The organism is Leptolyngbya sp. NIES-2104, from assembly GCF_001485215.1.
GTDB lineage: Bacteria > Cyanobacteriota > Cyanobacteriia > Leptolyngbyales > Leptolyngbyaceae > Leptolyngbya.
Genome location: NZ_BBWW01000001.1, coordinates 1 through 224,074 on the forward strand (window position 1 = coordinate 1; position 224,074 = coordinate 224,074).

Consider the following 224,074-nt stretch of genomic DNA (forward strand, 5'->3'; position numbering starts at 1 on the left):
CGCGGTGTCTAGCGCAACCATAGAGTAATACTTTGCAAGTATTTTCTAGAAAGCGGAGAATTTCATGTCGAGCGCCGGACTGAATCAGTGGGTTGTAAGTGGCAACCTAGCGGCAGATGCAACTGTGAAAACAGTGACGCTTAAAGACGGTCGAGAAGCTAAGGTTGCAAGTGCAACGCTTTATGTGCAGAAGCCTCGCAATCGGGAAGAATCTTTTACAGTGTCTTTGAATATTTGGGAAAAGTCAGCAGCTTGGCGGGTGTTGCCATATCTGAGGAAAGGATCGTTAATTATCTGTACTGGAGATGTTGAACCAAATCCATTCATTTCGAGCAACGGTAATGTGCCAAGAGCAGGATTAAAGATGACTGTGCTAGATGTGCATCTCGATCGCGTCAAAGACGACGAACTGGAAGGGTCAGAAGAAGCTGTTGCAGTTCCAGTTTGATTAACAGTAAGCAATGCGATCGCTTTCCTAATATCAGCGAAAAGCCTCTCCAAATTTAGAGAGGCTTTTGCTTTGAAGTAAATTATGACAAGGCTATGATCTAAAGAGTGTGTCTGTAAAAGAAGCAGAAGTGTGAATTGTTCCTAGATTGGTAAACGCGACCCAGAAAACCAAGTTTCAGATGGACCATCACCTTGATCGTTGGCACATCTATAAAACGAATTCTCTAGGTTGCGCTTCCATAGATTACAGCGGACGGTAAACACGATAGTTGATGTCGGGGAAGATATTATCGATCGCTTCGACTTTCTCAATCCAGCCGGAATCAACTTTGCCGTGATTCAGGTCTTCGTAGAGCTTGTTGAATCGCATCAGGTGCGATCGCGTTCTTCTCACCGCATAAGGAACCATTGTTCCCGTTCGCATGATAAATGCCCAGTCCGAAGATTGTGCTAACAACAATTCTCGTGCAGCCTGATTCAAAGCTTTCCACTCTAATTCATCTGTGGGTTCCCGATTCGCAAGCTCAATCATTCGCTCTGCGGCTTTGTGCAAATGTGGGTAAATCCAAGCATTTGTCTCATTCAACCAGTATTCGTGGAAGCCTTTGTAGCCCCAGCTTGACTGAGACGGGCGGCAAACTTGCTGGGTCGGATGCTTTCTCAGATAGTCTGCTAAGTGCGTCATCTCGAAAGTCTCTTGATCAAACCAAGCTTTACGGAATAGATAGTCAATAAACCAAGGACCTTCATACCACCAGTGACCGAATAGTTCCGCATCATAGGGCGAAACAATGATCGGTGGGCGGTGCATGATGCCAAAGAGATGTTCAACTTGACGTTCTCGGTTATAGACAAAGTTAGCTGCATGTTCCGTCGTCTTTTGCCTTGCCCAGTACGGATCGTAAAGCTGCTTGTCGCCTAGACCTAACCCTTTTCCAGTAATCTTGTGGTACTTGATGCCGACATTTTTCCGCTGACCATTTGGCATGACGTACGGCTTGATATATTCATAGTCTGCATCCCAGCCTAAGTCGCGATAGAACTCCCGATATTCCACGGCTCCCGGATAGCCTACTTCCGAAGACCAAACCTGCTGAGACGATTCATGGTCGCGTCCGAATGCAGCGACACCCGGTTCTGTAAAAATCGGGGCATAGCTGCCATAGCGCGGACGCGGACGAGCGTAGAGAATTCCATGTCCATCAGTGAGGAAGTAGCGCAATCCTGCATCCGCTAACATGCGTTCTACACCTTCATAGTAGGCGCATTCTGGAAGCCAAATTCCTTTTGCAGGACGACCAAATGTTTGTTCGTAATGTTCGCAAGCCACTTTGATTTGCGCCCAGACCGCTTGCGGGTACATTTTCATCAAAGGCAGATAGCCGTGAGTCGCGCCGCAGGTAATGATTTCAAGGTTGTTTGAGTCAAGAAATTGTTTGAATGCGGTGATGAGATTACGATCGTACTTTTCCCAAGTGTTGCGAACTGCATTGAATTCTTTGGCATTGTGTTCTGCCAGATATTTCATGTGACCGGAATGGGCATGACGCTCGACTTCCAGTTCTGCCAGTTCTTCAAGTTTCGATAAATGCTCATCGTAGCGGTCTTGAAGTAACGGATCTGCCAACATTGAGCAGAGCGGTGGAGTCATGCTCATGGTGATTTTGAAGTCTACGCCATCGCGGATCAAGCCTTCAAACACCTGAATTAATGGAATATAAGTCTCAGTAATCGCCTCGTAGAGCCATTCTTCTTCGAGTACAAAGTCGCTTTCGGGGTGACGCACAAATGGGAGGTGAGCGTGCAGCACTAAGGCAACATATCCAATGCTCATAGGGACTCTGGGGTAAGTGGGCAGATCGTTGCCCAAATTGTACGGCAAAATTGTGACTAAGTTTTGTTAATTGGGGATCAGATTAGATTTTGGGGATCAAGCACTTGATTCAGTTCCATTTGAAGATGGAGAAGGGACAACACGAGCTAGACTGAATTTGCAGCAAGCAAATTGTTTGAATTTTGAGAAGGGCAAGCCTGAATGAAGCGATCTGTGTGGCTCTGCTTATTTGCAATCGTCGGTCTGAGCGCTTGTGAAAAAGCACAAGCGCCAACTGCTCAATTGCCACCCTCTCCTCAACTGAAAACTGTTACTGTAGACAATGCCAAAATTGTCGAGGGTCAAACGGTTTATGTTCCGATCTATTCTCATATTTACATGGTCGAAGCAGGACGGAGAATGGATCTAACGGCAACGTTGAGTGTGCGAAATACAGATTTGGCGCAATCAATTGCAATCACCGCTGTAAACTATCACGATACGAATGGTAAGCTGGTTCGCAAGTATTTAGACAAGCCGATCGAGCTTGGAGCCTTGGCTGCTACTGATTTTGTGATTGCGGAAGCCGATCGAAGTGGTGGAGCAGGTGCGTCTTTTATTGTCGAGTGGGTGGCTCAGAAGGATGTGTCAAATCCAGCGATCGAAGCCGTGATGATCAACACGGGCGGCAATCAAGGGATTTCTTTTATCAGCCCTGGGCGAGTGATCAAAAGTCGAGGCGCTCAAAAACCACGATAAAAAAAGGTGGCGCAGATTTCAACTTACGCCACCCGCTAACCTTCACCTACAAACTTTTGCGCTTATGCTGAGATGGTTTCTCGGAGTTCAGCTTCCAAAGCGCATAATAACTGTTCATCACCTCGTTCTTTTGCTGCCTGCATTCGACGAGCGACATTTCGATGAATCGTTAAGCGATGAGCATCTGCGATCGAATGCACTCTCCGCACGATTTCGGGTTTACAAGATTTGACGGCGGCTTTAGTCTCAACCTTTTTCGATAAATCCGCGTGGGGAATGTCCATCTGAGCGATCGTTTGACAAGTCCAGCCTTTTGAAGAGCGACGATCAAGGATCTCCGCTTCAGTCACTTCTAGGCTGGGGAAAGCAGCAGTATAGGATTGAGTAAAACGGGAGTGACGCATAAGAACCTGACTTCGATCCGAATAAGAATTTAATTTATATTCTGTATCTTACGCGACAGTTTGACAATCGAGAATGCCCCTTAAGGAATATTTAGAATTTCGATTCTTCGCTTTGAAACTGCTTCAAGTGAGCGCAGACATCACCGGAATCCCATTGCAGTTCTGCCATTAGTAGGGTACTAATTCCCGTGATTAAGCCAGTCGCTAGGAATTGCCATTCGGAAACATAAGGTAGAATTGCCAACCCAGCGAAATTCAGCAATCCGATAAAGGCGAAGGCACGCGATCGCATTCTCACGCCCGTATACAAATAGCCTACTCCATCGACGATCAGCCACAATTGACAAAGATTTACCAAGATCTGACCCCAACCGAGAAAGACCCCTAAATCCGTCAAGCCCACACCGAACAGCATGAGAAACACCCAAGCATTGATTACATCATTCAGTGGTTTAATCGAGCGCCAATGGTGCGAAAGATTGAGCATGACGACCGTGCCCAAAATCGTTAATCCCGTCCAGAGAATTGCTTGCAGTTGCCAATCGATCATGCAGAACTGCGCGACGGAAAAGATGAGTGTGGAGATCAAGCCCCAAACGAGGCAAGCTTGATCAATGCGGGTATAAAAGGTGGATAAAAGTGTTTTGTCTCCTAATTGCCAGTGAACGCGCCACAAGCCCGGTAAATCCTCGATTTCAAACGCCGATCGCTTTCTTCTCAACAGGGGAGACGTGAGACTGAACCACTCTGGTTCGATAAAAATCTTCCAAGTCATTTGTTAACAAAACTTATTATTGTTCTAAGAATACTCCCGATCGCACCATCGAAGCTACTCTTTGGATACGAAAGGGAGAAGTTGAAGTGGATTAATAAAAGGTTTGAACAAAAGAGTCAGATATCGATCAATTTATAAAATGATTTTGAGAAATACTGTAGCAGCAGTTTCAAATTGAAATGAACAATACCTAAGACCTACTTCCTTTAGCACTAAGAACAACGCTAGATGTATAGATATGAAAAAAGTAATCAGCAATTATTGATTCACAACTCATCGCCGATTACTTTTTCCTCAATCAAATCTTCTAACCGTTGACTACATTACCGCCGTTCGGGTGTAGGATCTGTCCGGTCATGTAGCTCGAATCATCCGAAGCTAAGAAGACATAGCTCGGAGCTACTTCTTCCGGTTGTCCTGCCCGTTGCATCGGAACTTGTTGCCCAAAGCTCTCAACTTTTTCCGGTGGGAATGTAGACGGAATCAGCGGAGTCCAAATCGGTCCCGGTGCTACACCGTTCACGCGAATTCCTTTTTCTACTAGCGATTGAGACAGCGATCGCGTAAATGCTACGATCGCGCCCTTAGTCGAAGAGTAATCCAGCAACTGTGGACTACCTTGGTACGCCGTCACCGAAGTTGTATTGATAATCGTGCTGCCTTCTTTGAGGTGCGGCAATGCTGCCTTGGTCAAGAAGAACATTCCAAAAATATTCGTGCGGAATGTGCGCTCTAATTGCTCTGCGGTGATGTTTTCAATGCTTTCTTGTGGGTGCTGTTCTGCCGCATTGTTCACCAGAATATCAAGCCGTCCGTATTCTCCGATCGCTTCTTGCACTGCTTCTTTACAGAATGCTTCATCGCCAATGTCACCCGCGATCGTAATACAGCGACGACCTTCCTTTTCGACTAAGCGCACCGTTTCTTCGGCGTCTTCGTGCTCGTTGAGATATGCGATCGCAATATCTGCACCTTCTTTAGCAAAGCAAATCGCCACAGCACGACCGATTCCACTATCGCCACCTGTAATCAAGGCGACTTTATCGAGCAATTTATCGCTGCCTTTGTACTTGTAATCTGAACTCCGAGGTAGCGGGTTCATCTGTGATTCTTGTCCGGGCTGCTGGTCTTGCTGCTGAGCGGGCTGGGATTTCTGCTGTTCTGAGGCTTGTACCATTGATTTGCTCCTTTGTCTTGGACATTGGCGGCTTGCAGCGATGCTCAAAGTTCAATTGATTTAGCTTTGAGCATCGCTAGAGAGTTTTAGCGCCAAACTTGTTCGCCGTTCTCGTCTAATCGAGCCGCACGAATCATGTCGGAGATTTCTTCAGCGTCTTTGACATGGTGCAGTGCTTTCTTTTCGCCTTCGGGTGTGTCGAACACGAAATAGGTCGGAACGGTGATGTGATCGCCCGTGATGTCTGGGGCATCGACTGCAACTTGTTGTGCCTTTTCTTCTAAAGATTTCGATTCATCAATGCGATCGCCAGGGTTTGCGGTTAAACCACCCTTTTCAAGCTCTTTCATTTGCTCTAATTTTTGCTTGGGATCAACCTCTTGAGGGGTCATCGGTTGATTAATTCCAGTACTATTTTCAGCGGGTTTTGAATCGTTATTCATAAAGTAAAAAATTGAACTCTAACTGATGTAAGCGTAAAAAAAAGAGGCGATTAATGCCTCTTTCAAATGTATGAGTTAGTGAGTCGTCCAAAAGCGTGAAGTCGCTCGTTTGTTACTCTTCCATTTAGCTAGGATCTGGTAGAATTTCCCGCTTCGTTCACTCTCGCCCCGAATTCTATTCCGGGGCGAGAGTGAACAACGTAGCAAAAAGACTCTAAAACTCTCTACGGTCGCCCTTTAGGACCAATACCAATTACAGCAACTTTATGCCGATAAATTAGCTCGGCTCCATACCATCCCGTAATCCCTAAAATTGCAGCAACGAAGGTCGAAATTAAAATTCCAGTCGGAATAATTGCGCCCGTTTGATTGCCCCAGCGTAACCATAGATTGGCAGCGGAAAGTGATAGAGCAGCAATGTTTCCAACCATGTGTGCCCAACCTGCACTATGTTCACGCACTCGTCCAATTCGCAAGAAATCACTCATGCCCGTCGCAGCGGCAACCAACCCAGAGATCAATCCGCCGATTAATAGCCAGAAAGAAGCCCGCGCCCAGAACGCGTCTTGGGTAAACCAGTAAGCAGCATCGGTTAAAAGAGCACTGGTTAACATTGCGATCGGGAATGTCACAATCAGCGGATGTAATGGATGCTTGGCAATATGAACGGTGCTGGGAACACCACTATCGCGTAATTCTGCTTCATCCGATTCAATCAACAACGGAATATTTGGAGTAGATCTCGACATCGTGTTCTCCTGTTAGAGTAATTTACCTAAGATGACGGAAACTGATTGACGATCGCTTCTGACTCAAGAATTAGTTTCCCTTTCAAAGCAGCCAATCGCTTGATCTGAAGCGTCATATCTCCGATCTCAAAATTTCGGAGATCAAGCAGTTGTTTTGCTTGATTTAACATTGCTTCAGTAAATTCTGGAGAGAGTTCTTGATCGTCTAAATATTCGACATCTTCAAGAACGATTTGATGCTTGTCTGGACTAACTTTTGGCACCGCAGTAAACGCCACAGATTTTCTTTCTTGTGAGTTTTGTAAAACCACTTCGGTACTGAACAGAATCTTGCCTGCTCCGGGCAATCCAAAACTAACTTTTTGCATATCAACGGTTGCGGTTTCTCCGTTGACTTGAACTTCTAAAGCCTGCATTTTGCCTTTCACAAACTCAGAACCGAAGGCACGATTAATATCAGATTCGGTTAGAGTGACGATCGCTTCTGCTTCAGTCGGATGCGTCAACTCGATCTTGCCAAACGCAAGACTCATTGGGTTGACTGCGACTGCTCCGGTGTTGAATTCCATCTGTTCGATGCGGAGGTCTTGCTTCATCACCATTCCCACACCCGCGATCGATACGGAGTTTAAGGCTCCGGTAATCAGTTTTAAGGGATCAATGTCGATCGCAACGTTTAGGTTTTCAACTTCGTCAAGCTGACTTTTGATTCCGAGTTCTGCGACCTTGCTAATCGCCTGGTCATCTAAATCCGGCATGTTTCGCTCCTGTGCCAGTCTAATCAGCGCTACTTTAGAACATCTGCACAGTGCTCTAAATCTGCACACTGATAGACGCAAGCCGCGATCGCACTCTGTCTAGAGAGAGGCAAGTCTCATTGGCAATTCCACAGTGAAGGTCGAACCCGATCCCAGTTTGCTTTGGACTGTAATTTCTCCGCCCATCAACTGAGTGAGCGCTTTCGTGATCGCAAGTCCTAACCCTGTTCCGCCGTGTTGCCGCGTCGAAGTCTGATTCACTTGGCGGAATTCTTGGAAGATCGTGTCGAGATTATTATCGTCGATGCCGATTCCGGTGTCTTGAACGACGATCGCAATTCTGCCAAATTTCCCAGATTTTACCTGCACACAGACAGAACCCGAATCGGTAAATTTAATCGCGTTAGAAATGAGATTGACGAGAATCTGTTTGACTCGCGATCGATCATTCAAAATTAGAGGGTCTGTCGTGGAAAAATGGGTGTGGATACTAAGTTTCTTTTGTTCAGCCATCGATCGCATCTCTTCAACGGTGTGTCCAACTAATTCATTGAGGTCGAACATCTCTAACTGAAGCTCGATTCGTTTCGCTCTGAGGTTCGAGAAGTCTAAAATGTCTTCGATTAAGCTTAGTAAATGTCGCCCATTTTCAAAAATTCGTTCGATTAACTTGGTTTGATGCGGCGGAAATTGACGGTGAAATTGACGTAATAATAAATCTGAAAAGCCTAAAATCGCAGTTAAAGGTGTTCGCAACTCATGCGACATGGTTGCGATAAATTGCTCTTTTAATCGATCGGCTTCGATCAGTTGTAGATTCTGATGCTGAATTTTTCTAAGCTGCTCTTCAATTTGTTTTCGAGTGGTAATATCGCGAATTAGCCACCGAAGCGCGATCGTATCCCCGCTTTCTGTCCTGACCGCAACGGTGGTTAACGCTGCCACAAATTGCGTTCCATCCTGCGCGACCATCGGAATCTCCCATTCGCGCACTTGATTGATCGATTGCAGTTGCAGTAGAAGCAATCGAAAAACATGTCGATGTCCTTCACCGACAAAATTGATCAGAGTTTTACCAACAATATATTTTTTATCAATCTTTAATAAGTCAACTGCGACCCGATTTGCTTCTTGAATTGTGCCGTGATTATCGGTGATCAAATAACCATCTGGCGCAAACTCAAATAATTCTTGATATCGTTGTTGTTCAATCTCTAAAGCTTGTCTCGCTTCAGAAAGTTGTTGGTTTTGCTGACAGATTTGTTCTTCAGTGAGCTTTAATTCCTCTAACGCTTTTGATAGAGCAGACAAATATTCTGAGAAAGACGCATCTGGTGAAGAATAGTGATCGACAGATTCAAAAAGTTGATGCACTTGCTGATCGACAGCTTCTAACTGCTGAATCAGTTTTTGCCGATCGCGGGTATTTTCGGATTCATTCATAACGCTACGATCGAGATTTTCTAAAAGAGTTAACAAATCGAGAAATATTGGATATAAAAACCTTGCGCTATAACAGGAACGTAATCGTAACTCAGCTTGAATCCAGGTGAATCGAACTTAGATTCCATTAGTCGCATCATTACAAACTCTTTTGATTCTGAACTCTACCGTGAGGACAGACTTAGCGGGAATTTTGAGCAAAATGCGCTAGATTGACAAAACATGTTTGCGCTTGTTCTCATGCCGATTCAAAATCACCGCTGGTTTTTGCCCTCGATCCACGCTGAGCCAGAATTATTTGAAATCTACCGATCGACGCATCAGTTTTATCAAGAAGTTCACTCTCGCGTAGAACACGATCGCTATTGTGAATGGTATGCCGAAGTTTCAGAACAAAATCGCCGCGAGCTTGAAAAAATGCGCGGCGATGTCAATCTGTTTGGTTGGTTTCGACGTAGATCAGGAGACTAATCGTCAACTTCTACGCCTAAATGGTTTCAAGTTCAAACTCTTGAAGATGAGCGCGAAACTTGCCTTCAAATTTAACCAAGAAGGGTAAATTTGCGCTGACAGGGCGACCTTGCCACTCTTTGACGACCGCGATTATTTCCCCTTCTTGTCCCTGAATATCAAACGCTTCATTGCGGTGTTCTGGATGGTGATAGACCACCACTGATTCTTTCACTCGAACACGATCGCCAATTTTCATAACCTTGAGTGTTCCTCTCTCCGCAAGATTCACCACAATCACTTGCCCTGAATGAACGATAGACAACTTTTTAATCTTTGCATAACGTGTGTCGATCGCTCTATCGTTTAAGCAAATCGTTATTGATGCGCTGACGCAATGATTCGATCGTGGGCTGAACTCGTTCTACCTCTGTGCGAATCCGCTGCTGCATTCCCACCGGATCGCGATAGTACCAAGTTCCCAAAGCCGCCCCTCCACCTAAAAGCAGAACTAGCAGGGTTTTGAGAAAAATTCGATTCTTCCTGGGTTTCACTACCTCGGTCGGCGGAATTACGATCGGTTCTGGCAGTTCGGTATCGTCTGCACTTTCAATCGATTTCGACAAGGGCAATCGCAATTCGGGCAATGCGGCTGACACTTGAGCGTGAGTGAGCACGATCGAGGCGTTGTCATGTCCGTTCCGCTGATTGGCAAATTCAAGCCAGGATTGGACAGCCGACTCGATCGAGAATTTCTCCTGCACGATTAGTTCTGCGTAGTCCGCCCAAGATTGCTCAACAAATCCGTTATCGCTCATGCCATCCGAACACAGGACAAGCATGCCATCTTCTTCGAGAATGAACCGCCGCACACTCGGATGCAAATGATGTCCTTCACGGGTTCCCATCGCTTGGGTGAGCGCTCCTGAATCCGGGCGTTTTAGAGCTTCCCGATACAGCGATCGACCCATCCGAACTTCCCGCACTGCGACATCATCATCCACGCTCAACTGATGACAATATTCCGGTGTAATCCAATAAGCGCGGCTATCTCCAACATTGACGATATAAACTTCGTGAGCATTATTCGCGATCGAGCCTCCCGGTAACGTGACTCGCTGCGGAATCTGTAACGCCATGATCAAAGTCGTTCCCATCCGCCGCCGAGCGGTGCGATTTTGAGCATCATTTTGAGCGGCGATGAGATTATTTACAACTCTGATGATCGCGGCTAATTGATCACAAATTAAATCCGGCGGTAACGGTTCCGGTTGTCCTGAAATTTCCGATAACAGCGCTTTCACTTGCAATTGAATCGACTGCACCGCTAACTGACTCGCCACTTCGCCGCCATCATGCCCACCGATTCCATCACACACGATCGTTAATCGTGCAGACAAATCATCAAAGGTTTGCGTTTTCGTCGTCAGTGGGTAACAAAAATCTTCGTTATGCGATCGACGTTTCCCAACTTCTGTCGCGCCATACACTTGAATTCTCAACGGCAACTGAGCCGACTGCTCTAATAACAGCAGATTCAACCGAGATGAAATATCACGGTAGCTCACATCCGAAGCTTGCATCAAAGCGCAGATTGCTTGTAACTGTTCTGCGATCGCAGGTTTCGCATCGGCTAACAACACGAGCCAACTCTGCGCCAAATTCGCCAAAGTCGGCTCTCTAAATGATTCCTGAGTCTGTCCTTCATCCAGAATCAATTCTTTCAACCGAATCCGCCAGCCTTCAATCCGCACAAATTCTGGCGATAACAAACTTGATGCGACTCCCAACTCTTTGAGCGGTGTCCACAATTCGAGCATCTGCCACAACCAGTAAACCTGCCGAGTGGCACTGCCCTGATACCAAACTTGAGCGATCGACGGCTGCAACTCCCCCGCTTCCGTAATCGGCACATTTTCCAGCAACAAAACCTCATCGCCGCCCTCCCGACACACGCCATACACCTCTGGAAGGTGCAATCGATACGGATACAACAGCAAATACGTTTGAGCCAGTTCTGATGCCGCTAGAGGCACTTGTGGGTCATTTTCGGGTTCGGTATCGAGCCAAATTTGCGGAGCCTTGACCTGGTATCGAGATGCGATCGTCGTTCCTGATTTTTTCTGCTCGGCGGTTGTCCCGACTGCCCAAAGATAATGAAATCCTTGCGGTTGAAAACGTCTGATCGTGGGGGTCGTCGTGCGCTCAAAGAGTTTACCAGAGGAATTCATAGTTGGAGAAGCTAGGATGAAGAAGCGAATCGCAACGCATCTTACCGTCAACTGCGCCGAAAAGATCAACACATTGCCGGAATGTTGCATTCATGGTTTGAAGTCTGTATTAAAGCATGAGAATTTCTCCTGCGATCGCTGCACTCTAATCTTTATTCGGTGTGAAATTTCGATCCTTTTCCAACTCGATTAGATTATGACTCCCACAGCCATTTGGTTGATCGTCGGTGTAGGACTGTGTTTAGTTGAATTCGTCCTGCCCACGGCATTTATCGCCTTTGTTCTAGGAATAAGTGCATTATTCGTCGCGCTCGTGGCTCACCTGTTGCCGATCGGCTTCCAAGTCGGGCTATGGGTGATTTTGTCGATCGCGCTTGTTCTCGTTTCCCGCCGTTTTGTCAATCGTCGGGCTGCCTTCAAACTCGATGCTACCGAAGCGGAAACCCTAACAGAAATTCGTCCCGGTGAAGTTGGACGAGTCCGCTACGAGGGCAACTCTTGGTCAGCTCGCTGTGAAAGCTCAAATCTTGACATTCCTGCAGGTCGCCGCGTGTATGTGGTCGGTCGCCGGGGAACTACTTTAATTGTGATGCCAGAAGAATTTTAAGGAGAGGTTTTTATGTGGGGTTGGGTTATTGCTTTAGTTGTCGGTGGTGGAGCCGTCTCCAGCGTTAAGATTATCCAGCAAGGAAACGAAGCCTTAGTCGAACGCTTAGGAAGCTACGATCGCAAATTGTCGCCGGGTCTAAACTTCGTCATTCCGGGACTCGATCGCGTCGCTTATCAAGAAACCATTCGAGAAAAAGTCCTCGACATTCCGCCACAAGGCTGTATCACTCGCGATAACGTTTCGATCACCGCCGATGCAGTCGTGTACTGGCGCATTGTAGACATGGAGAAAGCCTACTACAAAGTGCAAAATCTCCAATCAGCAATGGTGAATTTGGTTCTCACTCAGATCCGTGCAGAAATGGGACAGTTGGAACTCGATGAAACCTTTACGGCTCGATCGCACATCAACGAAATGCTGCTGCGTGAACTCGATACCGCCACCGATCCTTGGGGTGTGAAAGTCACTCGTGTGGAACTGCGCGACATTATTCCATCCAAAGCCGTTCAAGAATCGATGGAACTGCAAATGTCCGCAGAACGCCGCAAACGGGCTGCAATTCTCACCTCTGAAGGGGAACGCGAGTCAGCGGTGAATTCGGCTCGTGGTAAAGCAGAAGCGCAAGTCCTTGATGCAGAGGCACGTCAAAAGTCAGCCATTCTAGCCGCCGAAGGAGAACAAAAAGCGATCGTGCTCAAAGCCCAAGCCGAACGCCAACAATCCGTCCTCAGAGCACAGGCGACCGCAGAAGCAATTCAAATCGTGACACAAGCTCTGAACAATGATCCTCGTGCGGCGGAAGCTGGAAAAGTTCTCTTAGCTCTGAGCTATCTCGACATGGGAACAACGGTCGGTAAGAGCGATAGCAGCAAAGTGATGTTTATGGACCCGCGTAGTATTCCGGCAACGCTGCAAGGAATGTTATCGATGGTCGATGAAAACGGTAAAGGCTAAATAGTCTAAGTTCTAAACTGAAAGATGCCTCAGCGAGTCGCACTTGTTGGGGCATTTTGTTGCCTTTTTGTGAGAAGCGATCGCGCTTTGTGAATTGTGCGATCGCAAATCTTCTAGACGCAATTGCTCAATCCTGCCTCCGCCAAACGTCAATGATTTGCCACGATCGCACTGATTGATTGTGCAACCTCCCTCACTTTGCCATAAGCTAGCGCTTCAGTCTAACAGCTAAGATTAGCGACAGCGGAAAAAATTAGCTCACCTACAAGAGATTTCCGCACTCGGCTTGGGTTGAAGAATGTCCCCATTCAACAACCGCGAGGCTTAATCTATCACCAAACAAGTTTTGTGCAACTCTTGCAAAGTCATGTTGATTTTGCTGAAGTCGATCTTTTTTTGCAACATTCTTCGCTTCCCGCATCGCAATACGACCGTCAGGAAACACAGCAATGACATCAGGTAGTCCACTTAATCTATTACCAGTTTCCGCTCGGAGTGCATTAAGTAGTTCCTTAATCAATTTGTCCTCTTGAACGCAAACTAAATCAGAATTGACAAGAACAAGCCCTCCCCAGAGTTCTGTAAACACAGCTGATAAAGCTCCCTCAACAAGCAACTCACGGGCTATAACCACACCTACTGGAACCGCCTCTCCATCATCTAGAAGAACGTAATACTCCCATTGAGCGGATGTTACATCCGCTTCTTTCCAGTGTTGACCAGGTTTGAGCTTGTAAGTCTTACGATAGGGCTGACGCTCTGCAACCTTCCAAAAGCGCTTAATGATAGGAACTTCTGCGTCTCCGTACTTTACAGTGCGTGTAGCATTCATGATGAATTGAGAGAACTAATAACCGCTACTCTCGCACAGTTTCAAGTCCCACACAAAAAATTGGGGAGATCGGGAAAGCTGCTTCCCCTCTCCCCCGTCTCTCTAACTCGCCTCAGACTTCAACAATCGATCGACCAATGAAGCCAGACGCTGTGCATTCTGCCACGCAAACGCATGACGAAATGCCACATCCTGTCAATCTCTACGAAGACACCCAATTCTCTAACGTTAGGTTTCTCACTAATGAAAAATCACGTTGATTTCTAGTTGCAACAATCGCTCCTGTTACAAGCGCAATCGCGGCAATTCTCATATCTTTCACTAACCGCTTCTTGTTCAGTTCAGGTTGTTCTCGAAGAAGTTGCTGGTAGCGATCGTAAGCAGTCGCGTCAAAGTTGAGAATCGTTGCGAATTTGAAGAACTCAGTCGATGTCCAAAGCTTTGTGTAGAGCTTGACAGGATTTTGACTAAGGTTAGGGTCATTAATCTCCCCAATCCAGCCATTAAAAATCTCTTGCACCGTAATGACCGTGATCTCCCAATTCAATCCTGTCTCATTTAATTTTGCGATGACTTGTGGATGTCCACCCAAAAAGAGCGAAACATGGTCGGTATCTAGAATTCGTAACGTCATTCGATGTCATCCAGCGAATATGCAGGAGAATCATCGTCAATTTCTCGCTCTTCTCGAAGTGCTTTGACGATCGCCATGAAGTCAGGATCGTTCTTAAACACCCCTGCAAATTTCATCCAAGGTTTTTCGAGTTCTTGAGTCGGATTCAAGTCAACCGCAAGAACTTCGATCGTAGACAACCGCTCTGATAGAAGTTGCTGAATTGCCGCGATCGCGTCTTCACGAGTTGCACGACTCACTGAACAATCAAGCAAGGCTGGAACGGATGCCCGAATTTGCCCATCGGGTTGTGGCTCTAACAAAATATGGAGCGAAGCACTTGATTGAATTGGGGAAGCGTGGAGATTCATTGCGATCGTGGCTCAAAGCGGTAGCTTGATTGTAGCGGATGCGATCGCTGAATTTATCTCAAGCGCAACGCTGATTCAAAACCTGCTGCATGACAATTATTGTGCAGTGCGATTGCCGTTCTCAACTGCTATGTCGAAATGCAGCACTTCTTCGCGAATACCGAGTTTCGTGTACAGTGCGATCGCAGGTTCATCGCCGAGATCTGCCTGCACAAAGATAACGTATGCTCCTCGGTCTTGGGCAATCTGCTTAAGCTTCTGAATTAAGGCTGTCGCAATACCCTTACGACGATGAGTTGCGGCAATAGCCAAATCATAGATGTAAATTTCGCTGCGCTCTTGCTCGAATTTCATCAGTTCATAGGCTGCAATACCGCTTACAACTTTGCTATCCTGCACAGCAGCAATCCCAATGAAGTAGCCGCTGTTGAGCAGACGCTTGAGATAAGCCACGCTCGGTCGATTCCCGTTGTAGGTTTCCACTTCATCGAAGGCTTCACCGAAGGTTGTCAACAGGGCTTCCAGCAGAGCTACGTCATCGGGCGCGATCTGGTGAATGCTGAAACAAGATGGTAGAGACAAGTACACCTCCTGAACTGCATAACAAAAGCATTAGAGAGACAGGGAGTAGTTCTCTTCATTTCCCCATCTCTCTAATTTTTAACTCGCCTCAGACTTCAACAATCGATCGATTAACGAAGCCGGACGCTGTGCATACTGCCACGCAAACGCATGACGAAACGCCGCATCCTGACATGCTTGCAATTCCTCAAACCCAATCACATCTTGAGTTAAGAGCGTTTCATATTCAAACGGCAACCGCACATCGTTCAATCCCGCGTTATCGGTACAGATCGCGATATCCACGCCTGCATCGAAACACTGATCGAAGACTTGTTTCAGTTGTCGAATTTCCTGAAGCGTTCCCGTTTTCAAATAAGTAGTCGGGCACACTTCCAAGCATTGATTGCGCTGCGCTACTTCTTTGAGCAAATGTGGGTAGCGGAGCGGAATTTGAATTCCATGCCCGATTCGATTCAAGAAGGGAAGCAGTTCGGGGTAATTGCCTTCGGTTTCGTACAGATGGCAAGTTGTGTGCAGATTGAGCGATCGAGCATATTCAAACAGTTCGACAAACTCATCAATCCGCTCGGCATAATACGAATCGCCGCCCGCTAAATCGATCGCGCAAATATACTCCGGCATCTGAGCTGCCAAATCTACGATCGCTCGATTCACCTCGTACGGTAATTTCGAGTGCATACAGAGGATTTGACTGCTGACGATTGGATATTCCTTTAATCGACTGGAACGCCCGACAATCTGAGCAATTTCGGTCATTTGCTCGATTCGACGCGACTGATCCAAGGTTGGATTCGTTCGCAAATAAGGCGTGTAGCGAAGTTCTAGATACGCCAAATTCTCGAAAATGTAAGCTCCTCGCATTAAACGGTAAATAAAATACGGGAGCGCTTCAGCGGTTTGGACACCTTCCACGATCGTGTGAAGTTCCAAATACTCATCTAATGTATTGCGGGGTCGAGTATAGAAATCTTCAAACTCAGGATAATTCGCAAAGCGATCAATGAGTTCCGATTCGCTGCGTTCTAAATAGCGCCACAAGATGCGAGGTACGACCGAACCGCCCAAGTGACGATGCAATTCTGCGTATAAAGCCACGGACACCTCTGATATTGATTCTGATGATTGTTCTCTATTCTGACGTGTCTTTTTAAACTTGATTGGCACTTTGTAATACCAAAATCAAACTTTCAAACTTAAGTACGACATCGAGTAAAACGGCGAGTGCCTCCACAGACTTATACAATGAGAAATAGACCGCCGTTTTAATAGGAAAACTGAGATGGACTTGGTTGCACTTCAAGGGATTTTAGATAATCTGTCTTTTGCCGTTTTATTCGCGACGATGCTGATTTATTGGCTCGGTGCAGCCTTTCCGCAGATTCCGTACGCCTCGACGCTGGGAACGGCAGGAATGGCGATCGCGAATCTCTCCACTGCGACGCTGCTTGCTGCTCGCTGGATTGAAGCTGGATATTTCCCGCTGAGTAATCTCTATGAGTCGCTCTTTTTCCTGGTTTGGGGGATCACGACGATGCACCTGATCGCCGAAAATATGAGCAAGAGCAAACTGGTGGGAGTGGTGACGGCTCCGGTGGCAATGTCGATTACGGCGTTTGCGGCACTCACTTTGCCAGATACGATGCAGGCTTCCGCGCCTCTGGTTCCGGCGTTGAAATCAAACTGGCTGATGATGCACGTTAGCGTCATGATGTTGAGTTATGCGACATTGATGGTGGGATCGTTGTTGGCGATCGCGTTTCTCGTCGTGACTCGCGGACAAAATATCGAACTGAAAGGAAGCTCAGTCGGGACAGGTAGCTACCGCGAAAAATCTTACCAATTGCACCGTTCGGAAGAAGTCAGCGTGAATGCGGGTGGGACTGCCGTTTTGGAACAGACCACACTTTCCCCGCAGCGTTTGACCCTCGCGGATACGTTGGACAATATTAGCTATCGAGTAATTGGGCTGGGATTTCCGTTATTGACGATCGGGATTATTGCGGGCGGCGTTTGGGCAAACGAAGCTTGGGGATCGTACTGGAGTTGGGACCCGAAAGAAACTTGGGCGTTTATTACCTGGCTTGTGTTTGCGGCTTACCTGCATTCTCGAATTACAAAGGGTTGGCAGGGACGACGACCTGCACTTCTTGCTGCTGCTGGTTTTGTCGTCGTTTGGATTTGTTATCTGGGAGTCAATCTTCTGGGTAAAGGACTCCACAGTTACGGATGGTTCTTATAATGCACAGAGGAACGCGATCGACGAGGATGGAGCATGGATAACGGATTTAGCCCAATGAATGAAGATGAAGTCTTGTTCGTCGATCGAGGTCGCGTGTTGATGAACAATCCGACATTCAAAGTGAGCGAATTTTTAGATCAACTCGCACAGGTGATCAGTGAGCAATCTGATGAATGGTCAGAAGATAGCGAAGCCTGGTTTGATGAAGGCTTAGAATGTGAGGCGCTGCGATTTAATTCGGGCACAGGATGGCAACGCGGCAGAGTGCGGATTCGATTAGAGTTTGCGCCCGCAAAACCGCAGGAACGATTACCCGAACGATCGTCAGCGAGACAACCGGAACCGCTGACTCGATTGGAGCCTTTGAACGATCGACCCCGACCCCGCAATATTGATGACATTTACGCGGACGAGGACGAATATTAATTTTCTCGGTACAGTCGCGTCTCTACGATATGTCCCATTCCTGGACACCGCTACACGCACGAATTCACCGAACCATTCGCCATCGACATCTGTTGCAGGAAAATCAATCGATTTTGATCGCGGTTTCTGGGGGACAGGATTCTCTTTGTTTGGCGCAATTGATGATCGATTTACGATCGCGCTGGAATTGGCAGCTTGCGATCGCGCATTGTGATCACCGCTGGCGATCGGACTCTGAGGAAAATGCTCAACACGTTGCCACGTTAGCCGAAAAATGGGACTTGCCCTTCTATCTGAAAATTGCGGATTCGATTCCTTCAAACGAAGCGGCAGCAAGAGAATGGCGATATGCTCAACTGCAATCGATTGAAGGATTTAGCGCGATCGTAACCGGGCATACTGCCAGCGATCGGGCTGAAACGCTTTTATTCAACTTAATTCGAGGCAGTGGAGCCGACGGATTACGATCGCTCAATTGGACACGATCGCTCAGTCCAACTCAGACGCTAATCCGTCCGTTATTAGAATTAATTCGATCGCAAACAGGTGAATTTTGTCGCGATCGCAATCTCGAAATCTGGGAAGACAGCACAAATTCAGAGTTGAAATATTCTAGAAATCGCATTCGACAAGAACTAATTCCCGATTTGAGAACGTACAACCTTCAAGTTGAACACCATTTAGCGCAAACGATCGAGCTTCTTTCTGCTGATGTGGACTATCTAGAAAGTGTCGCCTCCGAGTTGTACGAAAAAGCGAACTCTCCAGATGGGTTAGACCGGCGAACTTTACAACAAACAGCGATCGCGCTTCAACGTCGAGTAATTCGACAGTTTTTGGCACGATCGCTTAATTTCAGTCCAAATTTCGAGCAGGTTGAAAAATGTGTTGCGCTGATTACGGCTCCGAACCGATCGCGGACTGATCCCGTGAAAGGAACCACGATCGCAGAAGTCACTGGAGACTTTATTCAACTCAGAAGTCTCTGACTACTTGTACGATCGCGTTAACACATCAAGCTGGGTCACTTCATCGGGATTAAGCGACCAGCCCATCGCACCTGCATTTTGTTTTGCCTGACTTGCATTTTTCGCGCCCGGAATCGGAATTACATTTCCTTGAGCGATCAACCAATTTAAGGCAACCTGAGCCGGAGTTTTATCGTACTTCGCGCCGATTTGAGTTAGGCGATCGATCACAGGCATTAATTTCTCTAATCCCTGCCGACTAAATTTTGGATCAAGCTTTCGCGCTCCAGTCACAGAATCCGCATTCTCAGGCTTATATTTGCCTGTGAGCAATCCTTGAGCGAGTGGACTATAAGCCAGAATCGTTACGCCTAAATCTTTCGCTGTCTGTAAGATTCCATTTGCTTCAATCTCACGATTAATCAACGCATAACGCACCTGATTCACTGCCAGCGGAACGCCCTTCGCCGCTAGATAGCCTTGAGCTTCTCGCATTTGATCCGCAGAATAATTGCTCACACCGATCGCGCCGATTCGTCCTTGTTTGACTTCTTCGGCAAGCGCTTCCATCAGCGTTTTCTTGCCCATGAAAAAGTCAAACGGCATATGAACTTGATACAGCGCTACCGATTTGACCCCTAAGCGATCGAGGCTATGAGTCACCGCATCGTGAACCGACTGAGCACTAAATCGCCACGGTAACGGCATATATTTTGTCGCAATCTGAACGGGCTGATCGGTCTGCTTCATGAACTGCCCTAAGAACTGCTCAGACTTACCCAAACCGTAAATTTCAGCCGTATCAAAGAAAGTCACACCCGACGCGATCGCATCTTCAAAGGCTTGTTTTAGATCCGCCTCGGTGTACTCTTTTCCGTAACTCCAGAAAAACGAGTCACCCCAAGCCCAAGTTCCAATACACAAAGGCGGCACCGTCAAATCGGTTCTACCGAGCGTCATCAATTCAGTCACCACGAGAATTCACCTTGCAACATTTCTTTAAGTTTAGCGATCGCACCCCGCTCTGACATCCCTATCGCAAGGTAGACTAATGAAATTGACTATTTATACTCGCGCTCGTTATGCCGTCTTTTCTACTCGAAGTTGGAACTGAAGAACTCCCTGCAAGCTTTGTCGATGAGGCATTGTCACAATGGCGATCGCGCATTCCCAAGCAACTTGCAGAGCTAAATTTAGCCTCCGATGCGATCGAGTTTTACGGCACTCCGAGACGTTTAGCGATCGTCGTCAAAAATTTACCCGCACAACAACCCGACCAAGAAGAAGAAGTTAAAGGTCCTCCTGCTCAAGCTGCTTTTAAAGAGGGCAAACCGACCAAAGCAGCAGAGGGATTCGCTCAGAAACAAGGCGTATCGATCGACGATTTTGAGATTCGTCCCACTGAGAAAGGCGAATTCATTTTTGTCAAGAAAACGATCAAAGGTCGAGCCATTTCGGAAATTCTCACCGAATTGATTCCGCAATGGATCACACAATTGGAAGGGAAACGCTTTATGCGTTGGGGTGACGGCGATTTGAGGTTTTCTCGCCCGATTCGCTGGCTCGTTACGCTGCTCGATGAAACCGTTTTACCGATCGAGATTACGAGCAATTCGATTCACTACAAAAGCGATCGTATTTCCTGGGGTCATCGCGTTTTACATCCCGATTCGATTTCGATTCCGAATCCAGAATCGTATGTTTCAGCGTTAAAGGCTGCATTTGTCGAACCGAACCCAGACGATCGACAAACCTTGATCAAACAGCAAGCAGAAGAAGCTGCAAAACGGATTAATGGTGTCGCAATCATTGATCCAGATCTACTGCGCGAAGTAACTAACTTAGTAGAGTATCCTTCGGCTGTCGTTGGTAAGTTCGATGCAGAATTTTTAGAGCTTCCGGCTGAAGTGATTACGACTGAGATGGAAAGTCATCAGCGGTATTTTCCAGTTCGGAAAACAGATAGTTCTGATCTGCTTCCCAATTTCATCACTGCATCGAACGGCGATCCGAAGAAAGCAGACATCATTGCAGCGGGAAATGAACGAGTGATCCGGGCGCGATTGTCCGATGGAAAATTTTTCTTTGATGCCGATCGCAAAATTCCCCTCGAAGCTTATCTTCCGAAATTAGAAACAGTGACTTTTCAAGCTGATCTTGGATCAGTGAGATCAAAGGTCGATCGAATTATTGCGATCGCGGCTCAACTTTGCACACAGTTAGATGTAAAAGATCGCGCTTCTGTTGAACAAGTTGCATTGTTATGTAAAGCCGATCTTGTGACTCAAATGGTGGGCGAGTTTCCAGAGCTTCAAGGCGTGATGGGGCAGAAATACGCGATCGCTTGTGGTGAATCGGAAACGGTTGCAACTGCTATCTATGAACATTACTTGCCGCGTGGTGCAGGTGATGATTTACCGAAAACATTAGCAGGGCAAATTGTTGGAATTAGCGATCGCTTAGATACCTTAGTCTGCATTTTCGGTCTTGGATTGATTCCCTCTGGTTCCTCTGATCCTTTTGCATTAAGACGGGCAGCAACCGCGATCGTGAATATCACTTGGGCAGCAAACTTAAAACTAGACCTCAATCAACTTCTAGAGCAAACGGTTTCGAGTTTTAGTACGAACTATGCTCAAGTTCAAAAGCTGGCAGCACCGGAACTACTCCAACAGCTAAAAAGCTTTTTCTTACAGCGGATTGAAACCCTGCTAAAAGATGAGCGATCGACTGATTACGATTTAGTAAATGCTGTCTTAGGTGAAAATGACCCGGACTATACAGCGCGGGCATTACAGAACTTGTTAGATGTGCGCGATCGAGCCGAATTTCTTCAATCCATTCGCAATGATCAACGTCTTGCCGCTATCTATGAAACTGTGAATCGTGCCTCTCGTTTAGCCGTTCAAGGAACCTTAGATAAACAGCAGCTTGATCCAGTTCCAGTCATTCGCCCCGAATTATTCGAGAAGAACTCAGAAAAAGCATTCTTCGCTGCACTTGGGCAGTTGAATCAAACGATGCAAGGTCAAGCAGACTATACCAAACTCGTCGAAGCTCTAAGCCAAATTGCACCAACCGTTAGCGCCTTTTTTGATGGTGAGGACAGTGTGTTGGTGATGGATTCTAACCCTGAGATCAAGCAAAACCGATTGAATCTCTTGGGCGTGTTGCGAAATCATGCCAGAGTACTAGCGGATTTCGGTGCGATCGTGAAAAGTTAATTTCATTGACGAGTTAGATCCTTTAATTTAGAAGTAGAGTTTTGCGATACAGAATAATGAGTGTTGTCATTCCCGATGATATTCTTCAAGCATCTAAGATGACTGAGGAAGAATTGAAGCTAGAGATTGCTTTGATGTTGTACAAGCAAGGAAAAATTAGTAGCGGAAAAGTTCGGACTTGGACTGGCTTGACAGTTCTGGAATTCCAGCATGAACTGGCACAACGAGAACTTTGCATCAATTACGATGTAGAGGAGTTTCAATCAGATGTAAAAACTCTACGATCGCTGAATTTGCTGTGATCGTTGTGAGTGATACTTCGCCAATCACGAATCTTGCTGCAATTGATCAAAAGTTGTACGAAATTGTTCTACAAACTGCGAGCGAGTAATTGCTTCTAACTCACCATACTTGTAATCAATGGATCGGGAACAGGAAACGATCGCTTTTCCATCAGCGTAAAGCAGTGTTTCTCAGCATTGAACGCAAACACCGTTCCTGTCTCGATTTCATACATCCAAGCATGAAGGCTCAGTTGTTTGCTATGAAGCTTCGATCGAATTGCAGGATATGTTTCTAAATTCTCGATTTGGGTGAGGACATTTTGTTCGATCGCAATCTTCAGCATTCGCTCTGGATCAAGTCCTGCGTAGTTATCTTGCACGACGCGGCGAGTTGCTTCCCCGTGACGTTTCAGCCAGTCGTACACAGCAGGCATCTGGTCTGCCAATGTTCCAATTTGCAGCAATCCTCTCATGGCTCCACAGTGGGAATGTCCGCAAACAATGATGTCTTTGATGCCTAATGCCTGTACTGCATATTCAATTCCGGCTGATTCTGCGCTGCTTGCGGCTCCGTAAGATGGAATGATGTTACCCACGTTCCGCATCACGAAGAGTTCACCGGGTTGGGCTTGGGTAATCAGACAGGGATCGATGCGCGAATCAGAGCAGGTGATAAACAAAACGTCGGGAGATTGTCCACCAGAGAGCCGTTCAAATAACTCGCGATGATTGTTAAAATAATTGCTGTGAAAAGAGTTTACGCCTTGAACGAGTCCGGTTAACGACATGGTTCTGTTCCTGGATGGGGTGAACGATAGAGGCGAGTCAGGCTTGACAATCGACTTTATTCTTCCGTTTCTACAAGGCTAATGTAACACTTTCCGAATTTTTGTAAAGAAAATCCTATCTGCCAAATCTCGGATCTTTTTAATTCAACGGCAGTAGAATCTCGAAGACTGTCGTTCGCGAACTGGGTTCAATGTTGGAATAGAAACGGAATTTGCCGCTGTGTCTTCCGGTCACGATTCGATAACTCATGGCAAGACTCGTTTCTCGTACGAGATCGGTAGAAAAGGCTTGCATTAATTGATTTTCCGCGTCGATCGACATTTCCGTATTATTGTCCGCAATCTGAATGGACACCCAGCGCTTCCCGGTTCCATCGATCGAGCAAACTTCAGTTGCGATCGTAATTCGAGGCGGTTCAGCATCTTGCATTTCTCGTCGAGCCGCTTGATTGAGTAGAGAATCAATCGATCGATTCAAAATGTTCATAAAAACCTGGCTCAATTGGCTGATGAAACAAGGCACAGGCGGCAAATGACCGTAATTCTTCACCACTTGAATCTCGCTCGAAAGGCGGCTTTTTAATAGAAGTAAGACCGAATCCAAGCATTCATGGAGGTTTGCTGGACGCGCATACACTTCATCGATATGGCAAAAATTCTGTAGACTGTTCGCCAATTTGGAAAGGCGTTCTGCTCCGGTTCTAATACTGTCAAGGGTTTTAGGCAAATCTTCGCGGATGTAATCGAACTCGATCGCGTCTTTCAAATCCGTAATTTTTTGCGGCTCTTGAACAATGCACTTTTCATACACGTTGATAATCTCAAGCAAACTCTTGCTGTATTCTGCAATGTGACTCAAGTTGCCCCAGATAAAGCTAACTGGATCGAGAATTTCATGAGAAACCCCATCGACTAAACGCCCCAAGCTTGCCATCTTCTCGCTTTGAACCATTTGAAGCTGGAACCGTTCGACTCTCACTTGTGTCTCAATTCCGCGGAGCTGCCAGTAAGCAATGTTCAACTCGTGCGGGTCGAGAATTCGGTATTGATCGGAATCGATTCGGACGACGATCGGATCACTCAATCGCTCGAATGGACGACGTAGCGCCTGTTGTGCGGCACTGAGGATCGGAGTATCACCGCCGAGAATCAAGGGAGAAGTACGATCGTAGCTGTACAAAATTCGCAGCGGCTTATCGAGAAATAGGTCAATTCCATACGGGCGCAGCAAATATTCCAGCAGACGATGACGCGGTAACATGCCTAAAAATCGCCCGTGTTCCTTCAAAATCACCCCCGGAAGTAGCGAATGCTGCTCAAAGATTTGGGCGACTTCCGTTCCCAAAACGTCCAACTCTGCCGCAAAATCAAACAGGGGCAAATCTTTAAGCGTCGATTCAAGCTGAATCGATTGGGCGTTTCCGCTACTTAATACGGGAATGCTCAGTGGCGATCGAGACTCAGATTTTGTAAACACAGGGGCAGTCGTCCAGGTTACTTGCTGAATCTACACTGCCCAAATTTGCGTCTACTTTACCAGAAACCCACCTGTACCCTGATATGCAACTGATTTCCTTCCTGCTCCGCTCGTCTCGCAAAATGGTCGCGATCGCGATTTTTACCGGATTTTTAAGCGGGATTAGCAGCGCAGGATTGATCGCCTTGATTAGTCGCGGATTGGGTAATCCAAATGCAGCGATCGGACAAATTGCGGGCGCATTTATCGGGCTTGCGGTGTTATCGCTGGTGACGAGTGTGATTTCTCAAGTGGTGCTGATTCGTCTAGCTCAGGATGCAGTGTTCAATTTGCGATTGCAGTTGAGCCGACAGATTCTATCATCTGAATTGCGGCATCTAGAACAGCTTGGGAATGCCCGAATGATGGCAACCTTAACTGAGGATGTGCAAGCTGTAGCGACTGCTGTTTCTTCGTTTCCATTTCTTTGTATTGATTTGGCAACGGTTGTCGGTTGCTTTGTTTATATTGGTGCACTGTCCTGGATTGTGTTTGCGATGGTGATGGGTCTGTTTGTGTTTGCATTCTCGACTTGTCAATGGATGCTGAATCAAGCTCGTCGCAGAATGGTTTATGCTCGTGAAGATCAAGATGTTTTGTTTCGGCATTTTCGATCGATTACCGATGGCATCAAAGAAATAAAGCTCCACTATCCGCGTCGTCAGGTTTTTCTCACTCAGGAATTAGAAACAGCATCCGCATCATTTCGCCGGCATAACATTGATGCGCTGATTCTATTTGCTGCGGCGGGAAGTTGGGGAAAGCTGATTTTCTTTTTTGCGATCGGCTTTGTGATGTTCGCGCTGCCTAATCTACTCTCTATCCCGCTCGAAACACTATCAGGCTATGTTCTCACGTTCACTTATTTAATGTTACCGCTTGATAAATTAGTGCTAAAGCTCCCGGTTCTAAGTCAGGCGAGTGTTTCATTGCAAAAGATCGAAACCTTGGGACTATCGCTGAAAAGTCGCGCAGAAGCTTCCAATGTTCCAAATACGATTGCTCAAAATTGGCAAACCATCAAGCTCAAACATATCAGTCATAGTTACCATCAATCTGAAGATACACAGTTCACACTCGGTGAAATCAATCTTACTTTGAATGCTGGTGAAATCGTCTTTATCGTGGGTGGAAATGGAAGTGGTAAGTCTACATTGGCAAAGATACTGACCGGACTGTATGCACCTGAATCAGGAACAATCACACTCGATGGAATCCCGATCACAGATGCAAATCGGGAATGGTATCGACAGCATTTCTCGACGGTGTTTGCAGACTTTTACTTATTCGATCGCTTGCTTGGATTAGATGCAACCGATCAACAAGCTCAGAACTATCTCCAACAATTACAGCTTGCTCACAAAGTTCAAATTACAAATGGACAATTTTCCACCACTGAACTATCTCAAGGACAAAGAAAGCGACTTGCATTGCTAACCGCTTACCTTGAAGATCGTCCGATCTATCTATTTGATGAATGGGCTTCTGATCAAGATCCAACGTTCCGGGAACTGTTTTACACCGATTTCCTACCGAAGCTAAAACACCAAGGAAAAACGATTTGGGTGATTAGCCACGATGATCATTACTTTCAGTACAGCGATCGCGTGATTAAACTCGACTATGGTCGAATTGAATTCGATCGCCCAACGCGCTAGATCACACCCTTCAAGAAAACTTCATCACAACCGCATCAAATCTTCAGCTTTGGGGAAATCTGGAAGTACGTTGCTCACGCTCGCTTCTGTGTCGGTTCATTCCATTCGATGAGCCTGGTTATCCGTCCTCTTAGCTGAACTTGATGCCGATATGACTTCTCTCTCCTCGCATCTGCCCGACCAGCCCCAAACCATCACCCTCAACGCCAAACCTTCAACTCTTGCGGTCGCAGCCAATCACGCACTCGCAACTAAGGGTAAATTCTCTTTATTTCTGGCACCCCTTACTCAGGAGAAGTTTAAAGAAGTCGTTCACGAAGTCGAACACAAGCTTAAAATCGTGAATCAAACTCTGTCCATGCTTGATATGCAAGGATTTGACACGATTCTAGAGGAAATGCTGAATTCGATCACAGCAAAAACCGGGGAATTGCTGAATGCCGATCGCACAACTATTTATCTACTAGACGAAGAGAAGAACGAACTTTATACCACGGTAACTGAGGGATCAGGAGGAAGAACGATCGAGATTCGCTTTCCCGCGACTCAAGGAATCGCTGGCGAAGTCGCAACGTTCAAACGTCCAATTAATATTCCCTACGATTTCTTTGATGATCCCCGATCGATACAAGCCAAAATTCAGTTCAACAAAACAGGCTATCGAACCTACACGATGCTAACAATGCCTTTGTTGAACGATGAAGGCAACCTCGTTGCAGTGGTGCAATTGATTAATAAATTGAAGCCAAGATGCAATCGCGCTCTTCCCCTCGATGAACGCATTGCGCTAAATGGGTTCACACTGCAAGACGAAGAACTATTCCGAGAATTCGCACCCTCGATTCGATTGATTCTGGAATCGTCTCGATCGTTCTACATCGCAACTCAAAAACAACGAGCCGCAAACGCACTCATTAAAGCCACTCAATCACTCAGTCAAAGTAGCTTAGATCTCGATGACACGCTAAAGCGGGTGATGGATGAAGCGAAAGCGTTGATGAATGCCGATCGCAGTACCCTTTGGTTGATCGATCACGATCGTAATGAAATCTGGACGCGAATTCCAACCGCAGAAGGCACGATGAAAGAATTACGTTTACCGATCGGAGTCGGATTTGCGGGACAGGTGGCAGCTTCTGGAGAAGTGATCAACATTTCATTTGACTTGTACGAACAAGCAGGAGCCGAAACTGCGAAAAAGACCGATCAAGCAAACGGCTATCGAACTTGTAGCCTGCTCTGTATGCCGATTCACAATGCAGACGGAGAACTGATCGGTGTTACTCAACTGGTCAATAAAACTAAGCAAGGCGACTTTCCGCCGTACGATCCGAAGGATTTTCCTCAAGCTCCCGAACGTTGGAGAGCAAGTTTCAACCGCAGCGATCAAGAGTTCATGGAAACCTTCAACATTCAAGCTGGGGTAGCTCTTCAGAATGCGCGATTGTTTGAAACCGTGAAGCAACAAGAACAAATGCAGCGGGATATCTTACGATCGCTGACTAATGGCGTGATTTCAACCGACAAAGAAGGTAACATCATCGCGGCAAATGAAAGCGCTAAGAAATTACTGGGACTGAATGAAGAAGATACGATCGAAGGCTATCCGATCACTCAATTAATTCGACTGGAAAAAGGCAGCTTCTACAATTGGTTCAATCAAGCGATTACCGCCCGCAACCGTGAGCAGTACTACCCCGATCAAACGCTGCAACCCGTCAAAGGTGAAGAGCAACATAGTATCAATCTCTCAATTAATACGATCGCGGATGCGAATGACAGCCAGCGAGTATCCGGGGCGCTAATCGTCATGGATGATATCAGCGATGAGAAGCGGCTCAAGAGTACAATGTATCGCTACATGACTCAGGAACTCGCAGAACAGCTACTTGAAAATCCTGATGCGGCAAAAATGGGCGGCGATCGCAAAGATGTTTCTGTGTTGTTCTCAGACATTCGGAGCTATACAACCTTAACGGAATTGCTCAAAGCTGAAGAAGTTGTCGAAATGCTGAATCAGTATTTTGAATCCATGGTCGAAGCGGTCTTTATGCACAAAGGCATTCTTGATAAATATATCGGGGATGCAATCATGGCAGTCTTTGGATCGCCTTTACCTTTAGATGATCATGAATGGATGGCAGTGCAAACCGCGCTAGAAATGCGGCATCGATTAGCAGCATTTAACCAAGCTCGGAGATCACGCAACGAAAAAACGATCGAGATCGGCATCGGGATCAATTCCGATACGGTCATCAGCGGCAATATTGGCTGTAGTAAGCGAATGGAATTTACCGCGATCGGGGATGGAGTCAATCTCGGTTCTCGACTTGAAGGAGCCAGCAAGCTCTATGGAACCGATATTGTGATGAGCGAAAGCACATATCGTCCTTGTGCCGATCGCATTTGGGCACGAGAACTCGATTTCATCAAAGTCAAAGGCAAAAACAAACCTGTTGCGGTTTACGAACTGATCGGACTGCGATCAGATAAAGTTCCTGATGAAAAGCAGCGGATCATCGAGCACTATCACACCGCTCGTCGGCATTATCTCGATCGAAAATTTGCTTTCGCAGTCGCGGAATTCGCCACCGTTCTCGAAATCGATCACACCGACAAAGCCGCCTCCTTACATATGGAGCGCTGTCAGCACTGGTTAAGAACGCCGCCCCCGGAGAACTGGGACGGATCATGGTCACTCACCGAAAAATAGTTTCGCCACCGCTTAAGATTTTTGTCGTTTGTAATCTAGCCAACGCTTTTGTAAGGTCGCATTTGTCTACGATCGAAGAATCGATGCGCCATTTTTCGCTTCGCCTGACATAATACTTTGTGTGTTGAAGGATACCGAGTAGACGTGCAACCCGTTTCGCGATCGGATGTTTTGTATGTGATTGACCATTGCTGGATGGTCGAAGATCCGCGTGTCGATGAGTATGCCTATCAATTTTTGCAAATTCAGGAGCGGCACCGCATTCAGTTTGAGCAGGCATTTGAGTGTTTAGACGAATCACAGTACGAAGCGGTAAAAGGTCACTTGGATGCGATTCGAGAAGAACGCGATCGAGCGGAAGAGATTTTATACTGGTTGTTCTTAGACTCAGAACTGCGACGACAAGGAAAAACGGTTCCTGACTTGTGGGAAGAGAAAGTCGGTTAGTTCGAGCAGTCTCGTACCATCACTAACTTGCCGTTTGGTAATTGATAGATACCTTGAGGTTCTGCAATCGATCGCTCTTGTCCAGAAGCAACCGGACTTTGAATCGCGCCAGTGGGATATTCAGAAACATCGGTCGGCTTTGCGGGCAATCCACCTGTGCCTGTGATGTAAAAGCTCCCACTTTGACGATCGCGGACAATACAGCTATTGGCTAACAGTTCGTTCGTGTTAATTTCAGTTTGCGAAAGTTGCGTCAAACTATTCTGCAAACTATTCGTGTCGGGAGTGTTGAGCGTTACGACTCCGGTTGGACCTTGGGCTGAAGTGGCAGTAATATCGCTTAGTAGTGAGGATTGCGATCGCGCTTCAATTCCTAACACGCCACCTGTCACATTCAGCGTCACTCGCCCTCCACTCCCTTGAGACGCATTTGCACTGATATCACTGTTCTCTTTCGGAACAGCAATGATAAAACGGGCATCAATATTAATGTTGCCTCCATTGCCAAATTCCGTTTCTGTGCCTGCGGTTGCTGTGATTTGACTATTATTTCGCAATAAGAGCCGATCCACTGCCCGAATCGAGATGTTACCTCCATCGACCGTACTTGATTGAGCATCAATGCGGGCGCGATCGTCGAGTTCAATTCGCGGAGCCGTCAGAAAGATACTGCCCGCACTTCCTGCATTTTCAGGAGCTGTAGAACGAGTATAGATGCCGCTCTCAGGACTAATCGGCGCAATTCGACCTGGATCGAAGCGAATTAAACGATCCTCATAGGTTGAATCAACACCAGACACAAATAAACGATCGGTCGCCGTGATCGTAATACTGTTCGCAGAACCGCTGCCTTGAGTCAGTGCAAGAATTTGGCTGCCGCGCAATAAATCAAGATTGCGAGTTTGAATGTCGATCGTGCCACTGTTTCCTGTACGGAAGGTGCGAGCATCCACAACGGCTCCATCACTCAGGCGAATCTGATCAGCATAAATGCGAATGTTGCCCCCTGCTCCAAAATCGGTCGAAGCAAATAAACCACTTGAAAAGCCACCGTCACTGATTCCAGAAATCAACAGCGATCGGATCGGTTTGTCTACTGCTCCCAGCGCAATGTTTCCGGCATCGCCCTGTCCAAGTGTGTTGACTGCTAATTGTGCTCCATTGCTTAACTCCAACGAATTTGCAGAGATAAAGAGATTACCTCCTTTACCGACTCCTTGTTGCAGCACACTGCTAAAGATGGCACTGCTAAACTCTCCATCTGGAATTGAACCCGTCAGCACCATGCGATCGCTGACGTTGACAGTGACATTCCCGGCATTCCCAGTGCCACGCGTACTAGTCACAAACTGCCCGCCATCTTCTAGCCTGAGCGAGTTGGCAGAAATCACGAGATTGCCCCCCTTACCAACACTGCCTTCGCCCACTCCGCTCAAGATTGCACTGGAAAATCCTCCAGTGGGACTAGAACCTGATAACAGCATGCGATCGCGCACCTCAACGGTCACATTGCCACCATCACCGCGTCCGCCTGTGCTGGCAACCAATTGTCCGCCATTCGTCATCTCTAGTGTCCCGGCAGAGACAAATAAGTTGCCTCCCTGACCGATGCCGCTTCCTTCCACACTCGACAGAATAAATGCATTGTTCAACGACAAGCGATCGGCGACTTCAACCCTCACATTGCCTGCATCTCCTTGACCACTTGTACTCGCTGCAAATCTGCCACCGTTCGACAGATCTAGCGTTCGAGCAGAGATAAACAAATCCCCGCCCTTTCCGACTGCATTCTGTTCAACGGTGGTGAAAATTGCGCTTGTAAAGCCTTCGGTTGGAGAAGCACCGCTGACCGACATGCGATCGCCTACCTGCACCCTCACATTGCCTGCATTTCCCGTTCCTAACGAACTCACACTAATCTGCCCCCCATTAAGCAAGTCCAGCGTATTCGCCCCGACAAAAACGCTGCCTCCTGTGCCTACCGCATTTTGACCGACCCGACTAAAAATCGTCGCGTTATCCAAACGAACTTGCCCGTTCGCCTCGATTCGGACATTCCCAGCATTTCCCCGACCTGCCGTGGAAGCAGTCAGTTGAGAACGATCGGACATTTCCAGATCGGTTGTGAAAATAGAGAGATTGCCGCTGTTGCCTTCTCCTTGGTCTTCCACACTGCTAAAAATTGCCGTTCTTAAGCCTTCGTTGGGTGCTGTATCTCTTAGCAACACGCGATCGCGTCCTGTGACCGTGACATTGCCCGCATTTCCTTTACCATTGGTACTGGCAATCAGTTGTCCGCCGTTTCTCATGTCGATCACATCTGCCGTGACAACGAGGTTTCCCCCTTTACCTTCTGCATTTTCGACAACGCTGCTAAACACAAACGAATTGTCGAGCAAAAGGCGATCGCCCACTTCGATCGTCACATTGCCCGCATTTCCTTTGCCGCTTGTACTGGCATTGAGCCTAGCTTCGTTGATCAGCGATAGCGTGTTTGCGGAGATGAAGAGATTGCCGCTGTTACCGACTCCGGTATCATTCAAGCTACTGAAAATCGCACTCGTTGAGGAGCTAGTTGGAGAATTACCGTCGAGTGAAACTCGATCGCGCACCTGCACCGTGACGTTTCCAGCATTGCCACGACCGGATGAACTAGCGCTGAGCTGTGCGCCATTCAACAGTTCCAAAGTATTTGCAGACAGAAATAATTCACCCCCGTTGCCTTGCGCTTGCTGGGTGACGACGCTGAGAATAGCACTATCATTCAGCGTAACTTGATCCTGCACCTCGACCCGCACAATGCCAGCACTGCCCTGCCCTAATGTGCTGGCATTGATCACTGCGCCATTTGTCATATCGAGCGTGTTGGCAAAGATTCGGACATTGCCGCCGTCTCCGGTGGCATTCGCTCCGACTCGGCTAAAGATCGTACTGTTTAAGTCGCCTTCAAAGCCAGTTAGAAACACGCGATCGCGCACATCAACTGTGACATTCCCAGCGTTGCCCTTACCGTCGGTACTAGCAATCAGTTGTCCACCATTAATCAGTTCTAGCGCATTTGCTGTGACCAAGAGGTTGCCACCGTTCCCAGTCGCATTTCGTTCAACATTGGTGAAAATGGCGCTTTGTCCTCCGGTAAGGGAGACGCGATCGCGAATGAACAGGTTGACATTGCCCGCTTCCCCCACACCAAAAGTACTCGTGCTGATCTGTCCGCCTCCAGTAACAAACAAATCAGTCGCAGTAATGTTGATGTCACCGCTGTTGCCGAGGAAAGCCGAATTTACACTGTTCAGAATGCGGCTTTCCTCGGTCAGTTCGACGGTTCCTGTGGCATTTAGCGCGATATCGCCAGCTTGAGTGTCGGGTGAGCCGCCACGGGCATCAATTCCAGCGCTGATGCGGCTATTGCCCGTTAATCGAATGTTGTTTGCAGTGATGCCAATGTTACCTTGATCGAGCAGCGAGACATCAATCTGGGTGGCATCGCTCAGTTGTACATCAGCGCGATCGACTCCTGCTGGAAGCCGCAGACTCCCATCGGCAGCGAGTTCGACAATCCCTGTACCCGCCACGGCTCCAAGCTCGACTCGCCCGCCTAGAGCCGTGAGCCGCGCCCCGTCTAGATTGATATTTCCGCCTAAGAGAATGAGATTCTGATTCTGTGGAACAGCGAGTCCTACAGCATTCTCAATGCCATTGGGTGAGTTTGCTCTGACGGTAATGTCCGCTGTCGGAATGCGGTTGAACAGAAAGGCGGAAGGATTGACTTGCAGGACATCAGAGACGGGTTCTGGATTCGTAGCGCTGAAGGTGTTGTCGCCGAACCGTACTGCATTTGCAGTGGTCGCCACAAACGCACCCCCAACATCTAAGGAGGCATTGTTTCCGAACAGAATGCCGTTCGGATTAATCAGAAATAGATTGGCATTCGAGGAGAAGATTTGGTCGCCGACAATCTGAAATGTACCGAGACGACCGAGAATGTTTGAAGGAAGATTGCCTGTAACACGAGTAACAATGTTCTGAGTCTGGGGACTGGGAGCGAAAAAGTAAGTGCCACGATTAAGAGCAGCGTTGAATTGCGAAAAACTGTGAAAGACATTGTTACCGCGTCGAGCACCCTCGATAATCACATCGACCGGGTTAACGACCCCGTTGATCGTGACGTTGAGCGGGACACCGTTAAAGGTGGCATCTTGCAGCACCGTCGATCGCTCATTGCCCATCGTGTCATCGGGAATGATTTGCGCGATCACAGGTCTGACAAATCCTAAAGCCGCGATCAGCGTCGCAGTCGTCCAAAGGAATCGAGCTGGATTCATGGCAACCCTCCGTAGATCTACGGTATTCTTACCATAGATTGATGAAGCTTTATAGAAACCTTACGGCTTTTTACATTTGAAATTGGTGGGAATTGAATAGGAAGATCGCGCTCTGCAATGAAATTGGATTGCTGCACCTCCCTAGAAGAATCCGGCAAAAAACCTCGATCGCAAGGTAAGCTGTCAGAGTGTGAAAACTTTACGATTCGATCCGAATCTTTAGCCACACGCAACACTAGAAAACTCTTGGGTGTTAGACACTGGAACCTATGTCCGAAAATTCCTGGCAAGAAACCGATTCCTTCCATGAGCTTGAAGCGTTGGCAGCACTGGTAACGGAATTCCCCGACCCAGAAGATCCAAAGATTTCTCGCGGGTTTGACGGACGTAGGAAAAAAGCAGCGATCGTATTCGCGATGATCTGGAGCAGTACGATCGTACTGCACTTATTAACTTGGGGCTATTGGTTGATTCTCGGTCTAACCACGCTGATGAGCATTCATGCAGCACGACTGATTCTGGCACGTCCCTGTCAGTTGCCAAAACCGATCGAGGACGATGATCTGTTTCCAACGGTGTCGCTGATGGTGGCAGCCAAGAACGAAGAAGCCGTGATTGGGCGATTGGTCGAAATGCTGTGCGGATTGGATTACCCTGGCGATCGCTACGAAGTTTGGGTGATTAATGACAATAGCAGCGATCGGACTGCCGAAATTTTAGATGAACTCGCGCACCACTATTCTCAACTCAATGTGTTTCACCGTCCCGCAAATGCAGGCGGCGGTAAATCTGGGGCACTAAATCAAGTTTTGCCGCTCACTCGTGGAGAATTTCTTGCGGTGTTCGATGCGGATGCTCAGGTCGATCGCGATTTTCTGCGGCGCGTGTTGCCCGTGTTCGATCGGGGTGATGTCGGTGCAATTCAAGTGAGAAAAGCGATCATTCAAGCTGAACCTGAATTCGACTCGAAAGAGTCCAAGAATTTTTGGATTCAAGGGCAAATGGCAGAAATGGCGCTCGATGCTTTTATTCAACAACAACGCGCCGCTGTCGGTGGCTTGGGTGAACTGCGCGGAAATGGTCAATTGGTGCGACGAGAAGCGCTGCTCGATTGTGGTGGTTGGAACGAGGAAACCATTACCGATGATTTGGATTTAACCTTCCGCCTGCATTTAAATCAGTGGGATATCGAAGTGGTTACGGAGCCAGCAGTTTACGAAGAAGGAGTGACGAATGCGATCGCGCTTTGGCATCAACGAAATCGCTGGGCGGAAGGTGGCTATCAGCGCTATCTCGACTACTGGCGATTGATTCTACGAAATCGGATGGGAACTCGGAAAACCCTCGATTTAGCGATGTTCTGGATGCTTCAGTATGTGATGCCGACTGCCGCAATTCCTGATTTTCTCATGGCAGCACTGCGACATCGGATGATGTTGACCAGTCCAATTTCAGCGATGACGCTCTTTCTGTTTTTGTTTAGCGCGATCGGGGGATTGCGACGCGTTCGACGGCTTAAGAGTGCGGATGATCAAACGCTGCTCGAATGGGCAACTGTGATGGTTCAAGGCTTGCGTGGATCGATTTACATGATGCACTGGTTCGCGATCGTTTCGACTGCGACTTTAAGAATGTCGATTCGTCCGAAGCGATTAAAGTGGGTTAAAACGATTCACAGAGGCGCAGAAGATTAGCGGAACTTGTTTTGGGATTCTAGAGTCGAATTCGATTGCTCAGATTAAAACGAGTCATGAAACGATCGCTCATTCTCAGTCTGCTGTTTCTCGGTGTGCCAACGGTCTCGATCGCACAACCCAAACCCGTTACAGCTCCCGCACCATTACCGCTTAAATCGATCTCGAATGCTCCGATCGCGATCGATGATCAAATTTTGCGCGATCGCAAATCGATGATTAGCGCGATCGATCACAGCTTGAAGTATTTAGAAACCCCCAAAGCCATTCAAGCTTACGCAAAATATCCGGTTAAGACCATTACCCGCGATCGAGTGGTTCGCAGTCTGAGACGATTTCGGCAGTTACTCTCTGCGGCTCGATCTGAGCAAGCCTTGTCGAGTGCGATCGCTCGTGAATTTGTGTTTTATCAATCGATCGGCAAGGACAATCAAGGCACCGTTGCTTTTACCGGATATTTCGAGCCAGTTCACACCGCCAGCCGTAAGCCAACCGCTGAGTATCGCTATCCGCTGTATGTGCTTCCAACTGGATTTTCTCAATGGAAAAAGCCGCATCCAACTCGGTTAGAACTCGAAGGTGCGGACGGATTGCAAAGCAGCAAAGGGAAATTACGCGGTTCAGAATTGGTTTGGATGCGCGATCGCTTAGAAGCCTTTCTCATTCAGGTTCAAGGATCAGCCCGATTGAATTTAACTGATGGCACCACAATGACGATCGGGGTAGCAGGATTAACCGATCAGCCATACACCGGAATTGGACGTGAGTTAGTCAAAGACGGCAAGCTGAAATTAGAAGATCTGAACTTGCCGAATGTGTTGAAGTATTTTGAGCAGAATCCGAAAGACTTAAATGTCTACTTGCCTCGGAATCGACGGTTTGTATTTTTCAGAAATACATTCGGTGCGCCTGCACTTGGAAGTTTAGGGGTTCCGGTAACTGCCGATCGCTCGATCGCGACTGATAAATCATTGATGCCACCCGGAGCATTAGCGTTAATTCAAACTCAGCTACCGATTTTGAATCGTCAGCGGCAATATGAACAGAAACCAATTAATCGCTTTATGTTGGATCAAGACACGGGCGGCGCAATCATCGGAGCAGGTCGCGTCGATATCTTTACCGGAACTGGAACGCAAGCAGGCAGCGAAGCCGGACTAATTAACGCTACCGGACAGTTGTATTATCCCTTGCTCAAGCGATAAATCTTCTTTTCGTCTGTGCCAGAATTGCAAGAGCACCCTTAAACGCTCAGAGTCACTATGCAGCCGAATTCAGAATTTCTCACTCCTGATGAATGTATCGAAGTCGATAAAGCACTCCTGACTTCCAAAGACAAATTCTCAGCGCGGATTGCCATTTACGCTTTACGATCGCTCAAACAAATCGCTCAAAAATCCGGACAAGCGATCGCAGACTTGCACCCCACCCAAATCGAAGATTGGATCTACCAAGACAAAAGCTTACAAGGCGGCATCGACAACGAATTCAAAAAATTCTTCTCGCAGCTTGTGATTGCCTCAATCAATCCCCTCACCCAAATCGCCCAAGCCAACCAAACGAACATCGAATCTCTCACGATTTCCCAAGTCGTGTCATGGTTCGAGGTAAAAGCAAAAGAAGCCCTAAAATCCCAACGCTAAATCTTCAGTCCCCTTCAGTGGACTTCGCACTGTCAGCCCCGAATTCCATTCCGGGGCGGGATCGCAACGAAGCGAAAAACCTCGATCGCACTTGTTTCAACACTTCGGTTGCAACTTCCCTCACAATGCAGGATCGCAACGAAGCGAGAAACCTCGATCGCACTTCGATCACGACTCATAAACCGTTTCATCTTCCTGCCGCCAAGCCGGATCAACGATACAAATAAAGACGATCGCTTCCTCGCCCACATTCCGGATAAACTGACGCGCATTTGGCGGAATATAAATCGCATCCCCAGCTTTCACCCTTTGCACTTCATCATCAATGTGCATCTCCCCAATTCCACTGAGAATGTAATACACCTCAGAAGTCTTAAGCGAATGCGCGATCGACACCTGACCCACAGGCACGATCGCATGAGCTAAACTGTACCGCAATTCAACATCCTGCTTATCCGGGTGCAACAATTCCCGCAGCAGCGTTCCATCTCCCGCAACAAATTCCGGGCAGTCCGACAAATTTTTAACTAACATCGACTATTGTTTAGAACGATAATCCGGACACTCGATCGCATCCTCAGACAGCGCCGTCATCGGATGCACCGGACATTTGAGATTATAGTCCCCCGTGAAAAATTGACAGTCCGGGCAAGGGACTTGGTGCATTTGTTTCGCCTGCTTCACCGTGTCGCGGGTCGTCTCATACACTCGCCAAACCGTCATCAAAACCAATCCCCAAGCCGCAACAAAACATATCGGAACCAAGAAAGGCTTAATCCAATGAATCAGATGCGCCAAAAAATTAAAAAACATCTCGCGAAATCAACCAGATCGTTGTGGGCAATTTAAGTTAAATATTATTAGACCCTTTCGCATCTAACGTCGGACTTAAGGGTTATTTACCGGTTTGCGATTGCCCACTTACCCAAACGATCATGAGAGTTACCCTAGCTTCCAGTCCTGCTCAATCCCAGCAAACCCGTCACCAACTTGCCAATCCCGAAGACTCGCTTTCGTACGAATTGGGTAAAGCCGTCCAAGAATTACCGCCGTTGTACACCCGATTGCTGGCAGGCAGCATCAGTGTTCTTGTCCTCGGCACGATCGGGTGGGCGCATTTTAGCGAAGTGGAAGAAGTCGCCAACGCCAACGGAAAAATCATTCCTTCAACCGAGGTTCGACCCTTCCGCGCTTCTAGTGTTGGCTCGATTACAAAAATCAACGTCAAACCTGGCATGACCGTTCAAAAAGGTCAAACTTTGCTAGAGATCGACCCAGGAGCGACCGAAACGAACGTTGCGAGTCTGCAAAATGACGCGAAGAAGATTCAAGAAGACATTCGCCGTTTGGAAGCAGAAAGTCAGGGAGGCGGCGCGACCGGACAAGCACTTCAAGATCAATTGACCGCATCGCGTCAGAGAGAATTTAGCGAGAAACAGAATGCAGCAGTGGCGGAAGCGAATCGGCAGAGTGCCTCGATCGCGGAAGCCCAAGCCCGTTTAGAGCGCTTCCAAGATAACCTGGTGAACGCTCGTGTATCGTTGACGAATGCCACCAGCAGCAAAGAAGATGCCCGCAAGAATCTCGAAATTGCTCAAGAGCGGCAACGACGACTGAAAACTCTAGAGAACACGGGAGCCGTTCCGCATTTGGAACTATTGAATGCTGAGGCTCAAGTGACCCAAGCCAGTCAGCAATTGACCAGCGCCATCAATCAGATCAATGATGCTGAAGGTCAGATCAGCACACTGACGAGAGAAATCGAGGCGCAACAAGAGCGAATTAATCAGGCTCAACAGGGTTTTGAATCGGCACGGAGTACGGCGCAAGGACTGGCTCCTCAGCGTCAATCAGAAGTCCTGACTCAGTTGAAGCAACGTCGAGAAGAATTGACCAAGAAACAGGGCGAAATTTCAGTTGCCACCCAACAACAGAAAGACCGCGAATCCTTGACGGCTCCATTTGATGGCGTGGTTTACAACTTGAAGGCGACACAAGGACCGATTCAGCAAGGTGAAGAACTACTTTCGTTATTGCCTGACGATCGCAATCTCGTTCTAGAGGTGAAAATCCTTAATCGCGATATTGGATTCGTGAAGCCCGGAATGAAGGCAAAAGTGAAATTGGCGACGTTCCCATATCAGGAATTTGGGGTGATCGAGGGCGAATTGATTTCGATTAGCCCGGATGCCGTCACAGAACGAGATGAGAACGGGCGTGAATTGGGTCCTGTGTATCCGGCGAAGATTCGACTCGATCGTAAAGCGATCGCGGTTCGAGGTCGCGAAGTCGAACTTTCTCCAGGGATGGCAGGAACGGCGGATATCGTGACGAGAGATCGATCAATCTTGTCGTTCTTGATCGAACCGATTACAAGACGATTCAGCGAAGCCTTCTCGGTGCGCTAAATTTTCGGGGGGCGGTCATTCTGGCTGTCCCTTGTTTTTTTTCTCACTTTTGAAACGCATCCGAAAAAATTCTGATTTAACAGAACGTAATATTTCACATCTGCGCTATGATAGAGCGTAGTGTAGCGAAACGATTGCGTCTGACCACACCGCATCTTCGAGTGGTGAGTAATAGTGAGGAAACTCCAATCGCGATCGAGCTAATTCATTCAGCTTTCGCTCTTGATCGAAGATTCTAGTTTGATTCTCTTTTACTTACATTTCTGAAGTTTTACATGGGCAACAAGCCAACGATCGCCTTTTCTCATTTGGGTTGCGAAAAAAATCGAATCGATACTGAGCATATGCTCGGTTTACTCGTTCAAGCAGGGTACTCCGTCGATGCTGACGAAGAACTCGCGGATTATGTCATTGTCAATACCTGTAGTTTTATCCAAGCCGCCCGCGAAGAATCGGTGCGAACCTTGGTCGAACTCGCAGAAGCTGATAAAAAAATTGTGATCACAGGCTGTATGGCGCAGCACTTCCAAGAGCAGCTTTTGGACGAACTTCCGGAAGCGGTAGCGCTTGTGGGCACAGGCGACTATAATAAGATTGTGAGCGTCATCGAACGCGCAGAAGCTGGAGAGCGCGTCAAAGAAGTTTCTCAAGAACCGACTTATATTGCCGACGAAACCACTCCTCGATATCGCACCACGACCGAAGGAGTTGCTTACCTGCGGATTTCTGAAGGGTGTGATTACCGTTGCGCCTTTTGTATTATCCCGCACTTGCGAGGAAACCAGCGATCGCGCACAATTGAATCGATCGTTCAAGAAGCGAAACATCTCGCTTCTGAAGGCGTAAAAGAGATTATCCTGATCTCACAGATCACGACCAACTACGGATTAGACTTGTACGGAGAACCCAAACTTGCGGAACTCCTCCGCGCTCTGGGTCAAGTTGATGTCCCTTGGATTCGGATGCACTACGCCTATCCAACTGGACTGACTCCGAAAGTGATCGAAGCGATTCGCGAAACGCCGAACGTTCTCCCTTACCTCGATTTACCGCTTCAGCACTCCCACCCGGAAGTCCTGCGATCGATGAATCGCCCCTGGCAAGGTCGTGTAAACGACGGCATCATTGAACGGCTCAAAGCTGAGATTCCCAATGCCGTGTTGAGAACGACGCTGATTGTGGGTTTCCCTGGCGAAACCGATGAACACTTTGAGCATCTCAAGCAGTTCATTCAGCGTCACGAGTTTGATCACGTTGGCGTGTTTACCTTCTCACCCGAAGAAGGCACCCCTGCTTACACGCTGTCGAATCAGTTGCCCCAATCGGTGATGGATGCGCGTCGAGATGCCTTGATGCAGCTTCAACAGCCGATTTCGCTCAAGAAGAATCGCGCTCAGATTGGCAAGGTCGTGGATGTGCTGATCGAGCAAGAGAATCCCCAAACCGGAGAACGAATTGGTCGATCGAGCCGATTCTCTCCTGATGTGGATGGACTCGTATATGTCGAAGGCGATGCACCGTTAGGGTCGATTGTACCTGTGACGATCGTGGATGCTGATGTATACGATTTATACGGTCGAGTTGCCACTGCTGCGGATTTGATCCAAGTTCCGGCGCTGATCGTTTAGTACAAACTGCTGTGTTGAAATGACGATGTACTCTGTTTGATTCCGAAATGTTAGACCCTTGTTAGACCTTCACCGCTTCTAAACTCTCTTACCCTTTTTCCGCGCCCTTTAGTTGGCACTGCGTAGCGTACTGCTCTACGCCCGATTCAGACGGTTTGGCTTGTTTGCGAAAGACCGTCCCTGAGTTTCGCCCACTTTGGCGCAAGACTATTACTTTTACTAGGAGACTCAATGACCCTTTCTTTTCAAAGCCTCGGACTGTCTGAAGAACGAATTAGCCATCTGGAAGAACTCGGCTTTACTGCCCCGACTGCGATTCAAGCCCAAGCCATTCCTCATCTACTCGCTGGGCGCGATGTGGTCGGTCAAGCACAAACCGGAACCGGAAAAACTGCGGCGTTTGGTCTTCCGATTCTAGAGCGCATTGATCTAAAATCTCCGACCGTTCAAGCTCTGATTCTGACTCCGACTCGTGAGCTAGCAATGCAGGTCTGTCAAGCGATTCGATCGTTTACCAACGATCGACGCGTCAAAGTCGTGACGATTTACGGCGGACAATCGATCGAGCTTCAAGTCGATCGGTTACGTCGCGGCGCTCAAATCGTGGTGGGAACTCCCGGACGCGTGATCGATTTACTCGGTCGTGGCGATCTAAGACTCGACAATCTAGAGTGGCTCGTACTCGATGAAGCCGACGAAATGCTGAATATGGGCTTTATTCAAGATGTCGAGAAGATTCTGAGCCAAGCTCCCGCTGAACGTCAGACGACTTTCTTCTCTGCGACGATGGAACCCTCGATTCGCAAGTTGGTGAACAAGTTCTTGAATTCGCCTGTGACGGTAACGATCGAGCAACCGAAAGCTGCACCGTCTCGTATTAATCAAGTCGCTTATACGATTCCTCGCGGATGGAATAAAGCAAAAGCAATCTTGCCGATTCTTGAACTCGAAGATCCAGAAGCAGCGATCATCTTTGTTCGGACTCGTCGGGCTGCCGCAGAATTGACCAGCCAACTGCAAGCGGCTGGACACAGCGTGGATGAATACCACGGTGATTTGAGCCAGAGCCAGCGTGAGCGTTTATTGCTCCGGTTCCGTCAGCAGCAGATTAAATGGGTGGTTGCGACTGATATCGCGGCACGAGGCATTCACGTGGATGACCTGACTCATGTGATTAACTACGATCTGCCGGATAGTGTCGAAAGCTATGTTCACCGGATTGGTCGGACTGGACGTGCAGGTAAGGAAGGTACAGCGATTTCGCTCGTGCATCCGCTCGATCGACGTAAATTGCGTGACATCGAGAACCATGTGCGTCAGCGTTTAGAGATCAAAGCAATTCCGACTCGTGCAGAAATCGAAGCGCGTTACCTGGATAAATTGCAGTCTCAGGTGCGTGAAACTCTCGCAGGTGAGCGAGTTGCATCGTTCTTGCCGATCGTGTCTCAGTTAGCTGAAGATTACGAACCGCATACGATCGCAGCGGCGGCTCTTCAGATGATTTACGATCGCACTCGACCCGCTTGGTTGACGATCGGCACTGATCCGACTCCAGAAGAAAATGGCTCCGGCTCTGGACGCTCTTCGGGTGGACCTAAGCAGAAACCTGTGAAGCGTGCTAGACCTTCGGGATCTTCGGGTCATCGTCGTCAGCCTGCACAATCGAAGTAACGCTCAACTCTCTTGTATGATCAAAACTCCGGCTTCTTTTCGAGGTCGGAGTTTTTGAGATATTTAGACTCATAATGCGAAGAATGCTATCCACTGATATCCTTGCGTTTTATCGAAATCTCTGTTCGCAGACCTTGACTGTCGTCGATCTCGAAACTTCTGGTCACAAGCCGCCTCGGAGTCGAGCGATCGAGGTTTCCGTTTTAAACGCTAGTTTGAAAGATGGCATTCTCAATCAAGAAACGTATTTAATTAATCCGGGTGTGAACCTGCCGCCGATCATTACGAACATTACCGGCATCACTCAGGAAATGCTAGAAGATGCGCCGCCCCCGGAAGAAGTTTGGGCAAAGTGTTTGCCGTTATTAGAGCAGGGCGTTTTGACGGCGCACAATATTAGTTTTGACTATCCGTTTATTCGATCGGAATATGCGCGGTTGGGGATTCCGTTTTATCGATCGAAGTCTGAGCAGTTCTGCACCGTAAAATTCTCGCGCTTGATGTTGTCGGAGTTACCGTCACGCAGTTTACCGAACTTAGTCAAACATTTTCAGTTTCCAGTCGGAGAATCGCATCGTGCAGAAGCTGATACGATGGCGTGTTGGTTATTAGCGGAAATGCTATTGAAAGAAATTGCGAATGAAGATGATGAAGCGGTATTAGCAAGGATTGGACAGCAATTATTATCGATTAGTGATGCAGTTAAGATTATTGGCGGATCGCAAAAGACAGCACGTGCTCGATTAGATGCAGCAGGAGTTGAACCGTATGTTTCTCAGCGGACAGGAACGCACCTGTTCCGGCGGGCGGATGTTGAGCGAGTTTATTGGCAAAAACATCAACTCTCGTTACCTTGAAGTGAATCTAGCAAACTAAGCTGAATGATATTTGAATCAGTGTTGGGCTTTTTACGGCGAGATGTGGTTTTATGAGGTTTGATTTCGACATGAGCCACAAGCCACGATCGGAGCCACGTCGATCGCTCTAAATCTAGTTCGTCCAAATCCAATGCAGCAGGAAAGAGATCGGGTGAAGGTAACTGTGCCCATCGAATTTCGCTTTCAAACTGATCATGTCCAAATGGCAGCACTGATTCAGGCATTCGAGCTAGGTACGGCAAAACGTTGGAACTTTGGCGAAAGTTCGATCGCTGTTCTTCTAATCGCTGAACTCGGCTCGATCGTGCTTCTCGATAGTTCAAAATTGGTGCAGGGTAGCCCTTGACCCGTGGTGGTAGACCTAATTGAACAGCGGGAACATCGGCAAGCTCTGGAACCCATTTTTTGATAAATTCGCCATTGGGATCACAGCGATCGACAGCGGCTTGTTCTGGGTTGTAAATGCGCGTCCAGCTTTTATCTAAACAATGGGTGACTCCGGCTTGCATTGCCCATTGATAATGATCGATCGGACAGTCACCATCGATTAAATGCCGCATGAAATGAAGCGCACCGTAACGCCAATCCATACCGAGTAGATTGCTCAAGAAGCTGGAATAGATCGCCCGCGATCGAAAGTTCATCGCCATCCATCCGCCTGTCGCTTCTAAACATCGAGCGGCGGCATCAATGATTGGAAATCCGGTTTGTCCCGTTTTCCAAGCTTCGTAAAGGGTTTCGTCGAAGTCCCAACCGTCTTGGTCGAATACCGAATAAAGCGATCGTAGTTCTAACTGAGGCAGATAGCGGAATCTCTGAGCGAATCCGCTTCCCCAGCGCAAACGTGAGATAAATTGTTTTCGACTTCGTTGTATTTTCTGATCGCTTTCGTATTTCAGCAATCGTTGTGTCATTTGATAACACTCACGAATTGAAATCGCTCCGAATTTGATATGTGGACTTAATCCTGATGTGATTTCTGCACCGGGATACGAAAGCTGCCAATAATATCGATCAACCTTTTCTTTTAGGAATGCTTGGAGCATTTCTCTTGCTGCATTCGTTCCAGCAGGCGGGATCGGTTTATTGTCAGGGAGTAATCCTAAATCGGTTAATGTCGGAATCGGTTCACTGAAGACATCCTCTGGAGTCGGGATATTGAGCGGAGTGGGCAACATTTCCGCACTCATTTCGCGATACCAAAACTTTCGGTAGTCGCTGTAGGGCATCAACTCCGAAGCGGCGGCAGTCGGTTCAAACCAGCGAATTCTGAGATTTTGCTCTTCTAGAGCGCGATTGAGTCGGGCATCTCTGACGCGCCCGTAGATGCGTTCATAGTCAACGTAAGCATAGATGCCATCTGATCCAGTTTCTCGAATGAGATTTGGTAAGATTTCGACCGGATCACCGAATCGGAGAATCAATCGCCCGCCTCGATCGCGCAAATTCTCATCGAGCGATCGCAAACAGTCCAACATAAACGCAACTCGCGCCGATCCAGTTTCGGGATGATGCAGCAAAGCACGATCGAAGATAAACACCGGAATCACAGCCCCACGCGAAACGGCTCTGTGCAAGGGAGCATGGTCACTAATGCGTAAATCTCGGCGAAACCAAACGATCGTGCGCTTCATGAATGTTGTTCAAGAAATTGATTCACATCTTCGATCAGGCGGCTCAATTCGGCTTCGGTGTTGAGTCGAATGCGATCGTCACGCAGAGTAACCAGCACTCTTGCCGCAAATGGAGAAGCCCAGATATTCGGATTACAAAATAACTCTAGGAATACATCTCCAGTGTAGCGATATTCCATTGAGGGTTGCGGTGCGGGTCTCCCTCCCGTAGTGGTCGCTGTCGTTTTCAAGCGTCCCATTAGTTCATTCAGGTGGGTCTTCAGATCTTGAGCGGCTTCGGGTGTGAAGCGGAACGCGACCGAGCCAGTGTCTAGATTTAAGGTGAATTGGGTCATGATTGATTTTTTATTGTCTTTGTCATTCTAATTTTTTAGCTGATAATCTTTCACAACAATTTCGAGAACACGATCGAAGACCAGCGGTGCAGAGAATGCGATCGCGATTCAATACTGAGAACTTTGTCAAAAAGATCCAACCGTTATGAAAAGCTAAAAGCTATTAGTGATGAAGCTTTTAGGCATTCTTTGAGCATGAGACCTACACTGAAATCATCACGATTTTGAATAGATATGGTTGTAGATAATCGATCGACCGTTCGCAAAGTTCTACTCATTACTTTGTTCTTAAATGTTTTTGTTTTACTACTGAAAGCAGTCGTTGGATGGCTCACCGGATCATTGAGCCTGATTGCTGATGCGCTCCACAGTTTGACGGATAGCGCGAGTAACGTGTTGGGATTGGTTTCGAGCCGATTTTCGTCACCGATTCCCGATCGCGATCATCCCTATGGACATCAGAAATACGAAGCGATCGGAGCATTAGGAGTCGCGGCTTTTTTGGGGATTGCTTGCTTTGAAATTTTGCAAAGTGCGATCGAGCGATTGTTTTACGCAGGCGAACCGGTCAGAATTTCTGGGTTTGAACTTTGGATATTGTTGCTTGTCTTGGGCGTGAATTTGTTTGTTACCTTCTATGAGCGGCGGGAAGGACTGCGCGTGAATAGTCCGATTCTGATTGCGGATGCTCAACACACGATGAGTGATGTTTGGGTGACGATTAGCGTATTGGGAGGATTGATTGGAATTTGGGTGCTGAATTGGCAGTGGTTGGATATTGTGCTGGCGCTGCCTGTGGCGATTTTGGTGTTTCGGAGTGGGTGGCAAGTCTTGAAGCAGAATCTACCGTGGTTGGTCGATGAAATTGCGATCGCGCCTGAAGCGATTCATGCGATCGCGATGACGGTTCCGGGTGTTCTGAACTGTCATGATATTGCCTCACGGGGGGTCGTTGGGCGACAGACTTTTATTGAAATGCACTTGATTGTGAGTGCGAAAGATGTTGAAACGGCACATCTAATCACCGAAGAAGTAGAGGCGCGATTAATTGAGCGATATAGTCCGGTGCGGGTGATGATTCACGTTGAGCCGCCCTCGTATCAGGAAGATCACATTAGCTTTGGAGTGTAGACGGTTCACCGGGGAAAAAGCGATCGTCTAAAATCTCGCTCGAACTGTAAGGGCACTCGATTGGAAACGTTGCTTCTGGTAAGTCTGTTTCTCCCATTGCTAAATCTCGTCCGTTTTCAAAGGCTTCCTGTATTGCAGAATCAAGATAAGGCTGAAGACTGGGATTTTCTTTGAGTAACCGAGCGATATCGCGTCGCTGCACCCGAATGGTTGCCAGCCAGCTACGGTTTCGGGCTTCCGGTTGATAGTTCCATTTCAGCAAATGTCCAATTAGAACGCTCAGACGGTTACGAAGTTCTTGGCGTTGCTGTCTGCCCAATGATTCAATTTCCTCAATTAGATTCGGTAAGTCGATCTTGTTCCAGTGCTGCTCACGGAGAAAGCTAGCTTGTTGCTGTGTCCAAGCATGAAAATCGACTTCGTAAAGATCAGGGACAGACATCTTGTTAAACTCCAGATTCAAGGAGCGCGATCGGGTTGCCAACTTGCTACCCGCCACCATTCTAAAGCGGTTTCTTCTGGAATTTTTAATCGTGTATCACCCGTACTAAGGTGCAAAATCAGCGTCAGTTTTGTATCGGTATCTAATTGATTTAGCACAGGTTTGAAATCATATTCACCCACATGAGCGATCGGGAAATCTTGAGAAGTTACATCCTTAGCACTCAACAGCGATCGATTCGCTTCGACTTCTAACGTTTGGTCATGATTGAGGGTGACTAAACCGGGGAATCCAACCAGTCTGAGATGAATCGCGTCCGGTTGACCGATCGGAAACCGCTTATAAAAAACCACTTGCCAAGCTCGATCGCGCTCATCTTGAAGTTTAGAAAGCGATCGATACAAGATACTATTCGCATCGGAGTAAGTATGAACCGATGCCAGTACAGAATGTGTACTGATCACCCAAATTAACATCGCTAAAACGCAACTTTTCCACAATCGCGCTAAGTTTTCCACAATCTACCCGCAGTTTTCCACAACACTACTAACAAAGCGGGACGACCCAACGGATCGCCCCGATGAGGAATGTTATTCCCACTCGATCGTTCCAGGCGGCTTCGAGGTGATGTCATACACCACCCGATTCACGCCCTTCACTTCATTCACAATTCGGTTAGAAATCGTTTCCATCAGATCGTAAGGAATTCTTGCCCAATCTGCGGTCATGCCGTCTTCACTCTTCACACAGCGAAGCACGATCGGATAAGCATACGTGCGCTGATCACCCATTACGCCAACACTGCGAACCGGTAACAAGACTGCGAAAGCTTGCCACACGTCGTGATAGATACCTGCTCGGTTGATTTCTTGACGCACGATCAGATCAGCATCACGAAGAATATCCAGCTTTTCGTCGTCTACTTCACCTAGAATCCGAATCGCTAGACCTGGACCAGGGAACGGTTGACGATTGACGATTTCTTCTGGAAGACCAATCGATCGACCCACTTTTCGCACTTCGTCTTTGAACAGTTTCCGCAACGGTTCGATCAATTTGAACTGCAAATCTTTTGGCAATCCACCGACGTTGTGATGGCTTTTGATTTTGACCGCTACACGTTCGCCCGTTTGCGGATCGACGTTCGTATCTGCCGATTCGATCACGTCTGGGTATAACGTGCCTTGAGCAAGATAGTCGAAAGGTCCTAGCCGTTTCGATTCTTCCTCGAAGACGCGAATGAACTCATGCCCGATCCGCTTGCGTTTTTCTTCGGGATCAGTGATACCTGCGATCGCGCTAATGAATCGTTCCCGCGCATTCACATAAGCGACATCGATATGGAATTGCTCATGGAACAGCTTGACCAATCTTTCTGGCTCTAACTTCCGCATAAAGCCTTGATCGATGAACATACAAGTGAGCTGATCCCCGATCGCTCGATGCAGCAAAAACGCCAGAGTTGAAGAATCAACACCACCGGAAAGCGCTAACAGAACCCGCTTATCACCGACTTTGGCGCGGATTTCCCGAACCGATTCTTCAACAAACGCATCGGTTGTCCAAGTCGGCTCACATTCGCAGATGTGGTAAACGAAATTGCGAATCAACGCTTGTCCGTATTGGGAATGCACTACTTCCGGGTGAAACTGAACGCCGTAGAGTTTACGATCGTGTTCTGCGATCGCGGCACAAGGCGTGTTACTCGTATGCGCGAGCGTTTCAAATCCAGACGGCAGTTGTGCAACCGAATCACCATGACTCATCCACATGATCGAGCCATCTTCAACGTTGGTTAAGAGATCCGTCGGGTCATCGATCGATAAATTGGCTTTGCCATATTCACCTCGATCGCTGCGTTCAACCTTGCCGCCAAGCTGTTGAACCATCAACTGCATGCCGTAGCAAACTCCCAGAACCGGAACACCGAGTTTCCAAATTTCTGGGTCACAATGCGGAGCACCTTTGTCATAAACCGAACTCGGACCCCCAGAGAGAATAATCCCTTTGGGGTTGAGTTGGCGCAGTTGTTCAGCGCTCGTGCGATACGACAAAACTTCAGAGTAGACCTGAGTTTCGCGGATTCGACGGGCGATGAGTTCGGAGTACTGCGAACCAAAATCGAGAATCACAATCATCTGGCGATCGAGCGCATCTAGAGTCGATGTAGACGCAAGCGGGGCATCCAAAACGGATGGTTCAGTGTGTGGAGTCACGGGAGTTTCCTGATGAAATGAACGGAGACAAACCGGGAATAAACGGACGTTTTGAAGTGCACGAGAGAATAAGGCAAGTTTTAGATATTCTGGCTATTCTAAACACATTAGCAAACCGACTCAAGCAGTTGAACGGCTTTTTTGGTTTTGACAAGTATCTGACGAGAGCGATCGAACAAAATTGTGCCAATTTCAACGGTCGTTTCGCTGTGAGTGTAGATGTAGTGCTGAGCGCGATCGTCGATCGTTTGAGCGATGGAGTCGTAGACGTCGATCGCTTTTCCCAAATTTCTTAAGTATTTCAATCCATCTTCAGCCGTTGGACTATTGAGAATGGCTTGTAAATCCGGTGTAGCAATTCCAACCTTTACTGCGTGAGCTGTGAGAATTTCTTGTCGAGCATCCGCGACATGGTGATGGGTGTGAAAGATTCCGCCTGCAAGTTTGATCAATTTACCGTGATAGCCAAATAAGAGAATCGATTTGACTTGCTGGATTCCGGCTTCGACGAGCAGAGAGCCGATCCAATTTGCGGTTTTGATGGTGCGATCGCGTTCGATTCCCAGTTTTGCCGCAAGGTCTAACCCATTTTCCCCGATACAAAAAACAAGGGTGTCAAAGTGTTCGGCTTTTTGTTGCAGTTCGGTTCTGAAAATTTCTAACTGATCGGGTGCGCTGAGCGGGTGCGCGATTCCAGAAGTTCCGAGCAGGGATAGACCTTCGACGACTCCGAAGGCTTCGTTTGAAGTGCGTTTTGCGAGTTGCCGACCTTCGGGAAGCACGATCGTCACGCGAAGAGATTCACTGGGATTGAGGAGTCGATCGAGGTTTGTTAGAAGTAATTCTTGGGCGTAGGAATAGATAGCGGATTGTTGATTCGATTGGATTCCGATGCCTTCACCACCGACGATCGTAATTCCTTCACCTTGGCTTAATTCGACCATCGCCCAAACTGGCGTATTTCGAGTGAGATCGAGATTGTCACCTGGATCGCTGCGAGTAATTGCCAGAGCAGAACGATCGGAAAGTTTGGCGACTTGTTCGATCGCGATTTCGACCGTTTCGGCTGGATTAATGAGATCGAGTTGAACGCGATCGAGTTGGGTTCGCGATCGTAAATGTTGGAGAGCCGCGATCGCGGACGCGCAAGCGAATACAGGCAATGTATAACCAGATTTCACCATCGTTAATCGACTCGTTCCAACTGCCACAAAATCTGATTTCCCTCACGTCGTACCCGCGAGACAACCCAGTTGCGCCACACCCAATGATCGCCGCGACTCGTCACCGCATTCGCATTAATATCCATCAAATCCGCAAGCTCAGAACTACTAATTAAATAGCCTTTACTCGCGATTTCATCTGCCATGTGCAACGTATCCACTAGATTCCGAAGCTGTTCGACTCGGACTTCACGCGGTAGATTTTCTGAAAGGTCAGGAGGCTGAAGAGGTTCGGACATGGGGATTTCTGAAACAGGGGCAGGAGAGCGTTGCGGCAGGTCGGAATCGGGTGATTTAAGGTTGGGCTGTTTTCCCAGAGAGAACGATCGAGCAATCACATCACAGCGTTCGTTTCCGGGATCGCCCGAATGTCCTCGCACATAGCGCCATTCAACTTTAGGCGAGTCGAGTTTATCCAACTGTTCCCAAAGATCCTGATTCAAAACGGGTTTTCCGGTCGAGGTTTTCCAGCCTTTTTTCTTCCATCCCGGCAACCATTTGGTGATCCCGTTCTTCACATATTCACTATCTGTGTAGAGGGCAACCACATGAGATTGACCCGAAGATCGATAGTAGTCGAGCGCTGCGATCGCGGCTTGCATTTCCATCCGATTATTTGTCGTATCGGGTGCGTAGCCGCCGAGTTCTTGAACGGTTCCATCGTTGAAATAGATGACCGTTCCCCAGCCACCCGCGCCAGGATTGCCGGAACAAGCGCCATCAGTGTAAATTTTTTGAATCGTGCGAGAAGTCATAGTCTATTTGAAAGCTGATCTAGACTACCGTATTGGAGCGGAGTATGTGCCCGGAATTTAGTTTTTCAATTGTGCTCGAAACTGAAAATTTAGCGAATGCAGATATAAATGGATTATTGCGATCGCTTTCGAGTTTGGCAAGTCAAGAACCGTCCCCAATTGAAGCACAAGAGGTTTTACTAATCGAAAGTGGTGATATTCCGCCAGATTTACTCGCACAATTAGCTGAGCAGTATCCCTGGATTAAAGTGTGTTCAGCCCCAACAGGAACAGAATATTATGAGTCGAAAATGTTGGGAGCAAAATTAGCAACCGGAGACATTCTTGTCTACTACGATTCAGATTGTGTGTACGAATCGGGCTGGTTAAGAAAGATACTCACTCCATTTAAACAATCCGAAGAAATTCAAGTCGTAGCAGGTGAAACCACAACAAGCGGTGTTGGAATCTATGGGACTGCGATGGCGTTAGGCTATATTTTTCCACAGTATTCTGAACGGACAGAATTAACACCCGGAAAAAGCTATTTTCTCAACAATGTCGCATTTCGTCGATCGTTCTTACTCAAGTATCCAATTCCTACTGATTTGCCCCTTTATCGGGGAAATTGCGCGATTCATGCTCACGAATTAGTTCAGTCTGGAACGATCATTTGGCAACAACCTCAAGCCCGTGTACTTCATGCGCCGCCAAATGGTTTATCGCATTTTTTCTGGCGATTTCTATTAATTGGACATGATTACTATTGGCAGAAAAAGCTAATTCCAAATTCGACAAATGCAGAGCCTACAATGTCAGGCAAAAAAGGGAAATTTAGTATCTTTGTCGATCGTGTTGGGAAAATGATCGATCGAGACATTCGTCATGCCTATTTTCTAATATTTTCGCTTCCAGTTGTCATTGTTTCATCGCTGTTAATTTATGTGGGTTATCTGATTACAAAACGCCAACCAAACTATCTATTGCAAACTTACAATCAGCGTTTGCACTCGAAATAACTCCGTATTCTGTATACATGCAAACATAGAAAAAATAAGATAGAAGAGTGCAAGAATCTGCAATAATTTACATCTGTTGAAAAAGGGCATGAAAGCCTCAGAAATTACAACAGAGCGGGCAGATTTGGAGTAGAGTGATTCAGTCGAGTGAAGGGAAGGGCGGCTTGTTTTCAGGCAATGAACGATTAAATCGATCGTCGATGTCGGGTGAACCGGAGCGCATGGCTCCTCTCGCACGTCGGCAATCTTTGCAGGCGCAAGCTTATCAGGCTTTGCGATCGGCAATCCTGTCCGGAGAAATCACATCCGGCACCCGACTCGTGGAAACCCAGCTTGCGAAACAATTACAAGTGAGTCGAACGCCCATTCGAGAAGCGATCCGCCAACTTCAACAAGAGAATTTAATTACGATCGATACTGCTGGAACGCTCAGAGTTGCAACACTTTCGATGCAAGATGCTGTTCAGCTTTACACTTGTCGAATCGCGTTAGAGCAGCTATCAGTTGTGGGAGCCTGCGAGAATGCGACCGATAAAGAAATCGCTGCCCTCCAAGATTTAGTTGTTGCTGCTGAACAAACGGATCGATCGCAATCCACGAATGCTCATTTGCTGAATTTGGACTATCAGTTTCATCGATCGATTGCTCGTAGCTCTAAAAATCTCTGGCTGACTTCGTTGCTCGATCAAGTATTTGATCAAATGGCACTTTTACGGATTCAGACCTTGCAGCGCAATCCACAAGTGCTGGAGATTCGGCAGGAACATCGAGAAATTTATAGCGCGATTGCGTCTCGTAATCGCGAAAAAGCGGTTGATACGATCGTGTCTCATCTATCTGCAAGTCGCGATCGTGTGATTCGTGAAATCGAACGATTGAGACAGGAAACTTAGATTATTTCCGTCTAGCATGAATATCAGTCGAGAAATGAAAACAGCATGAAGCGATTTTTTCGGGTGTTTAAGACTCTGCTGCTCGTGTATTACGCCTATATGGTGGAATATCGAGCAGAGCTAATTCTCTGGGTACTTTCAGGGTCGCTGCCGATTATTCTGATGGGAGTCTGGACACAAGCCGCAAGACAAAGTAATTTTGGGCTAACTCCGACCGATTTCGCCCGGTATTTTTTATCAGTATTCCTAGTGCGGCAATTAACGGTTGTTTGGGTGATTTGGGAATTTGAACGTGAAGTCGTTGAAGGGAAGCTCTCTCTAAGATTGTTGCAGCCGCTCGATCCCGCTTGGCATCATGTTTTCTCTCATATTTCAGAGCGCTTTGCCCGAATTCCCTTTGCAATGTTGCTGATTATTTTATTCTTCTTTCTGTATCCGAGTGCGATCTGGGTTCCGAGTTTTGCAACAGTGATTCTATTCGTGTTGTCGATCGCATTAGCCTTTACATTGAATTTCTTAATTCAGTACACATTAGCTCTATTAGCATTCTGGACAGAAAGAGCAAGTTCGCTTCAAGAATTCTGGTTTCTGTTTTATCTATTTCTCTCTGGTGTGATTGCACCGTTAGAAGTTTTTCCACCTGTGGTGAGAATGATCGCATTATTTACTCCGTTTCCGTATCTCGTGAATTTTCCGGCAAACATTCTAGTGGGATTGCCCACGAATATCATTCAAGGCTTTCTCGTGATGATCGGCTGGAGTGCAGGATTTTTTGTTTTAAATCGCTGGTTATGGCGGCAAGGACTTAAACAGTATTCGGGAATGGGCGCATGAAACGGTATTTTCAGGTTTTGCAATTATTTTGGAGAACTGCGATCGCGGCTGAACTCGAATACCGCATCAACTTCTTGATTGCAGCATTCACGAGTTTAGGTGGCTTGATTGGTAGCTTATTCAGCTTGTTTCTGTTCTACCAAACAGGTTATACGTTCGCAGGTTGGCGCTGGGAAGAAGCTCTAATTGTGGTGGGAATTTTCACGCTATTGGAAGGCTTTTCTGGTACTTTCCTTGCCCCGAATCTAAACCGCATTGTCCGCCACGTGCAAGAAGGAACGCTTGATTTCGTCTTGCTCAAACCGATTAGCTCTCAGTTTTGGCTATCCGGTCACACGATTTCACCTTGGGGACTGCCGGATATTATCTTTGGTGCGATCGTTATTTTCTACGCAGGCGGCAGACTTGGTATCTCTCCAAATGCTTATCTAATCAGCCTTATTCCATTAGTCTTCGGATTGGCGATTCTATATAGTCTCTGGTTCATGTTAGGCGCAACTAGCATTTGGTTTGTCAAAATCTACAACGTCACGGAAGTATTACGAGGATTGATCGAGGCGGGACGCTATCCGATGGCAGCTTACCCGATCGCGTATCAATTCTTTTTCACGTTCATTGTTCCAGTTGCTTTTCTCACCACAATTCCAGCCGAAGCGATGTTAGGACGAACGGAATTTGGCTGGATCATCGGAGCGGGAATTATAGCGATCGTGCTTCTTTTCGTTTCTCGATTTTTCTGGCGATTTGCGTTGAGGTTCTACACGAGTGCTTCTTCATGATTGATCACGATTTCAGGTTTTGTCGATACGTACTTGCGCTTGAATGCTCAAGAGAATCAAGTGTTTCAAAATGAGCTTGGTAGACTAGAAACAAGAGAAAGGGAGGAAGTCATGGAAATCGTAACAAGCTGGATGGAGCAAGGGATTGAGCGCGGTATTGAGCAAGGAGTTACTCAAGGGACACGATCGCTAGTTCTACAACAGTTAACCACTCTATTTGGCAAGTTGCCGGATTCAGTGCGATCGCAAATTTCAGAGTTACCCAGCGATCGTATCCAGTCTCTCAGCATTGCTCTGCTGCGATTCCAAAGTGTCGAGGATTTAGAACAATGGCTTGAAAGGTAGCGAATGTACTCGATCGACTTTGCCAAATCTCGCTAAGCTAGTGCAATCAATTTTGTGCAATCCTAGCCCATGATGCGCGTTCCCATTATTGGAATCACCAGTCACAGCCGCAATCCACTCGGTGAAGTCGTTCTCCCCGGAACTTACATCGATGCAGTTCAATCAAGTGGCGGAAATCCAATCCTGCTTCCTCCGACACAAACTGATCCCGAAGCTCTGTTGTCTGTTCTCGATGGTTTAATTCTATCTGGCGGCGGTGATATTCATCCGATTCACTACAACGGCGAAGATCATCCGACGATCTACGGAGTTGATGACGATCGAGATACGTTCGAGATCACACTAGCAAAATTAGCCCTGTTAAAAGGTATTCCAGTTCTAGGAATCTGCCGAGGAATGCAAATTCTAACGGTTGCAACAGGTGGAAATTTGATTCAACACGTTCCCGAAGTGTACGGAGACGCGATCGATCATCGCTTAGATCATCCCCGTCGCCCGATTCCTCACGATGTCGAGATTTTGCCAGAAAGCCGATTGTTCGGACTGCTTAAAGAAACACAAATGAATATCGTCTCTTGGCATCATCAAGCGGTTGCAGAATTTAGTTCAGATTGGCAACTTGCAGCTCGATCGAGCGATGGCGTGATCGAAGGAATCGAGCATCGAAATCATCCTTGGGCGATCGCGCTTCAGTGGCATCCAGAACTGTCAATGCAAGATCTCGCCCATCAGCGATTTTTCAGAGCGTTCATTTCAGCCTGTCAAGCTTGAGTTCGAGTTTGCAATCGTGGTTGTGATCGTTTAAGAAGGGGCTTTCGGGCTAATCTCGAACTGTAATTGCGATCGATAAAAACAAACGTTGAACTCCATAAAAAAGTTCACTTGTCCCAAAATCATCGGTACAGTTGTGGCGCGAGTCCAAGCAAAGACAAGTGAAATCGGGTTAAGTTCTGCGATCGTGGCTTGAACAACTACCACTCGCGCCTCGTACTGAGCGAGATTACCCGTTAAGTTTAAAGCTTTAGTTTGTCTTTCCCACTCATAACCAAGCTCAACTCCAATCGAGTAGGGCAACACATTGACCGTAGCTCCTGTATCGAGCAAGCCAGACGAGGATACAGTATGCTGCTCAGTGGAAAGTACGATCGGTAAAAATGGACGAAATCCCAGTTCTTCCGGTGCTGAGTCGTTAGAGATAAAAGCATACCGTACAGGCTCAGGCATGGTCTTGAGTCTTGGACTCCTGTAAAGCTTCCAACATGATTTCTGCGGCTTCAAACGCATCGTAAGGCGACCAGACTGGACAATCCTGCTCCGCTGGGATTAAGTCACCCACTTGCTGAATCGATTTTGCTTGTTTTTGATGAGACAAACGCTGACGAATTGCCTGAGTCAGTTGCTCTAATTCTTCTGGCTCAAGCGTGTCCAACTGATTCAAAATTTGGTTCAACGTTGCTTGTGCCATTTACTTTTATCTCTGTGGATCTGGCTAAATTCTAGCGTGGTGTAGCGATCGAGAAGTGCGATCGCACTCGTTGTACGGGAGAGAGCGATCGCACTTCTCGATCGCTCTCTCCCGTACACAAATTGCAGCCCTACTTGCTTTGAGTTGATCGCATCCGTTGCCGAGCCGCTCCTGTGACCCAAGCGAGGGCAAGACCTGGAAGCGGCGTAAACGCGAACGGGACTGGAGTAATTGGGGTGGCATCAAGCGTCACATTGTCAAAACGGGCACCAGCACCGTCAGTAAAACGGGGAGGGGTGGGACGGCTATAACTCACACCAAAGACATAAACACGAAACGTAATCGGTGCAGCAAGGTTCTGATAGGCAGGAGCAGTCAGGCTAAAGGTCATCGGCGAAAAGGTTGGCGATCGGGTGTTGGTCGTTAGAACCCCCCCAGTATCAGAACTGTAGTTATCTAGGCTAGAGCGCAAAGAGAATGAAGTGTAAGAGGAAGCCTGCCCGCCAATAGAAGGAAGCCCGGTAAAGGCAGCATCGAACCTCAAGAAGTTGAGATTTAACAGCGTTCCACCCGTCGGAGTGACCGTAAAGGAAAAGAACGAATTATTCGTGACTGCCGCAGCAGAAGTCGTAGCAACGTCGGCTGCAACATATATGCCGGAGTTATTAGCGCCATCCCCATTTGTCAGCAAAGCTCCCCCACTTCCTCCACTCAAACTGCTTGCATTAATATTTGCCGCTGTCGTTGTTGGTGCCAGCGTCGGAGCCGTCGGAGGAGTCCCAAAGTCATACTGTACAAGCGTTAGAGCCTGAGCAGCGCTACCCCCCCCCCATCACAGCACCCACCGTCAAAAGCCCGATCGTGCCTCTCAAAAATGTTTGTTGTTTGCTCATAGTCAACATTCCATCGCTACAGTTTGAATCGCTCATTGCCATTTAAGCGAGATGCTGACGCGCTTCCTCCGAGAGCCTGCGGAGATTATTGAATAAAAAATGATTGAGAGGAAAATAATACGGAGAGTCGAGGAAGATATCGCGATCGACTAGATGAACCAGTGCGATCGCGCCCATTGATGCGACTAGAATGCAAATATAAGATCGAAACAGATTCACAAGAATGACTAAGACTGCAAATCAGCAAGCAGAGATTATCCGGACAGAGCGTGGGCTAACGATCGCAGGCACTCGCACAAGTCTTTATGACGTGATTGATTTGCTGAAATCCGATTATCCTCCCAAATTAATCCGGGACACGTTTAACCTCACGGATGCACAGATTGATGCAGCATTGTCTTACATTGAGGCAAACTCAGTAGTAGTTGAGGCAGAATACCAGGAAGTTTTGCAAACTAGAGAAGAGATTCGTCAGTACTGGGAAAAGCGAAACCGCGATCGCTTCGCTCAAATTGCAGCAACGCCTCACAAGCCCGGACAAGAGGAATTTTGGGCAAAACTTGAGGAAAAAAGAGCGAAACGCACCGCCCAACACCAATGACCTTTCTAGTGGACTACAACCTGGATGGGTTCGCGCTCATTTTTCTCGGAATCCTAGCGAAAGGCGGTTGGCTTGAGTTTGCACCTGTTCAATTTGTGACATTTAGAGATGCGGGACTTGCGATGGACAGCAGCGATCGAACCGTCTGGCGTTATGCTCAAGAACATCAGATGCTGATTCTAACTGCAAACCGCAATATGAAGGGTGACGATTCACTAGAGCACGTGATGCGCGAAGAAAATACCGAGAATTCGCTTCCAGTGTTAACAATTAGCACTCTCGATCGTCTAAGTGAAACAGAGTATCGAGAACGCTGTGCTGAACGCCTGATTGAAATTGCTGTAGACCTTGACCAGTACAGAGGGGTTGGTCGGCTATTCATCCCATAATTCCATCAGTTTGATTTCACTTTGTCTGAATCAAATATCCGCAGCGATGTTCGCCATTCACCTGCCAGTGAGTGCGTTCGACTTTGCAATCGGGAAGCGCGATCGCGAACATTTCTAACTCATGCCCGCACACGCTCGGAAACGATTCGGCAATTTGCGCGATCGCACAGTTGTACTCCGTCAAAACAAATTTGTCAGATTCGACCGGATGAGATTCCGCCATGTAGCCTTCTGAAATTCTCAGTTCAACCAGATTCGCGACTCGTTCTGCCACTGATCCTGTGCCGATGCGATCGCGATATTCGATCGCTTTTCGCTGCCATTGTTTTTGGAGAATCGATTTCATCTGATCTTTGCTGACCGTTTCTGCCAGCGTTCCGAGCAGGGAAACGGCGAATTCATCATAGCGATCGGGAAACTGAGATCGACCTGCACGACTTAGTTCATAAACATAATTGGGGCGACCCATGCCTGCCTGAATTGCCTTGTGCAAAATCAAGCCCTCGGTTTCTAAATCCTTTAAATGTCGTCGAATCGCTTGGGGACTCACTTGCAACCGTTCCGCCAAATCTTGTGCGGTCGATTCACCTTGTTTTAGCAGGTGATGCAAAATATCTTGTTTCGTCGAGGGTTGCTGAGTCGTGGTCATGGTGGGATTTCACGTCAACGAATCGTAACGTTAGTTTACTCGAAATACTCGATCGTTCTCGCCTGGTCAAAAGACAGAATTTCACTTTGACAACACTCAGGTTGCTAAAGTACTCTACAATAGAGTTAAGCAACAAAGAAGTTGTTTTAATTATAAACCGCTTCGGTCCATTTCGGCTTTTCTCGCTCAATAGCGCAACATTCGTGTTGTTTTAGTAATAAGATCCATTAGATGTCCTGCTGATTTGGCTCATGAATACTGAAACTCAGACTACACAAGCGACCGAAAAGCATCTCGAAGCGATGCGCCACTTTTCCGAGCAGTACGCCAAGCGCACGGGAACTTATTTCTGTGTTGATCCGGGTGTGACCGCTGTGGTGATCGAAGGCTTAGCGAAGCACAAAGACGAATTAGGATCGCCGCTCTGTCCGTGTCGTCACTACGAAGATAAAGAAGCTGAAGTGGCTGCCGCTTATTGGAATTGTCCTTGTGTGCCGATGCGGGAGCGCAAAGAATGCCACTGTATGTTATTCCTCACGCCTGATAACGACTTTGCAGGCGAAAAACAAGACATTACGTTTGATGAGATTCGGCAGCATACCAATCTCGCTTAAGACCGCTCTTTTCCACCCTCTAGTTTCGAGAACACTGATTCAACCATGACAACAACCTTTCAAACGCTCGTTAACCAACCCTATAAGTATGGATTCGTCACCAATATCGAATCCGACACGATTCCTCGCGGACTGAGTGAGGATGTCATTCGTTTGATTTCTGCCAAGAAAGAAGAGCCGGAATGGTTGCTCGATTTCCGGTTGCGGGCTTATCGGCAGTGGTTGAAGATGACAGAACCGGACTGGGCAGCGGTAGGGTATCCCGCGATCGATTACCAAAACATCATTTACTATTCGGCTCCGAAAGTCAGTGAGAAGAAGAAAAGCCTCGAAGAAGTTGATCCCGAATTGCTAGAAACCTTCGAGAAGCTAGGGATTCCGCTGTCTGAGCAGAAGCGTTTGAGCAACGTTGCCGTTGACGCGATTTTCGATAGCGTTTCAGTGGCGACCACGTTCAAGGAGAAGTTGGCGAAAGATGGCGTGATTTTCTGCTCGATTTCGGAAGCGGTTCGCGAACATCCAGAGCTTGTCAAAAAGTATATGGGTAGCGTGGTTCCAGTTGGCGATAACTATTTCGCTGCTTTGAACTCTGCTGTGTTTAGTGATGGCTCGTTTGTGTTCATTCCCAAAGGCGTGAAGTGCCCGATGGAGCTTTCGACGTATTTCCGTATCAATAACGGAGATTCGGGACAGTTCGAGCGGACATTGATCGTGGCGGAAGAAGGGGCACAAGTCAGCTATCTCGAAGGCTGTACTGCACCGATGTATGACTCGAACCAGCTTCATGCTGCGGTGGTCGAATTGGTGGCACTTGATGATGCTGACATCAAGTATTCGACAGTTCAGAACTGGTACGCAGGGGATGCCAATGGTAAAGGTGGTATCTTTAATTTCGTCACCAAGCGCGGACTGTGCCAAGGGGTGAATTCTAAGATTTCTTGGACGCAGGTTGAAACCGGATCAGCGATTACTTGGAAGTATCCGAGTTGTGTCTTGGTCGGTGATAATTCTGTCGGTGAGTTCTACTCGGTTGCACTGACGAACAATCATCAGCAAGCCGATACCGGAACGAAGATGATTCACATCGGCAAGAATACCCGCAGTACAATCATCTCGAAAGGAATTTCGGCTGGTCAGTCGAAGAATAGCTATCGCGGCTTAGTGAAGATGTCTCCGAAAGCGACCGGAGCGCGGAACTATTCGCAGTGTGATTCGATGTTGATTGGCGATCGTGCTCAAGCGAATACTTTCCCGTACATCCAAGTGCAGAACAATCAAAGCAAGGTTGAGCACGAAGCTTCGACCTCGAAGATCGGGGAAGACCAATTGTTCTATTTTGCTCAGCGGGGTATTTCTCCAGAAGACGCGATTTCGATGATGATTAGCGGCTTCTGTCAGGATGTGTTTAACCAATTGCCGATGGAGTTTGCGGTCGAAGCGGATAAGCTGTTGAGCTTGAAGCTCGAGGGCAGTGTCGGTTAGAGACTCAAGCACTTGCAGGAGTTCGAGTATGAATACACAGATGGAATCGACAGAGATGGGACTGGTTTTCGCTGAGATTGAATTGATTCGTGGAGATGATCTAGCGCTTGTTCGAGGCGGCTATCTTTCTGAAGATCAAATTCGTCGATGCACTGTTCGATCGATGGTTGATAGTGGCGCAACGATGCTGGCGATTCCGGAGTTTGTGAGAAAGCATCTCGATCTCCCCAAAACTAGTGAGGTGGAAGCTGACCTAGCAGATGGTTCGAGTGTCAGTTTGGAAGTGGTAGGTCCGATTGAGGTGCGATTTCAAAACCGTCGCACCCTTGTAGAAGCGATCGTGACTCCAAACTCGACGACGGTTCTGCTGGGAGCAATCCCGATGGAGGGCATGGATGTATTGATTGATCCGAAGCGCCAGCGGTTGATTGTGAATCCTGAAAGTCCAGAGATTGCGAAAATGATGTTGATGTAATGGGGCACAGCAGTTAGGAGGGAGCGCATGATTGTTGAAAATGGTGAAGTAATTCTGTCAGTTAAAGATCTAACTGCTGAGATTGGTGGAACTCCGATTTTGAAGGGGATGAATCTCGAAATTAAAGCAGGTGAGATTCACGCGATTATGGGTCCGAATGGATCGGGAAAAAGTACGTTTTCTAAGATTTTGGCAGGACATCCAGCTTACACCGTGACCGGTGGAGAAATCCTGTTTCGAGGTCAAGATTTGCTTGAATTGGAGCCGCATGAACGGGCGACTTCTGGCATCTTTCTAGCATTTCAATACCCGTTAGAAATTCCGGGTGTAACCAATGTGGATTTCTTACGAGTTTCGTACAATGCGAAGCGCAAACAAGCAGGCTTAGAAGAGTTGGATGCCTTTGATTTTGATGATATTGTGCATTCAAAATTAGATCTGCTGAAGATGGATGCTGGATTTCTCAGCCGGAGCGTGAATGAAGGCTTTTCGGGAGGTGAGAAAAAGCGGAATGAAATCTTGCAAATGGCATTGTTAGAGCCAAGATTAGGCATCTTAGACGAGATTGATTCAGGGCTTGATATTGATGCTCTGAAAGTGGTTGCAAATGGTGTGAATGCGATTACGACAGCGGAAAATGCAACGCTCGTGATCACACACTATCAGCGGTTATTGAACTACATTACGCCGGACTTTGTTCACGTGATGGCGGATGGACGAATTCTGCTCAGTGGCGGTAAGGAATTGGCACTAGAGCTTGAAGCGAAAGGATACGATTGGGTTGTTGAAGGTGAAACGGTAGGTGCATGATGACTGACGTTTTATCTAACTCTGAGCTTGGGAACTTAACCACGATCGCGAATGTCGATCGCGCCGCTTATTACACAAATTTGCTCAATTTGCGATCGACAAACACCGCTTTCCAGGAGATTCGCGATCGCGCTTCGGCATCAGTTCACGATCGAGAAATTCCCTCGACTCGCAATGAGGAATGGCGCTTTATTGATCTCTCTGGATTGCTCACGCTCACCCTTAAAGCCGCTGAACCTGCGAACTTAAGCTTTCCGCAGATTGAATCTTTTCTACTACCAGAATCGGTAAATTCTCGCTTAGTGTTTGTGGATGGCGTTTTTGCTCCAGATCTATCTTCGGTTGATGACTTACCAGATGGCGTGATTGTAAGCAATCTCGAAACGGTTGCCCAATTGATGCCATCGCTCAAAGATACGATCGCAACTTTGCCCGGAGACGATGAAGTTTTCACAGCGTTAAACACCGCCAGCTTGAGTGATAGCGCGATCGTTTTCGTTCCTAGAAACCAAGATGTAGAAGTTCCAATTCAGCTTTTGTTTGTCGCGACCCAGGCAGAAAGTCTGATTCAGCCTCGTGTTTGTGTGATTGCGGAAACGGGAAGTCGCCTAACATTAATTGAAGACTTTGTGAGCTTGATGGATGGCGCTTATTGCACCAATGCAGTGACGGAAATCGCGATCGCAGAAAATGCAGAAGTTCGTCATACTAGAGTTCAGAGGGATAGTACCGAGTCCTTTCACATTGGTAAGACTGCTGTTTCGCAAGCGAGAGACTCTCGTTATTCGATCGCTACAATTCATCTCGGCGGCAAGGTGTCACGACACAATCTAGAGATTTATCAGACGGGTGAGCAGACTGAGACCACGATTAATAGTTTGACGGTGATTGATGAGAATCGTGTAAGTGATACTCATAGTCTGCTATCGCTAACGAAGCCCTATGGTGTGGGTCATCAGGTGAATAAGACGATTATTAGCGATCGTGCTCATGCCATCTTTAACGGTAAGGTCTTTGTTCCCCAAGCTGCACAGCAAACCGATGCCCGTCAGCTTAGCCGCAATTTGTTGTTATCTCCGAAAGCTAGAATCGATACAAAGCCTCAGTTAGAGATTACTGCCGATAATGTGAAATGTGCTCACGGCGCGACAGTGAGCCAGCTTGAAGACGACGAAGTATTTTATCTCCAGAGTCGCGGGATTGATCAAGACGCAGCCCGTAAGCTACTAACTTATGCTTTCGCGATCGAGATCATTGATCAGATTCCCGTTCCGACTTTACGCGATCGACTCTCTGCATTCATTCGTTCCCAACACACTTAAGCCATGACCTTCCTGCAAGAAAAAACCCTCGCTGCTCAAGTGCGATCGGACTTCCCGATTTTGAATCAGCATGTGCATGATAAGCCGCTGGTCTACCTCGATAATGCGGCGACTTCTCAAAAGCCGATCGCGGTTCTTGATGCACTCCGCTACTACTACGAGCACGACAATGCTAATGTTCACCGAGGCGCACATACTCTTAGCGCTAGGGCGACCGATGCGTATGAAGGAGCACGGGATAAAGTTGCAGCGTTTGTAAATGCGGCTTCTCGACAAGAGATCGTGTACACGCGGAATGCAAGTGAGGCGATTAACATTGTTGCGTATGCTTGGGGCTTGTCTAACTTGCAGCCAGGAGACGAGATCATTTCATCAGTGATGGAGCATCATAGCAATCTGGTTCCGTGGCAGTTGATTGCTGCTCGAACGGGTGCTGTGATCAAGCACGTTCAGTTAGATGAGAATGAAGGCTTTGACTTTGAGCATTACAAGTCATTGTTATCTGACAAGACGAAGCTGGTATCAGTGGTCTATGTTTCTAATACGCTTGGCTGTATTAATCCGGTGCGTGAGATTTGTGCTGAAGCTCACAAGGTTGGGGCGAGAGTTCTGATTGATGCGTGTCAGGCTGTGCCGAATATGCCTGTGGATGTGCAAGCGATCGATTGTGATTGGCTGGTGGCATCCGGGCACAAGATGTGTGCGCCGACCGGGATTGGATTCTTGTATGGCAAGCTGGAAGTTCTACGATCGATGCCTCCCTTCTTCGGTGGCGGTGAGATGATTCAGGATGTGTATTTCGATCATTCCACCTATGCTGATTTGCCGCATAAGTTTGAAGCGGGGACTCCGGCGATTGCAGAAGCGATCGCGCTTGGTGCTGCGGTCGATTATCTGACGAATCTTGGCATGGATAAGATTCGTGCTTACGAAGAAGAGTTGACTGCTTATCTATTCCAGCGTTTGGCAGAAGTTCCGAATTTGCGGATTTATGGACCGAAGCCCGATGCAAAAGGCGGCGGAAGAGCGGCGTTAGCTTCGTTTACAGCGGGAGAATTGCATCCTCACGATCTTTCGACGTTATTGGATCATGAAGGCATTGCAATTCGATCGGGTCATCATTGCACCCAGCCATTACATCGATTGTTGAATGCTCCGGGTTCGGCTCGTGCGAGTTTGTATTTTTACAACACGCGGGAAGAGGTCGATCGATTTGTGGAAGCGTTGAAAGAAACGATTGATTTCTTTGGCGGAATGATGGGCTAGGTTGGTATTTTTAGATCCGAAGCACGATCGTTTTGTAGAGAAGCGATCGCGCTTTTTATAATACCAGCAAGATATAATTTAGAAACTAAACTGGTTTGTTGCTTATGTTTGAAGTTGACAAGCGCTATGTGTTTGATCAGAATGGGAACGCAATCGCGGTTCAAATTCCGATCGAGCAATTTGAGCGAATTGAGTCCGTCCTAGAAACCTTTGGGTATTTGAACCCAGAGGAGGTAAACGGCGATCCAGAAAGCGATTACGTGGCAGACGAAGATTTGTTTGAATATGTGAATGGTGTGCTCGTAGTACGGGCTGCACTCGGTGAAGGCATGAAGCCAGAGGATATTGAGTTTGCGGTTCAGCAGGATCGAGAAGCACGAGATCGCAAGTTAAGATTTTGGTGAAGGTTCTATTTGATACATCTGTTGTGATTGCGGCAATCGTGCTCGTCCATCCAAGACATTTAGAATGTGTGCCGTGGTTAGAGCGAGTCAGGACAGGTGAGATTCAAGGTGTGATTTCGATGCGCTCTTATGCAGAGTGCTTTTCAACTTTGACGAATTTGCCGCTTCGACCTCGGATTAGTCCAGCACAAGCACAGCGTTTAATTACAGAAACATTGAGTTCGTTTGAAGCGATCGCTTTGACGATTGAGGATTATCAAGTAGCGATCGCTCAAATGGTAGAAACTGGGCGCTCAGGTGGTGGTGTTTATGATGCGCTCATTGCTCAAGCTGCGCTCAAAGCTGAAGTAGAAATCTTGCTCACACTGAATGCGAAGGATTTTACGCGATTGGGTGAAGCGGTTTCTCGATTGGTGCAAGTCCCATCTTATTAATCTCTGATATTGGCAATAACGTCTATTGATCTCGTTTTTAGATAGAATAGAGGTCAATTGTCCTTTTATGCACCGAAATATGGCTGCGTCAACCAAGGAATTTTTGCAGAGCACGATCGCAAGTCTGAATGAAGCAGAGTGTGTGCAGGTAATAGAATTTATTCAGAATTTGCAGCACAAAGAGTCCCAAGTATTCGCACAGTTAGGGCGTGATCCAGTGTTTACGATTCCAGCCAATTCTGTCTCATTTCGCCCTGTTCAGCCGATTTTAGGTGTGGGTGCTTCTGCTTCTGAGCAACTTATAGAGGATCGGCGTTGATTTTCTATTACTTAGATGCGAGTGCGTGGGTCAAACGTTATTATGCAGAAGCAGGAACGGTTTGGCTACAAGACTTATTTGCTCAAAACCCAGTGTTTGCTTGTGCGACTTTGGGGTTGGTTGAGGTTGTTGCAACGTTTTCTCGCAAGCAGAAATCAGGGCAAATTTCACGATCGACCTTTCAGCAGGTGAGTCAAACGATCGAAGCGGATTGGCAAAACTTTATTCAGGTTCAGTTTGCGATCGAGGTGCTGAATCAAGCGAAGCAAATTACTGGGAGCTTGGCGCTTCGAGGGGCGGATTCTATTCATCTCGCGTCTGCTGTAATTTTGCAAAGTCGATTATTGCAGGGTGATCAAATTATTTTCATCACTGCTGATGGAGAACTGGAAGCGGCTGCTCAGAGTTGTTCCTTTCATGTCCTTAATCCATCGGTAGAAGAAGCAAAAGGAACTCCTTAATCCTTCTCATGGCGCTAGTTCTCTCGTGATGTATCGGGATACACAGCAGCTTAATCAGAAAATAGAATTACGAAGCCTTCTTGAGTAAAGTGTTTATCGTGGGTGAGAACTTCAGTGATTTCAAGTTGGCGCGTGGTGTTCATCGAGATGCAATCGGTGAGGCTGTATTCTTTGTCAGGTCGATTCTCATAGAGCGCAACTCCAGCCAAAAACGAATCGCGAGTTTGCTGGATTACCTGAATTCTGCGGTTTATCATGGCGCTCTTGACAAGTTCAACGGCACGTTTTCGCATTAGAATTCCGCGAGTTGCAGAGAAAGTAAGTACCTCAACAAAAACTTCGTCTGTTGTAACGATTTTTGTCTTGTTGAGCGTGGCTGCAACAGTCTTGACCCTTAAATGCCATTCATCGGCTGGATTGATGAACGCGATCCAGTAAAATGTGTCAGCAAATACAACCTTCATTTCGGTCTTTTGGGACTTCCGTAGATGTAGTGATCATGTTGTTCTGCACCATCTTTTGGAAGTTGAGCAATTTCTTCCTCAGTCATGTCGGCGGTTAGCCGTTCCATAAGCTCTATCAGGGTTTCATCTTCTGATGCCTCAGTGGGTTCATCTGTTATCAGCGCATTGCCTCTTGGTAGAGTCGTTTCAAAATCTTGCTGTTGAGCGTATTGAGTTTGAGTCACTTGCAGAAAGTGGAAGACTTCTTCCACTACTGCGTCTGGTGCTTGTTCGATCGCTTGAATGAGTTGTTCTTTAGTAGTCATTTGCTCGAATCAGTTTGTTTATCTCATTCTAAAGTTTTCAATCAAATCTATTTTTGGTTGTCTAAAATCTTCTCACTCAACTTTTGCGCTAAGTGAGCAATGAACCGCAGTTGATCGACTGGCGTTAGTTGCTCCGCTTTGTGAATGAGTTCACTCAGTTGATTTGACATCATTTGTTCTCCCGTTTTTCAATCTCTGATATTGGCAATAATAACGTTTCCTCAATCTCCTGCCGCACTTCGGGGTTCACATAACAGTCGCTGTTGAGACAATCGACGAGCAGCTTATTGGCATCGTAATACTGACGCAGTTTCTCTTGTTGTGCCTCACTGAATTGCCAATCGTGACCGATGTTGCAATGCTGAATCATGACTTGCCTGAGTTGCTCTGCCCAAGCTTGACCATTCATTTTCCACCACTGCTTAAAGTTCTCTTTGTTCTCTGAAGATCGATCAGGTAATTGTTCTTTTAGTTTCTGTAGCTGATATTTAAGTTCAGGGTTGCGGATAGAGTCTAGGGCGAAATTGAGGGCGCGGTCGTCGTGGTCACAGGTAAAGGAGAGGGCGAGAGTGAGATTGATATCAAGGAGTTGGTCGTCGATGATGGAGAGGGGCATGATGAGTTGGAGGATGCGGTCGTCGCGGATGCGGACGAGGTCGATAGCAAAGTATAAAGATCGAGTTACTACAGGTTTGTTATAACCCTCATCTGATCGCGATTTTTCCTGCACCCAAACTAGAAATCGCTGAAGCTTCTCATCACCTGCTAAAATTTGATCGACTTCCCCCTTCATCAACTGCAACAACTGACTCGCATCGGGTAGCATCTCTACAGTCAGCCGAAACACCTCCCGCCAGCGCTTCTCAGCAACATGACTCACGACATCGCTGAGCAAAGCATCGGTTCGCTGTTCTTTGATCTGTCGGGCTGCAAAATACTCTTGAAAGGTGAGATGCGAAAACGAGTAAATATTCCGGGCGCGTTCGATCAGTAATCCATGCTGCGCCTCGATCGATTTCAACACCGCCGCTCCATCCAGTTCTAAATCCGCTTCGTCTTGGCTGATGTTTGGGGCATTGCGAATAAATTGAATAATACGATCGACTACAACACGCTGCTTAAAGAAATACTCGCCGCGCTCAAAAAACGTGTAGGCAAGATGACTGAGCAAATCTTCCTTGCGTTGCAGCGAGAGCTTTCTATAAACGCGATCGCGCTCAATATTGCGTTTGGCATCCCACTTTTTCAGCAACACATCTAAGCCTTCTTCGTATAGCTCCGATCGATTGGTAGGAAAGTCTGCGGCTTCTCCAAAGACCAAGCACAGTAGCGTTAACAGTAAAGGATTAGTGGCTAACTCGCGAATGCGATCGTCGTTTTTCAGTTTTGCTAGAAAGCTTTCTGACTTTACCGAATCGTTTTTAGCATTGAACCACTTCGCGACAAAATCCCGAATCTGATCGTCATCGAAATCTGCAACCTCAACTTCTGTGAATTGTTCAAAGGTATATTCTCGTGCTGCAATCCGGCAAGTCATGACGAACTGATTGCGATGAAACTGTCTTGCAAAATCCTGAATTTCACGAATGACGCGCTGATTGTCTGTATCTCGCACTTCATCTAATCCATCTAAGAGGATCAGCGCTTGTCCCGCTTCTAAAATGGTTTGCAGCTTAGTTGCAATTTCTATCGATCGCTCATTCTGATAACGTTCAAAACTTTGGGGTAAGTACTCTAGGAGTGTCGGTTGTCCGGGCGCTTCTGCAAATGCTTTAAGCGTGATAAAAACTGGGACTCGGTTCGCTTGAAATGCTTCGTCGATGCACAAGATCGCCAACCGCTTCAAAAATGTAGTCTTTCCCGCTCCGGGTTTACCTAACACGATTAATTTATTGTGCTGTTCGACTGCTTCTAGTCCATCGACTCGTTTCTGTTGGATATCAGCTAACCCAAATCGATCAAAATCCGCGTCTTTACATCGCTCTATCAGTTCTGAAAGCTTTGGTGTTTGTTGTCTGGTCATTTTCTCCAAAATATTGACGTTGGTGTAGATCGCGCTTAGTCCGATCGGCTGCGTCATATCCAACACGCGCATCGTTCCGCATTGTTCTTGAATGCTCGATCGAATTTCTTGCCGCACACTTTGCACGATCGTACCAATCTCCTCAATCGGTGAGTTCTCTGGCTGTGCTGTTCCAGCGATCGCCTGCCAATCCAGATTCAAAGTTTCACAGATCTGCACAAATAAGATTCGATCGACAGGCTTGCAATTGAAGAATTTGCTGACAGTCGAAAGAGAAATGTTTTTTCTGGCAGAAAGCAGCTTTTGTGTGATGCCAAGCCCCGTGAGCGCGTCTTGTGCTGCCTTTTTGCCTTCTGGAGTAGCTTGAAGCGACTTCTCAACCATACGCTTGAAGAAAAACTTTGCAACTATTGTAACCGCCACACCCAGAACTCACTCGTAGCACACTCATAAGTCACACCTTGCACAAGCCCTACTCATAAATCGTTTGAAGGACATTAGGGACATCAAAACGATAGGAGAAATCCAATGTCTTCAACTCAAATTCAAGTTCCTGCTGTTCCTGCTCAACCACAACTTCCACAAGGCGATCCTACAATCCAGCTAATTCTCGCGATCGCTCTCCTAATTAAAGCGATCGCTCTACTCATCCATACACTCAAACGTTAAAATTCAACCGCGATCGCGCTTTAGAATGCGCGATCGCAAAACTACTTCCCGCTCTGAACTTCCTCTAATCGCTGTTTCAACTGCCAAGTCTGATCTTGCGAGAACTCCAAAATCATTTGATGATATTTTGCTAACGTCGATCGATGTCCCACACTCAAGAACGTCGTACCAATTCGCTCTAGATGTTCATATAGCTGTTCCTCGTTCGCCTGATCGAGTGCGCTGGTCGCTTCATCGAGAATTGCATAATCTGGTTTATTCAACAACAATCGCGCAAAGGTAAGCCGCTGTTGTTCTCCCAGCGATAACACATCTGACCAATCCCGTTGCGCTTCAAAGCCACCGAATCGATCGACTAAATCCCCTAAGTTGACTTGCTCTAAAATCTGTTGAAGCTGAGCATCTTCGATTTCGAGTTCACGATTTGGATAAAGCAACTGATCGCGCAATGTTCCCAGCACCATATACGGGCGTTGGGGTAGAAATAAGACTCGATCGATCTGCGGACGCACGATCGTACCTTCGCCAGCATTCCACAGACCCGCGATCGCTCTTAGCAACGAACTTTTTCCGCAACCACTCGCACCCATCACTAGCACACCTTGATTCTCAGGAAGCTCGATCGACAAATCTCGAACTAAGGTACGCTGACGATTCGGAGTTAGTAGCGTGAGATGTTCGATCGATAGTCGATCGCCTCCGATCGTTTGAATGGTAGATTCTTTTGAATCATTCTCTTGTTCAAGGAATGCTGCAAAGCTATACAAACGGTTGATTCCAGCACCAAAAGTCGTTAATGCTTGGAATCGAGCAACAACGACATTTAAGGAGAAAAAGACGCGAATAAATGCGCCTTGAGCTTCAGTGACTTTACCAACTTCCATTTCTCCCGCAAAGATCGCAGGAGCAACTACCAGCGCAGGCAGAATGAACGGGATAAACTCATAAGCATTCGTTAAAACATTAAGATTCAGTTCCCAAATTAGCAAGCGTTTAACATTCTCAAACACTTCTAGAAAACGTCCTTTGACTTGGTTCGATTCTTGATCTTCCCCTCGGTAAAATGCGATCGCTTCTGCATTCTCACGAATTCGCACCAAGCTAAATCGAAAATCCGCTTCTTTTTTCAACTGCTCAAAGTTCAACCGCACCAAAGGTTTACCAAATACAAACGTCGTCACCACTGTTCCGATAACGGCATACAATACCAGAAAAATTACCAGCGGTTTCGAGATAGTCCAAAGCACACCACTAAACGCAATCACAGATAGCACCGATTCAACCAGAACCAGTAAAAAGGTCAGTGATTCTTGAGTAAAGCTACGAACATCTTCAGCAATTCGCTGATCAGGGTTATCGATCTCAGGATTGGCAGTTAGCGCATAGTAAGATCGATCGCGAAAATAATTGTCCACAAACCGCTTCGTCAGCCATTGTCGCCACTGCAAACTTAAGCGATCGCGTAAATATCGATAGCCCGCCAGCAACGGCGCATACACAACCAGCACTCCAATAAATACGAGCACCGTTTCCCAAAATCGCGGTTCATCACGAGCGGATAAGGATGAGATTAAGACCCCTCGCTTATTGTTGAGAATCACGCTCAAGCCCGTATAAGCCAGCAAAAACAGCACAACTCCGAGTAAAAAGCCTCGCGCTTTCCATTTCTCGTCACCTTGCCAATACGGTTTTGCGATCGCCCAAAATTGCTGAAACACTTTGAAGTTCAATCGATCCATGTTTTGTCTTAGAAACGCTGCCAATTCTCCTTAGCGTAAGGGGATCGATCGGACTTGTAACCCTCTAATCGACAGACTCCAGTTAAAAGTGATGTTCTACACCTGTGGATGAACTATCAAATCGCTCGATCGAATTTGTAGCGGTTAATGAACACTTCAATCACCATAACTGCGCTTTTAAGGAATGGAGCTAAGGGGAGTCGAACCCCTGACCTTCTCAATGCCATTGAGACGCGCTACCAACTGCGCTATAGCCCCGAATTGTTTTTATCTTACTGTATTTCTCGGTTTCGCAAACTCTTCAAATGTTAGAGAATGCTGAAGCTCTATTCTAAAGGTAAACGATCGAAGACTTGTTCAACAATTCGCTTGGTCTTATCTTCCAAAAGATTCCAGTCCACCTCGCCCGTTTCATCGAATAAACTGGTATCGACTTCGACCGGAAAATCATCGCTCCACTCGCCGTCCTGCGATCGAAAACAAATCTGATAGCACAACGCCCACAAATCGACCTTGATTTGGCGATCGTTCTTTTCTAGCTGTAATTCATACCCTGGATAAGGTGAGGGCAAATGAGACAGCGTTTTCTCAATCTCTGCGGCTTGTTCGGGTGGAGCGGTTTCGAGTTGCTGCTGAAGTTCAAAGACTCGCGCTTTTGTTTCGTCGGGGATGTCGTCCGCCCAAACCTGGACATCGCGATATTGTCCGCGCCACGTTGAGGCATCAAGCTGTTTGCGTAAATTGTCAATCAGGCGAATAAAGGCAGGCTGCATCAATAAGTCTGCCTGTTGCCAGGTTTCGATCGTTGCAAATCTCGGCTTCATAAGATCACAATATCAGCTTGAATTAAGTGTAGAACGTCTGTCGGGAGCGAAACATGAAAATTGTCTTTTTTGGTACGCCACAATTCGCTGTGCCGACGTTGGAAGCGTTGCTAAAGTCGGATGTTGAAGTGATGGCAGTGGTGACACAACCGGATAAGCGACGAGGACGCGGAAACGAATTGTCGCCATCTCCGGTAAAGTCGATCGCGCTTGCTCATGAGCTTCCGGTATGGCAGCCGAAGAGCGTCAAGAAAGATGCGGAAACGTTGGAAAAACTGCGATCGCTCAATGCTGATTTTTTCGTCGTGATTGCTTACGGGCAAATTCTGTCGCAGGAAATTCTCGATATGCCGAAATTTGGCTGTATCAATGTTCACGGGTCGATTTTGCCGAAGTATCGGGGGGCGGCTCCGATTCAGTGGTGTCTCTATCGTGGAGAGACGGAAACCGGAATTACGACGATGCTTATGGATGCGGGCATGGATACAGGGGCGATGTTGTTGAAGGCAACAACGCCGATCGCTCCTTTTGATACGGCTCAAGATTTGGCAATTCGACTGAGTGCGATCGGGGCAGATTTGCTGATTGAAACCTTGCAGAAATTCACAGAGATTCAGCCGACTCCGCAGGATAACGATCAGGCGACTTATGCACCCTTGATTAAAAAACCGGATTATGAATTGGATTGGTCAAGAAGTGCGATCGAGCTTCATAATCAAATTCGCGGATTTTTCCCCAACTGTTCAGCGACCTTTCGAGGTAGTGCGCTGAAAGTCCTGAAAACAATTCCACTCAAACCCGGATGGATGCCTGAAGAACTGGAGAATTTTGAATCTGAACCGTTATCGCCTGGTGAAGTGGTGGGAGTGATCAAGAACTGGGGGGCAGTGGTTCAAACGGGCAGAGGGATGATGTTACTCAAAGAAGTTCAACTCTCAGGCAAGCGACCTCAGTCCGGTTGGGATTTTGCCAACGGAACGAGAATCGCGATCGCAGAAAAATTACTTCCTTGAACGGTAAGATCGACAGCCCTCACAGGGACCATCGGGATTAACCGCACAGCGTAAAATCTCCGATCGCGCATTAAATTCACACGTCACATCGCCTAGCATCCAGCGACCTTCGACTAAAGACCGCTCGATCGGACGTTGTGCCGTTTGGACGTAGAGGGCGACTTTGTGTAAACGATAGCGCCCGGATTTGAGTTGATAGCGGTGACGACGTTCTAAAACGGCGTAGGTCTGACCCTCCAAATCAAAATAGGCTCCCGGCTGTGGTGACCAATCGAGTTGGACATTGCCGAGCGATCGACGAGGATGGGTCAGAATCACCTCTGTAGGAAGGATGTCTTGCTCCATGAAATGTGATTTAGCAAACTCACAGTTATTCGATGGTATCGCACGAGCGGAGCGACCCGGATTGAGTTTAGATTATGCACAGAATTGCAAATATCCTACCGTCGAGCGCCAAACCAAGGATTGATTTGAAGTACGCCGCTCGGTCTGAAGACGACCTTAAAGGAGGCAGCAGGTTCAGCCGGAGCGTTTGGATCGATCGGCTTTCCTAACTGGGGAAGCGGTGTATCTTTAGCGAATTCGTTGGCGGGTGGATTCTCTGGCTGGAATCCTGCGATCGAGCCATCGGGTTTGACGCGGACTCGAAACACGAGATCTTTGTCAAACGGTGGTCTGCCTTTCCAGTTTTGGTCGAGCGCGTCGTAGAGTTTGGGCTGTAGATTTTCTAAGGTTGTGCGATCTGTTAATTCCGTTCCCGTAATGGCAACAGCAGTAGGACTCGGAGACGCACTCGCGACTGGGCTAGGAGATGGACTCGCAACCGGACTTTCGTTGGCGGTCGGACTCGGAGGAACGACGGAACTATTGGTGCTAACTGGTGTGACTTCAAAGTTGCCTTGAGGCTTGAAGACGACGCGATACTGCGCCAACGGTTCAGATGAGGGTGTACTGCCACTCGCGGGAATGTAGAGCAAATCGAGTAAGGGGGTTTGTCTTGCTCGATCGAGTGCCGCAGGGGTTTCCGCTTTGAAGCCGACAACATCACCGTTGCGAGCGACTCCGACCCGGTAGGCTAATTCTTCGGTGACTTGGGATTGTGTCGTCCAGCGATCGCGAATCTGAGCACTTAAGCGATCGCTCAAGGTTTTCAGTTCTGACGCATCTGTAATCGCAGGAGCGGCATTGAGAGCGGCTTCGACTTGAGCAAGATCTGGGGAAGTCGTGGGACTGGGGGAGGCTTGAGCCGTTGGAGAAGTCGTGGGGCTAACCGTTGGATTCGGGCTGGCTCCTGGGGTTTGATTATTAGAAACCACACCCGGACAATCAGGAGCACCTGGCGATAAGCATTCTGGCGTTTTTACCCGCATTGTAGGCAGTGAGAAGAACGCGATCGCGGCAAGTGCCAGTCCTGAAACGCCGATCGAAGCCGGAACGACTTGTTTTGCCAAGGGTTCACCAGATCGAGCATAGCGCTTCGGAACCGGGGAAAGATTCAGCGACCAGTACGGTAACGTTTGCGTATCGGCAACGAATTGATCGATCGCTTCAACCAGATCAAAAAGTTGAACGGTGGTTAAATCAATCGATCGCTCTTCGCTGTTGGGATTATTCGGGTCTTTCTCGACGATTAAGCGGTGATGAGCGCGATCGAGTCTTTCTAACCGGACAAAAGAAGGTCGATCGCTGTAGGTATGACGGGGTAAATGAACACTGCTTAAGAATTCTTGAGCGTACAAGCTCACGGCAGTCACTAAACTTTCAAAAAATTCGCGTCCACCCACTAGCGGCTTTTCTTGTCCAGGAAGATGACATTCCGCATTAATCAACAGCGACATCACCGGGCGCACATCGTACTGCCCAGTTGCACCCGTATCGGATAACCCTTCTAAAATCAGCGTGCAATTTGGCAGACTATATTGCCGTTGCAGCGTCATTGCGTTCGTCATTGCACTTCCCCGTCAAACAAACTAATCCAGAGCCGCTGTACGCCAGAGGTTCCCGTACAGAATAAAAGCTGTTCTAATAAATCGAGCGCTAATTCGTTCAATTTTTCATCAGAATTGTATGCCAGTACACCCGCTCGTTTTGAATTCATACGGCTGCGGTAATGTGCTCGGAAGCGTTCTAAATATTCCGAAAGACGAAAATGATGATCTGGTGATAAATTCTTTTCGCTGAGTTGCTGATATGCCAGTAAAAGTTGCCGAATCAGCACCGTGAGACGACGTGCCAAGTAGCAAGTGACGACCACGAGCGCTTTTGCTTCTAACAGCGTTAAAGGACGGCGTTGAGCATAGCGGCGGAAAGGATTCGTCGATCGCATTCGCCACAGAGACACGCGATTTTTCAGCACTCCGCGCAAATCGAAATCTGATGCCACCGCCAAGATCGCCTCCGATCCCGCTAGATCGAGCGCTTCGATCGCTAACAGCAGCAGATCGATCTGCATTCGGGTACGACGCGGACACACGCCTTCTGGGACAGGTGGATCGGGCAGACTGTCCAAAATAATCGGAGTCGAGGGAGGGATCGGAGCAGGTGGACTATTCAACTGCATTACATTCACGGAGGCACTCATTCCTTAATTACTCTATTCGTAATGGGGAGTTTGATCGAATCAACCTGACTGAAGACAGAGATGAAATCTCGATCGCTTTCGTCATATCGTTCACTGTCTCTCACTACGAATCGCGCATTCCAAATTACGAATTTCCAGCATTTTACCGAAATCTCAGGACAAATCTGTTTTAATCTGTCAAGCCAAGCAAATTTTGAAGGCGAAGTCAAATTCGTGCCTCCGTAGAGTTGCGGGAACTTGTTCGATTAAATTGTCTTTGCCAAGACAACGACAACGCGAGACGCTGATACATTCTGCCAAATTTGCTGCAAGTTCGGCGCAGATTTCTAAACGAAGATGGGACAATAAAAAATGTTGTCTGCCCGATCGTGCGTGGTTTGACCGTGAGACGTTTTGTAGAGAAGGGATTAGTAATGCTCAAACGATTCGTTGCAGTACTGCTGGTTGTACTGGCGCTAGGGTTGCAAGGTTGTGTGTCGGGTGTGGGTGGACTGAAAAGTTTTGCCGATAGTACAGATGGCTATCGATTTTTGTATCCGAATGGCTGGCTACCTGTGAAAGTCACGAATGGTCCGGACGTTGTGTTTCATGACATTATCGAGCAGACCGAAAATGTCAGTATGGTGATCAATCCGGTTCCGGGTAAGAAGAAACTGGCGGATTTGGGAACGCCAAGCGAAGTCGGGTATCAGTTGGGTAAAAGCGCGATCGCGCCTCCCGATTCCGGTCGAACGGCTGAACTGATCAATGCAGATTCGCGAGAAATTGCCGATCGTACTTATTATTTGCTGGAATACCTGGTGACGTTGCCGAATCAAGAAAAGCGGCACAATTTAGCGAGTGCGATCGTCTATCGCGGCAAATTGTATACCTTGAATGCTTCGACATCCGAAGATCGCTGGGAAAAAATGGCTCCGATTCTGACGAAATCTGTGAAGTCGTTCATGGTGGATTAGATCGATATGGTTCCCTTCGTGCTGGCATCGGCATCCCCCGCCCGTAAGCGCCTGCTTGCGATGGCGGGTATTTCTGCAATGGTGTATCCGAGCGATTTTGATGAGTCGCAGATTCAGATTACTGAACCCGCGAAATTGGTGCAGATTCTAGCTGAAGGGAAAGCTCGATCGACGATGAAAGTTTTGTTCGATCGACCCTCCGAATTACCGCCCGGATTTTTCTCAACGACACCGGGCTTAATTCTGGGCTGTGATTCGATTTTGTGGATCGATGGCGAAATTCACGGCAAACCAAAAGATCCAGAAGAAGCGATCGCTCGTTGGAAAAAGATGCGCGGCAATGTGGGCGAATTGTATACGGGTCATGCGTTTTTACAGCCGTATACGACCGAGCAAGGGGCGTTGATGCCCTATCCGCCACTGGTGAGAACTCAGGTGACGCGGGTGTATTTTGCGGAGATTAGCGATCGGCAAATCGAAGCATATATCGCAACGAAAGAACCGTTAAGCTGTGCGGGTTGTTTTGCGCTCGAAGGTCGGGGTGGATTGTTTGTAGACAAAATCGAGGGCTGTCATACGAATGTGATCGGGTTGAGTTTGCCCTTGTTGCGTCAGATGTTGGCAGAATTAGGATACGACGTAACCGATTTTTGGCAAGGGAATTAGAGATGTCAGAGCAAAACAATTCCAACGAACCCGAAACCGTTTCTAGTTTGTCTGTAGCGCTCACCGAATTTATTAATTATGTCGGTGAGAGCCAGCGTAGAGCTGATGTACGACTTCAAACTTTGGAAGACCGTACCTTCAACCGTTTCGCCCAAGTCAGTGACACACTGTTTGATCTCACTGCAACCGTGCAGGATTTAGCTGGATCGGTGGTACAACTCACTGAGCAAGTTGGTCATCTGACTGGAACAGTTGAGCAAGTCCTCGATCGCATTGATGAAATGCAATCTGAAATTCGTGGCTTGCAAACTGAGAATCGCCGCATCTTAGAACAGATGGAACGTCGTTTGCCTCCTGAAGAACTAAACTAACGGTGAGTCTAGAAGGCTGGAAATCGTTACACTAAAGAAGTGCAGCCTTCATTACTCTTGATTCCTAACCTTGATTCAAACTGAGACTTTAGAACTATTGGAATGGTCGCGCCTGTGTCAGCATTTGGCGACCTTTGCTTCGACAAAACTTGGAACGATCGCCATTCGATCGCTGAGAATTCCCACCACGCAAGTCGAAACCGAACGCCTACTTGCTCAAACTCAGGAAGTCTACAACCTAGAAACGCAACTAACGACTGCATTGAGTTTTGAGGGCATCGAAGACATTGGAGATGCGTTAGAAAGAGCCGCATTGAGTGGAATTTTGTCGGGTGTGGAACTGTTGACGATCGCAACCACGCTTTCAGGTGCAAGAACGCTCAGACGCACGATCGATAATCAAGATGGATTTCCGATTCTGAATGAATCGGTGTCGGAACTCAGAACTTATCCAGAGATCGAGCAGGAAATTTATCGCTGTATTAACGATGATGGCAAAGTCAGTGAGCGGGCAAGTCCGAAGTTAGCAGAAATTCGATCGAAACAAAAACAAGTGCGCGATCGCATTTATGAAATGCTGCAACGCATGATGCAACGGCAAGCGAGCGCGATTCAAGAACAAGTGATCACCCAGCGCGACGGGCGATTCGTTATTCCGGTAAAAGCAACGCATAAAGATGTGATTTCTGGCATTGTGCATGATGTGTCGATGAGTGGTGCAACGCTGTATGTTGAGCCTCATCCAACTGTGCAATTGAACAATCAACTCAGACAGCTACTTAGACAAGAACAAACGGAAGAAGAAGCGGTTCGGAGAGTTTTAACGGAACAAGTTGCCACCGCGAAAGACGATCTAGAACGGCTGTTGGCAATTTGTACCACTTTAGATTTGGCGACGGCTCGATCGCGCTATGGCTACTGGCTCAAAGCAAATCCGCCTAGATTTACAAATGACACGATCGTGCTGCGTCAGTTGCGCCACCCGTTACTGGTCTGGCAACAACAACAGGAACAAGGTCGATCGGTGATTCCCGTCGATCTGGTGATTCAGCCTCAGATTCGAGTGGTGGCAATTACAGGACCCAACACAGGCGGAAAAACCGTCACGCTCAAGACAATGGGCTTGGCGATGTTAATGGCGAAAGTCGGCTTATTCGTGCCTGCTCGTGAACCTGTTGAACTGCCGTGGTTCGATCAAATTCTGGCAGACATCGGAGACGAACAATCTCTAGAACAAAGCCTTTCTACGTTTTCCGGTCACATTCGCCGCATTAGTCGAATCATCGAAGCTCTAGAAACGACTGCGAATTCGCTCGTGTTGCTTGATGAAGTCGGTGCGGGAACTGATCCAACTGAAGGAAGCGCACTCGCGATCGCACTTCTAAAGTACCTCGCAGATTACGCCAAGTTATCAGTCGCGACGACTCACTTTGGTGAACTCAAAGCCCTAAAATACGACGACGATCGCTTCGAGAATGCCTCGGTCGAATTCGATGATGTTTCACTGTCACCGACTTATCGATTGCTCTGGGGAATTCCGGGTCGATCGAATGCGTTAACGATCGCTCGTCGATTAGGCATGAAGCCGGAAATCATCGAAAGCGCTCAAACGCAAGTAGGAGGAGCGACCGAAGACGTGAACCAAGTGATTGCAGGTTTGGAATCACAGCGACGTGCCCAGGAAACGAAAGCCCAAGAAGCCGCAGAACTGTTACAGCAAGCGGAACGCTTCTACACCGAAGTATCTGCAAAAGCGGCAAGTTTGCGCGATCGAGAACGGGAACTGCAACAGGCTCAAGAACGCGCTGTTCAAGATGCGATCGTCCAAGCCAAAGGTGAAATCGCTAAAGTGATTCGGAGACTTCAGCAAGGAAATTCCACGGCTCAGACTGCCCAACAAGCGACCGATGCCTTGAATCAAATTGCTGAAAAAAATCTGCCTTCTCGTCAACAGCCTGCGAAACCGAAACCCGGTTATCGTCCACAAATTGGCGATCGCGTCCGAATTCCCCGATTAGGTCAAACCGCAGAAGTGCTGGACTTAGCCGGAGAGGATGAACTGGTTGTGCGGTTTGGCTTGATGAAAATGACAGTCCCGATGAGCGATATCGAATCGCTTACAGGCGAAAAGGTGACAAAACCGGAACCGAAGCCAGAACCGAAACCGAAGACCGCTCCGACTCCTCAACCTGCTGCCCCTGCTCCGGTGATTCGGACTGAGCGCAATACGTTTGATATTCGTGGAAGTCGGGTTGCAGATGCTGAAATCGTGCTCGATCGAGCGATTTCAGAAGCACAAACGCCAATCTGGATTATTCACGGACACGGCACTGGAAAATTGCGCCAGGGTGTGCACGAGTTTCTCAAACGACATCCGAGAGTGCAGCGGTTTGAAATGGCAGATCGGGCGGATGGTGGAACGGGAGTGACGATCGCTTATCCGCTTTAAATTGATTAAAGGCGATTTCAGTGAAAACACGGTGCATTTATGAAGGAAGACTGAAGTTTTCTCGGTCTTCCATTTTTTTGTGAACTTGCCTTGCTGCACAACAAAGACCTACATTATCTGGAGAACGTTCGATATCAATAGGCTTCAGAAGTTCGATCGAGCTTCCAAGTTCAAAGAATTACTTTGAAAAAAGAAAGTTCTTTTGAATTTTCTTTAAAGTTCAGTAGAAACACTCACAGTATTTTCCGATCCAATGGTAAGTTCGAGGAAAGCATCAGGATTTTCCCGCAGACCAGCCTTGCATCCGCCCAGTCGGTCTATTTATCTGGTCTGAATCAAGGGACGCACTATCACTCATTTTCAAATTCACCGCAATTCTCAGGGTCTTACCAACATCAGAGCTATTTAGACCTGCTCCTTAACTTGATTGACCACGCTGAAGCCGCTCGGTTTGAGTTGAGCTGAGTTTCGTGTGTCCCGATCGCACTTCCGATGCGGTGTGTCAGTCCGCACTGTCGTTTTCACGTACGAAGCGAAATGCAGAATTCTTTTAGTTCCTCGAATCTTATAGATTTGAGCCATTCATTGCCTGTTGGCAATCGTTCCCTGTTTGAGACTCCGACGCTGATTCAACCGAGATCAAGCTCTACAGCGCGTCTGGTTTTCATCGATCCATCCGTTGAAAATGCCCAAAGCCTGGTTGATAGCGCGAACGCTGATACGAAAGTGATCCTGCTCGATCGCAATAAAGACGGCATCGACCAAATCAGCGACGTGCTGGCAGGATACCGCAATGTGGAGAGCGTTCACATCGTCTCTCATGGCAGCATCGGCAGCCTCACCCTCGGAAACGCCACGCTCGATCTCAGTACGCTCTCTCGCTACAAAACAGAACTTCAATCCTGGTCAAACTCACTCTCAAGCGATGCTGACATATTGCTGTATGGTTGTAACATCGCGGCGAGTGGCAATCCCTTAATCTCGGAGTTGAGCAAGATCACTGGAGCCGATCTTGCGGCTCCGATCGACACCACCGGAAGTGCAGCCCGTGGAGGAAACTGGACACTAGAGGCGAATACAGGCTCGATCGAAGCGACTTTACCGTTTAATGTCGATCGGCTTTCTGCTTATACAGGGTTACTCGAAACTGGAACCGGACTGCTCGGTGAGTACTTCGATAATATCGACTTCACCGATCCCGTTCTTACGCGCACTGATACCACGGTCAATTTCAACTGGGGGGCTGGCTCTCCTGATCCAGGCATCGGAGCAGACACGTTCTCAGTCCGCTGGACGGGTCAAATTCTCGCACCCACAACAGGAACCTATCAGTTTTTCACCACGACCGATGATGGGGTGCGATTGTTTGTCAATGGACAGCAGGTGATTAACAGTTTTATCAACCAACCCGCGACTGAACGCACCGGATCAATCAGTCTCGTTGCTGGACAACGGTATGACATTCGCATGGAGTACTTCGAGAACGGTGGAAACGCAGTGTCTCGATTGTCCTGGTCAGGTCCGGGCATTACAAAACAAATTATTCCGCAATCCCAACTGTTTAGTGCAGCAGCCCCCCCTCCACCCCCACCCCTCGGTGGAGATGGCAATGGGCTACGCGCCGAATACTTCGATAATATCGACTTCACAGGAACAAGAGTCACCCGCACCGATACGACTGTAAATTTCAACTGGAGCACAGGTTCGCCTGATTCACAGATTGCACCCGATACATTCTCTGCCTTGTGGACGGGTCAAATCCTCGCGCCCAATACAGGTGCGTATCAGTTCTTTACCACAACGGATGATGGGGTGCGATTGTTCGTGAATGGGCAGCAAGTAATTGATAGCTTTATCAATCAAGCGGCGACAGAACGTACGGGAACCATCAATCTCGTGGCTGGACAACGCTATGACATTCGGATGGAATACTTCGAGAATGGTGGACAAGCTTCAGCGCGACTCGCTTGGGCAGGTCCGGGAATTACCAAGCAGATTGTTCCACAGTCTCAACTCTTTAGCAGCACAACACCGCCCCCCCCTCCGCCGACTACGGGAACCGGAACCGGACTGCGCGGTGAGTACTTCGATAACATCGATTTCACCAATCTGAGAGTCACTCGTACTGATACGACTGTGAACTTTAACTGGGGCGCAGGTTCACCGAGTTCTGATATTGCATCGGATACCTTCTCGGTGCGATGGACTGGACAAGTTGAACCGTTGTACAGCGATACTTACACCTTCTTCACCACGACTGATGACGGGGTGCGATTGTTCGTGAATGGTCAGCTTGTGATTGATAACTTTGTTGATCAAGGTCCAACCGAGCGACGCGGTACGATCGCACTTCAAGCCGGTCAGCGCTATGACATTCGGATGGAATACTATGAGCGCACTGGTGGAGCCGTTGCACAACTCGGCTGGTTTAGTGCGAACCAATCACGTCAGATTATTCCTCGAACTCAGCTTTATAGTGCTGCGGTGGTCGCAAATCCTGGAACGATCGTGATGGGAACGAATGCCGCAACCGTGAGTGAAGATGCGGGAACTGCAACCGTGAGAGTCGATCGCATTAATGGTAGTGATGGTGTTGCAACTGTTCGATATACCACAGCAGATGGAAGCGCTTTAGCAGGTTCAGACTATACCACGACCGCAGGGATTCTCACTTTTGCGGCTGGAGAAACGACCAAAACCGTAACCATTCCGATCGTCAATGACACGGTTGCAGAAGGCACCGAAGAATTTGGCTTTGGATTGGGTGAAACTACCGGAGCCGCTTTAGGCATCAACCGCACGGCACGCATCACGATCATTGATAATGATGCACCGACAACCTATGAGTTTAGCGGTGCTAACTACAACGTGAATGAAAATGGTGGACCTGCAACCATTACAGTGCAGCGCAGCGGTAATACTGCGATCGCGGGTAGTATCAACTATGCTACTAGTAACGGAACGGCGACGGCTGGATCAGACTACACTGCTGCTTCTGGAACTCTGAGCTTTGCCGCAAACGAAACCAGTAAGACCTTTGCGATTCCAATTACCGATGATACTGAGGGAGAGCGCAACGAAACGATCAATCTAACCTTGAGCGCTCCGGTCGGTGGTACGTTGGGCAATCAGCGAACTGCAACTTTGACGATCGCGGATAACGATCCCGGTAGTTTCGCTCGTGAATCCGTGATCTCTGGACTCTCACAGCCAACTGCATTCGATTGGACTCCAGGCGGTGAATATCTATTTGTTGCTCAGAAAAATGGAGTCGTTCGCGTTGCCAGAAACGGAGTACTACAACAAACTCCCGCTGTGGATATTTCTGCACAAGTGAACAGTCCACGCGATCGCGGTTTGCTCGGTCTTGCAGTGCATCCTGACTTCTTTACGGGCAATCCGTATGTCTACCTGTTGTACTCGTACGATCCACCCGAAACGGCTCAAGGTACAGGACTAGCAGCCCGTGACCAAGTTGGAAACCGAACAGCACGATTGGGACGATTTACAGCGACTATCAACAATGGTGTTGTGACGATTAATCCTGCTTCTGAAGTCGTGATTTTGGGTAAAAACAGCACTTGGGCGAACATTAGTAGCCCAGACAAAAACAGTACCAGCGATTTTACGATTCGCGAATCTGGTTTAGATGCTAATGGTAACTACATTCAAGACTTCTTGAACCTCGATAGTGAATCGCACTCGATCGGTACTGTGAAATTCGGCACCGATGGCTTCTTGTATGTAAGTAACGGCGACGGAGCATCCTACAACGATGTTGATCCAAGAGCCGTGAGAACATTATCGATCGATAGCTTATCTGGTAAGATTTTGCGGATTGATCCGATTACTGGAGCTGCTCCATCCTCGAATCCGTTCTACAACGGTGATCCACAAAGTAATCGATCGAAAGTCTGGCAGTTGGGACTGAGAAATCCTTTCCGCTTCACCGTTAACAAAGACAATGGACAGGTCTACATTGGCGACGTGGGCTGGACACAATGGGAAGAAGTCAACACCGGACGCGGCGGTGAAAACTTCGGTTGGGTCGCTTATGAAGGCGGAAATGGCACCAGTTTGAGAACAGGCGGGTATCAGAACTTATCGAGTGTGCAAGCGTTCTATAACAGTGGTCGTCCGGTGACCGCTCCGTGGTACAGCTATCGTCACTCGGCAGGCGGTGGGAATGCGATCGGGGTTGGTGATTTCTACACCGGAGAAACGTTCCCAGCGATTTATGATGACAATCTCTTCATCACAGATTTGAGTCGGGGAACCGTCGATGCGCTGATCTTGGATGCGAATGGTGCAGTTTCCGGTCAGCGACGATTTGCAGATGGTTTATTCGGCTTAGCGCAGATTACAACCGGACCCGATGGCAACTTGTACTATGCAAGTCTCGGATCGAATCCAGGAACGGGTGAAATCGGGCGTTGGCGACCCGTTGCCAATCCGACTGGCGGAACTCAGCGACGGATTGGAGGCGGTAGCACTCCGATTCAGATTCGGACAACCAGTGTTACGCCAGATGATCAAACCCTGACCGATGAGCAGCGACGAAATCTGCTGTTCTTGCAGGATGGGGAGTAGTTGTTAGACGCATTGATTTTCTGGGGTAGGGAGTGGGGAGAGTTTTCATTGAGATGGCTCCCCCTACTTCCTACCTTCCCAACAGATTTAACCGAGCGAACTACTTTTTCAGTCCGCGATCGACCGTCTTTCGTGAGTCTCAAAGTTTTTCAGCACTATCGATCGGGCAACACGATAAACTGAGGTCTGTATCACATGCGGAATGATGAGTTATGCGAATGAAAGCGTGGATCGCTGTCGTGATGGCGGCGATCGTGTGGGTGATGAGCACCTCGAATGCGTGGGCATTGACCCAGATTAAGCTATCAGATTTAGGCTATCGGGAATGTCCCCCTGAATTATCGAAAGGAGCCGTTACCGCTGGCGGCATTCCCCAATCGGCGCGGTGCTTCATTGTCTACGGCAAAGCCACGAATCCGACCAATAAACTGATTGTGAATGCTGATATTTTCGGGCGAATCTACGATGCCAATGATGATCCGATCATCGAAAACCGGACGCGATTAGGCGCGATCGAAGAAGTTCCCCCTGGTGTGAGCGAATTCGAGTTTCAGGTGAATGTCCCTGACAATCAGCCGTTACCGTTGCAGCTTTTACAGTTCAAAGCCGCAGGATTCACCGGAACGGTGAGACGCTAGAGATTTACGATCTGTTTGTTTACGTTGCAAAGAATGTCGATCGCTTGATCGGCTGTGATTAATCGCTTCAAAACCACTTGCCCGATCGCCCCAGATTCGACCGAGGGCGAGGGTTTTACCTCAACCATGACGACTTCTGCTTCGACCCGATAAAGCCAGAGCTTTTCGCCATTTTCCCAAACACTTAAATCTAATTGTTCAATCTGCGGTCTGCGTCTCCAAGCGACCTCATCCCATAAGCCGCTCATTCCCCAGACTCGACCCACACACCAACCATCCGAAAGGAAAAAATACTTCACAACCGTCACCAGATCCGCATTTCTGCTTACCCTAGCGCGAAACTGGCTCGATCTCATTTATTCTTAACCAAGTTTTCCATGCGCTCTGATTGGGTGCCATTCTCAAATCAAACAACACCCAAGCTTAGCCAAGTTGATTATTTCCAAGCGCGTTGTTGATAGTTCTGTTTACAGACATTCAGAATTCGACGATCGTTGGCGCTGAGATTTGAGAGCCGATGGTAGCCTTCTAAACCGATCGGAGCAACGACTGGATTTCCACGCGATGCCACAGAATCATTGCGCTCGGTAGCGATGACATAAGGATTTTCAGAGCGATCGTAACTATCAACGACCATTAATGAAACGCGATCGGCTTCTAGCTCACCATACGTGCAATCGAATGACGATCGCGGCATATAAAGTGCACCGACTAACTTTCCTCGCCGTGCTTCAAAGACGAAATAACCTTTACCGATTTCATCGGGGTTAGGGGATTGCCCATATAGGTAAACTCCGTCCGGCAATGTGGTGCTTTGCGCGATTGTATTTTTTTCCAGATTGCGGGGAGCAGCTTGAGCAGGTGCATTCGTCGCCATTAAACCTGTGAGAGCAAGCGAAAACCCAGCGATCATGGGGGTGGCTTGTTTTACAGTAGCGAGGAGGTAAGTCGATAATGCTTTCATGGAATGCCCTCTCAAATTTAATAAGTCTTTAGCAAGGGGTTAAATAAAGTGTTGTTTTTCCTGATTCCACCAGGGGGCTAGTGAATAGTCTGCAACACGGTCTCGGTATTACTACTCCCCCTAGGGAAGTCATTTCGGAAAACGCAGGGCAGAGAATTCAAAAAAGTTTTCGGCGGATTTTGAGGCGGAAAAGAGCACACAGTAAAACAAGCGCGATCGATGTTGTGAGGAAGATTCAACAAAAATCACACTGGAGTTCATTAATAACTATCAAAGCATCTTGTCTGGATAGACTGATCCGACAGAGTGACAGTCTCTCATTTGGCGATCGAAGTAAATTCGCCTTAACCTGTCAATAGAGTGCACCGCTTTACTTTTCTAAATCGGGTATGAGTCGATTCTTATTTAACCTACCATGCAGGATTAATCGAATGTGAGTTTGCAACAAAGGTTAATCCTGAGTTAAATCACTTAATCGTGATAAAAGCACTCAGGCTATAAGTCGAGTAGTCCGGGGGGTGGAGTGATTTCGATTCGTTGTCGAGCGAGATCCACAATCGGGACGATCGCTTCTACAAATGGAATCAAAATTGTCTTCTCTGATCCATCTTCTGGTGTAATTTTGGCGACCTGTAGCAAATCATGTCCGGCAGGAATCACATCAGTGACTTTACCAATTAATTCCTGGGTTACTTGCTCATAGACAGATAACCCGATCAAATCTGCAACATGAAATTCGCCTTCTTCAAGCTCAGGTCGATCGCTATCAGGAACCAGAATTTTGCAGTTTCGCAGGTTTTCGGCAGTGGTGCGATCGTGAATGCCTTTAATTTGAATGACATAGATACCTTTGCCATCGACGTACCGACCGGAGACAAGCTCGATCGCTTCCGGTTCAGTCTGATTGGGTCGCAGTAGCCAGCGGGTTCCTGGTTCCTCGAATCGCTCTGGAAAGTCGGTATTGGGATAAACACGAAGCTCGCCTTTGATGCCCTGAGCCGCAACGATTTTGCCGATTTCTAAATATCCCATGCATTTCTACGATCCATAAACTTGCTGTGCAACTTCTGCGAGTCGCTCCATTGCCGTTTGTAATTCTAGATCGGTTCCCGTGAGACTAATTCTTAAACATTCCTGTTTATGTTGCCATTCCTCTTGTAAGCCTGGGAAAAAGGTACTTCCAGGAACGACAATCACGCCGACTTTTTTAAGTTCTTGGTAAAACTCCCAATCCGTGATGGGCAATTCATCAAGCCACAACCAGGCGAAAATTGCACCTTCTCCGCGATGGAGGAACCAAGGAAGCGATCGCGGCATTGCCCGATCTAATGTTTCCTCGATGATGGCAATTTTGCGCTGATAAAACGGACGAATTACCGTTGTAGAAATCTCAGCTAACTGACCTGATCGAATGGCATGAGCCGCGATCGCTTGTCCGTATCGGGGCGAATGAATGCAAAGATTCGTTTGGAAACACTCTAAAGTTTGAATGATTTCGGGTTCACCGATCGCAATTCCAATTCGTTCTCCGGGCAGTCCCGCTTTCGATAAGCTCATACAGTGAACGACGTTTCCACCAAACACCGGAGCCATCTCAGTAAAGTTCAACGCTGGGAACGGAGGCGCATAAGCAGAATCAATCAGAACTGGAACATCATGAACGGCTGCAAGTGAAGTAATTTTATTCACTTCATCATTGCTCAAAACGTTTCCAGTCGGATTGCAAGGACGTGAGAAAATTACACACCCGGTACTTTCATCGATTTGTAATTGGCTGAAATTTGGACGATATTTGAACCGATGATTTTCGCGATCGATATCCAGTTCTGGTTTATAGGCGATGAGTGCTTCTGGTGTCAGTGTAACCCCGCCATACCCGGTGTAGTCGGGACTTAATGGCAGCACAATTTTTCTCAGTTCACCACTGGCGGTATAGCCACCAAAAGCATTTGCAGCATAAAAATAGAGGCTTTGACTGCCGGGCGTGATGAGAATATTACGATCGCTCAATTGCAATCCGTATCGCTGGTTAAATTCTTGCACGATCGCATCAATCAGCGGCTGATATCCCTGACTTGCACCATAGCGACAAACCACATCGCCATATTCAGGACTCGCTAACAATTCCTCAGTACAATCGCGCCAAAGCTGTTCAACTTCCGGCAAAATCACCGGATTCCCAGCACTGAGATTAATAAAACTCTGTCCCGCCCCTGAGCGCAACGTTTCAATAATGTCTTTCATAATCGCCCGGACACCCGACAGGCGCGACATTTCGATTCCAAGTTGACTCAGTGCAGGATTCATCACAGATTGCAATTTTAGGACGATCTTGATGCTACCGAGTACAGGGCGCGATCGAGCATTAATTTTTGCTGCAATCTGGATTGTTCATAGCAGCAATGCAGTTATTTTTGCTTGAACTTCTTCGATAACTTCTTCTGGAACTGCTTCTACGAATTGAACGTTACGCGCTCTCCAATCAACACACTTAATTTGATCACTCAGAATCACGCCTTGAGTTTTAAGTCCATCCGGTAAAAGCACTTCAAACGCATACCCCTTCTGTTGCTTTGTAATTGGCATCACTAGCGCTAGAGAGGTTTTCTGATTGTAAGAACGCGGTGAAAGGACAAAACCAGGTCTGTGTCCTCTTTGTTCTCGTCCGATCGTTGGATCAAATTCTAGATAAACGATAGCGCCACGATCAGGAACGTAAGCAGTCGATCGCTTCACCAAATTTCATTCCCCACTGCTTCACCAAAGTCAGCGACAGCATGAAGATTTTCAGGCGTGACTCCTTCTAGCAGTTCATCTAACGAATAAGTCTTACGCTTTCTCGGCTTGATGACTAAGGTGCCATCGACTGAGCTAATTTCAATCTCTGCGCCTTCAGAAAGGTTAAGCTCTTTCACCAAATGCTGAGGAATGCGAATCGCAAAACTATTTCCCCACTTTGCAACAGTTGAAGTCATATCAAACAAACTAGAATGTAGATACATTATATCTACAGAGCGCGATCGCACATTAATTTTTGCTGCAATCTGCTCAAATTTGGCGCAATGCTTGTTCGATCTTTTGCACAGCTTCGACTTCACTTAATAGTTGATCCGCTTGACGCAATGTTTCGCTGGTTTTCGCAGCATCGCCGATCGCATAATACGTCACTCCGAGCTGATAAAACGCTTGAGCGATCTCTGCTTTAATTTGATAAACCTGTGCCAGTGCCATACAGTGACTCAGTGGAAGGGTTTTACTGATGCGGAAATTTCGGAGACAAACTCTCAGGGGCAATGAGAGTTTGCAATGAATAGTGAATATCCCTGATATCACTATCCCAGAGAGGTTCTCACACTAGAGGGCTGAGGGGTGAGACCCTCTTTTGAAAACGTCCTTACTCGGTAGACTGCCAATCTATGTAAAAGCATACCTACGCAATTTCCCCAGCACATCCGTAGATACGCATAAGATTCTCAGTAATTTCTAGTCAGTGTACTGAATTCTAACTGTCACACTGTTCCCGTTTGTAGATCGTCAGGCAGTTCTAAAGTATCTCCGATGCGATCGCCAGTATGATACGCCGCCAAAAGTACCTCGCTCGTTTTACCCCAACCGATCGTGCCATCCGCAGCGAGTCCGATCGCGCCTAAATCTCGTCGATTTTGATACGCTTCCCTAAACGATTTTTCAAAGGCTTGATGTAACGACTGTCCATCTGTCACACGGATCACGATTTTTGCTGCTAAACATTCATCGATAATGTCTTCTCCAATTCCGGTACAGCTAATCGCCGCTTGTGAATTTGCGTAATTTCCCGCAGGCATCGCAGAATCACTGACTCGTCCAATTCGCTCAAAGCCTTTTCCACCTGTTGAAGTGCCGACTGCGATCCGACCGTGACTATCTAGCACCACTACCCCGATCGTGCCTCGTCCCGCTGATTCTGAGATCAATTCTTTTTCGGCAACCACACCCGCCATCGCCCGATTAAAATTACCTGCACGCTCTTGAATCCATTCCTGTAAGCGCAGTTCGGTCATCGGGTCGTAAAGCGGCAGTTGCAATTCTCGGAGTAACTCAGCAGAACCAATATCAGAGAGAATGCGATCGTCAGACGTTTGCAGAAATAACGCAAGCTCGATCGGGTTCTTGACTCGTGAGGTATTAATCACACCGCTAAATCGTTGCTCGGTTCCATCCATCAGAGCCGCACTCATGCGAATCTGTCCATCAGACTGCAACACTGATCCAGTTCCAGCGTTAAAACGGGGATCATCTTCGAGCAATTGGCAACCTGCAACAACCGCTTCCGTTGCGGTCGCTCCCGCTAATAAAAGTGCATAAACTTCTTCTACCACTTTGTAAAGCGATCGACGAACCGCATCGGCTCCCCCTTTTCCTTTGAGCGAACTTCCTGCCCCACCGTGAATGATCAATTTTGGCTGAACGCGATCGAGAGACATGACAAGGAACCTCACACAAAACGGATAGCACAAAAGCTTATCACGTCTGGTTTACGGTGACTCAGGTTTCGCCTGGGATTTCCGTTTTCGACAGCGATCGCTACAGTATTTCACCTCGTCCCAGCAGTCCTCCCATTTTTTCCGCCAGGTAAACGGCAAACCGCAGACCGGACAGACTTTAGTCGGTAAATCAGATTTGGCACGATGGCGCGGCATAACAAATTCGGGCTAAAGATGCGTTAATTTTAAAGTCTTTCGCGCTTTTGGATATGTCGGAAACCTTGTCTTCTCAAGTTCGGATTGTGCTGGTCGAACCTGCGGGAGCGCTCAACGTGGGATCGATCGCTCGTGTAATGAAAAATATGGGCTTGAGTCAGTTGGTACTCGTGAATCCTACGTGTGATTTGCAGTCGGATGAAGCGCGGAAAATGGCGATGAGAGCGATCGACGTTTTAGAAGCGGCTCAGATTGTTAAATCGATTCCAGAGGCATTAATCGGGTGTCATCGGGCGATCGCAACGGCGGTTCGATCGCGAATTGATGCCCCGTTAGAACATCCGCGTGAAGCTTTACCTTGGTTACTAGAACCCGGACTAAACACCGCACTGCTATTTGGTTCTGAAGATCGAGGATTGAGCAACGAGGAACTGAAATATGCTCAGCGATTTGTCTACATTCCAACGAGCGATAACTATCAATCCCTGAATCTTGCTCAAGCGGTCGCGATTTGCTGTTATGAGCTATTCCAAGCACCGATGCCAACCGCACCGATTGCAGTTCCTTGTTCACTCGATGATCTCGATCGAGCTTACGAACATCTCGAATCCGTACTGCTCAACATTGGCTACCTCCAGCCACATACCGCTGCGAGTCGAATGGAAAAATTTAGACATATTTTCAATCGTGCTAATCTTTCAGAAAATGATTTATCCTTGCTACGTGGCGTTTTGCGGCAGATGGATTGGGCAGCGAAAGCGCAACCTTCCAAAGATTCGCAGACTTGAGCGGATCAAATTTCCGAAGTCAATGTAAAATCCCTAAAACACGCAGAGTGGCGAAAACGCAACGCACGTTCTGAACTTCAAACCGAATTTCGTAAACCCTTGTTCCTGACGAACGGAGATCAGCATCAATGTGGGATGACACCGACAGTTCAATCGCACCCAATGTAGACCGCGGTGGTCGATCGAATGGCACTACCACCCGTCGCCGCTCCCGTCGTCGAGTTGTCGAAACCCCACCGAAGCCGATTCCACTTTCGTCCCGTCGAGAACGCATCCCACGAGAACCGAAGCGTAAACCGATTCCCGTCGAACGCCCAAAAACGAGCGTTCGCCAAAGTGACCGTCCTCGATCGAAAGAACGTCGCCGCCTCGAAGTCGTTCCCCCGCCCGAAGTTCGGCGCACTCCCCCAGTTAGAAAACCGCAAACGCCCAAAAGTCGATCGGCGTTAGCCTTTCTCTATGGCACTCGATTGTTGATTCTCGGTGTTGGGATTGGTGTGATTGCTGGCACGAGCTTATCGATTTGGGACCCAGCAACTCGATTGGGAGGAACGCCTCAACCTGAAAAGACCGAGCAAGCAAGCCCTTCACCGAGTCCCGCTGTCGCGTCCCAGCTTCAACTGAATCAGGAAATCACAGGGCTGAAAACGCAGATTCAAAGCACGATCGCTCCTCAAACTCAGTTAACGCCAGGATTCATGGTTGTGGATGCTGACACTCACACTTATGTGGATGTCAACGCCTCGAACCCCATCCCCGCCGCCAGCACGATTAAATTCCCGATTCTTGTTGCTTTTTTCCAAGCCGTAGACGAAGGTAAGATTCGGCTTGATGAACCGCTGACGATGCGAAAAGAACTCGTTGCGACTGAATCGGGGGATCTTCAAACTCTGCCCGTTGGGTCACAATTTCCAGCGATCGAAGTCGCGACCAAAATGATCGATATCAGCGACAACACCGCGACGAATATGATCATCGATCGCTTAGGGGGTAAAGATGCCCTCAATCAGCGCTTTCAATCCTGGGGTTTAACCAATACTGCAATTCAAAATCTGCTTCCCGATTTACCCGGCACCAATATCAGTAGCCCGCGTGACATGGTTGCACTTTTGGATGCGGTGAATCGTGGGGAATTAGTCTCGATGCGATCGCACGATCGAATGTTGAATATCATGCGAAAAGTGGCGAACAATTCGCTGATTCCACAGGGATTGGGAGAAGGATCTGCGATCGCTCACAAAACTGGAGATATCGGCATCATGCTCGGTGATGTTGGCATCATCGATTTACCGAATGGCAAACGCTATCTGATGGCGGCAATGGTAAAACGTCCGCACAATGACGATCGAGCAGGCGATCTGATTCGCCAAGTCTCGAAACTCACTTACCAATACTTCAATCAATTGAATGCAGTTCCACCGAGTCCCGCACCGAGTCCACAGGGAGCGCAAACCCCGAAATCGACGATCGCGCAACCCTAATGTTCATATAATGAGAAACGTATCGATCGTAAGTTTGGCAATATGACGTTAATCACAGTTTTGAGATCGATTTGGATGTTTTCTGCGGTCGGAATTGTCATTTTAGTGCTGCTGCATAGTCCAAAAGGAGATGGTTTAGGCGGTTTGGGTGGTCAAGCTCAACTGTTTACCAGCACCAAAAGCGCAGAAACCACGCTCAATCGTGCGACCTGGTTGCTCACCATTCTGTTTATGGGAATCACAGTGATTCTCAGTGCTGGATGGATCGGTCGTTAAGATTTCGACGGTTTAGAACGCATTCGATCGCACTTTTGGCGATTGGGTGCGTTTTGTTTTGGGCGATCGCGGTTCGGGCGCTTCCTGCTCCGCGAATTCATCCCCTTCCAGCAATGTTGGCGCAATGGAACGATCGATCCGGCGATTACTTCGATCAAGTTGAGAAGACTGCTCCAGAGTATCTAATTTGGTCACGCTTTCCGGTGAAAGTCTACGTTCAGCCTGGGGATGCTCGGAGTCAGACTTGGGTAAATCTGATGACGCAAGCGGTGAATGAATGGAAGCAATACTTTCCGTTGGAATTTGTCGATCGACCAGAGAGCGCGGATATTTTTATCGATCGTTCTTCGATTCCCTTAAAGTTTCCGCCAACTGAGCGGGTTCGATTTGCTGATACCCGATTTGAGCTATACGAACAAGATGGCATTCTGCGGCATCGAATGAGGATTCGGATTCAGCCCAATCGCCCGAATCTTTCACTACTAGCGGCAGCACGTCACGAACTCGGGCACGCTCTAGGTATTTGGGGACATAGCCCACTTGAATCTGATGTGATGTACTTCTCGCAAGTCAGAACGCCGCCCGTAATTTCAGCGCGGGATACGAATACATTGAAGCGAGTATATGAACAACCAACGCGATTAGGCTGGTGAGACATCAGATAGTACAATTGAACAGATTTTCGTAATCGTGGAAAATGCGGCGTGACCCTCTGTTCTATAAATTGTTTCAGCAATCACCAGACTTATTGTTTCAACTGATCAACCAGCAACCGGATGATGCAGCCGAGTATCGATTTGATTCTGTTGCAGTCAAAGAACCGAAGTTTGAAATTGATGGTGTGTTTCTGCCGCCTGAATCGGCTGAACCAGGAGTCGTCTATTTCTGCGAAGTGCAATTTCAAAAGGATGAAGAGCTTTATGAACGATTGATCAGCGAATCGGCATTGTATTTTTATCGGAATCGCGATCGCTTTTCAGATTGGCAAGCAGTTGTAATCTATCCATTTCGTAGCACTGAACAAAGTGAAACTCATCCATTTCGATCAATACTCAACTGTGATCAGTTTCATCGCATCTTTCTCGATGAATTAGGAGATCCAGAAACATTGCCTTTGTCGATCGCGGCTGTGGTTTTGACGATCGTTGAACCAGAGGAAGCGCCTGAAGTGGCTCGATCGCTTGTTTCTCGTGCTGAGCAAGAGACATTCACACCCGAAGCAAGGCGCGACATAATAGATATCATCACCTCTATTCTGGTGTACAAATTTGCAACCTTGAGCCGAGCGGAGATTAGAGCCATGATTGGAATCAATTTAACTGAAGAACCTCGTGCGATTCGAGAAGCTAAAGAAGAAGGCAGAGAAGAAGGCAGAGAAGTGATCATCGATCTTGTTACACAAGTACTCAATCAGCGCTTGCAACAAGAACTACCTGAAGAAATGCGATCGCGCTTTATGACTCTGCCATTTCCAGTGCTTGTAGACCTTAGCCGAGCGTGTTCCGGCTTTAATAGTTTGAATGAATTGGAAAATTGGATTACTGATCGCCTTAGATATGAAGGTTAGGAGAGTTGGTGCAGTAGATTAGTCTGCATTCTTCATCTGTTCAATGATTTGCATCGTTTCAACACTCATAGTGCAGACTCGCTGAAGGAGATCGATCACTTGCTCTTTGTAGTCAGCAAAGCGATAGGTGTTGAATTTTTGGGCGATCGTGGGATCTTTTGGTTTTTTCTCTTTGTATTGGTCGAGAATCTATTGAGTTGGTAGCGTAGAATACACTCGCAAGCTGCTTATCGATCTGCCTATTCTGTCAGCATCAATTTTTCAGAGGCTTGATCAAATGTGAGAAAATTTCCAACTTCTACCGGAAACTCTATGACTTCTGCATTTACGCTCTGAATGAGCAAATGAGTGATTTGGTGAATCAGATGTTGATTGAACTTAAAGAATTTTCTAAAGGCTGGATCAGAAGTAATGCCAATGATTGAACGATCGCTGATCGCTACTTCTTCTTGAGCAAAGGGATAGACAACGGATTGCTGACCCACAAGCAGCTTTACATTCCATTGGTTTGTGCCGCTTGATTCAATTGCTAAAACTTGAACATTCATAAGATTCAGCCTAGATAAAAGACAGCCTTTCGGCTCCAAACCTCTAGAAATACTCGTATCTCCATTCTATATGTGGAACCACAATTAGAACCGAATGCACGTCCCCACGGATCGCGAATCAGAAGCTTTCTGTCTGGATCAAAGCCATCAACGACTACAGCATGTCCGATCGACTGTTCATCCTCCCAGAAGCCCGCAATCCATGAGCCAGTTTGATTGAGCGTTTCTAGTAATTCTTCATCGCTTGCACCAGGAAGGGTGACGGCGATTCCTCTCCATTGTCCTGTGAGCGATCGAGCCGCATTGAGTGCATCTGCTAAATCTTCCAAGTCCATTGGAACACCGCCTGCAAGTTGAGCGATGTCTCTCTGGTCAATTTGGATATTGCGATCGAGTAGGACAATTTCGCCGCAGGCAGCAGCGCAGGCATACCGATTAAATTGTCGAATGACGGTTGGATCGTCTTGTTCGTCTAGAACTGCCCAACGACCACCCGCGCCAAATGGGTGTGATTGCATTCGTTTGAGGAAAGCTTCTATTATTGCCGATCGCAGATTTACTGTTCTACTTTCTGCTTTAACTACTTAAGTGATTTCTACAACTTAGTACTGACGAGCTTTAGACAGTGATTGCATCTTCCTCTGATCGCAGTGCTGTGTAGAATACATAAACACAGTTCATCAGAGACGACTATGGAATGGACTTCTGAAGCCGAAGCAAAATTAAAAGAAATTCCCTTTTTCGTGCGTCCGGCAGCCCGAAAGAAGATTGAAAAGTTCGCTCAAGAACTCGGAGCCACGCAGATTACACCTGAGATTTATGATCAAGCTAAACAGCAGTTCGGCAGCTAAATGAGGACAGCACCATGACCCTTTCTGCACAGCCCAAGATCTGGACAGACGAAGAATTTATGGCATTGCCCGACAACGGCGATCGCTACGAGCTAGTAAATGGAGAATTAAAAATCGTGGGCAATTCTGGAATGCAGCATGGATACATCGCCCTTATTCTGGGTGGAATTCTGTTGATTCATGTGCGCGATCGTAAGCTCGGTGTCGCCTGTGATTCCAGCACTGCCTTTAAAATGAAGTCCGGAAATAAGCGATCGCCTGATCTCTCCTTCGTTTCAAAAGATCGATTAAAAGGATTAAAAAAACTGCCTAAAGGATTCTTCGATGGAGCGCCAGATTTAGCCGTTGAAGTGATTTCTCCAAGTAATACATTTGAAGAAATTCATCAGAAGATTGTGGAGTATTTCGAGAGCGGATCTCGGTTAGTTTGGGTGATTAATCCCGATGAAGAATCGGTGGTTGTGTATCGGGGAACAACGCCCGATCGCTTATTGAAAAAGACCGATTTCTTAGAGGGTGAGGAAGTGATCGATGGGTTTCGGTTAGCGATCGCTGAACTCTTCACCGAACTCGATTTTGATTAATTCATCTGAAGTAAACCAGATTGGGTGAGTAATGCTTGGCTCCAGTGTTGCGCGATCGCTGCCACCTCCAGCCGTTTTTTCAGAGGATTAGAATTCGATTAAAGTTGCAACATAAATGTCAAACTCTTCTAGTAGAACCAAGCAGAGTAGAGTCTTACTGAAGGTTGAATCCGATGCTTTGGAAGTAACGATTCCTGCGTTTCGTTCACTGTTCGATGTCATGTCTCCCATCTTTCTCTCTAGTATTCTCGTCTTGATTACCTGTCCGTTTTCTCTAGTGCTTGCCTTTCTCGTATATTGGGCGAATTGGGAGGATAAATTGAAGATTGTTGGTCTTTCATTCCCATTTTGGTACTTTGGCTGGTTCTCACTTAGAGTGCTATTTGATTCACTGGCTTCATCTGACGCTAGGCGACTGCGCGACTTCAAGCGGCTGTGTATTAATCAAGAGGAAGTCTACTGGTCTTATGAATCAGAAGTGATTGGACTGTCTAAGCGGGAAGCATCCAGCCCAAGATCAACGATTTGCAAAATTGAGCTTATGCCCCGTTCAGAATGGATAAAACGACATCCGAACGGAGATCAAGAACATTGCATCGTTCAGCCAAAACTGGTGATTCGGGCAGACCAGCAAAAATATGAAATTGAAGTCGATGACGAAGGCATCGTATCAAAAGCGGATCTTGAACAGATAGCAATCGAAATTGGAAAATGGCTAAACCTTCCAGTTACGCGAACATCTTTCTCGAAAGATCAGCACTCGTCTTCATAAATGCTCTCTCGACTTATCGCTTCATCCGATAGCGATGGCAATCTAAGTTCACGGTGACTTTCCACCCAATCGGTAAATCGTTGCGCCCATGCTTCTGAGTTTTCTTGTGAATCAGGTTGAACTGCTTGTAAACCAAACAGAGTCGTGAGCAATGATTCTAAGCGAGGTTTAATCTGTTCTGAAGGTAATCGGATTAGCTTTGATAAAATTCGCATCATCGCTTCTAGATCCTCTAGGTTCTCGTCAGTTTTCTGCCTTAAATCATTTTTCAATCATACTCTTCGGCGATTTGGACGGTGAAAGGGCGGTACTCCGAACGCTCCAAACTCGATCGCTTCTCTACAATGGCTGTATGACGATCGGGATTAGATGAGGGAATGCGATGCAGCCAAATAGTGCAGAAAAATTTACCGAAAAAGCCTGGGAAGCGATCGTCCGCACTCCAGAAATCGTGAAGCAGGCACAGCAACAGCAGATCGAGACTGAGCATCTGATGAAAGCGCTCCTAGAGCAAGATGGCTTGGCGATCAGTATCTTTAATAAGCTGGCTGTTCCAGTCGATCGAGTGCGCGATCGAGCCGATGAATTTATCCGCCGTCAGCCCAAAGTGTCCGGCAGTGGCACGTCTGTGTATTGGGGACGCAGTGCCGATTCGCTATTGGATCGAGCGGAAGATTATCGCAAACAATTTGAGGATGATTTTATCTCGATCGAGCATTTGCTCTTAGGATATGCCCAAGATAGTCGCTTTGGGAAAGGCTTACTGGCAGAATTTAGAGTAGATGAAGCAAAACTCAGAAACGCGATCGAACAAGTTCGGGGTAATCAAAAAGTGACGGATCAAACTCCTGAAAACAAGTACGAATCTCTAGAGAAATATGGGCGCGATTTGACTCAGTATGCGCGGGAAGGCAAGCTCGATCCGGTGATCGGTCGAGATGACGAAATTCGCCGCACGATTCAGATTCTCTCGCGTCGGACGAAAAATAATCCGGTGCTGATTGGGGAACCGGGTGTCGGTAAGACTGCGATCGCGGAAGGATTGGCACAACGAATCCTGAGCGGAGATGTGCCTCAATCGCTCAAAGATCGCAAGTTAATCGCGCTCGATATGGGTGCGCTGATTGCAGGTGCAAAATATCGGGGTGAATTTGAAGAACGTCTCAAAGCGGTTCTCAAAGAAGTCACCGATTCACGCGGCAACATTATTCTATTTATTGACGAAATCCATACCGTGGTCGGTGCGGGTGCAACTCAAGGCGCGATGGATGCGGGTAATTTACTCAAACCGATGTTGGCGCGGGGTGAATTGCGCTGTATCGGTGCAACTACATTAGATGAGTATCGCAAGTACATCGAAAAAGACGCAGCACTAGAACGGCGATTCCAGCAAGTCTTCGTGGATCAGCCGACCGTTGAAGATACGATTTCGATTCTGCGTGGACTGAAGGAACGCTATGAAGTTCACCACGGGGTGAAGATTTCCGATTCAGCGTTAGTTGCTGCGGCAACGCTTTCGACTCGATATATTAGCGATCGCTTTCTTCCAGACAAAGCGATCGATCTTGTAGACGAAGCGGCGGCGAAGTTGAAAATGGAGATCACTTCTAAGCCTGAAGAGTTGGATGAAGTCGATCGTAAGATTCTTCAGCTTGAAATGGAGCGGCTCTCGTTGCAGAAAGAAAACGATGCGCCATCCCGCGATCGCTTAGACCGAATCGAGCGAGAACTAGCTGATCTCAAAGAAGATCAATCGAAATTAAATGCTCAATGGCAAGCTGAAAAGGGCGTGATCACTGAGCTTCAAAAGCTCAAAGAAGAGATTGATCAAGTGAACCTTGAAGTCCAGCAAGCCGAGCGCGATTACGACCTCAACAAAGCGGCTGAACTCAAGTACGGCAAGCTCAATGAGTTGAATCGCAACCTAGAAGAAACCGAAGCTCGACTCACTCAAACTCAGAAATCAGGTACTTCACTGCTCCGTGAAGAAGTGACTGAATCAGACATTGCTGAAATCATTTCTAAGTGGACGGGAATTCCAGTCAGCAAGCTCGTTGAATCTGAAATGCAGAAACTCTTACAGCTTGAAGACATCCTGCATCAACGAGTGATCGGACAAGACGAAGCCGTGACTGCGGTTGCTGATGCGATACAGCGATCGAGAGCCGGACTGTCTGATCCAAACCGTCCAACTGCCAGCTTTATCTTCCTCGGTCCCACAGGTGTTGGTAAAACTGAACTTGCGAAAGCTCTCGCGGCTTATCTATTCGACACCGAAGAAGCAATGGTGCGGATCGATATGTCCGAATACATGGAGAAGCATTCAGTCTCACGCTTGATCGGTGCGCCTCCTGGATATGTGGGCTATGACGAAGGTGGACAGTTAACCGAAGCCGTTCGTCGTCGTCCATACTCCGTGATTCTGTTCGATGAGATCGAAAAAGCGCATCCTGATGTGTTTAACGTGATGCTGCAAATTCTCGATGATGGTCGCGTTACCGATTCGCAAGGTCGGACAATAGACTTCAAAAACACAATCATCATCATGACTTCTAACATCGGTTCACAGTACATCTTTGAATACGGTGGAGACGACAATCGCCATGAAGAAATGCGATCGCGGGTAATGGATGCAATGCGATCGAGCTTCCGTCCTGAGTTCTTGAACCGGATTGATGAAATCATCATCTTCCACAGTCTGCAAAAATCGCAACTGCGCGAAATCGTCAAGATTCAAACCCTACGATTAGAGCAGCGATTGAGCGAACGTAAGATGTCACTGAAGCTATCCGATGCGGCGTTAGATTTCTTATCTGAAGTGGGCTTTGATCCGGTGTACGGAGCGCGTCCATTGAAGCGGGCGATTCAGCGGGAATTAGAAACTGCGATCGCGAAAGAGATCCTACGCGGCAACTATACCGAAGGCGATACGATCTTTGTCGATGTCGGTGAAACCGAGCGTTTAGAGTTCAAACGCTTACCATCTGAAGTTTTGACGACACAATAAGCTCCGAGTTGTAGAGTATTCTAATCAGGGTGAGAGCTTTCTCGCCCTTTTTCATATTCAGGGAATAGAAGGATGTCTGCTCGCGATCGCTATCATGATGCCGTGAAGAATGCACTTTTGAAAGAGCAATGGACAATCACGCATGATCCACTCAGATTAAAGTTTGAAGACGAGGACGAAATCAGGATTGATTTAGGTGCAGAACATCTCCTCGCCGCAGAGAAGGGAACTCAAAAAATCGCTGTTGAAATCAAAAGCTTTTTGAGTGAATCAGCCCTGTTTGACTATCACGCTGCGTTGGGACAGTTTTTGAATTACCGATTAGTCTTGGAAGCTTTGGAACCTGATCGTGTACTTTACCTTGCAGTTCCCCAAATTGCGTATGAGACATTTTTCCAACGTTCGATCGCAATCGCTTCTGTTCAAAAGTATGCCGTTAAACTATTGGTATATGATGCAGTGGCAGGAGTAATTGTGAGATGGAGCGACTAGAACAATATCGACAAGTCATCCGATCGCTGCTCGAAAGTTACGTGACGGAAGCAGACGCTCAATTAGAGACTCAGGTGATTTGCGATCGCGAACATGATCATTATCAGTTAGTCAGTTTGGGCTGGCAAGGACAGCGGCGGTTTTATAGCTGTTTGATGCACTTGGATATCAAGGATGGAAAGGTGTGGATTCAGCGCAATCAGACTGATCGATTGATCGCTCAAGAACTGGTAGAAATGGGAGTGGCGAGGGAAGATATTGTGTTGGGGCTACAACCTGCTTATGCCCGACCTGATACGGGTTATGGTGTGGCTTAGAAATAATGTCCTAATTCCAGAGAGCTTATGAACCCAACGCTGACGACACAACACTTATCATCAGAATCGGCTCAACGAGTTTTAGAAGACGCGCCAGATTGTGTGAAAGCTGCTCTGATGCAAAAAGCGGGTGAACTGGATTGCTCGATCGAACAAGTGGTCGAAATGGCGGGCAGCTTTGCTGTGCCGAAGGCAACGCTTCTTTCTTAGATGCAGAGGCATTCAGTTTTGAGGATTGTTTGTTGGTTGAGCGATCGCAATCGTAACTTGCTATATGAATTATCAGTTGGAGAGATGGGAAAAGCTGCTCAGGCAAATCGAAATTCGCTTCGAGAGAACAGATAAATTTACTACAGTAACTGCAAGCGATTTAGAACAATTTGAATCGGAAATGCAGATCAAATTGCCTGTTGGATACAAAGAGTTTTGTCAGATGTTCGGAAATGGATGCTTTGGAGAAAGCTTTGTGTGTATCGATTGCCCCAGCTTGCAATACCTTAGAATTCAGTCTATTTCAAATTCAGAAATTATTGAGGCAGCCAAATCTTTATTTCGTTTAAATCCAGACTATGATCCTACGGTTCAGGAGCTACTTGGTAATGCTTATGTATTTGGGCTTGGTGTATCAGGAACAATATTTATCTTTGATCTAAGGACTTACGATCAAACTGATGAGCAGTATGATGTCTATGCGATCGACGACGATGGTCACGCTTACAAAGTCGATCGAGACTTCTATAGTTTTATCGAAAACTTCTGTCTTGGCACAGCTCTAGAAAACTTTCAACAGCTTTTTAGAATAATGACCTATGAAATGGAATATCCTGTGAATCGGTTTACTGCAATTCCAGGTATCCAGGAGCCATCTGATTAGATTCTTCAGCATCTTCAATTCCGTCCCACATCTGAGAAAGCGGGAGAGTGTGCCTTGTTCTAACTTGATGTAGTGCTTTTGTCAGGCTTGCTTTGATTGCCTCGACAGTTGGATCATCTGGATTGAAATCACTCTCTGCTTCTGAAGCAAAAATACTCATAATCGTAAATTCTTATCTATCTTTTTCACTCTAACTCAAACACAAGCTCAAATCGTTCACTTGGAAACAAGCGGCGATACATCTGCAAACTCGCTTCGGCTTCCGATCGCATTTGATACCGCCCGATCGTACTCCATCGGTGCAGTGCAGAATTTAGCCGCACGATCGACCAAGGCTTCAACCACCTTTGATACGTCATAGTGAAGCTGTCTCTTTTGTGAATTGCAAAGGAACCAGAGCCAGCGCGGGAACTTGCCAAGGTTAGTGCGCTGGCTTTTGCATGATTATTGCACAGTTTTGACACTTATAAAGTACATTTTGACACCGATTAAATATCTTCAAATTGCTCAAGGTCGCGTAGCATTGAGCAGTGGAAAAGAAACAGGCAAACAGTATCAAATGGCGCTTTGGGAAAGCGATTCGGCGGAGACGCAGAGAACTTGATCTCACGCAAGAACAATTAGCTGAACGCGCAGAACTTCATCGATCGTATTTAGCCACGATCGAGACTGGCGATCGCAATCCGTCACTAGAAAACATTGAGAAATTAGCGAAAGCGTTGGATATCTCGATCGCTGATTTTTTCGCTCAGTACAACATCGAATCATCAGATGAGGCGTAATCAATTGCACCTAAAATTTCTTGTATAGTTGAAAACATCGCTACACAATTAAGGCTTAGCGTCTTAACCCCATTCTTCTGCCGTTATGTCAACTCCAAAATCCGATCGCTCTAGACTCATCATCGCGGCAATTGCAGGCGGCGGATTGCTCACGATCGCGATCGCAACAATGGCTGTTCTCAATCGCGCTCCTGCTCCGACTCCAATTGCTGAGTCTCCCAGTCCCAGCATTACTCCCAGTCCATCCGCTCAAGCCAGTCCACAAAACGTTCCAACTCCAGTTGAAACTCTCACACCGCGTCCCTCTCCCAGTCCTCCCATTGCTTCTCCTGCGCCCACTCCTTCTGAACCTTCAGTTTCTTATCCGGTCATCTTAGAAGGCATTGCAGGCGGACAAATCAGAGTGTATTCGCAGCCAAATACGCGATCGAACTCACCGCACTATGGAGTGACAGGCGATCGGGTGACAGTAACACGAGAAATGGAAGGAACCGATGGCGCACTTTGGTTATATGTCCGGTTTCCGTCGGGTGCAGCAGGTTGGGTGCAAGAAGAACAAACGCGAGAACTCAATCAGCCGCCTCAAACCTCAGAATTTCCGCGATCAGCTCAAATCACTGGTCAAACTCCAGGTAGTCGCGTTAATCTGCGATCGGCTCCTTCAACGGGTGCTGATTCTGCTAATTATGGCTTGGTCGGCGATCGAGTTGTGGCACTGCAACAGGCACGCGGTGATGACGGCAAACTCTGGTATTTTGTCGAATTTCCATCGAAAGCAACGGGCTGGGTGCGAGAAGATTTTATCGATCTGCGCTAAGGAACGTGAATTAAATCAGCCCAACGAATTCTATTCTCCCCGGTCTTCACGTCTCCACCGTGTCAAGGCTTGACTGATTGCGGCTTTTACCTGTTCTGCAACGTGCAATTCGCTGCCACTGCCATCGATCCGAACAATTCGATCGCACTGCTCCTCCGCTAATTTCGCAAATCCCATTCTGACCCGCTGATGAAACTCGATGCTGGCTTGTTCGATGCGATCGCGGTTTCCCCGCTGCTTCATCCGCTCGAATCCAAGCTCGACCTCGATATCCAGCCAAATCGTTAAATCACTCTGTAAGCCTCCAGTTGCGACTTGATTGAGTTGGTCGATCAATTGCAAATCGAGTCCGCGCCCGTAGCCTTGATACGCGATCGTTGAATTGGTGTAGCGATCGCATAATATCAACGCTCCCCGCTCTAAATTGGGGCGAAGAAACTGTTCGACGTGTTGAGCGCGATCGGCGGCATACAGAAGTAATTCAGTTCGATCGTGAATCGGCTCTTCGTCAGTGTGTAAAAGAAGCTGACGAATTCCTCCTCCTAATGGCGTTCCGCCGGGTTCGCGAGTTGGGATCACGTCTGCTTGCTGGATTGTTGTCAGCCAGTGCCGCGATCGTTCAAGCTGCGTCGTCTTGCCACAGCCTTCAATTCCCTCAAAGACAATTAATTTACCGTCCATTCGTTTTTTGCCAAGTTCGCCCTGACCCTATAGAGTATTTCAAATCAGGGAATTTTTATTCGATCTCCGCGAAATAGATCACTTTCGGGGTTATCCGCTATAAATGGGCTAGGGCAAAATGCCCCCCAAAGCATCATACGCTGATGTAGACTATGCAATCGATCGCCTGTAACCGTCTGGAAACCAGATTAAGATTTACGGGCACTCACCTAGACCAAGGTATCGTTTTAGCGTAGGTTGGAAAGGAAGGAAGTGAGACTCACTTGTCACAAGATTGGGGTTTGCTATGGCTCGTTACACCTGTCTATTCACTGTTGGAGTCCCATTGCAGAATCTCCAGCCGCTGTTGAATCAGACGCTGAAATCCTGCAACCTGGATGTCATTTACGCGACTGAAGATTATATGATGGCGCGAGAAATCCCAGGCAACGTGGCATTTCCAAAACTGGTTACGGTTGAGGTGCTGATTGATAAAACAACAGCCACCGAAAAGGAAACAAAAATGAATTTCGTGATTAAGAACGAGGAGTTACCCCTTCAAGTCGATAATCACTGCCGCAAAATGTACAATCTCGTGAATCAAGCGATTAGCGAGAATCAAGGCTGGAATCTCATAGAAACCGTAACGGGCTAGAGGTTTTTTAGGATGACGAAAACTCCGATCGCACTGCGATCGGAGTTTTTTTATAACTCATCGGGATCAATGCCCATTTGCCGCAATTTCTCAAGCAGTGCCTGACGCGATCGACGTTCTTCTTCAAGCTGTTGTTCGGCGCGTTCGGCACGATTGCGCTCAAATGCGATCGCATCTTCAGGGGCAGGATAACGATTTCCCTGTTCGTCATACCAATACAGCCAATCCTGTGTAATGCCTTCATGGGTTCCCGCCTCTACTCCGATGCCTAACCCGACTGCCTCCATCCAGACAGAGTTTCCGGGTTGGCGCACGTATCGCCCGTTGATCAATCGGTAAACTTCAAACGAATCATGTCGATCGCGCCGCCAGTGATTCGGATTGTAAATGGTGTAGTAGAGAATGCCTAAATTGGCGTAATCCCGCATTTTTTCATCGTATTCGCCACCGTATTTCTGCGAACCGATTTCTAAGACCCATTGCGGCATGACGTTCTCTTGCCAAGCTAAGTAGCTCAGTCGAAGTTTTCCATTGGGTCGCACTCGTGGAACGCCCAAACTTAAGAAACCGTCAGGACCGATCGCGGGTTGTTTTGGGTCATAGTACAATCCCAGATTCACGCCAAGAAACCAATCGTTTCGATCCGCCCAAAGTAAGGCAAGAATGGCTCTCAATAAAATCGGGAGAAGAAGTTGTAGCTCATTATCCACAGGCTGATCGTCGGAGTCGGGCAGGTCGAATTCGGTGGGAAAAATTTGCAATGGGTTGTGCTCTAACATTGCAGACCTCTTGCAGCGGGATTCATTCTATTGTATTAGGCGGGAACGGCAGCGAATGTGTTTTGAATGCGATCGATTTCTAAATCAATCAGATAATCGACTGCCCAATTTGAACAGCGCTGCATCATGTGAAATGGGTAACTATTTGCCACTCCCACGACCGGAATTTTCGCGGCTTTTGCGGCTTGAATTCCTGCAAAGGTATCTTCGATCGCTAAACATTCCTGAGCCGTTAACTGAAGATCGGGAAATTCCTGATTCAAGCGCTCGATCGCGAGTAAATATCCATCGGGTTCCGGTTTACTGACTGCAATATCATCGCCGGAGACAATCACCGAAAAGCGCGATCGTAGATTTGCCCGTTCTAGAACGAGTTCGATTTCGGATCTCAGTGCACCGCTGACGATCGCGAATTTGCACTGCGGGAGTTTGAACATGACATCTTCGATCCCGCTGTAGATCGGCAATTTCTCGATCGTGCTTATTTGCTGCACGTATGCTTGAGCTTTTCGGGTGATTAATTCATCGAGATAATCCGGGGTCACGACTCGCCCGCGCCGTTCGAGCATTTCTTGGATGCACACTCGATCGCTTCGCCCCAAACACAATTCTCGGAATTCTCCAGGTTTGGGGCGCAGATTCTCCTCAATCAAAATTTGCTCTAGGAGTTTCTCGTGGAGTGGCTCATCGTTGATAATGACACCATTGAAATCAAATAAAACAGCTTTCAGCATCGGATAAAAGGCGCGATCGTCCCGTCTCTTACCTTACACCGAACGCAAGCTTAGGACACTGCAAATTCTCCATCAAACTCATCAAATTCCTCAAAATCGGTGCAGGTTAGCGCTTTGGTTCCATGTGTAATTTGATGCAACCACCAAAATTCATGACTGTGAACGGCTGAGAATCCTGCTGCTCCCATCCAAGCTTCGGTGCTGTCATGAGCATAGTCGCGGATGTACGGTTCTTCAAAAATTTGGGTGAGCCATTCAGTTTGTCTTAGCGTTTTCTGACTGCCATCGAGAATGACCACTTCACCGCTTGATTTGAGCAATCGATAGCATTCTTGCAAAATCAATTTTGAGATTGACGGGGGTGTTTCGTGGAACAGTAACGAAGCGGTGACTAGATCGAATGAATGATCAGAAAATTTCGTATGTTCTGCTTTGCCGTGAATCCAATGGATTGTGAGATTAGCTTGTTTCGCTTTACGATCGGCAACCGCCAACATATAGGGCGATAAATCTAGTCCAAATACTTCTGCATTCGGAAACGCCTGTTTAAGCAACAAGGTCGTTGAGCCTGTGCCGCAACCGAGATCGAGAATCCGCAGCGGTTGACCTTGAATCGTATCGATTACTTGTTGCCGCACCCACGTTTCATTCGGAGGAAGCGCCAGTTGAGTCACGGGATCATAAGAAGTCGCTGCCCCGATCGTTAAATAGCCGCCTTCGATGCCGTGGAAGTTTTGAGTTTTGTAGTAGTTCGGATAGATCAAATTCGGATCAGTGAAGCGATCGCATTCCCTTTGCCAATTGATGCTCTGATGCAGTTTTCGCATTTCGTCTTCATCGACAAAGAAGCGTGCGATCGGAGCTAAATACTGCTCGAAAATTGTATCTTTACGAGTTGCCATCGGTTCATCACAACGCTACTGAAGCTTAGTGTAGCGAATCGATCCCAATCCCGACGCAATTCGTTTCTTTTGTCGGAATGTTCTGACAAACTGAAAGTATGGAACTGCGTAGTTTTCTACAACAGTTCCATACTGAAATCAATCTACTTCTTGATCGCGCAACCTTCCTTCACGGTGTCCCCTAAGATCATCGTTGCAGAATGGTCGTATTTGCGATCGGACATTCCATCACTACACGCACCTTTCCGAATCACCAAGGTTCCACTGGTCATTCCCTTCAAGCGATACACTCGCACACTGTCAGCAGGTCGCCCCTCTGCATTCAAAGGCGCAACATAGGGGAACACCACTTTTTTCGGCTCCGGTGTACCGTAGGTAATTCCAGATTGGTTGATCTCAACGTTCCAAAACGGCTCAGTGCCAACTACTGTAAACGACTCAACCGGGCGAGGTTTGGTTTGATTTGCGATCGCAGGCACCAACATTAACAAACTTGCAGCGAAACCCATCAACAGAACTTTCGTTTTCATTTTTCCAGGAAACTAAATCAGACTTGTATCTATTCCTACAATTTTCCGAATGAAATTCCGGTTGGTTAGTGATGAATTCTACTTGTCCATACTGGGGGCATCGCATTGAGCAGAAATGATGGATCTTAGCATCGCTATCTGTACCTACAACGGTGAAGCCCGAATTGGACAAGTTCTAGACCGAGTGCGATCGCAGATTGACACCGACTCGATCGCTTGGGAAGTTCTCGTAATCGATAACAATAGTCGCGATCGTACGAAACAGGTTGTGCTGAGCTATCCCGAAGTTCGATACATCTTTGAGGCAGAACAAGGATTGGCATTTGCTCGATCGAGAGCCGTCCGAGAAGCGAAAGGTCAATGGATTGCTTTTCTCGACGATGACACGCTGCCTGACGAGAACTGGGTCTTTCAAGCCCATCAATTCGCGCAGGATCATTCTGAAATTGGCGCATTCGGGGGACAGATTCACGCAGAATACGAAGTCGAGCCACCTGCCGGAGTGAAGAAACTTGCACCTTATTTAGCGATCGTCGAACGGGGAGCAAGGGCGCACAAGTACGATCGAGTTCTTCCACCTGGAGCAGGTTTAGTGGCTCAGCGTCAAGTTTGGCTTGATGCGGTTCCAGAACGATTAGTGTTAGTGGGACGTACCACCGCTGCAATGCTTGCCAGCGAAGATATTGAAGCAATTTTGCACATTCAGAATTCAGGGCGTGAGATTTGGTACAACCCGGAAATGCACCTTTATCATCAGATTCCACGCTGGAGAATTGAGCGATCGTATCTCCTCAAGCTCGTCAAAGGAGTTGGACTTGCAAGACATCACATTCGTATGACTCGCTGGAAATCTTGGCAACGTCCGATCGTAACGCTAATCTACTTTGCAAACGATCTGAGAAAGCTGATTGTTCATCGGCTGAAATCGAGAAACTCACAAAGCTTAGAAGTCGAGTGCGAACAGCAATTGTTAGTGAGCAGTTTAGTCAGTCCATTCTATCTGGGAAGCTTGAGGCAAAAAGTATGAAACTACTGATTCAACACACGCACAGACCGGGTGAAATTTCGGGCGTTATGACTTACATTAATGCGATCGTACCCGGTCTTAATGCTGCTGGAGTCGAAACCCAAATTCTTTCGACTCAAACAACTCCCGTTAAATCCTGGATTGCAGCGATTCAATGGGCGGACATTGTTCATATGAACTCTAGTCACTTAGGATTTGCGCTGCTTTGTAAGCTGTTTGCTAAAAAGATTGCTATCAAATATCATTACTTGTTCTATATCTCTACACATTCGCACTATGAAAAGATGTCGCTTTGGAAGCGATTAAAGCTTGAGTTTATCCAAACCTTACCAAAATCGAACTATCCGCTAAAGTGGAAGCTGCATGCATTGATCAAGTGGGCAAGATTTGGAACGCGATTTGCAACGGCTTTATTATGCGATCGACACATTGCCTGTAGTCAGTTCTTAGCTGAATCTCTTAGCTTTCCGTGGTCTGTTGCTGCTTTGAACTATCCGATCGAGAGTACATCCGGTGAGAAAACGCTTGAAGCTCTCATACAGCCTTATACGTTTACTTATGTGGGTCGGCTCAATCCTGATAAAGGTGTAGATTTGCTGCTTAGAGCTACAAAGTTACTCGGTGAACAGTCTTTTCAAGTCAAAATCATTGGCAACGGACAAGATTTAGAGCAACTAAAATTACTGGTTGAAGAATTGGAGATTGGCGATCGCGTTGAGTTTCTCGGTGGTCGATCGAGCAAAGAAATCTTAGAGATTGTGCGATCGTCTTTAGCGTTAGTGGTTCCTTCTCGCTGGCAAGAACCCGCTGGATACGTGGCACTTGAGGCTTCTAGTGTTCGGACTTGCTCGATCGTTTCTAAAGTTGGTGGCTTACCAGAGATGGCGGGAAGCTCGAACTTGTTCTTCGATCGAGAAGACTACAAAACACTCGCTCAACAGATGCAGCTTTGTTTAGAGAATCCCACTGAAGCACTGGAGCGCGGCGATCAAGCGCATCAATACATTGCTGAAAACTTTACTTCTGAAAAAGCAGTTCGAGAGCTTTTAGAACTCTGTCAGGAACTTATGCCAAACTTACCTGCTTTAGTCTCATGAGGATGTTTGAAAAGTTGTCGTTCATTGTCACAGCCCGCCCTGAAATGAATTTCGGGCTAATCGACGAGAGTCCTTTGAAAAGGACTAAGAACTTCAAACTGCCTCCCAGCCTACTTCAGTAAACTTTCCACGGTTAGCCCGAAATTCATTTCAGGGCGGGCGGCAATCGAAGCGAAAAGACTTTTTATACTCCTCAAACACCTTCTCATGAGCGATCGCATTGCAATCTTGCTGTCTGGTAAAAAAATGGGAGGCGACACCAAAGTCGTTCTCAACTTAATTGACGAATTCGTTCAGCGAGGAATTGAAGTCGATTTAGTTCTTGCAAGTTTAACTGAACTTTCTCGCAATCAACTCCCCGAGGCGGTTCGAGTCATTGATCTAAAAACACCACTAACAGCACGAGCTTTTAGCACCATTCAACTATTGCCTGCACTCATTCAATATCTTTATCAAGCAAAGCCTAAAGTACTCATTTCAAATCTGAGTTTTACCAATGCGATCGTTGTTCTCACCAAATTTCTCGTGTTTCCTGCACCCAAGCTAATCTTAGTTGAACATCTAGCACTTTCAAAGAATCAGGATCGTCCAGATGAACCTCAGAGTCGTTTACTTCCAGCACTCATGCAATCGCTCTATCCAAAAGCAGATGCGATCGTAGCAGTTGCTCAAAAAATGGCTGCACAACTTCAAGAAGACTATGATCTCAAAACGGTTCACGCGATTTCCAATGCAGTTGTGAATAATCAGTTAGTTCAGAAAGCAGCAGAGCCACTCGATCACCCCTGGTTTGATGACTCGATTCCAGTTTTTCTTGGTGTTGGACGCTTTGCAGCACAGAAAGACTTTACTACTTTGATTCAAGCCTTCTCGATTCTGAGACAACAAGCGCCTGCTCGATTGATCATTCTGGGTGAAGGAGCATTACGATCGCGCTTAGAAGCTCAAATCGAAGCCCTGAACTTACAGAATGATGTGTTACTACCTGGATTTGATCCAAATCCTTATCGATATATGAGTCGCGCTACAGCGTTTGTTTTATCATCTCGCTGGGAAGCTTTGCCAACGGTATTAATTGAAGCAATGGCTTGTGGTTGTCAAGTGATTGGAACGCGCTGCCCGTTCGGAGTTGAGGAAATTTTAGCAAATGGGGAGTTTGGTCAATTAGTTCCAATAGAAGATGCGATCGCACTTTCACAAGCAATGAAAACCGCGATCGATTCTCCCATCTCTCCTGAAGCGCTGAAATTTCGAGCACAGAGTTTTAGTGCTGAAAGAGCTGTCGATCGCTATCTTGATTTGATCAATCAATTGCGGTGATTGTTGTTGTAGTGGATTCTGGCTCCTGCCCATTGCAACTTTTCACGCAGCGTTTTGTAGTAGGAATAGTCTTCCCGCAGCACAATAAAACGCGCTTCCTCTTCTGCCATCCGAATATCAACCCGCTGACCAGGCCAAATCGAAGTTGCTAACACACCATCCATCCAAAGCTTCGTACTCAGATCGTAATCAGCCAGGGGCCAAATACTCACCACTGATCCTGATGGAATGATGATCGGACGGCTTGACAGGCTCAATGGACAAATCGGCGCAATCGCGATCGCTGCCATTCCCGGATGAATGATCGGACCATTTGCCGCGACTGTGTAACACGTTGATCCAGTCGGTGTCGAGACGATCAATCCATCGCCCTGATACTGATCAACCACTTCGCCATCAATCTCCATTTCCAGAATCGAGGTGATCATGCGATCGGCAGAAGCCGGTTTAATCGTCATCTCGTTGAGCGCCAGATAGCGATCGCTCATGGGATCTAAGTTCGTCCGATTCCCCTCATACACAGTCGCCTGAAGCATCATCCGTTTCTGAACTGCAAATCGATCTTCTTCTAGCCGATCCCAAATCGTGTCGCTGTTAAAGTCATCCGGTGATTCGGTGAGAAATCCCAAATGTCCGCCCACATTCACCGCCAAAATTGGAATCTGATCGGCTGCCAAATTTCGAGCCGCAGACAGCGCCGTCCCATCGCCCCCCAAAATCACCGCTAAATCGATCGGCGGCGCGACCGATGCCAGAAATACCGGATACGGATTATCCTTTGGACCACTTGGACCGAGTAAAACATGACACCCGCGCTTTTCCAACGCTTGAGCGCAACTTTCCGCCCATCGTTTGCTCAACGGGTCGCCAGATTTATGAACGATTAGAACTTGTTTTAGCTGCACAACGATCGAGGTTTTATCTTCAGAAGCAACGCATCTCTAAATGCTAATGCAAATAGGAAATCAATTTACCATTCGACAATGATAAACTCTAGAACGCATTAACTACTTTTTCTAGAATGACCGAGCAAAACACCGAAAATACAGATTACGATAATCCGTGGAAAACATTCATCGAACTGTATTTCCGGGACTTTTTAACATTCTTCTTTCTAGCCATCGAATCTGATATCGATTGGTCTCAGCCCGTTCGATTTCTGGATAAAGAATTGCAGAAAATTGTTCGCGATGCCGAAATCCCTAAACGGTATGCAGATAAGTTAGTCGAAGTGCATCGATCGGATGGGCAGAAAACATTAGTCATTTGTCATATTGAGGTGCAAAGTCAGGAAGAAGGAACCTTTGCTGCCAGAATGTACACTTATAACTACCGATTGCGCGATCGCTACAATTGCCCTGTCGTCAGTCTCGCCATCCTTGGCGACGATCGCGAAACTTGGCGACCCAACAACTTTTACGAACAACTGTGGGGATGCTCGACTCGTTTTGAATTCCCGATCGTCAAACTTTCAGACTATCAATCGCAGTGGACAGACTTAGAAGCCAGTCTCAATCCGTTTGCAGTCGTGGTCATGGCTCATTTGAAGACTAAAGAAACGCACAATCAACCGATCGAGCGCAAGCGATGGCGGTATTACTTGACGACGATGCTCTACGATCGCGGCTATGGTGAGCAAGATATACTGGAGTTACAGTACTTCTTAGACTGGCTGATGAATTTGCCTGAAGAGTTAGAGAATCAACTCCAGACCGAGTTAAAGACTTTTGAGGAGGCTAGACGGATGAGATATGTGGCAAGTTGGGAACGCAGAGCGAAATTAGAAGCAAAGCAAGAAATCGCACTGAATATGCTGCGTAAGAATCTTGATTTAGAGACGATCGCTGAAGTAACTGGATTGACGATCGCAGAAATTCAAGCCCTTCAATCGCAGCAACAAGCGCAGTAATCTAACTCTCATGGCACATTTTATTGCTTTAGTCCTCCTACCCTCAGACACTATTGATATTCCAAATGCGGTTGATGTAATCCTTAAACCTTACTACTCAGAACTTGAAGTTGAGCCTTACAAGGAATATCGCGACCAGGACAGTTTTACAGAAGAAATTAGGCAGCTATCAGAATCACCGAGGGATACAGTTGCAAAGCTAATGTCAATGTGGGGTGTAGAGAGTTTAGAAGAACTAGCAAAAATGAATTTGGGCTGGGATGCTGAAATTGATGGTTGTGATGAGCAAGGGGAATACCGAATCACGACTATCAATCCTCAAGGAAAATGGGATTCTTTTGTTTTCATTGAACAGCAATACTCAGAGAGTCTTTCACCAGTTCAGTATCCCTTAGTCGAAAACCTACCTGATATTATTCCTTACGCTCTTGTTACTCCTAATGGTCAGTGGCTTGAGGCGGGCGACAAGATTGGGATTCAAGCTTTTATCAGAGAGCAATTAAATCCGGAAATTCCGATCTTTGAAGAAGAAATCGCTTGGGATACAACGGTTCGAGAAATACTCGATCAATATTCAGATCATCTCGCCATTGTCTTAAATTGTCACAGATAAAAATTAGGGGCACAACTTGAACTGCACCCCTAACTGAGATAATTCACCCTGAAGTTACCACTTGAGCAAATTGAATTGCTCCATATCTACGGTGTCGCGGTTCCGATGAATCGTAAGCACGATCGCGAATCCTACTCTCTATTTCTGCTCTATCTGCTGAGTTGCCTTATCGGATTGCTTTTTAAGCGGAAGTGTTACAAATTGCCTGTGTCGTCTTCGCCAATCCTCACAAATCGCTTTAATGTCGTAATTGAATTCTCTGGCGTGTTCTTCACGAATGCGGTGGAGTTCTTCTACGATTTCGTCTTCCCACATTGTTTAATCTCCCAGCAGTTCTTTCAAAAACAAAAAAGAGGTGCATCCACACCCCTTTTTCTTCAAACGCTCAAGGCGCAATTTACCACTTGAGCAAATTGAATTGCTCCATGTCCACAGTGTCGCGGTTTCGGTAAATCGCAAGCACGATCGCTAAACCAACCGCCGCTTCCGCAGCCGCGATCGTAATCACGAAAACGGTAAAAATCTGCCCTTTAATCTCTTGCGGATCGAGATAGTTGGAAAACGCCATCAGATTGAGATTGACCGCATTCAGCATTAACTCGATCGACATCAGGACTCGCACTGCGTTCCGACTTGTCACCAAGCCATAAATGCCAATGCAGAACAACGCCGCAGCAATCAGTAAGAAATATTGAAGTTGCATCAGGTTCAGTCCTTAAGATTCAAGATTGCTTTGACCTGCGGGGGTCAGTTCACGCGGACGCTCTGGTAAAGTCAGCGCAGTGGTCCCGGCAAATTCGTCAGATTCGGGAATGAATTCGCGCCGAGCTAATACGATCGCGCCAACGAGCGCCATTAACAGCAACACCGATGCGAGTTCAAACGGTAAGAGGAAATCGCTGAAGAAGTGAAGACCGATCGTAATAATCGAGCTTTCGACTGGAACCGCCGTTGAGATTGCCCAAGGCGTTGTAACCACCATTGCACTTAAGAGCGCGAAAATTCCCGCACACACGAGCGCAGTCGCAGCCCGACGAATCCAAGATTTCGCCATCGGTTTGAACGCTTCGCGCTTGTTCACGAGCATGATCGCGAACAAAATCAGCACGTTGACTGCTCCGACGTAGATCAGAACTTGAGCTGCTGCAACGAAGTCTGCATTCAAGAGCAAATACAATCCGGCGATGCTGATGAACACACCACCCAGCAAGAACGCAGAATAAACCACATTTTCGAGCAAGACAACACCGATCGCTGATCCGAGCATCATGGCTGCCAGGATCGCAAACGACACAATTTGAACACCTTCCGCTAAATTCACGGTTCTCTCTCCTAAATATCCGACAAGAGACGCGAATGGCTCACGTCTCTCCAATTCAACTACGATCCTTTCTCAACGATTTCTTCCGGGCGCAGTCCAGCACGACGCGATCCAGCGGGGAGATCGTGCGGTTCGCTTACGCCTTTCGGTAAGTATGCGAACTCGCGGAGCGGTGTCACCATCGGATCATCTGTGACTTTGTACGGGAGCCGACCGAGCGCAACGCTATCGTAGTTCAACTCATGTCGATCGTACGTAGACATCTCGTATTCTTCGGTCATTGATAAACAGTTCGTCGGGCAGAATTCGACGCAGTTTCCACAGAAGATACAGACTCCGAAATCAATACTGTAGTGATTCAGCTTTTTCTTCTTGGTTTCTTTGTTAAATTCCCAATCGACGACTGGAAGGTTGATCGGGCAAACCCGGACGCAGACTTCGCAGGCGATACATTTGTCAAATTCAAAGTGAATCCGTCCCCGGAAGCGCTCCGAGAGAATCAGCTTTTCGTAAGGATACTGAACTGTGACCGGGCGACGGCGCATATGGTCAAAGGTCACAGATAAGCCTTGACCGATATATTTGCCCGCTTGAATTGCCTCTTTGGTGTAGTCACCAACTTGTTTGAGAAATTTCAGCATGAAGTGTTCTCCACTGTTTGAGAGAGGTTAGCCGCCAAATGCGACTGGGAATGCGAGCTTTAAGCCTGCGGTGACAAGCAAGTTAACTAGCGAAACCGGAAGTAAGAATTTCCAGCCAAGATCGAGGAGTTGGTCAATCCGCACACGGGGCACCGTCCAACGCATCAAGATCGCCAAGAAGACGAGAAAATAAGCTTTCAGAATCGTGGTGCCAATTCCAACCGCTGCAAAAATCAATTGCAGCCAAGGAGTCGTCTCAGGCACACCGATCAATCCCGAAACTACGCCCAGTGGTACCGGAAATTCCCATCCTCCTAGGTATAGCACCGCGAATAGCAGCGCGGACAGGGTGAGGTTAACGTAAGACCCCAAGTAGAAGAGAGCAAACTTCATCCCGGAATATTCGGTTTGATAGCCTGCAACGAGTTCTTCTTCTGCTTCGGGCAAATCGAAGGGAATCCGCTCACATTCTGCCAATGCTGCGATCCAGAAGATGATAAATCCGACGGGTTGCCGCCAAATGTTCCAGCCTAAGATACCGTATCCCGCTTGCTGATTCACGATATCGACCGTGCTGAGCGAGTTGGACATCATGACGATCGCTAAAACCGACAATGCCAGCGGCAATTCATAACTAATCGACTGTGCAGCGGCGCGGAGTCCACCCAACAGCGAATACTTATTATTCGAGGCATAGCCCGACATTAACAACCCGATCGGCGCAATGCTCGATAAAGCGATCCAAAGGAAAATGCCGATACTGACATCGGTGATTTGCAGATTTTGTCCAAACGGCAGAATCAAGTAGGACAAAAAGACGGGAATCACCACGATCGCGGGACCGAGCGTAAACAGTAACTTGTCTGCTTTCGCAGGAACCACGTCTTCTTTGAGTACAAGTTTCAATCCGTCCGCAAGTGGTGCAAGCACACCCAGCGGTCCGATAAATTCAGGACCGATCCGCTGTTGAGCGGCGGCTGAGATTTTGCGCTCTAGCCACACCACGACCAAGACACTGACCGTTGCTGCAACCAGCATGATCAGCATTGGCAATGGCATCCAGAGGGCTTTGGCTGCCCCGGCAGGAATGCCAAGGCTCCGCACAGTTTCAATAAAGGTTCCTTGAAGGTCAATTCCTGGATTCATGGTTCCCGACTCGTAGGAAGGCAATTGAGCTTGATGAATCATGAAGATTTATCAATGTACCCAACGTCTTTCAGTATAGCGGTCTCGATGAAGCCGAAACGTATTCAATTCCTGAATTTTCGCGCTTTTGAGTCATCAAAGTATCCAATGAGACGAATCGAGTGGAGTGAATGTCTTGATGGGGTTCGATCGCGGTTTTTCTATGACGCGGTGTGGAGAATGAAATCGATTACAAATCCAGTGGAGACACGATTATAGACGTTGCCGAATAAAATAGAGAATAAGTGTGGGGCAGGCATCTTGCCTGCTTCTGATGGCGGGCAAGATGCCCACCTCACAGTAAACTCAGCGGTTTGAGTGACCTTTGTAATTGCCTCTCTGCAATATCGATCGAGGCGCACCCAATTTTCGCTCCAATAAAGAAACCCTCAGAAGCAAGATTCCTGAGGGCTGGAGTTCCTGAAAATCGTCACGTAGTTATAGTTGCAAGGGATCGAAGAAATCACAAGGGGGGTCTAACCCATCATTCCGGCTTATGAAATCTTCATTATCGTTTTTCAATGGGAATGTAAGGAGAATTGTGAAGCCCTGTGTAGATCTGTGTCGGACGGAAGATGCGGTTTTCGGCGAGTTGTTCTTTCCAATGTGCTAACCAGCCCGCAGCCCGCGAAATCGCAAACACAGGCGTAAACAGATCGGTCGGAATGCCTAACTTTCTGTAGACCAAGCCGGAGTAAAAATCGACGTTCGGGTAAATTCCCTTGTGTCCCAGTTTCTCTTCGACTGCTTTTTCCAGTTCAACCGCGATGTCGTAGTACTTGTCTTGACCAAACTTTTCAAACAGTTGCTCAGCGAGTTGTTGCAGAATAATCGCTCTAGGGTCTTTGACTTTATAAACCCGGTGTCCAAAGCCCATGATTTTATCTTTTCGGGTGAGACGATCTTCTAGAAACGGTCGCACGTTTTCCACGGAGCCAATCTCTTCGAGCATATTGATCACTTCTTCACTTGCCCCACCGTGAAGCGGACCCGCCAACGTTCCGACCGCAGACGCAATCACCGCATACGGATCGGTCAACGTCGAAGCCGTCACCATTGCAGAAAATGTAGAGGCATTGATCGTGTGCTCTGCATGAAGCGTCAGACTGATATCGAAAATTCGAGCTGCGATCGGATCAGGTTCCTCTTCGCTCAGCATATAGAGAAAATTCGCCCCGTAACTCAAATCATCCCGCGGCTGCACCGGATCATTTCCCTTCCGCATCAGTTGAAACGCTGCCACCATCGTCGGAATCTTTGCCAGAATCCGCACCACTGCCTCCCGAATGTAACTCGGATCATCCAGTGCCCGTTTCGAGTAAAACAGTCCCAACGCCGCCGCGCAAGCCTGTAGCGCGTCCATCGGATGACCGCTTTCGGGGAAACACTTCATCATGTCGCGAATGCGGTACTTCAAGCGGCGATGAAACTGGATCTCATGCTCAAACTCTGCCAAGGCTTCCCGGTTCGGCAGTTCGTTCCAAATCAGAAGGTAGGCGGTTTCCAAGAAAGTATTTCCCGGCTGCATCGCCAATTCCTGAATTGGAATGCCACGATATTCCAGAATCCCCTTCTGTCCATCTACAAAACTTATGCTGGATTGCGTTGCAGGAATCCCTTCTAGACCTGCCCGATATTCGACCGTCATTAGTTCACCACTGGCTGAATTAAAGTCACAAGTTAACTTATCAGATCCGCTGCCCAGCTTTGTAGTGTAACTACCAGACGAAGCGCGATCGCGCAATTTTTTACAGAACTTCTCACAATTTGAAATAACACACTTTTGTGCTGAAAAACACAAAAAATCGATACGGATTTGTAAACATTTGCAGTTTTTTATAAAAGGGAATACTATCAAGATAGGAAGCTTTACATCTTGACGAAATTGCACCTAACCCTTAGCCAACGAACTCCATTCGCGACCCGGTTTCTGATCGTAAGGAGTTGTTTGGCGATTTTTTATATTCGATCGTAAGGAGTTTTATGCCTCACAAAATGTCTCAAAAAAACCAAACGGCTCACCGAAATTATTCCAATCACCAGCGCGAAGATGTGCCCCGAACGACTTTGACCCGACTGATTGAACAAGACGCTCCACTGTTCTCACATAGTCATCTGGTGTTAATGTACGGATTCTTCCAGGCAGAAATGGCACCCGAAGCCAACCAAGGCGTTGCCTCCTGGATTCGAGATTGTATTCGACAGTATGGACTACCGAGCCTTGTCCGGTTTGATTCTCACCGTCGCGCTCAGATTTTCCGACGAGATCAGTTTCAACCCTGGATTGAACCTTTGATCGATCAAGCTTGCTAAAACGTTTCAGGTTCAGTTGTTAGCACTTCATCCGCTTGGGAACGCAATCACAGATCGATTTACGGCTAACAACCGAGTTTCTGAAAATTTGCACAATTGGGCACCTTTTGAGTCAGATCAAATCCGATACAGTGAGGAGAAGATCTTTGCGGTGCTGGGATTATGCCGAACTATGACCTTCTGCTTCGTGACTGTCAGCTACTTCGCTCCTCTGATGTTTCTGAACGAGTGGATGTTGCGATTCATGCAGGTGAGATTGTTGAGATTGCCCCTCGCTTATCGATCGCAGCGACAGCGGAGATGGAACTAGAAATCCAAGGGCATCTAGTCAGCCCTCCGTTTGTCGAATCGCACATTCATTTAGATTCCGCCCTGACCGCAGGTGAACCCCGATGGAACCAAAGCGGCACTCTGTTTGAAGGAATCGAGATTTGGCGAGAACGCAAGCAAAACCTCTCGCTAGATGACGTGAAACAAAGAGCGATCGAGACGCTAAAACAGCAGGCGTTGCAGGGGGTTCTTTTTGTGCGAAGTCATGCGGATGTGAGTGAGGCAAGTTTGACCGCCCTCAAAGCGCTGCTCGAAGTCCGTGAAGAAGTGAAAGATTGGATCACTTTGCAAGTGGTTGCATTTCCGCAAGATGGCATTTACGGCGGGGCGAAGAATGACGAATTGATGGAAGAAGCGATGCGATTGGGGGCGGATGTCGTTGGAGGAATTCCGCACTATGAACTGACTCGCGAAGATGGAGTGCGATCGGTCAATCGCATTTTTGAACTGGCGCAGAAGTACGATCGCTTAATTGATATTCACTGTGATGAAATCGATGACGATCAATCTCGCTTTCTAGAAGTCGTTGCTGCTTGTGCAATTCGTACCGGAATGGGTTCAAAAGTCACGGCGAGTCACACGACTGCATTCGGTTCTTATAACAATGCGTATGCGTTCAAATTGCTTGGATTTCTCAAACGCACTCAGCTTAATTTCATTTCAAATCCGTTGATTAACATTACGCTGCAAGGTCGGACTGATACTTATCCCAAACGGCGCGGTGTCACGCGAGTGAAAGAACTCTGGCAGCAAGGAATGAACGTGAGCTTAGGACATGATTGTGTTCAAGATCCTTGGTACTCGCTAGGTACCGGAAATATGCTCGATGTGGCATCAATGGCGGTTCACGTTTGTCAAATGACTGGAACGGCTGAGATTGATGCCTGTTACAACATGGTGACTTGGGGTGGCGCGAAAACTTTGAACATTGAGGATCGGTACGGTGTCGAAGTTGGCAAGCCTGCGAATCTCATTGTGTTAGATGCGATCGACAAGTACGATGCGATTCGTCGTCGCGCTACGGTGCAGTATGTGATTTCGCAAGGCAAGCTACTGGCGCAGACCGAGCCTCCAAAATCGAAATGGCGCGGAGATATTTAAAGTTCATTCTTGCGACAGGTAGAATCCGCGATCGCACGTTCTGCACGTCTAACTTCTGCTGTATAGAATACAAGCTGCCTCTTTTTTGTGTTGAATTGTTAAGAGAAACAGACTCTTTTTCCCTACTTATTGCAGATGTTGTCTATAAACAAATTGGAAATCCTGGATCATAGAGACTCATAAAGAAATTCAAAGTTAAATCCTTTGAATCGAGAATGCACCAGGATTGCCGAAATTGACTACTCTGGTAATGTAACGAACTCTTAACTTTAGGCGCGAGTGATGGAACCGATATATCAGTACGCCTGGCTCATCCCAGTCCTGCCGTTGGCGGGAGCGATGCTCGTGGGTCTAGGGCTGATCACATTCAACAAGGATGTCAACAAGCTCAGAAAAGCGAATTCTACTTTCATCGTGTCGATTATGGGCGCGACGATGACCTATGCGTTCGCGATTTTCTGGAGCCAGTATCAAGGGCACGAACCCTTTACACAATCGATCGAGTGGGCAGCAGCCGGAGATTTCCGTCTGACGATGGGATACATCATTGATCCCCTGTCTTCGCTCATGCTCGTGATTGTGACGACGGTGGCTTTCTTGGTGATGATCTACACCGATGGCTACATGTCGCATGATCCGGGCTATGTACGTTTTTATGCTTATTTGAGCCTCTTTAGTTCCTCGATGTTGGGCTTGGTGATCAGTCCGAATCTCGTCCAGGTCTATATCTTCTGGGAACTCGTGGGGATGTGTTCGTATTTGCTGATCGGGTTCTGGTTTTACCGGAAGGCGGCGGCGGATGCGTGCCAAAAAGCGTTTGTCACGAACCGAGTGGGTGACTTTGGGTTGCTGCTGGGGATTTTGGGGCTGTACTGGGCGACTCGGAGCTTTGACTTCGGGGAAATCGGGGAGCGGCTTCAGGATATGGTGGCGACGGGATCACTGAGCGGCGGAATTGCGGCATTGTTCGCGATTTTGGTGTTTTTGGGTCCGGTGGCAAAATCGGCGCAGTTTCCGCTCCACGTTTGGTTGCCGGATGCGATGGAAGGTCCGACTCCGATTTCGGCACTGATTCACGCGGCGACGATGGTGGCGGCGGGTGTGTTCTTGATTGCGCGGATGTTTCCGGTGTTTGAGGGCATTCCGGTGGTGATGGATGTCATTGCTTGGACAGGATGCTTTACGGCGTTTTTAGGGGCTTCGATCGCGATTACGCAAAACGACATCAAGAAAGGTCTGGCGTATTCCACGATGTCGCAGCTTGGATACATGGTGATGGCAATGGGCGTAGGAGCCTATAGCGCTGGACTGTTCCACCTGATGACGCACGCTTACTTCAAGGCGATGTTGTTCTTGGGATCGGGATCGGTCATTCATGGAATGGAAGCCGTGGTCGGACATGATCCGGTGTATGCCCAAGACATGAGAATGATGGGCGGATTGCGGAAATATATGCCCGTGACCGCGACGACATTCTTGATTGGAACGTTGGCGATCTGTGGAATTCCACCGTTTGCAGGTTTCTGGTCGAAGGATGAAATTTTGGGATCGACCTTTGCCGTGAATCCGGTCATGTGGGCGATCGCTTGGGGAACGGCTGGTATCACTGCCTTTTATATGTTCCGAATGTACTTCAGCACGTTTGAAGGGTCATTCCGAGGCACGAATGCAGACGTGAAGCGATCGATTAAAAACGAACAGCTTCAAGCGGCAGGATTGGCATTTGGTCCGGGCGCAATGGACCCGCGTGAATTGACGATGGAGATTGGTGAAGCGGTCGATCCCGGACACGATGAACATCACAGCCACGAGCCGCACGAATCTCCGATCGCAATGACGCTACCGCTGATGGTTCTGGCTGTGCCGTCGATGCTGATTGGTTTAGTCGGGACACCATTTGCGAACTACTTTGAGCATTTCATCCATGCGCCGAATGAAGCTGTACAAGTGGCAGCGGAAGCGGGTGAAGAAAGCTTGAACGAGTTCCTGATCATGGGCGGTAACTCGGTGGGGATCGCTTTGATTGGGATCACGCTGGCATCGTTCATGTATCTTCGCGGCAAGATTGATCCGAGCGCGATCGCAGAAAAAATCCCTTCGCTGTACCAACTCTCGAAGAACAAATGGTACATCGATGAAATCTACAACGAAGTTTTCGTTCAAGGGAGCCGTCGTTTAGCGCGTCAAGTCTTGGAAGTCGATTCCAAAGTCGTTGACGGTGTGGTGAACCTTGCGGGGTTAGTCACACTGCTGACTGGTGAAGGACTGAAATACTTTGAAAACGGTCGCGCTCAATTCTATGCGCTGATTATTTTCGTCGCGGTTCTAGGCTTGGTGGTCTTCTCTGGTGTGACCTGATTCAGCTTTAAGGGTGGGGGCGACCTCACCCTTTGCTGATTAATCTATTAATAATGGTTTAACGCCAGCTAGATTTCAAAAATAGCCGTCTAGGATCGGATTGTTCCAAATCTGACTATTTTCACCGCATCCATAAGCAAAGCTTAAAAGAAGTATGTTCGAGAATTTTCCTTGGCTGACTACGATCATTTTGTTTCCGATCGTGGCTTCGATCGCCATTCCCTTTCTCCCCGACAAAGACGGTAAAACCGTTCGGTGGTATTCGCTCATTGTCGGTCTGATCGATTTTCTGTTAATTGTTTATACCTTCTACACGCAGTACGATTTTTCTAATCCCGAATTGCAGTTGGTGGAGCGTTACGCCTGGGTTCCTCAAATCGATCTCAACTGGTCGGTTGGAGTCGATGGCTTGTCGATGCCGCTCGTGATTCTGACGGGATTTATTACAACGCTGGCAATTTTGGCGGCTTGGCCCGTGACCTTCAAGCCCAGGTTGTTTTACTTCTTGATGCTGGTCATGTACGGCGGACAGATTGCCGTATTTGCCGTTCAGGATATGCTGCTGTTCTTCCTATCGTGGGAGCTTGAACTGGTTCCCATCTATTTTCTGCTCTCGATCTGGGGTGGAAAAAAACGCTTGTATGCGGCAACCAAGTTTATTCTTTACACCGCAGGCGGTTCACTGTTTATTTTAGTGGCTGCGTTGGCAATGGCGTTTTATGGCGACAGCCCAACGTTTGATATGCAAACCTTGGCGCATCGAGACTTTCCGCTGAATTTTCAGTTGTGGATTTACACTGGATTCTTGATCGCTTATGCGGTGAAGTTGCCGATTATTCCGCTGCACACTTGGCTACCGGATGCTCACGGTGAGGCGACTGCTCCCGTACATATGCTGCTAGCTGGAATTCTTCTAAAGATGGGCGGCTATGCGCTGATTCGGATGAATGCGGAAATGCTTCCTGCGGCTCATGCGATCGTCGCTCCAGCCCTCGTAATCCTGGGTGTCGTCAACATCATCTACGCTGCGCTAACGTCTTTTGCTCAGCGCAACCTCAAACGCAAGATCGCTTACTCATCGATCTCACACATGGGCTTCGTTCTCATCGGGATCGCATCGTTTACCGACCTCGGTTTGAGTGGTGCAGTCTTGCAAATGGTGTCACATGGTTTGATCGGTGCGAGTTTGTTCTTCCTTGTGGGTGCGACGTACGATCGAACTCACACGCTGATGCTCGATGAAATGGGCGGTGTCGGTAAGCAAATGCCGAAAATCTTCTCGATGTTTACCGCTTGCTCGTTGGCATCGTTGGCGCTTCCTGGCATGAGTGGATTTGTTGCAGAACTGATGGTGTTCGTTGGATTTGCCACCAGTGATGCTTATAGCTTGACCTTCCGCGTGATTGTGGTTGGTTTAGCTGCGATCGGTGTAATTCTGACTCCGATTTATCTACTCTCGATGCTGCGTGAGATCTTCTACGGTCCTGAAAACAAAGAATTGACCTCGCACGAAAACCTGATCGATGCAGAGCCGCGTGAAGTGTTTATCATCGCTTCGCTGCTCGTGCCGATTATTGGGATCGGCTTCTATCCGAAGATGCTAACCCAAATTTATGACTCGAAAACGCTGCAATTAACAGCACGTTTGCGGGATGAAGTGCCAACCTTGGCAAATCGAAAAGAAGAGACGATCGCGGCTCAAGCCGTTCCTGCTCCTGCCGTTCGATAACTAAATGCACCTCAACAAAAAATCCGACCTCTTAAGCTTAGTTTAGGGGGTCGGATTTTTGTTGGGTTGAAATCGTGATTAGCGAACGCTAGTCAGGGTTTTGCTGCGGGCTTGAGCGCTTTTGCGAACTCGATCACTTTTCCGAATCCCGCCTGCCATTTCAAATTCACGGCTGTCATTGCCATATTTTCCGCAAACGCCGTTCATCAACTGATCCATCAGATCGTTCATGGTTTTTTCCATCTCATCTAGACGCAGTTTTTTGGCATCGACTTGTGCGAGGGTGTTGTTGTAGTCAATCAGTTGCGTATTCAATTGTTCAATCTGTTTCGCTAAAGTTGTAATGCTGCGATCGTTGCCGAAATCCATTTTGGGATCAACGGATCGGAACTTTAAGAGTTGAACTTGACCTTTATCGAGAACGCGAGAAGTGCGTTGTGCACGTGCCATTGTGGGATGCCCCTTTGCAATACGTTTCTAGTGCTAGTTTGTCTTTTGTGGCACGTGATTTGGATGGGTAGATCGCGCAAAAAGGTGTGTTGTTTTCAAGAAGATTGTCGATCGAGCTTCAGGATTTTCCGCATCGCAATCAGGCGAGGCAGTATTTTTGCTGAGAAAGTCGCGATGTTGAGGGTCAGGGTCGTTAGGTTGAGGATCAAGATTGCGGAACTTACGAGAAAAATTGCGGTGTTGAGGGTCAGGATCGCGATGTTGGGGATCAAGGTCGCGATGTTGGGGGGCAGTGCGTTAATTGTCACCGTTCTTCAAATGATTTCTGTAATCTTTCGGGAACTGGCACACGGGAGCGGAAGAATAAGCTACAAGAAAAGTGGAATTCTCTTGGTGCGGCTGATGTTGGAAGTGACTGGGGCAGCGATCGCGAAAATCGCATTCGATGAGTTTGTGAAGTCTGGGGCGGGAGAGGTTGCAAAAAAAGCGGTCGGAGGTGCGATCGAGCAATTGCGATCGACGATTAAGCACCGATTTAAGGGGAATCAGAAAGCGGAAAGTGCGATCGAGAAGATTGAAAAAGAGCAGTCACCTGAAGCGCTGAATAAATTATCGGTCTATCTAGACGATGAGATGGAGGATATTGCTTTTGCTCAAACTCTGCAACAGATTGCTGAGCAGATCACAAATGTTCAAAACAATTCAGAGCGACAGTACAACAACTACGGGCGTGATCAAATTAACATTGGGAACATCACGGGCGATCCTAAAATCGGTGGCTAATTCATGACGCGACGATACGACAATGAAGGGCGCGATCAAATCAATATTGAGAACGCGAGAGATGTCTATGTTGCAGGAGCAAGACAACGCCCCGATCGCGAATTGAAATGGCTCAAAGCGTTTAGCGATGAAGTCGAAGGGCGGTTAGCGACTTCGCTGCACAATCAGATTTTGATCAATTTGGGCAAAGAGGTACAGCCGGATCAGGTGCGGCGATTGTGGGATATGGAGGTGAAAACCGCTCAAGCGACGGAAGCGATCGCACCAGAAGCCGAGATTTTGACAGTGTTCGATCGCAAAGACATTGCAGGCAAGTTGTTGATTTTGGGAAAGCCGGGAGCAGGAAAGACAACAACGCTTTTGGAGTTGGCGCAAGCTTTGGTGAAAAGAGCGATCGATGATCCGATCGCACCGATGCCGTTTTTGCTCAATTTGTCGTCTTGGAAAGATCCGAAGCAAAGTATTAGAGATTGGGCGATCTCTGAATTGACCACGAAAGGAGTCGGCTCGAAGCTGAGCGCGAAATGGTTTGCAGAACAAAAGCTGTTGCCGTTGTTGGATGGGTTGGATGAAGTGCGATCGGATCTTCAATCTGAGTGTGTGAAAGCAATTAATCAGTGGTTAGGTGGAGAGGAGCAACCGAGAGCGATGGTTCTGTGTAGTCGGCGCGAGGAATACGAACTGTATCTTGAAAAGCTGAATCTGAATGGTGCAATTTATCTGCAAGAACTGAGCAATGAACAGATTGAGAATTATTTGGAGAGGGTCGATCGATTGGCACTTTGGCAAGTATTGAATACGGATGTTGAACTACTAGATCTGGTGCGACAGCCGCTATTGTTAAGCATTACGTTGGTCGCTTATCGATCAGAACTTGCAGAACAATGGCAGATCTCTAGCTCAACTCAGGAACGACTAACGTTTCTGCTAGATGGCTATGTTGAGCAGATGTTACATCGGACGATTCGCACAAAATTTTATCGGGAGAAACAACCATCGCCACGACAAACTCGTCAATGGTTAGTGAAGTTAGCAGAACAGCTACAGAAAGATTCTAGAACGGAGTTTTTGATTGAGCAGATACAGCCTTCTTGGTTAGGAAATCGCTATCGATTCTGGGCATACTGGTTAGTTAGCGAATTAAGCTGTGGCTTAACTTACGGAATAACCTTTGGATTAGTTGGTGGATTGATTGAACTGACGAGCGATGGGCTAACTTCTGATGTAATCAATAGTTCGATTACCGGATTATATTTTGGGTTAATGGGTGGAGTGAGCTTTGGGCTAATCGGAAAGTTGAACCAAATTCAGACTGTCGAGAAAATTCAATTATCTTTTAAGCGTATCGTGCGTAAGCAATTTCTCGATAGCCTGATTGGAGGAGTGGTTGTTGGGGTAAGGAGAGGACTGATTATTGGAATAAGTATCGGACTGATTGTAGGGCTGGGTCATGGACTGTTTTTTGTACTCAGTGACAGACTGATTATCGGACTGATTGCTAGTTTGGTAGCTGGACTGATATCCGGACTAGTTTTTGGGCTGATCGTTGGATTTATCGATGGTATTACTGGTGGGCTGGTTGAAGCGCTGAAAGCAGATATTGAGACGCGAGTTCAGCCTAACCAAGGTATCTGGAACTCAGCAAGGAATGCAGTTTGCGTGTTCGTATTTTTAACCTTCCCAATGATACTTTTTGGCTCTAATCGGTATTCATCTCTCCATTTCATTTTGTCGTTTAATCTATTTGTAGTGTTCGCAAGCTCAATGAAAGTCGGTGGGCTAGCCTGCGTTCAGCATTTCTCTCTCCGCTTCATCCTCTTCCTCACCCGTGCCATCCCCTGGAACTATGCCCGCTTCCTCAACTACGCCACAGAGCGCATGTTTCTCCAGCGCATCGGCGGTCGCTACCGCTTCATCCACAAACTCTTACAAGACCACTTCGCCCGCATGGAACCCTAGAGCATCTTGAATTAATGCGATCGCTCTTCTCATCTCATGGCTCCGGAAGTAAGCGACTGGAAAGCGCGATCGCAGTACACTATTAGAACCTCTAGACCGCAGCACCCTCGATCGTGACCGATAAACCCATTTACTGGATCGGTGCATCTCGCGAAGAAATCCAATCTTTTCCCGACGATGCCCGAAGAGAAGCCGGATTCGCGCTTCGAGCAGTCCAGCAAGGCGAAGAACCTCCGACTTCAAACCGATGGCGATCGTCGGTCAAGGCACTCAAGAAATCCGAGTTCGCACAGAAGATCAATATCGTGTTTTTTACGTCGCTAAATTTGCAGAAGCCATTTACATCCTTCACGCCTTTCAGAAAAAGACCCAAAAAACAGCGCAGAAGAATATCAAACTTGGACAGCAACGCTATCAGCAAATGGTGCAATACCGTCAAACTCTAGAGGAGCTTAACCATGACTAACAAAGTTGAGATGGGATCGCCCAACGTCTTCACCGATCTCGGATTTCCCCCTCAAGAAGCCGAAGCACTTCGCATTCGAGCCGATTTGATGCTGACTCTGAGAAACTTAATCCGATCGCGCAACTGGGACATCAATCAAGCAACTCAGAACCTAGAAGAATCTCCCGAAACCATCCAAGCGCTCCTGCAAGGCAAAATCGCCCAATTTCCGATCGATCAACTCATCATCATGCTGACTCGTGCAGGAATGACAGTTCACATCGAAGTGCTTCCCAACGTCGCTTAACCTTCAACCCAATCGTTGCACTCTGAACAACGTCAAACAGTTCCTCTGGTTCTGCGTTGGCGTTGCGATCGTTCTTCTCATCGCCTGGATTCGGAGGTGAGCGACTGGAAAGCGCGATCCATTAGTAACCACAACTCAAACTCTAGGACTTGGAAGTTGAAGCGATCGATAACTTTGCCTCAAGTTCCTTAGCGTGATCCTGCAATCGTTCAAGCTCATCGACTAACTGCAACACAGAAACCCCAATATCCGGTCTACCTTCTGAAAAAGCCGAGTTATCAATCTGCGATTGCGCCCATTGTTGCAACTGTTCTAGCTTCATTTTCTGATTCTTCAATTAACTCAATGATTCAGGCTTACAATCGATGAAGCTCAGCGCATCAGGATCAAGCGAAGCCGCGATCGCTGACTCTAGCACCGCCTCGATCGGATACTCGATCTCCGCCGCACGTGCATAAAACGCCTCTCGAATATGGCGCGGCAACTTCTCCAGAAAAGCCTTAGCCGTCTCCGCATCCAAGTGATGAACTTGCTCTGTTGCTTGCATATCAATCCCTCATTGACTTGTGCTTTAGCCGAAGAATTAACTCAAGCTCCTTAGCTTGCTCTAATTGGTAAGTTTAGTGTTAAAACCGTTGTCCCAGAGTGTTGCTCGATCGTGACTGTTGCATTCAGATCCATTGCATATCGGCGCAACAATGCTAATCGCAGATTTGAAACGTTCTGTTTTCGCCTCGGCAACACTTCCTCAGCATTCGCGAGACAGCACACAGAGATACAAAAATTGTGTGAATTGATGAAGGTTCGGAGTTGAATCGGTAACTCTGGATCGGCGTGATTCAGATGCGTGAGCAGTTGAACGATCGTTTTCTCCAAGGTCGGTATATGCACCCATAGCTTCGGCATCGGTTCGGTCGATAACTCAAGCTGAACCGCGATCGCAGTTTGATTTGCAAATCGCTCGATCGTCACCGTCAACCAGTCGTGAATCCGAACTTCGCTCAGTGGAATTGCTTCCGAACCGCTCGACGCATTCTGGAACGCTAGTAAATCATTCACCAAGCTGTATTCTTCGTGCCATTCCTGTTGGAGAATCTTTAGGTATCGCTCTAGTCGTTCAACTTGAGGATTTGGAGCTTCAGGATCATCAAGAGAAAGCGCGATTTTCTGCATTAGCTCGATCGCCATTCGCATATTTGTTAAAGGCGTTCGCAATTCGTGTGAGAGCGCTTCGATAAAATCTTTTTGCAGCGCTTTGAGATGCTGTAGCTCTGTGATTTCGGCTCGAAACGTTTGGATCTGTTGAGCGGATTGATAGGCTCGGAGTGCTTGGCTGACCAATTGAGCGATCGCGTCTGCCTGAAAGCCACTCCAGCGCGGATAGTTCGGTAAAATCAATCCGAATTCGCCAACCGTACCAGACTCACCTTGAATCGGGCAGATAATCACCTGAGACTGAGCGACATAGAGCGGCGGTAAAATGTCTGCCTCTGGGCAAATCCAGCATTGACGCTGAAACAGGCGTAGATAGAACGGTGAAAACTTTGAAAGCTCGATCGTGCGACGAATCAGCGATCGAGGTTCTGCTTCAGGTGAATTGAATTCTGCCACGATCGTTGAAACTGTCGAAGTCGGATCATGTAGCGCAATCCAACTGTAATCGAGTTTCAAAGTATGACCGATTTCTTCGAGCATCCAGGAGAGAACCTCAGTTCGATCCGCATCACAGCGATCAAAGACGCGTTGACGGAGACGATCGATCCCGATCGCGAACTGAAGCTGCTCGGTGCGCTCCTTGAGTTGGGCACAAAGGAGCGATTGCGTCGTTTCTAGAATTTGTCGTTGGGCATCTAAACTCGATTCGCGCTGGCGGCGATCGCTCATATCCTGAAACACCATAACGCCACCAATAATCTCTCCGTCTCGGTTGCGAATCGGGGAAGCACTGTCGCCTACAGGTCGTTCCGTCCCATCTCGTGATCGTAAAACGGCACGATCAGGCAGAGTAATTGTATCACCCTGGCACAAAGCCGCCAGAATCGGGTTGTCGATCGCGGCTCTTGTTTCTTCATCAATCAGATCTAACACACGTCCGGCAAATTCTCCCAAAGCTTCTTCTTGCGTCCAGCCTGTGAAGAATTCGGCTGCCGGATTCATAAACGTAATAAACCCATCGACATCGGTTGCGATCGTTGCATCACCGATACTGACTAATGTTGTGGCGTACCACTGCTGCGTGTCTTTAAGCGCAACTTCCATTTGGTGACGACGCAAAGCGACTTGAATTGCAGACTGCAAGACGGCTTCTTGAAACGGTTTTACCACATACCCAAAGGGAGATGTCTCAGTAGCTCGTCGAAGCGTATATTCATCTGCATGAGCCGTGAGATAGACAACAGGCAAGTTTAACTTCAAATAAAGATATTCTGCCGCAGAAACGCCGTCGTTTTTCCCTTGTAAACAGATATCCATCAGAACGAGATCCGGGCGCTGATTCGTCGCAATTTGAATCGCTTGACGGGCACTATTCGCGATCGCGACAACCTGATGTCCAAGCGTGTGCAACGCTTCCTGCACATGCCAAGCCACGACACTTTCATCTTCGACAATCAGAATTCTTGCTGTTCTCAACGTCTCAATCGCTCAATAACCCCCATCATTGTACGAGATGTTGCGATTTTTTAAGCAAAGATTTAAGCGCAATCAAAACTCACTTTAAATCGAGTTTTTTGGGCTTTCTCAACAGTAACTTTGCCGTTAAGTTGATCGACTAAGGCATTCACGAGGCGCAATCCCATCGATCGAATTTTTTGTAGCTCGAAACTTTCAGGAAGGTTTTTTCCATCGTTCTCCACGATCAAACAAACTTGCGAGATTTGATTAATCAGGGTGACGGTTACTTCGCCAGTTTCTTCGTCCATAAATCCATGTTTCAAAGCATTCGTCATCAGTTCGTTTAGAATCAGACCGCAAGGAATGGCTTTTTCGAGACTCACGATGACACCGGGATCAACGCGAACCGATAAATGAACCGTATCAGACTGAATTCGATAGGTATGAAATAAGCTCGATGTCAGAGTTTGTACGTATTCGGATAAGTTGACTCGCGCAAAGTCTTGAGAGCGATACAAGCTGTCATGAACCAATGCCATTGAACTAATTCGACTTTGGCTATCTTCAAAGATTTGTCGCACTTTCGGATCATCAATTCGTTGCGCCTGCAAATAAATCAAGCTCGAAATAATTTGCAGGTTATTTTTGACCCGATGATGAATCTCTTTGAGCAACGCTTCTTTCTCTAGCAAAGAAGATTTAATTTGCTCTTCTGCTAGTTTTTGACTAGTAATATCTTCGATCGTTCCTGTATGTCCAATCAGTTTTCCTTCTGCTGAAAACATCGGAGCTGTTCGGGTATAAAGCCAGCGAATTTCTTCTTTAGAAGTAATGATCCGAAATTGATCGGTGTGAGGTCGTCCGGCTTTGGCATCCTCGATCCAAGCAGGAATGACTCGATCGCGATCGTCCGGATGCACATAACTCATCCAGCGATCGCCTAAACTTTCTTCGAGTGGATGTCCGAGAATTTCTTCACAGCGCGGATTCGTGTAAATACATCGTCCCTGAACATCACAGCTAAAAATACCAAACGGTAAACAATGACTCAGGGCTGACCAATGATCCTCGGTTGCATGAGTGGCAATAAAAAGTGGGGCGGCTTGGGGATTGAGTACTGCTTCGAGTTGCATCAGAATCGTAGAGAGCGATCGCCCGATCGAAGATTGGATCGGTTGGGGAAATTCATCGATCGTCTGCTGAAAGTCCTGAACTTGTGTTTGAAAAGCGCGGAGGCGTGAAATGAGTTCAGGACGATTCGGATTAAAAGGCTCGTCCATGCGACAGATATCTCAAAAGCTATAGGAACTTTACCAAAGTTTCCACTCTCTGTTGAGTCTTGGTGCTGATTTAACTCAAATGAGTGAGAACAACCGCCTGAAAAATTCGGCTTTCTCTGCCTAAAATAGTACGTGCGCTAAACAAATATTCAGTATGATGAGTGTAGTTAAAAAAGTTAGCGTACTAAATATTTATTTGCGTTATTCGACCTGTTCCATCGATTCACTGAGAGATTTGCCATGAAAGCCGCTTCATTAAATGGTCGTCAACCTGAAGTTACGGAGGTGATCGAAACCCGACAAGCTTCCGTTGCCCAACCCCAATCTGCACCCGTTCAAGCTCAGCCCGCGATCGAGACTCCCAAAGCTCCAAAGAATCGCAAAGGGTTGAAGATAGCGCTGGCAGGCTTAGGAGTCGGGGGTGCGATCGCAGCAAGCGCATTCGGCTACAACTACTGGCAATTCGCTTCGACCCATCAATCAACCGATAACGCGACCGTCACTGGCAATATTCACCCGGTCGGCTCACGCATTTCAGGAACCGTCGATCAGGTGTATGTCGAAGATAACCAAGAAGTAAAATCTGGACAGCCTTTGATTCAATTAGATCAGCGCGATTATCAGCTTAAACTCTCTCAAGCTCAAGCCGATTTAGAAGCAGCACAACGTAAAGCAGCATCGGCTCAAGTGAATATTGCGTTGTCTGCTAAGAATGCTGAAGCCGCGAATAGTCAGGCACAAGGTGGAATTGGACAGGCACAAGCTGCGATCGCATCGGCTCAAGCTCAAGTGTCCGAAGCTCAAGCTGGAGTTCCCGCTGCCCAAGCTGCGCTCGATCAAGCCAATGCGACCTTACAAAAAACTCAAGCAGACTTCAATCGCTATCGATCGCTGTTCAATTCAGGTGCAGTGTCTCAGCGCGATCTCGATAGTGCTCGTCAAGCGTATGAAGTGGCACGCGCACAAAGAGATGCCGCTTCTCAGGGAGTTCGTCAAGCTCAGGCAAAAGTAGCTCAGGCTCAACAAGCAGTGGCGAATGCAGAATCGGGATTAAATACGTCTCAAGGTGGGATTGAACAAGCACAAGCAAAAGGTGTTCAAACCGAAGTCAGCCGCGCCGATTATCAAACGGCTCAAGCTGCGATTAATCAAGCTCAGGCTGCTCTTAAGAATGCGGCTCAGCAGTTAGCTTACACCTCGATCGCGGCTCCGGTGAGTGGACGCATCGGACGGAAGAATGTGCAAGTCGGTCAGCAGGTGCAGCCTGGAACTCCGTTGGTAGCGATCGTGGATGATCAGTATTGGGTGACTGCGAATTTCAAAGAGACGCAGTTAGAGAATATGCGCCCAGGTGAGAAGGCTGAGATTAAGCTCGATTCGTTCCCGCATCACACTTTTACTGGACGAGTTGAGAGTATTTCTCCGGCTTCGGGTGCTCAGTTTGCGTTATTGCCGCCAGATAATGCGACCGGAAACTTTACCAAGGTCGTGCAGCGGATTCCGGTTCGGGTCGTGTTCGATCGTGAAAGTGTTCGAGGATTCGAGCAAGCGATCACACCTGGAATGTCGGCAGAAGTGACGATCGAGACTGGGAAATAATTGAGAGAAAGCGATCATGTTGTGCGATCGCTTTTTTTCAAAATCCCGACGCTTGCCATCCCAACCCACATGAAACCAGAAGTAACGATCGCGTTCCTCGTCAAAAGACACGCATTGCTGAACGCCTGCTGCCCACTGCTGATATTGAACCAGAATTTCCTGAACGAATTCTGAGATCAGTTAATCTAGTTTTACCCATGGCGATTGCTTTGGATACGGTTGGATTGCTCTCTAGCTCTTTCAACTGCAAACCGCACTATGACTGGTGAAGCGAAACTAATGACACAAAACTCAGACAACGATTTAAGCAAGAATGAAGTTAAATTGCCTGACAAGGTGCAGAAGCAATTAGAAGATATGGAAAGAGAGATAAGCAGGAAAGATCAGCAAGACCGAGAGGAAGCGTCTGCAAGAGAGATGGCAAGGAAAACGCCGAAAGAGCGAGAGGAGATAGAGGAGGAAATGAAAAGAATACAGAACACTAAGTATGCTCCAGAGAGGAGAACAGAAGAGGAACTTAAGCGAGAGGACGAGAGAGCTACCAAGATACTTAGTGAACTAACGGTCGTGTTCAGCGGACTTAGATAACCTCTCGAACTCAACGAAAAAGCTGATAGTTCCGCTGCAACACGATTGTTATACGGCTGTGAATTCGCTTCTCGTCAACTTAAACTGTTCCAAATCGTGATGCTCTCCTTTCCAAAAACCACGCTCCTTCAGTACTCCCCGGCTCTGAAAGCCTAACTTTTCCAACAGACTTCTAGAAGCGACATTTTCTAGCATGATTTCTGCAATAACAAATTGCATTCCTCTGCGTCCAAACCCATATTGCAGAATGGCATGTAAAGCCTCACTCATGATGCCTTGTCTCCAAAACTCGCTGGCAAGCTCGTAACCGACCACAGCAGCATTTACTTCTTCATCCCATCTGAATCCACAGGAGCCAATTAGATAGTTGTCTTGTTTACGAGCAATCCCCCAACGTATCCTGCGCCCATTTTCAAAACTCCTCACCCATCGCTCAATTACCCCAATTGCTTCATCAAGATGGGTGAATGTATCAAGGTCATGGAATCGAGTTACCTTAGGATCGGAAAACACAGCAAACACAGCCTCAGTATCCTCCTGGGTCGCCTGTCGAAGCCAAAGCCGTTTTGTCTCAAGGTCTGGAAAAGGAGTGAATGAAAAATCCTGGCTCATCAAAATTACCTTGTCTATTTCTCTTGTTTCCAGATGCTAACAATCTTGTCTGACTTCGCAATCGAGATCGCCAAAACAATGGTTGATTTTGAATCTGACAGGTAACTTCTCCGTATGTCCTCACTAAAAATTTAAGCCGTATAACGTTCCGGTTGAGCGACGATGAGAGAACTTAAACGCTAGATGAAAAGACTCTGAACGTCCGCTCCAAGCGGATTGTCATACGGCTGTCGCCGCTGAATATCATCTACCAGCACTCGTGTCTTGAGTAGCTTCTGTTCTCTCATTTTTCACTGCGCGGTAGTACCAACGACGAAATCTCAGTGAGGGTTCATCAGTAGGCACATTATATCCTTCGTTTACATTGGGAACTTCACCGATTTGTGACTCAACCATAGTCCGATCGTCGTCGGATGCTGCAAAAAACTCAGCAAAATCGAAGTTACTCCGATCGATCCCAGGGTTGGGTAGAAGAACCTGCATAAATCGCATTTGCTGAGTGTTAATCGGAATGGCAAAGAAATGGGGAAGAAGAGGCATTCCGTCTAGGTTTAAAACGATATTATTCGGCTGATGCCAGTCAATTTCAGTTCCAGAGGATAAGGTATTGAGCCGATTAGTAACCGTCATCCCATCTGCTGTTGAAGCAACACTGATTTGGGCGATCGCATCTTTGTGTGCTGCGTCATTTAGCTCGCCACCAAATGAATTTCGATGAACAAAAGGAAGATGCAGATAATCCAGCGAAATATCAACTGCCTGTGTCCAATGAGCATTCCAGATCTCATGGTGAATTACATAGCGATCCTCGGACTCTAATAAGCTCGACGGCAACTCTGGTTCTGGCACATCTTCGGTTCCTGTAAAAATCCAGAGCATGCCTGCTATCACTCTGACCGGAAAGCTCACGATCGACAGTTTGGAAAGGTGATTTGGGTTGAGTGAGTTGAAGGGAACCTGAACGCAATCGCCATTCGAGGCAAACTTCCAGCCATGATAGGGACATTCAAGGCAACCGTCGGCTGTTACTTGTCCGTGTGAAAGCGGCGCACCGCGATGAGGACAGCGATCCAGAAACGCTGCAAACTGACCAGACGAACTCCGAAATAGAACGAGTGATTCGCCCGCTAATTCAACTGCAATGGGAACTGTCCCAATTTCAGCAACAGGCAACACAGGAGTCCAAAAGTTAGGAAACATCTCAAACATGGCAAAATCGACTCCATCACAAGTTATTGGATGCTTTCCAACATAGAACTCTGCTCCTGACAGCGTTATGTCAGTGGCTGGAATCCAGATAATTTTATTCTCTCAAGTTGAAATTCTGTATATGTATCAAGATTAATTGCTTGACTTGAAAATTCAAAATCTAAAGCGAAATCAAGATCTTGAATGCGATCAATGCGGAAATCTCTATAGGTTTTTCTGAGCGTACACCATGTTCCAACCGTCCATTTACTGCCCCAGCAGAATAGTCCCAACGGGAAGATGATTCTCTGAGACAGTTGCTCATTCAGGCTCATGTACTCGATTCTGACGGCTTTCTGCTGTTGAATGGCTCGATAAAGATCGTTCCAATACCTTAAGCTTTGGTCATTCAAAAGATTACCTAATGCTCGAATAGATGCGCGAGTTGGATCAAAACTGTGTGGTGGCAACACTGCTCCAATTTTGCTGAGAAGCGTTTTTGCTGCTGCCTCCAAATCAGTCCCAGTCGATCGCGACAGCATTTCAACACCCAACATCAGAGCGGCAATTTCATCATGAGTTAAAGTGAGCGGCGGTAACTCAAAATCTTCATCCAGAGCATAACCGACACCAGGCTCACCGTAGACTGGAATACCACTCACTGAAAGATCGTCGATATATCGGTAAATTGTACGCGCAGAAACACCAACTCGTTCAGCGAGTTGTTCTGCTGTAATGGGTTGGTGGGATCTGATAAGATTCACCAGTTGAAAAAGACGGTCAGCTTTCCTCATGCTGGACATCAATTGATCTTAATCGTTAAGGCAGTATAACCCTTCTCATCAACCGTATCGCACTCCTATACGTAAAAACTAAACTTAATCCGGAACATCTACAGACATCTTTTGAACCTCTGCCAAGACTGATAAATCAAGCCGTATAACTATTATTTCTACCGATAATACATCTCTCAACCAGCAGAATATGTCCCCAATCGGAATTATGCCGCGTAGAATCGGCATAATTCCCCTTCTTTTAGGATTTATCTCGATTCTAAACCGGATAACACCCTGAGAAAAGGAGTTATGCCGATTCGATCGAGAATCATTCACTTCCCGATCTTTGAGTTCCATTAGAGTCCATGACAGCAAAGAGCGCGATCGCTACTACAGGCATAACCTACGATCGAGCTATGCTCAAATTCCTTAACTTTGAATACCAACAGACCACCTCTAGAATCTTCCGAATGATTTGGCGGTAGTTCGCCATCTTATCCATTCTGTAATTTCCTACTTCCTGGCAGGCACAACGCTCGATAAAAAAAGAGGGCATTACGCCCTCTCGTTAACTCGATCTAAACCTCGGAACTATTCCACACCTTCGATGCGGTCTTCGACTTCTTGGTAGAGTTCGCGGAGTCGATCGAGATTTTCCTCGCTCGTTTCCCAATAGCCGCGACCATTCGCTTCAAGCAGGGTCGTCACCATCTTACGAAACGAGTTCGGATTGAGATCCAACAGACGCTTACACATTTCCTCATCTTTGAAGAAGGTGGTGTTCGTGTCTTCGTAAACCCAGTTGTCAACTGCGTTCGCGGTAGCTGACCAACCCATCGTGTTGACCAATCGCTTCGACAGTTCGCGGACTCCTTCGTATCCGTGGCTCAACATGCCTTCGTACCATTTGGGATTGAGCATCTTGGTACGGGCATCAAGGCGAACGGTTTCAGACAGGGTACGGATCTGAGCGTTTGCGGTGGTTGTGTCTGCCATGTATGACGCGGGCATTTTGCCATCGTCGCGGAGGCGGGACACGATCTTGGTCGGGTCGGAATCGTAGTAGTGAGAAACATCAGTCAACGAGATTTCAGACGAATCAAGGTTTTGGAAGGTCATATCAGCAGTTTTCAGCGAGGCGCGGAAAAGCTGTTCGTTTTGTTCCATCATGCCGGGATTGTCTGATGAGAAGGCGAACCCTTTACGGGCGAGGTACATATTTTGCAGTTCCTCTTCGTTTTCCCAGGTGCCATTCTCAACCGCTAAGTTGATGTTCGAGGAGTACGAGCCGGAAGCATTCGAGAAGACGCGGGTTGCCGCTTGACGCAGGTTGATACCGAGTTCATCTGCTTGCTTCATTGCGTGTTTGCGGACGAAGTTCATTTCGAGCGGCTCTTCGGCTTCGGCTGCCATTTTGATCGCTCGATCGAGCAATGCCATTTGGTTAATAAACAAGTCACGGAACACACCGGAACAGTTCACCACGACATCGATTCGAGGTCTGCCCAATTCTTCGAGCGCAATCAGTTCGAGCTTGTTAATCCGTCCGAGCGAATCAGGCATTGGACGAACACCGACCATCCAGAGAATCTGTGCCAGCGATTCACCATAGGTTTTGATGTTGTCGGTTCCCCAGAGGACGCAAGCGATCGTTTCTGGATACGCGCCACCATTCTCTGCACATTGACGGGCGATTAAGCGATCGACCACGATTTTCGCAGATTTAACAGCGGCAGCTGTCGGAATTGATTGTGGATCGAGTGCGTGAATGTTCTTTCCTGTCGGCAGTACATCCGGGTTCCGAATCGGATCGCCACCAGGACCGGGAATAATGTATTCGCCTTCTAATGCCGTTAACAGTGCGCCGAGTTCGTTATCCGCTACAACTTGCTTTAAGCAGAACTGTAAGAACTCCATCAGCGGTTTCATCGCTTCTTGATCGACATTCGGATAACCTGCTTCCTGAAGTGCTTCGATCCAAGGCTCCTTCTTACCTCCGAAGTTAAACAGATTGCTTAACATCGAAGTTCTAGAAACGCGACCATCTTGATCGATTTGTGCTTTCACCATTGCGGTTACTGCTGCACGAGTGGCTTGATTGATGTCGTTTAACAGTTGCACATCGTCGAGAATTCCTCGATCGCTCTGTTGGAAAATTTCATCAATGTCACGGTTCAAACCATTTGCAATAATCCGAGGCAAGCTCAGCATTTCTTCTTCAGGTCGATCGAGGCTGGCAATGTTCACCAGAGTTGCGATCGCTTCATCGGCGGAGGGTGGCTTACCAATGACGTGCAGTCCACACGGTAACAATCGCGATTCGATCTCCATCAGTTTGATGTAGACCTTTCCAACGATCGTGTCTCGTTCTTCTTGCGTCAGTTGGCTTGCGTTGTCTGGGAAAGCAATATCTTTGTCAAGGTTGCAAATCCGCGCTTTATCCATGATCGTGTCAACGATTTGAACACCGCGACCGGAATCTTTCAGCGTTTGATACGAGCCAACTAATTCGCTCAGTTCTTTTAGACCTTTGTACAGTCCAGCATTTTCAGCGGGAGGAGTGAGGTAACTGATCGTTTCAGCGTAAGAGCGGCGTTTTGCGATCGTTGCTTCCGATGGGTTGTTCGCTGCGTAGTAATACAGGTTTGGAATTGTACCGATCAAGCTATCGGGATAGCATTCTTCGGACATTCCGATCTGTTTACCGGGCATGAATTCTAGCGATCCGTGTGTTCCGAAGTGCAGTACAGCATCGGTTTTCCAGATTTTTTCTAGATAGGTGTAGTACGCTGCGAAACCGTGGTGGGGACTTGCCGATCGAGAGAACAACAACCGCATCGGATCGCCTTCATATCCGAAGGTTGGCTGAACCCCGATAAACACATTCCCGAACGTTTTTCCGTACACCAATAGATTTTGTCCATCGGTGTTCAAATGTCCCGGAGCCGGACCCCAAGAGGGAATCAAGCGTTCATGATACGGAGTCAGTTCTTCATATTCTGGAACCGACATTTTGTAAGCAATGTTCAATTCCGGGCTGTTGTACTGAGCGCGAGCATCATGCAGCACTTCCAGCATCAACGCTTCAGCCGATTCAGGTAAATCCTGTACATCGTAGCCGTTTTGCTTCAGAGCTTCCATTGCTTTGTAGATGGAGCCGAACACATCGAGATAAGCTGCCGTTCCCACGTTTCCTTTATCCGGTGGGAAGCTGAAAACGGTGATTGCTACTCGTTTGTGAAGTTTTGGCTTGCGGCGGAGATTTGCCCACTTCAGAGCACGTTGAGCGATCGCTTCAACCCGATCTTGAAGTGCGATCGCTTTTCCAGTTGCACCATCGCGACCGGAAACAATAATCGGCTCGATCGCACCATCTAATTCCGGCAATGCAATCTGTAACGCGACTTGAATCGGGTGCAAACCGAGTTCGCTATCTTGCCATTCTTCGGTCGTTTGGAACACCAGCGGCAGTGCCACCATATACGGGCGATTCAAACGGCGAAGCGACTCGATCGCTTTCGGGTGATCTTGACGTGCCGGACCGCCCACGAGCGCAAATCCAGTGAGCGAAACAACCACATCCACGATCGGGGTTGAAGTTGCGATCGGGTCATAGAAGAACGCATCGACGGGCTTCGAGAAATCTAAACCACCTGCGAACACCGGGATGACCCGCGCTCCCATTGCTTCGATTTCCTGCACCATTGCAACGTAGTGAGCATCATCGCCTGTGACTAAGTGCGTTCTTTGCAGCACAATTCCGACCGTTGGAACCAGCGGATCGCGCATATCTTCTGGAATGTCCTTGCGCGAGTTAAACCAGTTCAGATACTCCTTGAGATCCTCGAACATGGTCGGAGCCATCGGATGCCAGATTCCGAGATCTGGATAAACTTGCGGCTCTTGAACTGCGCCAGTAATGTCGCCTTTGAAGACGTATTTATCCGCCAACATGAGCAGGAAATTTTCCAGGTTTTCAGCATTGCCGCCCAGCCAGTACTGGAAGCTCAGCATAAAGTTCCGGGCATCCTGCGCTTTGTCCATTGGTAGATATTTCAGGACTTTCGGCAGTGTGTTCAGCAGTTTCAGCATCGCGTCTTGGAAGCCAGCACCGGAGTTTTCCTTGCGCTTCTTCATGAACTGCGCGATCGCGCTTTTTGACTGTCCCAACTGCGCCATCGAGAAGCTACCCAGCTTATTGAGTCGCATCACTTGCGGCATCGATGGGAACACAACCGCAGCATCTAAGCGATCGCGGTGCGGTTCAACAGCGGCAACTACTTTTTCTGCCAAGTCTTCGAGAAAGATCAAAGAAGCAATAAAGATGTTTGCTTCAGACACATCTTTCTGGAAGGCTTCGTAGTTCTCCGGGTTGCGGAGTTCTTCAATCAGATACCCACTAATTTCGACTGCCACATTGGGATGGTTGGCGTTAATCGATCGTACGGCGGCGGAGAGCGCACTTTGATATTGTGGCTCCAACACGACATAGACCACCTTTAATAAAGACCGTCCTGCCAAGTTTTCAGGCACAATGTGTCGAACGGTGGGCTTGACGTGAGTGAACATTCGCTCAGACTCCTTTATTGCGTGTTCTCTTCTTAAAACAACCAGCGAACTAAGCGGAAGAATGTAACGCTTTGTAAAGCGATGTTCTTGGCTTCACGATCGCGAAATGTATTTAATCTACATTTGTGTTTTTACCAGAAAACGTATACATAAAGCGCATTTCGGGAGGTATCTGACACAAATTGATAAGAAACCCGCTGTTTTTTGTTGCATTCGGTTACAGAAAGCTGAGTGTCTACTCTGTTTTCTGTAATATTTCTTAATGAAAAAGTGTAAAGGATTGAATCGATCGAGTTTGTGTCTGTGCAGCAAGCAATGGATGCAATGAGTATCTTAAATAAAGATTTGAGGCACGAGTGCTAAATCCCGATGAAAAGTTTTTCGCTTCGTTGCAGACTCGCTCCGAAATGGAATTCGGGGCGCGTCAATAACGCAGAGCGACGACTTTAAAGCACTCTAATTCTTCGTTTCCGCGTCTTTGAAAATAATTTGCTCCGTCCACTCCGGAAGCCTTTCGACCTGACTCAAAACTGCCATTGAAAAACTGACGACCAACAGACTCCCAACGATCGCTAAAAGTGGAGAATGTTTTGCAAGCCCAGAATCTCTGAAAATTCGAGCGATCGGGCGACTCTGCTTTCTGAGCTGCTGACTCGATAACTTTTTCGTGCGGAACGGGTCACGGACATAATGACCGCTGAGGCTGACCACTAAGCGCGATCGACAATGGGGACACGTTAACAAGCCGCCGACCGATTTGACAGAGGGCAATCCCCCGGTACGATGACAAACCGGGCAAGCATTGGAATCGCGATCAAAGGTATCAGCATTCATCAGACAACGTTACATCAGCAGGACAACAAAGGGCGGGTCGCTAAAGGCGCTTTTCTAAATGAAGCAATCTGAGGCAGAAAAAATAAAGATCGAAATTCCTAAAGACAAACTACTTAGTTATAACTAGTTTACTCGCGATCGCTATAGAGACAACGATCGATTCGGCAAAATCGCTGAATCTTTATTCTTCAGAGTCTTCCCTTCTGGAAATCCACGAAGTCCGCTCCAGTCGCTTCACTCCCACCAGAGTCAGCAACGTTAATAAAGTTCCCAAAACGGTCAATTCCCAGAGTCCGGCTCCAGCGGTAATGCCTAACGCGGCTGTAACCCAAATCGATGCAGCAGAAGTCAATCCCTTCACTTCTTGGCTGTTGCGATTGGGGCGCGATCGATGCAGAATTTCCCCAGCTCCTAAAAATCCAACTCCTGTCGCGACTCCCTGAATCGTACGGCTGACACTATCGACCGAGCCACTCACCTCGATCGGAACTAAGACAAATAGAGCCGCTCCGAGACTAACTAACATATGAGTTCTCAGTCCAGCAGATTTGCGTTGCTGTTGACGTTCTAACCCGATCGCGCCGCCAGCCAGTAAAGCCGAACCTAATCGAAGAATTAATCCGCCCCAGTTGTGAAGATCGATCGCGAAATTTGTCATATTTCCTAGCACTAAATATCAAATTTGAACGCCGATAATGAGTTCAATCTATTTCGATTTCTTTTGACAACAATCGATTTGTTTAGTCGGATACAAAACAAATTTCTCAAACATAGAAATCATTATTAAAGTTAAAGATTTTGATAGGGAACTCCACCCAAACAACGGGTAACTTTCCGATAGCAAGAATGAGTTTCATCCTTTATCTTTAAGTTACGGTCGAGTGTGGCGACCAAACACAGAATTGTCTCTATTTAAATCATGGTTAAAGCTCATGCCTGAATGTCCTTGCTGTTCAGAGAGATTACTGCGTCACGTTCGTCACGGCAAATTGTATTGGTTTTGCACACATTGTTGGCAAGAAATGCCGAATTTAGAAGACCTTGTTTATCACGCTACGTTAACACCCAAAGAAAGAGTTCCAGAAAAAGAGATTGTACTAACCTGATGAGTGACGACATTGGGATATTGGTATGGCATTGGGAATGATGGTGGACGGGAAATGGACAACGGATTGGAATGAGCGCGATGACAGCGGGAAGTTCAATCGCACCCCCACCAAGTTTCGCGATCGCATTACAGCAGATGGCTCCAGTGGATTTCAAGCGGCATCCGGTAGATATCATCTCTATGTGTCGCTGGCTTGTCCGTGGGCACATCGAACGCTGATTTTGCGATCGCTCAAAGGTTTAGAAGATGCGGTTGGTTTGTCGATCGTCGATGCTGTTTTAAGCGATAAAGGTTGGTTTTTCTCGGATGCTCCGGGAGCAATTCCTGATTCTGCAAATCATGCGGAATATTTGCAAGAAATCTATCTTAAGGCGGATTCTAAATACACAGGACGAATCACAGTTCCGGTGCTTTGGGACACGGAAAAGAAGACGATTGTAAATAATGAATCGCGTGAAATTATTCGGATGTTTGACACCGAATTTAACGACCTTGCGACGCTGGATATTGATTTGTATCCAGAAGCACTAAAACAGCGAATTGATGACACGATCGATAAAATTTATATGCCCGTGAATAATGGCGTTTATCGATCGGGTTTTGCCACTTCTCAAGAAGCCTATGAAGAAGCGGTGACTGAACTTTTTGAAAACTTAGACTATTGGGAAACGGTGCTCGGTCAACAGCGTTATCTTTGTGGAAATCAACTCACAGAGGCGGATATTTGTATGTTTACGACACTGCTTCGATTTGATTCGGTTTACTACAGCCACTTCAAATGTAATGTGCGGCGAATGGTTGATTATCCGAACCTGTGGAACTATCTCAAGGAGTTGTATCAACATCCGCAGATTAAGCCGACCTGCAATCTCGACCACATTAAGCGGCACTATTACATGAGCCAAACTCAGATTAATCCGACGCGAATTGTACCCGTCGGACCTGAGATTGACTTTGATGAAAAGCACGATCGCGATCGATTCAACTAGGGTGTGCTTTAAAGGCGGCTCACTTCGTTCAATCCCGCCCTGAAATGAATTTCGGGCTAATCGACGAAAGTCTACTGAAGTAGACTCTGAACCTATTTTGATACTCTTAGTTCATTTCAATGAACTTGCGCCGATTAGCCCGAAATTCTATTTCAGGGCGAGATGGAATCGGAGCAGAGGGACGTTAAAATACGTTCTTAATCAAACCAGCTTGCGTCTTGATTCGCATCAGTAGGACTGTTTGGAAAGACGGGGTGGGCAAGCGCGGCAGCCTGACGCTTCTTAATAATGTCCTGATGGCTTCTCAAATCTGCATTATGCGGTGGAGCTTTAGGAGCAGATTTAGGAGCTAACTTCGCGACAGGTTGCTTTTCTTTGAGCGTTTGATTTTCTTCGACTAGCTTCTGGTTCGACTCCGCAAGATGTAGCGCTGTGCATTGTGCTTCGCTCAGTTCAGTGTGAAGTTGTTTCTTTTCTTCAATCAATTTCTGATTCGCTTCAGCTAGTTTGAGCGCGTCTTGCTGAACGCGTTCGAGTTGAGACTGAACATGAGCGATTTTATCGGATTGTTCCGCTTGTTCAAGCTGCGATCGCAGTTTCGTGACTTCCTCCGCATGTTGCAGTTTTTCTGCAATCAGCTTCTTATTTTCCTCAGCCAATTTTAGCGCTGCGTTCTGAGCTTCTTTTAACTCGGTGTGAACTTGGTTCGATTGTTCGAGATGCGTTTCGAGCGTTTGCACAATCGAACTGTGCTGCTCGATTTGAGTTTGTAAATGTTCGATCGTCTGTTGAAGCTGTTTTTCGTTTTGTTGCGATCGTTCTAATTCATGTTTCAGATCATCAAGATGCGTCATCAAATCGGTATGTTCAGAAGCATCTGAGGTCGTTAAAGCTTTACCGTTCGGTGCGGGGGTTTTTCGCTGTCGTTGCGTTGCCATTGTTCGTCCCTTGAGTTCCTATCTTCAACCCTACACTCGATTCAGAGTTGCTCATACGGATGTTGACGAATCTTTGCTTGATAGCTTTTGGAGAAATTGTGTGCAGCCCATTGGCAAGTCGAAAATGTGCAGTTGAAAATGGCGCGAGAGTTCTTCGCACACTCTGATGCCGCGCACACTGTTCCCGTGAGTATCTAGTAGTGGAGAGAAAATTGCGATGCCAACTTGATTAGGCACAACGGCAAGTAGACCACCAGAAACACCACTTTTTGCAGGGATTCCCACATCATAAGACCAGCGACCTGCATAGTTATACATTCCACAGGTATACATCACAGATAAAATATCGCGAATGTACTCAACACTCACTGCACGATCGCCAGTGATTGGATTAATTCCTTTGTTTGCTAACGTTGCTGCCATCACTGCAAGATCATGACAATTCACTAAAATCGAACACTGCTGAAAATAAAGATCCAATGCTTCATCGATCTTTTCATCGATCATGCCGAAGTGATACATCAAATGTGCCATTGCACGGTTTCGATGTCCGGTTGTGCGCTCAGACATGAAGACAGGAACATCAACAAAGACATCGCGACCTGTATAGTTCCGAAACATTTCTAGCAATCGATTGATTCGCTCAGTCGCGTTTTGACCCTTGATGAGGCTTGTCGTTGCGATCGCGCCTGCGTTCACCATCGGGTTATCAGGTCGCTTCGAGTTTTCATCGAGTCGAATAATCGAATTAAACGGATCACCCGTCGGTTCTACTCCAACCTTTTGCAGTAACGTGTCTCGTCCGCGATCTTCTAATGCCATTCCATAAGCGAACACTTTTGAGATCGATTGAATCGTGAACAGTTGCGACAAATCTCCAACTTCAAACACTTTTCCATCGACGGTTACAACACTGATACTGAACCAATTTGAATCAGCTTTTGCAAGTTCTGGAATGTAACTCGCAACTGTACCATCCTTGAGATCGCGATATTTCAGATATAGTTCTTCTAGGAAGCTCTGGAATGGGTGAGTCATAGATTTAAAGACGCAGCAAGACGATAGTACCCTATGTTTCAAACGACGCGAAGACGATTAGCACTTTGGTATACAACCGTGACCGCAGTATTGTTACTGGTGTTTGCGAGTGGATTCTATTTTTATGTACGATCGACGCTGATCGAACGGATTGACGATACATTGAATCACGTGGCGGAAGTGGTTCAGCGATCGCTCGTGATTCAAGCCGTCGGGGATCAAGTCAGTGTCAATGTCGAAGCGAGTTTCCGCGATAATTCTATCTCGCTCGAAGATGATCACATTGATATCGAATGGTTTGATCCAAACGGCAATCAGCTTTGGTCAACGTTTGCTGAACCGCTTTCTGTCCCGCTGCATCTCAATCAAGATGGCGAAACGGTTCACGTCTCCGACACTCAGTTTCTCAGGCAAGTGACCGAGCGAGTTCAAATCGGGCGAAGGGTTTTAGGGTATTTGCGGATCAGTCATCCTTGGTTTGAAGTGACAAAGCCAGTTCGTCAATTAGTTCTGGATTTGAGTATCGGAACAGCAACGATGATCGGGATTGTGGCAAGTATTGGCTGGTTTCTCTCAGGGCTTGCGATGCAGCCGATTCGGGAATCGTATCAACGCTTAAAGCAATTTACAGCGGATGCTTCTCATGAATTGAGAAACCCGATCGCAATTATTCAAACCAATGTTCAAGTTGCGCTTGCTGATCCAAATCCAGATCCACAAATGCAGCAACAACATTTACAAGTGATTGAGCGTTTAACTCGACGGCTCGGAAAGTTAGTTGATGATTTGTTGTTTCTGGCACGCCAGGATAGCGGCATTGTGCAACCGCAGCGGAGCGCGATCGAGCTAGATGAACTATTAGACGAAGTGCTAGAAGAACAAGGCATGATCGCAGCCGAAAAAGAAATTTCGCTCTCATTCAAAGTCGATCGCGCTTTAGAATATTGGCTACAAGGCGATCGCGATCAACTATCGAGATTGTTCACAAATTTAGTTAGCAATGCGATCAAATACACACCAGAGAATCGAGAAATCACAGTCGAACTCTCACAATCAAAATCGGGACTACTTACAAAAGTGATTGATACCGGGATTGGAATTCCTGAAGATGCGATCGCGAATTTATTCGATCGATTTTACCGAGTTGATCCAGCGAGAACCAAGGCAACGGGAGGATCGGGATTAGGATTAGCGATCGCACAAGCAATCACCGAAAATCATCATGGACAGATTCAGATCGAAAGCCAAATCAATCAAGGGACGACAGTTATGGTTACTCTGCCACAATCACAAGTAGAATTATCTTAAGTTCTGGTATCTTGCTATGTCCACGATCGCTCAACTGATCATTCGTCGATCGTCGAACGAGGTTCCCATTTGGCAAACTGCAACTTGGGACGATTATCTTGCTGGTTGTAAGACCGCAGAAATCGAGCAACCTGACCATTTCAAAATCTATTTTGACCAAGGATACCTATTTGTTGACATGGAATGGGAAGGAATCGATCACGCCAGAGTTAGAGAACTGATCACGATGCTGATTGCATTCTGGTTTAGCCAACATCCTGAACACACTTTTGATTGTCTAGGTGGCTGTATTCTTGAGAAGCCGAATCAACGGGCTGCCGCTCCTGACCAAGTTTTGTATGTTGGAAGTGATTCTCCACGTTAGCAAGAAGGTGAACCGCGACGGATTAATTTACGACAGTGGCGAGTTCCGAACCTGGTTTGCGAGGTCGGAGATACAACGTTAGCAACCAACCTCGATGAGAAAAAGCAAATCTACGCAGCTTTAGAGATTCCGGAGTACTGGGTGATCGATGTTTCAGGAATGAGAGTCATTGCGTTTGGGCTTCAGGCAGATGGAAGATATCAACAATGTGCAAGCTCGATCGCATTACAAGGATTGTCGATCGCATTAATTGAACAAACGCTTTCACGCCTCGCTTATGAGACGAATGGTACTGCCGCTTTATGGTTTGTTCGACAAATCTCAAACCTGTAATAGTTCTGCTTCTGGTTCTTCTTGCCAACCAATTTGAGACAATCGATCGATATGTTTATCCAGCAGTTCCAAACCTTGATTCACATTTTCGATCAGGCTCAATTGTCCGCGCAGTTCTGCCGCGCCTGCAAATCCTTTCGAGTACCAGGTCATGTGTTTGCGAGCTTGACGCACTCCGCGATCGCCTTTGTATTCCCACAGCATTTGCAGATGATCACGAGCGCATTCTAATCGCTCGATCGGGGTTGGTTTCACTTTTTCTTCTCCGGTCTTGAGGAAGTGATCAATCTCGCCTACTAGGAATGGATAGCCCAAAGTTCCACGCGAACACATCACCCCGTCTGCTTTGGTGAATTCTAAGCATTTCACAGCCGATTCGACGGAGAAGATATCGCCGTTCGCTATCACCGGAATTGTGAGAATTTCTTTGACTTTAGCGATCCATTCCCACTTTGCAGAACCGTTATAGCCTTGAGCGCGGGTGCGTCCGTGAACGGTGATCATTTTCGCGCCCGCGTCTTCCATCCGTTTTGCAAAATCTAGAATGTTGATTTCTTTGTCTGTCCAGCCGATTCGAGTTTTGACTGTGACCGGAACATTTACGGCATTGACTACCGATCGCACAATTTCTTCTGCTAATTCTGGCTGTCGCAACAATGAAGAACCGCCCCCATTCTTGGTGATTTTGTTCACCGGGCAGCCCATGTTGATATCAACCGTGTCTGCACCTTCACCGACTGCTTTTTGAGCCGCTTCAGCGAGAAAATCAGGACGACAATCGAACAGTTGAATGCTGATCGGACGTTCATTTGGATCGACTTCCATGAGGATCGGGATCTGTTTGACGTAGTGTAATCCGGTTGCATTCACCATTTCGGTGTACATCATCGAATCGGGTGCATGACGACGAACTAATCGTCGGAACACGAGATCGGTCACTCCCGATAGTGGAGATTGCAAGACGCGACTTTTCACCTCGAAATGTCCGATTTTTAGAGGAGCAGCGAGGCGAGATTGCAGATCGGGAGGAAGAATCAACATAACCGGGAAAACAAGCAACGTTCTCTAGCATAAATCATTCAGACGGGCTTGCGTGGGGTTCCGGTGCGATGCGGTCACACGGAAACGTGATCGCATCAGTATTGATAATCTACTAATACATTTCTAGAGTGAAGCGATTAGTCACAGAATTAAAGTAAATCTTGTTCGTTAAAACGCACTTTAATTGTTAGTAATGATTGCGACACTTATGAGTCGTAAAACTAGAATAGGTGTCCTTTTAGACATGAATCGTAAACAATTCAATATATGAATAATTAGAGTGATATCTATTACATATTTCACCCAAAAGTGTGAGCGCTGAAAGCCGCATACTATAAGAGATTTGCACTCTATCTTGAGGGATATCATCAGCCAATAAAGCGGAATTATTAATGGATGTAAAAATGCAAAAATAATTTTCTGTATTTGACTTGACAGTATGTAATTCTTTTCCTAGAGTTGTGGAGAACTCAGGCGGATTCTGTCATCGTTTCCTATTTTTTTCTATTAGGTAATTCTGATGTCTACGTCCAGACTTCTTCGGGATTAGCTATCGCTGAATTAAGACTGTGATATCAACAAGTTCGTTAGGATATCCGGAAGTTTTTCCATTTTTTACGCTCCTTTGATCAAGTCTTCCTTGTCGTCTACTGTGAGGTTCGTTTCTATGAGACTCGACCACGTTCTAGGATTTACAAGTTGTTGATCAAACCGCGTGTTCTAAAACAAAATTTTGGCTAAAAGTGGTTGATTGCAGCACACTGTGGTCACGTTTGTATGTGCTGAAATCATCTAGACCGAAATGCAATCTGGAGTAGGTTATTGGTTCAATTTCATCGTTTTCTGTAAGGAGAACGACGCTATCGCTTTGAGGAAATGTGTTATGCACGATCGAATCAGCGCAGGTTCGTCTCTAACTCCGTCTCGATTTCGAGAGCATTCAGAAGCGTTAATTCAGCTTTTGCAAATTGATTTAGCGTTGGCACGAGAACTGAGTGATTTAACGACAATTCTTAGTCTAGAATTTGGTGAAAAAATCCCAACTGATGCGTTTTATTTGATTCAATCTGGTCGCGTTCGATTGGTGAGTTGCGATCGACAACAGCAAGATGTTTCAGTCGGCGTGCTTGAAGCTGGAGAGGGTTTTGGTCAAGATAAAATGTTCTGTGAAACGGCGATCGAGTACGGTGCGATCGCGACCAGTGATGTTTGCTTAATTCGAGTTGAAAACTTGACGCTTTGGCTCGATCGACTTCCTCAATGGCGGAAGATTTGGAGCGATCAAGCAGCGACTCGTGAACAGTTGATTTTCTTAAAAACGCAAACGAATTTATCAAGTTTGCGATCGCTTACGAGTACCCACATTCAACAACTTTTACCGCTGTTGAATCCGATTTCGATTCCGGCTGGAACATTACTTGCACAATCAAATGCAAATCAAGGATTGTGCTGGTTGCGCTCTGGTGAAATCGAAGCGCCACACGAATCTGTTCAAACTTGGGGAACAACTGAAATTCCGGCTGATTTGAGAGCGAAAACAGCGTTAACGGTGTATCAGTTACCCAGTTCGGTTTGGGAAAGTGCGATCGCGATCGCGCCTCCACTCGGCAAGATTCTATCGCGTGATTCAAATTCAGCCGTTAAGCCTGTTTCAATGGCAAAGTCACGGGTTACACCGACGATCGCACAAGCGAAATCGGTTGAATCTGCGAACGTAGAGAGCGCTGCAAGCATCGTGGAATTTCCGCAGCCAGTACGATCGAGATGGCGATTTCGTTTAGGTGCGCGGTATCCGTATATTCAGCAACAGAGTTCCTCAGATTGTGGTGTCGCCTGTTTAGCGATGGTGACACAGTATTGGGGGAAGCGATTGAGCTTGAATGTGCTGCGAAATTTGGCGAAAGTAGGACGTAATGGAGCGACGTTAAAGAATCTAGCCGATGCTGCTGAAACGATCGGGTTTCAGGCACGTCCGGTTCGAGCAAGTTTGGGACGATTGCGCGATCAGCAGCCTTGGATTGCTCATTGGCAAGGGGATCACTATGTCGTGGTTTATCAAGTAAAAGGACATCGGGTTTTGATCGCTGATCCAGCAAAAGGAAAGCGATCGATCACCGAAAAGGACTTTCTCAGCCAGTGGACAGGATATGCGCTGCTGTTGACTCCGACTCCAGATTTAAAGGCGATCGACCATCAAGAAGAACGCAGTATTTTTCGATTTGGACAAATTCTATGGTCATATCGCCCAACGCTGGTTCAAATTGTTTTACTGTCGTTGTTGATTCAAATCTTTGGATTGATCACGCCGCTATTTACACAGGTGATTCTCGATCGCGTTGTAACCGAGAGAAGTTTAACGGCTCTGAACGTATTCGCGATCGGGCTACTGCTCTTTAGTGTTTGGCGCGTTGGATTAATGGCAGTTCGCCGATACTTACTCGACTACTTTTCTAATCGCCTAGATCTAACTTTACTAAGTGGCTTCGTCGGTCATGCGTTGAAATTGCCGCTGAAATTCTTTGAAGATCGGCAAGTTGGAGATGTGATCACTCGTGTACAGGAAAACCAGAAAGTGCAAATGTTTCTGGTGCGTCAGTTGATTTCGACTTGGCTCGATGCGACAATGGCGATCGTGTATCTAGCACTGATGTTTTACTACAATTGGCAGCTTACGTTGCTTGTGGTTACATTGATTCCGCCACTTGTGTTGTTAGCTGCGATCGCGACTCCGTTACTTAGACGAATTTCGCGTGAGAACTTCAACGATACGAGTGAACAGAATTCGCAGCTTGTCGAGATGATGACCGGGATTGCGACCGTGAAAGCAATGGCGGCAGAACGCGACGTGCGCTGGCGTTGGGAAGATCGGTTGACAACAATGCTCAATAGTCAGTTTCGCGCTCAGAAGCTTGCTAACTCTGTACAGTCGGTGGGCGGATTGATTAGCACTCTGGGTAGTACTGCCTTGCTTTGGTATGGTGCTTATCTGGTGATTCAAGGAGAGCTAACGATCGGGCAATTTGTCGCGTTTAACTTACTGATCGGTAGTGTGATCAATCCGATTTTAGCGATCGTTGATTTCTGGGATGAACTCCAAGAAGTTGTGATTTCTGTAGAGCGGTTGAATGATGTATTCGCGACTGCGCCCGAAGAAAGTAGTAAACGCTTAATGTTAGTCATGCCACCGATTCGGGGTGAGATTCAGTTTGAAAATGTGACGTTTCGCTATGAAGATGTAGACGATCGCAATACCCTTCAGAATTTGGCGTTTTCGATCGAAGCTGGAGAAACGATCGCGATTGTGGGACGCAGCGGATCGGGCAAAAGTACGTTAGTCAAGCTAATCCAAGGACTGTATCAGCCGAACAATGGACGGGTGCTAATTGATGGTCATGATGTGCGTCATGTTTCGCCGCCCACAATGCGATCGCAGTTAGGAGTCGTTCCTCAAGATTGCTTTTTGTTCTCTGGCACGATTCTAGAAAATATCCAACTCTATCGTCCTGAATACGGCTTAGAGCAAGTGATCGAGGCTGCAAAACTAGCAGAAGCAAACGGATTTATTCAAGATTTGCCGCTTGGTTACAACACGAAAGTTGGAGAGCGGGGCGCAAATTTATCTGGAGGACAGAGACAGAGAATCGCGATCGCTCGTGCCCTTCTCGGTGATCCAGCCATTTTGATTCTCGATGAGGCAACGAGTTCTTTAGATACCGAGTCTGAGCGGCGATTCCAGCAAAACCTTCGGCGGATTAGTCGCGGACGGACGACGTTAATTATTGCTCATCGATTGTCTACGGTGCGACATGCCGATCGTATTTTGGTGCTGGATAAAGGGGTGTTAGTCGAGATTGGAACACATGAGGAATTATTGAGCCAGCAGCGACTTTATCACCATTTAACTCAGCAACAGTTGGCATTAACTTAGAACTACTTTCCGGAGTGATTTCAAGGAGTGTTTTCAAGCTTATTCCCTGCGTTGTTCACCCGCCCCGGAATGGAATTCGGGGCTAATCAAACGAAGTCCACTGAAGGGGACTAAAAGCCAAAATCAATCTTCTCAGTCCGTTTCAACGGACTTCGCACTGTTAGCCCCGAATTCTATTCCGGGGCGGACGCAAACGAAGCAAGAGGCTCTTAAACCACACTCCACAACAAAAGCACGAGAAATCTTCCCGGACTCTACTCACATGAGGTATCACTATGTACTATCGTTTTGCTCGTCCAGCCTCCGATCGCGCTCCAACCTCTGAACCTACGCCCCCGATCAAAGTCGTTGAACCGACTGTTTCAACCGACTGGTCACAACCCGTTCAAACCGTACTCGATCAGCCGCCCTCAAGCTTACCGTTTCAAATGGCGATCGGGGGTTTTGCGTTTGCAGTTTGCTTTATTGGTTGGGCGTGGTTCAGTCAAATCAACGAAGTTTCACGCGCTCAAGGGAAGCTGATTCCAAAAGGTGAAGTGTTCAAAGTTGATCCGATCGACACAGGAAAAGTTTCACGGGTGTTAGTTCAAGAAGGTCAAGCTGTGCAAAAAGGACAAGTGCTATTGGAACTCGATCGAGAACTGGCTGCAACTGAAGTCGAACGATTGGAAAAAGAACTATCCGCCGCACAAACGGAACTCAATCAAACACAGTTACTCATTGGGCAAGCTCAACTACAAGCAGGAGCACGATCAACAATGGCGCGATCGCAAACTCAAGCACAAGCGATCGAGCTATTAAAAGCTCAAAGAGGTTCAGCGAGTACAGAAACCTTAGTGGCTCAACTGCGAACCGAAATTGCAGAACATCAAAAACGATTAGAACGTTTGCAGCCGTTAGTGTCTCAGGGTGCATTGCCGCAAGAACAAGTCTTTCAGGCAGAACAAGCAATCCGAGAACGAGAACGAGCCATCACCGAATCTCAAGGAACTTTAGAGCGATCGCGCACTGAAGCCGAACGATTAGTAGAACTCGTCAAACAACAGCAAGCCGATGAACAAAATGTGCAACTTGAAGCCCAACAGCAAATTGAACAGTTAAAGCTCCGAGCCTCTCAATTACAGGCAAAAATTGCTCAAACTCAAACGCTGATCGAAGCTGCAAAAGTTAAATTGAATGAGCGCTATGTCTATGCACCTGTAGATGGTAATATTTCTGCTCTAAAAGTTCGCAATCCTGGCGAAGTCGTTCAACTCGGACAAACGATCGCGGAAATTGCACCCGAAAATCGCCCGATCGTGGTTTCTGCGGTGTTACCCACACAACAAGCAGGTTTAGTAAAAGTAGGAATGCCAGTTCAGCTTAAATTCGATGCGTTCCCGTATCAAGATTTTGGAGTGATTTCCGGCAAAGTGAAACAGATTTCGCTCGATTCCAAGCCTGACGAGCAGTTAGGGCAGGTCTACCGCATGGAAATCGAACTCGATCGCTCAACGATCACAAAGGGCAATCAAACGATCGCGCTGAAATCTGGGCAGACGGCAACCGCTGAGATTGTCACTCGTTCTCGGCGCATGATCGATGTGTTTCTCGACCCGATCCGCCAATTACAAAAAGGTGGAATCAATCTCTAGCAATCCTAGTTAAGTTGTGGGGTGGGCATCCTGCCCGCGCAGGCGCTTAAGCCTGTCCCACTCTTACAAATCTGCTACAAACGCTGTATTAGTTCCTTGTACTCAAATGGTGCTATGACTCAATTCAATCAGAAACTCGACAAAACCATGTCCGAAGAGCAATTTACCGAGGTCGTCGATGCGATCGTATCGGGTAAATACTCTTGGGCTTGTGTGTTGATTCTCCGGTTTGCGGGATACAATCCACTGCACTACATTCCGTACCGCACGTACAACCGATTGATGAAGGACTACGGCAATTACAGACATTCCCGAACAGCAACCCGAATCGATGATTTGACACACATCGAACCAATCAGACCCGAAAAAGTACGCGGCGGATCAAGCGATCGCGGTTTGATCCACAATCTCTTTTTCCGCGCCTTGAACTAATCAATTGACGGGCTGCGTGGCAAAGAACGTCTCAGATAGTTTGATTCCAACTTCGTTCATTCGTCGCTGGAGATTATCGAGAAATTCATGCAGCCCGGACTCCATCACATCATCGATCGTTAAATAATCTAAGTCCGCCCGCAGTTTCCCTAAACCTCGCTCGACCCCAGTATTCCAAGTGCCTTCAGGCGTTCCGGTAATCTGATGCAACGATCGCTCTGTTTGTCGAATACAGTAGCGAATCGATCGCGGAAATTCTCGATCGAGGACTAAAAATTCCGCGACTGATTTCGGGGTAATGCGATGCACTCCACGCTTACGATACATCTCGTAGGCACTAGTCGATCGTAATAATGCAATCCACTGCAACTGATCCAAAGTGGTGCCCACGTCTTTTACGGATGGCAGCAGAATAAAGTACTTCACATCCACAATTCGACTGGTTTTATCAGCACGTTCTAACCAGCGTCCGATCAATCCAAAGTGCCATCCTTCGTTATGCGTCATGGTTGCACTCGCAATTCCCGCGAACAAATGACTTGAGAGTTTGACTTCGCTGAAAAAGGTTTGAAAGTTAAGCGATTCTTGGTTTGCGGCATCATTCACGAAATGATAAAAAGCATTAATTTGCTGCCACATTTCAGAGGAAATAATTTCGCGCACCGATCGAGCATTTTCCCGTGCAGCACTGAGACAGGAAATGATCGAATTTGGATAATTGCGATCGAAGGTCAAAAATCGAATCACATTTTCTGCATTCGCTTCCCCGTATCGCTCTTCAAACAGGGAAAGATCGCCTGTGGTCAGAATTAATGGCTTCCATTGTTGTGAAACCCCGATCGGTGAATCCAACAGCAATGTCAAATTCACATCAATGAATCGTGCAATGTTTTCTGCCCGTTCAACATATCGATTCATCCAATAGATTGAATCTGCAACTCGACTTAACATCTTTTTTGATCTCTCAACTCACAACCCAAGTATCCTTATATCCCCCACCTTGTGATGAATTCACCACAAGTGATCCCTTCTTCAATGCCACACGAGTCAATCCACCCGGAGTCACATAGATATCTTCCCCATACAAAATGTAGGGACGCAGATCCACATGACAACCTTCAAACTCATCCCCCATTAGAGCTGGAACCCTAGATAACGATAAAGTTGGCTGAGCAATATAGTTCCGAGGAGTCGCTTTAATTTTGTCGGCAAATGCTTCCCGTTCAGCTTGCGTCGATTGTGTTCCAATCAACATTCCATACCCACCCGATTCACTAGCAGATTTGACCACTAGCTGATCGAGGTTCGCCAACACATGATCTAACTGCGAAGGTTCCCAACAGAGATAAGTCGGAACATTCGAGAGTATTGCCTCTTCGCCCAAATAGTACTGAATCATCTTCGGAACATAGGCATAGATCACTTTATCGTCTGCAACTCCCGTTCCGAGCGCATTCGCAAGACCGAGACGACCCGATCGATAAACCTCCATCAGCCCTGGAATTCCCAACAACGAATCAGGACGAAACACCAACGGATCAATAAACTCATCATCAATCCGGCGATAAATCACATCCACGCGCTTTAAGCCCTTTGTCGTTCGCATCTGAAGATGACCATCAGACACTACCAGATCGCGCCCTTCGACCAGTTCCACACCCATTTGCTGAGCGAGATAGGAATGTTCAAAATACGCAGAATTATAGATACCCGGTGTCAATAAAACAACCGTCGGATCATCAATGTAATCCGGTGCAAGATTTAGCAGGGTTTCGAGCAAATGGCTAGGATACTCTTCGACTGGCTGAATCTGCATTCGATTAAACACCAGCGGCAAAGTACTCTTCATAATTCGCCGCCCTTCAAGCACGTAGGACACACCAGACGGACAGCGCAAATTATCTTCAAGCACATACCACTGACCATCACGATCGCGCACCAAATCCATGCCGCTAATGTGCGACCAGATGCCCTTTGGCGGCTTGAGATCCATACAGGCTTTGAGAAATCCCTGCGACGAATACACCACATCCGCTGGAATCACTCCATCGCGCACAATCTTTTGATCGCCGTACACATCCGCAAGAAATTGATTCAGCGCTTGAATCCGTTGTTTCAGCCCTTTTTCTAAAATCTGCCATTCTGAAGCCGCGATCGTTCTTGGCAAAATATCAAACGGAAAAATTTTCTCGGTACCTTGATTGTCACTGTACACATTGAACGTGACCCCCATTTTGAACAAAGCAATCTGAGCGGCTTGCTGTCGATGTCGAATTTCTTCGATCGACAAAGAATTAATCCGCTCAATCAAGGGTGCCACTTCTGGGCGAGGCGATCCCGGTGCATCAAACAATTCATCGTAAAACTGCCCCGGATCATAATTTGCTAACTTCACGTCAATCACCTGAACAAGCTATTTGATTAATAGAATTGTCTGAACTTTCTAAGCTGTAAAGCTGAATACGAAATTTGTCACGAACGTAATCAAGAAATATGACAAAACTGCTCGATCGCTGGATGATCGTTGCAAGGTAAAAGGGAGGAATTCTGCCGAGCGCGATGACTTACGTAGCAGATTTGGGACAAGGACAATCGTTAGCGATCGACAATGTTGGCGTTCAGACAACGATTACTTGGGAAGCCAAAAGCACCGGACAACAACAAAGCCAGCAAATGAGCCTGTCACTCGGTCAGTGGTCAGCATCTCCGATCGTGTACCGCATGACACACAGTTTTATTTTGCAAATCGAGTCGAATCAGCGTCCCTACTACGTGCGCCTGCAATCGAATAGTATTAGTCTGCTCAGCGAAGTGCCTTTAATGCTCGGTGCACAAGAAATACCGCTGCGGTATGTTGCACCTTCTAATCCCAAAACGCCGGACATGAAGCCCTTAGAGCCGCTGCGGATGGGAAATATGTCAATGCGGATGGAACCGATGGAAATGAGCATGGGCAGCATGAGTATGTCTAGCTCAAGTTCCAGCAGTTCGACTCCGCATTTCTGTTCGCAGTGTGGCACGAAGGTGAAGAACAGCGATCGCTTTTGTTCGCAGTGTGGAACGAAATTAGATTGATCGCTCTAACCAAGCCCGCATTTTACCCGGATTGAGCAATCCATACGGATCAACTTTTTCCTTAAATTGCAGTTGTGCGACATCCACCATTTTCATTCCGCCATCTTCGATCAAATACGTATGCGGATTGAAAATAAACGCCCCTTTCGCCTCATGATGAGCAATAATCTCGTTTAACCGCTCTTCAGTCGTATACCGCACCAATTGAAGCGATGCAGGTCGAGCCGTTCCGCCAACCCTAAGAAATTCCAAGTGCGGCATCACCTCATCGCCATAGTGATGATACATCTCTTCCAAAAGCGTCAGATTCTTATCATCAGGAAACAGCGTTTGCAGATAAGTAATCGACGGATCAACGCTCCGAGCATGAAGCGTCGTATGATTCCAGCTATATTCTCCTAACGCAATTCCTTTTCCGGCATCTTCAGCATTTTTCTGATAGGTCATCTCGCCCCCAAATTCACTCACAAATTCGCTCAGCGGCTCTAGGCAAGTTTCCGAAACGATCAGCAGCGCACAACTTTTTCCGCTGGGAATATAGCTTTTCAATGCTGAAAAATAACCAGGAACCGGATCAGCACAGACACACACCAATTTTTTGATCATGCCATCCGCATCGCTCAGCGCTTGTCCAAATCGCGCCGCCTGCATGAACTCGTCAAACGTTACAATTACTTCTGCCCAAGGATAAGCCGGAGCTAGCGGAATCTCTAACTCAGTAATAATTCCATTCGTCCCGTAAGCGTGGGCGACTTGATAAACTTCATCGCCCCGAAGCTCGATCGCTCTCGGTTCATCTTCCATCGTCACCACTCGCACCGCGATCAAATTGCCTCGATCGCGCAATTGTCCATATGTGACTGATCCAATTCCACCACTGCCGCCCCCGATGAATCCGCCGACCGTTGCCGTTCGATAGGTAGACGGAGCCATGCGAATTTCCCAGCCGATTTCGCGGGTTTGTTTGTCGATCGCGGCTAGTTTCGCCCCCGCTTCGACTCGCAGCATTCCCGGCTTCATCCACTTCACAGCGGTCATCCGGGTTAAATCGAGAATCACACCGCCTTCGAGTGGAATGCACTGTCCATAGTTTCCAGTTCCCGCCCCTCGCACCGTGAGCGGCACTCGATGACGTACACAGGCTTTTGCGACTTGTAGGACTTCTGCTTCGTTCGCGGGACGCACGACGACATCGCCGACTTTATCCTGCAACTGCGGCACTAAAACGGGACTGAAATGATAATAATCCTGAGACAGTTTTGCGACTTGATTTGGCTCTGTAATGAGTTCAAGTCCTGCCAAATCCGCCAAAACGGATGCGATCGCGCTTGATGTGGTCGTCGTCATTTGCCTGATCCTACAAAGTCTTGTTTCTGACTATATCGGGATTTCAGACTTTCAAATTGTGTAATAAGCGCAAATTTTCAATAAAAAACCTCGGTCAGAAACCGAGGCAAATAATCAGGGTGCATCTACCATTCCATTACTCCGGGAAATCTGAGGCGCGTCCGGAACAATTCCAAAAATTTCCAATAAAAAACCTCGGTCAGAAACCGAGGCAAATAATCAGGGTGCATCTACCATTCCACTATTCCAATCGGCACAGGTGCGTCCGGAACATTTAACGTCTTTTTTTGGGTTTGGCAAATTGACGGTCTCGTTCTTTCCTCGGAGCCTGAGTGGATTTCCCAAACGCCGCATTGTAAATCTTCTCGTTCGCCTCGGCAGATTTGAACAAATCGACGATCGAATTCGGATAGTCAACGCCCAATCGCACCCCGAATCGCTCTTGTTCAACGGGCAACAATTTCCAAGGCTCATGAACTTTCGCGGCAGGAATCTCTTTCAACGCTGGAAGCCAATGTTTGACATACGAACCATCCGGATCATAGTCTTTAGCTTGTTTTGTGATGTTGAAGAATCGGAATCCACGGGCATCATTTCCGACCCCGGCTGTATAGTTCCAGTTGCCCCAATTACTACAGACATCGTAGTCAATCAATTGAGACTCAAACCATTCAGCGCCCCACCACCAATTAATACCAAGATTCTTCGTCAGAAAACTTGCGACGTTTTGCCGTCCGCGATTCGACATAAAACCCGTGGCAGCAATTTCCTGCATATTCGCATCCACAAGTGGAAATCCGGTTTTGCCTTCGAGCCAGAGATTAAAGCGATCGACATCTGCTTTCCAGTCAATTTTGACTCCTTGCAAGCCCGATCGATAAAACACCTGATTTCCATGCTTGGCAACAATGAACCGAAAATAATCGCGCCACAGTAGCTCAAAAATCAACCAGTATGTTGAATCATTCCGCACTCGTTGCGATTCATACTCCTGAACCTGCCCATAGATATATCGCGGCGACAAACAGCCCAACGCTAACCACGCAGAGAACTTTGAGGAATAATCCACGCCTAACATTCCGTTGCGCGTTTCTTTATAGACCTTGAGCGCGTCTTGTTTCCAGAAATACTCTTCGAGTCGCGCCTTTCCTGCGGTTTCGCCCCCTTTGTGTGGAATCATCGCTCTTGGATCAGGGGGCGGCAATTCTAAGCCAAAATCTTTTAGGGTCGGCAGTTCACCGCGTTCAATCTCTGGCAGTTCGACTAATCGCTGTGGAGCCGGAAACGCCTCGTAAATCGTCGAAGATTTCTCAACTTGCTTACGGAAACTGGTAAAGAGTTCGGGAATTTCTCGAATTTCAAACGGTAAATCATCAACGTGATAAAGCGTTTGTGCCCAAAATCGCTTAGTTGAAACCCCGATCGCTTTCAGTCGTTCCTCTACCGCATCTTCAACCGCCGTTTCTTCGGAAGTCACTTCGTGATAGTAATGAACCGCTTCAGCTTCTAACTGTTTCGCGATCGCTGGAATAATTTCCTCTGATTTCCCAATCCGAACGATTAAATCACTACCAAGGGATCGTAAATTCTCCCGCAAATCCGTAACGCTTTCGAGGAGAAACTGCGCCCGAATTGCTCCGGTTTTCGGAAATCCATACGGAGTCGTTCCAAACTGTCTCGGCTCAAAAATATAAAGTGGAATGACCTTTGCGCCTGATTTCACCGCTTTAATCAACGGCTCGTGATCATGCACTCGTAGATCATTGCGATGCCAAATAATAATCCGCTTCTCTGCCACGATCGATCCATCTAACGCTTCACTTTCGATCGTAACGCTTGTTAATAATTAAGCGATCGCCAAATTGACGATCGCTTCCCTACGAATCAAGGTTTCTAGCTCACAAAAACGGGCACACTCGCTAAAACTTGCGCCAACAAGCTCGGAATCAACTGCATCGCAAACTGAAGCACAAAGATCGCCAGAATCGCCGAAAAATCAATCCCACCCAGCGGCGGAATCACCCGACGAAACAGATTCAAATACGGATCAGTCAACTGGCTCAAAATTGCGAACGGCTGCTTATACCAATCGATCGAGGGAAACCAACTCAGCAGAATTCTAATAATCAGCAGGGCAAAGTAAATTCCTAAGAACTGTTGAACTGTTGTAATGAGCAAAATGGCTGGATTCATAACCTTCCTGTTTCCTTGTGTAGGGATGTCTGATTCACTCTCAGTACAGTTTAAGCGATTTTTTCCGTTGTTGTACTCTCGCCTCAGAAGCACCTTACTCTTCGCGAATAATCTCTCTCGCTCCCGGCAAATCATTCTCAACGGCGCGTCCATTCACGCTGCCCAACTGTTGCCGCACATCATCGATCGCATCATTCAACTGAGCAATCTTATCTTCTAAACTGCGTCTAGCCAACTCGATATTCTGCTCAGACGAACCTCTCACCCGTTTTTTGGGCTTCGCGTTCTGCAATTCCGGCTTTTCTTCGACTTCCTCTGCCAATCGTTGCGATGTCACCACCGAGCCAATAATGCCGCCAACAATGCCACCGACGATCGCGCCGAGGACAAATCCACCAGAAAAATTATCTTGTTGACTCATGGGCGATCGTTCCTCAAGCTTTACTCCTTTTTATTGTATCGATCCTCAAGTACCAAAAATGCGATCGCCCGCATCTCCCAACCCAGGGACAATAAAACCGCGATCGTTCAACACTTCATCGATTCCCGCTGTATAAATCGCCAAACTCGGATACGCACTTCCCAGTTTTTGCAGCGCAGGCGGAGCCGCCACCACCGCGACAATTCTCACCATTGCCGGATCAATTCCCCGTTTCGTCAATTCTTCCATTGCCCGAACCGAGCTTCCCCCCGTCGCCAACATCGGATCGACAATCAACACTCGCGTCTGTGGATCAAATCGCTCCGGCAACTTATTCAAATAGCAACTCGCCTCTAGCGTCTCTTCATTCCGCACCAATCCCAAATGGTAAATCGATGCCAGCGGCAACAAAGTCTGTGCGCCATCGAGTAATCCGAGTCCAGCCCGCAGAATCGGCACAACCACGATCGGAATCTCTGGATTGATAAACGTGGCAGGACAAGGAGCGAGGGGAGTTTCAACCGTGGTATCGATCGTGGGCAACCATTCGCGTACTGCTTCGTAAGTCAGCCACCGTCCCAGTTCCGTAATGGCAGTCCGAAACAAAGTCGAAGGGGTGGAAGCATCGCGAGCGACACCCAGCCAATGTTTGATTAAGGGATGTGGCGGGACGTATACGCGCAGTTGCAGAGTCATAAATCACTCCAGTACGAATGAATCTGAACCATCATACTCCGTCTCTATCAATATTTTCGGTTATTTCCTTGCCAGCAAATCAAATTTTCTACTAAATTGTTGGAATACTTTCTCATTAGTATTGACAAAGATTTTCAATAAGCTTTATAGTAACGTTCAGTGTTCTCCTCTCTAGAGGATCGGCAGATGGGCGTAGGAAGTGATAGATTTCTTACGTCCTCTTTTTTTATAGTTTTGCTAAGATTCGAGACAAGCCATTTGGAAAAATCGATTGATGACCTACAGAGAAATCCTGCTGCAAGAAGTCGAAACCGCCTCTGACGAAGTTCTTGCCGAAGCGATCGACTTTATTCGCTTTCTCAAATCAAAATCAGGGGCAAACTCGCCCAGTGATCAAGAATCGCCAGAGTCGGTTGCAGGAGTTAACTCAGAGCAGCTTAACGATCCGAAAACAGCATTTGGATCATTTCTAGCTGACCTGAAACAACTTCCCCTCCAACGTGCTGAACCCCTACGGCAGGATACAAAGGGCAGGAATCTCTCCCCCTTCATCGGGACATGGCAAGGAAATGACCTCGAAGAATGTCTGCGCTTTGTGGAAGAAACTCGCTCTCAAGCGGAGTTCTAGCACCGCTCATGTTTTTACTAGATACGAATCACTGTAGTTACATCATTGATAACCATCCTCAAGTGAGCGCAGAGTTTCGATCGCGCTCAGAAGCCAGCTTTGCGGTTAGCATCATTACTTATGGCGAACTGCTCTACATGGTTGAGAAATCTACTCAAAAGGTTGGCAACCTCAAGTCAGTTCGATCCTTTCTCAATACGATCGGACTCTATCTGCTCGATGAAGAAACGGCAATCATTTACAGCCAATTAAAGATCGCACTCTTCAACCAATTCGCGCCCAAAGATCAAGCCAAACGACGCAAAGCAAGCATTCAAACTCTTGGCTTCGATGATAACGATCTCTGGATCGCTGCCACCGCACTACAGCATAATCTCACGCTTATCTCTGCTGATAGCGACTTCCCTCGAATGCAGCAAGTCTGCCCGTTGAGTGTCGAATCCTGGAGTTAACCATCAAGTCTGGTAAAGCTCGAAGGTAGTCGCGTAGCCTAGTAAATAGCATCAGTGACTAAACGCATGTATCTACAATCGCGCTCATGGAATTTGACGTTGAGCTTTGTAACTATAGGTTTCGTCGTAATCGATCGTTCCAAATAATTCTACAATTTTGCAGCGTTGGCGGCACTGAACATACTTGTGCAGAGCGATTTCGATGAACAATTCCAAACATCGATACGCATCTCTTACCGATTGATCTGTCGATACTTAGCGTGATGCGCAAAATGTAAGCAACCATGAGTAAAAAGTCCTTCTCAGCCAGAATCGAATCAAACATCTACGATCAGATCAAAGCCCACTGTCAGGAACAACAAATTTCACAAGCTCAGTTGTTAGAACAGTGGGCGATTGATTTCTTCAATCTTAGCGAACGCAAAACTGAGAAGAGACAATACGAGCAATTTGAGCCAGTTCAAGCAGGTCCCGGCTGTACTCCGATCGAAGAGTTAAACTTTGCGGTTCGTACCTACATTCGCTTAAAACGCGCTGAAATTCATACAGTTGAAGAACTGGGAACTCTTTCTGAGCAAGATTTGTTCGACATCAAAGACCTCGGAGCCAAATCCATCGAAGAAATATTCGAGGGGCTTAATCGTAGTATCATCTAGCCCAAAACGACCGTCTGCGTTCACCACTCTCTAGAGGATTGTGTACGGTACAGGCTGCAATACGGTGCATCTGTACCGCATTATTTCTACAGAATGGGCGCAGAATCTTGAACGAAGAGCCAAGTCATCGTATTGGGTTATGAACGATGCCAAACCGGCATTTCTGCATGACAGTGACTACAGCGCCAATATACTCCGCTTGGTCTGACATGGCGGAGAAGAACATAGGAACAGCATGGGCAGCTATGCTGGCTTGTTGTACTTTGATCAAATGTGGTTTTACTGGAAGCGCTAAGATTCAGTTGGGATGAAACCTCTAGGAAAATCTTGGTTGAAGTATGCATATTAAAAAGAGTTTTTTACAAGGGTTGCTCTAGGTCGCTTGAGCTGAAAAGGCTATAAATCCCAGAAGTAAAAGGCTCGATCGCACTAAAGATCAAGCTCCGAAACGACTCATTGTTCTAGAGTTTAAATTGGATAAAAAAACTCCCATCTACTTATTGTTAAGTCAGTAGTGGAAGTTAGGAGCAAGCCAGTAATTCTGACTAATTAGAAAAGCAGTGAGTTTAACTTCAGTTGCCACTCTTGCTTTAGAAGCTCTTGATACATTGTTTTCTGAACAAGCATGAGCTGATGCTGCACGATTAGAAATTCTTGTGCCTGCTCACGGGACATCTGGCGCACTTGAACTGTAAAATCTCTAAGGCTGAATTCTTGTTCTAGGGTAAGTTCGATCGATGAGTTCATACTGACCTCTGATAACCCTAATTAGGGAAGAATTTTGAGCCTGACAGCATAGCGTCTCGAATGGTGCTCTGAAGGATTCGATTGCTCGGTCAGGTCTAAAGTTGTCACTCGCTAGGCTCACCTATCTAGCATAACGAAAGATGAATAGACCTGACCAAGTAAATTAAAGATGTACCTTCAGAGCGATCAAACGAACGACTCTCACCTACTTGCATTAAGTTAAAGGTGAGAGTCGAAAGCGGACAATCCAGACTAGAAATCTAGAATTCTGCTTATGCAGGCATCAGCACTGTATCAATAATATGAATAACTCCATTGTCTGCGGCTACATCAGGAGTTGTCACTGTCGATTCGTTAATCTTGACACCTTTGGAGCTATCAATTTTGACTTCTGAACCTTGAACCGTTTTCGCTGATTTTAGCTTTGTCACATCAGCCGCCATCACTTTACCAGAGACAACGTGGTAAGTCAGAATTTTCTTGAGTTGAGGAACGTCTTTGAGCAATCCCTCGACTGTTCCTTCTGGCAATTTAGCAAACGCTTCATCTGTGGGTGCGAACACCGTGAAGGGTCCTGCGCCTTTGAGGGTTTCAATCAGTCCAGCCGCCTTGAGTGCAGCAGCCAGAGTGTTAAAGGAACCTGCTTGAACGGCAGTATCAACAATATCAGCCATGAGTCCACCTTGTGTTTATGGTTTATTAGCACCGATTAGGGCTAACAATCACAAGTATGTCAGCCCGATGCTTGAAATCGTGTTTGATTTGTTGCTTGAATAATATTTTAATATCTTTTTCTCACAAAGTAGGCGAATTGTTTGAAGTCATTGCAATTCTCTTGGGTCAGATGACAAAATTCCCCAGATGGAAAGGCTTGAGAAAATGCGCTTCAGGCTGCAATTGTCACTGTTGCGTGAACTCTGTGAGAGCAGAAGTTGCAGTTTGATTCTCTGAATGAGTTAATTTACTACGAAATCAATCATCATCAAACTGAGTCAATGGACAGATGACACCTTGGGTAATTCTGTCTCTAACCATCCGAATCTAGCACATAAAACATCGAACAATCTCTTTTCTCAGCAGCATTTCGGAACATTGTTTGATTTGATTGAATTCATGGCAGAAATCCTTTATCGTAGCTCAGCGATGGTAGTTGGATCTCATTGACTACGATCGCTTTATCAACTTTATGGTCATCACCAAAATATGCACGTTTCTCAACCCGTCCTGACTCACCAGGCAACCTATGTCAAAACGTTGAGGGCGTTCTTACCCAAAACTGCTTTTCAGCCAAATGTCGATCGCGTTGTGATTTTAATGATCAATTTTGCGATTTTGATCCTGGGCTGGGGAATTGCTTCTAATCTCGATCGTTGGTCATGGTCAGCTTTATGGCTTTACTTGCCTTTTACGATAGTGATGGCGAACAGTGTCATTGTTCTTCTGTTTAGTGTGCATGACATTATGCACAGTCGCCTCATCAAAAATCGGGCTTTGCTGTATGTCATCACTTTACTTGCATTAACACCCCTTTGGATGCCACCGACACTTTGGAGCATCCTGCACAATCGAATTCATCACAATCATACGAACTCACTGAAAGATCCCGATCGACGATACTTGCAAAAGCAACCGATGAGTTGGGGAAAGTGGATTCAGCGCCTGATTGCGCCCTCGTTGCAAACCAATCGAATCCTGATGCTCGTTGGAATGATGTTCGCGTGGGGAGTCTATGCGTTTAGAAACTTTTCCTCGATCGTGCTATTTAATACGAATGATGTGAACTATGTTCCTGCAAGCTTTACTGTAAAACCGCGAGAACGGTACTTTATTGCGGCTGAATGCCTAATCATGCTGCTTTTTCACGTCAGCGTGATCACTTATCTGGAATTTGATGGATTGAAGTTGTTGCTCAGCTACTTTTTACCGATCGGTTTGGGTTATGCAGGCATCATTTTTTATGTCTACACGAACCACATGCTATGCCCCATGACCGAAACGAATGATCCATTAGTCAATAGCATTTCGCTTAGAGTTCCGCCCCTTCTGAATGTGCTGCATTTTAATTTCTCTCACCATGCAGAGCATCATATTTTTCCAAATCTAAACTCTGACTACTATCCTCTTGTGCAAGACTTGATCAAAGTTCATTATCCTGACAGTACGGGCTATATTTTAGCAATGCAGACTGCATGGAGATTGTTGCTGACAACTCCTCAAGAAAATAGAACCGCGATGCCCGAAATACAAGCGATCGCGGTTTCAGAAGAAGTCCCTCACGCACCATCGGCAAAAGACTTCTAATTCTGGACGTTGCTTATTGCAGCCCAGCGACCAAGCAATCAAAATAAGCACCGACTTCACTCGCTTCTTCTGTTGACATGAGTGAAGTCGTGATCGCCTTCATCGCACGAACGCCTTCAGCCACGCCTTCAAGTGGAGTACCGAGAGAATTGTACATCTGCTGCACCCCGATCAAGCCGATTTCTTTAAGGGGCGTTGCTTCTCCAGCCGCGACGCTGTATGTGATCAAGCGCAGGTAGTAATCCATATCTCGAAGGCAGGTTGCGGTCATTTTCTCACCGTAAGCGTTGCCCCCTGGAGAGACTAGATTGGGACGACGCTGAAACAATTGGCTTGCAGCTTGTTTAACAATCCGTTCGCGGCTCTCCGTTAAAGTTTTGACCACTCGCAATCGTCGATCGCTGCTCATCATAAAGCTTTTGATCTGATCCATTTCTCCAGGTGTCAAATATCGACATTCAGCATCAGCATTAACAATCAATTTCGTGATAACACTCATATGAGTTTCCTAAGGGTTTACGTTTACTTTGACAGAGCAGTGTTTGATTTCGAGTTTGAATTGGTTGAGTTCGGTAGAATCTAGAGTGTTTTGGAGTTTTGTTTCTCCGTTGTTCACCCGCCCCGGAATAGAATTCGGGGCTAACAGAACGAAGTCCACTGAAGGGGACTAAAAAGCCAAGATCAGCATCTTCAGTCCTTTGAAAAGAACTTCGCACGATTAGCCCCGAATTCTATTCCGGGGCGGGATTGAATCGAAGAGATTGACCTAAAAACACACCCTACCGCCCTTGCCATTCTCGATCTTCTAGTTCCTTCTGCGGCAATAGCAATGTGTCCTCAATTTCTTGCCGAATCGCGGCTGTGACTTCGCAATTACTATTCAAGCAATCCATCAGAAGTTGATTAGCATCATAGTAACGTTGTAGTACTTGCTGTTGTTCGGGGCTAAACTGCCAAGGGTGCTGAATGTTACGATACTGCGCGATCGCATTTCGCAACCGTGCCACCCAAGCTGAATAGTTTGTTTGCCACCAGTCCTGAAGTCGATCGCGGTTTTCACTCGGAGCGGGTAACTGATCTCTTAGCTGCTGTAGAGATTTATAGAATCCAGCATCTAGAACCATGACCAAAATATTGTTAAGTGCTTCACTACACGCGTGAACATAAGCAAAGTCTTGACTGTGATCTGTGGCAAACTCTAGCAGCAAGTTCTCTAATGCTGCATCTAAAAACATTCCTTGATCCAAAGTACTGACCAAGGCAAACTGTTCTGCTGTGTGTGGAGCTTGGGAAAGTGCAAGATAAAAGGCGCGAGTTGTGGCAATTTTTGGCTCGATCTCGATCGTTTGGGATTTTTGGCTAACCCACACTAGAAATTCTTGCAGATAAGGATCTTGAGCGACTAGCGCATCAATTTGTTGTTTCATTAATTGCACCAGCGAATCTGCACTTCGCAACATCGCCGCTGTGAGCAAAAACACTTCGCGCCAGTGCGGATCAGTAATGTGACTGACCAATCCGCTTAAGGCTTGCTCTAATGCTCGTAGATTGTGACTGGCGACAATTTTTCGGGCTGTGAAATACTCTTGAAATGCTAGGTAAGAGAATGAAAAAATGCCTCGCGCTCGTTCGATTAAAAGTCCGTGTTGCGCCTCGATCGCTTTTAACATCGCTTCACTTTCAAGTTGCACTTCTTCAGGTTCTAAGGACGCATCTGGCAGATTTCGCAAGTAGTCCCCGATGTATTGTTCAATGATGCGCTGCTCGAAAAAGTATTGTCCTTGCTCAAAAGTTACTGCGGCTAATTGACTGAGTAATCTGAGCTTTTGAGGTAATAAAAAGCCTCGATAAACATCATCACGCTCAACGCCTCTCGCTTCATCCCATTTTCCCAGTAGTAGATCAAGTCCTTGTTTGTAAAATTCAGTTCGCTTGGTTGGAAATGTATCTTGACCATGAAACACCCAGCAAGCAAGATGCAGAAACAAAGGAGTCACAACCAATTGACGAAACTGCCAGTTTTCCGGCAAGTCTAGTTTCTGCATAAACTGAACAGATTGATTTTTTTCCGATCCAGTTGTTTTACTAAAAGCAACAAACCATTTTTGAGCAAATGTTGTAATCTGTGCTTGAGTAAAGGGTGCAATCTCAACATCAGTAAAGCCTCGAAGCTGTAATTTTTGGGCTGCTGTTCGACAGGAAGTGACAAACCGATTGCGATGATACTTATCTGAGAATTGCCGAATCTCCCGCAGAACGGGCGGAATATCTTGGCTCAGCAATTCATCAATTCCATCCATTAATAGCAAAACTCGCCCGGATTGCAGCAATGTTTCAAGTACAGAAGGATCTGAAACGCCAGAGGTGAGAAAGCGAGAGCGAATGTAGCTAAAAAGGCTCATTGTGTCGCTGCTTCTGCATTCTTCTACAAACTCTCGCATCACAATAAAAATCGGCACTTGATTAGCAGCAAATGCACCTCGATTACATTGAATCGCTAAATGTTGCAGAAAGGTAGTTTTTCCAACTCCGGGCTTTCCCAGAACTCTAAGCTTTGAATAAGTTTCTACTGCCTGCATTCCTGGAATTTGCTTCTGCTCAACGGCTCCCAGTCCCACACGATCGAATTCAATCGGTTCTAAGTTCTGAAGTTCTGCGATCGCAAACCATTGTTGACTCGCGACTTCTTCTAAAATGTTGACATCGACATAGATATCATCAATGCTTACGGGGCGATTGATATCTAGTAATTGCAGAATGCCGCACTGATTTTGAATGGTGTCTCGATGTTGCGATCGCATTTCCTGAACCAGATGATCAATGTTCAGAATCGATCGTGTTCGTTCTCCCGGACTGGAAAACTCTGCGGGTGGATCAAGCGCAATCTCACGCCAATCTAAATCTAAAATCGAACAAATTTCTAGAAAGATTTGTCGATCGAGCGCTTGCCCAGTAAAAAATCGCCAAATCGGTTGACGGGTTTTTAAATTCACTTCTCCCGCCAGATTTTCTTGCGTCCAGCCTTTGATGGCGAACGCACGTTTAGCTTGTTGAATGCCCCCAGTGGATGCTTGAAGCGAGCGTTTGACCATAAATTAAAAGGGGGATATTAAAACTCACATCATTCATCCCTAAAACATAAGTGTTTGATTTCGTGACTATCTCACTCGATCGACTGAGTTTATTGTGGAGAGTGTTTGAAAACGCTTCGTTCGTTGTAACACCCCGCCCTGAAATAAATTTCGGGCTAATCGGCGAAAGTTCTTTGAAAAGGACTAAGAGACTGAAACTAGCTCCCAGTCTACTTTAGTAGACTTTCCACGGTTAGCCCGAAATTCATTTCAGGGCGAGATGCAATCGAAGCGAAAGAACTTTCTATACTTCTCAAACAATCTCGATCTGTCCATTAGCATCGACATCGACTTTTACGGCATCACCCGACTTCACCCGACCCGAAAGAATCGCCTCAGCCAAACTATCTTCAAGGATGCGAGTAATTGCCCGTCGTAACGGACGTGCGCCTTGCTCCGGGTGATAACCTGCTTCGACAAGACGGTCTTTAACGCGATCGCTGACTTCTAACGTGATGCCCTGTTCTAACAGTCGATCTGCAAATTCCTGAAGTAAGAGATCAGCAATTTGTCTGACTTCATTGTGCGTCAGTTGTCGGAACACAATAATGTCATCTAAACGATTGAGAAATTCTGGACGAAAGTACTGCTTCAATTCTTCATTGACTAACGTCACAGTGCGTCGATAAGATGCCTCTGGTACATTGTCAGAGACTTCAAAGCCAAGCCCACCTCCGCCTTTTTGGATCACCTTCGAGCCAACATTCGAGGTCATCACCAGCAACGTATTCTTGAAGTTCACCGTTCGACCTTTTGCATCTGTGAGGCGACCATCTTCTAGAATTTGTAGCAGTAGGTTAAACACATCAGGATGTGCTTTTTCGATTTCATCGAATAGCACAACGGTGTAAGGTTTACGTCGGACTGCTTCGGTTAGCTGTCCACCTTCGCTATAGCCCACATATCCAGGCGGAGAACCAATCAGCTTAGAAACGGTATGTTTCTCCATAAACTCGGACATATCTAATCGAATCATCGCAGATTCAGATCCAAAAAAGCAGGTCGCTAAGGCTTTGACTAATTCAGTTTTGCCCACTCCGGTTGGACCTGAGAAAATAAACGATGCGATCGGGCGATTCGGATTGCTCAATCCCACTCTTGCGCGTCGAGTTGCACGTGCGATCGCGCTCACTGCTTCTTCTTGTCCAATCAGTCGTTGATGCAACACGTCTTCCATCTGCATCAATTGTTCCGACTCGATTTCGGTAACTTTGTTGACTGGAACACCCGTCCAAGCTGAAACAATCTCAGCAATATCAACCTCATTCACTACGACCGGAGAACTTTCAGCTTTCACCTCTGTTCGTAGTGCCAATTCACTCGATCGCAGTTCACTAGCAAGTTTGAAGTCTTGTTGTGCGATCGCGCCTGCTTTGGTGAGTGCAAGCTGTTTGAATTTTTCACTCACGCTCTTATCAAGCGTAAATTGTTTACCGTGAAGAATTCGAGCGCGAGATCCCGCTTCATCCATTAAGTCGATCGCTTTATCGGGAAGCAATCGATCCGAAATATATCGATCGGCAAGTTTCGCCGCTGCTTCTAGTGCTAAATCTGAAATTTCTAATCGATGGTGCTGCTCGTAGCGACTCCGCAACCCTTGCAGAATTAAAATCGTTTCTTCAACACTAGGCTCATCGATCATCACAGGCTGAAATCGCCGTTCTAACGCCGCATCTTGCTCAAAATACTGACGATATTCATCAAGTGTTGTCGCTCCAATACAGCGCAAATCGCCTCGTGCTAGAGCAGGTTTCAGAATATTCGCAGCATCGAGCGATCCTTGAGCAGAACCCGCCCCCAGTAGGGTGTGAACTTCGTCAATCACTAAAATGATATTGCCTGACGATCGCACTTCTTTCATGATGGTTTTGAGACGTTCCTCAAACTCACCCCGATACTTCGTTCCCGCTAACAATGTTCCAATGTTCAATGTGAGAATTTGCTGATTGAGCAGCGATTCGGGCACATCTCGATCGATAATCCGTTGCGCGAGTCCTTCAGCTAAAGCAGTTTTTCCAACACCCGGTTCACCGATCAAAATCGGATTGTTCTTCATACGACGACCCAGAATCTGAATCATCCGCTCTACTTCCTGCTGACGACCCACGACTGGATCAAGCCTTCCCAAAGCTGCAAGTTCTGTCAGATTCGCGCCGCACTCATTCAAAACTGGCGTATTCTTGCGACCGGAACTATTGCCTTTCAAAATGGGTTTCGCTTCAGAGATAGCTTGCAGCACATTCACTCGAACTTCAACCCGCTCCACACCTAATCGTTGTAAGATTTGAGTCGCTAATCCTGCCTCATCTTGTACGATCGCGAGGAGTAAATGCTCTGGCTCTACCTGACTATGCCCTAACTGCTGCGCCTCCTGCAAAGACAGTTCTAGAACACGCCGACTCCGGGGAGTAAACGGTGTCTCAATTCGAGCCAACCCTGTGCCTCGACCAATCACCGCTTGCACTTGTTCTTGTGCGTCTTCTAAGGTAATGTCTAGATCTGCTAAAACTTGTGCAGCAATGCTCGGTCGTGTCGCAATTAAACCGATTAAAAGTTGTTCTGTCCCCACATAGTTGTGTCCAAGGCGACGGGCTTCCACCTGCGCCATGTTCACAACTTTAATGGTTCTCTCTGTAAATTTATCAAACACAGAATTGAGTTCCCTTGGTAGTTGGAAGCGTTACTAAAAATATGATTTTGTAAAAAATTGAACTTTAGACTTGTGGCACTTTAGGACGATTCGAGAGCATTGTACGATCGATTCCATCCGGCAAAATTGCACCTTTAAGATACGTCTGGCGCAGATTGGCTTCATTCAAATTGGTGCCGCTCAGATTTGCATCGGTCAGATTCGTTCTAGTCAAGTTTGCCTCGGTTAGCGTTGCCCCGGTCAAAATTGCGCCTGTAAGATTCGCGTGACTCAGGTTCGTCTTTGTGAGGTTTGCCTTTGATAAGTTCGCACCACTCAGATTGATTCCGACCAGATTCATACTTCTGAAATTGACTGCCATCATGTTCATGTTGCGAAAATCGCGTTGTCCAGCAGCATATCGGCTCAGAATTTCCTTCGTATTCATTTGTTGTTACGCTCAGTAAAGAACAATCGATCGCCAAATCGAAAAGCAGATGGAAGTAAGACTTTAGAGTGTGGTTAGAAGCTCTCGCTGCGTTCGCGTCCGCCCCGGAATTCGGGGCTAACGGTGCGAAGTCCTTTGAAAAGGACTGAAGAAACTCAAATTGGCTTTTAGTCCCCTTCAGTGGACTTCGTTCTGTTAGCCCCGAATTCCATTCCGGGGCGAGTAAACAACGAAGCGAGAAACCTCTAAAACACACCCAAATCTACTAACTAATATCGAGAACCGCCTCTGCTTCCACCCGAAAAGCCTCTGTCTTCACGCGGCTTCGCTTTATTGACGGTCAAATCGCGCCCCATCCACTCTGCACCATTCAGAGCCTCGATCGCTGCTTCTTCCTCGACCTCCGATGCCATTTCGACAAACGCAAAGCCCCGAACTCGTCCAGTTTCTCGATCAGTCGGGAGCTGAACCCGCTTGACCGTTCCATATTCCGCAAAAATCTCGCTGAGATTATCCTGCATCACGTCGTAAGAGAGATTACCCACGTAGATCGACATAAAAAATGGCTCCAGAATCACAATGTGTAGAGATTTAGGTTCGGAGCAACACTTAATAATAAGGAATTACACAACCGAAGATATCGCTTCAGCCTCCAGCCTAACACAGCTTCAAAAAGTTCAACGATTGTGCATTTAATCTTCAGAAATGCCTCTAAAGGAGTAGAGCAGATTTGAATAATGCTTGTACCGTAGTTAACAGAAGTTCATTAAGAAGTGTAACAAATGCAATCGAACAAAGCGACCAACTTACCGCCCGTTGCTACGGAATACAATGGTGTCGATCGCAATGCTTTCCTTTTCGGCTTCAATCCCCAAGCAGAACTTTGGAATGGACGTTTAGCGATGATCGGGTTTGCTGCTTATCTATTGTGGGATTTGGCAGGCTTTAGTGTTTTACGGAATGTTCTGCACTTGATTAAGTAGATTTAGAAATCGTTGTCTTGCCATCAGTGCAAGATTGAATAATGCAGCCCTCACAGTTTGAAGCAACTTACCCAGTACTTCAAAACTGTGAGGGTTTTGTCGATTTAAACCAAGGATGACACTCTCGCCTTGAATCCTGCTTTCTCCAAGGCGGTCACAGTTGCCTGTTCATCTTGAACGCGGAACTGTGAGCCGAATCGAACAATCTGACTGCGAACTGAGGTGCCGACGATCGCAATCACCGAAACTTTTGCATGATCTCGATCGCCATTTTCCTGCAACACTGTTTTCAATCGATGGCGTTGAACCGCATCATCTGCAACTTTGGGTTCAAGTTCAACCATGACCATTTTTACATCATCGAGTGGTTCTGCATCTTCCACAATGAACTGGAACTGGTCTTCATCCCGCTTATCGATCTTGCCCCAGACCATCAATCGCGCATCGGGTTCGATTAAGCTACCAATTCGCTCAAAGCATTTCGGAAAAACAACCGCTTCGGATCGACCCGTTAGATCTTCGATCTGAATCACTGCCATTGCATCCCCTTTTTTGGTTGTGACACGCTTCACCGCAGTAATCATGATGATCGCGCTCACGCTTGCTCCTTCTCGACAGGTTGCTAAGCTACCTAAGCTAATCGGCGCTAACACTCTTGCCGAGTCTTGTAATTGTTTCAGCGGATGATCGGAGATATAAAAGCCGAGGACTTCTTTTTCAAGTCGGAGCTTTTCTTGAGAGGGATACTCGGAAACGATCGCGCCTTTCGGAGCCGTTTCAAAGCTGTTTTTCTGAGTCGCGCCACCGAATAAATCGAATAAGTTCCCTTGTCCACTGGCTCGATCGCGTGCTCTCGATTGTGCCCAGTCCATAATCATTTCGAGATTGTGGGCAAGCTGCTGGCGATTTGGTTCGATTGAGTCGAAGGCTCCACAGTGAATCAACGCTTCTAAGGCTCGTTTGTTGACAGCACGAGAATCCACGCGATCGCACAAATCCGCTAGGGATTTGAAGTGACCCGTTTCGTTTCGGGCTTGGAGAATGGCTTCGATCGCGCTCATTCCCACGTTCCGCACCGCAGACAGTCCGAAGAGAATCGCATCCCCGATCGGTGTAAAGTCAATTCCCGATCGATTGATATCGGGTGGTAATACTTTGATTCCAAGATTATGACAGGTGGCAATGTATCGCTGCACTTTATCTTGTTCACCGCTATTGGTGGTTAAGATAGCTGCCATATATTCGACCGGATAGTTCGCTTTCAGATAAGCAGTCTGGAAAGTAACATAACCGTATGCCATTGAATGGGATTTGTTGAAGCAATATTCAGCGAACAATACCATCTGCTCGAATAGTTCCTCAGCAGTTTTAGTAGAAACACCTCGCTCTTTTGCACCTTTGACAAACAATGCTTGGTGCTTTTCCATCTCAGACTTTTTCTTTTTACCCATTGCTCGACGCAATAGATCCGCTTGTCCGAGCGAATAGCCTGCCATGTCCTGAGCAATTTTCATGATCTGCTCTTGGAAGACCATGATCCCGTATGTCTCTTTCAAAATCGGTTGCAGAATTTCATGAGCATAGTCAATTTTTTCGCGTCCGTGTTTGCGATTGATGAACTTTGGAATTAGTTTTGCATCGAGTGGACCCGGACGATATAGCGCTAGAACCGAGGAAATGTCATCGATTCCATCGGGTTTTAGATCGCGAACAATCTGACGCATTCCAGACGATTCAAGCTGGAAGATACCTTCGAGTTCGCCTTTAGATAACAGCTTATAGACTTCAGGATCATCGAGCGGAAGACTATCGAGATCCAGCTTCACTTTGCGGCTTTGTTCAATTAGCTCGATCGTCTTTTCGATCATTGTGAGATTCTTCAGTCCCAGGAAGTCCATTTTTAGCAGTCCTAATGCTTCGATGTCTTCCATTGCGTACTGAGTCACGATGCCACCATCTTTGGTGACTTCTAATGGAACAATTTCATCGAGCGGTTCTGAAGCAATCACAACACCCGCAGCATGAACACCAACGGCTTTGTTGGTTCCTTCGATTCGCATTGCCATATCGAGCCAGCGACGATAAGTAATCGCTGGATTTGTTCCTGGAATGACTTGATCTTGCTGGTATTTTTGGCTGAATTCTTTCGAGGGTGTTTCGGTCGGGGACACCATCTTTTTGAGCTTCGTAGACTTACCGCGAAACACTGGAATTTGTTTCGCCATCGAATTCGCTTCGCTGAGTGGAATGTTCAATACTCGCGCTACATCTCGAAGAATCGCTTTCGAGTTCATTCGGTTGTAAGTGATGATTTGCGCGACTCGCTCTTTACCGTACTTTTCAGTCACGTACTTGATCACTTCATCACGCCTGTCGATACAAAAATCCGTGTCCACGTCCGGCATCGATTTCCGCTCTGGATTCAAGAATCGCTCAAATAACAATCCATGATGCACCGGATCAATGTTCGTGATTCCGAGCGAATAAGCAACTAATGATCCAGCAGCAGAACCCCGTCCAGGACCAACCGGGATTTTATTGTCGCGTGCATATTTGATGTAGTCCCAAACCACTAGAAAGTAAGTTGAGAATCCCATCTGTTTGAGCATATTTAACTCATAGACTAAGCGATCGCAATATTCCTGAGTGATCTCATCCCGCGAATTTCGCTTCTGACGCTGGATCAGACCTTCCCAAGCAAGTTTCTCGATGTAACTATCGGCTGTAAACCCTGGCGGGATCGGATAGTCAGGCAGTCGAGATTCACCGCCTAGCAAATTGTATTCTTCGACTTTGTTCGCGACTTCGATCGTGTTCGCGATCGCAGTTTCAATGATGTCCTGCGGTAAATGATCGCGGAAGAGCGATCGCATTTCTTCTGCTGATTTGAGATACTCAGTTCCCGTGTATCTCAGCCGTTTTTCTTCAGAAATCAGCTTTCCAGTTTGAATACACAACAAAGCATCATGAGCTTCCACGTCAAAACAAGAAACATAGTGCGAATCATTCGTCGCAATGATTTTGATGTCGAATTCTTTTGCAATTTTGATGATTTCAGGATTGACAAATCGTTCTTCTAACAATCCGTGATCTTGAATTTCCAAATAGTAATCGTCGCCAAATAGCTCTTTGTACCAAGCGGCAATTCTCCGCGCAATTTCGGGCTTTCCTTGCAGAATCGCTTGTGGCACTTCACCACCGAGACAAGCACTGGTCACGATCAAACCTTCGTGATATTCAGCGAGTAAATCTTTGTTGATACAAGGACGCGAGAAAATCCCTTTGCCTTGAACCCCTTTAAGGTGCGAAATCGTCGTGAGTTTGACTAAATTCTTATAACCTTCAGTGTTCTTCGCCAAGACCACCTGGTGATACTTCGGGCGGCGTTCTTGCTTAGTGATGTCGCCGTTGATCACATACATCTCGTTCCCGATGATCGGCTTAATTCCTTTGCCTTGACACGTTTTGATCAGTTCGATCGCGCCATACATCACCCCGTGATCCGTTAGCGCGATCGCGGGCATTTCAAGTTCAACGGCGCAATCGACCAATTTCGACAACTGCCCCGCACCGTCTAACAAACTGTAATCACTGTGAATATGCAGACCGACGAAAGACATAATCACTCAACTCACGCGAAGGAATGAGTCTAAGAGTAACCGATTCTGACCGCTATATCTACAAATCTTTTGAAAGATTTTCCCCATTTGTCCCCAGATATAGAGTCAAGCGAATTTCACAAACCAATTCACACCCCAATACCAATGTACCAAATTCAGCCGAAAACCGACGGTGTTCCTAGATTCGGTTACGCTGAAAAATAGTGTGATCAATCGGGGAATATGTCGCAGTTAATTCAAGTGATGCAAAATGTATTCGATCGTCCTCCTGTTCCTTACAATCCCGCCAATCAAACCTTGAAAGGTTGGGCAATGTATTGTTTACGCGATCGCGGTTTTCTAGTGCAGTCGGCTCAGAATGCCGATTTTGCCATTAGTACGAAAGGAGAAAAAACCGCGTTCCGGGTGACACAATCTGAGCCAAGCGATACTAGAACAGGTTGGATCGTGGTCGATGCCTCCGGGAAACACGCCAGAGTCATCGCCCCCGAACCTTAACGAATCACAACCTTCCGACGAGTCTGGATCTTTTTGATCCGGCGTTTTCGAGGGACATCCGACGCGAGAATGTCCCGCATTTCTTGCCAAAATGGTCGATCGCTGTGATGTAAATCAACCAGTACGATCGCAACACTAAACAGCAAAATTGCCGTTCCCGCTACAAATAGCGCCATCGATCCGGTGACAAGCCATTCGAGACTCACCACTGTCCGAATCGACAAGATAAACGTACTGGCAACAAACAAGCCCAGCGCGTAATACAAGATTAGAATGCCGTTGTTGGCGGACTTTACTCGCTGTTGCAGGTGGCGAATCTGTTTTTGGAGCATCAACGATCGATTAGACTGATCGAACCGATCCAAAATTTGAAAATATTCGACATTGGTAATTTGCAGGCGATTTTCAATCACGCTTCGCCGCAGCAGTAACCCACCCAGGACAAACGCACAGGCGAGTAACATCAGCACCGAATTAAGAATGAGTTGAATCAATTGTGTCGGGTCGTTTATACTCATGCCGCCTCTGATACGCTCTAACGACAAAGAGGATAACACGAATTTTTAGTACCGTCGTACTAAATTTGAAAAATCTCCAAATTCAGTACAATGATTGCAATTCGATTCAAGAGACTGCAATGATTCAGGCACTTCGACAAACCGTGACGTTTGATGAATTCATTGAGCGGTATCCAGAGCATTCAGAGGTGCGCTATGAACTGCACCAAGGGGTCATTGTTGAAATGCCAAAACCGAAGGGACCTCATTCGTTTGTCGCTGGCTTTACAGTTGCTGAACTGAATTTTGAAATTCGTCGCCTCGGAGTGCCATACGCGATTCCAAAAGAATGTATTGTGCGTTCTGCCGATCGAGATTCCGCGTATGAACCTGATGCAATTGTTTTAGATAAGCAAGCGATCGTGAATGAAACTCGCTGGGAAAAGTCATCGGTGATCGAAAATGGTGCTTCGATCAAGCTGATTGTGGAAGTAGTGAGTACGAATTGGCGAGATGACTATTTCAAGAAATTCGCGGATTATGAAGCATTGGGAATTCAAGAGTATTGGATCGTGGACTATGCAGGGCTAGGAGGAAGGCGCTTTGTTGGCAATCCTAAACAGCCGACTTTGGTTGTTTGCGCTTTGGTTGATGGGGAATATGAGATGCAAGCATTTCGAGAAAACGACCGCATTCTCTCCCCGACTTTTCCCGAACTGACGCTAACCGCATCACAGATTTCCGCTGCACAGTCTTGAGGATCGCGATCGCACTTTCGCTAGTGATATTACTCGCGCTATCGGCAGCGTCACCCGCCATACAGCAACCACCGAACCCAAATGGTACTTCACCGACCTCCAAACCACCGCTTAAGATGAGTATTAGCGCTAGGAGATAAAAGACATGACAAATCCATCGAGTGATTTATCGATCGAAGAAAGAGTCGCAGCACTAGAAGCCGCTGTTGCTAAACTTCAGCAGCAATCTTCCACTCCAGTTGAGAATTGGGTTGATCAGCTTTCAGGATCTTTCAAAGATGACCCAGAGTTTGATAAAGTCCTGCGCTACGGTCGCGAATTTCGCCGATCTGATTATCCAGATGATGATCAAACGATGCGAAATGATTCAAGCCATGATTGTTAAGGTAACGTCAGGATCTCATAGCCATCATCAGTCACCGCGATCGTATGCTCGAACTGCGCCGAGAGTTTCTTATCTTTCGTAATCACAGTCCAGCGATCGCTTAAAAACTTCAGTTCGTACGTTCCTTCATTTAGCATCGGTTCGATTGTAAACACCATTCCCGATCGCAATTTCACCCCAGTCCCCCGCTTTCCAAAGTGCGGAATCTGCGGCTCAGTATGAAACACCCGCCCTACACCATGCCCGACCATATCCCGCACCACAGAAAATCCATTCGCCTCAGCATATTCCTGAATCGCCGCACCGATATCACCGACTCTCGCGCCCGGTTTCACTTCAGCAATCCCGCGCATCATTGCTTCTTTGGTGACTTCGACTAACTTCCGAGCCTTCTCCGACACTTCACCCACCATAAACATTCGAGACGTATCACCGTGATACCCCTCAAGAATCGGAGTGACATCAATGTTGAGAATGTCGCCATCTTTTAGAATTTGCTTCGGGCTAGGAATGCCGTGACACACCACTTCGTTAATACTGGTGCAAATCGAACCGGGATAGGGTGGATGATTCGGAGGCGCATAGCCTAAAGTGGCGCTGATAGCTCCATGATCTTTCATCCAGCGATCGGCTTCGTCGTTCAATTCCTGAGTGCTGACTCCTGGTTTGACCAAGGGTTCAAGATGATTCAATAACTGTGCTGCAAGTTTTCCCACGGTTCGCATTTTGTCGAGTTCGCGGGCGGACAGTAAAACAATGCCGCGATGTTGAGAAGCGGGTTTAGCGATCGATAATAAATTTTGGAGATTCATCACAGGTTCTTGCTGGCACAGCATAGCCTAGCATAACACAGCCATGTTAAACTACGACAAAATTCAGCGATCGGACTTCACTTATGGGCGGTAAAACAGATTTAGAGCGGGTTGTTGCTTACGTGCCTCCGGAGTGGAAAAAAGAGCTAGAAGCCTGGGCGGAAGCAGATGAACGATCGGTGTCGTGGTTAGTGGCGAAACTGATTGAGAAAGCTTTAGAAGAACGGCAGAAAGCAAGGTCGATCGCTAACACTCGTCCCTAGAGGGTGTTTGAGAAGTATAAACAGTTCCTTCGCTCCGTTGCGCTCCCGCCCTGAAATGAACGACACTTTTCAAACATCCTCCTAAGCTTTCAAGGTTGCTGCTCCGAATGTCGCGTTAAATTGCCGACACCAAATCGCAACCGATTTGTAATCATTCGGATTAATATTGCTGGGAATTTCGTAAGTCTGTGCGCCGTTGAACTGTTTGAGCCGCGCAAGAATCACATAGCTTCCACTCTTTAGACTATAAAACGGAGGATTGGTTTCTCCGAGTACATTGGCAGAGCGGTGTAAGATAACGACTAAATCGGGTCCAAGAATCGAGGTTTCAAACTGTTGATCAAGCTGTAGAAAGCGCTTGCCGTTTTGATTGACGATCTGAACGCCCCCTTTTGTCGAATGCTCACCCTTGTTAAAGCTTCCGGCAGCAATCACATCTGAACTAGTCGAAGTTGCGATCGGGCTTGCGGCTGTCGGATTGGACTGCGAAGAAGGAGGAGCGGCACAACTGACCAGAAACAGTGTTAAAAGGTTTGAAAGTGCGTAGAATCGTAGTCTCATGATTCATACTCCGTAAAGTCATTGAAGAATAAAAGTTGATTCAGTCCCAATGCCGAAGATTTCGACACGATCGATGACGATCTCTATTCTCAGCGCTCTTTTAATGGGGCTTGCCACTGCACCAATTGGTTTCTGGTGGCTGGCGTGGTTTGCTTTGGCTCCATTGTGGGTGATGACCGTTAAAACAAGATCGCTGAAAACTGCAATCTTGTGGGGCATTGTGTATCACGGATTTGCACTGCACTGGATTACGGGACTGCATCCGCTGATGTGGTTGGGATTGTCTTGGATTGCGAGTGTGTCGATCGTGGCTTTCGCTTGGATTTTCATCACACTCTGGGGCGCTTTGTGCACGGGGTTTTGGGCGTGGGGATTAGCGCGAATTCCGAATCATCCGATTGTGCGAGTGATTGCTGGAACGGCTTTGTGGTCTGGGTTGGAATTAGTGCGGCAGTGGAGTGCATTGGATTGGACGACGCTTGCTTATACGCAGAGTCCGAGTAATTTGATCATTCTGCATTTGGGGCGGATTTCTGGAGCGTTGACGGTGACAGCCGCGATCGTTGCCGTGAATGGTTTGATTGCAGAAGCTTGGATGACTCGGAGCAAGCAATTGATTGCAAGTGCGATCGCATTATTTGTCATTCTACATTTGGTTGGATTTGGATTGTATCAGAGCGCGATCGTACAATCTCCCGAAGCAAAGTTAACCGCAGGCATCATTCAGGGCAATGTTCCGACGCGACAAAAGCTATTTTCGGAAGGACTGAGACAGGCTTTTAATGGGTACTCATCGGGTTATCGATCGCTTGCCAATCAAGGAGTCGATTTTGTTGTGACTCCGGAGGGTGCATTACCTGTTTTGTGGCAGGGTGAGAATTTAAGGAATTTGGTGACGCAAGCGATTCAAGAAAAGCGTGTGTTGGCGTTGGTGGGGACTTTTGTACCAGAAGGAACTCGTTACACTCAGAGCTTGATTGCAGTTGCGCCGGATGGAAGTACGATCGCTCGTTACAACAAGATCAAATTAGTTCCATTAGGCGAATATTTACCGTTTGAAAAAATCTTAGGTAGTTTAATTGGTCGATTATCTCCGATCGGATCTTTCATGATTCCAGGTGAATTTAATCAACAGTTTGAAACGCCGCTCGGAAGAATTGCGATCGGGATTTGTTTTGATTCTGCATTCTCTGAAGTTTTCCGGCAACAAGTCGCGAACAATGCTCAATTTCTAATCACTGCATCGAATTTAGATCCTTACAGTACGGTGTTAATGGCGCAACATGAGGCACATGATATTATTCGTGCAATTGAAACCGATCGATGGGCGGTTCGCGTCACGAATACCGGGTATTCAGGAATGGTTGATCCACATGGACGAGTGAAATGGCGATCGCAAAATAATCAATACCAAATTCACGCCGATACAATCTATCGCCAACAGTCTCAAACGTTGTATGTGAAATGGGGCGACTGGCTGACACCGACTTTATTAGGAATGAGCACCATTTTGCTGTTCTTCGTAAGTCGCAACCAGTGGTAAATCTTGGGGATGCGTCGTCGGTGACAGTTCAATTAGATCTTGAACATTTTTTAACATCGTTTCGCAAATAGCATCAAGCGGCAAATCATTCGGATCGCGTCCAAATGGGTTTTCGATTTCGATTCCGATCGCTTCAATTCCAAACAGCGTAAAGCTAACTAATACAACAACTGGAGTAGTCCACCATCCTAGATTCTCAACAATTTGAAAAGGCAAAGAAAGACAATATAAAAGTAGCAATTGTTTGAGATGAATCGCATAAGCTACAGGCATTGGGGTCTTCAAAATTCGCTCACAGGCACCCAAGCAATCAACCAGTCCGTTTAACAGATTTTGCATCTCGGTAAGCTGATGAATTTTAATGCGATCGCGTTGATATTGATACTGCAAATAATCACCGAGCCAAAACGCAACCCTCAGCGGTGGATTTTGAATTCCTTGTAATCGAATGAAGTGCTCAGGTAGGATTAATTTTTCAATTTCAGAGCCAAATGATTCTTGTCGCAAATGCGTTTTCATGGCAACCGAAAACGCAACTAATAGATGCAATGCCTCGATTTTATCAGCTCGATCTCGTTCTGTTTTCTCTGAAATGGCGACCCAAATTTGTCTTGCTAAATTGCGGGTATCGTTGACTAATTTTCCCCAAGCTTTTCGCCCTTCCCAAAAGCGATCGTAAGCCGTATTTGTCCGAAACACGAGCAGCAAACCCAAGACAATGTTGGGAATTAGACTCGCCAAAGCAGGGAGTGAAACGGGCAATCCTTCCAGAAATGCGATCGTGATCAGCAATCCGAACAGACCACAAACTATCGATCGTGGAAGAACCTTCGGCACCACAGAGCCTTTGACTTGCAGCGCAGTTTGAAGCCAGCGTTTTTTCTCGAAACTCATTTTCTCCGGGGACTGAGGGGGCGCGATCGACTTGCAACCGCTTCATGATATTCCACCCATAGACAAATGTTAAGAATTTTGTCGCTTGTTCTCGATGGAAATCCGTAACGACATTGCAACATAATAGGAATGGAAGATTCGTGAGGTACGTTATGCCCGTTAAGAAAGGCGAATTGGTTCGTGTAATCCGCGAAAAACTCGAAAATAGCTTGGAAGCTCAAGCCAGCGATTCCCGATTTCCGAGCTACATCTTTGAGACTGAAGGCGAAGTGATAGATATTAGAGGCGATTACGCTTTTATCAAATTTGGAATCGTGCCGACACCGAACGTTTGGCTGAGACAAGACCAGCTTGAATCGTTTAAAAAATAGAATTCTCGGCTAGAGACATAACATCCGTTATGTCTCTAGCCGAGAATTCTGCTTAGGAATGTGAATTCATCAACTTGTGGAATTACCCTCACCCCCAGAGAATTCAAAGTTGCAGATTGTTTAACTTACATTCCTCAGAAATTCCTATCGAACGTACCAGTAGTAAGTCGCCATCGGAATCACCGTTGCGGCAATCAACAAGCCAATCACCCAAGGAATCGCATTACTCTTCGCAGTCTCTTCACGCGATGCAAACGTGCCCTCGGTTTTGACATTATCTACAACGACAGGCGGACCCGGATCAGGCTCACCCGACAAAACGGCAACTAATCGATCGCTCACATCCAAAAATGCCTGATTATAGCGATCGCCCTTCTGCAATGGAACCTGCATCGTTTCTTGAGCCACACTGGTCGCAGTTTCATCAGACATCAGCGATTTCACCTTTTCTCCAGTGACGATCGCAGAATTATTCGTGATGCTGTCTAGGACGACTAGCGTTTGGTTGGCACGTTCTTCAGGCGCTGGAAACCATTGCTCAAATAGTTTTTTTGCAAAAGAATCGATCGTTTCATCGTAGTCAAGGCGGCGAATCGTGACAAAGTGAACTTCCTGATCTGCTTTATCCGCAAGGTCATTCAAAGTTTCGTTCAGTTTGCTTTCGTTAAAGCGGCTGATTATATCGCCCAAATCAACCACTCGCGCATCGGAGACTGGCGGCACTTCGTACAAACTGGTTGCAAGTGCGGGAGTCACCCCAAGCGAAAGGGCAAAAACCAAGGCAAGAAGCCAGCCCCGGCAGAACGTGAGGAGGAGCTTTTTCATAGTGCGATCGTGGTATTCGTCTCTCTCTCAAAATACAACGAATCTTTACAATAAAGTTAATCTATTGCGCGTCAGGTTCGAGACTGTGATTATTGTTGCGTTTGTGGTGATTGTCTCTATTGTGGCAATCAGGATTTTTTCTCAAAACCTCGATCGAGCGCTGCAAGCCGCTCCTATCGTGCCGGACTCTACGATCGCTACCCCGTTCCCCAAAGTTGCGGTGATTATTCCCGCCTATAACGAAGCCGCAAATATCGAAGCCTGTGTGACTTCAGTGTTGGATAGTACAGCGATCGAGGCGGACCAACTTCAGGTGTGGGTTGTGGATGACCAATCGATCGATGAAACGAAGGAAATCGTCGAACTTCTCCAGGCATCAAGGCAAGATGAGCGATTAAAACTGATTTCAGCCGGGGAACGTCCAGCGGGAGAAGTTTGGGTCGGGAAGAATTGGGCGTGTTCGCAGGCGATGAAACAGGTTGAGGGGGAATTTCTGCTGTTTATCGATGCAGATGTGCGCCTGAAACCGCAGAGTATTGAGCGAACGGTTTCTTATGCTCAACAGGAAAAAATTGATCTGCTTTCACTGGCGATCGTGGTGCTTTGTCGGCACTGGTCGGAATGGTTAGTACAGCCGATCGTCGTTTGCTTATTAGCAGTGGGGTTTGATTTTGCGCCTGTGAACGATCCGGAGTCAGAGACGGCATTTGCGGCAGGTCCGTTTATGTTATTTCGTCGGAGTGCGTATGAAGCGATCGGGGGTCATGCTGCTGTGCGTGATGAGGTGGTCGAAGATGTAGAACTCAGTCGTCGCATCAAACAGAACCATTTTCGACTCTGGTATGGATTGGGGCGAGGACTGGCTGAAGTGCAGATGTATCGATCGTTTTCGGCACTCTGGGAAGGGTGGACAAAGAATTGGTTTGAAGGCTCGAATCGGAACTACCGAGCGGCGTTTTATTGTGTGTTTGTGACGTTTCTAATTTTTGCGATGCCTGGGGTTGGAATGGCGATCGCGCTTTCACATTTTGCGGTTTCTGGATTGATGATTGGGTCTGGAATTGTGTTTGGACTGAGTGCGATCGCGCTAGTGCAGCAGTATTTCGTGCGTCTTAGAAGTGAGCCGTATACGTTGATTCCCACGAATTACTGGTGGGCGATGGGGATTGGTGGAGTGTTGGTTTGTGCGATCGTATTGACTTCGATGGTGAAGACGGTCACTGGATGGGGTTGGACGTGGCGTGGGCGGCAATTGGGTTAGGGGAAGGTTTGAAAGGCTTCTCGCTGCGTTGAGACATCCCGCCCTGAAATGGAATTTCAGGGCGGGATGTCTCAACGAACGAAGAGCGCTCAAATATCTTTTAAGACTGCTTCAACTTTGAAAGCATATCCACCGTGTCACCGAGTGCAGTCGTGAGATTCTTCCGAGTTTGAGCATGACTGAGTTGCTCGGCTTTGAGATCTTGAGCAAGTCGATCGCGGTCGCGCCACACTTCTGCCAATTTCGCCTGCAATTCCGCAACCGTTTGAAATTGGAAAACTTCGGCTTGCATTTCGGTGACGGAAGGTGGATTCTTTAAGCGATCGAGTTCTGCCTGCAATTGAGCGATCGTGTTCTGCAACACCAACGTTTCTGTCCGACGCTGTTCGGCTTCAATCTCATAGCGTTTCCGCCAGTTGTCTGTGCTGGCATGTGCTGATTGTTCCGCAGCTTTGGCTGCCCTTACTTGCTGCTGTAGGTCTTTGACTTCATTCAGCCAGCCAACAACCTCTTGAGACATTCCAGGTATCCTTTGTGCGATCGTGTGTTTCAAACGATACCCCAAGATCCGAAAATTGATCACTTCCAGTTTTGGTTCGCTCGATCGAGCACATACTGGGCAAGATCCTGAATTTCTGATTCAGTCAATCGCTCTTTGTAGGCGGACATATTACCTTTTCCATTCGTAATAATATTAGCGATCGCGTCTACTGTAGTGTAACCGTTCTGCTCCAATGCTTTTAATTTCAGCGTTTTACCGCGTCGAACAATGTTGCCGCCATTGACGTGACAACCAGAGCAGTGATACTCAAACAACTTTGTCGAATCTGCCCAGGCGGGCGGAGCGAAAAAAAGAACGGCACAGAGAACGATCGCGAGAATTCTGAACATGATTCAACCGGATTCTTTTCTTGGATTTTGACACAATGCGGAATTCTTCGGCAAAATAGCAAGAGTTGTGGAGTCAGGAGAAGCGATCTGTGATCGAGAGAATTGGGATCGGAGTCGGTTGTTTTGCGATCGCGTTTGTCCTGGCAAGCTTAGTCGAATATTGGGTGCACCGATTGATGCACAAGCCGTACAAACTCGGTGAACGGCACCGTGATCATCATCGCCGCAATGAAGGGCAGGGTGTGATTTGGGAGTTTTTTGACTATCTCAAAGGCACAATCTTGATCATGGGATTGTTGTTCTTTGTTTCATTTGAAGCGGGATTAGGTTGGTTCTTGGGCGGGTTGGCGTATGCGGCGTTTTCGTCTTACGCGCATCAACTCCAGCACGAAAATCCAACGAAATGCTTTTGGATGAAGATGCCTGTGCATTATGTCCATCACAAATATGGAATGTGGCATCACAACTTCGGTTTAGCGGTGGATTGGTGGGATCATGTGTTCGGGACTTATAAGCCTGTGGAATGGTTGACCGAGCAGGAATTGAGCCAGCCGGAACGGAGTTATTTTCAACTGCGTTGGTGGTAGTAAGAAATGCGATCGAAGAGGGTTAGTCAATGAGCAGCGATCGCGGTTCATTCTAAGCTTGATGCAGGCTCTGAGTTCGTGATCTTGCTACCTATCAATCAGAGCCTATGATAACGACGGGCTAAACTTTTTCTCAAAGCAAAAAGTTGCGGTTAACTCGATCGACTTGAGTTGCCAGTTTTTGCATTTTTGCGATAGAACTCAGGGGACGCTTAGCAGTTAGGAAAATCGTTATGGCATCGCAGAATTCCACTCAATCTTCTTCCGCCGAAGAACTCGATCTGTGCTTGGAAGTGACCGCTTACATCTACCACTGGCAATAGGCAGGACACTCATCATGACAATCAAACGAATTGAGATCGGAATCGCGATCGCCTCGATCGGGCTGTCAATGTCTGCCTGTTCACTGCTGCCTAGAGAGAATGCAACTTCTGCTGCTTCGCCTGAAGCTTCATCGACTCAAGTCGCTTCCACCAGTGGATCTGCCCAAGGTTATCGAACAAAAGAGGTCTTAAACGGACTCGAACGTCCGTGGGGCATGGCGTGGCTTCCTGATGGTCGATTGTTGGTCTCAGAAAAATCAGGCACATTGCGAGTGGTCAACAATGGCAAACTAGAGCCGACTGCAATTTCTGGTGTGCCGCCTGTGATGTATGAGGGTCAAGGTGGCTTCATGGATGTTTCGATTCATCCTCGATTTGCTGAGAATCGATTGATCTATCTCACGTATTCGCATGGGACTCCAGAGGCGAATCGAACTCGTGTTGCAAGAGCCGTTCTCGATGGTAATACCTTACGCGATCTGAAACCGATTTTTGAAGTGAAGCAGACCAAATCGGGGACGCAGCACTTCGGATCTCGGATTGCTTGGTTGCCGGACAATACGATGTTAGTGTCGATCGGGGATGGTGGTAATCCTCCGGTTTCACTTGAAGGTGAGCTAATTCGTAGGCAGGCTCAAAATCTTCGCAGTCGTCTCGGTAAAGTCGTGCGGCTAAATGATGATGGATCTGTGCCGCGTGATAATCCGTTTGTGAATAAACCCGATGCTGATCCGACGGTTTGGAGTTATGGGCACCGGAACATTCAAGGATTAGCGATCGATCCCACTTCAAAACGGGTGTGGGCATCGGAACATGGATCGCAAGGTGGCGATGAATTGAATCTCGTCGAGGCGGGACAGAACTATGGATGGCCCGTTGTTACTCATAGTAAAGAGTACTGGGGGGGTGAAATTACGAGAGAGCGATCGCGTCCCGAAATGGTCGATCCGAAAGCGGTTTGGACTCCCGCAACGGCTCCGGGTGGATTGCTGTTTTACACGGGCGATCGCTTTCCTGCATGGAAGGGCAATCTGTTCTCTTCTGGGCTGGTGTCTCGTGATCTGAAGCGGATTGAGCTTGATGCTCAAGGAAATGTTCGCACTCAAGAAGCGATCAAGATCGGTCAACGGGTGCGTGATGTGTCGCAAGCTCCAGATGGCTTAATCTACTTCATTACGGATGATGGTGTATTGTGGCGATTGGAGCCAAAGAGCTAATGCTCGTGAGGATTTCAGTCTCCTGGAGCATTTGTATACCGTTCAGCCGTTTGAAAGAGGAAAGATAGAAACACTTGCAGTTAGATAAAGCTATTGCTACTTGAAGCTGTGAATGTTGACTCCGACTTCTGTTGATGCGTTTCATCGATTCGCGATCGCGGCTGAACAAATCGCCGCCACAACCAAACGACTGACTAAAGCTGCAATTCTTGGAAGCTACTTCACAACCCTAGAAGATGCCGATTTGCGGTTAGCAGCGCGATATTTTGCAGGCTCAACCTTTCCGCAATTTGATCAGCGAGTCTTACAGATTGGCGGTTCTGCACTGATGAGTGCGCTAGTGATTGTTAGTGGAGCAGAACCGGACACACTGCAAGCAGACTTAGTAAAGCGGGGCGATTTGGGCGATGTTGCCACTGATGTGTTATCTGATGCAATGTTGCCAACGTTACGACTATCCGAAGTTGGAGAAGCTTTTGCCGCCTTGGTCGAGATTCGAGGAAATAAGCGGAAAATTGTGGGCATTGTTGAATTGCTGAAGCGGGCGACTGCATTGGAGGCGAAATATTTAATCAAGTTGATGTCTGGAGACTTGCGAATTGGATTGCGCGAAGGAGCGGTCGAAGATGCGATCGCACGTTTAGCTAGTCAACCTGTGGGGAAAATTCAGTGGGTGAATATGCTCACCGGAGATATCGGAGAAACGGCAGTACTCGCTCGACACAATCAGCTTGATACTGCACGCATGCACCTGTTTCATCCGATTAAATTTATGTTGGCAAGTCCGGTCGAAGAGTTCGCGGAAATTAGCACCCGAATGCCTCAAGGGTTTGCAGTTGAAGACAAATACGATGGCATTCGGGCACAAGTTCACATTGGTTTAGATTCAGATCAATCGCTACACGGAACCACGATCAACAATGTTCGAGTTGCGTTATTCTCCAGAACGCTAGATGAAATCACTAGAGCGTTTCCCGATTTAGTCGAATCGCTTGCGACGGTTGATCCGGGTTCAGGTTTAATATTAGATGGCGAAATTGTTCCGATTCAAGGTGAACGAATTCTACCCTTCCAAGAGTTACAGAAACGATTGGGACGCAAAACGCTTACTGATGAACTATTGCAGTCGGTTCCGGTCGCTTTTGTAGCGTATGACATTTTGTATTGCGATGGGAAAGTTTTGATCGAAGAACCGTATGAAGTTCGTCGATCGCGCTTAGAATCGCTCAGCTTCGATACCCCTCGACTAAAGAGAGCTATTTCTCAGCGATTCGGTGATGTTAGTCATTTAGAGCAAGAATTCCAGGCAGCCCGCGATCGAGGGAATGAAGGCTTGATGGTGAAACACTTACAATCGACTTACAAACCTGGAAAGCGGGGGAAAGACTGGTTAAAAGTGAAACGTGCGATCGCTACTTTGGATGTCGTGATCACAGCCGCAGAAGTCGGAACCGGAAAACGCAGTCGATTCCTTTCAGATTTCACGTTTGCTGTCCGCGCAAGTGAAACCGATCCAACCTTGCTGAATGTAGGTAAAGCTTACTCAGGATTAACGGATGCTGAAGTGCAAGAACTATCCGATTGGTTGAAAGAACATACGATTCAAGAATTTGCACATGGGCGGGTTCGGACAGTTGAACCAAAGATCGTGCTGGAAGTAACCTTCGATCGTGTTCAAGTCTCAAAGCGACATAAGGGCGGGTACGCGCTCAGATTTCCGCGCATTGTTCGCATTCGTTCAGACAAACCCCCTGAAGAAATCGACACTTTAGAAACAGTTCGTCAGCTTGCAGATCAGTTAGAAAATTCTCACTCGTCGTAGTTCTCATTTTCTAGCTGCGTCTTGAGCAATCGATTTTCATAACGACGATTGCGGCGACGACCTTTCGCAGGTGTAGCTCGTTTGTGAGCGCGTTTGTCCTGAACTAAGTGATTAATGTCCTGGGCATCATCCCAGTTTTGCAAATCGTCTGGAGAAGTTCGCTTCGTCATCGGTCTGCTTCACATTACTACACATATTCTACTGAAGCCCTACCGCTTTGGTTTGCCAAAATTCCCCAAATGGGGGACTTGACTTCTGTTTGATTTCTCTGCTACGGTTCTGAGTATTGAACTTTATCGCCCCTTCAGCAAATGCGTTATAGCGTTTCCTATTTTTACTTTTTTTGGCGATCGGCGGCTCACCCGGCGAGGTAAATCCTCATGTGTCCGTCCGGTGAGCCGCAGAGTAACATCTGCGGTTTTTTAATGTCCTAAATTTTTTCTCGCAATGACTCACCTCACTTCCTGGCTTTACGGTTTTTACTTTTTTACCCACAGGCGTTCTGGGTGAGTTTGTTGCATGTGCGATTGACCAACCCGGAACCCTTCCAGGCTCCGGGTTTTTTGTTTGAAGTTCATCCCATCCATTTCACAGGAGTTTCAATCATGAAAGATGCAAAGCTAGTCCTCAAAGCCAATCCCGACCATCAATCGATCGTGTCTCTGTCTAAAGAGATTGCGATCGGGGGTCAAGAGATCGTGATCATCGGCGGTCCGTGTGCTGTCGAAAGTCTGACACAGATGGAGACTGTCGCTCGTGAACTCAAATCGGCTCCGATTCAAGCATTAAGGGGAGGTGTGTACAAACCGCGCACTTCCCCTTACGCTTTTCAGGGCGCGGGTTTAGAAGGATTGGAAATTCTTGCTTCGGTGAGCAAGCGATATGATCTGCCCGTTGTGACCGAGGTAATGGCAATTTCGCAGATTAAAGAAATTTCGGCTTACGCGGATATGCTGCAAGTTGGTAGCCGCAATATGCAGAATTTCGATTTGCTTAAAGCGCTGGGACAAGCTGGAAAGCCGATTTTGTTAAAGCGCGGACTCGCAGCAACGATCGAGGAATTCGTCATGGCAGCCGAGTACATCATGAGCCACGGAAATCCAAACGTGGTGCTGTGTGAACGGGGAATTCGCAGCTTCGATAGTTACACTCGCAATGTGCTCGATCTCGGTGCGGTGGTTGCTCTGAAACAGTTAACTCATCTGCCTGTGATTGTTGATCCGAGTCATGCAGCGGGACGGCGGGAATTGATTGCCGATTTATCAAGAGCCGCGATCGCATGTGGTGCAGATGGATTGATTGTGGAAAGCCATCCTGAGCCGGAGAAATCCGTATCGGATGCACAGCAGGCATTATCGATCGAGGCAATGACGCAGTTGGTTCGCAGTCTCAAACCTGTAGCGGAAGCAGTCGGGCGAAAAACCTACGGGGTGCAATGTCCACAATTTGCGATCGTATAAAAAATGCGGCAGATCCAAATTCTGCCGCATTCAAATTACTTACGCAATTGACCGATCTCTTTCCGTCACGGTTGCTGCTCTTGGGCGTTTCAGCATGAAGGTGGCAACAATGATTCCTACGATCGCTAAAATCGCAGTCGGATAGAAGAACAAGGTATAGCTACCAAACGTATCTTTGATTTGTCCCGCTAAGACTGTTCCAAAAACGGCTCCAACTCCGTAAGCGGTAAACACAATGCCATAGTTCTTGGCGTAGTTGTTCGCATCGAATAAAGTTGCCGTTGCAGTAGGCGCGATCGCTAACCATCCACCCAAACACAGCCAGAACAAACAAAAAGCAGTGAGATAAGTTGCAACTTGTCCAGCTTGAGCATTGATCATCAGAATTGATGCAATCAAAATCAGCACGTAAGAAATAATTGCACCCGTTTTTGGCGAAAAGCGATCGGAGATCCAGCCAAACAATGGACGACCTAAACCATTAAAGATTGCGAACAAAGAAACGGTGGCTGCGGCAGTTCCGCGATCGAGCTTGATGATCTCTTGGGCGACTGGGCTAGAAATCCCGATCGCTGCGAGTCCGACAAAAGTTCCGATCGTATAGCAGATCCACAGTCCATAGAAGCTCTGAGTTCCCAGCATTTTCGTGCCTTGGGATGCAACCGTTCTGGCGCTTGGAGTCCAGCCTCTCGGAGTCCAGCCTTCAGGCGGCATTTTCAGCGTAAAGGCAATCAAAACAATGATGACCGCAAACACCGATCCCAAAATGATGAAAGCCTGCCGGACTCCATAATTTTCAATCAAGTTTCTAGCGAGGGGTGCAGTAATCAGCGGAGATAATCCAAATCCGATCACGGTCGTTCCGAGAGCAATACCTTTCTTGTCGGGGAACCATTTCGCAGCAACTGCCAGCGGCACTCCGTACACGATGCCAATTCCGGCACCTGTGATGATGCCATAGGTAATGATCAAGGTAAAAGGATTCGCATCTAACCCAGATAGAAGATAGCCTAAACCTGTAATGATGCCGCCCACAGCCGTGACTGTCCGAACACCATAACGCTCAATCAAAAATCCAGCGATCGGCATTAATATTGCAAAGACGACAAGCAAAATTGTAAAAGGCAATAAGCTTTCAGTCGCGTTAATCTTCAGGAGCGATTCGAGCGGTTTGCGAAAAATGCTCCAGGAATAAACAGTTCCAAGACACAGTAAAGCAATAATGCCTAACGGAATAAAGAGCCAGCGACCTTTCTCCGCAGGCATACCAAAAAGAGTAACGTTATTCATCGGTGTTGGGAAAAGGGAAATGTCCGCCGCAAAACATTCACGAAGCTTTAGGGAATGCTTGCTGCGGGTGAGCTAGATAGACCTCGATGATCTGAACTGTATCAGTCTACATTGACGAATGTTTGACCAAAATAATTGCAGTTTCTATTGATATTAATAGATTGATGTCTATCAAAAATTTTCCTCGTTTGTAGATTGAGAAATTTTTTAGTGAGCTGAGGAAGTGAGACAATACAGGCTTAATTGACCTTTCTGTCATCTATCACTATGCAGAGCAATCTATTTACTTCTGTGTTACTGCCGTTGGCTCTCGCGATCGTTATGTTAGGTATGGGACTGAGTTTAGTTCCAGATGATTTTCGCCGCATTACCCGCGCTCCAAAAGCCGTCGCCGTGGGAACCGTATGTCAGGTTTTACTATTACCGTTGATTGGCGCATTGATCACCTTGGTTGTACCGATGCAACCTGCGATCGCCGTGGGTCTAATCGTTCTGGCAGTCTGTCCGGGTGGTCCATCCTCAAATCTAATTACCTATCTCGCACAAGGGGATGTCGCTTTATCGGTCACGCTCACGGCTGTTAGTAGCATTTTGACCGTCTTCACGATTCCGATTTTTACGAATATTGCGCTTCAGTATTTTTTAGGTCAAAGTGCAGCGATCGAACTCCCGATCGGACAAACGATGCTGCAAATTTTCCTGATTACTTTGTTGCCGATCGCGATCGGAATGTTGATTCGCGATCGCTTTCCGGTCACGGCAAAACGACTAGAGCAACACATGGGGCGAATTGCGATCGGGTTGTTGGCGTTGATTATTGCATTGTTACTCGTGCGAGAAGGAAGCAAATTACCTGGATTTATTGTGCAGGTCGGAATTGGCGTATTGTTGCTCAATCTGGCGGCAACGGCTGTCGGATTTTTGGCTGGAAAGCTATTTGGACTGTCTTTGGCGCAGCAGATTTGTATTGCGATCGAGGTTGGCATTCAGAATGGCACTTTAGCGATCGCGATTACGGCAGGTTTACTGAACAATCCTGATATGGCTGTCCCTGCTGCGGTCTACAGTCTGCTGATGTATGTCACGGGTTTTGGCGCGATTCTGTATGGCAGAAAAATAAGCCCAGCTTCGATTCGCTAAGCTTATTAAATTCACAGTCTTAAGCCACTCCAGTGAGTTGTGCAGACTCAGAGACAGATTGAGTTTGAGCCGGAATATAAGAAAAATCAACAGCAGGATGCGGCTCAACGCCTAACATTGCATTGAAATAACGATCGGAAATTGCACGAATAATCGGATTGTCACCGTACTCGGTTTTCTCGATCGACTTCACAGGTGTAATTTCTGTGAGTGTGCCAACCAAAGCGACCTCATCGGCAATAATCAATTCAGTCCGCTCGATCGGGCGACGCTCAAACGGAATGCTCATCGATCGACATAAACTTTCCACAATATCGACCGTGATACTTTCTAGAGCACCTTCCCAAGCGGGCGGCGTAAACACTTTGCCATCTCGCACAACCAGCACACAGGTCTGAGTCGTTTCCGCCACTCGTCCCGCTTCATTCAGGATAATCATGTCAGAATAACCGCGATCGCGTCCTTCAATTTTGACGAACCGCGCAATTTGATAATTTGTACTTGTTTTTACCCGGCAAGGGAGCGCTAAATCACTGCCCCGTTTCCAAGGGGTAATACCGAGATCGATCGCAGCAGGGCGCGTCGTTGGAGTGTGATATGCCGTCAGCACTAGATTACTGGTACTGCCTTCACCCCAGAATCCTTCATCGCCGTAGAGTGTGGCACGTACCCACATATTGCGATCGGGCTGATACAGAAGTTTGATCAGTTCGTGATGCGCCTGCTCGAATTCCTCGTAGCTCATCTCAAACGGGATGTAGAGAATTTTTGCCGATCGACGTAAGCGATCGTAGTGTCGTCGCATCTCTAGAATTCCAAAGCGCCCGTCCGGTTGCCAGTAGCCTTTTAGCCCCTCGAATACGTTGAGACCTCGAAGCACGGCTTCGCTAGAAATATGAAAGTTCGCGTCTTCCCACAGGGAAATCTTACCGCCGAAGTAGACGTACTTGGGTTTCTGAAGCTGAGTGATAGAAGCCATAGGATTGGGATGAGATAGGAGGACAAGCGGACAGCACGAGTGCAAGAAAGCGTTTCACACTATTCACTTATCACTAAATAAGGGGGTTCTGTCCAGCAAATTTACGGATATCTTCATCGAATCCTTGTATCGCACTGTGCTGTTTAAATTTATTGATGATGTTTGCGGAATAACACTACGGGATCAAACGGAGCACGATCGTCAGTATTCTAAGGAGGGCAACCCGGAGCTTTAGGCATGAATACGGAAAAATCGGAGCAAAATCAGGAAATTCTCTGGCTGGTTCTCAGTTTGGGAATTGCGGCTCTCTATTCAGGATTAGCAATGCGTAAGGCATTCTCAGATCCAACGATGCTCCAGGATGATGCCCGAATCTATCTGATTTGGATGCAGCGCTTTGTTGATCCTGAATTGTTTCCGAATGATTGGATGGCGAAGTATTTTCATTCTGTGACTCCTTGGGGACTAGGAACGCTCTACTGGCTCGGATCAAAGGTTGGAATAGTTCCGGTAGTGATGAGTAAATTACTGCCTGCGGTGACTAGTGTGCTGCTGGCGTGGTTTGGATATCGATCGACTTTGGCATTGTTTCCGGTACCGATCGCAGGTTTTTTCAGTGCTGTAATTCTGCTGCAAAGCTGCTGGCAGCGGGATGATCTTGCATCTGCGGCTCCGCGATCGTTCTGGGCATTGGTGCTAGTGGCGCTGGTGTACTCCTTTATCAAACGGGCTTGGATAGCGATCGCGCTTTGTGTCACAGCGATGGCGCTTTTTTGTCCATTGGCTGCGGTGTTGATTGCGATTTGGTTGGGACTGCGAGGAGTTTGGGGCTTGTGGAAGCGGCGAGTCGATCGGGCAGAGTGGGTTATTTTAGGAATCACGATCGCGCTTTTGCTGCCTTATGTGTTTAGTCAATCGGAATTTGCGCCGACGGTGAATGCGGCGACTGCGCGATTAATGCCGGAATTTCAGCCAGGGGGACGGTTGCCGTTTTTTTATCCGAATCCGTTTCGGTTTTGGTTGGATAGCACCGATGGCGGATTTCAAGTTTCGTTTAATCCGCCACTGATTGGGTTGGGATTGTTGTTACCGATCGGCTTACGGTTCAAAAATCGGTTTCCTCAATTGCAGCAGTTAAATCCAGATTGGATTATTTTGCCACAGCTTGCCGGGAGTGGGATTGTTGGATTTTTTCTCGCTCATGCAATGTTTGTGAAGCTGCATTTTCCGAGTCGGTATGTGACTCATAGTTGGCGGATTGCGATGGCGATCGCAGCAGGAATTGTGATTGTGGTGTTGCTAGAACGAATCAAAAGTTGGCGATCGGGGACAATTCTGGTTCTTAGTTGTGCAATGCTGCTTCATCCACATTTAGCTTGGAAATCGTTTCCAGTCACCGGATACGGCGGCGGCAGTCATCCTGCACTGTATGAATTTCTCAAGACCACACCAAAAACAACGCTAACCGCTTATCTCGGTGAAGATGCTAGTAACTTACCGATGCTGTCTTTACGATCGACGTTAGCGGCTCAAGAATATGCAATTCCATTTCACCTTGGCTATTACTTACCAATGCGACAAAGAGCGATTGATTTGATCAACGCTCAGTACAGCGAAACGTTAGAACCTGCAAAACAAGCAATTAAAAAGTACAACATCACGTATTGGCTACTAGATTCTAATGCGTTTGCACCGGATTATTTGAAGAGCTACCGCTGGTTTCGATTGTTTGAACCGCATGTTGGTCAAGCGATGCAGGCTTTGAGATTGGGACAAGTTCCGGCAATGCAAAAAATTATCGGGAAATGCGCGATCGCAGATCCTGACAACGTTGCAGTGCTAGACAGTAACTGCACTTTGAAGAACTGAATTTCGCTCTAGCAAAACGTGCAAGCTCAGTTCGAGATTGATTACAGCATCGCGTAAATCTTGTGCGGCTCGTTGCGGATCAGTTGGCTCTAGGGTCACCGGATCACAAGGACGAACGGTAAGAATACGATCGACTAATGCCGAAAACAGTTGAGGCTCATCCCACAATGGCAACAACGCCGCAGCGAGATTCGGACTGAGAAAAACATGTGCTTGACTCGAAGCGGCTCCGGTCACATATTGGCTTAGATCAAATGATTGTTGCTGTTGAATGGCTGTGATTAGTGCGGATTTTGCGATCGCGCTTTTCAACTGAGGATGAAGATGGACTCGAACTTGATCCCACTCGATCGGTTGCCAGTATCGCGGCATCTCCCACTGTGGAGTCTGTCCAAACTGCCCGCACCAAAAATCCAGCAATCGATGAACAGGCGCAAGCAGTTCAAACAGTTGTAATCGATCTTCCATGGATAACTCCGGTAAGCTCGATGACCAGGCTTCCGGCAGATTCTGCGGGTCTTGAAACAGACTCATCAAATCCCAATCTCGCTGATTGGTCATGCAGATGAATTCTAAATTCGCGCCCCGCAGCGACTCGAATAATTGAGTTAACGTGTAGCCTTTATCGCCCTGAAACAGATAGTTCATCAATACATATTCTTCTGGGCGTTCTTCGGCTTGCTGTGGACTCCAGGTTTGTCGCTTTATCGGCACATCGTCTTTCAGTGCCTTCATCGTGTCGAGGACAATCTGGATTTCGTTGGCTTCTGGGTTGCCGTCCATCAATCCCATCCAGTGGAAAAGTTGTTGCGATCGAAAGAAATTGTGTCGCTGATAGAGACTATGCAGATTGCCGCGCAAAATCCCCATTGGTTTCAGTGCAGTTCTCAACGTTTTCAGAGCCTGAGTGAGATCAGGCATGAGATAAAGAATCTCGTCACAGTTGATCAGGTCGAATTTCATGCCCAACTGTGAGACTTCATCGAGCGGCAATCGATAGAACTGAGCATCTGGAAAGCCGTGAAACTTTAAGCGTTCACGAGCGAGAGAAACGGACTGCTCTGAGAGGTCAATTCCGATAATCGTCGCACCTGGATTCGCTTCTGCCAGGATTAATGTTTTGTAGCCGCTTCCACAACCGACATCTAGAATTGCGACTTCTTTTGGATTAATTAGCGCTTGATTTCGTAAATAGTACGGCGTGAGGTAGTTATGAATAAAGAGTGCGTTAAAGTCCTCTTTCGGAGAGATTTCGACCGGGGTTTTCGGATATGGCGAACTGTCAAACTGTTGGCGAATCTTTTCCAGTAACTCAGGATTCACAAGTCCTATCTCCTCGGTGTACATCGAGAACCTCCGGCATCATAGCTTGTGAAATGTCGATCGTTCCAGTCCCAGAAAATACAAGGTGCTGTGAAATTTAGATAAACGGGAATTCGATGATTTTTGCTTCGTTGCCGACTCGCCCCGAATTCCACTCCGGGGCGAGTCGGCAACGAAGCGAAACAATATCGAACTGGGGTTAAATGATGTCACCAGCACTGATGCTTGTTAACCCAACAATCCAAACGCGTGAAGCGGACCACGACCGAGAATCATTTCAATAATCAGCGCGATCAAGCCGATCATTGCTACCCGTCCATTCCAGACTTCGGCTGAAGTCGTCATGCCCCATTCCCAGCCTTCTTGGGGATACATCTTCACTCGCTTCTGAGGACGCGCCACTTCTGAGAAATGAACCGATGGAGACTCGATCGCATCCGTAACCATCGTGGCTAATTCACTAATGAAAATTGGATGCGTATTCAGTGCCGGAACTCGCTCAAATCGCTCGATGCCCGCTTCTTCCGCCACTTCGCGATATTCCATATCGATTTCTTGCAGCGTCTCAATGTGCTCAGAAACAAAGCTAATCGGCACAACTGCGAGATCCTTCACGCCTTCTTCAGCCAACTCTTCGAGAGCGTCTTCGGTGTAAGGTTTGAGCCATTCCACTGGACCTACTCGGCTTTGATATGCCAGCGTATGGGGATTGGGTCGATCGAGCGTCTTCATGATCAGTGCAGTGCAGTTCTCGATCTCGCTTTGATAGGGATCGCCCGCTTCTTCCACGTAGCTGACCGGAACTCCGTGAGCGCTGAAGAAAACATGTACATGATCGGGATTTTCAAAGCGATCAAGTGCTTGAGCGATCAGATCCGCCATTGCTTTGAGATATCCAGGTCGATCGTACCAAGTTGGAATCACCGTGTAATCGATTTTCTGAAGGGCGGGGTCTTCTTCCCAAAGCTGCTCTAGAAGCCGGAAGCTCGATCCACTTGTACTAATTGAAAACTGAGGATACAGCGGCAAAACGACTAGTTTGTCGATTTGGTCGCGCTTAATTCTAGAAATTGCTTCTTCGGTGAACGGATGCCAGTAGCGCATGCCGATATAAATGCTGACCTCTTCCCCCCGTTTGCGGAGTTCTTCTTGAAGGGCTTGCGCTTGTTCTTCGGTGATGCGACGCAGCGGAGAACCGCCTCCGATTTGCAGATAATTTTCTTGGGATTTCTTCGATCGTAAGGTCGAAATCAGCCAAGCCAGCGGACTCTGAAGCCAGCGAAACGGCAACCGAATAATCTCAGGATCAGCAAACAAGTTGTAAAGAAAGGGACGCACATCTTCGATCTTGTCCGGTCCCCCAAGATTCAGTAGTAAAACGCCTACGCGACCCATAGCAATGTTATATCCCTTTTCTTTTCAGCTTTGTTACCGATTTTAACAATAAATCTCTTGTAAGTTGAGGCAAGTCTAAGGAATCTCGATAAAAAATTCAGCGTGTTAACTTCTCAATACAAATATCAAAATTAATTAACAATTAGCTACGCTTTCATAGTATAGAAGTTTTATCAGAAAAATGGGTCTAAACCCCCGTGCTTCGCTTCCCGGCTTCGTAGTACATTTGCGTTAATGGAAAGGTAGTAGTCAAACGCACTGATTTTGCGGGGTAGGGAGTAGGGAGTGGGGAGAATCCTCATTCAGATTGCTCCCCACCTCCCCACCTTCCCATCAGATTTAACTTGGTGAACTAGTAGTCAACCACTTAAAAAACCTAGCCGTCGAAAGACAAAGCGCTTATCGACAGACGGGGAGGATGGAGATTTGCAGCCAGAATTCAAGATTCATTGCCAAGCATACACAGACTCCAATTGAGAGACACATCAAAGTGTAAAATAGCCGCAGTCCTTTTAGGGTTATTCTCGACCTTCCAATCGACGCTGCCATTCTGCATCAGTCAGATTTGAACGATTCGGATGTCGATTGCTCGAATCGACATCACCGTCTAAACGGCGTTGCCACTCTGCGTCGATTTGTGTCGATCGCTCAATTTCTTGCTCGGTCAAATCGCGATCGGTCGAATACACCAAATCAGACTGCTGAATCACCGTCTCAGCCGCAAATTGTTCTGCATACGCAAGTTTTGGCTGCACCGTCGGATTTGCCAATTGTTTCGCTCTCAGTTCCCGCTCTTGGTTGCGCTCCAAAATCTTCGCATTCCGTCGTTTGATCGTGAAGTTGCGAATCGTTGGAATCAGCAAATACGCCGCACTGTAACCGAGAGAAACAAATGCGATCGCTTTCAAAATTCCCGCACCCGCTCCCACGGTCATCGCCGTTAGCACCAATGCCAGAACCAACAACACAACCCCCAATGTTGCCGCCAGCGTAATCTGTCCAGAACTCGCCTTACTAAATTGATAAAGCGATTCGCGCAGAAATGCCGGGAGCCACTGCCGTTCTTGTTGTGAAACCGTCGTCTGCAAGGACGGAAAATGATAGACAAATTGCCCATCCGGAGTCACTTCCGGTCTGCCATCAAATCGCGTCAAAACCGGAAGCATAAACTGTTCAGATTCTTGGTCTGACACGCTGCCGATCGAATCCAAAAATGGTGCAATCTGCTCTGCAATCACGGCTCCGCGATGTTGGCGAATCACAGCCCCGATCGATTGCCAGCGTCGGTCTTCCAAATCAGCATTCGGATTACCATCACCAAACAAGAATGAATAAATCGATTCGAGAAAATTCAGTTCGCTCTTTTGTTGAGCCGGGCGACGACGATCGTAATTCGGAGAAAAAATCCAGAAGAAATCGGGGGTAAACCAGACCGTCGGCATTGAAATATTTCCGCCATTGTCATCATCTCGTCCCGAATTTGCCGCAACGGTCAGCGCAATAATCGCCAGCACCGATGCCACAATCAGCAGAATCAGTACCACCCCAAACGACATGCGGATCAGGTAGAACAACACCCGCCAGATTTTGTCTAACGTTTCTTTGCGGCGAATTCGAGCATCTTTCTCCCGCAGCACCGCCCGAAAATTCCGGGGAAATTGATAAACGATATCGCCCGTTTCAGCGACTTGTAATTCTCCATCGGCTTGAGACGCTAAGGTTAGCAATCCTTTCTCAGCCAAATTAACGTTTAAGCCAGCTTGAGCAGCGACATCTCCAACCGTGGCGCGGTAGTTGAGAGATTCGATCGCTTTTAAAATTGCGGGATTCGGCGAAGGTGTAGCGGTCATGTCTTAGGTCTCCCTGATACGGGACTCGTCTCTCCTCCAGTATAGTTTTCTGAAATTTGTATCGTCTGACAGATTGAGCAAGATTCAGCGCTAAACTAAAAAATGTCTCGCGCCGTATAACAAACCCCTTTCCAGTCTTATGCCTAGATCGCAACGCAACGACAACTTTATCGATAAAAGCTTTACCGTCATGGCGGATATCATCCTGAAGGTTTTTCCCGCCTCGCGTAAAGAAAAAGAAGCCTTTGCCTATTATCGAGATGGCATGTCCGCACAAGCAGACGGCGAATACGCAGAAGCACTCGAAAACTACGAAGAAGCTCTCAAACTCGAAGAAGACTCCAACGATCGCAGCTACGTTCTCTACAACATGGGCTTGATCTATGCCAGCAACGGCGATCACCAAAAAGCGCTAGGTCTTTACGAAGAAGCGCTAGAAGAAAATCCTCGCCTGCCGCAAGCCTTGAATAATATCGCTGTCATCCATCACTATCTGGGTGAAAAAGCGAAAGAAGAAGGCAAAGACGACGAAGCAGAAAAACTATTCGACCAAGCCGCCGAATATTGGAAACGTGCCATTCTGCAAGCTCCGAACAACTACATCGAAGCTCAAAACTGGCTCAAAACAACCGGTCGATCGAACATCGATGTATACTTCTAAGCGGTTTATTTGGACACTCTCATGATCGATCGCGAACAAGTGCAAAAAGTAGCGCTTCTTTCCCGTCTACAACTCACTCCAGACGAAGAGGAAAAATTTACCACGCAGCTCAACAACATTCTCGACTATTTTGAGCAGTTGAGTGAGTTAGACGTGAGTGAAGTGCAGCCCACTACTCGTGCGATCGACGTGAGTAATGTCGTCCGCCCCGATCATCACCAACCCTACCAAGACCGGGAATCGATCTTAGAAGGTGCCCCCGATCGCGATGGCGAATTCTTCAAAGTGCCAAAAATCGTTACTGGCTAAATTAAGGAACCTTCTTTCAAGTTGCCGAGTCATTCATAGCATCGCCGCTAGATTCAGACTTGGAAAAAATCAATATGTTGAACTTGAAAAAACTACAGTCCGGGACTGCGCTTGCTTTAACGTTGGGTATCACAGCAACCGGAGCCGCGCCGATCGTACTTGCGAAAGACGCGGTGGCTTCGCCCCGCGCAAGCGCGTCCGCGGCTCCCGCTCCGATGCAACTTGCTCAACTCTTCCCGTCCCAACCCTCTCAAAATACTGGAGCCGTCCGCATTCCCGCTGGAACGAGACTCCAACTCACCTATAGAGATGCGGAAAAGATCGTCGTCGCTCCGAACGAACGGCTTCCGATCACGCTCACCGTTCCGAACAACATTCGCACCTCAAACGGCAGACTCTTAATTCCCGCAGGTAGCCAAGTAAAAGGTGTATTTGAGCCTGTGAATGGTGGAACTCGCTTCGTCGCAGAGTCACTGATTCTGAGCAACGGCAGCCAACTCGCGCTTGATGCTCAAACCGATGTGATTAGCCGGACTGAAGAAATTCGTCGTGGTGTCAGCACCGATGCGATTTTGAAAGGAGCCGCGATCGGGTCTGGTGCTGCCGCGATTATCTCAGGTGTGACGGGAAATCGCCGGATTACGTTAGGTAGAGTCTTGATTGGAACAGGTGTCGGTGCGCTGGGTGGTCTGCTGCTCGGTCGCAATCGCAATCAAGTCATCTCTGTAAATCAATCTGATTTGAATTTGCGCCTCAATTCTTCGCTGGCAGTTAACTCGTTCTAATTTCTCTCATGATTGAGACAGCGATCGACAATTTGAATTCACATTAGTTCGAGTTAAACAAAAGGATTGGTAGGATGCAAGATTTTCTAAATCTCATTTTCCAGTCCTTTTCTGCTGCACTCTACAATTAGATTGGCGCAAGCAGAGCAAAGCTATGATCGTTCTAGAAGACTACTTTGATTTCTTAGCATCCGATGACATTCGCCTCAAGAACACTCGCATCGGGATCGAGAGCATTTTGTATGAATACATTTATCGCTGTAAAACACCAGAAGAAATCGCCGATCAATTCCATACAGTCACATTAGAACAAATTTACGCTACCATTCTCTACTACCTGAACAACTCAGCCGAAGTCAAACAGTACTTAGCAGATTGGCTATCTTTTTCTCAACAGATGCGGGGTGAACAACGACAAAACCCTTCTCCAGCAAGGCAGAAATTTTCACAGGCTCAGGTGGCTAAATGTCCCTGAGATACTTGCTCGACGAACATCTAATGCCTGCATATCGAACTCAGCTTGTGCGTCACAATCCGAATCTAGTCGTACGAATTATTGGCGATGTCGATGCACCTCCTAGGGGTACGCTCGATCCAGAAATCTTGATTTGGTGTGAGATCAATGGCTTTATCTTGGTGACAAACAATCGAAAATCTATGCCCAGACACTTAGCGGATCATTTAGCGCTCGATCGTCATATTCCTGGAATCTTCGTCATCGATCCCAATCAAAGTATGGGACAAACGATCGATGAGTTGCTTCTCATTGCTGCTGCTTCCTTCGAGGAAGAATACCAAGACCGAATCGAATATTTGCCACTGACCGAGTAGGCTAACTGAGTATTTCATCGAAACACACTCAATCCCAACTCCTGAGCAAGTTTCTCAACCAAAAATACACCCGCTACCGAATTCCCGACCTGATCGATCGCGGGACTGTAACACGCGATCGCACCTTGCTTTGGAGCGATCGCCAACAGTGCCCCACTCACCCCCGATTTCATCGGTAATCCCACTCTCACCGCAAACTTTCCAGAAGCCTCATACAGTCCACAAGTCAGCATCAAAGCCGACACGATTTGCTGATGAAACGGAGAAATTCTCTCATGCGGTTTCGCCAATAACAATCCTAATTTTGCTAAATCGGCGATCGTACCCGATAAACAACAAAGCTGATTGTAAGTATCGATCGCAAGATCTACACGATCGAGCAATTCCCGCTGCACGAGGATGTCTGCGATCGCTCGATTGGTTTGATTCGGCAGCGATCGTACCGAACTTAATGCTTTCTCATCTAAAACAAATTGCGTTTGAGCGCAGTCGTTCAACCATCGACGAAAGGCTTCACAGCGCTCTGAACCCGAAGCTTTCGGCATCAATCCGGTCAACGCGATCGCACCACTATTAATCATCGGATTTCGAGGAAATCCGTCATCGCTCTTTAACTGCGCGATCGAGTGAAACGGCTGATCCGATGGCTCAGTTCCGACGTGTCGAAAAACGCGATCGCTGCCCACTTGTTCCAAAAGAAACAGCAAGAGAAACGGCTTAATCACGCTCATGAGGACAAAGGGTTGAGCCTGATCACCTGCTACCAAGCTTTCGTTCGCGATCGCATGAACGCTCAAGAGTCGCGGATCGACCTGTGCCAACTGGGGAATATAGTCTGGCAATCGTCCCTGAAGCGTGAATCGCCGCGCTTGAGCCACCCAAGAATCGAGATCAGCCTGTGTAAGATGTGCCAGTGACATGAAAGAGCAAAGAAAGGAAATCCAAACTGGAGTATATCCTTTCTTAGACTTGGTTGAATTCTTCTGTGCGATCGCTGTATTCGATCGGCAACACGACCATCAAATTCTCATTCGGGCGTGGAATATAGTGCGACGACAGGAATAATTTATCGCCTTCTTTGTAAGCCTGCATTTTCTTTGCCGCTTCGAGTCCTGCTTCCACGGAAATCTTCACTTCGGACACATCGCCCCGAACCACGATCGTCACATAAGCACCGCTGACTTTTTCCATTTCAACCAGGGTGACTCGTGCGGCTTTGACCATCACATCCGCAACAGCCAACGCAGGCGGCAATCCACGCACCTCGACCATTCCAACCGCTTTCGCCATAACCGTGAACTCCCTTCCATTTTGCGCGTAGTATCTAGATTATTACAGTTTGTCTATGGTTTAGCGAAACCTCGATCGTTGATCGTCCCTTTTCAATCTGATTACAAATCCTGATGGAATTTAGAGGATGCTTGAGAAGCTTTCGTTCATTGCCACATCCCGCCCTGAAATGAATTTCGGGCTAATCGGCGCAAGTCCATTAGAAATGGACTAAGAACTTGAAATTTGCTCTAAGTCTACTGAAGTAGACTTTCGTCGATTAGCCCGAAATTCATTTCAGGGCGGGAGCACAACAAAAGCGAAGAGACTTTCAAACATCCTCTTAAACAAATCGCTTCGTAAATTCGCACATCAAATCGACTCGACCTTTCCGCAACATTGCTGGATCAAGCCGCTCAGTCGTATTGCAAGTCATCAGCACAACCAATTTTTGCTCTAACTCAAAATTGCCAACGCTCACTACGCTCTGATATAACGTGCCATCGAGCAAACTTAAAATATGTTCGGTTTTGTTGCTAGATTGAGCAATTTCCGTCGATCGATCTTGTGCCAGGTTATCCGCTTCATTGATGATCAAGCAAATTTTCTCAAGGTAGCTGGGTGGCACAAAGTTCTCAACCGCATCGTGATCCAGAATAAATACTACATAGCCGAGTGGAACTAGAACTTCTTTCGCGATCGCTTGTGTCCAGGCGGTCTTTCCTGTTCCTGGATCGCCATGCACCAAAACCGCTAAACGATGTTGATTCATCACGGTTTGCTGCACTGCATCACTAAACGTTTGAATTTCATCTGGAAAATCTCGAATCGCAAATTGGGCATGAATTTGCCCGACTCGGCTTTGATAGCCACTCAGCATCACCGCCAATCCATAGGTAGATTTTTGGATCAAGGGAGCCATGTTTTTCGCCATCAGCGACCAATAGCGCCGTCCCCGATCGACATAATCGATCTGTAACCAAACTTCGTGCGCTGACCAGTACGCATAGGCAGTACTGACAATATCGAGCCGATCCCAATTCTCAAAGCGATCGACCGGGAAATAAAAAGAGCGATCGAGATAGCTTTGAGTGATCAAATCCGGTCGTCCCAAGATCGCTAACGTTTGACGAATCGTGGTTTCTTGTAAGCGATTGAGAACGTAATCGATCGGAATATTGTTTCGACTCACGATCTGACGAATCGGAGTTTCAACACTGAGCGTATCTCGATAGCGATAGTCTGGATACGGCGGATCAGGCGTGAGATAGTTCCAGACCTGATCCATTTCGCCGCGGGTGTAGGATGAAAACACATTGATCGCATTCGCCCACCAAGCTTGATGATTGCGCCCTAGAGCATCTGCAACTGTGCTGACTGCTCCCATCAAGCGACGATTCAACTCATCTGAATCATTCTGAGCAAGCTGAAGAAAATAACTCCAATCGAAATCTCGCTGTAACGGTCGCCATCCTGCCGCCAGTAAGCTTTGTCCTTTCTGCTGGTTTTGATTGTTGTATTGACTAAACGGATTGAAGTGAAAGTCAAAGTCTTGCATAAGTCAAAGATTTTAGATTAGGTTCAATCCAGCGACACCGGGCTTCTGGGGAGAAAATAACATCCCGACTGTAGTATTCAAACAGGACAAGCGGATCAGAATAAAAATGTATTGTCTGGTTGGTTAAGTTCAGTAAAGAATCATGACTGTTACTACGATCGAGAAAATTCTGAATCAGATAAATCCAAAATCGCGTAATGGTTTCGTGATAGCCACTCATCGGAGTGGATTCAACGCCATGAGCCTGATTATAACGTTGGATTCCAAAACGGATTTGATCGGTGGCAGTGAGCGGATCGCGAATCAGATACCACAATGCAACGGTGAGATGAGCTGGGTGCGTCTACTGCGATCGCGCTAAAGTACAGTCCTCAAAGGCTTTAACCAATTCAATAATTTCATGTTCTGCGGCGTACACTTCTGGAACTACTACTATGCTACAAACATAATACAGGCTTTGATCAGAAAATGTCGAATATTTTTCTTAAAGGGTGTTTGAAAAGTAGAAAAAGTTCCTTCGCTTCGATTGCCTCCCGCCCTGAAATGAATTTCGGGCTAATGGTGGAAAGTCTACTGAAGTAGACTAGGAGCTAGTTTCAGGTTCTTAGTCCATTTCAATGGACTTTCGCCGATTAGCCCGAAATTCCATTTCAGGGCGGGAGGCTGCAACGAACGACAACCTTTCAAACATCCTCTTAGCACTTCTTGAAATTCGAGAAACTCCGATACGATCGCAGCAATTGATAGAATCTGCAAACGTACTGCGATCGAGATAAAAGCAATGGTGAAGTTCCGAGGGTGGCGATCGATATTGATTGCATTGTTGTGTGCGGTGATTGTCGCCAATTGCAGCCCCCAAAATTCGACAAATTCTGCTCCAGGTGTACTGGTTTATGCTGCGAGTGGACAGCCGACGAACTTAGAACCCGGCAACGTCACTGACGGCAATTCGCTGATTGTGCACAACCAAATCTACAATCGCCTGATTCAGTTCAAGCCTGGTACCACCGAATTAGAGCCAAGTTTAGCCACGTCTTGGAGTGCTTCTAAAGATGGCAAAACCTGGACATTTAAGCTACGAAACGGCGTGAAGTTTCATGATGGAACCGATTTTAACGCCAACGCAGTGAAATTTAATGTCGATCGCTGGTGGGATAAGAACAACCCAAACGGATTCCGCAACGCAGGAAAAAGCTATGAAATTTGGGGTCAAATCTTTGGGGGATACAAAGGTGAACCCAATTCGTTAGTTCAAACTGTTCGCGTGGTCGATAACTCCACGATTCAGTTTATTCTCAAGCAACCCTTTGCCGCGTTTCCAACTGTGATCGCATCTGCATACTTTGGAATTGCCAGCCCAACCGCGATTCAAAAAGCAGGCGCGAATTATGGAACGCCCGCAGGCGGAGCCGTTGGAACCGGGGCGTTTGTGTTCAGAAGTTGGCAAAGTGGCGATCGCATTACGCTCGAAAAAAATCCGAACTATTGGAAGCCTGAACTTCCGAAGTCAAATCAATTAGTCATGCGATTTGTCGGGGATTCCGGTGCAAGACTCGCGCAAGTGAGAGCCGGACAGATTGATTTCACCGTCGAACTCGCTCCAGATCAAAAAGCAGAAATCGAGCAAGATCAGAGTTTAACCGTTGCAAATCGTCCTTCGTTCAATGTGGGCTATTTAGCATTAAATCCAAGCTTCAAACAATTGTCAGATGTGCGAGTCAGACAAGCGATCGCACACGCGATTAACAAACCCTCGATCGTACAAGCCTTCTGGAAAGGTTCAGCCCAAACGACTCCGCACTTTGTTCCGCCCGCCTTAGATTGGGCAACTTCTCCAAAGCTACAAGACTATGATTACAATCCCCAAAAAGCGAGAGATTTACTCGAACAAGCAGGCTTTCCAAATGGATTCGACCTTGATCTTTGGTATATGCCTGTAGCGCGTCCTTATTTTCCAACACCAAAACCGATCGCAGAAGCTTTCGCCGCCGATTTACAAGCCGTTGGAATTCGCGCCAACTTAAGAACACAGGATTGGGCAGCGTATCTTGCCGATCGCAATAAAAAACCAGGCTATCCGATGTTTATGCTCGGTTGGACAGGCGACTATGGCGATCCGGATACCTTCTACTATTCGCATTTTGGTCCAGGAAGTACTACCGATTTAGGCGGTTGGAAAAACGATCGCGTGACACAACTGCTCAATCAAGCTAGAGCAATCAGCGATCGAACTGCGAGATCAAAACTCTATGCTGAAGTCGATCAAATCATTCATCGAGAAGCCGTCCGGTTATCGATCGTGCATTCTGATCCGTTATTAGTCCAGCGCAAAACGATCACCGGATGGACTCCTAGCCCCTTGGGAACCGAACCCTTTGAAGCGATCGCGAAACAATAACGACTTGAAATCACTCAGAATTTTGTGTGATATGAAGCAGGTAAATTCGAGCGGAGCAGCATCATGATCAACACCGCAACAGATCAATGGCGCGAATTGATTGGAGGAGCCTTTGCGCTGCAATTCGATGCCTTTCGAGAAGTGGCAACGCTTTCAGGTGGGCTTTGGTTTGCCTTGATCATCGTGACGTTAGCAGGATTATCACTCGCGATCGCACAAAGTATCGTGCTATTCGTCAGCCGAGTGAAACCGACTCGATTTATCTTTTGCTTGCTGATCAATGCGATTCTGTTCACGGCTGGATTTATCTTTCTCACACTTAGTACTTGGTTCTTGGGATTTTTACCAGGATCGCCACGAGTGCCGTTGATCGCGCTGATTAAAGTCTTCGGTTTGGGATATGCGCCTTTATTGTTTGGCTTCTTGGGTGCATTGCCTTATCTGGGATATCCGATCGGGAATTTACTTTCAGTGTGGAACTTGTTAGCGATGGTGGTCGGATTTGCCGCGATCGCTCGAATTGGAGTGGGATCAGCGTTTATTTATGTGGCACTGGGTTGGTTTGTTAAACATCACTTAGAAGGCACGATCGGACAACCGATCGCACAATTAGGCAGCCAGATTGCCGATCGTGTTGCTGGAGTTGCTTTAGCCGATACTCGTCGAGAATTGCGCGCCCAGATTTCCGCAGGCATTCAACCGAGATCGATGCCCGAAGTTCAACACCTCATTGATGCTTCAGGTCGCTCGAATCCTGACGCGGTTCGTTCTGTAGCTCAAACGGTTTCAACTCGATCGAGTTCCATTCCGCTGAGGGTGACACAGAGAATTGATTCGAGCGATCGAATTGTGCAAGTCAAACATCGATTTCGCGGTTTTTTGCCTCGTCTGAAACTTGCAATCAGTCTGTTGGCAATGGCGATCGTCTTTGTGCTGATTCTCGTCTTGCTGCGTCCCGTTCGAGATAATCTATTCGGCTGGTATGCCAATCTTCGAGGAATCTGGCGATTAACATTTGATTTATTTTGGATTAGTGTCGTCGCGCTCGTGTTTGCAGGAATTCTGGCTCCCTTGGAATCGCTTGGATGGTGGGCAGGATGGTACGGTGATCAGGCGATTCTTGTTCCTCGAACGACCCAGACGATCGAGCCGGATTATGATGTCGATCGCTATGTAGTTTATCTCGATGGCATTGCTCAATCGGGCAGCGAATACACACCGGACATTGAGGATTTTCTATCAGCATTGCAGCCTGCACTACCCAAGAAGGTCGAATTCATCCGCGGATTGATGATGTATTCGGTGTTAAATCGACCGCTGATCGAAGATCGTCCTTTAGCGTTCTTGTGGCGGTTGGCGGATAAAGTGCGATGGGCGAATCCAGCGGCGGTATTAGGATTGCTCGTGAACATTCGCAATGTGATCATCGTGGCGGTTTCGTCAGATAAGCGATATGGTCCGATTTACAATCAGGGCATCGCTCAGGTAATTTTTGATGGATTAATCGATCGAGGATATCAACCCGGAAGCGGCGTTCCAATTACCTTGATCGGGTACAGCGGCGGCGGCGAAATGTCGGTCGCGGCGGCTCCGTATTTGAAGCGATCGACGGGAGCCACGATCGATGTAATTTCTCTCGGTGGTGTGATGAGCGCGAATCACAATCTACTGAAGCTAGAACAGCTTTATCACATCATCGGTGCGAAAGATGTCGTAGAAAAAATCGGTCCGGTTATGTTTCCAGGACGCTGGAAGCTTTTTCTGCTGTCGTATTGGAATCGAGCAAAACGCAAAGGTAAGATCACAATTCTTTCAGCCGGGGATGTCGGGCATCAGGTTCCAGGCGGCTACATGGACCCGGTAGCGAAACTTCCCGATGGACGCTCGCATCTCCAGCAAACGATCGAGATGATTCTGCAAATTCTCAACGGTGAAGCCCTCAGAGCCGATCAATCGATTCCAAAGCAAACAAGTCACTATGCGCTATATCGAGAGGCAGCTTTTAACCGTCCCGAATTTTATCCGATTCAATCGATCGATTCAACCGACTATCAATCGATCGGCAAATGGATCGGGCGTTTGATTCTACCCAAACAAGCAGAACGATTTCACGGCGTATTCTTTGAAGTTCATCACGCTCCAGATTCCGCTTTGATTGGACGAACTGTAAAACTGTGCTGGTCAAGTCACCCCGAAGTTCAAAAGCGCGTCCGAGCCGTGACAAGAGATGTTCACTTTAGTGCAGATGCAGAATTCAGTAGCAAATATGGCGGGGCAGTTCATCCCGATCGCATTAATCACTGGAAACAAGTCAACCCCCTCGAATCCCTAGCCGGGGCGCATCCGGTCGATGACATCATCGTGAAGCTAGATGATCCGGTTGAAGTCCAAGGCGATACACTCTACATCGACACGACACCGATTCAAATTACTGGAAGGTTCTATGCGTTAGTTCAATTCGTCCTACCAATCAGCGGAACCGATCAATTTCAGGTGATTCACTTCGATCGAACTTCTCGACAGTTCAACGGTACATCAGAGGTAATGCGATTACCCGAAGTCGTGTTTGCTAAAAGCTACGGGAGCTATCCTTCGACGACACACGAGATCGAACACTCTCCTTATAACGAAACGGGCTGGTATGTCTATGGTGCAAAAGATGCGAACGGATTGTTTGTTGTTCAAGCGATCGCGCCTCGTGCTTTGTTTCAACTCCAACCAGAAAAAGTAACTTTCGGTCGTCGATCGGCGTTTAACTATGTTCGATTCGGTGCTTGGAAAAATGCAGCCGAGCAAAAAGGCAAAATTTCCTCTGTCCTCTGTAGTGCTAGACGTTCATCCGATGGCATTTCAGCCGCAGTCCAAGACTGGAAAATTGGCGATAAAGCTTTAGTGCTGCACGTCTATGGTGGAATTGGTGGAAAAAACAAAGAACCCGCAGCAGCAACCCCGATCTTTTTCGGACATTTCGCATTTGGAATCGCTGAAGTCGTTTACGAACCGTTATCAGATGAACTAAGATTCGAGATTAACTATCATCAGGTCTACACTCAGAACACCGATGGATTAGTCGCGGGAACATTACACTGGTCGCGGTATTTAGGCGATCGACAATTCGGCTGGCTCGGAACCCGTCCCGTCTGTGACATTTTGATTAAACTCGATGCGTTCACTGATCCTTACGAAATCGGGGCGATTATCCTTTCTCCTTTAGATTTAATGAAGCTTCAGCTTGAAGTGATGACTGCTCGATATCGGATCGGAGATGGCACAGGTGGAACCTTTGTCGGACCTGCGAATAACTGCTCTCAAGACTCGAACCAAGCCTTATTTTCAAGTATTCAAACGATTGAGCGATCGCTCTCCAACTATCCTGAAGTAGTCGCATTGTTACTCCAGCAAGAAGAATCGCGATATCGAAGATTACGATCGCTCGGAAAAGACTTAGAGGATGCCTTACAACCTCTGGGAGGACCGAGATCTGACTGGGAAAACAACGAATACAACTTAGGCACCACACTAGAAGATGATCCCTTGCGAAATCTGTGGATTGGGTTAGGCAGTTGGCGAACCATGCTGCCCCGAAAAGCGAGTGATACGATCGCTGAATCATTCATCAACTACGGTGCTTCGGTTTGGGTACTCAGAACCAATCAGGTTGGCGGATATGACCCTGATATTGCACCGATCGCACCGACAACCCTCTAAGTCCTGGTATAGTCAGCATTGAATGAATGGATAATCGGCAATGTCAACTTTTGAAGTCTTTCCAATCACATCGGTCACAGAACAAGAGATGTTTATCAACGTTCCGTGGGTCGTGTATGCGAATGATCCGAACTGGGTGCCACCGCTGCGGAGTGATGTCGAGAAAAAGTTTCAGCCTGAAAATCCGTTTTTTCAATACGGCAGGTTGAAACAATTTATTGCAATCTCTCGCGGAACTGCGATCGGGAGAATTGTCGCAGCCGTGAACGATCGATTAATCGAACGCGAAGGAAAAGCGATCGGCATTTTCGGATTTTTTGAATGTATCAATGATTTTGAAGTTGCAAAGGCATTGTTTGATGCGGCGGAAGACTGGTTGCGATCGCAAGACATCACTGAAATTCGCGGTCCGATCGATCTTTCCACTCACAATAATTGTTTATTTCTAGTCGATGGTTTCGATTCGTCGCCGATGGTAATGATGCCTTACAATCCCGCATACTATCCAACCTTTATGGAACAGTTAGGATTAACCAAGGCAAAAGATGCTTATGCGTATGATTTTCCCTTAGATAAACCGCTTTCTCCTGAGTTTGAAAAAGGCTATCGAATTGCTTGCAAATCAGGTGTAACATTCCGACCTTTGAGAACGAAAGGACAAGAATTTGAGGACGATTGTGTCAGCCTATATCACTTATTCACAAAAGCATTTGAAAACAATTGGAGTTCGACCCCTCGAACCTTAGAAGAATTCTTAGAAGAAGCGCGATCGCTGCAAGAGTTAGTTGATCCCGATGTATTTCCGATCGCAGAATACAACGGTGAAATGATCGGCTTTTGGATGGGATTACCAGACTACAATATCCCGCTGAAATATGTGAACGGTCGCTTAAATTTCCCTGGAATTCTCAAGTTTCTTTGGTATCGCCGTCAGATTAATCAAGGTCGCGTGATTGCAATTTGTTCCCTACCAGAGTTCCAACGAAAATTAGTGCCGCTCGGATTAATCTATCTCGGTTTACAAGGTGGAATTAAAAAAGGGAAACCCTACAAACGAGCAGAACTATCCTGGGTTTACGAAGACAATGATCGATCGCGCAAATTGATCGAAGCGTCGGGCGGTAAAATCTACAAAACCTATCGGATGTACGAAAAATCGCTATGAGAGCATTAGTCACCGGAGCCAATGGATTCACCGGATCACATTTAGTCAAAGCGCTACTAAATCGGGGTGATACCGTTGTCGGGTTCGTTCGTAAATCGAGCAATGTCGATCGCTTATCCAACTGCAACATCGAATACGCTTACGGCGACATTACCGATCAATCCACTCTCACCAAAGCGATGCAAGGGGTCGATGTCGTTTTTCACACAGCCGCCTATGTCGAATTAGGTCTTGTCAACGCCGCAGAAATGGAGCGCGTTAACGTCGAAGGAACCCGCGCCGTATTAGAAGCTGCAAAAGCCGCTCACGTTCCAAAACTGATTTATTGCAGCACGATCGGGATTTTTGGCGACACGCAAGGCAAAGTGATCAACGAAACCTTTCAACGCACTCAGAAAGAATTTTCTTCTGCCTACGATCGCACAAAATATCTCGCTCAACAATTAGTAGATCAGACTAAAGAATTGTCGATCGTCAGCGTCATGCCCTCCGGAATCTTCGGCGGCGATGACCCCCATTTCAAACCTGTCCTCAATGCCTTTCTAAACGGTCGCCTCAAAGTTTGGGCAGGCGGAGAGCGCGTCACTGGGATTGTTCATGTCGATGATCTCGCTGAAGCCATGATTTTAGCCGTCGATCGCGGAAAATCCGGCGACTATTACATCATTTCCGCAGGCGACTTGACCACGAGAGAAATGTTTAAAGTCTTCAACCGAGAAACCGGAATTCCAGTTCCCCGCGAAGCTCCTAAACCCTTAGTGCGTCTCGTTGCCAGTATTCTCGATCCCATTGGTCGAATTTCCGGCTGGCAACCGCCGATCGACAACGAACGAGCACATTACGTCTACGATCGCTGTGTCCGCGTCGATGCCACAAAAGCGAGACAAGAACTCGGTTGGAATCCTCGATCGCCTGAAGAGACGCTAAAGTCTCTAGTTTCTCGCTAACTACTGCTTTGTTTCCGCGATCGCTCTTTCTGCCTGTTTCATCTCATCCGCTTTACCTTGCTCCTCGAACAGCTTTCGAGCTGTCTCAAACGCCTCGATCGCATCTCTCGGAAAATCCCGCGCCTTCAGCGCAACTCCCATTTGGTAATACGCATAGGCATTATTCGGATCGAGCTTGACCACTTCTCGAAATGTCATCACAGCCCGCATCGTTTCGTTTTGAGCCAAAGCCGTTTCTGCTAGAGCAAATTGCGCCTCGACGGAACTCGAATCGAGATTGACCGATCGCTGAAATGCTCTCAATGCCTCCGCACCGTTGCCCTTCTCGCGTAAAATCTTTCCAATCTGTAAATGCAGCTTCGGATTGTTCGGATCAAGCCGCACCGCCCGATTAAATGCTGCTAACGCACCAGGTGAATCATTTCGCTCTAATAAAGCAATTCCTAGCCCGATTTGAGTACTTGCCCGTCGAGGATCGAGCGTTGCCGCTGTTTGTAACGACGTAATCCCTTGAGCGACTCTGCCTTGCTGAATCAGCATTAACCCGATCGATTCGTGCGCCGCTGCATTTCTTCGATCAAGCGTTGCCGCCTGTTGATATGCCGCTAATGCGCGATCGACTTGTCCCTGACGCGCTAAAACCGTTCCCAGTCCCAAAAACGCATTCACATTGCGCCGATTTAACTCCGTCGCTCGACGGTACGCAGTTTCAGCCGCGCTATCATTTCCCAAATTCGCCAAACTAAAACCCAACGCATAAGCAAAATCCGCATTGTCTGGCTCTAATGTGACTGCCTGCCGATACGCCTCTGCCGCCTCTTGAAACCGACCCTGTTGAGCAAAAACATACCCCATTCCAGAGAAAATTCGGGCATTACGATTATCCAGTGCCGATGCGCGTTGAAATGCCTCTAATGCACTGCTCCAATTCCGCGCCTCGACAGATTCCCGTCCTTGTTCAAGCAAATTATCCAACTCATTCGGCTGAGCGCGTCCGATTTGGGGTATCAGTGCGATACACACGAATAACCCAACCGAATAAAGCGATCGACGAATCCGCGACATTTTCACCATACTGAGAATTACGGAACGCTCCAAAACAATCAGGAATAAACGATTAAACTATGAATCTATCTAATCTGAGTCCTTGATTAAAGCACAAACCATGTTAATGACCACAACCGATGTGATCCAAAATGCAGTGATCGAATCATACCTTGGCGTTGTCACTGCCGAAGTGGTTTACGGAACGAATGCGCTAAAAGATTTTTTTGCTGGCATCCGAGATTTAATCGGAGGACGCACCGCAGGCTATGAGCGCGTCTTTGAACAAGGACAGCAAAACGCCCTAGCTGAACTCCAAAAACGAGCGCAAAATCTCGGCGCAAATGCCGTGGTCGGTATCGAAATCAATACTGGCACTATCAATCTCGATCAGTCTGGTGTTCTTTTATTAATCACTGCGACTGGAACTGCGGTGAAAACTCGCTGATTCTGCCAATGTTCACAAATCGTGATCCCCGATATTTCTCTGACTATTTCTCTCTAATGGCGTATCCGGATCGTCTCACCCTCGGTAGAGTAATTTTTTCTCTAGAAACTCTACAGTGTTGCCAAGAGTAAATTCTTTGCAAATAACTATCCTGTTAGAGGAGACAATTCACAATGGCATATACTAACCGTCCGGTCGCTGAAGCGGCAGTCATCCCCGTCGCTGGAGATTATCACGATCGCGTTCGTTGGGGTCCGATTATCTCAGGTCTAATGGTGGCGTTGGTGTCTCAGCTAGTTCTGAGTGCCTTGGGTGCTGCTATCGGTGCTACTTCGATCGCGAATTCGGGCGCACCTCGTACTGATGCGGGTGGCGTGGCGAGCGCAGTTGGAATTTGGGCAACGATCAGTTTGTTGATTTCGCTGTTTATCGGTAGCTGGGTGATGGCGCGTGCTTGTGGTCCGATGAACCGCAGCACCGCGTTGCTTAATGGCGCGATTCTCTGGGCAACTACGCTGGCGCTGAGTGCTTACCTATTGGCAAGTGGAGTCACGGGTGCATTTGGTTTGGCAGTATCGAGTGCGGCAAATGCAGCAGGTGCGGCTCTACCTCAAACGGGTGTGCCGAACGTTGATCCGAATGCAGCAACTCCGAATGTTTCGGCTCAAGATGCTCGGAATATTGCAGGCAACACCGCAACCGCTGGCTGGTCGTTTGTGATTGGTTCGCTGCTCGGTTTGGCGGCATCGTTGGCAGGTGCAGCAGTGGGAACTCGCAAGCCTCGCGCAACCGCAGCTTACGTTGATCCGAATCGCAGCATGTAAGCCTTGAAGTTTGATCGCTCTAGCCCCTCGAATTCGAGGGGCTTTTTACGTTTAAAAAACAAAAGAGATGTCATCACGACACCTCTAAAATGTTAAACGGGCTAGGAGGGATTCGAACCCCCGACACCGTGGTCCGTAGCCACGTGCTCTAGTCCACTGAGCTACAAGCCCTTGTTATCACCTATTCAATATACAACGTTCTGCCCCAAATGACACAAAAATCTGAAAACTCGATCGATCTTTCTCATCTCGATGCGACCGGACAAGCTCAAATGGTTGATGTCTCGGCAAAATCGGCAACGACAAGACAGGCAACCGCAATCGCGCTTATTCGCATGAAACCGGAAACGATGAGCGCGATCGAGTCTGGCAATTCCCCCAAAGGCGATGTTCTTGGTACGGCTCGAATTGCGGGAATTATGGCGGCGAAACAAACCTCGAATTTGATTCCGCTCTGTCATCCCTTGCCGATTCAAAAAGTCGAGGTGAATATCACACCAAAACCGGATTTACCGGGATACGAAATTCAGGCGACCGTGAAAATCAAAGCGGAAACGGGAGTGGAAATGGAAGCGTTAACGGCAGCTTCGATCACAGCGTTAACCCTATATGACATGGCGAAAGCGATCGAGAAATCAATCACGATCGAGCAAATCTATCTCCTGAACAAAACCGGAGGCAAATCCGGCGATTACTCACGCGAACAGTCTCAGTAAAATTTCGGTAAAGCGAGGATACACGGAGCGTGTTTCTGAAAAAAATCGATATACTCAGAAAAACCCCGCTTGACACTGCCCCCAATTGTTCAATTTTCGGCACATCCAAGTTGGTATCTCGACATGAAGCAATTTAGTGAATTAGAACTCTCAGAAGCGCTGTTTAACGCGATCGCCCAAGCGCTCGAATCCTGCTGCCATTCGGGTCAGTTATCGACTGAAGAATACTTATTGATGCTCGATTCGGTCTGGTTTACGCTTGATTTTGGCACTCGACTGCCCCGGTAAGCCACGAAAAAAGCGCGACACCCGCCGCGCTCAGTTCGAGATCCAAACGTTGAAGAGACTATCTCAAGTAGTTTGCTTCTGCTTCGAGCATCCGGAGCAATGCCTGATCACCCCGCGCTTTTGCTGCTTCCATCCGACGTTGCAGATTCCGTTGCAGGTTTTCGCGGTGCAGTTTTGAGACTTCTGCGGATTGAGGACGATTTCTATTCATAATTCAGATATTCCTAGAGGTTAGCTTTTCTTATCACCATGATTTAATTTTAACATCAGTCATTTCAAACGGTAGCTTCTGCTACAAAAAATTCATACTTTCGATAGACCGATGATTGTGACTCTGTTGACTGATTTCGGATTAAGCGATGTTTATGTCGGTGTGATGAAGGGAGTCATCGCCCGAATCAATCCTCAAATTCAAACGATCGATTTAACCCACAACATTTCACCTCAAGATATTGCCGCCGCTCGCTTCCATTTGATGAACGCTTACCCTTATTTTCCTGAAGGAACCGTTCATGTGGCAGTCGTCGATCCAGGAGTCGGCAGTCAACGTCGATCGATTGCCGTTCAACTCAAATCAGGTTACGTCGTTGCGCCTGATAACGGTTTAGTGAGTGGAATTCTGCCTGAAGCAATCGCGGCTGTGGAATTAAACAATTCGCACTATTGGCGATCGCAAACTCCGAGCGCGACCTTTCACGGTCGAGACATCTTTGCCCCTGTGGGAGCGCATTTAGCGAACGGCGTTCCGCTACAAACCTTGGGAACTGAGATTGATTTAGGCTCGATCGTTCGCTTGCTGATTCCCGATGTGATTGAAACCGAAACTGAATTGCGAGGCGTGATTCAAGCAATCGATCATTTTGGCAACTTGATCACGAACATTTCTGGGGAGAAGGTTCGCGCTGCCTTTGGCACACGCGAGCGTGACCGTGCTTGGAACATTCGCGTCAATCAAGCAATTTACGCAGGAAAGAAAACTTATGCGGATGCAGCGATCGGTGAAATCATCGGCTTAATCGGGAGTCATGGCTGGATCGAACTAGCAATGAATCGCGGCAATGCTCAAAGCTTCCTGAAGTTGAAAGTGGGAGATGCGATCGCAGTTATTTAGTGCCAATCGACTTAACCAACGGTTCAAACACAGAAATCAAATCCTCCCGACTCACCACCAAAGTCGGAAACGATCGCGTACTGTAATCTTTTCCCACTTCGAGTGGAAAGATTAGCTCTGATTGCAGCGGATACCAAACCGCTCCCGCCGCTTGTACGATCGCCCAAACTGCCGCAATATCCCAAATTTTCGGAGTCGCTTCAACGCCGCCCATGGTTGCGCCTGCTGCTACTGTCAATAAGTTATAGGTCGCGACTCCCAGCATCCGAATCTTTGCCGGAAACGGATTTTTCAACACCGAAGTACTACGAGCACAGAGATTGAAAAAGTGATTGCGAGTCAGAGCTTCTTGGCTTGAATGGATCGGT

Annotated in this window: 235 protein-coding genes, 2 tRNA genes and 2 pseudogenes (1 of these 239 cut by a window edge); 119 read left to right on the top strand and 120 right to left on the bottom strand. The window is 47.2% G+C overall.

All coding sequences use genetic code 11. From position 1 onward, the window contains the following. Window positions 1-64: 64 nt before the first annotated feature. Window positions 65-448, top strand: a complete 384-nt coding sequence (locus tag NIES2104_RS00005; protein WP_058994550.1) for a single-stranded DNA-binding protein — start codon at window positions 65-67, stop codon at window positions 446-448. A 246-nt stretch (window positions 449-694) separates the two neighbouring features. Here the strand turns inward: NIES2104_RS00005 and NIES2104_RS00010 are convergent, their stop codons facing one another. Further along, window positions 695-2,284 carry a glycoside hydrolase family 57 protein gene (locus tag NIES2104_RS00010; protein ID WP_058994552.1) on the bottom strand — a complete coding sequence of 530 codons (1,590 nt, stop codon included), beginning with the start codon at window positions 2,282-2,284 and terminating at the stop codon, window positions 695-697. A gap of 201 nt (window positions 2,285-2,485) precedes the next feature. On the opposite strand from NIES2104_RS00010, the gene NIES2104_RS00015 reads away from it, so the two are divergent. Then, entirely contained in the window at window positions 2,486-3,022 is a 537-nt protein-coding gene (locus NIES2104_RS00015) for a DUF3124 domain-containing protein (protein WP_058994553.1), read from the top strand. 62 nt (window positions 3,023-3,084) lie between these two features. On the opposite strand, the gene NIES2104_RS00020 is transcribed toward NIES2104_RS00015, so the two are convergent. From NIES2104_RS00020 to NIES2104_RS00050, 7 genes are all read right to left on the bottom strand, one after another. Then, window positions 3,085-3,426 (bottom strand): hypothetical protein, encoded by a 342-nt coding sequence (locus tag NIES2104_RS00020; protein ID WP_156426825.1) that lies wholly within the window; start codon window positions 3,424-3,426, stop codon window positions 3,085-3,087. Window positions 3,427-3,517: 91 nt separating this feature from the next. Then, window positions 3,518-4,201 (bottom strand): hypothetical protein, encoded by a 684-nt coding sequence (locus NIES2104_RS00025; protein ID WP_058994557.1) that lies wholly within the window; start codon window positions 4,199-4,201, stop codon window positions 3,518-3,520. Between the two features lie 307 nt (window positions 4,202-4,508). Beyond that, window positions 4,509-5,378: an SDR family oxidoreductase gene (locus tag NIES2104_RS00030; RefSeq protein ID WP_058994559.1), complete on the bottom strand. Its 870-nt coding sequence runs from the start codon at window positions 5,376-5,378 to the stop codon at window positions 4,509-4,511. 86 nt (window positions 5,379-5,464) lie between these two features. Beyond that, the gene (locus NIES2104_RS00035) at window positions 5,465-5,821 is read right to left on the bottom strand and encodes a hypothetical protein (RefSeq protein WP_156426826.1); all 357 of its coding nucleotides are present in this window, start codon (window positions 5,819-5,821) and stop codon (window positions 5,465-5,467) included. A 224-nt stretch (window positions 5,822-6,045) separates the two neighbouring features. Further along, window positions 6,046-6,570 (bottom strand): DUF2231 domain-containing protein, encoded by a 525-nt coding sequence (locus NIES2104_RS00040; RefSeq protein ID WP_058994561.1) that lies wholly within the window; start codon window positions 6,568-6,570, stop codon window positions 6,046-6,048. A gap of 26 nt (window positions 6,571-6,596) precedes the next feature. Continuing rightward, window positions 6,597-7,328 carry a DUF2993 domain-containing protein gene (locus NIES2104_RS00045; protein WP_058994563.1) on the bottom strand — a complete coding sequence of 244 codons (732 nt, stop codon included), beginning with the start codon at window positions 7,326-7,328 and terminating at the stop codon, window positions 6,597-6,599. Between the two features lie 99 nt (window positions 7,329-7,427). Beyond that, complete coding sequence (locus NIES2104_RS00050; RefSeq protein WP_058994565.1) at window positions 7,428-8,771, bottom strand: PAS domain-containing protein; 1,344 nt, start codon at window positions 8,769-8,771, stop codon at window positions 7,428-7,430. 240 nt (window positions 8,772-9,011) lie between these two features. Between NIES2104_RS00050 and NIES2104_RS00055 the strand changes: the two genes are divergently transcribed. Then, complete coding sequence (locus NIES2104_RS00055) at window positions 9,012-9,242, top strand: hypothetical protein (protein ID WP_059001488.1); 231 nt, start codon at window positions 9,012-9,014, stop codon at window positions 9,240-9,242. Between the two features lie 16 nt (window positions 9,243-9,258). Here the strand turns inward: NIES2104_RS00055 and NIES2104_RS00060 are convergent, their stop codons facing one another. Both NIES2104_RS00060 and NIES2104_RS00065 read right to left on the bottom strand, forming a co-directional pair. After that, complete coding sequence (locus NIES2104_RS00060) at window positions 9,259-9,546, bottom strand: ferredoxin-thioredoxin reductase variable chain (protein ID WP_339375048.1); 288 nt, start codon at window positions 9,544-9,546, stop codon at window positions 9,259-9,261. A 34-nt stretch (window positions 9,547-9,580) separates the two neighbouring features. After that, entirely contained in the window at window positions 9,581-11,452 is a 1,872-nt protein-coding gene (locus tag NIES2104_RS00065; RefSeq protein WP_059001489.1) for a PP2C family serine/threonine-protein phosphatase, read from the bottom strand. A gap of 196 nt (window positions 11,453-11,648) precedes the next feature. Between NIES2104_RS00065 and NIES2104_RS00070 the strand changes: the two genes are divergently transcribed. Continuing rightward, on the top strand, window positions 11,649-12,059 hold the full coding sequence (locus NIES2104_RS00070) for an NfeD family protein (protein ID WP_058994570.1): 411 nt from the start codon (window positions 11,649-11,651) through the stop codon (window positions 12,057-12,059). A 12-nt stretch (window positions 12,060-12,071) separates the two neighbouring features. Then, a complete protein-coding gene (locus NIES2104_RS00075) occupies window positions 12,072-13,016 on the top strand; it encodes an SPFH domain-containing protein (RefSeq protein ID WP_058994572.1) in 945 nt (314 codons plus the stop codon). Between the two features lie 262 nt (window positions 13,017-13,278). Here NIES2104_RS00075 and NIES2104_RS00080 read toward each other — a convergent pair whose 3' ends face one another. The 5 genes from NIES2104_RS00080 to NIES2104_RS00100 form a co-directional block, all read right to left on the bottom strand. Beyond that, window positions 13,279-13,848, bottom strand: coding sequence for a hypothetical protein (locus tag NIES2104_RS00080; RefSeq protein ID WP_058994575.1), 570 nt, complete (start codon window positions 13,846-13,848; stop codon window positions 13,279-13,281). A gap of 202 nt (window positions 13,849-14,050) precedes the next feature. After that, a complete protein-coding gene (locus NIES2104_RS00085; RefSeq protein WP_058994577.1) occupies window positions 14,051-14,482 on the bottom strand; it encodes a type II toxin-antitoxin system VapC family toxin in 432 nt (143 codons plus the stop codon). Then, a complete protein-coding gene (locus NIES2104_RS00090) occupies window positions 14,479-14,832 on the bottom strand; it encodes a hypothetical protein (protein WP_058994579.1) in 354 nt (117 codons plus the stop codon). Before NIES2104_RS00090 ends, NIES2104_RS00085 begins: the two co-directional genes overlap by 4 nt. A gap of 96 nt (window positions 14,833-14,928) precedes the next feature. Beyond that, complete coding sequence (locus NIES2104_RS00095; protein ID WP_072218145.1) at window positions 14,929-15,390, bottom strand: AAC(3)-I family aminoglycoside N-acetyltransferase; 462 nt, start codon at window positions 15,388-15,390, stop codon at window positions 14,929-14,931. Between the two features lie 102 nt (window positions 15,391-15,492). Further along, a complete protein-coding gene (locus NIES2104_RS00100) occupies window positions 15,493-16,512 on the bottom strand; it encodes an adenosine deaminase (RefSeq protein WP_058994582.1) in 1,020 nt (339 codons plus the stop codon). Window positions 16,513-16,696: 184 nt separating this feature from the next. Here NIES2104_RS00100 and ccsB point away from each other — a divergent pair, with 184 nt between their 5' ends. The 3 genes from ccsB to tilS are packed head-to-tail and all read left to right on the top strand — an operon-like array spanning window position 16,697 to window position 19,071. Further along, a complete protein-coding gene (ccsB, locus tag NIES2104_RS00105; RefSeq protein WP_058994584.1) occupies window positions 16,697-17,656 on the top strand; it encodes a c-type cytochrome biogenesis protein CcsB in 960 nt (319 codons plus the stop codon). Window positions 17,657-17,689: 33 nt separating this feature from the next. Further along, window positions 17,690-18,082, top strand: a complete 393-nt coding sequence (locus tag NIES2104_RS00110; RefSeq protein ID WP_058994586.1) for a KGK domain-containing protein — start codon at window positions 17,690-17,692, stop codon at window positions 18,080-18,082. 29 nt (window positions 18,083-18,111) lie between these two features. Next, window positions 18,112-19,071, top strand: a complete 960-nt coding sequence (gene tilS / locus NIES2104_RS00115; RefSeq protein WP_058994588.1) for a tRNA lysidine(34) synthetase TilS — start codon at window positions 18,112-18,114, stop codon at window positions 19,069-19,071. On the opposite strand, the gene NIES2104_RS00120 is transcribed toward tilS, so the two are convergent. Further along, entirely contained in the window at window positions 19,072-20,025 is a 954-nt protein-coding gene (locus NIES2104_RS00120) for an aldo/keto reductase (RefSeq protein WP_339375049.1), read from the bottom strand. It lies immediately after the preceding gene. Window positions 20,026-20,132: 107 nt separating this feature from the next. On the opposite strand from NIES2104_RS00120, the gene glyS reads away from it, so the two are divergent. Next, complete coding sequence (glyS, locus tag NIES2104_RS00125) at window positions 20,133-22,274, top strand: glycine--tRNA ligase subunit beta (protein ID WP_058994590.1); 2,142 nt, start codon at window positions 20,133-20,135, stop codon at window positions 22,272-22,274. A 56-nt stretch (window positions 22,275-22,330) separates the two neighbouring features. Further along, window positions 22,331-22,576: a UPF0175 family protein gene (locus tag NIES2104_RS00130; RefSeq protein ID WP_058994592.1), complete on the top strand. Its 246-nt coding sequence runs from the start codon at window positions 22,331-22,333 to the stop codon at window positions 22,574-22,576. A gap of 95 nt (window positions 22,577-22,671) precedes the next feature. Here NIES2104_RS00130 and NIES2104_RS00135 read toward each other — a convergent pair whose 3' ends face one another. Together NIES2104_RS00135 and NIES2104_RS00140 are read right to left on the bottom strand one after the other, a co-directional pair. Next, window positions 22,672-23,346, bottom strand: coding sequence for a carbonic anhydrase (locus tag NIES2104_RS00135; RefSeq protein WP_058994594.1), 675 nt, complete (start codon window positions 23,344-23,346; stop codon window positions 22,672-22,674). 139 nt (window positions 23,347-23,485) lie between these two features. Then, complete coding sequence (locus NIES2104_RS00140) at window positions 23,486-24,823, bottom strand: sensor histidine kinase (RefSeq protein WP_058994596.1); 1,338 nt, start codon at window positions 24,821-24,823, stop codon at window positions 23,486-23,488. Window positions 24,824-24,906: 83 nt separating this feature from the next. Here NIES2104_RS00140 and NIES2104_RS00145 point away from each other — a divergent pair, with 83 nt between their 5' ends. The 3 genes from NIES2104_RS00145 to NIES2104_RS00155 all read left to right on the top strand — a co-directional run bounded on the left by NIES2104_RS00145 (window position 24,907) and on the right by NIES2104_RS00155 (window position 29,680). Continuing rightward, on the top strand, window positions 24,907-26,520 hold the full coding sequence (locus NIES2104_RS00145) for a cyclic peptide export ABC transporter (protein WP_058994598.1): 1,614 nt from the start codon (window positions 24,907-24,909) through the stop codon (window positions 26,518-26,520). A gap of 151 nt (window positions 26,521-26,671) precedes the next feature. After that, window positions 26,672-29,233 (top strand): adenylate/guanylate cyclase domain-containing protein, encoded by a 2,562-nt coding sequence (locus NIES2104_RS00150; RefSeq protein ID WP_058994601.1) that lies wholly within the window; start codon window positions 26,672-26,674, stop codon window positions 29,231-29,233. Window positions 29,234-29,377: 144 nt separating this feature from the next. Further along, window positions 29,378-29,680, top strand: a complete 303-nt coding sequence (locus NIES2104_RS00155; RefSeq protein ID WP_156426827.1) for a hypothetical protein — start codon at window positions 29,378-29,380, stop codon at window positions 29,678-29,680. Here NIES2104_RS00155 and NIES2104_RS00160 read toward each other — a convergent pair. Then, window positions 29,677-34,005 carry a filamentous hemagglutinin N-terminal domain-containing protein gene (locus tag NIES2104_RS00160; protein ID WP_058994605.1) on the bottom strand — a complete coding sequence of 1,443 codons (4,329 nt, stop codon included), beginning with the start codon at window positions 34,003-34,005 and terminating at the stop codon, window positions 29,677-29,679. The genes NIES2104_RS00155 and NIES2104_RS00160 overlap by 4 nt on opposite strands. Window positions 34,006-34,274: 269 nt before the next feature. Here NIES2104_RS00160 and NIES2104_RS00165 point away from each other — a divergent pair, with 269 nt between their 5' ends. From NIES2104_RS00165 to NIES2104_RS00175, 3 genes are read left to right on the top strand one after another with little or no spacing between them, the layout of a single operon-like run. After that, on the top strand, window positions 34,275-35,699 hold the full coding sequence (locus NIES2104_RS00165; RefSeq protein ID WP_058994606.1) for a glycosyltransferase family 2 protein: 1,425 nt from the start codon (window positions 34,275-34,277) through the stop codon (window positions 35,697-35,699). 56 nt (window positions 35,700-35,755) lie between these two features. Then, window positions 35,756-36,904 (top strand): murein transglycosylase A, encoded by a 1,149-nt coding sequence (locus NIES2104_RS00170; RefSeq protein ID WP_058994609.1) that lies wholly within the window; start codon window positions 35,756-35,758, stop codon window positions 36,902-36,904. A gap of 57 nt (window positions 36,905-36,961) precedes the next feature. Next, the gene (locus NIES2104_RS00175) at window positions 36,962-37,342 is read left to right on the top strand and encodes a hypothetical protein (protein ID WP_058994611.1); all 381 of its coding nucleotides are present in this window, start codon (window positions 36,962-36,964) and stop codon (window positions 37,340-37,342) included. A 168-nt stretch (window positions 37,343-37,510) separates the two neighbouring features. Here NIES2104_RS00175 and NIES2104_RS00180 read toward each other — a convergent pair whose 3' ends face one another. Further along, the gene (locus NIES2104_RS00180) at window positions 37,511-37,876 is read right to left on the bottom strand and encodes a cupin domain-containing protein (protein WP_058994613.1); all 366 of its coding nucleotides are present in this window, start codon (window positions 37,874-37,876) and stop codon (window positions 37,511-37,513) included. Between the two features lie 3 nt (window positions 37,877-37,879). Then, entirely contained in the window at window positions 37,880-38,155 is a 276-nt protein-coding gene (locus NIES2104_RS00185; RefSeq protein WP_058994615.1) for a hypothetical protein, read from the bottom strand. Window positions 38,156-38,277: 122 nt separating this feature from the next. Between NIES2104_RS00185 and NIES2104_RS00190 the strand changes: the two genes are divergently transcribed. The 4 genes from NIES2104_RS00190 (at window position 38,278) to NIES2104_RS00205 (ending at window position 43,906) form a co-directional block, all read left to right on the top strand. Continuing rightward, window positions 38,278-39,750, top strand: coding sequence for an HlyD family type I secretion periplasmic adaptor subunit (locus tag NIES2104_RS00190; protein WP_058994617.1), 1,473 nt, complete (start codon window positions 38,278-38,280; stop codon window positions 39,748-39,750). Window positions 39,751-40,025: 275 nt separating this feature from the next. Continuing rightward, window positions 40,026-41,378, top strand: a complete 1,353-nt coding sequence (gene rimO / locus NIES2104_RS00195) for a 30S ribosomal protein S12 methylthiotransferase RimO (protein WP_058994618.1) — start codon at window positions 40,026-40,028, stop codon at window positions 41,376-41,378. Window positions 41,379-41,609: 231 nt separating this feature from the next. After that, window positions 41,610-43,049, top strand: coding sequence for a DEAD/DEAH box helicase (locus NIES2104_RS00200; RefSeq protein WP_058994620.1), 1,440 nt, complete (start codon window positions 41,610-41,612; stop codon window positions 43,047-43,049). An 83-nt stretch (window positions 43,050-43,132) separates the two neighbouring features. Beyond that, window positions 43,133-43,906, top strand: coding sequence for a PolC-type DNA polymerase III (locus NIES2104_RS00205; RefSeq protein WP_263970872.1), 774 nt, complete (start codon window positions 43,133-43,135; stop codon window positions 43,904-43,906). Here NIES2104_RS00205 and NIES2104_RS00210 read toward each other — a convergent pair. Together NIES2104_RS00210 and NIES2104_RS00215 are read right to left on the bottom strand one after the other, a co-directional pair. Beyond that, window positions 43,888-45,561 carry a deoxyribodipyrimidine photo-lyase gene (locus NIES2104_RS00210; RefSeq protein ID WP_058994625.1) on the bottom strand — a complete coding sequence of 558 codons (1,674 nt, stop codon included), beginning with the start codon at window positions 45,559-45,561 and terminating at the stop codon, window positions 43,888-43,890. The two genes, NIES2104_RS00205 and NIES2104_RS00210, sit on opposite strands and share 19 nt — an antisense overlap. Then, window positions 45,558-45,896: a hypothetical protein gene (locus tag NIES2104_RS00215; RefSeq protein WP_058994627.1), complete on the bottom strand. Its 339-nt coding sequence runs from the start codon at window positions 45,894-45,896 to the stop codon at window positions 45,558-45,560. Before NIES2104_RS00215 ends, NIES2104_RS00210 begins: the two co-directional genes overlap by 4 nt. Before the next feature lie 234 nt (window positions 45,897-46,130). On the opposite strand from NIES2104_RS00215, the gene NIES2104_RS00220 reads away from it, so the two are divergent. After that, a complete protein-coding gene (locus NIES2104_RS00220) occupies window positions 46,131-47,027 on the top strand; it encodes a cation diffusion facilitator family transporter (protein ID WP_058994629.1) in 897 nt (298 codons plus the stop codon). Here NIES2104_RS00220 and NIES2104_RS00225 read toward each other — a convergent pair. The 5 genes from NIES2104_RS00225 to rnhA all read right to left on the bottom strand — a co-directional run bounded on the left by NIES2104_RS00225 (window position 47,011) and on the right by rnhA (window position 51,663). Then, complete coding sequence (locus tag NIES2104_RS00225) at window positions 47,011-47,469, bottom strand: DUF29 domain-containing protein (RefSeq protein WP_058994630.1); 459 nt, start codon at window positions 47,467-47,469, stop codon at window positions 47,011-47,013. The two genes, NIES2104_RS00220 and NIES2104_RS00225, sit on opposite strands and share 17 nt — an antisense overlap. A 17-nt stretch (window positions 47,470-47,486) precedes the next feature. Further along, window positions 47,487-47,987 (bottom strand): DUF3122 domain-containing protein, encoded by a 501-nt coding sequence (locus tag NIES2104_RS00230; protein WP_058994632.1) that lies wholly within the window; start codon window positions 47,985-47,987, stop codon window positions 47,487-47,489. A 72-nt stretch (window positions 47,988-48,059) separates the two neighbouring features. Beyond that, window positions 48,060-49,607, bottom strand: coding sequence for a glutamine-hydrolyzing GMP synthase (gene guaA, locus NIES2104_RS00235; RefSeq protein ID WP_058994634.1), 1,548 nt, complete (start codon window positions 49,605-49,607; stop codon window positions 48,060-48,062). Between the two features lie 185 nt (window positions 49,608-49,792). Further along, on the bottom strand, window positions 49,793-50,896 hold the full coding sequence (cbiD, locus tag NIES2104_RS00240) for a cobalt-precorrin-5B (C(1))-methyltransferase CbiD (protein ID WP_263970873.1): 1,104 nt from the start codon (window positions 50,894-50,896) through the stop codon (window positions 49,793-49,795). Beyond that, window positions 50,872-51,663: a ribonuclease HI gene (rnhA, locus tag NIES2104_RS00245; protein WP_058994636.1), complete on the bottom strand. Its 792-nt coding sequence runs from the start codon at window positions 51,661-51,663 to the stop codon at window positions 50,872-50,874. The genes cbiD and rnhA overlap by 25 nt, the downstream gene beginning before the upstream one ends. A gap of 44 nt (window positions 51,664-51,707) precedes the next feature. Between rnhA and NIES2104_RS00250 the strand changes: the two genes are divergently transcribed. The 6 genes from NIES2104_RS00250 (at window position 51,708) to NIES2104_RS00275 (ending at window position 56,283) form a co-directional block, all read left to right on the top strand. Next, window positions 51,708-52,661 carry a glycosyltransferase family 2 protein gene (locus tag NIES2104_RS00250; protein WP_058994638.1) on the top strand — a complete coding sequence of 318 codons (954 nt, stop codon included), beginning with the start codon at window positions 51,708-51,710 and terminating at the stop codon, window positions 52,659-52,661. A gap of 134 nt (window positions 52,662-52,795) precedes the next feature. Further along, complete coding sequence (locus tag NIES2104_RS00255) at window positions 52,796-53,554, top strand: GntR family transcriptional regulator (RefSeq protein ID WP_304607995.1); 759 nt, start codon at window positions 52,796-52,798, stop codon at window positions 53,552-53,554. Between the two features lie 45 nt (window positions 53,555-53,599). Further along, on the top strand, window positions 53,600-54,388 hold the full coding sequence (locus tag NIES2104_RS00260; protein WP_058994640.1) for an ABC-2 family transporter protein: 789 nt from the start codon (window positions 53,600-53,602) through the stop codon (window positions 54,386-54,388). Further along, a complete protein-coding gene (locus NIES2104_RS00265) occupies window positions 54,385-55,167 on the top strand; it encodes an ABC transporter permease (RefSeq protein ID WP_058994642.1) in 783 nt (260 codons plus the stop codon). Before NIES2104_RS00260 ends, NIES2104_RS00265 begins: the two co-directional genes overlap by 4 nt. Window positions 55,168-55,278: 111 nt before the next feature. Continuing rightward, window positions 55,279-55,512, top strand: coding sequence for a DUF4351 domain-containing protein (locus NIES2104_RS00270; RefSeq protein ID WP_156426828.1), 234 nt, complete (start codon window positions 55,279-55,281; stop codon window positions 55,510-55,512). Between the two features lie 69 nt (window positions 55,513-55,581). Further along, the gene (locus NIES2104_RS00275) at window positions 55,582-56,283 is read left to right on the top strand and encodes a gamma-glutamyl-gamma-aminobutyrate hydrolase family protein (protein WP_058994646.1); all 702 of its coding nucleotides are present in this window, start codon (window positions 55,582-55,584) and stop codon (window positions 56,281-56,283) included. Between the two features lie 30 nt (window positions 56,284-56,313). Here the strand turns inward: NIES2104_RS00275 and NIES2104_RS00280 are convergent, their stop codons facing one another. The 4 genes from NIES2104_RS00280 to NIES2104_RS31495 form a co-directional block, all read right to left on the bottom strand. Next, window positions 56,314-56,736, bottom strand: a complete 423-nt coding sequence (locus tag NIES2104_RS00280) for a hypothetical protein (protein ID WP_058994648.1) — start codon at window positions 56,734-56,736, stop codon at window positions 56,314-56,316. After that, complete coding sequence (locus NIES2104_RS00285) at window positions 56,729-56,977, bottom strand: hypothetical protein (protein WP_058994650.1); 249 nt, start codon at window positions 56,975-56,977, stop codon at window positions 56,729-56,731. The genes NIES2104_RS00280 and NIES2104_RS00285 overlap by 8 nt, the downstream gene beginning before the upstream one ends. A gap of 130 nt (window positions 56,978-57,107) precedes the next feature. Further along, window positions 57,108-57,668 (bottom strand): hypothetical protein, encoded by a 561-nt coding sequence (locus NIES2104_RS31490; RefSeq protein ID WP_156426829.1) that lies wholly within the window; start codon window positions 57,666-57,668, stop codon window positions 57,108-57,110. Window positions 57,669-57,912: 244 nt separating this feature from the next. Next, the gene (locus NIES2104_RS31495) at window positions 57,913-58,089 is read right to left on the bottom strand and encodes a hypothetical protein (RefSeq protein WP_156426830.1); all 177 of its coding nucleotides are present in this window, start codon (window positions 58,087-58,089) and stop codon (window positions 57,913-57,915) included. A gap of 4 nt (window positions 58,090-58,093) precedes the next feature. On the opposite strand from NIES2104_RS31495, the gene NIES2104_RS00295 reads away from it, so the two are divergent. Both NIES2104_RS00295 and NIES2104_RS00300 read left to right on the top strand, forming a co-directional pair. After that, window positions 58,094-58,471, top strand: a complete 378-nt coding sequence (locus tag NIES2104_RS00295; RefSeq protein ID WP_058994654.1) for a DUF433 domain-containing protein — start codon at window positions 58,094-58,096, stop codon at window positions 58,469-58,471. Continuing rightward, window positions 58,468-58,860: a DUF5615 family PIN-like protein gene (locus tag NIES2104_RS00300; protein WP_058994656.1), complete on the top strand. Its 393-nt coding sequence runs from the start codon at window positions 58,468-58,470 to the stop codon at window positions 58,858-58,860. Before NIES2104_RS00295 ends, NIES2104_RS00300 begins: the two co-directional genes overlap by 4 nt. 16 nt (window positions 58,861-58,876) lie before the next feature. On the opposite strand, the gene sufR is transcribed toward NIES2104_RS00300, so the two are convergent. Further along, window positions 58,877-59,509 (bottom strand): iron-sulfur cluster biosynthesis transcriptional regulator SufR, encoded by a 633-nt coding sequence (gene sufR / locus NIES2104_RS00305; RefSeq protein WP_058994657.1) that lies wholly within the window; start codon window positions 59,507-59,509, stop codon window positions 58,877-58,879. Window positions 59,510-59,760: 251 nt separating this feature from the next. On the opposite strand from sufR, the gene NIES2104_RS00310 reads away from it, so the two are divergent. The 10 genes from NIES2104_RS00310 (at window position 59,761) to NIES2104_RS00355 (ending at window position 67,096) form a co-directional block, all read left to right on the top strand. Next, a complete protein-coding gene (locus tag NIES2104_RS00310; RefSeq protein ID WP_058994659.1) occupies window positions 59,761-60,123 on the top strand; it encodes a ferredoxin thioredoxin reductase catalytic beta subunit in 363 nt (120 codons plus the stop codon). Window positions 60,124-60,168: 45 nt separating this feature from the next. Then, a complete protein-coding gene (gene sufB / locus NIES2104_RS00315; protein ID WP_058994661.1) occupies window positions 60,169-61,605 on the top strand; it encodes a Fe-S cluster assembly protein SufB in 1,437 nt (478 codons plus the stop codon). Window positions 61,606-61,633: 28 nt separating this feature from the next. Continuing rightward, window positions 61,634-62,080, top strand: a complete 447-nt coding sequence (locus NIES2104_RS00320; RefSeq protein WP_156426831.1) for an aspartyl protease family protein — start codon at window positions 61,634-61,636, stop codon at window positions 62,078-62,080. Between the two features lie 27 nt (window positions 62,081-62,107). Then, entirely contained in the window at window positions 62,108-62,890 is a 783-nt protein-coding gene (gene sufC, locus NIES2104_RS00325; protein WP_058994666.1) for a Fe-S cluster assembly ATPase SufC, read from the top strand. After that, entirely contained in the window at window positions 62,887-64,212 is a 1,326-nt protein-coding gene (gene sufD, locus NIES2104_RS00330) for a Fe-S cluster assembly protein SufD (protein WP_202815015.1), read from the top strand. Before sufC ends, sufD begins: the two co-directional genes overlap by 4 nt. Before the next feature lie 3 nt (window positions 64,213-64,215). Next, a complete protein-coding gene (locus NIES2104_RS00335; RefSeq protein ID WP_058994670.1) occupies window positions 64,216-65,478 on the top strand; it encodes a SufS family cysteine desulfurase in 1,263 nt (420 codons plus the stop codon). Window positions 65,479-65,582: 104 nt separating this feature from the next. Next, window positions 65,583-65,882, top strand: coding sequence for a hypothetical protein (locus tag NIES2104_RS00340; protein ID WP_058994672.1), 300 nt, complete (start codon window positions 65,583-65,585; stop codon window positions 65,880-65,882). Continuing rightward, complete coding sequence (locus NIES2104_RS00345; RefSeq protein WP_058994675.1) at window positions 65,879-66,316, top strand: PIN domain-containing protein; 438 nt, start codon at window positions 65,879-65,881, stop codon at window positions 66,314-66,316. The genes NIES2104_RS00340 and NIES2104_RS00345 overlap by 4 nt, the downstream gene beginning before the upstream one ends. A 79-nt stretch (window positions 66,317-66,395) precedes the next feature. Beyond that, a complete protein-coding gene (locus NIES2104_RS00350; RefSeq protein ID WP_058994676.1) occupies window positions 66,396-66,635 on the top strand; it encodes a hypothetical protein in 240 nt (79 codons plus the stop codon). After that, window positions 66,632-67,096, top strand: coding sequence for a type II toxin-antitoxin system VapC family toxin (locus NIES2104_RS00355; protein WP_058994678.1), 465 nt, complete (start codon window positions 66,632-66,634; stop codon window positions 67,094-67,096). Before NIES2104_RS00350 ends, NIES2104_RS00355 begins: the two co-directional genes overlap by 4 nt. 50 nt (window positions 67,097-67,146) lie before the next feature. On the opposite strand, the gene NIES2104_RS00360 is transcribed toward NIES2104_RS00355, so the two are convergent. The 4 genes from NIES2104_RS00360 to NIES2104_RS00370 are packed head-to-tail and all read right to left on the bottom strand — an operon-like array spanning window position 67,147 to window position 70,272. Then, window positions 67,147-67,560, bottom strand: a complete 414-nt coding sequence (locus tag NIES2104_RS00360) for a type II toxin-antitoxin system VapC family toxin (RefSeq protein ID WP_058994680.1) — start codon at window positions 67,558-67,560, stop codon at window positions 67,147-67,149. Further along, complete coding sequence (locus NIES2104_RS00365) at window positions 67,557-67,865, bottom strand: hypothetical protein (RefSeq protein WP_058994682.1); 309 nt, start codon at window positions 67,863-67,865, stop codon at window positions 67,557-67,559. The genes NIES2104_RS00360 and NIES2104_RS00365 overlap by 4 nt, the downstream gene beginning before the upstream one ends. A gap of 47 nt (window positions 67,866-67,912) precedes the next feature. After that, window positions 67,913-68,038, bottom strand: coding sequence for a hypothetical protein (locus tag NIES2104_RS33205; RefSeq protein WP_263970874.1), 126 nt, complete (start codon window positions 68,036-68,038; stop codon window positions 67,913-67,915). Beyond that, window positions 68,035-70,272, bottom strand: coding sequence for an NACHT domain-containing NTPase (locus NIES2104_RS00370; protein ID WP_058994684.1), 2,238 nt, complete (start codon window positions 70,270-70,272; stop codon window positions 68,035-68,037). Before NIES2104_RS00370 ends, NIES2104_RS33205 begins: the two co-directional genes overlap by 4 nt. Before the next feature lie 144 nt (window positions 70,273-70,416). On the opposite strand from NIES2104_RS00370, the gene NIES2104_RS31500 reads away from it, so the two are divergent. Continuing rightward, on the top strand, window positions 70,417-70,557 hold the full coding sequence (locus NIES2104_RS31500) for a hypothetical protein (protein ID WP_156426832.1): 141 nt from the start codon (window positions 70,417-70,419) through the stop codon (window positions 70,555-70,557). Between the two features lie 41 nt (window positions 70,558-70,598). On the opposite strand, the gene NIES2104_RS00375 is transcribed toward NIES2104_RS31500, so the two are convergent. The 3 genes from NIES2104_RS00375 to NIES2104_RS00385 all read right to left on the bottom strand — a co-directional run bounded on the left by NIES2104_RS00375 (window position 70,599) and on the right by NIES2104_RS00385 (window position 73,120). Then, complete coding sequence (locus tag NIES2104_RS00375; RefSeq protein WP_058994686.1) at window positions 70,599-72,296, bottom strand: ABC transporter ATP-binding protein/permease; 1,698 nt, start codon at window positions 72,294-72,296, stop codon at window positions 70,599-70,601. Window positions 72,297-72,481: 185 nt separating this feature from the next. Next, a tRNA-Ala gene (locus tag NIES2104_RS00380) sits at window positions 72,482-72,554 on the bottom strand. Between the two features lie 68 nt (window positions 72,555-72,622). Continuing rightward, window positions 72,623-73,120 (bottom strand): hypothetical protein, encoded by a 498-nt coding sequence (locus NIES2104_RS00385; protein ID WP_058994688.1) that lies wholly within the window; start codon window positions 73,118-73,120, stop codon window positions 72,623-72,625. A 53-nt stretch (window positions 73,121-73,173) separates the two neighbouring features. Between NIES2104_RS00385 and fmt the strand changes: the two genes are divergently transcribed. Beyond that, window positions 73,174-74,133, top strand: coding sequence for a methionyl-tRNA formyltransferase (fmt, locus tag NIES2104_RS00390; RefSeq protein ID WP_058994690.1), 960 nt, complete (start codon window positions 73,174-73,176; stop codon window positions 74,131-74,133). Here fmt and NIES2104_RS00395 read toward each other — a convergent pair. The 3 genes from NIES2104_RS00395 to NIES2104_RS00405 all read right to left on the bottom strand — a co-directional run bounded on the left by NIES2104_RS00395 (window position 74,122) and on the right by NIES2104_RS00405 (window position 76,714). Further along, window positions 74,122-74,478 (bottom strand): DUF6464 family protein, encoded by a 357-nt coding sequence (locus tag NIES2104_RS00395; protein WP_058994692.1) that lies wholly within the window; start codon window positions 74,476-74,478, stop codon window positions 74,122-74,124. The two genes, fmt and NIES2104_RS00395, sit on opposite strands and share 12 nt — an antisense overlap. Before the next feature lie 95 nt (window positions 74,479-74,573). Further along, the gene (locus NIES2104_RS00400; protein WP_058994694.1) at window positions 74,574-76,082 is read right to left on the bottom strand and encodes a DUF4335 domain-containing protein; all 1,509 of its coding nucleotides are present in this window, start codon (window positions 76,080-76,082) and stop codon (window positions 74,574-74,576) included. Further along, on the bottom strand, window positions 76,079-76,714 hold the full coding sequence (locus NIES2104_RS00405) for a DUF3038 domain-containing protein (protein ID WP_058994696.1): 636 nt from the start codon (window positions 76,712-76,714) through the stop codon (window positions 76,079-76,081). Before NIES2104_RS00405 ends, NIES2104_RS00400 begins: the two co-directional genes overlap by 4 nt. A gap of 413 nt (window positions 76,715-77,127) precedes the next feature. Here NIES2104_RS00405 and psbP point away from each other — a divergent pair, with 413 nt between their 5' ends. From psbP to NIES2104_RS00435, 6 genes are all read left to right on the top strand, one after another. After that, window positions 77,128-77,670, top strand: a complete 543-nt coding sequence (psbP, locus tag NIES2104_RS00410) for a photosystem II reaction center PsbP (RefSeq protein ID WP_058994698.1) — start codon at window positions 77,128-77,130, stop codon at window positions 77,668-77,670. 6 nt (window positions 77,671-77,676) lie between these two features. Further along, entirely contained in the window at window positions 77,677-78,336 is a 660-nt protein-coding gene (locus NIES2104_RS00415) for a nucleoside triphosphate pyrophosphatase (protein ID WP_202815016.1), read from the top strand. 2 nt (window positions 78,337-78,338) lie between these two features. Next, window positions 78,339-78,707: a hypothetical protein gene (locus tag NIES2104_RS00420; protein WP_058994702.1), complete on the top strand. Its 369-nt coding sequence runs from the start codon at window positions 78,339-78,341 to the stop codon at window positions 78,705-78,707. Window positions 78,708-78,777: 70 nt separating this feature from the next. Then, window positions 78,778-81,156 (top strand): endonuclease MutS2, encoded by a 2,379-nt coding sequence (locus NIES2104_RS00425; protein ID WP_058994704.1) that lies wholly within the window; start codon window positions 78,778-78,780, stop codon window positions 81,154-81,156. Window positions 81,157-81,693: 537 nt separating this feature from the next. Next, a complete protein-coding gene (locus tag NIES2104_RS00430) occupies window positions 81,694-85,746 on the top strand; it encodes a PA14 domain-containing protein (protein ID WP_192843541.1) in 4,053 nt (1,350 codons plus the stop codon). A gap of 218 nt (window positions 85,747-85,964) precedes the next feature. Continuing rightward, on the top strand, window positions 85,965-86,384 hold the full coding sequence (locus NIES2104_RS00435) for a hypothetical protein (RefSeq protein ID WP_202815017.1): 420 nt from the start codon (window positions 85,965-85,967) through the stop codon (window positions 86,382-86,384). Here NIES2104_RS00435 and NIES2104_RS00440 read toward each other — a convergent pair. From NIES2104_RS00440 to NIES2104_RS30630, 9 genes are all read right to left on the bottom strand, one after another. Then, window positions 86,381-86,683 carry a hypothetical protein gene (locus tag NIES2104_RS00440; protein ID WP_059001493.1) on the bottom strand — a complete coding sequence of 101 codons (303 nt, stop codon included), beginning with the start codon at window positions 86,681-86,683 and terminating at the stop codon, window positions 86,381-86,383. The two genes, NIES2104_RS00435 and NIES2104_RS00440, sit on opposite strands and share 4 nt — an antisense overlap. A 137-nt stretch (window positions 86,684-86,820) precedes the next feature. Then, on the bottom strand, window positions 86,821-87,348 hold the full coding sequence (locus NIES2104_RS00445) for a hypothetical protein (protein WP_156426833.1): 528 nt from the start codon (window positions 87,346-87,348) through the stop codon (window positions 86,821-86,823). Window positions 87,349-87,843: 495 nt separating this feature from the next. Further along, entirely contained in the window at window positions 87,844-88,380 is a 537-nt protein-coding gene (gene rimM / locus NIES2104_RS00450) for a ribosome maturation factor RimM (RefSeq protein WP_058994711.1), read from the bottom strand. A 6-nt stretch (window positions 88,381-88,386) separates the two neighbouring features. Next, window positions 88,387-89,655 (bottom strand): valine--pyruvate transaminase, encoded by a 1,269-nt coding sequence (locus NIES2104_RS00455; protein ID WP_058994713.1) that lies wholly within the window; start codon window positions 89,653-89,655, stop codon window positions 88,387-88,389. Window positions 89,656-89,739: 84 nt separating this feature from the next. Beyond that, window positions 89,740-90,084, bottom strand: coding sequence for an endoribonuclease MazF (gene mazF, locus NIES2104_RS00460; RefSeq protein ID WP_263970875.1), 345 nt, complete (start codon window positions 90,082-90,084; stop codon window positions 89,740-89,742). Continuing rightward, entirely contained in the window at window positions 90,081-90,323 is a 243-nt protein-coding gene (locus NIES2104_RS00465; protein ID WP_059001494.1) for an AbrB/MazE/SpoVT family DNA-binding domain-containing protein, read from the bottom strand. Before NIES2104_RS00465 ends, mazF begins: the two co-directional genes overlap by 4 nt. A 73-nt stretch (window positions 90,324-90,396) precedes the next feature. Further along, window positions 90,397-90,579, bottom strand: a complete 183-nt coding sequence (locus NIES2104_RS00470) for a hypothetical protein (RefSeq protein ID WP_058994716.1) — start codon at window positions 90,577-90,579, stop codon at window positions 90,397-90,399. A gap of 278 nt (window positions 90,580-90,857) precedes the next feature. After that, window positions 90,858-91,811, bottom strand: coding sequence for an isoaspartyl peptidase/L-asparaginase (locus NIES2104_RS00475; protein ID WP_058994718.1), 954 nt, complete (start codon window positions 91,809-91,811; stop codon window positions 90,858-90,860). Between the two features lie 51 nt (window positions 91,812-91,862). Then, entirely contained in the window at window positions 91,863-92,027 is a 165-nt protein-coding gene (locus tag NIES2104_RS30630; protein WP_072218003.1) for a DUF2256 domain-containing protein, read from the bottom strand. Between the two features lie 53 nt (window positions 92,028-92,080). Between NIES2104_RS30630 and NIES2104_RS00480 the strand changes: the two genes are divergently transcribed. From NIES2104_RS00480 to NIES2104_RS00500, 5 genes are all read left to right on the top strand, one after another. Next, window positions 92,081-92,815: an RNA methyltransferase gene (locus tag NIES2104_RS00480; protein ID WP_058994720.1), complete on the top strand. Its 735-nt coding sequence runs from the start codon at window positions 92,081-92,083 to the stop codon at window positions 92,813-92,815. A gap of 128 nt (window positions 92,816-92,943) precedes the next feature. Beyond that, a complete protein-coding gene (locus NIES2104_RS00485; protein WP_058994722.1) occupies window positions 92,944-94,296 on the top strand; it encodes a serine hydrolase in 1,353 nt (450 codons plus the stop codon). 42 nt (window positions 94,297-94,338) lie between these two features. After that, window positions 94,339-94,572, top strand: a complete 234-nt coding sequence (gene secG / locus NIES2104_RS00490; RefSeq protein WP_058994725.1) for a preprotein translocase subunit SecG — start codon at window positions 94,339-94,341, stop codon at window positions 94,570-94,572. Then, a complete protein-coding gene (locus NIES2104_RS00495) occupies window positions 94,557-95,225 on the top strand; it encodes a matrixin family metalloprotease (protein ID WP_058994727.1) in 669 nt (222 codons plus the stop codon). The genes secG and NIES2104_RS00495 overlap by 16 nt, the downstream gene beginning before the upstream one ends. Before the next feature lie 44 nt (window positions 95,226-95,269). After that, a complete protein-coding gene (locus NIES2104_RS00500) occupies window positions 95,270-96,139 on the top strand; it encodes an Rpn family recombination-promoting nuclease/putative transposase (protein ID WP_058994729.1) in 870 nt (289 codons plus the stop codon). A gap of 239 nt (window positions 96,140-96,378) precedes the next feature. On the opposite strand, the gene NIES2104_RS00505 is transcribed toward NIES2104_RS00500, so the two are convergent. Continuing rightward, a complete protein-coding gene (locus tag NIES2104_RS00505; protein WP_058994731.1) occupies window positions 96,379-96,687 on the bottom strand; it encodes a hypothetical protein in 309 nt (102 codons plus the stop codon). A 5-nt stretch (window positions 96,688-96,692) separates the two neighbouring features. After that, window positions 96,693-97,205 (bottom strand): papain-like cysteine protease family protein, encoded by a 513-nt coding sequence (locus NIES2104_RS00510; protein ID WP_058994733.1) that lies wholly within the window; start codon window positions 97,203-97,205, stop codon window positions 96,693-96,695. Window positions 97,206-97,379: 174 nt separating this feature from the next. On the opposite strand from NIES2104_RS00510, the gene NIES2104_RS00515 reads away from it, so the two are divergent. The 8 genes from NIES2104_RS00515 (at window position 97,380) to NIES2104_RS00555 (ending at window position 103,584) form a co-directional block, all read left to right on the top strand. Further along, complete coding sequence (locus tag NIES2104_RS00515; protein WP_058994735.1) at window positions 97,380-97,538, top strand: PCP reductase family protein; 159 nt, start codon at window positions 97,380-97,382, stop codon at window positions 97,536-97,538. Between the two features lie 14 nt (window positions 97,539-97,552). Then, window positions 97,553-98,122, top strand: a complete 570-nt coding sequence (locus tag NIES2104_RS00520) for a Uma2 family endonuclease (protein WP_058994738.1) — start codon at window positions 97,553-97,555, stop codon at window positions 98,120-98,122. A gap of 115 nt (window positions 98,123-98,237) precedes the next feature. Beyond that, on the top strand, window positions 98,238-98,894 hold the full coding sequence (locus tag NIES2104_RS00525; RefSeq protein ID WP_058994740.1) for a hypothetical protein: 657 nt from the start codon (window positions 98,238-98,240) through the stop codon (window positions 98,892-98,894). Window positions 98,895-99,276: 382 nt separating this feature from the next. Beyond that, window positions 99,277-101,901, top strand: a complete 2,625-nt coding sequence (gene clpB, locus NIES2104_RS00535; protein WP_058994744.1) for an ATP-dependent chaperone ClpB — start codon at window positions 99,277-99,279, stop codon at window positions 101,899-101,901. A 72-nt stretch (window positions 101,902-101,973) separates the two neighbouring features. After that, window positions 101,974-102,393: a XisH family protein gene (locus tag NIES2104_RS00540; protein ID WP_058994746.1), complete on the top strand. Its 420-nt coding sequence runs from the start codon at window positions 101,974-101,976 to the stop codon at window positions 102,391-102,393. Then, on the top strand, window positions 102,381-102,710 hold the full coding sequence (locus NIES2104_RS00545) for a XisI protein (RefSeq protein WP_058994748.1): 330 nt from the start codon (window positions 102,381-102,383) through the stop codon (window positions 102,708-102,710). The genes NIES2104_RS00540 and NIES2104_RS00545 overlap by 13 nt, the downstream gene beginning before the upstream one ends. 27 nt (window positions 102,711-102,737) lie before the next feature. Beyond that, window positions 102,738-102,920 (top strand): hypothetical protein, encoded by a 183-nt coding sequence (locus NIES2104_RS00550; RefSeq protein WP_202815018.1) that lies wholly within the window; start codon window positions 102,738-102,740, stop codon window positions 102,918-102,920. 64 nt (window positions 102,921-102,984) lie between these two features. After that, window positions 102,985-103,584, top strand: coding sequence for an SMI1/KNR4 family protein (locus tag NIES2104_RS00555; protein ID WP_058994749.1), 600 nt, complete (start codon window positions 102,985-102,987; stop codon window positions 103,582-103,584). Here NIES2104_RS00555 and NIES2104_RS32830 read toward each other — a convergent pair. Together NIES2104_RS32830 and NIES2104_RS31510 are read right to left on the bottom strand one after the other, a co-directional pair. Next, on the bottom strand, window positions 103,547-103,744 hold the full coding sequence (locus NIES2104_RS32830) for a hypothetical protein (RefSeq protein ID WP_058994751.1): 198 nt from the start codon (window positions 103,742-103,744) through the stop codon (window positions 103,547-103,549). The two genes, NIES2104_RS00555 and NIES2104_RS32830, sit on opposite strands and share 38 nt — an antisense overlap. 25 nt (window positions 103,745-103,769) lie before the next feature. Beyond that, a complete protein-coding gene (locus tag NIES2104_RS31510; protein ID WP_156426835.1) occupies window positions 103,770-103,943 on the bottom strand; it encodes a hypothetical protein in 174 nt (57 codons plus the stop codon). Window positions 103,944-104,114: 171 nt separating this feature from the next. Between NIES2104_RS31510 and NIES2104_RS00565 the strand changes: the two genes are divergently transcribed. Further along, entirely contained in the window at window positions 104,115-104,366 is a 252-nt protein-coding gene (locus tag NIES2104_RS00565) for a helix-turn-helix domain-containing protein (RefSeq protein ID WP_058994753.1), read from the top strand. A gap of 85 nt (window positions 104,367-104,451) precedes the next feature. Further along, the gene (locus tag NIES2104_RS31515; protein ID WP_156426836.1) at window positions 104,452-105,183 is read left to right on the top strand and encodes an SH3 domain-containing protein; all 732 of its coding nucleotides are present in this window, start codon (window positions 104,452-104,454) and stop codon (window positions 105,181-105,183) included. A gap of 30 nt (window positions 105,184-105,213) precedes the next feature. Here NIES2104_RS31515 and tmk read toward each other — a convergent pair whose 3' ends face one another. Continuing rightward, window positions 105,214-105,864 carry a dTMP kinase gene (tmk, locus tag NIES2104_RS00575; protein WP_058994755.1) on the bottom strand — a complete coding sequence of 217 codons (651 nt, stop codon included), beginning with the start codon at window positions 105,862-105,864 and terminating at the stop codon, window positions 105,214-105,216. A 286-nt stretch (window positions 105,865-106,150) separates the two neighbouring features. Between tmk and NIES2104_RS00580 the strand changes: the two genes are divergently transcribed. Continuing rightward, window positions 106,151-106,498, top strand: a complete 348-nt coding sequence (locus NIES2104_RS00580; protein WP_058994757.1) for a hypothetical protein — start codon at window positions 106,151-106,153, stop codon at window positions 106,496-106,498. 50 nt (window positions 106,499-106,548) lie between these two features. Here NIES2104_RS00580 and NIES2104_RS00585 read toward each other — a convergent pair whose 3' ends face one another. The 4 genes from NIES2104_RS00585 to NIES2104_RS00600 form a co-directional block, all read right to left on the bottom strand. Further along, window positions 106,549-107,277 carry a Uma2 family endonuclease gene (locus NIES2104_RS00585; RefSeq protein ID WP_058994759.1) on the bottom strand — a complete coding sequence of 243 codons (729 nt, stop codon included), beginning with the start codon at window positions 107,275-107,277 and terminating at the stop codon, window positions 106,549-106,551. Between the two features lie 35 nt (window positions 107,278-107,312). Continuing rightward, a complete protein-coding gene (locus NIES2104_RS00590) occupies window positions 107,313-108,011 on the bottom strand; it encodes an HAD family phosphatase (protein ID WP_058994761.1) in 699 nt (232 codons plus the stop codon). A 50-nt stretch (window positions 108,012-108,061) separates the two neighbouring features. Beyond that, on the bottom strand, window positions 108,062-108,913 hold the full coding sequence (locus NIES2104_RS00595) for a class I SAM-dependent methyltransferase (RefSeq protein WP_058994762.1): 852 nt from the start codon (window positions 108,911-108,913) through the stop codon (window positions 108,062-108,064). 143 nt (window positions 108,914-109,056) lie between these two features. Further along, complete coding sequence (locus NIES2104_RS00600) at window positions 109,057-109,443, bottom strand: COG3650 family protein (protein ID WP_058994764.1); 387 nt, start codon at window positions 109,441-109,443, stop codon at window positions 109,057-109,059. A 115-nt stretch (window positions 109,444-109,558) separates the two neighbouring features. Here NIES2104_RS00600 and hpsE point away from each other — a divergent pair, with 115 nt between their 5' ends. The 3 genes from hpsE to NIES2104_RS00615 all read left to right on the top strand — a co-directional run bounded on the left by hpsE (window position 109,559) and on the right by NIES2104_RS00615 (window position 112,887). Next, window positions 109,559-110,470, top strand: a complete 912-nt coding sequence (gene hpsE, locus NIES2104_RS00605; protein ID WP_263970876.1) for a hormogonium polysaccharide biosynthesis glycosyltransferase HpsE — start codon at window positions 109,559-109,561, stop codon at window positions 110,468-110,470. Further along, entirely contained in the window at window positions 110,467-111,567 is a 1,101-nt protein-coding gene (locus NIES2104_RS00610) for a glycosyltransferase family 4 protein (protein ID WP_058994767.1), read from the top strand. The genes hpsE and NIES2104_RS00610 overlap by 4 nt, the downstream gene beginning before the upstream one ends. Window positions 111,568-111,774: 207 nt before the next feature. Continuing rightward, window positions 111,775-112,887, top strand: coding sequence for a glycosyltransferase (locus NIES2104_RS00615; protein WP_058994770.1), 1,113 nt, complete (start codon window positions 111,775-111,777; stop codon window positions 112,885-112,887). Here the strand turns inward: NIES2104_RS00615 and NIES2104_RS00620 are convergent. Further along, window positions 112,875-113,792 carry an NAD(+) kinase gene (locus NIES2104_RS00620; RefSeq protein WP_058994772.1) on the bottom strand — a complete coding sequence of 306 codons (918 nt, stop codon included), beginning with the start codon at window positions 113,790-113,792 and terminating at the stop codon, window positions 112,875-112,877. The genes NIES2104_RS00615 and NIES2104_RS00620 overlap by 13 nt on opposite strands. A gap of 116 nt (window positions 113,793-113,908) precedes the next feature. Between NIES2104_RS00620 and NIES2104_RS00625 the strand changes: the two genes are divergently transcribed. After that, entirely contained in the window at window positions 113,909-114,796 is an 888-nt protein-coding gene (locus tag NIES2104_RS00625; RefSeq protein WP_058994774.1) for a hypothetical protein, read from the top strand. A gap of 10 nt (window positions 114,797-114,806) precedes the next feature. Next, window positions 114,807-115,409 carry a hypothetical protein gene (locus NIES2104_RS00630; protein WP_156426837.1) on the top strand — a complete coding sequence of 201 codons (603 nt, stop codon included), beginning with the start codon at window positions 114,807-114,809 and terminating at the stop codon, window positions 115,407-115,409. Between the two features lie 54 nt (window positions 115,410-115,463). Here the strand turns inward: NIES2104_RS00630 and NIES2104_RS31520 are convergent. From NIES2104_RS31520 to NIES2104_RS00660, 7 genes and pseudogenes are all read right to left on the bottom strand, one after another. Next, window positions 115,464-115,544, bottom strand: a pseudogene (locus NIES2104_RS31520) (NADH-quinone oxidoreductase subunit K); the annotation flags it as partial. A 3-nt stretch (window positions 115,545-115,547) separates the two neighbouring features. Further along, a complete protein-coding gene (locus NIES2104_RS32145; protein ID WP_192843542.1) occupies window positions 115,548-115,724 on the bottom strand; it encodes a hypothetical protein in 177 nt (58 codons plus the stop codon). A gap of 82 nt (window positions 115,725-115,806) precedes the next feature. After that, complete coding sequence (nuoK, locus tag NIES2104_RS00635; RefSeq protein ID WP_058994779.1) at window positions 115,807-116,112, bottom strand: NADH-quinone oxidoreductase subunit NuoK; 306 nt, start codon at window positions 116,110-116,112, stop codon at window positions 115,807-115,809. Window positions 116,113-116,124: 12 nt separating this feature from the next. Continuing rightward, the gene (locus NIES2104_RS00640; protein ID WP_058994782.1) at window positions 116,125-116,730 is read right to left on the bottom strand and encodes an NADH-quinone oxidoreductase subunit J; all 606 of its coding nucleotides are present in this window, start codon (window positions 116,728-116,730) and stop codon (window positions 116,125-116,127) included. Window positions 116,731-116,789: 59 nt separating this feature from the next. Continuing rightward, entirely contained in the window at window positions 116,790-117,368 is a 579-nt protein-coding gene (gene ndhI, locus NIES2104_RS00645; protein ID WP_202815130.1) for an NAD(P)H-quinone oxidoreductase subunit I, read from the bottom strand. Between the two features lie 30 nt (window positions 117,369-117,398). Then, the gene (gene nuoH / locus NIES2104_RS00650) at window positions 117,399-118,517 is read right to left on the bottom strand and encodes an NADH-quinone oxidoreductase subunit NuoH (RefSeq protein ID WP_059001496.1); all 1,119 of its coding nucleotides are present in this window, start codon (window positions 118,515-118,517) and stop codon (window positions 117,399-117,401) included. 547 nt (window positions 118,518-119,064) lie between these two features. Further along, window positions 119,065-120,204, bottom strand: coding sequence for a citrate synthase (locus tag NIES2104_RS00660; protein ID WP_058994787.1), 1,140 nt, complete (start codon window positions 120,202-120,204; stop codon window positions 119,065-119,067). 347 nt (window positions 120,205-120,551) lie between these two features. Here NIES2104_RS00660 and NIES2104_RS00665 point away from each other — a divergent pair, with 347 nt between their 5' ends. The 4 genes from NIES2104_RS00665 to NIES2104_RS00680 all read left to right on the top strand — a co-directional run bounded on the left by NIES2104_RS00665 (window position 120,552) and on the right by NIES2104_RS00680 (window position 126,387). After that, window positions 120,552-120,869: a hypothetical protein gene (locus tag NIES2104_RS00665; RefSeq protein WP_058994789.1), complete on the top strand. Its 318-nt coding sequence runs from the start codon at window positions 120,552-120,554 to the stop codon at window positions 120,867-120,869. Between the two features lie 162 nt (window positions 120,870-121,031). Continuing rightward, window positions 121,032-122,300: a cytosine deaminase gene (gene codA, locus NIES2104_RS00670; RefSeq protein ID WP_058994791.1), complete on the top strand. Its 1,269-nt coding sequence runs from the start codon at window positions 121,032-121,034 to the stop codon at window positions 122,298-122,300. Between the two features lie 282 nt (window positions 122,301-122,582). Further along, window positions 122,583-124,658, top strand: a complete 2,076-nt coding sequence (locus NIES2104_RS00675; RefSeq protein WP_058994793.1) for an NAD(P)H-quinone oxidoreductase subunit 5 — start codon at window positions 122,583-122,585, stop codon at window positions 124,656-124,658. A 154-nt stretch (window positions 124,659-124,812) separates the two neighbouring features. After that, a complete protein-coding gene (locus NIES2104_RS00680; protein WP_058994795.1) occupies window positions 124,813-126,387 on the top strand; it encodes an NAD(P)H-quinone oxidoreductase subunit 4 in 1,575 nt (524 codons plus the stop codon). 78 nt (window positions 126,388-126,465) lie between these two features. Here NIES2104_RS00680 and NIES2104_RS00685 read toward each other — a convergent pair whose 3' ends face one another. After that, window positions 126,466-126,837 carry a hypothetical protein gene (locus NIES2104_RS00685; RefSeq protein ID WP_058994797.1) on the bottom strand — a complete coding sequence of 124 codons (372 nt, stop codon included), beginning with the start codon at window positions 126,835-126,837 and terminating at the stop codon, window positions 126,466-126,468. 258 nt (window positions 126,838-127,095) lie between these two features. Here NIES2104_RS00685 and NIES2104_RS00690 point away from each other — a divergent pair, with 258 nt between their 5' ends. Both NIES2104_RS00690 and NIES2104_RS00695 read left to right on the top strand, forming a co-directional pair. Further along, window positions 127,096-127,620, top strand: a complete 525-nt coding sequence (locus NIES2104_RS00690; RefSeq protein ID WP_058994798.1) for a hypothetical protein — start codon at window positions 127,096-127,098, stop codon at window positions 127,618-127,620. Window positions 127,621-127,623: 3 nt separating this feature from the next. After that, on the top strand, window positions 127,624-129,579 hold the full coding sequence (locus tag NIES2104_RS00695) for an NACHT domain-containing NTPase (protein ID WP_058994800.1): 1,956 nt from the start codon (window positions 127,624-127,626) through the stop codon (window positions 129,577-129,579). Here the strand turns inward: NIES2104_RS00695 and NIES2104_RS32150 are convergent. Next, on the bottom strand, window positions 129,547-129,684 hold the full coding sequence (locus NIES2104_RS32150; protein WP_192843543.1) for a hypothetical protein: 138 nt from the start codon (window positions 129,682-129,684) through the stop codon (window positions 129,547-129,549). The genes NIES2104_RS00695 and NIES2104_RS32150 overlap by 33 nt on opposite strands. 142 nt (window positions 129,685-129,826) lie before the next feature. Between NIES2104_RS32150 and NIES2104_RS33210 the strand changes: the two genes are divergently transcribed. Both NIES2104_RS33210 and NIES2104_RS00705 read left to right on the top strand, forming a co-directional pair. Continuing rightward, the gene (locus NIES2104_RS33210) at window positions 129,827-130,045 is read left to right on the top strand and encodes a type II toxin-antitoxin system RelE/ParE family toxin (protein WP_263970877.1); all 219 of its coding nucleotides are present in this window, start codon (window positions 129,827-129,829) and stop codon (window positions 130,043-130,045) included. After that, entirely contained in the window at window positions 130,038-130,331 is a 294-nt protein-coding gene (locus NIES2104_RS00705) for a helix-turn-helix domain-containing protein (protein ID WP_058994802.1), read from the top strand. The genes NIES2104_RS33210 and NIES2104_RS00705 overlap by 8 nt, the downstream gene beginning before the upstream one ends. Before the next feature lie 142 nt (window positions 130,332-130,473). On the opposite strand, the gene NIES2104_RS00710 is transcribed toward NIES2104_RS00705, so the two are convergent. The 4 genes from NIES2104_RS00710 to NIES2104_RS00725 all read right to left on the bottom strand — a co-directional run bounded on the left by NIES2104_RS00710 (window position 130,474) and on the right by NIES2104_RS00725 (window position 134,224). Further along, window positions 130,474-130,653, bottom strand: coding sequence for a hypothetical protein (locus NIES2104_RS00710; protein ID WP_058994804.1), 180 nt, complete (start codon window positions 130,651-130,653; stop codon window positions 130,474-130,476). Between the two features lie 15 nt (window positions 130,654-130,668). Continuing rightward, window positions 130,669-130,878 carry a hypothetical protein gene (locus NIES2104_RS00715; RefSeq protein WP_058994805.1) on the bottom strand — a complete coding sequence of 70 codons (210 nt, stop codon included), beginning with the start codon at window positions 130,876-130,878 and terminating at the stop codon, window positions 130,669-130,671. A 50-nt stretch (window positions 130,879-130,928) separates the two neighbouring features. Next, on the bottom strand, window positions 130,929-132,962 hold the full coding sequence (locus tag NIES2104_RS00720) for a response regulator (RefSeq protein ID WP_058994806.1): 2,034 nt from the start codon (window positions 132,960-132,962) through the stop codon (window positions 130,929-130,931). 62 nt (window positions 132,963-133,024) lie between these two features. Next, window positions 133,025-134,224 (bottom strand): sensor histidine kinase, encoded by a 1,200-nt coding sequence (locus tag NIES2104_RS00725; protein WP_058994807.1) that lies wholly within the window; start codon window positions 134,222-134,224, stop codon window positions 133,025-133,027. A gap of 240 nt (window positions 134,225-134,464) precedes the next feature. Between NIES2104_RS00725 and NIES2104_RS00730 the strand changes: the two genes are divergently transcribed. Next, on the top strand, window positions 134,465-135,823 hold the full coding sequence (locus NIES2104_RS00730) for an HlyD family secretion protein (protein ID WP_058994809.1): 1,359 nt from the start codon (window positions 134,465-134,467) through the stop codon (window positions 135,821-135,823). 54 nt (window positions 135,824-135,877) lie between these two features. Here NIES2104_RS00730 and NIES2104_RS31205 read toward each other — a convergent pair. After that, window positions 135,878-136,003 (bottom strand): annotated as a pseudogene (locus NIES2104_RS31205) (element excision factor XisI family protein); the annotation flags it as partial. A gap of 78 nt (window positions 136,004-136,081) precedes the next feature. Here NIES2104_RS31205 and NIES2104_RS00735 point away from each other — a divergent pair. Beyond that, window positions 136,082-136,411: a hypothetical protein gene (locus NIES2104_RS00735; RefSeq protein WP_058994811.1), complete on the top strand. Its 330-nt coding sequence runs from the start codon at window positions 136,082-136,084 to the stop codon at window positions 136,409-136,411. A gap of 48 nt (window positions 136,412-136,459) precedes the next feature. Here the strand turns inward: NIES2104_RS00735 and NIES2104_RS00740 are convergent, their stop codons facing one another. The 6 genes from NIES2104_RS00740 to NIES2104_RS00770 form a co-directional block, all read right to left on the bottom strand. Next, the gene (locus NIES2104_RS00740; protein WP_058994813.1) at window positions 136,460-137,023 is read right to left on the bottom strand and encodes a GNAT family N-acetyltransferase; all 564 of its coding nucleotides are present in this window, start codon (window positions 137,021-137,023) and stop codon (window positions 136,460-136,462) included. 243 nt (window positions 137,024-137,266) lie between these two features. Next, complete coding sequence (locus NIES2104_RS00745) at window positions 137,267-138,232, bottom strand: aromatic ring-hydroxylating dioxygenase subunit alpha (RefSeq protein WP_058994815.1); 966 nt, start codon at window positions 138,230-138,232, stop codon at window positions 137,267-137,269. 65 nt (window positions 138,233-138,297) lie between these two features. After that, the gene (locus tag NIES2104_RS00750; RefSeq protein ID WP_339375050.1) at window positions 138,298-139,014 is read right to left on the bottom strand and encodes a YafY family protein; all 717 of its coding nucleotides are present in this window, start codon (window positions 139,012-139,014) and stop codon (window positions 138,298-138,300) included. Between the two features lie 564 nt (window positions 139,015-139,578). Next, entirely contained in the window at window positions 139,579-143,556 is a 3,978-nt protein-coding gene (locus NIES2104_RS00760; RefSeq protein WP_058994820.1) for a magnesium chelatase subunit H, read from the bottom strand. A 456-nt stretch (window positions 143,557-144,012) separates the two neighbouring features. Continuing rightward, window positions 144,013-144,390, bottom strand: coding sequence for a hypothetical protein (locus NIES2104_RS00765; RefSeq protein WP_072218005.1), 378 nt, complete (start codon window positions 144,388-144,390; stop codon window positions 144,013-144,015). Window positions 144,391-144,571: 181 nt separating this feature from the next. Beyond that, window positions 144,572-145,048, bottom strand: coding sequence for an MgtC/SapB family protein (locus NIES2104_RS00770; protein WP_058994833.1), 477 nt, complete (start codon window positions 145,046-145,048; stop codon window positions 144,572-144,574). A 473-nt stretch (window positions 145,049-145,521) separates the two neighbouring features. Here NIES2104_RS00770 and NIES2104_RS00775 point away from each other — a divergent pair, with 473 nt between their 5' ends. Next, window positions 145,522-146,487, top strand: a complete 966-nt coding sequence (locus tag NIES2104_RS00775; protein ID WP_058994835.1) for a glutathione S-transferase family protein — start codon at window positions 145,522-145,524, stop codon at window positions 146,485-146,487. Between the two features lie 197 nt (window positions 146,488-146,684). On the opposite strand, the gene NIES2104_RS00780 is transcribed toward NIES2104_RS00775, so the two are convergent. Both NIES2104_RS00780 and glsA (NIES2104_RS00785) read right to left on the bottom strand, forming a co-directional pair. Next, the gene (locus tag NIES2104_RS00780; RefSeq protein ID WP_058994837.1) at window positions 146,685-147,425 is read right to left on the bottom strand and encodes a hypothetical protein; all 741 of its coding nucleotides are present in this window, start codon (window positions 147,423-147,425) and stop codon (window positions 146,685-146,687) included. 51 nt (window positions 147,426-147,476) lie between these two features. Then, window positions 147,477-148,463: a glutaminase A gene (gene glsA / locus NIES2104_RS00785; protein ID WP_058994839.1), complete on the bottom strand. Its 987-nt coding sequence runs from the start codon at window positions 148,461-148,463 to the stop codon at window positions 147,477-147,479. Between the two features lie 33 nt (window positions 148,464-148,496). Between glsA (NIES2104_RS00785) and NIES2104_RS00790 the strand changes: the two genes are divergently transcribed. From NIES2104_RS00790 to NIES2104_RS33220, 3 genes are read left to right on the top strand one after another with little or no spacing between them, the layout of a single operon-like run. After that, window positions 148,497-149,771, top strand: coding sequence for a cell wall metabolism sensor histidine kinase WalK (locus NIES2104_RS00790; protein WP_058994841.1), 1,275 nt, complete (start codon window positions 148,497-148,499; stop codon window positions 149,769-149,771). Between the two features lie 16 nt (window positions 149,772-149,787). Next, window positions 149,788-150,135 (top strand): hypothetical protein, encoded by a 348-nt coding sequence (locus tag NIES2104_RS33215; RefSeq protein ID WP_263970878.1) that lies wholly within the window; start codon window positions 149,788-149,790, stop codon window positions 150,133-150,135. 21 nt (window positions 150,136-150,156) lie between these two features. After that, window positions 150,157-150,468 carry a Uma2 family endonuclease gene (locus NIES2104_RS33220; RefSeq protein WP_263971047.1) on the top strand — a complete coding sequence of 104 codons (312 nt, stop codon included), beginning with the start codon at window positions 150,157-150,159 and terminating at the stop codon, window positions 150,466-150,468. On the opposite strand, the gene dusB is transcribed toward NIES2104_RS33220, so the two are convergent. Continuing rightward, a complete protein-coding gene (gene dusB, locus NIES2104_RS00800) occupies window positions 150,457-151,509 on the bottom strand; it encodes a tRNA dihydrouridine synthase DusB (RefSeq protein WP_058994843.1) in 1,053 nt (350 codons plus the stop codon). The genes NIES2104_RS33220 and dusB overlap by 12 nt on opposite strands. A gap of 883 nt (window positions 151,510-152,392) precedes the next feature. Between dusB and NIES2104_RS00805 the strand changes: the two genes are divergently transcribed. From NIES2104_RS00805 to NIES2104_RS00815, 3 genes are all read left to right on the top strand, one after another. Further along, a complete protein-coding gene (locus NIES2104_RS00805; protein WP_058994845.1) occupies window positions 152,393-155,437 on the top strand; it encodes an ABC transporter transmembrane domain-containing protein in 3,045 nt (1,014 codons plus the stop codon). Window positions 155,438-155,712: 275 nt separating this feature from the next. Beyond that, complete coding sequence (locus NIES2104_RS00810) at window positions 155,713-157,071, top strand: HlyD family type I secretion periplasmic adaptor subunit (RefSeq protein WP_058994846.1); 1,359 nt, start codon at window positions 155,713-155,715, stop codon at window positions 157,069-157,071. 114 nt (window positions 157,072-157,185) lie between these two features. Next, complete coding sequence (locus NIES2104_RS00815; RefSeq protein WP_058994847.1) at window positions 157,186-157,503, top strand: HetP family heterocyst commitment protein; 318 nt, start codon at window positions 157,186-157,188, stop codon at window positions 157,501-157,503. Here the strand turns inward: NIES2104_RS00815 and NIES2104_RS00820 are convergent, their stop codons facing one another. After that, window positions 157,504-158,454 (bottom strand): alpha-E domain-containing protein, encoded by a 951-nt coding sequence (locus tag NIES2104_RS00820; protein WP_058994848.1) that lies wholly within the window; start codon window positions 158,452-158,454, stop codon window positions 157,504-157,506. It lies immediately after the preceding gene. Between the two features lie 13 nt (window positions 158,455-158,467). Beyond that, window positions 158,468-159,898 (bottom strand): circularly permuted type 2 ATP-grasp protein, encoded by a 1,431-nt coding sequence (locus tag NIES2104_RS00825; RefSeq protein ID WP_059001497.1) that lies wholly within the window; start codon window positions 159,896-159,898, stop codon window positions 158,468-158,470. Between the two features lie 164 nt (window positions 159,899-160,062). On the opposite strand from NIES2104_RS00825, the gene NIES2104_RS00830 reads away from it, so the two are divergent. Next, complete coding sequence (locus NIES2104_RS00830; protein WP_058994849.1) at window positions 160,063-160,578, top strand: zinc ribbon domain-containing protein; 516 nt, start codon at window positions 160,063-160,065, stop codon at window positions 160,576-160,578. On the opposite strand, the gene NIES2104_RS00835 is transcribed toward NIES2104_RS00830, so the two are convergent. The 5 genes from NIES2104_RS00835 to upp all read right to left on the bottom strand — a co-directional run bounded on the left by NIES2104_RS00835 (window position 160,570) and on the right by upp (window position 165,235). Beyond that, window positions 160,570-161,925 (bottom strand): FAD-binding oxidoreductase, encoded by a 1,356-nt coding sequence (locus NIES2104_RS00835; protein ID WP_058994851.1) that lies wholly within the window; start codon window positions 161,923-161,925, stop codon window positions 160,570-160,572. The two genes, NIES2104_RS00830 and NIES2104_RS00835, sit on opposite strands and share 9 nt — an antisense overlap. Before the next feature lie 274 nt (window positions 161,926-162,199). Continuing rightward, window positions 162,200-163,723 (bottom strand): DASH family cryptochrome, encoded by a 1,524-nt coding sequence (locus NIES2104_RS00840; protein WP_058994855.1) that lies wholly within the window; start codon window positions 163,721-163,723, stop codon window positions 162,200-162,202. A 95-nt stretch (window positions 163,724-163,818) separates the two neighbouring features. Further along, window positions 163,819-164,118, bottom strand: coding sequence for a YggT family protein (locus tag NIES2104_RS00845; protein WP_058994857.1), 300 nt, complete (start codon window positions 164,116-164,118; stop codon window positions 163,819-163,821). Between the two features lie 94 nt (window positions 164,119-164,212). After that, window positions 164,213-164,539 (bottom strand): hypothetical protein, encoded by a 327-nt coding sequence (locus NIES2104_RS00850; RefSeq protein ID WP_058994859.1) that lies wholly within the window; start codon window positions 164,537-164,539, stop codon window positions 164,213-164,215. A gap of 45 nt (window positions 164,540-164,584) precedes the next feature. Further along, window positions 164,585-165,235 (bottom strand): uracil phosphoribosyltransferase, encoded by a 651-nt coding sequence (upp, locus tag NIES2104_RS00855; protein WP_058994862.1) that lies wholly within the window; start codon window positions 165,233-165,235, stop codon window positions 164,585-164,587. A gap of 274 nt (window positions 165,236-165,509) precedes the next feature. Here upp and NIES2104_RS00860 point away from each other — a divergent pair, with 274 nt between their 5' ends. The 3 genes from NIES2104_RS00860 (at window position 165,510) to NIES2104_RS33225 (ending at window position 166,971) form a co-directional block, all read left to right on the top strand. After that, the gene (locus NIES2104_RS00860) at window positions 165,510-165,863 is read left to right on the top strand and encodes a hypothetical protein (protein WP_058994864.1); all 354 of its coding nucleotides are present in this window, start codon (window positions 165,510-165,512) and stop codon (window positions 165,861-165,863) included. 8 nt (window positions 165,864-165,871) lie between these two features. Then, window positions 165,872-166,315 (top strand): type II toxin-antitoxin system VapC family toxin, encoded by a 444-nt coding sequence (locus tag NIES2104_RS00865; RefSeq protein ID WP_058994865.1) that lies wholly within the window; start codon window positions 165,872-165,874, stop codon window positions 166,313-166,315. Window positions 166,316-166,599: 284 nt separating this feature from the next. Continuing rightward, window positions 166,600-166,971, top strand: coding sequence for a DNA-directed RNA polymerase subunit alpha C-terminal domain-containing protein (locus NIES2104_RS33225; RefSeq protein WP_058994867.1), 372 nt, complete (start codon window positions 166,600-166,602; stop codon window positions 166,969-166,971). 549 nt (window positions 166,972-167,520) lie between these two features. Here the strand turns inward: NIES2104_RS33225 and NIES2104_RS00880 are convergent. Next, window positions 167,521-167,718 (bottom strand): NblA/ycf18 family protein, encoded by a 198-nt coding sequence (locus NIES2104_RS00880; protein WP_058994869.1) that lies wholly within the window; start codon window positions 167,716-167,718, stop codon window positions 167,521-167,523. Between the two features lie 272 nt (window positions 167,719-167,990). After that, complete coding sequence (locus NIES2104_RS00885; protein ID WP_058994872.1) at window positions 167,991-168,392, bottom strand: fasciclin domain-containing protein; 402 nt, start codon at window positions 168,390-168,392, stop codon at window positions 167,991-167,993. A gap of 529 nt (window positions 168,393-168,921) precedes the next feature. On the opposite strand from NIES2104_RS00885, the gene NIES2104_RS00890 reads away from it, so the two are divergent. Continuing rightward, the gene (locus tag NIES2104_RS00890) at window positions 168,922-170,019 is read left to right on the top strand and encodes a fatty acid desaturase (RefSeq protein WP_072218007.1); all 1,098 of its coding nucleotides are present in this window, start codon (window positions 168,922-168,924) and stop codon (window positions 170,017-170,019) included. A 13-nt stretch (window positions 170,020-170,032) separates the two neighbouring features. Here the strand turns inward: NIES2104_RS00890 and NIES2104_RS00895 are convergent, their stop codons facing one another. The 5 genes from NIES2104_RS00895 to NIES2104_RS00915 all read right to left on the bottom strand — a co-directional run bounded on the left by NIES2104_RS00895 (window position 170,033) and on the right by NIES2104_RS00915 (window position 176,784). After that, on the bottom strand, window positions 170,033-170,518 hold the full coding sequence (locus NIES2104_RS00895; RefSeq protein ID WP_058994873.1) for an allophycocyanin: 486 nt from the start codon (window positions 170,516-170,518) through the stop codon (window positions 170,033-170,035). Between the two features lie 280 nt (window positions 170,519-170,798). Then, window positions 170,799-173,111, bottom strand: coding sequence for an NACHT domain-containing NTPase (locus NIES2104_RS00900; RefSeq protein WP_058994875.1), 2,313 nt, complete (start codon window positions 173,109-173,111; stop codon window positions 170,799-170,801). 292 nt (window positions 173,112-173,403) lie between these two features. Further along, window positions 173,404-175,800, bottom strand: a complete 2,397-nt coding sequence (locus NIES2104_RS00905) for an ATP-dependent Clp protease ATP-binding subunit (protein ID WP_058994878.1) — start codon at window positions 175,798-175,800, stop codon at window positions 173,404-173,406. Window positions 175,801-175,864: 64 nt separating this feature from the next. Next, window positions 175,865-176,227 (bottom strand): pentapeptide repeat-containing protein, encoded by a 363-nt coding sequence (locus NIES2104_RS00910; protein WP_058994880.1) that lies wholly within the window; start codon window positions 176,225-176,227, stop codon window positions 175,865-175,867. 269 nt (window positions 176,228-176,496) lie between these two features. After that, window positions 176,497-176,784, bottom strand: coding sequence for an RNA-binding protein (locus NIES2104_RS00915; protein WP_058994881.1), 288 nt, complete (start codon window positions 176,782-176,784; stop codon window positions 176,497-176,499). 225 nt (window positions 176,785-177,009) lie between these two features. Here NIES2104_RS00915 and NIES2104_RS00920 point away from each other — a divergent pair, with 225 nt between their 5' ends. Further along, entirely contained in the window at window positions 177,010-177,210 is a 201-nt protein-coding gene (locus tag NIES2104_RS00920; RefSeq protein ID WP_058994885.1) for a chlorophyll a/b-binding protein, read from the top strand. A gap of 104 nt (window positions 177,211-177,314) precedes the next feature. On the opposite strand, the gene NIES2104_RS00925 is transcribed toward NIES2104_RS00920, so the two are convergent. After that, window positions 177,315-180,830: a DNA polymerase III subunit alpha gene (locus NIES2104_RS00925; RefSeq protein WP_058994887.1), complete on the bottom strand. Its 3,516-nt coding sequence runs from the start codon at window positions 180,828-180,830 to the stop codon at window positions 177,315-177,317. Between the two features lie 222 nt (window positions 180,831-181,052). On the opposite strand from NIES2104_RS00925, the gene NIES2104_RS00930 reads away from it, so the two are divergent. Further along, entirely contained in the window at window positions 181,053-181,328 is a 276-nt protein-coding gene (locus tag NIES2104_RS00930; RefSeq protein WP_058994888.1) for a hypothetical protein, read from the top strand. Here the strand turns inward: NIES2104_RS00930 and NIES2104_RS00935 are convergent. After that, a complete protein-coding gene (locus NIES2104_RS00935; RefSeq protein WP_058994890.1) occupies window positions 181,325-181,846 on the bottom strand; it encodes a DUF2721 domain-containing protein in 522 nt (173 codons plus the stop codon). The two genes, NIES2104_RS00930 and NIES2104_RS00935, sit on opposite strands and share 4 nt — an antisense overlap. 119 nt (window positions 181,847-181,965) lie before the next feature. Between NIES2104_RS00935 and NIES2104_RS00940 the strand changes: the two genes are divergently transcribed. Both NIES2104_RS00940 and NIES2104_RS00945 read left to right on the top strand, forming a co-directional pair. Beyond that, entirely contained in the window at window positions 181,966-182,583 is a 618-nt protein-coding gene (locus NIES2104_RS00940; protein ID WP_059001498.1) for a Uma2 family endonuclease, read from the top strand. Window positions 182,584-182,728: 145 nt separating this feature from the next. After that, entirely contained in the window at window positions 182,729-182,968 is a 240-nt protein-coding gene (locus NIES2104_RS00945; RefSeq protein ID WP_058994891.1) for a hypothetical protein, read from the top strand. Here the strand turns inward: NIES2104_RS00945 and map are convergent. Further along, window positions 182,965-183,804, bottom strand: coding sequence for a type I methionyl aminopeptidase (gene map, locus NIES2104_RS00950; RefSeq protein WP_304607996.1), 840 nt, complete (start codon window positions 183,802-183,804; stop codon window positions 182,965-182,967). The genes NIES2104_RS00945 and map overlap by 4 nt on opposite strands. A 59-nt stretch (window positions 183,805-183,863) precedes the next feature. Between map and NIES2104_RS00955 the strand changes: the two genes are divergently transcribed. Next, a complete protein-coding gene (locus tag NIES2104_RS00955; protein WP_058994895.1) occupies window positions 183,864-184,043 on the top strand; it encodes a CopG family transcriptional regulator in 180 nt (59 codons plus the stop codon). An 81-nt stretch (window positions 184,044-184,124) separates the two neighbouring features. Here the strand turns inward: NIES2104_RS00955 and NIES2104_RS00960 are convergent, their stop codons facing one another. Further along, window positions 184,125-184,604 carry a DM13 domain-containing protein gene (locus NIES2104_RS00960; protein WP_058994897.1) on the bottom strand — a complete coding sequence of 160 codons (480 nt, stop codon included), beginning with the start codon at window positions 184,602-184,604 and terminating at the stop codon, window positions 184,125-184,127. A 73-nt stretch (window positions 184,605-184,677) separates the two neighbouring features. Between NIES2104_RS00960 and lnt the strand changes: the two genes are divergently transcribed. Continuing rightward, window positions 184,678-186,147: an apolipoprotein N-acyltransferase gene (lnt, locus tag NIES2104_RS00965; RefSeq protein ID WP_059001499.1), complete on the top strand. Its 1,470-nt coding sequence runs from the start codon at window positions 184,678-184,680 to the stop codon at window positions 186,145-186,147. Here the strand turns inward: lnt and NIES2104_RS00970 are convergent. Continuing rightward, entirely contained in the window at window positions 186,097-187,041 is a 945-nt protein-coding gene (locus NIES2104_RS00970) for a bestrophin family protein (RefSeq protein WP_058994898.1), read from the bottom strand. The genes lnt and NIES2104_RS00970 overlap by 51 nt on opposite strands. Before the next feature lie 152 nt (window positions 187,042-187,193). On the opposite strand from NIES2104_RS00970, the gene NIES2104_RS00975 reads away from it, so the two are divergent. Continuing rightward, on the top strand, window positions 187,194-187,412 hold the full coding sequence (locus NIES2104_RS00975; protein WP_058994899.1) for an NAD(P)H-quinone oxidoreductase subunit O: 219 nt from the start codon (window positions 187,194-187,196) through the stop codon (window positions 187,410-187,412). Window positions 187,413-187,556: 144 nt separating this feature from the next. Here the strand turns inward: NIES2104_RS00975 and psb32 are convergent, their stop codons facing one another. Then, on the bottom strand, window positions 187,557-188,237 hold the full coding sequence (psb32, locus tag NIES2104_RS00980; RefSeq protein ID WP_058994901.1) for a photosystem II repair protein Psb32: 681 nt from the start codon (window positions 188,235-188,237) through the stop codon (window positions 187,557-187,559). 1 nt (window position 188,238) lies between these two features. Here psb32 and NIES2104_RS00985 point away from each other — a divergent pair, with 1 nt between their 5' ends. Beyond that, window positions 188,239-189,498: a glycosyltransferase family 2 protein gene (locus tag NIES2104_RS00985; protein ID WP_225895193.1), complete on the top strand. Its 1,260-nt coding sequence runs from the start codon at window positions 188,239-188,241 to the stop codon at window positions 189,496-189,498. 100 nt (window positions 189,499-189,598) lie between these two features. Here the strand turns inward: NIES2104_RS00985 and NIES2104_RS00990 are convergent, their stop codons facing one another. Both NIES2104_RS00990 and NIES2104_RS00995 read right to left on the bottom strand, forming a co-directional pair. Continuing rightward, complete coding sequence (locus NIES2104_RS00990) at window positions 189,599-190,018, bottom strand: hypothetical protein (RefSeq protein ID WP_058994903.1); 420 nt, start codon at window positions 190,016-190,018, stop codon at window positions 189,599-189,601. 59 nt (window positions 190,019-190,077) lie between these two features. Continuing rightward, window positions 190,078-190,389 (bottom strand): c-type cytochrome, encoded by a 312-nt coding sequence (locus NIES2104_RS00995; RefSeq protein WP_058994904.1) that lies wholly within the window; start codon window positions 190,387-190,389, stop codon window positions 190,078-190,080. Between the two features lie 89 nt (window positions 190,390-190,478). On the opposite strand from NIES2104_RS00995, the gene NIES2104_RS01000 reads away from it, so the two are divergent. From NIES2104_RS01000 to NIES2104_RS01010, 3 genes are all read left to right on the top strand, one after another. Then, the gene (locus tag NIES2104_RS01000) at window positions 190,479-190,976 is read left to right on the top strand and encodes a sterol desaturase family protein (RefSeq protein WP_058994906.1); all 498 of its coding nucleotides are present in this window, start codon (window positions 190,479-190,481) and stop codon (window positions 190,974-190,976) included. Between the two features lie 337 nt (window positions 190,977-191,313). After that, window positions 191,314-192,516, top strand: coding sequence for a PQQ-dependent sugar dehydrogenase (locus tag NIES2104_RS01005; protein ID WP_058994908.1), 1,203 nt, complete (start codon window positions 191,314-191,316; stop codon window positions 192,514-192,516). Between the two features lie 112 nt (window positions 192,517-192,628). Then, a complete protein-coding gene (locus tag NIES2104_RS01010; protein WP_058994910.1) occupies window positions 192,629-194,338 on the top strand; it encodes an ATP-dependent DNA ligase in 1,710 nt (569 codons plus the stop codon). Here NIES2104_RS01010 and NIES2104_RS01015 read toward each other — a convergent pair. After that, window positions 194,326-194,508 (bottom strand): hypothetical protein, encoded by a 183-nt coding sequence (locus tag NIES2104_RS01015; protein ID WP_058994912.1) that lies wholly within the window; start codon window positions 194,506-194,508, stop codon window positions 194,326-194,328. The genes NIES2104_RS01010 and NIES2104_RS01015 overlap by 13 nt on opposite strands. A gap of 435 nt (window positions 194,509-194,943) precedes the next feature. Here NIES2104_RS01015 and aroF point away from each other — a divergent pair, with 435 nt between their 5' ends. After that, window positions 194,944-195,798 carry a 3-deoxy-7-phosphoheptulonate synthase gene (gene aroF, locus NIES2104_RS01020; RefSeq protein ID WP_058994914.1) on the top strand — a complete coding sequence of 285 codons (855 nt, stop codon included), beginning with the start codon at window positions 194,944-194,946 and terminating at the stop codon, window positions 195,796-195,798. Between the two features lie 39 nt (window positions 195,799-195,837). Here aroF and NIES2104_RS01025 read toward each other — a convergent pair whose 3' ends face one another. After that, window positions 195,838-197,088, bottom strand: a complete 1,251-nt coding sequence (locus tag NIES2104_RS01025; RefSeq protein ID WP_058994916.1) for an OFA family MFS transporter — start codon at window positions 197,086-197,088, stop codon at window positions 195,838-195,840. A gap of 267 nt (window positions 197,089-197,355) precedes the next feature. Here NIES2104_RS01025 and NIES2104_RS01030 point away from each other — a divergent pair, with 267 nt between their 5' ends. Next, window positions 197,356-198,228, top strand: a complete 873-nt coding sequence (locus tag NIES2104_RS01030; RefSeq protein WP_058994918.1) for a bile acid:sodium symporter family protein — start codon at window positions 197,356-197,358, stop codon at window positions 198,226-198,228. A 19-nt stretch (window positions 198,229-198,247) separates the two neighbouring features. Here NIES2104_RS01030 and NIES2104_RS01035 read toward each other — a convergent pair whose 3' ends face one another. Continuing rightward, complete coding sequence (locus NIES2104_RS01035) at window positions 198,248-199,207, bottom strand: aminotransferase class IV (protein WP_058994920.1); 960 nt, start codon at window positions 199,205-199,207, stop codon at window positions 198,248-198,250. Window positions 199,208-199,444: 237 nt separating this feature from the next. On the opposite strand from NIES2104_RS01035, the gene NIES2104_RS01040 reads away from it, so the two are divergent. Then, window positions 199,445-201,076 (top strand): hypothetical protein, encoded by a 1,632-nt coding sequence (locus NIES2104_RS01040; protein WP_058994921.1) that lies wholly within the window; start codon window positions 199,445-199,447, stop codon window positions 201,074-201,076. On the opposite strand, the gene NIES2104_RS01045 is transcribed toward NIES2104_RS01040, so the two are convergent. The 3 genes from NIES2104_RS01045 to NIES2104_RS01055 form a co-directional block, all read right to left on the bottom strand. Next, window positions 201,047-202,399 (bottom strand): class I SAM-dependent methyltransferase, encoded by a 1,353-nt coding sequence (locus NIES2104_RS01045; RefSeq protein WP_263970879.1) that lies wholly within the window; start codon window positions 202,397-202,399, stop codon window positions 201,047-201,049. The two genes, NIES2104_RS01040 and NIES2104_RS01045, sit on opposite strands and share 30 nt — an antisense overlap. Before the next feature lie 228 nt (window positions 202,400-202,627). Beyond that, a complete protein-coding gene (gene hemH / locus NIES2104_RS01050; RefSeq protein WP_058994926.1) occupies window positions 202,628-203,794 on the bottom strand; it encodes a ferrochelatase in 1,167 nt (388 codons plus the stop codon). A gap of 518 nt (window positions 203,795-204,312) precedes the next feature. Beyond that, complete coding sequence (locus tag NIES2104_RS01055) at window positions 204,313-205,644, bottom strand: hypothetical protein (RefSeq protein ID WP_225895194.1); 1,332 nt, start codon at window positions 205,642-205,644, stop codon at window positions 204,313-204,315. 139 nt (window positions 205,645-205,783) lie between these two features. Here NIES2104_RS01055 and NIES2104_RS01060 point away from each other — a divergent pair, with 139 nt between their 5' ends. The 5 genes from NIES2104_RS01060 (at window position 205,784) to NIES2104_RS01080 (ending at window position 208,230) form a co-directional block, all read left to right on the top strand. Continuing rightward, complete coding sequence (locus NIES2104_RS01060; protein WP_058994928.1) at window positions 205,784-206,305, top strand: photosystem I assembly protein Ycf3; 522 nt, start codon at window positions 205,784-205,786, stop codon at window positions 206,303-206,305. Between the two features lie 9 nt (window positions 206,306-206,314). Beyond that, entirely contained in the window at window positions 206,315-206,614 is a 300-nt protein-coding gene (gene gatC, locus NIES2104_RS01065; RefSeq protein WP_339375051.1) for an Asp-tRNA(Asn)/Glu-tRNA(Gln) amidotransferase subunit GatC, read from the top strand. A gap of 74 nt (window positions 206,615-206,688) precedes the next feature. Beyond that, window positions 206,689-207,399, top strand: coding sequence for a hypothetical protein (locus tag NIES2104_RS01070; RefSeq protein ID WP_058994931.1), 711 nt, complete (start codon window positions 206,689-206,691; stop codon window positions 207,397-207,399). A gap of 154 nt (window positions 207,400-207,553) precedes the next feature. Beyond that, window positions 207,554-207,874, top strand: a complete 321-nt coding sequence (locus NIES2104_RS01075; protein WP_202815020.1) for a DUF433 domain-containing protein — start codon at window positions 207,554-207,556, stop codon at window positions 207,872-207,874. Then, a complete protein-coding gene (locus NIES2104_RS01080) occupies window positions 207,865-208,230 on the top strand; it encodes a DUF5615 family PIN-like protein (protein WP_058994933.1) in 366 nt (121 codons plus the stop codon). The genes NIES2104_RS01075 and NIES2104_RS01080 overlap by 10 nt, the downstream gene beginning before the upstream one ends. 14 nt (window positions 208,231-208,244) lie before the next feature. On the opposite strand, the gene glsA (NIES2104_RS01085) is transcribed toward NIES2104_RS01080, so the two are convergent. The 3 genes from glsA (NIES2104_RS01085) to NIES2104_RS01095 form a co-directional block, all read right to left on the bottom strand. After that, window positions 208,245-209,150: a glutaminase A gene (gene glsA, locus NIES2104_RS01085; protein ID WP_058994935.1), complete on the bottom strand. Its 906-nt coding sequence runs from the start codon at window positions 209,148-209,150 to the stop codon at window positions 208,245-208,247. 43 nt (window positions 209,151-209,193) lie between these two features. Further along, window positions 209,194-209,520, bottom strand: coding sequence for a carbon dioxide-concentrating mechanism protein CcmK (locus tag NIES2104_RS01090; RefSeq protein ID WP_058994937.1), 327 nt, complete (start codon window positions 209,518-209,520; stop codon window positions 209,194-209,196). A gap of 322 nt (window positions 209,521-209,842) precedes the next feature. Continuing rightward, window positions 209,843-211,057 carry an AAA family ATPase gene (locus tag NIES2104_RS01095; RefSeq protein ID WP_058994939.1) on the bottom strand — a complete coding sequence of 405 codons (1,215 nt, stop codon included), beginning with the start codon at window positions 211,055-211,057 and terminating at the stop codon, window positions 209,843-209,845. Window positions 211,058-211,295: 238 nt separating this feature from the next. On the opposite strand from NIES2104_RS01095, the gene NIES2104_RS33230 reads away from it, so the two are divergent. The 5 genes from NIES2104_RS33230 (at window position 211,296) to NIES2104_RS01120 (ending at window position 219,275) form a co-directional block, all read left to right on the top strand. After that, window positions 211,296-211,418: a hypothetical protein gene (locus NIES2104_RS33230; protein WP_263970880.1), complete on the top strand. Its 123-nt coding sequence runs from the start codon at window positions 211,296-211,298 to the stop codon at window positions 211,416-211,418. 420 nt (window positions 211,419-211,838) lie between these two features. Further along, a complete protein-coding gene (locus tag NIES2104_RS01105) occupies window positions 211,839-213,455 on the top strand; it encodes an ABC transporter substrate-binding protein (RefSeq protein ID WP_058994943.1) in 1,617 nt (538 codons plus the stop codon). 63 nt (window positions 213,456-213,518) lie between these two features. Continuing rightward, a complete protein-coding gene (locus NIES2104_RS01110; RefSeq protein ID WP_058994946.1) occupies window positions 213,519-217,163 on the top strand; it encodes a Yip1 family protein in 3,645 nt (1,214 codons plus the stop codon). Between the two features lie 40 nt (window positions 217,164-217,203). Beyond that, a complete protein-coding gene (locus NIES2104_RS01115) occupies window positions 217,204-218,328 on the top strand; it encodes a hypothetical protein (RefSeq protein ID WP_058994948.1) in 1,125 nt (374 codons plus the stop codon). Further along, window positions 218,325-219,275, top strand: coding sequence for an NAD-dependent epimerase/dehydratase family protein (locus NIES2104_RS01120; RefSeq protein WP_058994950.1), 951 nt, complete (start codon window positions 218,325-218,327; stop codon window positions 219,273-219,275). Before NIES2104_RS01115 ends, NIES2104_RS01120 begins: the two co-directional genes overlap by 4 nt. Here NIES2104_RS01120 and NIES2104_RS01125 read toward each other — a convergent pair whose 3' ends face one another. Next, on the bottom strand, window positions 219,276-220,373 hold the full coding sequence (locus tag NIES2104_RS01125) for a tetratricopeptide repeat protein (RefSeq protein ID WP_156426838.1): 1,098 nt from the start codon (window positions 220,371-220,373) through the stop codon (window positions 219,276-219,278). Between the two features lie 67 nt (window positions 220,374-220,440). Between NIES2104_RS01125 and NIES2104_RS01130 the strand changes: the two genes are divergently transcribed. Together NIES2104_RS01130 and NIES2104_RS01135 are read left to right on the top strand one after the other, a co-directional pair. Beyond that, complete coding sequence (locus tag NIES2104_RS01130; RefSeq protein WP_058994952.1) at window positions 220,441-220,767, top strand: YbjQ family protein; 327 nt, start codon at window positions 220,441-220,443, stop codon at window positions 220,765-220,767. A gap of 173 nt (window positions 220,768-220,940) precedes the next feature. Next, a complete protein-coding gene (locus NIES2104_RS01135) occupies window positions 220,941-221,591 on the top strand; it encodes a hypothetical protein (protein ID WP_058994954.1) in 651 nt (216 codons plus the stop codon). 97 nt (window positions 221,592-221,688) lie between these two features. Here the strand turns inward: NIES2104_RS01135 and NIES2104_RS01140 are convergent. Continuing rightward, window positions 221,689-221,762: transfer RNA gene (locus NIES2104_RS01140), tRNA-Arg, on the bottom strand. A gap of 38 nt (window positions 221,763-221,800) precedes the next feature. Between NIES2104_RS01140 and moaC the strand changes: the two genes are divergently transcribed. Then, entirely contained in the window at window positions 221,801-222,307 is a 507-nt protein-coding gene (gene moaC / locus NIES2104_RS01145) for a cyclic pyranopterin monophosphate synthase MoaC (RefSeq protein ID WP_058994955.1), read from the top strand. 123 nt (window positions 222,308-222,430) lie between these two features. Beyond that, window positions 222,431-222,595 carry a hypothetical protein gene (locus tag NIES2104_RS31525; protein ID WP_156426839.1) on the top strand — a complete coding sequence of 55 codons (165 nt, stop codon included), beginning with the start codon at window positions 222,431-222,433 and terminating at the stop codon, window positions 222,593-222,595. A gap of 58 nt (window positions 222,596-222,653) precedes the next feature. Here NIES2104_RS31525 and NIES2104_RS32155 read toward each other — a convergent pair whose 3' ends face one another. Further along, window positions 222,654-222,806 (bottom strand): hypothetical protein, encoded by a 153-nt coding sequence (locus NIES2104_RS32155; RefSeq protein WP_192843544.1) that lies wholly within the window; start codon window positions 222,804-222,806, stop codon window positions 222,654-222,656. Between the two features lie 111 nt (window positions 222,807-222,917). Between NIES2104_RS32155 and NIES2104_RS01150 the strand changes: the two genes are divergently transcribed. Continuing rightward, the gene (locus NIES2104_RS01150; protein ID WP_058994958.1) at window positions 222,918-223,706 is read left to right on the top strand and encodes an S-adenosyl-l-methionine hydroxide adenosyltransferase family protein; all 789 of its coding nucleotides are present in this window, start codon (window positions 222,918-222,920) and stop codon (window positions 223,704-223,706) included. On the opposite strand, the gene NIES2104_RS01155 is transcribed toward NIES2104_RS01150, so the two are convergent. Beyond that, a protein-coding gene (locus NIES2104_RS01155) for an inositol monophosphatase family protein (RefSeq protein ID WP_082689902.1) crosses the window boundary here: on the bottom strand, window positions 223,699-224,074 show its 3' portion. The gene runs 431 nt beyond the window's last position; only the last 376 of its 807 coding nucleotides appear in the window; its start codon lies beyond the right edge, outside the window; the stop codon is at window positions 223,699-223,701. The two genes, NIES2104_RS01150 and NIES2104_RS01155, sit on opposite strands and share 8 nt — an antisense overlap.

What these genes read in the sequence shown, in the direction of transcription:
- NIES2104_RS00005 (WP_058994550.1), top strand. Translation starts at nt 65, where the DNA reads ATGTCGAGCGCCGGACTGAATCAGTGGGTTGTAAGTGGCAACCTAGCG.
- NIES2104_RS00010 (WP_058994552.1), bottom strand. Translation starts at nt 2,284, where the DNA reads ATGAGCATTGGATATGTTGCCTTAGTGCTGCACGCTCACCTCCCATTT.
- NIES2104_RS00015 (WP_058994553.1), top strand. Translation starts at nt 2,486, where the DNA reads ATGAAGCGATCTGTGTGGCTCTGCTTATTTGCAATCGTCGGTCTGAGC.
- NIES2104_RS00020 (WP_156426825.1), bottom strand. Translation starts at nt 3,426, where the DNA reads ATGCGTCACTCCCGTTTTACTCAATCCTATACTGCTGCTTTCCCCAGC.
- NIES2104_RS00025 (WP_058994557.1), bottom strand. Translation starts at nt 4,201, where the DNA reads ATGACTTGGAAGATTTTTATCGAACCAGAGTGGTTCAGTCTCACGTCT.
- NIES2104_RS00030 (WP_058994559.1), bottom strand. Translation starts at nt 5,378, where the DNA reads ATGGTACAAGCCTCAGAACAGCAGAAATCCCAGCCCGCTCAGCAGCAA.
- NIES2104_RS00035 (WP_156426826.1), bottom strand. Translation starts at nt 5,821, where the DNA reads ATGAATAACGATTCAAAACCCGCTGAAAATAGTACTGGAATTAATCAA.
- NIES2104_RS00040 (WP_058994561.1), bottom strand. Translation starts at nt 6,570, where the DNA reads ATGTCGAGATCTACTCCAAATATTCCGTTGTTGATTGAATCGGATGAA.
- NIES2104_RS00045 (WP_058994563.1), bottom strand. Translation starts at nt 7,328, where the DNA reads ATGCCGGATTTAGATGACCAGGCGATTAGCAAGGTCGCAGAACTCGGA.
- NIES2104_RS00050 (WP_058994565.1), bottom strand. Translation starts at nt 8,771, where the DNA reads ATGAATGAATCCGAAAATACCCGCGATCGGCAAAAACTGATTCAGCAG.
- NIES2104_RS00055 (WP_059001488.1), top strand. Translation starts at nt 9,012, where the DNA reads ATGCCGATTCAAAATCACCGCTGGTTTTTGCCCTCGATCCACGCTGAG.
- NIES2104_RS00065 (WP_059001489.1), bottom strand. Translation starts at nt 11,452, where the DNA reads ATGAATTCCTCTGGTAAACTCTTTGAGCGCACGACGACCCCCACGATC.
- NIES2104_RS00070 (WP_058994570.1), top strand. Translation starts at nt 11,649, where the DNA reads ATGACTCCCACAGCCATTTGGTTGATCGTCGGTGTAGGACTGTGTTTA.
- NIES2104_RS00075 (WP_058994572.1), top strand. Translation starts at nt 12,072, where the DNA reads ATGTGGGGTTGGGTTATTGCTTTAGTTGTCGGTGGTGGAGCCGTCTCC.
- NIES2104_RS00080 (WP_058994575.1), bottom strand. Translation starts at nt 13,848, where the DNA reads ATGAATGCTACACGCACTGTAAAGTACGGAGACGCAGAAGTTCCTATC.
- NIES2104_RS00085 (WP_058994577.1), bottom strand. Translation starts at nt 14,482, where the DNA reads ATGACGTTACGAATTCTAGATACCGACCATGTTTCGCTCTTTTTGGGT.
- NIES2104_RS00090 (WP_058994579.1), bottom strand. Translation starts at nt 14,832, where the DNA reads ATGAATCTCCACGCTTCCCCAATTCAATCAAGTGCTTCGCTCCATATT.
- ccsB (WP_058994584.1), top strand. Translation starts at nt 16,697, where the DNA reads ATGGACTTGGTTGCACTTCAAGGGATTTTAGATAATCTGTCTTTTGCC.
- NIES2104_RS00110 (WP_058994586.1), top strand. Translation starts at nt 17,690, where the DNA reads ATGGATAACGGATTTAGCCCAATGAATGAAGATGAAGTCTTGTTCGTC.
- tilS (WP_058994588.1), top strand. Translation starts at nt 18,112, where the DNA reads ATGTCCCATTCCTGGACACCGCTACACGCACGAATTCACCGAACCATT.
- glyS (WP_058994590.1), top strand. Translation starts at nt 20,133, where the DNA reads ATGCCGTCTTTTCTACTCGAAGTTGGAACTGAAGAACTCCCTGCAAGC.
- NIES2104_RS00130 (WP_058994592.1), top strand. Translation starts at nt 22,331, where the DNA reads ATGAGTGTTGTCATTCCCGATGATATTCTTCAAGCATCTAAGATGACT.
- NIES2104_RS00135 (WP_058994594.1), bottom strand. Translation starts at nt 23,346, where the DNA reads ATGTCGTTAACCGGACTCGTTCAAGGCGTAAACTCTTTTCACAGCAAT.
- NIES2104_RS00145 (WP_058994598.1), top strand. Translation starts at nt 24,907, where the DNA reads ATGCAACTGATTTCCTTCCTGCTCCGCTCGTCTCGCAAAATGGTCGCG.
- NIES2104_RS00150 (WP_058994601.1), top strand. Translation starts at nt 26,672, where the DNA reads ATGACTTCTCTCTCCTCGCATCTGCCCGACCAGCCCCAAACCATCACC.
- NIES2104_RS00160 (WP_058994605.1), bottom strand. Translation starts at nt 34,005, where the DNA reads ATGAATCCAGCTCGATTCCTTTGGACGACTGCGACGCTGATCGCGGCT.
- NIES2104_RS00165 (WP_058994606.1), top strand. Translation starts at nt 34,275, where the DNA reads ATGTCCGAAAATTCCTGGCAAGAAACCGATTCCTTCCATGAGCTTGAA.
- NIES2104_RS00170 (WP_058994609.1), top strand. Translation starts at nt 35,756, where the DNA reads ATGAAACGATCGCTCATTCTCAGTCTGCTGTTTCTCGGTGTGCCAACG.
- NIES2104_RS00175 (WP_058994611.1), top strand. Translation starts at nt 36,962, where the DNA reads ATGCAGCCGAATTCAGAATTTCTCACTCCTGATGAATGTATCGAAGTC.
- NIES2104_RS00180 (WP_058994613.1), bottom strand. Translation starts at nt 37,876, where the DNA reads ATGTTAGTTAAAAATTTGTCGGACTGCCCGGAATTTGTTGCGGGAGAT.
- NIES2104_RS00185 (WP_058994615.1), bottom strand. Translation starts at nt 38,155, where the DNA reads ATGTTTTTTAATTTTTTGGCGCATCTGATTCATTGGATTAAGCCTTTC.
- NIES2104_RS00190 (WP_058994617.1), top strand. Translation starts at nt 38,278, where the DNA reads ATGAGAGTTACCCTAGCTTCCAGTCCTGCTCAATCCCAGCAAACCCGT.
- rimO (WP_058994618.1), top strand. Translation starts at nt 40,026, where the DNA reads ATGGGCAACAAGCCAACGATCGCCTTTTCTCATTTGGGTTGCGAAAAA.
- NIES2104_RS00200 (WP_058994620.1), top strand. Translation starts at nt 41,610, where the DNA reads ATGACCCTTTCTTTTCAAAGCCTCGGACTGTCTGAAGAACGAATTAGC.
- NIES2104_RS00205 (WP_263970872.1), top strand. Translation starts at nt 43,133, where the DNA reads ATGCTATCCACTGATATCCTTGCGTTTTATCGAAATCTCTGTTCGCAG.
- NIES2104_RS00210 (WP_058994625.1), bottom strand. Translation starts at nt 45,561, where the DNA reads ATGAAGCGCACGATCGTTTGGTTTCGCCGAGATTTACGCATTAGTGAC.
- NIES2104_RS00215 (WP_058994627.1), bottom strand. Translation starts at nt 45,896, where the DNA reads ATGACCCAATTCACCTTAAATCTAGACACTGGCTCGGTCGCGTTCCGC.
- NIES2104_RS00220 (WP_058994629.1), top strand. Translation starts at nt 46,131, where the DNA reads ATGGTTGTAGATAATCGATCGACCGTTCGCAAAGTTCTACTCATTACT.
- NIES2104_RS00225 (WP_058994630.1), bottom strand. Translation starts at nt 47,469, where the DNA reads ATGTCTGTCCCTGATCTTTACGAAGTCGATTTTCATGCTTGGACACAG.
- guaA (WP_058994634.1), bottom strand. Translation starts at nt 49,607, where the DNA reads ATGATTGTGATTCTCGATTTTGGTTCGCAGTACTCCGAACTCATCGCC.
- rnhA (WP_058994636.1), bottom strand. Translation starts at nt 51,663, where the DNA reads ATGACTTCTCGCACGATTCAAAAAATTTACACTGATGGCGCTTGTTCC.
- NIES2104_RS00250 (WP_058994638.1), top strand. Translation starts at nt 51,708, where the DNA reads ATGTGCCCGGAATTTAGTTTTTCAATTGTGCTCGAAACTGAAAATTTA.
- NIES2104_RS00260 (WP_058994640.1), top strand. Translation starts at nt 53,600, where the DNA reads ATGAAGCGATTTTTTCGGGTGTTTAAGACTCTGCTGCTCGTGTATTAC.
- NIES2104_RS00265 (WP_058994642.1), top strand. Translation starts at nt 54,385, where the DNA reads ATGAAACGGTATTTTCAGGTTTTGCAATTATTTTGGAGAACTGCGATC.
- NIES2104_RS00270 (WP_156426828.1), top strand. Translation starts at nt 55,279, where the DNA reads ATGGAAATCGTAACAAGCTGGATGGAGCAAGGGATTGAGCGCGGTATT.
- NIES2104_RS00275 (WP_058994646.1), top strand. Translation starts at nt 55,582, where the DNA reads ATGATGCGCGTTCCCATTATTGGAATCACCAGTCACAGCCGCAATCCA.
- NIES2104_RS00280 (WP_058994648.1), bottom strand. Translation starts at nt 56,736, where the DNA reads ATGCCTGAGCCTGTACGGTATGCTTTTATCTCTAACGACTCAGCACCG.
- NIES2104_RS00285 (WP_058994650.1), bottom strand. Translation starts at nt 56,977, where the DNA reads ATGGCACAAGCAACGTTGAACCAAATTTTGAATCAGTTGGACACGCTT.
- NIES2104_RS00295 (WP_058994654.1), top strand. Translation starts at nt 58,094, where the DNA reads ATGACTAAGACTGCAAATCAGCAAGCAGAGATTATCCGGACAGAGCGT.
- NIES2104_RS00300 (WP_058994656.1), top strand. Translation starts at nt 58,468, where the DNA reads ATGACCTTTCTAGTGGACTACAACCTGGATGGGTTCGCGCTCATTTTT.
- sufR (WP_058994657.1), bottom strand. Translation starts at nt 59,509, where the DNA reads ATGACCACGACTCAGCAACCCTCGACGAAACAAGATATTTTGCATCAC.
- NIES2104_RS00310 (WP_058994659.1), top strand. Translation starts at nt 59,761, where the DNA reads ATGAATACTGAAACTCAGACTACACAAGCGACCGAAAAGCATCTCGAA.
- sufB (WP_058994661.1), top strand. Translation starts at nt 60,169, where the DNA reads ATGACAACAACCTTTCAAACGCTCGTTAACCAACCCTATAAGTATGGA.
- NIES2104_RS00320 (WP_156426831.1), top strand. Translation starts at nt 61,634, where the DNA reads ATGAATACACAGATGGAATCGACAGAGATGGGACTGGTTTTCGCTGAG.
- sufC (WP_058994666.1), top strand. Translation starts at nt 62,108, where the DNA reads ATGATTGTTGAAAATGGTGAAGTAATTCTGTCAGTTAAAGATCTAACT.
- sufD (WP_202815015.1), top strand. Translation starts at nt 62,887, where the DNA reads ATGATGACTGACGTTTTATCTAACTCTGAGCTTGGGAACTTAACCACG.
- NIES2104_RS00335 (WP_058994670.1), top strand. Translation starts at nt 64,216, where the DNA reads ATGACCTTCCTGCAAGAAAAAACCCTCGCTGCTCAAGTGCGATCGGAC.
- NIES2104_RS00340 (WP_058994672.1), top strand. Translation starts at nt 65,583, where the DNA reads ATGTTTGAAGTTGACAAGCGCTATGTGTTTGATCAGAATGGGAACGCA.
- NIES2104_RS00350 (WP_058994676.1), top strand. Translation starts at nt 66,396, where the DNA reads ATGGCTGCGTCAACCAAGGAATTTTTGCAGAGCACGATCGCAAGTCTG.
- NIES2104_RS00360 (WP_058994680.1), bottom strand. Translation starts at nt 67,560, where the DNA reads ATGAAGGTTGTATTTGCTGACACATTTTACTGGATCGCGTTCATCAAT.
- NIES2104_RS00365 (WP_058994682.1), bottom strand. Translation starts at nt 67,865, where the DNA reads ATGACTACTAAAGAACAACTCATTCAAGCGATCGAACAAGCACCAGAC.
- NIES2104_RS33205 (WP_263970874.1), bottom strand. Translation starts at nt 68,038, where the DNA reads ATGATGTCAAATCAACTGAGTGAACTCATTCACAAAGCGGAGCAACTA.
- NIES2104_RS00370 (WP_058994684.1), bottom strand. Translation starts at nt 70,272, where the DNA reads ATGGTTGAGAAGTCGCTTCAAGCTACTCCAGAAGGCAAAAAGGCAGCA.
- NIES2104_RS31500 (WP_156426832.1), top strand. Translation starts at nt 70,417, where the DNA reads ATGTCTTCAACTCAAATTCAAGTTCCTGCTGTTCCTGCTCAACCACAA.
- NIES2104_RS00375 (WP_058994686.1), bottom strand. Translation starts at nt 72,296, where the DNA reads ATGGATCGATTGAACTTCAAAGTGTTTCAGCAATTTTGGGCGATCGCA.
- NIES2104_RS00385 (WP_058994688.1), bottom strand. Translation starts at nt 73,120, where the DNA reads ATGAAGCCGAGATTTGCAACGATCGAAACCTGGCAACAGGCAGACTTA.
- fmt (WP_058994690.1), top strand. Translation starts at nt 73,174, where the DNA reads ATGAAAATTGTCTTTTTTGGTACGCCACAATTCGCTGTGCCGACGTTG.
- NIES2104_RS00395 (WP_058994692.1), bottom strand. Translation starts at nt 74,478, where the DNA reads ATGGAGCAAGACATCCTTCCTACAGAGGTGATTCTGACCCATCCTCGT.
- NIES2104_RS00400 (WP_058994694.1), bottom strand. Translation starts at nt 76,082, where the DNA reads ATGACGAACGCAATGACGCTGCAACGGCAATATAGTCTGCCAAATTGC.
- NIES2104_RS00405 (WP_058994696.1), bottom strand. Translation starts at nt 76,714, where the DNA reads ATGAGTGCCTCCGTGAATGTAATGCAGTTGAATAGTCCACCTGCTCCG.
- psbP (WP_058994698.1), top strand. Translation starts at nt 77,128, where the DNA reads ATGCTCAAACGATTCGTTGCAGTACTGCTGGTTGTACTGGCGCTAGGG.
- NIES2104_RS00415 (WP_202815016.1), top strand. Translation starts at nt 77,677, where the DNA reads ATGGTTCCCTTCGTGCTGGCATCGGCATCCCCCGCCCGTAAGCGCCTG.
- NIES2104_RS00420 (WP_058994702.1), top strand. Translation starts at nt 78,339, where the DNA reads ATGTCAGAGCAAAACAATTCCAACGAACCCGAAACCGTTTCTAGTTTG.
- NIES2104_RS00430 (WP_192843541.1), top strand. Translation starts at nt 81,694, where the DNA reads ATGCAGAATTCTTTTAGTTCCTCGAATCTTATAGATTTGAGCCATTCA.
- NIES2104_RS00435 (WP_202815017.1), top strand. Translation starts at nt 85,965, where the DNA reads ATGAAAGCGTGGATCGCTGTCGTGATGGCGGCGATCGTGTGGGTGATG.
- NIES2104_RS00445 (WP_156426833.1), bottom strand. Translation starts at nt 87,348, where the DNA reads ATGAAAGCATTATCGACTTACCTCCTCGCTACTGTAAAACAAGCCACC.
- rimM (WP_058994711.1), bottom strand. Translation starts at nt 88,380, where the DNA reads ATGGGATATTTAGAAATCGGCAAAATCGTTGCGGCTCAGGGCATCAAA.
- NIES2104_RS00455 (WP_058994713.1), bottom strand. Translation starts at nt 89,655, where the DNA reads ATGAATCCTGCACTGAGTCAACTTGGAATCGAAATGTCGCGCCTGTCG.
- NIES2104_RS00465 (WP_059001494.1), bottom strand. Translation starts at nt 90,323, where the DNA reads ATGACTTCAACTGTTGCAAAGTGGGGAAATAGTTTTGCGATTCGCATT.
- NIES2104_RS00470 (WP_058994716.1), bottom strand. Translation starts at nt 90,579, where the DNA reads ATGGCACTGGCACAGGTTTATCAAATTAAAGCAGAGATCGCTCAAGCG.
- NIES2104_RS00475 (WP_058994718.1), bottom strand. Translation starts at nt 91,811, where the DNA reads ATGTCTCTCGATCGCGTTCAGCCAAAATTGATCATTCACGGTGGGGCA.
- NIES2104_RS30630 (WP_072218003.1), bottom strand. Translation starts at nt 92,027, where the DNA reads ATGCCGCGCCATCGTGCCAAATCTGATTTACCGACTAAAGTCTGTCCG.
- NIES2104_RS00480 (WP_058994720.1), top strand. Translation starts at nt 92,081, where the DNA reads ATGTCGGAAACCTTGTCTTCTCAAGTTCGGATTGTGCTGGTCGAACCT.
- NIES2104_RS00485 (WP_058994722.1), top strand. Translation starts at nt 92,944, where the DNA reads ATGTGGGATGACACCGACAGTTCAATCGCACCCAATGTAGACCGCGGT.
- secG (WP_058994725.1), top strand. Translation starts at nt 94,339, where the DNA reads ATGACGTTAATCACAGTTTTGAGATCGATTTGGATGTTTTCTGCGGTC.
- NIES2104_RS00495 (WP_058994727.1), top strand. Translation starts at nt 94,557, where the DNA reads ATGGATCGGTCGTTAAGATTTCGACGGTTTAGAACGCATTCGATCGCA.
- NIES2104_RS00500 (WP_058994729.1), top strand. Translation starts at nt 95,270, where the DNA reads ATGCGGCGTGACCCTCTGTTCTATAAATTGTTTCAGCAATCACCAGAC.
- NIES2104_RS00505 (WP_058994731.1), bottom strand. Translation starts at nt 96,687, where the DNA reads ATGAATGTTCAAGTTTTAGCAATTGAATCAAGCGGCACAAACCAATGG.
- NIES2104_RS00510 (WP_058994733.1), bottom strand. Translation starts at nt 97,205, where the DNA reads ATGCAATCACACCCATTTGGCGCGGGTGGTCGTTGGGCAGTTCTAGAC.
- NIES2104_RS00515 (WP_058994735.1), top strand. Translation starts at nt 97,380, where the DNA reads ATGGAATGGACTTCTGAAGCCGAAGCAAAATTAAAAGAAATTCCCTTT.
- NIES2104_RS00520 (WP_058994738.1), top strand. Translation starts at nt 97,553, where the DNA reads ATGACCCTTTCTGCACAGCCCAAGATCTGGACAGACGAAGAATTTATG.
- NIES2104_RS00525 (WP_058994740.1), top strand. Translation starts at nt 98,238, where the DNA reads ATGTCAAACTCTTCTAGTAGAACCAAGCAGAGTAGAGTCTTACTGAAG.
- clpB (WP_058994744.1), top strand. Translation starts at nt 99,277, where the DNA reads ATGCAGCCAAATAGTGCAGAAAAATTTACCGAAAAAGCCTGGGAAGCG.
- NIES2104_RS00540 (WP_058994746.1), top strand. Translation starts at nt 101,974, where the DNA reads ATGTCTGCTCGCGATCGCTATCATGATGCCGTGAAGAATGCACTTTTG.
- NIES2104_RS00545 (WP_058994748.1), top strand. Translation starts at nt 102,381, where the DNA reads ATGGAGCGACTAGAACAATATCGACAAGTCATCCGATCGCTGCTCGAA.
- NIES2104_RS00550 (WP_202815018.1), top strand. Translation starts at nt 102,738, where the DNA reads ATGAACCCAACGCTGACGACACAACACTTATCATCAGAATCGGCTCAA.
- NIES2104_RS00555 (WP_058994749.1), top strand. Translation starts at nt 102,985, where the DNA reads ATGAATTATCAGTTGGAGAGATGGGAAAAGCTGCTCAGGCAAATCGAA.
- NIES2104_RS32830 (WP_058994751.1), bottom strand. Translation starts at nt 103,744, where the DNA reads ATGAGTATTTTTGCTTCAGAAGCAGAGAGTGATTTCAATCCAGATGAT.
- NIES2104_RS31510 (WP_156426835.1), bottom strand. Translation starts at nt 103,943, where the DNA reads ATGACGTATCAAAGGTGGTTGAAGCCTTGGTCGATCGTGCGGCTAAAT.
- NIES2104_RS31515 (WP_156426836.1), top strand. Translation starts at nt 104,452, where the DNA reads ATGTCAACTCCAAAATCCGATCGCTCTAGACTCATCATCGCGGCAATT.
- tmk (WP_058994755.1), bottom strand. Translation starts at nt 105,864, where the DNA reads ATGGACGGTAAATTAATTGTCTTTGAGGGAATTGAAGGCTGTGGCAAG.
- NIES2104_RS00580 (WP_058994757.1), top strand. Translation starts at nt 106,151, where the DNA reads ATGGCTCGTTACACCTGTCTATTCACTGTTGGAGTCCCATTGCAGAAT.
- NIES2104_RS00585 (WP_058994759.1), bottom strand. Translation starts at nt 107,277, where the DNA reads ATGTTAGAGCACAACCCATTGCAAATTTTTCCCACCGAATTCGACCTG.
- NIES2104_RS00590 (WP_058994761.1), bottom strand. Translation starts at nt 108,011, where the DNA reads ATGCTGAAAGCTGTTTTATTTGATTTCAATGGTGTCATTATCAACGAT.
- NIES2104_RS00595 (WP_058994762.1), bottom strand. Translation starts at nt 108,913, where the DNA reads ATGGCAACTCGTAAAGATACAATTTTCGAGCAGTATTTAGCTCCGATC.
- NIES2104_RS00600 (WP_058994764.1), bottom strand. Translation starts at nt 109,443, where the DNA reads ATGAAAACGAAAGTTCTGTTGATGGGTTTCGCTGCAAGTTTGTTAATG.
- hpsE (WP_263970876.1), top strand. Translation starts at nt 109,559, where the DNA reads ATGATGGATCTTAGCATCGCTATCTGTACCTACAACGGTGAAGCCCGA.
- NIES2104_RS00610 (WP_058994767.1), top strand. Translation starts at nt 110,467, where the DNA reads ATGAAACTACTGATTCAACACACGCACAGACCGGGTGAAATTTCGGGC.
- NIES2104_RS00615 (WP_058994770.1), top strand. Translation starts at nt 111,775, where the DNA reads ATGAGCGATCGCATTGCAATCTTGCTGTCTGGTAAAAAAATGGGAGGC.
- NIES2104_RS00625 (WP_058994774.1), top strand. Translation starts at nt 113,909, where the DNA reads ATGACCGAGCAAAACACCGAAAATACAGATTACGATAATCCGTGGAAA.
- NIES2104_RS00630 (WP_156426837.1), top strand. Translation starts at nt 114,807, where the DNA reads ATGGCACATTTTATTGCTTTAGTCCTCCTACCCTCAGACACTATTGAT.
- NIES2104_RS32145 (WP_192843542.1), bottom strand. Translation starts at nt 115,724, where the DNA reads ATGTGGGAAGACGAAATCGTAGAAGAACTCCACCGCATTCGTGAAGAA.
- nuoK (WP_058994779.1), bottom strand. Translation starts at nt 116,112, where the DNA reads ATGCAACTTCAATATTTCTTACTGATTGCTGCGGCGTTGTTCTGCATT.
- nuoH (WP_059001496.1), bottom strand. Translation starts at nt 118,517, where the DNA reads ATGAATCCAGGAATTGACCTTCAAGGAACCTTTATTGAAACTGTGCGG.
- NIES2104_RS00660 (WP_058994787.1), bottom strand. Translation starts at nt 120,204, where the DNA reads ATGACGGTCGAATATCGGGCAGGTCTAGAAGGGATTCCTGCAACGCAA.
- NIES2104_RS00665 (WP_058994789.1), top strand. Translation starts at nt 120,552, where the DNA reads ATGTCTCAAAAAAACCAAACGGCTCACCGAAATTATTCCAATCACCAG.
- codA (WP_058994791.1), top strand. Translation starts at nt 121,032, where the DNA reads ATGCCGAACTATGACCTTCTGCTTCGTGACTGTCAGCTACTTCGCTCC.
- NIES2104_RS00675 (WP_058994793.1), top strand. Translation starts at nt 122,583, where the DNA reads ATGGAACCGATATATCAGTACGCCTGGCTCATCCCAGTCCTGCCGTTG.
- NIES2104_RS00680 (WP_058994795.1), top strand. Translation starts at nt 124,813, where the DNA reads ATGTTCGAGAATTTTCCTTGGCTGACTACGATCATTTTGTTTCCGATC.
- NIES2104_RS00685 (WP_058994797.1), bottom strand. Translation starts at nt 126,837, where the DNA reads ATGGCACGTGCACAACGCACTTCTCGCGTTCTCGATAAAGGTCAAGTT.
- NIES2104_RS00690 (WP_058994798.1), top strand. Translation starts at nt 127,096, where the DNA reads ATGTTGGGGATCAAGGTCGCGATGTTGGGGGGCAGTGCGTTAATTGTC.
- NIES2104_RS00695 (WP_058994800.1), top strand. Translation starts at nt 127,624, where the DNA reads ATGACGCGACGATACGACAATGAAGGGCGCGATCAAATCAATATTGAG.
- NIES2104_RS33210 (WP_263970877.1), top strand. Translation starts at nt 129,827, where the DNA reads ATGGCGATCGTCGGTCAAGGCACTCAAGAAATCCGAGTTCGCACAGAA.
- NIES2104_RS00705 (WP_058994802.1), top strand. Translation starts at nt 130,038, where the DNA reads ATGACTAACAAAGTTGAGATGGGATCGCCCAACGTCTTCACCGATCTC.
- NIES2104_RS00710 (WP_058994804.1), bottom strand. Translation starts at nt 130,653, where the DNA reads ATGAAGCTAGAACAGTTGCAACAATGGGCGCAATCGCAGATTGATAAC.
- NIES2104_RS00715 (WP_058994805.1), bottom strand. Translation starts at nt 130,878, where the DNA reads ATGCAAGCAACAGAGCAAGTTCATCACTTGGATGCGGAGACGGCTAAG.
- NIES2104_RS00725 (WP_058994807.1), bottom strand. Translation starts at nt 134,224, where the DNA reads ATGGACGAGCCTTTTAATCCGAATCGTCCTGAACTCATTTCACGCCTC.
- NIES2104_RS00730 (WP_058994809.1), top strand. Translation starts at nt 134,465, where the DNA reads ATGAAAGCCGCTTCATTAAATGGTCGTCAACCTGAAGTTACGGAGGTG.
- NIES2104_RS00735 (WP_058994811.1), top strand. Translation starts at nt 136,082, where the DNA reads ATGACTGGTGAAGCGAAACTAATGACACAAAACTCAGACAACGATTTA.
- NIES2104_RS00740 (WP_058994813.1), bottom strand. Translation starts at nt 137,023, where the DNA reads ATGAGCCAGGATTTTTCATTCACTCCTTTTCCAGACCTTGAGACAAAA.
- NIES2104_RS00745 (WP_058994815.1), bottom strand. Translation starts at nt 138,232, where the DNA reads ATGTTTGAGATGTTTCCTAACTTTTGGACTCCTGTGTTGCCTGTTGCT.
- NIES2104_RS00750 (WP_339375050.1), bottom strand. Translation starts at nt 139,014, where the DNA reads ATGTCCAGCATGAGGAAAGCTGACCGTCTTTTTCAACTGGTGAATCTT.
- NIES2104_RS00760 (WP_058994820.1), bottom strand. Translation starts at nt 143,556, where the DNA reads ATGTTCACTCACGTCAAGCCCACCGTTCGACACATTGTGCCTGAAAAC.
- NIES2104_RS00765 (WP_072218005.1), bottom strand. Translation starts at nt 144,390, where the DNA reads ATGAATGCTGATACCTTTGATCGCGATTCCAATGCTTGCCCGGTTTGT.
- NIES2104_RS00770 (WP_058994833.1), bottom strand. Translation starts at nt 145,048, where the DNA reads ATGACAAATTTCGCGATCGATCTTCACAACTGGGGCGGATTAATTCTT.
- NIES2104_RS00775 (WP_058994835.1), top strand. Translation starts at nt 145,522, where the DNA reads ATGGCATTGGGAATGATGGTGGACGGGAAATGGACAACGGATTGGAAT.
- NIES2104_RS00780 (WP_058994837.1), bottom strand. Translation starts at nt 147,425, where the DNA reads ATGGCAACGCAACGACAGCGAAAAACCCCCGCACCGAACGGTAAAGCT.
- glsA (WP_058994839.1), bottom strand. Translation starts at nt 148,463, where the DNA reads ATGACTCACCCATTCCAGAGCTTCCTAGAAGAACTATATCTGAAATAT.
- NIES2104_RS00790 (WP_058994841.1), top strand. Translation starts at nt 148,497, where the DNA reads ATGTTTCAAACGACGCGAAGACGATTAGCACTTTGGTATACAACCGTG.
- NIES2104_RS33215 (WP_263970878.1), top strand. Translation starts at nt 149,788, where the DNA reads ATGTCCACGATCGCTCAACTGATCATTCGTCGATCGTCGAACGAGGTT.
- dusB (WP_058994843.1), bottom strand. Translation starts at nt 151,509, where the DNA reads ATGTTGATTCTTCCTCCCGATCTGCAATCTCGCCTCGCTGCTCCTCTA.
- NIES2104_RS00805 (WP_058994845.1), top strand. Translation starts at nt 152,393, where the DNA reads ATGCACGATCGAATCAGCGCAGGTTCGTCTCTAACTCCGTCTCGATTT.
- NIES2104_RS00810 (WP_058994846.1), top strand. Translation starts at nt 155,713, where the DNA reads ATGTACTATCGTTTTGCTCGTCCAGCCTCCGATCGCGCTCCAACCTCT.
- NIES2104_RS00815 (WP_058994847.1), top strand. Translation starts at nt 157,186, where the DNA reads ATGACTCAATTCAATCAGAAACTCGACAAAACCATGTCCGAAGAGCAA.
- NIES2104_RS00820 (WP_058994848.1), bottom strand. Translation starts at nt 158,454, where the DNA reads ATGTTAAGTCGAGTTGCAGATTCAATCTATTGGATGAATCGATATGTT.
- NIES2104_RS00830 (WP_058994849.1), top strand. Translation starts at nt 160,063, where the DNA reads ATGACTTACGTAGCAGATTTGGGACAAGGACAATCGTTAGCGATCGAC.
- NIES2104_RS00835 (WP_058994851.1), bottom strand. Translation starts at nt 161,925, where the DNA reads ATGACGACGACCACATCAAGCGCGATCGCATCCGTTTTGGCGGATTTG.
- NIES2104_RS00845 (WP_058994857.1), bottom strand. Translation starts at nt 164,118, where the DNA reads ATGAATCCAGCCATTTTGCTCATTACAACAGTTCAACAGTTCTTAGGA.
- NIES2104_RS00850 (WP_058994859.1), bottom strand. Translation starts at nt 164,539, where the DNA reads ATGAGTCAACAAGATAATTTTTCTGGTGGATTTGTCCTCGGCGCGATC.
- upp (WP_058994862.1), bottom strand. Translation starts at nt 165,235, where the DNA reads ATGACTCTGCAACTGCGCGTATACGTCCCGCCACATCCCTTAATCAAA.
- NIES2104_RS00860 (WP_058994864.1), top strand. Translation starts at nt 165,510, where the DNA reads ATGACCTACAGAGAAATCCTGCTGCAAGAAGTCGAAACCGCCTCTGAC.
- NIES2104_RS00865 (WP_058994865.1), top strand. Translation starts at nt 165,872, where the DNA reads ATGTTTTTACTAGATACGAATCACTGTAGTTACATCATTGATAACCAT.
- NIES2104_RS33225 (WP_058994867.1), top strand. Translation starts at nt 166,600, where the DNA reads ATGAGTAAAAAGTCCTTCTCAGCCAGAATCGAATCAAACATCTACGAT.
- NIES2104_RS00880 (WP_058994869.1), bottom strand. Translation starts at nt 167,718, where the DNA reads ATGAACTCATCGATCGAACTTACCCTAGAACAAGAATTCAGCCTTAGA.
- NIES2104_RS00885 (WP_058994872.1), bottom strand. Translation starts at nt 168,392, where the DNA reads ATGGCTGATATTGTTGATACTGCCGTTCAAGCAGGTTCCTTTAACACT.
- NIES2104_RS00890 (WP_072218007.1), top strand. Translation starts at nt 168,922, where the DNA reads ATGCACGTTTCTCAACCCGTCCTGACTCACCAGGCAACCTATGTCAAA.
- NIES2104_RS00895 (WP_058994873.1), bottom strand. Translation starts at nt 170,518, where the DNA reads ATGAGTGTTATCACGAAATTGATTGTTAATGCTGATGCTGAATGTCGA.
- NIES2104_RS00900 (WP_058994875.1), bottom strand. Translation starts at nt 173,111, where the DNA reads ATGGTCAAACGCTCGCTTCAAGCATCCACTGGGGGCATTCAACAAGCT.
- NIES2104_RS00910 (WP_058994880.1), bottom strand. Translation starts at nt 176,227, where the DNA reads ATGAATACGAAGGAAATTCTGAGCCGATATGCTGCTGGACAACGCGAT.
- NIES2104_RS00915 (WP_058994881.1), bottom strand. Translation starts at nt 176,784, where the DNA reads ATGTCGATCTACGTGGGTAATCTCTCTTACGACGTGATGCAGGATAAT.
- NIES2104_RS00920 (WP_058994885.1), top strand. Translation starts at nt 177,010, where the DNA reads ATGCAATCGAACAAAGCGACCAACTTACCGCCCGTTGCTACGGAATAC.
- NIES2104_RS00925 (WP_058994887.1), bottom strand. Translation starts at nt 180,830, where the DNA reads ATGTCTTTCGTCGGTCTGCATATTCACAGTGATTACAGTTTGTTAGAC.
- NIES2104_RS00930 (WP_058994888.1), top strand. Translation starts at nt 181,053, where the DNA reads ATGTCGCAGTTAATTCAAGTGATGCAAAATGTATTCGATCGTCCTCCT.
- NIES2104_RS00935 (WP_058994890.1), bottom strand. Translation starts at nt 181,846, where the DNA reads ATGAGTATAAACGACCCGACACAATTGATTCAACTCATTCTTAATTCG.
- NIES2104_RS00940 (WP_059001498.1), top strand. Translation starts at nt 181,966, where the DNA reads ATGATTCAGGCACTTCGACAAACCGTGACGTTTGATGAATTCATTGAG.
- NIES2104_RS00945 (WP_058994891.1), top strand. Translation starts at nt 182,729, where the DNA reads ATGACAAATCCATCGAGTGATTTATCGATCGAAGAAAGAGTCGCAGCA.
- map (WP_304607996.1), bottom strand. Translation starts at nt 183,804, where the DNA reads ATGCTGTGCCAGCAAGAACCTGTGATGAATCTCCAAAATTTATTATCG.
- NIES2104_RS00955 (WP_058994895.1), top strand. Translation starts at nt 183,864, where the DNA reads ATGGGCGGTAAAACAGATTTAGAGCGGGTTGTTGCTTACGTGCCTCCG.
- NIES2104_RS00960 (WP_058994897.1), bottom strand. Translation starts at nt 184,604, where the DNA reads ATGAGACTACGATTCTACGCACTTTCAAACCTTTTAACACTGTTTCTG.
- lnt (WP_059001499.1), top strand. Translation starts at nt 184,678, where the DNA reads ATGACGATCTCTATTCTCAGCGCTCTTTTAATGGGGCTTGCCACTGCA.
- NIES2104_RS00970 (WP_058994898.1), bottom strand. Translation starts at nt 187,041, where the DNA reads ATGAGTTTCGAGAAAAAACGCTGGCTTCAAACTGCGCTGCAAGTCAAA.
- NIES2104_RS00975 (WP_058994899.1), top strand. Translation starts at nt 187,194, where the DNA reads ATGCCCGTTAAGAAAGGCGAATTGGTTCGTGTAATCCGCGAAAAACTC.
- psb32 (WP_058994901.1), bottom strand. Translation starts at nt 188,237, where the DNA reads ATGAAAAAGCTCCTCCTCACGTTCTGCCGGGGCTGGCTTCTTGCCTTG.
- NIES2104_RS00990 (WP_058994903.1), bottom strand. Translation starts at nt 190,018, where the DNA reads ATGTCTCAAGAGGTTGTTGGCTGGCTGAATGAAGTCAAAGACCTACAG.
- NIES2104_RS00995 (WP_058994904.1), bottom strand. Translation starts at nt 190,389, where the DNA reads ATGTTCAGAATTCTCGCGATCGTTCTCTGTGCCGTTCTTTTTTTCGCT.
- NIES2104_RS01005 (WP_058994908.1), top strand. Translation starts at nt 191,314, where the DNA reads ATGACAATCAAACGAATTGAGATCGGAATCGCGATCGCCTCGATCGGG.
- NIES2104_RS01010 (WP_058994910.1), top strand. Translation starts at nt 192,629, where the DNA reads ATGTTGACTCCGACTTCTGTTGATGCGTTTCATCGATTCGCGATCGCG.
- NIES2104_RS01015 (WP_058994912.1), bottom strand. Translation starts at nt 194,508, where the DNA reads ATGACGAAGCGAACTTCTCCAGACGATTTGCAAAACTGGGATGATGCC.
- aroF (WP_058994914.1), top strand. Translation starts at nt 194,944, where the DNA reads ATGAAAGATGCAAAGCTAGTCCTCAAAGCCAATCCCGACCATCAATCG.
- NIES2104_RS01025 (WP_058994916.1), bottom strand. Translation starts at nt 197,088, where the DNA reads ATGAATAACGTTACTCTTTTTGGTATGCCTGCGGAGAAAGGTCGCTGG.
- NIES2104_RS01030 (WP_058994918.1), top strand. Translation starts at nt 197,356, where the DNA reads ATGCAGAGCAATCTATTTACTTCTGTGTTACTGCCGTTGGCTCTCGCG.
- NIES2104_RS01035 (WP_058994920.1), bottom strand. Translation starts at nt 199,207, where the DNA reads ATGGCTTCTATCACTCAGCTTCAGAAACCCAAGTACGTCTACTTCGGC.
- NIES2104_RS01040 (WP_058994921.1), top strand. Translation starts at nt 199,445, where the DNA reads ATGAATACGGAAAAATCGGAGCAAAATCAGGAAATTCTCTGGCTGGTT.
- hemH (WP_058994926.1), bottom strand. Translation starts at nt 203,794, where the DNA reads ATGGGTCGCGTAGGCGTTTTACTACTGAATCTTGGGGGACCGGACAAG.
- NIES2104_RS01055 (WP_225895194.1), bottom strand. Translation starts at nt 205,644, where the DNA reads ATGACCGCTACACCTTCGCCGAATCCCGCAATTTTAAAAGCGATCGAA.
- NIES2104_RS01060 (WP_058994928.1), top strand. Translation starts at nt 205,784, where the DNA reads ATGCCTAGATCGCAACGCAACGACAACTTTATCGATAAAAGCTTTACC.
- NIES2104_RS01070 (WP_058994931.1), top strand. Translation starts at nt 206,689, where the DNA reads ATGTTGAACTTGAAAAAACTACAGTCCGGGACTGCGCTTGCTTTAACG.
- NIES2104_RS01075 (WP_202815020.1), top strand. Translation starts at nt 207,554, where the DNA reads ATGATCGTTCTAGAAGACTACTTTGATTTCTTAGCATCCGATGACATT.
- NIES2104_RS01080 (WP_058994933.1), top strand. Translation starts at nt 207,865, where the DNA reads ATGTCCCTGAGATACTTGCTCGACGAACATCTAATGCCTGCATATCGA.
- glsA (WP_058994935.1), bottom strand. Translation starts at nt 209,150, where the DNA reads ATGTCACTGGCACATCTTACACAGGCTGATCTCGATTCTTGGGTGGCT.
- NIES2104_RS01090 (WP_058994937.1), bottom strand. Translation starts at nt 209,520, where the DNA reads ATGGCGAAAGCGGTTGGAATGGTCGAGGTGCGTGGATTGCCGCCTGCG.
- NIES2104_RS01095 (WP_058994939.1), bottom strand. Translation starts at nt 211,057, where the DNA reads ATGCAAGACTTTGACTTTCACTTCAATCCGTTTAGTCAATACAACAAT.
- NIES2104_RS33230 (WP_263970880.1), top strand. Translation starts at nt 211,296, where the DNA reads ATGAGCCTGATTATAACGTTGGATTCCAAAACGGATTTGATCGGTGGC.
- NIES2104_RS01105 (WP_058994943.1), top strand. Translation starts at nt 211,839, where the DNA reads ATGGTGAAGTTCCGAGGGTGGCGATCGATATTGATTGCATTGTTGTGT.
- NIES2104_RS01110 (WP_058994946.1), top strand. Translation starts at nt 213,519, where the DNA reads ATGATCAACACCGCAACAGATCAATGGCGCGAATTGATTGGAGGAGCC.
- NIES2104_RS01115 (WP_058994948.1), top strand. Translation starts at nt 217,204, where the DNA reads ATGTCAACTTTTGAAGTCTTTCCAATCACATCGGTCACAGAACAAGAG.
- NIES2104_RS01120 (WP_058994950.1), top strand. Translation starts at nt 218,325, where the DNA reads ATGAGAGCATTAGTCACCGGAGCCAATGGATTCACCGGATCACATTTA.
- NIES2104_RS01130 (WP_058994952.1), top strand. Translation starts at nt 220,441, where the DNA reads ATGTTAATGACCACAACCGATGTGATCCAAAATGCAGTGATCGAATCA.
- NIES2104_RS01135 (WP_058994954.1), top strand. Translation starts at nt 220,941, where the DNA reads ATGGCATATACTAACCGTCCGGTCGCTGAAGCGGCAGTCATCCCCGTC.
- moaC (WP_058994955.1), top strand. Translation starts at nt 221,801, where the DNA reads ATGACACAAAAATCTGAAAACTCGATCGATCTTTCTCATCTCGATGCG.
- NIES2104_RS31525 (WP_156426839.1), top strand. Translation starts at nt 222,431, where the DNA reads ATGAAGCAATTTAGTGAATTAGAACTCTCAGAAGCGCTGTTTAACGCG.
- NIES2104_RS32155 (WP_192843544.1), bottom strand. Translation starts at nt 222,806, where the DNA reads ATGAATAGAAATCGTCCTCAATCCGCAGAAGTCTCAAAACTGCACCGC.
- NIES2104_RS01150 (WP_058994958.1), top strand. Translation starts at nt 222,918, where the DNA reads ATGATTGTGACTCTGTTGACTGATTTCGGATTAAGCGATGTTTATGTC.